Below are 229,807 nucleotides of genomic sequence, written 5' to 3' on the forward strand. Positions count from 1 at the left end.
GGCGTAGAAAACGACGGGTGTCGAGACGAGGAAGGTGATCCAGCGCAGGAAGTCACGCGTCGCGATCGGCATCGAGCCGCCGGTGTCGAGGTACAACGCTTCGCCGAACATCATGGCCTGCATCGCGCCGAGGCTGGCGAGGCCGATGCGCAGCAGCGAGCGGTTGCGCGCACGGCGGCGTGCGTCTTCGTCGACGATGCCGCCAGCGAGGTACGGGCGATAGCCGAGCGATGCCAGGCGCTGCAGCGGGGACGATAGCGGCGTTGCAGCCGGATCCCAGGTCAGCCGGATGCGGCCCGTCACCGCATTGGCGGCGACGTCGCGAACGCCCGGTTCGTTCGACAGCGCGCGATCGATCAACCATGCACAGGCGGCGCAGCGCATGCCGTCGGTGACGACGGTGATCTCGCGCAGGCCGCCGACGTCGCTCACGTGGCCGGCGACCACGTCATCGCGGTCCCAGAGGGTGAAGTCGGACGGCTCGGTGCCGACGCGCGATGCGCGCTCGCTGCGCAGGCAGTAGTAGTCGTCGAGGTGCGCGTCGCGGATCCATTGCGCGGCGGCCGCGCAGCCATCGCAGCAGAACGCGCGCGTGGCGTCGTCGATCTGCAAATGGGCGGGCGTTGCGGACAGCGGCTCGCCACAGTGCCAGCAGCCGGTGGCTGCATCCGCCGAGGCCGGGGCGACGCGCATGTCCACGATCAGCCACCGCCGCCCAGTGCGGGCTGCAGCAACGCGGCGCGCTGACCTTTCGGCAGGCGGCCCGCGATGCGCCAATGACCATCGATGGCTTCGAGCCGCACGTTCCACTCGCTGCCGAGGTCGACGTCGTGCTGCGCATGCCAGCCGGTTTCGCTGGGCATCAGCGTCATCACCTTGTCGTCGGCGGAATGTGCGGGATGCAGCAGGCTGAGCTTGAGTGACGCGCGTCGATTGAAATCGCCCTTTACCGGGATGACATCGACCGTGCCCTTGCCGATCCGCACGACCGCACTCAGCGCGCGCTGGCCGGCCACCGCGTCGGGCGTGAGGTCGGCGGTCTGCATCTGGCCCGTACGCTGCACGGTGTCGACGATCGCGTCATCCGAATCACGATTGGCGATGACCACCAACCCGATGCCGAAAATCATGGATACGACCGGCAGCCCGATGAGCAGCCACATCACCGGATTGGACCAGTTGGAGCGTTCGGTCTCATCCATCACATCGGTCCGAAGAAGCTGCTGTCGACGGTGTCTTTCACTTTCCCGTCGGCGGTGTCGATGACGAAGCGCAGCGGGTGGCGACCGGTGACGCCGGTTGGTGCGTGCACGATCACTTCCACCGAGGCGACGTTCTGCGCAGGCACGGTGATCGGCGCCATGCGGTCGATGCGCGCACCGTCCGGTGCCGTGTCGAGTCGGATGCGGTAGGTCTGCGCGCGGTCGGTACGGTTCGCGAGCTTGAGGGTGTAGCCGTTGTCGACGCCGCCGTCGACGACGCGGTACAGCGCATTGCGGTCGCGGATCGCCTCGACCGTGAGTGCGTCGCGATGGGTGACGCCCCACAGCCACGCGCCGGTGAATCCGATGAGCAGCGTTGCGTAGATGAGGATGCGGGTGCGCACGACACGCGTGGCGCGGCCGTCGATCGCGTTCTGCGTGCTGTAGCGGATCAGGCCGCGCGGATAGCCCATCTTGTCCATCACGCCGTCGCAGGCGTCGATGCAGGCACCGCAGGCGATGCATTCGTATTGCAGGCCGTTGCGGATGTCGATGCCGGTGGGGCAGACCTGCACGCACATCGTGCAGTCGATGCAGTCGCCGAGTTCCTCGGTGGCGAACTTCGGAAGCGGTGCGGCTTCCACACCCGCACCGCCGAACGTGATCGTGCCGGCGGCGCCGGTCGCGGCCGCGGCGGCGGTCGGATGCAGCGCGGCGCGGAAGACGTAGTCGTAGGCGAGTGCCTTGTCGAGCAGGCCACGCGCGCGTTCGAGCACGCTGGGCAGGCCGCGCTTGCGCGGGCCGCGCGGCTCACCGCGCATCGGGTCGTAGGCGATGATCAGGGTGTTGCGGTCGAACATCGCGCTCTGGAAGCGCGCGTAGGGGCACATGTACTTGCAGACCTGCTCGCGCAGGAAGCCGGCATTGCCCCACGTCGCTACCGCGTAGAACAGCACCCAGAAGGTCTCCCAGCCGCCCCATGCGAACGGCACCAGGCGATGCGCAAGGTCGGTGATGGGGGTGAAGAAACCGACGAAGGTGAAGCCGGTCCATAGCGCGAACACGGCCCACAGCACGTGCTTCGAACCCTTGCGCAGGATCTTCTCGCGCGTCCACGGGCCCGCGTCCAGCTTCATGCGCTTGGCGCGGTCGCCCTCCGTCCAGCGCTCCATCCACAGGAAGGTTTCCGTCCACACCGTCTGCGGACAGGCGTAACCGCACCACAGGCGCCCGGCCAGCGCGGTGACGAAGAACAGCATCAGCGCGGCGACGATGAGCAGCAGCGCGAGGTAGAGAAAATCCTGCGGCCAGAACGTCAGGCCGAACACGTAGAACTTGCGCGCGGGCAGGTCGAACAGCACCGCCTGGCGGCCGTCCCAGCGCAGCCACGGAAACACGTAGTACATGCCCAGCAGCCAGAACACCGACAGGCGACGCAGGCGATCGAAACGACCGTCGACCTGGCGCGGGTAGATCTTCTTCTCGCTGACGTAGAGCCCAGCCGGCTCGTCGACGACTTCGACAGGAATGGTTCGGCTCATTGCGGATCGGGCGGCAACGGGCGATTGAAACGGCTCGCCGGTCGCAGCAGGTACCAGGTGAACAGGCTGGACGATGCGGTCGCCAGCCAGAACGCGAAGAAGCCGATGCTGTAGCCGAGCTCACGCGTGATCGGCAGATCGGGGAAGGTCATGTCACGCAGGGCGAGGGGATCGACGTAGGCGAAGAAGCCCATCGTCGCGACGCCCGCCGCGAAGAAGCTCGGCCACAGGATGGCGCCGATCCGCTGGGCTTTCGGGTGCAGCGGATGATCGAACGGCGGCACCACCGGATCGGGCACGCTCATTTCGCGGCGACCTGCTGCGGCGCGTGCGACAGCGACCAGACGTAGGCCGCAACGAGTCGTGCGCGCGTTTCGCCGAGCAGTGCGCGGTGCGCGGGCATGATGCCGTGGCGACCGTTCGTGATCGTCGCGACGATCTGCGCCTTGTCACCACCGTAGAGCCAGTAGTCGTCGGTGAGATCGGGCGCGCCCATGTCCTTGTTGCCCTTGCCGTCGGGGCCGTGGCAGGCGATGCAGACGCCCTCGTACAGCGACTTGCCCTGCGCGGCCATGAAGTTGTTCTCCAGGCCCTTGGGATCGGACAGCGACTGCACGTAGCTCGCGACGTAGTCGACGGCGTTCGGCCCGCCCATGCCCGTCAGCACCTTGCCCCATTCGGGCATCACGCCTTCTCGGCCGTCGAGCACGGTCTGCAGGATGCGATCGGGCGTGCCGCCCCAGTGCCAGATGTCGTCGGTGAGGTTGGGATAGCCGATCGCCCCCTTCGCCGATGAACCGTGGCAACCCGAGCACGTGTTCGCGAAGATCGAATGCCCGATCGCGATGGCATGCGGATCGCGTGCGATCACGTCGATGGGCTTGCCCTCGAACTTCGCGAATGCCGCGTTGAGCTTGGCGTCCTCGCTGGCTTTCTGCGCCGCGTGCTCCTTCGCGGACGACCAGCCACCGGCGCCGGCGTAACCGCCGAGTCCGCCGAACCACGCCATGTAGGCGATCGAAAAGATGATCGTCAGGTAGAAGAGGTTGATCCACCACCGCGGCAGCGGCTTGTTGTATTCGGTGAGATCGTCGTCCCAGACATGGCTGGTGTCGGTGGGCTTGGGGTCGCCGGGGCGACGACGCGACGTCCACCAGAGCAGCCAGACGCAGCCGGCGATATTGAGCGCGACGATCGCGATGACGTACCACGACCAGGCGATGCTCATGGCGCGGTCTCCTCGTCGTTGAGCGGCAGGCGCGCCGCAGCGTCGAACGACGCCTTGCGAGCGGGGCGCCACGCCCAGATCCAGCCCGCGATGAACAGCACGAGCAGGGTTGCAGTCACGATGCCTGCGACCATTGTTCAGCCTCCCCTAGGTGCGTGCTTGCCGAGGTCCTGCAGATACGCGACCACCGCGTCCATCTCGGTCCTGCCGTCAACGGCCTTCGCGGCACCGGCTATGTCGGCGTCGGTATACGGATCGCCGATCGCGCGCAGCGCCTTCATGTGCGACGTGATGGTCGCGCCGTCGACGATGTTCTCGTTCAGCCACGGAAAGGCCGGCATGTTCGACTCGGGAACGACGTCCCGCGGATTCTCGAGGTGCACGCGATGCCATTCATCCGAATAGCGGCCGCCGACGCGCGCCAGGTCCGGGCCGGTGCGCTTCGAACCCCACTGGAACGGATGGTCGTAGACCGATTCGCCGGCGAGCGAATAGTGGCCGTAGCGCTCGGTTTCGAAACGCAGTGTGCGCACCATCTGCGAATGGCAGTTGTAGCAACCTTCGCGGATGTAGACGTCGCGCCCGGCCAGCTCCAGCGCGGGATAGGGTTTGACCCCGGGCAGCGGTTTGATCGCCTCCGCCTGGTGCATCAGCGGGACGATTTCCGCGAGGCCGCCGAAAGAGACGGCGACCGCGATGAGTACGGCCATCAGGCCGACGTTCTTTTCGACTTTCTCGTGTGCGTGGTTGGCCATCGTCGCGTCCTCAGGCGCGGGCCGGCTGCAGCGCCGGCATCGTGGCCGCCACGCGGCCGTCGCTCATCGTCTTCAGTACGTTCCACGCCATCAGGAACATGCCGCTCAGCACGAGCAGGCCGCCGCCGAGGCGGATCAGGTAGTACGGATAGGTGGCGTTGAGCGCTTCGACGAAGCTGTAGGTGAGCGTGCCGTCCGGGTTGGTGGCGCGCCACATCAGGCCCTGCATGACACCGGCGATCCACATCGCGACGATGTAGAACACCACCCCGATCGTATGCAGCCAGAAGTGCACGTCGACCGCCTTGGTCGAATGCATGCGCTCCGCGCCCACCAGTTTCGGCATGAGCGCGTAGATGGCGCCGACGCTGATCATCGCCACCCAGCCGAGCGCGCCGGCGTGGACGTGGCCGATCGTCCAGTCGGTGTAGTGCGAGAGCGAGTTGACCGTCTTGATCGACATCATCGGCCCCTCGAACGTGCTCATCATGTAGAAGCTGAGCGAAACGATGAGGAACTTGAGGATCGGATCGGTGCGCAACTTATGCCACACGCCCGACAGCGTCATGATGCCGTTGATGGCGCCGCCCCACGACGGTGCGAGCAGGATCAGCGAGAACACCATGCCGAGGCTCTGCGCCCAGTCCGGCAGCGCCGTGTACTGCAGGTGGTGCGGTCCCGCCCACATGTAGACCGCGATCAGCGCCCAGAAGTGCACGATCGACAGGCGATACGAATAGATCGGGCGCTGCGCCTGCTTAGGAACGAAGTAGTACATCATTCCGAGGAAGCCGGCGGTCAGGAAGAAACCCACGGCGTTGTGGCCGTACCACCACTGCACCATCGCGTCGACGGCGCCGCTGTACACGCTGTACGACTTGAATGCGCCGGCCGGGACCGCGACGTTGTTGACGATGTGCAGCAGCGCGATGGTGATGATGAAGCTGCCGTAGAACCAGTTCGCGACGTAGATGTGCGGGATCTTGCGCTTCATGATCGTGCCGAAGAACAGCACTGCGTAGGCAATCCACACCACCGCGATCGCCCAGTCGATCGGCCATTCGAGTTCGGCGTATTCCTTGCCCTGCGTCAGTCCCATCGGCAGCGTCACCGCGGCGGCGACGATGATCGCCTGCCATCCCCAGAACACGAACGACGCTAGCTTGTCGGAGATGAGTCGCACGCCGCAGGTGCGTTGCACCACGTGCAGGCTGGTGCCCATGAGCGCGCATCCGCCGAACGCGAAGATCACCGCGTTGGTGTGCATGGGCCGGATGCGTCCGTAGCTCAGCCACGGAATGCCGTGGGTGAGGTCGGGCCAGTAGAGCTGGGCGGCGATCAGCGCGCCCACCGCCATGCCGACGATGCCCCACAGCACCGTCGCCAGCGAGAACTGGAGGACGACGCGGTCGTTGTACGTCGGTGCCGCGGCGGCGGCGCGGACCGTGGGTTTGGGCGTCCCGGCGGAGGGTGCCAACGCATCGAGATCGGTCATGGACGGATCTTCCTGGGAGGATGAGCTCGGTTCATGGAGGCCATTGTCTTGATCGCCTTCACGTGGAACTTGATCCGGATCAAGTGCGGCAGGTCACCGGGCCGGAAGTGCGTGCCGCGGGTCGATGTCCGAACGTCGCGGGCCTACAAGGTCTGGATGACGTCGCCGCCGGCGGAGCGCAGGAATTCGACGGCGGCATCGCGCTCGTCCGCGGTTCGTCCGTGCACGACGACGGCCGCGCGACCTTCGCGGCAGGCGTCGAGAATCTTCATGACGTAGGGATCGTGGTCCGGACGCAGCGTCACCAGGCCACCGAGGAGCAGGCCGCCAATCGTGCAGAAGAAGACGATCGCGCCCGCGGCAGCGAGCGGCGCGTCGACGATGAAGCCGATGCCCATACGACGCAGCACCCAGTAGAGCAACAGTCCGGCGACGAAACCCGCGACGCCGAGCGCGGCGTGCGCGCGCAGCATGGTCTGGAAGATGCCGGCGGATTCAGGTTCGGCGGCGCGCCCGGGATGCGGCGTCGTGGCGTCCAGCGTGCGGACGTGCTGGTCGGGCATGCCGAGTGTCGAGCGCACGGCGGCAGCGGCTGCACGTGCGGTGTCCACGCTCTGGAAGATGGCTGCCGCCTTGTGCGGTGTGGTTTCGCCTGCGACCGAACGCGCCATGTTCGACCTCCCTGCGCGGGAAATTCCGAGGTGGGGACCTCGATCGCTCGACGCTACCCGCCCGCAGCGTCCACGTCATCGCCGTCCGTCATGCCGCAGCGCGTTATGCCCTTTCGTACAACAGGCGACGCCCGAAAGGGCACGTACTGTCCGTCGCGGAGTCCGATGCCGGCGCGGTGCCGGCGCCTCCCGAAGGAGTCGACATGCAGTAGACCGGCAGGATCCTCGTCGTTGCGTCCTCCCTTCTCTTCGCTGCGGGCGCGCAGGCCGCGTGTCGTGATTTGGTCGTCCTCGTGCACGGCAATACGGGCTCGCCCTCGGACTTCAGCGCGACGTACAACGAACTGATCGCGCGCGGCTACGCGGCGTCACAGATCTTCCGTCCGAACTGGGGCAGCAAGACCTGCGCCGCCTGCAATGACCACGAGGGCAGCGAGGAAACGCCGGTCGTGAACGCACTGGTCGACGCTGTGGCCGCATCCTGCACCGGCAAGATCGACGTGATCGGCCATTCGATGGGTGCGACGCTGGCTGCGCGCGAGATCTATCGAAACGGGTTGGCCTCGCGGGTCGATTCGTTCGTCGGCATCGCCGGCGCATTCCGTGGGCTGTGGTCGTGTGGCACGTATCCGTACAACGTCGTGACGTCGACCTGCGGCTACTACGGAATGTCGGTGAACAGTCCGCTGCTCAACGGGCTGTACGGCAAGCGGTTCGGCACGCGCATGTATTCGATCAAGTCGTATGCGGACGAAGTGGTCTGCTACGGCGGCGTGTGCACGGTGAATGGCGTGCACTCGTCATGCTGCAGCCTGCTTCGACGCCCCCGGTCACGCCCGACGGCCGCTACATCGTTGTCCGTGGCCGCTTGTGGCGCCGCGCCGACCCCACACTATCCGACGACGAGCGCGAGCAGCTGACCCGCGCGCTCATGCGCGCGCGCCGCGAAATCCGGCGCGCACTCGAGGACGGCAACGGCGCGGCGGAGAAGCGGGCCCGCCAGCGCGCGCACGCCGCCAAGCTCGCGCTCGGGGAACGCGGGCCGGTGTGGTGGGACGATGGCAGTCCGGACCTCAACCGCCGCCTCGCCGACAACACGCCTTACGCCACGTGGTACGCGTCCGTGCGCCGCTCGTGAGCGCGGCGGTCGCGACGGGCCGGTATGCTCGGTTGGACAAGGAGGCCGCATGCGCTACGCGCTCTACATCGCCGTCGTAATCGCGACACTGTTCGCGTTGGGGTGGTTCGTCGTGATGCACGAAGGCGCGATCGTCTTCGCGGTGCTGCTGCCGTTCGCCGTGCTCGGTACCGTCGACATCCTGCAGACGCGCAGCACCTTGCGTCGCAACTATCCGCTGCTCGCGCACTTCCGCTACGGGCTCGAAGCAATCGGACCCGAAATGCGGCAGTACTTCATAGAGGCCGATACCGCCGAGGTGCCGTTCTCGCGCCAGGAACGCGCGCTGGCCTACCAGCGTTCGAAGTCGGTGCTCGACACCCGGCCGTTCGGCACGCTGCAGGACATCTACGGCACCAACTACGAGTGGATCAATCATTCGCTGGCGCCATCGGAATACATGACGCACGATTTCCGCGTCACCATCGGCGAACACTGTGCGAAGCCGTACTCGGCGAGCGTGTTCAACATCTCGGCGATGAGTTTCGGCTCGCTGTCCGCGAACGCCATCCGCGCGCTCAACAAGGGTGCGAAGGCGGGCAACTTCTATCACGACACCGGCGAGGGTTCGATCTCCCCGTACCACCGCGAGTACGGCGGCGACCTGGTGTGGGAGGTCGCCTCCGGCTACTTCGGTTGTCGCAACGACGACGGCAGCTTCAGCGAGGAGAAGTTCGCCGTGGCGGCCGCCGACCCCCAGGTGAAGATGATCGAGGTCAAGCTGTCGCAGGGCGCCAAGCCGGGCCACGGCGGCGTGCTGCCGGGCGCGAAGGTGACGCCGGAAATCGCGGCGACGCGCGGCGTCCCGGTGGGCGTCGACTGCGTATCGCCGGCGCGTCACTCGACGTTCGACACGCCGAAGGGCCTGCTCGAATTCGTCGACAAGCTGCGCACGCTGTCCGGCGGCAAGCCGTCAGGCTTCAAGCTCGCGATCGGCCATCCCTGGGAATGGTTCGGCATCGCCAAGGCCATGCACGAGACCGGCCTGTTGCCGGATTTCATCGTCGTCGACGGCGCGGAGGGCGGCACCGGCGCCGCGCCCGCGGAGTTCATCGACCACGTCGGCGTGCCCATGCACGAAGCGCTGATGCTGGTGCACAACACGCTGGTCGGCCTAGGACTGCGCGACCGTATCCGCATCGGTGCGGCCGGTCGCGTGATCAGTGGCTTCGACATCGCCAAGACCATGGCCATGGGTGCGGACTGGTGCAACGCCGCGCGCGGCTACATGTTCGCGCTGGGCTGCATCCAGGCGCAGAGCTGCCATACCGATCGCTGCCCGAGCGGCGTCGCCACGCAGGACCCGAAGCGCTGGAAGAGCCTGGACGTACCCGACAAATCCACGCGCGTCTTCCATTTCCACGAGAACACCCTGAAGGCGCTGCGCGACCTGATCTGCGCGTGCGGCCTGCGCCATCCGGGCGAGCTCGGGCCCGAGCACATCCTGCGGCGCGTTTCGCCGACCGAAGTGCGCTCGCTCGCGGCGATCTACAACTTCATCGCGCCCGGTGCGCTGCTCGACAGCGTGCCCCCGCATGCGGTCTTCCAGCAGTACTGGGCCGACGCGCGCAGCGACTCGTTCTCGCCGCCGCCGCGCATCGCCGCCCTGCGGGTCAGCAAGAGCCTCTGAGCCTCAACCGAGGTCGAACAGCTCGAGCACACGCTCGGGCGGGCGGCCGACGACCGCACGGCCGTTGTGCACGACGATCGGCCGCTCGACGAGTTCCGGGTGCGTCGCCATCGCCGCGATGAGCGCGTCATCGCTGCTGGATTCGTCGAGACCGGCCGCTGCGTAGGCCGCTTCGCCGCTGCGGACCAGGGCGCGCACCGGACCGCCCGTCATCCGCACGATCTCGCGCAGTCGTGCCTCGTCGAGCGGCTGCTGCTTGATGTCGACCACGTCCGGCTCGATGCCATTGAACTTCAGCATCTCCAGCGCACCGGCGCATTTCGAGCACGTGGACTTGTTGTGGAACAGGACCGGCCGGTCGGACATCGCGTTTTCCTCGGATTTACCGTGACGCCGATTATCGCGCGGCCGCTTCACCCGGTGCGGACGCCGCCTGCGCGACGTTTTGGGAAACCGCTGGAGACGTCCCATGGCGCGACCCATCTGGTCCGGCTCGATCTCGTTCGGACTGCTGAATATCCCCATCCAGTTGATGTCCGGCGAGCGCCGCACGGACATCCACTTCCGCATGCTGGACTCGCGCAACAACGCGCCGATCCGCTACGAACGCGTCAACGCCGAGACCGGCGAGGAAGTGCCGTGGAAGGAGATCGTCAAGGCGTATGAGTTCTCCAAGGACAACTACGTCGTCCTGAAGCCGGAGGACATCGAGCGCGCGGCGACGGAGAACCACGAGACGATCGCGATCGAATCGTTCGTCGATGCCGCGTCGATCTCGCTGCCCTACATCGAGAAGCCCTACATCCTCGTGCCGGGCAAGAAAGCCGAGAAGGGCTACGTGCTGCTGCGCGAGGTGCTGAAGAAGAACGGCCGTGTCGGCATCGGTCGCGTCGTCATCCGCACCCGCGAATACCTCTGCATGCTCACGCCGCAGGACGATGCGCTGATGCTCATGCTGATGCGCTTCCCGCAGGAACTCGTGGATCCCGCGGATTACGACCTGCCGTCCGGCAGCGCGCGCGCCTGGCATGTCACGCCGAAGGAAATGCAGATGGCGGAGATGCTGATGGAATCGATGACCGACGAGTTCAAGGCGGACGACTACAAGGACGAGTTCCGCGAGCGGCTGTCGCAGGTGATCAAGGAGCGCATCAAGCAGAAGAAGACCGCGCACGTCGAGGACGAACGCGAGGACGAGGACGCCGAGACCGCCACCAACGTCGTCGACTTCATGTCGTTGCTCAAGAAGAGTCTTGAAAAGAAGGGCGGCGGCGCGACCAAGACCGCGGCGAAGAAGGCCACGCGCGCACGCAAGACCCCTGCGGCCAAGCCGAAGAAGCGCGCGGCCAAGAAGCGGGCCTGACGCATGGGCCTGCAGGAATACAACCGCAAGCGCGCGTTCTCGCGCACGCCCGAGCCGAAGGGCGAGGTGCGCAAGCGCAGCGGCGGGCCGTTGTCGTTCGTCGTGCAGCTGCACCATGCGCGGGCGCGGCACTACGACTTCCGTCTGGAAATCGACGGCGTTCTGCGCAGCTGGGCGGTACCGCGCGGTCCGTCGTTCCGGCCCGGCGAGAAGCGCCTGGCCGTCGAAACCGAAGATCACCCGATGACCTATTCGCACTTCGAGGGGCTGATTCCCGAAGGCGAATACGGCGCCGGCCACATGGCGATTTTCGACCACGGCACGTGGACACCCGACGGCGACCTGCACGCCGCCTTGCGCAAGGGGCGCATCGACTTCGAACTGGAGGGCGAGCGCCTGAAGGGGCGGTGGTCGCTGATCCGCACGCGTCAGAGCGGCAAACGCGCGCAGTGGATGCTGCTCAAACGCAGCGACGAGTACGCGGCGGACCTCGAAGCGGACGACCTCATCGGTGCATTGCCGCCGCCGCCAGCGGACGCACCGGGTGCGTCGACGCGTAGCGGTCTCGAGATTCGCGCCCGAAAGGGCTTCGATACGGAACGTGCCATGTCCAAGACCCGCACCGCTTCGACGCGCCGAGCGAGCACGAAGACGGTCAAACCCGTGCGCAAGACGGCGACGGCCCGCGCGACAACCAAGGCGACCGCCGACCTGCGCGCCATCAAGCGGACCGCTGCGCGCCTGGCCGGCGGCGCCAAGTTCCCGCTGGGCGAGTTCGTCGAGCCGATGCTGACAGTGTCGTCCGACAACGCACCCGGTGGCGACGACTGGTTGCACGAATGGAAGTGGGACGGCTACCGCCTGATCGGGCAGAGCGGCCGGTCGCCGATGCTGTGGTCGCGCAATGGCATTCCGTGGAACACGCGCGCGCCCGAGCTTTTGAAGATGCTCAAGGACTTCGGCACGACGGCGGTATTCGATGGCGAGCTGATCGCAGTCGACACGTCGGGCTACAGCGACTTCAACGCATTGCAGAAGGCGCTGTCCGACAAGGATCCGCGTGCCATGCGCTATGTGATCTTCGATCTTCTCGCGGTCGACGGCCACGATCTGCGCGGCGTGCCGCTGGTCGAACGCAAGGCGCTGCTCGAGCAACTGCTCACGGGTGCCGACCCGCACCTCTTCTACAGCTCGCACATCGTCGGCAACGGCCCGGAGATCTTCGACGCGGCGCGCGGTCGCGGCATGGAAGGCATCATCAGCAAACGCGTCAACTCCCGGTATTTCGACGGGCGTTCCAGCGACTGGCTCAAGGTGAAGACCGTCGAGACGCGCGAGTTCGTGGTGGTCGGCTACACGCCGCCGCAGGGCTCGCGCAAGGGCCTCGGTGCGCTGATGCTGGGGCAGTATCGGGACCGCACGCTCGTGTACGCCGGTCGTGTCGGCTCGGGCATGAACAGCGACGTGCTACTGGATCTCACCAAGCGCCTGCGCGCGCTGGAAGTCGCCGAACCCGTCGTCGAGATTCCGAAACACGTGCCGTTGCCCAAGGGACGCATCCACTGGGTGAAGCCGAAGACAGTGGTCGAAGTGTTCTTCCGCGGCTGGGGCGGCGAGGGGCTGGTGCGCCAGGCGTCGTTCCACCGCTTGCGCGATGACAAGCCGGCGACGCCGGAGGCGTTGGCACAACCGGAGACCGTACACATGTCGACGGGTACGTCGAAATCGCCCGTCCGTTCCAAGCGCGCGGGCGCGACGAAGACCGCGGGCGCGGCGCTGGCGGCAGCGAAGACGGCGACGCGGACGGCCTCCACTACGAAATCGTCCGCCCGAAACACGGCGAAGAAGACGACAGCCGCGAAGAAGTCGACGCGTCGGACATCGCTGCAGATCGATCTCGATACGTCCGACCTGCCGACCCTGAGCAGCGCTGATCGCGTGGTCTACCCCGATGCCAGTTACACCAAGCAGGACGTCTGGAACTACTACCTGAAGGCCGCACCGCAGCTGCTCGACGAGATCGGCGGGCGACTCCTCTCGATCGTGCGCTGCCCGGATGGCATCAAGGGCCAACACTTCTTCCAGAAGCACGTGAAGCACGGCTTCAGCGACGCCGTGAAGTCGTACACGCTGGTGGAGAACGATGGCGACGAAGCCGAGTACTTCTACGTCGACAGCGTGGCCGGGCTGATGTCGCTGGTGCAGATGAATGCGCTGGAGCTGCATCCCTGGGGCTCGCGCATCGATGCGATCGAGAAGCCCGATCGCATGGTGTTCGACCTTGATCCGGACCCTTCCATCGAATGGCCTCAGATCCGCGCGGCCGCGAGAGAGGTGCGTGACCGCCTGCTCGACGTCGGCATCGAATCGTTTCCCAAGCTGTCGGGAGGGAAGGGCGTGCATGTGGTGGCGCCCCTGCAGCCCGATGCCGAGTGGGAAGCCGTGCGTCGCTTCTGCGAAGCGTTCGCGGATGCGATGGAGCGTCAATCGCCGGATCGCTACATCGCGACCATGAGCAAGGCAAAGCGCAAGGGCCGCATCTTCATCGACTGGCTGCGCAACGGCCGTGGCGCGACGAGCGTAGCGAGCTGGTCACTGCGTGCGCGGCCCGGTGCGCCCGTCGCGGTGCCGGTGACATGGGCGGAACTCGCGCGCGCGAAGAGCCCGTCGCGCTACACGCTCGCAGATGCGGCTAAGCGGACCATGCCGGACGAGGCGGCCGAGATCATCGCGCGCGCCAAGCCGTTGCCCGTGTAGAACCCGCGAGTACCGCCGTTGGCGTTTCGCGTCGACCGGCGATATCCCTCGTCGCTAACCGAGCAAAAGAAACGGCGGCAGGAGCCGCCGTTTCTGTTCGCGCACGATGCGTCAGGGCGTCGGCGGCGTGGTGCTGCCGTTGTTCTGCGTCGAGTCGGAGCCGGTGTTCGTCGTGCCGGTCCCCGTTCCCGTGCCCGTTCCGGTCCCGGTGCCAGTGGTATCGGTCGGCGGAGTCGTGCCGGTCGTGTCCGTTGGCGGCATGAGGCCGCCCGTATCCGAAGGCGGAGTCGTGGTATCGGCCGGCGGCGGTGTGGTGGAGTCGGCGGGCGGCGTGGTCGCCGTATCGGACGCCGCAGGCATCGTCGACTGCTCGGTCTGCTCATCCTTATGGCAAGCAGTCAGCACAAGGGCCAATGCTGCGGTCGCTAAAAGCTTCTTCATGTTTGTTTCTCGCTCGTGAGGAAGAGGCCGCATGGCCCCGCGTTCAATGTCGCAGGCGTCGCGACAGGGCGGTGTCAAACACACGTGATCCACGCGTTCGAGCGCACTCTCGTGGCGCGAAAAACTTTCGCGTCTTCGAAACATGCGCAGCAAGGCGGCGTTAAACACCGCGCGTACGACGTCCGAACGATTGGCATGGACCTTGCGCGTCTCCGCGTGTCGCTGTCAGGCGGCGTACTTCAAAGCAAAAAGAGTCCGAGAACGGAGGACAGCGCAGTGCGTGATCAACCAGTGGGGCGCCAGCTTCGAGATGTCGCGAACGATTTCATGCGACTCGGAGCGGATGCCGTCAACGCAGGTCGTAACTGGATCAATGAGAGGAAACAGCACATGCAGAACAACGAACAGGGTCAGCAATCGAGCGGTCGCTACGGTGAACAGCGCAGCTCGAACTACCAGTCCGAAAACGCGCAGGCCGCACGCCAGGGTGCGGGGCGCGAGAGCGGGCAGTGGGAGCCGGCCTACGCCAATCAGATGAACCAGGGCGAGCTGTACGGCCGAGGCAACCAGTACGGCCAGAGCAGTTACGGCACTTCGGACTACGGCCAGCAGTCGACCGGACACGGCTACGGCTATCCGGGCGCGCAACAGTACGGTCAGGGCCAGTCCTACGGATCGTCGAACGAAGACTACGGTTCGCAGCAGTACCGCCAGGGCAGCTATGCGCAGGGCGGTTATGCGGGCTCACAGGGCGGGCAGTACGGATCGCGCGGGCAGGGCCCGTCGCAGTACGGCCAGCAGGGTTACGGCGCGTCGGCGTCGTACGGACAGGGTTACGGCGCGTCGCAGTCGTACGGACAGGGCTACGGATCGCAGCAGGAGTTCGGCGAGCAGTATTCGCGTCCGCAGTACGGCGCGTACGGCAACGAAGCATCAAGCGGCCGCAACTTTGGTGAGAGCTACAGTGGCGGTGATTTCAACGCACAGACCCGCTACGGGCCGACCTACGGCGCGCAGGGCAGCACGTATGGCGGCGGTGACTTCAACCGCGATCGCGACTACCTCGTCGGCGGCTATGGTGCATCGCAGACGGGCGTGCATGGCGGCTACAACAGCCCGTACATGCAGCACGAAACCAGCTTCAACAGCTGGCGCACCCCGAACGAGTACGGCGGACAACGTTATGGCCAGAGCAGCCAGGGCTACGGTGCGCCGCAGCAGCCTGCGCATAGCTACGGCTCGCAGCAGTACGGGCAGGGTTCGCAGAGCTACGGATCGTCGCAGTTCGGTCGCGCGTCGATGGGCTATAGCGCGCCGCAGCACTACGGTCAGCGGGGCGAAGGCTTCGGGCAGTCGCAGTTCGGCCCGGGCCAGTCGCAGTTCGGCAGCAGCCGCGGCTATGGCGACGGCGGCTATTCGAGTCGTTCCCAGTCGACGTTCTCCGGTGACAGCGAAACGCAATACAACCGCGGCTCGGGCTCACCGCAGTACGCGTACGGCCCGCAGAGCGGCGCAGGCTACGGTCAGCCGTCGCAGCGCGGGCGCGGCCCGAAGAACTATGTCCGTTCGGACGAGCGCATCATCGACGACCTCAACGAGCGCCTGATGAATGCGCATGATCTCGACGTGTCGGACGTCGAAGTGCGCAGCGAGAGCGGAAAGATCGTGCTCGAGGGCAACGTCGACCAGCGCTGGATGAAACATCGCATCGAGGACATCGCGGAGTCCTGCGCGGGCGTGCGCGACATCGACAACCGCATCCGTGTGTCCTCGCAGACGGACGCACGATTGCAGTCCGCGGGGCAGTCGAGCTCGCAATCCTCGCTGTCGGGCCAGTCCGGCAGTTCGTCGCTGAGCGGTGCGTCGTCGTCCGAGAGCGATGACAGCACGTCACGCCAGGCGAGCGGATCTGCGGGCTCGACGGCCTCCACCTCTGCGACCTCCACGGCCAAGAAGGACGCAGGCACCACGCCGCGTTCGCCGTCTTCGCACTGATGCATGCCGCGTAACGGAAGAGGCCCGCACATGCGGGCCTTTTTCGTGGCGATGTTCAGAGCGGCGGCGCGGCGTGGAGCAGGTGACTGCAGCGCGGGCTCGACACTTCGACGCACGCGGGATCGGCAAGTGCGCCCCGGACGTCGCCCGCTTCGAGCCGCCGACGCGCGGCCGCCGTGGGCGCGCCCCTACGTTCGCCTCATTGCAGACGTCGTGACGTCAGCGACCATGGAATGCGCCGCGCCGCGCCGCCCGATGCGGTCGCTCAGGCGTGCGAAGCATCCTCGCCGGTCGCGAGTCGCGCGAGCTGGTTGTGGATGGTGCGCACGCTGACGCCGAGAACACGTGCCGCCTCGGTCTTGTCGCCGTCGACCTTCGCCAGCGTCTTCAGCAGCATTTCCCGTTCGACGTCCGCATAACTCATGCCGACGTGGAACACGATGCTGCTGTCGTCCTGGTGCAGCGGCATCGCACGCCGGCCGAGCACCGGAATGCGCACGAGCGGTCCGTCGCTCAGAAGGTAGGCGCGTTGCACGACGCTGCGCAGCTCGCGGATGTTGCCGGGCCAGCCATGGCGGACGAGCATGCGCTCCGCGTCGGGCGCGAGCTGTTTCGCCTGGCCGTGCTCGGCATTGAGACGTTCGACGAACACGTTCGCAAGCAGCACGACGTCGCTGCCCCGCGCGCGCAGCGGCGGCAGCGCGATGACGAAATCGGCGAGGCGGTAGTAGAGATCCTCGCGCAACTTGCCCTGCTCGATGCTCTGGATCGGCTCGCGATTGGTCGCCGCGACGATGCGCACGTCGACGGGAATCGTTTCGCTGCCCCCTACGCGCGTGACTTCGCCAGTCTCGAGAACCCGCAACAGGTACACCTGCAGCGCCGGCGGCATCTCGGTGATTTCGTCGAGGAACAGCGTGCCGCGATGTGCCTGTTCGAAAAAGCCGACATGGCGCTGCTGCGCACCGGTGAAGCTGCCGCGTTCGTGGCCGAACAGGTGGCTGGCCAGCAGATCCGGCGCGATCGCGCCGCAGTTCACCGCGATGAACGAGCCCCGACGCCGGCTGCGATCATGCACGGCACGGGCGACCAATTCCTTGCCGGTGCCGCTCTCGCCGGTGATGAGCACCGAAACGCTGGTGGGTGCGACGCGATCGAGGTCCACGGCCAACTGTCGCATCGCATCGCAGTCGCCGATCATGCCGTCGGGCCGCGCGCTGGCGATCTGGGCGAGCGCACGCGCGGATGCCTGGCTCAGCACCGACTCGAACTTCGGCGGATACAGCGGCTTGGGCGCGTAGTCCGCGACCGCCGGTTCGGCCGCGCGACGTGACGCCTCCAGCGATGTCTCGCCGGACGCGACCGCTGCACGGCTGCGCTGGCGCGTATCGAGCTCGGCCAGAAGATCGAACGTGGTCCCGTCCGGTAGCGTCACGTCCTGCGCGGTTGCGCCTTTCGCGCCGCGCGCCGTCGCGCGGCGTGATTCCTCCAGGGAATGCGCAACCGAGGCCTGGACACCCTGTGCCCGGGCGAAGTCGACGGCCGCAGAGGTCAGCGCCGTGCCACCGTCGGCGATGGGAAGGGAAGGCTGATGCGGCGTGTCGGCCATGACAAGGTTCCCCGATCCAAGTCCGGCGGAGGCTAGTCGCGCTCCGGTTAACGTTGCGTGTGAGCCTGCAACCCTTTCTAAGGCGTGCAGAAGCTTCGTCCGCGCACGCGGTCGCGGTGACGCAGCGGTCACATGCGTGTGGGGCGTGAGCCGCGCCACGAGAGGGTTCGGGAGGACCCAGTGCGCGACAGCCGCTTGCCGCAGCGTCGCGGTTCGCAGCATCCGTGCCAACTGGAAGCCGGAAACGACGAAGCCGCCCGGAGGCGGCTTCGTCGATCGATCTGGTGGGCGGTACAGGGTTCGAACCTGTGACCCTTGCCGTGTGAAGGCAAAGAGGCGAGGTACATCCGCGTTCACGCCGTACCTAAGTGCATGAAATATGGCAGTTTGCATCGTTGTGAATTCCGGTGAATTTCCATACTCTTTCCATACTGTCCCTAAGGGGGCGTGGAGCCTGGAAAGATGACCGATCTGAGCAGGGTGGCGGCGCGAAACAAGCTGGCCGCACGCCCGAGTAAGGAGCCGTACTGGCAGCGGATGTCGAAGGGCCGTTATCTGGGCTACCGACCCTCAACACTCAGCGCAGGGCTGGGAAGCTGGCTCGCAAGGTTCAACGATCCGGACACCGGCAGGAAGCCGGGTAAGTCGCTCGGCGACTATGGACAGCTCGCGCCCAACGAGCGTTTCGATGCGGCGCGCCGTGATGCGGAGAGGTGGTTTGAGCACCTGGCCATGGGCGGCTCTACGCAAGACCCCACGGTATGGCAGGCGTGTGAGGTCTACGCCGACGGCGACAAGGAGAAGCTGCGCCGGCTCAGTCTTACTGTGAAGGATCAGCCTATCGCCGGAATCAAACTGACCCGTTTGCGCGAATCGCACGTCAAGGTTTGGCGGAAGCATCTCGAGGGCATGCCGGCGATCACCGCCAAGCGCACCAAGCGGGGTAACGGCGGCATGAAGAGTCTGGAGGTCGTGACGCACTCGCGCTCCGCCGCGACGATTAATCGCGACATGACCATGCTCCGCGCTGCATTGAACGCTGCACTTGCTCGCGGCGAGGTCCCGACCGCGCTGGCATGGACGAACGCGCTGAAGCCGGGTGAGGCCAAGGGCCGGCGACAAATCTACTTGGATCGCGATCAGCGGCGCGCGCTTTTGGAGAATCTTCCGGGAGATGCTGCTGCGCTGTGCCGTGGGCTAAGTCTGCTGCCGCTGCGCCCCGGGGCGTTGGCAAGCTTGCGCGTGCACGACTTCGACGCGCGCACTGGCGTGGTGCTAGTGGGGACGGACAAAGCCAATGACGGCCGTAGCATCAAGCTGCCGGAGGAGCACGTCGCATACTTTAAAGAACAGGCCAAAGGCAAAACCCCAGCTGCACCTCTTTTTGCCCGTGAAGATGGATCGGCTTGGAATTCCGACGCTTGGAAGAAGCCGATTAAGGACGCCGTGCGTGCTGCCAAGCTGCCGGAGGGGGCGACCGCTTACGCGCTGAGGCACAGCACTATCACCGATCTAATCGTTGGCGGCCTTGACACCATGACCGTTGCCAAGCTTGCGGGCACGTCCTTGGCGATGATTGAGCGGCACTACGGTCACCTTCGCGGCGATCACGCTGCCAAAGCGCTGGCTGGGCTGTCGCTGTGACAGCGCACCTCCCATATAAATACGGCCAAGAGATCAGCCTTCAGGAAGCTGTCTCCATGTACGCCGAGCGTGATATGCGCAAGAACGACGACATTCGTGTCGCGAAGAGCCGGAGCCGAGCTCGGATCACTGCAGCGCTGCATGACGGCGAGCTTCCGTGGGCAGATGAGGCAAGAAAGACAATCTTAGTTGAGCGGTTCGTATCGTGGGCGATCACTAGCAAGGTAGCGAAAAAAGCCGACAAAGAAGTCGCCTTAAATTGGCGCGCAAGCTTCGATGGCATTTACGAAGTGCCTGGGCACACCGTGCACAGCTTCACTTTCGAGGCGCAGCGGCAGTATCCCGACGAATATCGTTTGAAAATGTTTTTAGAAATGGAAGTTCCTCTTCCCGAGGCGGGAGCACCCCAGGAATGGAAAGACGCGCTTGCAATTGCGCTTTGCCAGATCGAGCTATTACGCGAGCGGAATGCTTTCTTAGAAGGTCGCCTAGGCAGTCTCAGTAAGGCCGGGCGCGCGGCACGTTCGACAGACGTGTAAAGAATCCCGGGCGAACACGCGCGTCCCATTTCTAAACCTACTCTCTTCACACCAACAAGGTTCACAGCGGACCAATCCGAACCCCCGGATTTGGCCAGCAAGTGATCGGAGTTGGTATGAATTGCGACACCTCTGCCGGCAATCTGCTGGCACCTGCGCCGCAGAGCGGAAACCCCCTCTTGCTCGCGCGCGTGCCCTACGGCCCCCTGGTGGAAACGTGCGCGGGCTACGGCATCAAGCGCACCCGCGCTCACGAGTACGCGAAGAGCGGCCTGCTCGCGACGTTCACCATGGGCCGCAAGCGGTACGTCTACCTCAGCTCGCTCGATAGCCTCCCCGAGCGCATTGCTGCCGCGTCGCAAGGCAACACGGCGGTGATGCCGTGACCGTCGCCTCCGCTGGCGCCACCCGTCGCGAGGCATGGCCGTGACGGACGCGCGCATTTCGACCTCGCTGCCGAGCCACCCCAAAACCAAAAAGCTGGTCAAGCGCCTCGGCATCGCTGCGTGCTGGCACCTCGTGCGTCTGTACCTGTTCGCGGCTTCGAACCGCTCGGGTGGCTCGCTCGCCGGTATGACGGATGAGGACATCGAACTGGCTGTGGACTGGCTCGGTGGCGATGGCGAATTCGTAAATGCGCTCAAAGCCGTCGGATTCTTGGACGGCGCCGCTGGCCGCTACGAGATTCACGACTGGGCTGATCACAACCCGTGGGTCGCTGGAGCGGAGGTGAGGTCGGCTAAGGCGCGCTGGAACGCCGTGAAGCGCCACCACGGCGAGGACCAAGCCGACCGGCAGGTGCCGGAGTGGGCATCTCTGCGTGCTAGCAGCAATGCAGTGAGCAATGCTGCTAGCACTGTTGTTAGCAGCACGGCAGCACTGCACGACGAGCAAAGCAGCAATGCTCCGTCTCCGTCTCCGTCTCCGAATCCGAATCCGAATCCGAATCCGAACAACACTGGCGCAAGTGCGCCGAAGACTGCAACGGAGGACGTCATCGATTCCAACCGCGAGAAGCCCGCGCCGACGCCGAAGCTGCAGGCCGTGAGCATCGAGGAGCTGGTTGCCGCGGGTGTTGACGAGCAGCACGCCCGCGACTGGCTCGGCGTCCGCAAGGCGAAAGGCGTGCCGCTGACCCGCACCGCATGGCAGTCCACGGTTGCTGAAGCGAGCAAGGCCGGCATCACCTCGGCGGAGGCCGTCAAGGTTGCCGCAGAGAACGGCTGGCGCGGTTTCCGCGCGATTTACCTGACGGGCTACAACGGGCGCTCGCGCGTTGGCTCGCGACACGCCCCCTACGATGCGGGCCCCGAGGTGACGCTGTGAGCGGCCGGACTACGGCGCGCGTGCCGCCGCACTCGGCTGAAGCGGAACAGGCGGTGCTCGGCGGCATGATGCTGGCGCCTGATTCCCAGCCCATGGTCGCGAGCCGGTTGTCGGTGACGGACTTCTACCGCCGCGACCATCAGCAAATCTTCCGTGCCATCGAGGGGTTAGCTGGCAAGGGCAAGCCCTTCGATGCCGTGACCCTCGGCGAGTGGTTCGAGTCGCACGGCATGGCGGAGTTGGTCAACGGCGGTGCGTACCTGATCGAGCTGGCCAGCACCACGCCAAGCGCGGCCAATATCGGCGCTTACACGGAAATCGTCGCGGGGAAAGCGACGCGCCGTCGGCTGATTGCATTGGCAAGCCAAATCGTCGACGACGGTTTCGACGCGACTGAGCAGGACGCATCGCAGCTGGTGAGCGACGCGATTGGGCGGCTGATGCAGCTCAATCACAGCGTCGGTACCTGCGAGTACACGGGTACGGAAGCGCTGAAGGCCGCGTGGAGCGAGGTCGTTCGCTGCTACGAAAACGGCGGCGCCCTGCCGGGCATTTCGACCGGACTGAAGACGTACGACAACCTCACCGGGGGATTGCACGACGGCGACTTCGTCGTGATCGGCGCACGCCCGGCCATGGGTAAGACGGCACTGATGGGCAGCATGGTCGAAGGCGTCTCGGCGGGCGGTAAGCGCCCCGGTGTTTTCAGTCTCGAACAGCCGGCGGCTCAGCTGGGGCTGCGGCGAATCTCCGCCATGTCGGGCGTTGCCGCTGCGCGCATCCGTGCGGGCGCCATCGACGAGCACGAGTGGCCGAAGCTGAGCGACGGCATGCGCATGGCGAAGGACCGGCCGATGTGGGTCTACGACCGACCGGCGGCGACGCTCAACGAGGTCGTGGCGGTTGCCCGCAAGTGGAAGCACCAGCACGACATCGACTGCATTTTCATCGACTACGCACAGCGCATCACGGTGCCGGGCGCCGACCGCATCACCGAGGTGGCCACCGTCGCGCGCGGGCTGAAGAACCTCGCTCGCGAGCTGAGCGTGCCGGTGGTCGCACTCGCGCAGGTGGTGAAGGACGTCGACAGCCGCGACGACAAACGCCCGAAGGCCGGCGATCTCGCCAACAGCGATGAGCTGACGCGCGAGGCAGATCAGATCGTGATGCTCTACCGCCCATCCGTGCACAACCCGCAGGCGCCGCAAACGCTGGCGCAGCTGTGGATCGAGAAGAACAGGCACGGTCCGACAGGCCTGCGCAACGTGGCATTCAATCCAAAAACGATGAGGTTCGCAGACGAGGTGACCGAATGAATCCGACCCCACACCTGACACCGCGCGAGCGCGCGCAGTGGTGCCGCGACTTGGCGGACAGCATTGAACGAACGCTACCGCCGCCTCACGACGGCGCGAAGTCCATGGCCGAAGTCGGCGTTGGGTTTCTACGTGAAATGGCTCAAAAACTTACGAAGGGGACAAATGAACGACATCACTGACACCGAAGCTGCCGCCGTTGTCGAGAACACGGACTGGTTCCAGCCCCTGGCGCCGGGGGCAATCGTCGTCGCCGGCAAGCACGCTCAGGCCGCTCTCGCGCGCACGATCGGCGGGCGGCTGCGTGAGGCGCGTGAGCTGTGCAACATGAGCCAGAGCGATGCGGCGCGACACCTCGGCTACGCGAATCCGTCGAAGCTGTCGAAGGTTGAATCCGCCTTCGATACGAAGTCCGTTCCGCTCTGGCTACTGCGCGACGCGGCGACTCTGTATGAAGTCTCCGTCGACTTCCTCTTGGGCCTGACGGATGACTGGGAAACGGGAGTGCCCCGCGGCACGCAGAGCTGGATGCTCACCCTTTGGGAACAGTTCCGCCAGCGAGACATGCTCGCGCTCGACCGGGTGCATCGCGAAGTAGTCGCGGCGGCTGGCCACCTTGAACTGATGGTCGGCGCGGTCCGCGAACTCTCGCTGGCTACCGGCGCCTACCGCGAACGAAACCCCGAATTCGACGACACCGCGGGCAGCGCGACGTTAGTAAGCCGTTTGGGCCGGCTCGAAGCCGTGGCATCGGCTGCCGACGTGAGCCTGCGGAAGTTGAAGCTCGGGAGGCAAGCAGAAGCGTTTTAAATGCGGGCAGGGCTTGCGCGGAGAGCAACCTTCCAGGCGAGTGGCGAAACTATCAGAACCAATACGGATGCGGGTTTTGATGGTTTCGCATGACGCACAGCCACGTTGGTTTTCGGTAACAACTTCCACGAGGGGAGCTTGTTCGCTGATGGCTTCCGGAGGCCACGCGACTCGGAACACCTTGATGGCGTGTGACGATCCAGCTGCGCACTGGTACCGCTCGGTGCACGCAACTCGCTTCCGTTTGGCATGTCTGCTTTCGGCCAATAGCAGACGTCCAGCGGTCTTCCGATCGGAACCGTGGCGCACTTGTATTCGCGTACTTCATCGTGCCTCGAGAAGGTGCGGCCCACGGCGGTCGCGTCAATTTGACGTCGATCGCCATGTGGTCGCTGGCGCGACAACGTCGAGCGGCGCAGAAATAGAGAAGGCCCGCCACCGAAGTGACGGGCCTTCCGCTTTACGCACCGTGTTTACCGAGCTTCAAGACCCATACGGGCCGGGATTGCTCCCCTCGGCTGCTATCGTTCCCGCGCGAGCGTGGGCTAGTAACGGCTGGCAACTGCAACCTTAGCGCCACCCCGCGCCGCCGGCAACGACTCGTAAAGGGCGCCACGAAGGCCAGACAGCGTTCGTTAGACTCTGCGTGCCCTGCGGCAGCGAATCCCCATCTGCGCCAAACTCTTCGATGTCCATCGTCGCGAAGACGCCGGGTCCCCTTTGGGTCGAAAGCGGACATCGGACCCTGTGCATAGCACTCGCGAGTTGTCCGTCGTCAGCGACTAACCCGCTGTCTTCGTACGCCTCTTGCCCTTTTGCGGGGCCGGGGCCAGGACGAATGCGAGCGACATGAGGCGCGTGCGCTCGTCGTCGCGCGTTTGGCTCATCAATTCGCATAGGCGCTCGAGCAGGCGGTTCGCTTCGGCGAGGTCACGTTCGGCCACCCACCCCTTGTTGCGAGCTGCCCACAGTTCACGGCGTGGACCGGCGACTTCTACGTCGCTGCGCGCCAGCGCAGTGCCGAAGTCACGTTCGGCGACCTGCAGTAGTCCCTTCGCGTATTGAGCGAGCGCGTCGCGCGCGTCGTCGGTGGAGAGGTCGTAGGCGAGGCGCAGAGGCGCGCGCCGAGCCCCCTGGATCGCGAACCCACGCTCCCCGGCATCGTTGACGAACTCGCGCACGAGGCCGCCTTCCGCCAGGAGTTCGAGGTGGTAGTACAGGCCATCCGCCGGTCGCCCGAGCTCCAGCGCCAGCTCACTCACTGTGGCTTTGCCCCCCAGTGCTGCCAGCGTGTCCACGAGCTCATGCCGCACCGGCGAGGCCAGCAAGCGAATGTGATTGGGGTGCCGAATCGCTCGGGTGTCCATCGCGCCCTCCATCAATGTTGAAATTATATGCTAGTTTTTCAACGTCGGTGCGAACGCACCCCTGGACAGACCCGATGGCCGCTATCCGCGTTGTTCGCCTCTTCGCGCCGCTCCTTGCGATCGCCGGCCTGCGCGCCTACGCCACGTCGCCACCGTCGACGACTTCCGCCTCGCCACTGGCCTCGGACGTCGCAACGATCCAGCAGGCAGCCGCGTCGATGCATCCCGAGTCCTCGTTCTCGGTCGACCCGAAGCGCCTCAAGAGCGCCCTTGCTGCCGTTCCGGCCAGGCCGTTGGCCGGAATGAGTCGAGATGAGGCCTGGCTCAACCTGTCGCGGCTCAACCCGGTGCTGGCTGATGGGCACTTCTTCGTCGGCTACCCGAGTTGGCGCGATGAGGCCGCGGACCACTTGAAAGACGGCGGCCGCCTTTTCCCATTCGAGGTGATGGTCAGCAACGACGGGGCGGTACGGGTCGTGGCTAACTTGGGTGGCGCGCCCACGCCGCTCGCCGGACGAACGATCCGCTCGATCAACGGCGTCTCGACGCGCACGATCACCAACGAGCTGCTTCGCCATGTCCACGGCGACAGTGCGCGGTTCCGATCCGGCCTGCTGTCCGATCGTTGGTGGTTTTTCTACTGGAAGGTATACGGCGCGCCCAACGACTTCGTCATCGGACTGGATGGGTCGACGCGCACTCCAACCAAGATGGCGGCGAGTTCTGCTGTCCCCGCAGTGATTGCAGCGGAGCAATCCTTTGAACGGCAGTTCGCACTCGAGCTTCGGAGCGAGCAGTCCGCCGTTCTCACGCTCAATACGTTTGCTTGGCCGAACGCCGAGCAGTTCAAGACGTTTGCAGCGAGCGCGTTCGAAAAGATGGAGCGCGCTGGAACACGAACCCTCATCATCGACGCGCGACGAAACGGCGGTGGCGACGACGCACTCTGGCTCGAAGGTGTCCTGCCCTATATCGCCGACAAGCCCTACCGCTGGGCTTCCACCTACACCAAGCGCGTCCTTCGCACCGATCCTGCGAAGGGCGAAGTTGCGGGCGAGGTACGAAGCGGCTCGATCGACACCTGGTCGACGCCCGACCCGAAGCAGCCGCATCGCTTTCGAGGGAAGGTGTACGTGCTCATCGGGCGGACGACTTACTCATCGGCGGTTCTCTTCGCCAACACCATGCACGACTTCGGATTCGGCACGTTGGTGGGCGAAGGCCAAAGCGTGCGGCGGAAACAGTCCGGGGGCGTGCAGAAGATCGATCTGCCTGCGACGGGCTTATCGTTGTGGGTGCCGCGGTTCATTCTGACGCCGCCTGCGGGCGACAAGGGCTATTGGCTTACGCCGGATGTCGAGATTAGCGACGACGGCATCAATCCGGGTGCAATGGTCGAGGCTGTGCTCAAACGAGCATCTGCTGATCAAGCCAGCGGAGCGGCAAGTCCGCTTCGATAGCGTCAGCGCGCTGTGGCGGCGAGGCGACGACGGCTAGTCGTCGCTGCATTTGATGTCCGCTTTCGGCCACGAGTGGACGTGCCGCTACCGGTGCACGATCGCCTGCTGATTTGCTCCGAGCGTCCACTAGTGCTCAAATCCGCAAGCCGGGCAAGGACGCTGCGGGAGTCGCGCTTCCACCGGAAATGGGGGAAGTGCATGGAATCGTCGCTCTTGCGGGGCCCGCGCCTCGCATATGGCCTGCTGGCCGTTGTACTTGGAGTCGGCGCACTGCAGTTCGGAGTGGTCTTTCCGAAGCTGTGGGCGATCACGATGTCCACCGGCCTGCCGCCTCTGTCGGTCTACCCTTTCCCGTCTGATCCCGAGTCAGATCGTGTCGGCGCTACCCCAGCGGAGTTTCGTGTCGACGAATCCGGAGCGGCGACGTACGACATCCCCCTCTATGCGGCCCCAGGTACGGCCGGGGTGCAGCCGCATCTGTCACTTCATTACTCCAGCCAAGGCGGCAGCGGCGTTTTAGGCCGCGGGTGGGCGATCAATGGGCTGTCGGCAATCTCCCGGTGCCGCGCTACTCGCGAGGCCGCCGACTTCGTGGCAAATGGAGTTCCCGTTGACGGAAACCCGCAGCCCGTCAGCTTGGATGCCAACGATCGCTACTGTCTTGATGGGCAGCGGCTTATTGCCTATGACGAGCCGGGTGCAGCCTGTCTGGCTCGCGGCGGATACACGGGCGTTCAGTACCGCACAGAAATTGAGTCATTCCAGCGGGTCTGTGCTTATGGCACGGATGCGAACGGTGCCAAGTTCTTTACCGTCGAGCGCAAGGATGGGTCCACCTCGTGGTATGGCGACCGCGACAACGACGACTCTCAGAATCGGCCGGATGGATACGTCAACAGCCAAGCGCCGGGTAAGCAGGCGGTCGCCCTGGCGTGGGCGCAGACGCGCTTCCAGGATTCGATGGGCAACTACATCGACTACCGCTACGAGAAGGGCGACGGTACCAATGCGGACGTCGGAGAGCATCTTCTCACCAAGGTCCTATACACCGGAAAGACCGTACTGCCGGGTCAGAACGGCAGTCCGCTACAGCCCTATGCGGAACTCGACTTCAATTACGAAGCTGCGTTCGATGCGAGCGGCTACGTGTCGGGCGGCATCACGCGCCAGACGCGACGGCTCGCCAGTGTTACCTCCCGCGTCGATCCCAAGTACAACGGGAATTATGTTCCGGTGCGCCACTACACACTGGGCTACGTCTATGGCGGCAGCAGCGGATCCGTACTCCAGTCAGTAAAGGAATGTGCCGACCAGACGGAAGCTGTTTGCCTTGGCGCAACGAAATTCGACTGGACTTCAACCGCCAACCAGTCTGTTGGCTTCGATACCGAAGAACTATTCGGCTCGATCCCGAACGGTAGCTTGACCAAGTTTGAGGGGATGAAGTTCGCCGATGTTGACGGCGACGGACGCCGAGATCTCGTCTGGATCAAGGATGCGTCGAGCGGCGAGGCGTGCCCAACCGAGCTGATCTACGCGGGCCTGTCACGTATGGCGCCGGGTGGGCAGCCGTCGTTCTCGTTTGCAAACCCAAACCCGTATTGCGCGCCGGCGGAACTCGAGTGGAGCGCGGCGGATTCAACATGGTTCCTCCTGGACTACGACGGCGACGGTCGCGATGACCTTTTTCTGCGCGGGAATGCCAGGTACATCGCATGGCGTGCCACGGGTGATCCTTCAAATCCCTTCGACACGTCCGTCGACCTTCTCGCGTCGCTAGCACAACCGATTCCCGCGGGATCCACCAAAGATAACGAGCCGCAGCACGCCGATCTGAACGGTGACGGCCTGATCGACATTCTTTATCCGAAGAATGGTGCACTCGTAGCGCGTCTCATGCAGAAGGGCGGGGCGTACGGTTATCAATGGGGCTCGGAACTGCCGATCAATCTGGTCGGTGGAGGTTGTACGACTAACTGCTTTGAGGTGCGCGGGCTCTACCACAAGGACAACTACCAGCAACTCAATGATTTCAATGGCGACGCGCGGTCGGATTTGCTAGTCAATCTGCCCGGCACCGGCTGCGCTGGTGGCGGCGGCGGAACACCGCCACCGCCGGGCGACCCGAGGCCGCCCCAGCAGCCACAAATCGCCAACACGACGGAGGGCGTCCTCGCTGCTACTGCGACGAGTTCAACATGCACCCACACCTTCCCGTTCGTTGTTCAAAGCATCGACGGGAGCGGGATCACCGCAACGCTTTACGGGAACATCGAGTTCTCCCCGACCGATGGACTCAGCTTCGCTGACTTGAATGGCGACGGTCTGAGTGACGTCGTTATGCACGGTCGGGACTACAACGGCATGTCGTCGTTCAACCTCAACACCGGCGTCGGCTTCGTCATGGGCGGCGGGAGCGGTGGGGGCTACGGAGCCGTTCAGGCGTACCCCGCATATCTGCAAGTGGCGGATGTCAACGGCGATGGACGTGCGGACCTCGTGTACCCGGACCCCTACACACGCCAGAAGTTCGTGGCTCGCATGGGGCTCCCGTCCGGCAAACTGAGCGATCCGGTGCAACTTGGCGGCACGTGGACGGGCTGCGGCGATGTTCAATGCCTCGCGGGTTACAGCTACCTCTTCGAAGACTTCGACGGGGATGGCAATGCCGAGTTCATGCGCATCAAGTGGGGCGACAGCAATTCCGCGACTTATTTTTCCCGCTTAGCGCCCGAACGCCGCTTCAAGCCGCGCGATGCGATCGTCAAGATCACAAATGGTCTCGGCGCGGAGACGGAAATCGCGTACTCGCCGCTGACCATGGGCGCCCTATACGGGCGCGGCGCAGGAGCACGGAACGCCTTCACTTGGGGCCGCGGGTCGCCCGTTCGTGACCTCGCTGGCCCGATGTACGTCGTCAGCCGGGCGGCCAGCTCCTCGCCACAAGCGGGTGCACCCGATGCGAAGGCGGCGATCTACTATCGATACGAAGGCGCGCGTATTCAGGCGGGCGGGCGCGGCTTCCTCGGTTTTGCAGCGGTCGAAACCATCGATGCAAACAATCCCGACGGTTATGTCGTCAGCCGCACCGAATACCGCCAAGACTTCCCGTTTGTTGGGGTGCCGCAGCACACCACTAAGCGCCTGGTTGCGGGGGGCTTCAGCCCATCGCCTTGCGTGGCGGGAGCGCTCTCTGAAAGCTGCTTTGCGACCGTGCCAGCGGCGCTTCCGAGTCTCGGCGGAACGCTCTTCGAAGACAGCACCCAGATCTGGGAGGCCCCGCAATACGCGGTCGCTGCGCAGCGTCCGATCGAGATCCGCACGTCCGGCTCGGTCGAGCGTAGCTTCGATGCCTACAGCGGCGCTGAGCTCAAGCGGACGCAAACAGCGTTTGGTTACGGGGAACACGGCAACGCCACGTCCACCGCCGTGGATACGTTCGAAGGTGGCGGCTCGCAACCGATGGCCACTGTCGTCACATCCAACGTCTACACGGATGACGCGGCGCGCTGGCGTCTCGGGCGAATGACCTCCTCGACTGTCACGCATCGCCGCCCCAACACGCCCGACGTGGTGCGTCACACGAGCTTCGACTACGACATGAGTGTCGGAGGCGGCGGGCTTCTCCGCGAAGAGCGGACGGAGCCTAACGTGGGGGGCGCGCTCGAACTGCGTACGGTGTACACCCTCGACGCATTCGGCAATCGATACGTCACCGCCAAGTGCAGCAATCTCCCCGGCCAAGGCTGTGGCCCGGCATCGTTCGCTGCGCTGCCGTCCAGTCCGCTACAGGTGAATCGCTACAGTCGCGTCGGATACGACGCCCGAGGGCGACTGATCACCACCGCAGTCGAGCCCTTCATGCCGAATGGAACGTCGGCCACCGAATACGCGACGCAACAGGTGCTGTCATTCGACAAGTTCGGCAATGCCGAGAAGTTCATTAATGTTGATGGCGTCACTTCTTGGACGGGCGCTGGTGCACTAGGGCGCCCGATGTACACCTGGCAGCAGACGACCGCTTCCAGCAGTCCAAACGAGGGCGGGCGGTACACGCTGCTGTGGTACCGCCGCTGCGGCACGAACTCGAATCAGGTCGCATGCCCGGCGGGCGCCGTCGCGCGTCAGCAGGCGTTTACCACCGGCGCTGCGGTGAAATGGACGTATACCGATGTTCTCGGCCGCCCTGTTCTCACGGTTGCGCAATCGTTCAATCAGAACGTCTCCGATCAGGACGCCGTGGCGCGTTGCACACGGTACGACGCCTATGGTCGAACAGTCGGCATCTCGAATCCGTTCTTCCTGCCGGGCGTCTCGACCAACGACCTAGCTGACCTGCCGTCCAACGTGTGTCAAGCCGCGGCTGACTGGACGGTCACCAACTACGATGCGATCGGTCGAGTTGCTTCCGTCAGGGAACCTAATAATGCGCTCACCCGCTACTCCTATACGGGACTTCAGGTCAGCACCACCGACGACCTCATGCGTACGACGCGGCAGCTGAAAAATGCTCTCGGCGAAGTTGTTCAGACGATTGCCGCGAACGGTATTGCCGTGGCCAATGACTACGACTCGGCCGGAAGGCTCGTCACCGTGCGGCGCAATGTTGGCGCAGGCGAGGTCAGGAACGAGTTCTCGTATGACGTCCTCGGCCGTAAAACCAGTCAGCGCGACCCGGACTCGGGCGAGCGGTGGTTTGACTACAACGCTGCTGGAGATCTAGTCGCACAACGCGACGCCGCGTACAACCGTCTCGAGCGTGTCTACGACGGCCGAGGCCGCATCATCACGGCGCGAGCGATCGACCCGTCGGGTGCAGTCCTGTATTCGACTGCATATACCTACGACGGCGCGCCCGGCGCGAGTGTGGGACGCCCATGGTCGGAGACGACGTCGGGTAATTACAGCACCGCGTCCGATACGGTCGTCAGCTATCGAAAGGAATACATTTACGACACGCTCGGTCGGCCCAGCCAAACCAAGTGGACCGTTGACGGCGCCTCGTACTCGGCGGCGATCCAGTACGACACGCTTTCTCGCCCCTTCAAGCAGCAAGATGCTACGGGGCGCTGGACCAAGACGCAGTTCAATGGGCGCGGTTTTGTCATCGCGATTTGTGGGTCTGATGAAGCAGATAGCGCTATGGCGTGTAGCTCTGCGTACGCACGCATGCGCAGCGCGGATGCGTTCGGCAATATCACCGAGGAAACACGTGCCGACAACAACAGCCTAACGGTTAGCCGTTCGTATGTGCCGAAGACTGGCCGCTTGAATCGCATTTGTGCGGGGGTGAACTGCTCGCTGGTTGACGAGGAATACGTATTCGATACCGTCGGCAATCTTTACTCGCAACGCAAGGAGGGTCGCTACGCGGAGAAGTTTGAGTACGACAGCGTTGATCGCATAACGCGCTCCTATGCGTGGATGCGTAATGGCGTGCAAGTCAACCAGACCCTGCAGACGTTCGCGTATGACGGTCTCGGAAACGTGTGCGCCATCAATGGCCTCAAGCGCAGCTATGGCACAGGGTCCACGTGCGAGACGATCGCGACTCCGACCATGGGCACTGGCCCAGTAGAGGAGCAGCCGTTGCCGCCGGGTACGGGGCCGGTTCCGCCGCGACCAGGTGACCCGGTGTTGGAAGCGTCGGCGTATACGCCGCCTAGCTCTCCGAGATTGCGGACTGCATCGAGCAGCGCCACGACGGCTCAGACCGGAAGGGCGATCGGGGGATTCACGCCGACCAGGCCGCACGCGGCGCTCGCCGCGCAAGAGGCCACCGGAACGCAAGCCACTACTTACCTTTACGACGACCACGGCAACCAGATCCAGCGAGACGCTCCCGGTTCCACTCGTGACCGGACAATCAGCTACAACCTGGACGACCAGGCGTTCCGCGTGTCGATGGGCTCAGGTCAGATGGTCCGCTTCTGGTATGCGCCAGACGGCTCCCGTTACAAGCGAGTCGAGGGGGGCAAGACGACAATCACGCTCGGCGATGTGGATATCGTTGTGAACATGGGCGCAACATCGTTCAAGAGAACGATCGGCGGCGTCGTCCAACAAACCATTACTGGCACCACGATCCGGGACGACTATCTATTCTTCGACCGGCTCGGAAGCCTCATCCGTATCACCGATGCAACTGGAGCGGTGCAGGATTCGCTTGATTATCGCGCCTTCGGTGATCGGCGCAGCATTACGGATCCGAGCGCGGCAGGCACCGGTACAGCGATCACGCCAAAGGGTTTCGGTGGGCACGATACGTTCGATCAGATCGACGTCATCCACATGGGCGCGCGTCTGTTCGATCCGGGGCTAGGCCGATTCTTGCAGGCGGACCCGGTCGTACAGTCGGCGTCGTCTGCTGATGGGTGGAATGCGTACTCGTATGTTCTCAATAACCCGCTTCGGTACTCAGACCCAACGGGCGCGCTAGGTGTCGAAGAGCGGCAATGGGTGGCCGCAGCTGTAGCCATCGTGGCCGCGTATTTCGGGTACGCGGCGGTAGCTATGGAGTATTACGGGACCGCGGTGGGCATCGCCGTAGCTGGCGGCTTTGCCTCGGGGGCAATTGCGTCGCAGAGCTTGCGCGGCGGCGTGTTTGGAGCGATGAGTGGACTGATATCAGGTGGGTTCGGTGTGTCCGCTGCGATGGCGGGTACGAGTGGCGGGTTAGCCGGATGGGCAGTCCAGACATTCGCGGGCGGCGTCATGGGCTCGCTACAGGGTGGCAACTTCGGCCACTCAATGCTGGCCGCGGGGCTCACGATGGCGGCAATGCCTGCGATCGGTCAGATAGGGTCCGTGTGGGGAAGGGCCGCCATCGGCGCACTGGTAGGGGGCACGGCGTCAGAAGTCAGCGGCGGGAAGTTTGCAAACGGTGCTGTGTCCGGCGCGATCCAAGCGGCCATGTCGGGTGCGCCGGAACAGTCTGCTAATCAAGACGCCTTGGTTGTCGAATACAGGGATCCCAACGCGGTATCGAAGTTTGCAGACAAAGCGCCGGGCGGCCGCCAAGGATTTCTTCGCTCGGTGGTCGAGCGCGGGAAGCTCGGAGACCCGCGTCGCTTTGTTTACAACCCGAAGCAGCCCACTGCAAAAGACGGTTCGCAACCACGCGCAAGTACGTTCTCGGACGGTCGAACTGAGGTATACCCAATCGCATTCGACCTGAACTACTACGATTTTGGATCTACCCTTTACCACGAATACGTACACCTTCAGCGCTACGAGGTGTACGCGCGAGTCGGATTTCGGTATACGGATAAGACCCAGCCGCAGTACATGATGGAAGCGGAGGGGTATGCAAAGATGTTGACGCCCTCAAATCCGTTCTTTTCGGGAATGTCGAAGCGCTTCTTCTATGAGATGCGTTACAACGATGGCGAGGTCGGCTTTGGTGCTTTGACTGACGCCAATCAAGCGAGAGTGCAAGCTGGTCAGTTCAACTGCGCCGCGAGCCCTGGGTGTTGATCATGAGAGCCTTCTACTCACGCCAGTGTCTTGGCCTGCTACCGCTAGCTTCGCTTGTCTTTGCGGCCGGGATCGCTGTTGCAAGCCCACCGAAGACGCAGGTCGCGCCGTTGAACGCCGAGGTGGGGCGGGCGGGAAGCGGTTATTTTGTTCAAATCACCAATGCGACCGATCGAAACATTTCGGTAACGCCTCTTGCATTGGGTGGTGAACAAGGAAGCGCCTTGAGCCTGTACCTGTATGACCCGAGGTCTAAGGCCTTAGGCGAGGCGCTCGGCACGTACTTCCCCGGACCGAAGGATGGGGTCGGTTTGCAGCGGTACGTCTTGAAGCCTAAGGAGCGAATTCGCGCTGACTTGTCGCGAGAGGACGTCAAGAAGTTTCTAGGTCCATTGCCGTCGTGCTACTACTTGGTGGCCGTGTATCACGAGGTCACTCGTAACGGACGGATCTGGTCGAAGGCATCGAATGCTCTGTATGAGTGTAGGCACGCGCCCAACGGAAAGTAGTCAGTATGCCGACCTTACGCGGCAGCCTTGACTTGCTTGATCGTTAAGATCGCTGTCGTTGCGCGAAAACCGCGATAAATTGCTTGCGTGCGTTTTCTGCGAGTCCATCCACGCGGGCAAGAAACGGGCAGACGCGGACTTTGCTGGGAGTCCCTATCGGTCCGCACTCGGCGGAATTGCCGTCGTGGAAGCCTGCGAGAAGCCGGGCGGCGACGGCAAGATCATCCGCAGTCGAGCGGCAATTGCCGGCCGACTTTCGGGCGCAGCGCTATTGATTAGGCAATCGTCAGCCCAAGCGCTGGCGCGACAGGGACGTCGTGGAGGACGCGACGCGGCCGGAGGTGCCCGCGCAGACCGCGCAGCAATCCAACGAAATCATGGCCGCGGCACGTCAGCGTCAGCAGCAGCAGGCTCTCATCGAACGCAGCCTCGGATGACCCCGCAAAAACTATCGTGAAATTCGGCTAAGGCGCGCTGTTGTTTAACGCGCCTGGAGGGGTCAGCACCCGCATATGGCCTTGTCCCTTAAGGAATTCACGGTAGGCATTGATTGACGCTGCGTAGGCAGCTTCTGCGACCCTTCCGCCACTTGCAATGACATTTCCTCTGGCATCCAACAGGGCAAAAGTGGCCGGCGCACCCTCGGCAGTGAAGGCTGTCAGGCCGTCATAACAACGTGCGGCGATGGTTGGTCCACAAAGGTCTCCCACAAGCTACTCCGGGGTGAGTTGTGGTGGGATGGTACGTAGCTCTAGCCAGGCCGGAAGTCGCCTGCGGGTATCTTTTGCGTCAACGGTGCCACGCGGGTTGCTGGCTTCGCTTCTTCCAGGCTCCTTCGCGAGGACGACCGCGAAGACCTTGCGAGACGGCTGGCCATTTTTAGCCACGCTCGGCTGGTTCTGCTCTGATGAATTCTTGCGCGCTCGAGCGGAAGGCGAAAGCATCAGCGACGTCGGGAACGCCGGAATTGCGTTCAGGATCATTTCGGACAGCAAGGCGGTGCTGGAATCCAGCGCCGCTTTGCCTTTGCGAAGGCTTACCAGCCGGGGCGGCCCTTCCAATCGCGCACGCGCACGTTGAAGCCGGGTCCTTCGCTGCCATTATCTGCGTCGAATAGACCGCGCTGCGGTCCTTCAGGCTGCGGCGGATTCATTTGGATCTGATCCAGGTACATCTTGTATCGAAGGCGAAGTCGTCCCCACCCATCCACCGTGATCGATCGGCCCGAAATGGCGTGCATGCCTCGAGGATACGGCACCGCGTCCTCACCAACCGTTTCATCGGGGATCTGGATGCGCACCCGCCCACGTGACCCCGGTTTGACCAGAAAAGCCCACTGTTCTCGGATGGTGAACGGTCGCCCCGCCTTAGTGATTATTACGCGCTCCGAGAACGTCGGATCCTCAACTTCAATCAAAGCTTTATCAGCCCGCTGAGCTACGTAAGAGGCGTGCGATAGATGCACCCACCGCCGGTTCCTCGGGTTCTCCAGTACCTCATACCGAAACGCAGCCAGATCGGCGACGGCGTCATCCGTCAACCTCGATAGGTCGATTTCGATCGCATCCAAGCCGTTGGCCGCCAGCAGCTCACTTTTCGGCTCATCGACCGCGTGGTGGACTCGGACCTCGACGCAGAGCACGTCGAACTCAATTTCTTGGGCCATGCCACGAATGAGCGCGTCCGGTCGAGCAGCCCCGTCGAGCAGTGGCACCTCGAGGTGGGCGCTCACGATCGCCAATAGCTCCGGTTCGATGGCGACGTCGCCGCTTGCCCATCGGGGAAGCAGGACCGCGTGTGACGTCGCTAGGACTTCCTTTGCCATCCGGTGAACAGCCGTTTCGAAGCCCCCTGCGCATGAGGACAAACGCGCATGCTGGAAGTGTCGCGCTCGGCGCCGACCCGGAAAGTCGCGGTTTCGGGCAATTAAAGGGTCCCCACACTCCGGGCAGACGCACCCGCACTCGATTCCTACGGGGACGTCCGACACGAAGGCGGGTCGCCCATCGCGCATGCCGAAGGGAACGGTCAGCTTTCGAGGTGCGCGCTTACTCATGTGAACAGCCACTGGGTGACGGGTGATCCAGTAGGAGCTGGATCAGCCTCTCAGCTGACAATCTCACTAGAAGAGACAACCTGCATGGCGGATCCCACTGCGGGGACGAGTTCAAAACCGCAATGGCCGATGCGGTGAATGCCGCAAGCCAAGGAGATCTGCAGGCGCTGTGGATCGCGGAGATGCTGTTGAGAGACCTCAAACGCGATTACTCGAAGGGCCGGCTCCATGACTGGGATCACCGCCTCCCCTCCACACGCAATTTAGCCACCCCCAGAAGCGGCGCCGGTCTGCGCAACTTGGGGAGCGGTTGCTCCGAAGCTTTCAAAGAAGGACGCGACCTTGCGGCGGAGTTCTGGGCAACAAAAATCTCCGATGCCAAGCGCATTCATCAGTGCATCGACCTGTGCTTCGCTGCCGTGCTCTAAAGCAAGGAGCGCTTCAAGCTGGGCCTTAGACAAATATTGAGCAATGTAGGTGTAAGGGTTGACTGACTTCGGGGCGTGCGAGACGAGCGCATTCCACTTGAGACATTTGAGGACGCCCTGGTGAAGTCGCTTGTACTCAAGATAGGGTCGGAATGTGTCGGAATACTGCGCCAGAACCGCGCCCCGATGCCACGAGTAGAAGTCCTGTGCGGACCTTCGATATTCGGCAAACGTGGCGTGAATATCGATGGGGTCAGTGGCGGCGCTTATGTAGGCGCGCGCGCTAGCAGACCAGCCGTTCCACCGCAGCAGTTCGCGTTTACTGACAACGAATCGAGCCTCGCGATGTCCAGAGCGGAAATCGCTGTGAATACTCCAGTTCGCCTCGGCAACACGCCAATGCGTGTTGTAGTTGCGAAAGCACTGGAGAAATGAATGGAGGCCGGGCGTTCGGAAGCACTTTTGCAAATGGTCCCGGAATCCGGTGACCGGGTAAGCCGTTTGGAAATTGCGTGCGTGATCTACCAGTGCCATCAAAGATGATGTGCAATTGAAGATGTACCGCTTTACAGCTCTTTTATGAGCGTCAGCTTGATCGGCGTCGGCGGTTTGCCAAAACGCTGGGCTCTGACTCCGTTCACCGAAAACGGCAATTTCGTCTAGAAGTTCGGTTACCGAACAGTCGAACATCCATAGTGAGTCTTCGAGGTCCAGTCGCGCACGCCAGAAGATACCGCCAGGTGTGTCCTCTATAGCCTCGCGGGCTTCAGTGAAGTTCGTAAAGATCGCCTGCTGGATCGCTTCGCGAGTCCATGGATGGGGTATCGCGTCGAGATAGCGATTCATATCAGGCTAAGCACCGAGGTAAGCCGCGCGGTAAACCGCCGGAGACTGCAGGTAGTTGCTAGCGCTTTCGCGGCGACCGATGGCTAACCCGAAATACTGAAGGCACGGCGGACTGGATCCGAATGGATCGTCCATATTCCTTCAGGCTCGTCTGCCAACTGGCCTCGAATCTGCTTAGGTGGATCATAGGACTGCGTGTATTCCTGCACAATTTGTCCGAGCAGGTGAAAGAAGTTTATTCCGCGATGGAAATGCAGGTGGAACTCCGGCCAGCTGACCAACCTGGGATTCCCACCATTCCGCTTCCTTAGGCGGATCCCGTCGTCCCAGATGATGTAGTCCGCGTGGGCGTAAGCATTTCTCACATCCGAATCAAAAGCGTCGCGAAAAACCTCCGACAGTGCGTCAAGACCGAGTGTCTTGGCGTGGCCTGCTAGATCCCTGAGCACCTTATTCGCGTTGGGTGCGATGATGCTCCCCGACACCTTGTGGCGCTCCACGAGTCGCTGAAACGGCCACAAGTTGTACCGCTCACCTTCAGCAACGCGCAGCATGTTTTTGGGGATCTCGTAGAACCCACTCGCCTCTGACAGATGGCAATAGAATGCGAGTGCGACACGCGCCTTGAGCGGGGTCAGAGCTCCATCGTTTAGGAACTCGAGATACTCTTCAAACGCGGTGTGGGCCTCTTGCGCCGTGCTCCACCCGGCGCCTTGACAGCCACGAAATTCTGGCGCAAGCGACAGAGCGAAATGCAGTTCATTTCTCGCGCGAGCCATCTCAAACAGTTCGCGGAGTGCAGTCTCTGCCTTCTCGAAAAATGCCGAGTTTGCATCTACTTCCGGCTGCGGGTCTCGGGCAGTGGACATGTGCAATCCATAGGGTTGGCATCTGAGCTAAGCCGCGGCGAAGCGGTAAGAGTTGCAGCACTGCGGGGCTCGCGGCGGGGCGGCGCGACGCGCCTCAGTTCGCCGGAAGAGCGAGTGAGAAGGCCGCTCAGTGCCGCACGTAAAGTCCTTTTTTCTCGGACTGGATACGCGACCCGCGCACTTGAGGTGAGTGTTCGTGTGCCTACTCCAAGTGTGCGTTATCAAAGACACGGACAATGTGATCGGCGGCTCTTGCGCCGCCAACGAAAACTCCGATTTCTTGCAGCGGCTGGGCGATGGACCCATCGCTGGACAGCCAGTTTTGGCTCGTGACTACAGCGGAGTCGTCATCCCAAGCCAGTATCTTTGCGTGCAGCCGGGGGTCATACACGGCCTTCAGTTTTACGCCTTCGGCGTGAGACCACACCACGAGTTCCGACGCACCGTCCGGGCTCAAGTTGCCGCTACTTCTATTGAAGTAAATGCGGGCCGCGACACCCCGCGTCCCTTGCGCCGCAGCGACAGCCGGAAGCAACACTGCTCGCTTTCCGACTTCGCTTAGTCGATGGCTCGCGACGAAAATCCTTTGGTTTGCTTCGTCGCGGGCCGTCCGGACGTAGTGTGCGTGCCCAGGTCCGAGGACTAACGCCATGGGAACTTTCAGTCCCGGCAGTTTCGACTGGCCCCTTGCAGTAAAAGCGTAACGACTAAGGTCGCCCGTCAGCTTATTCCAATGTCCCTCTCGACCTTGCGACAGGCGAGCAAGCGCATCGAAAACGCTGGCTACCATTTGCGGATCTCGACATCGGACGCTCGCGTCGAAGCTTGCGTAGCCTGTGGATAGCCAATTGCATGACCCTACAACTGCTGAGAAACGTCCGCGAGCTAAGTCGTCTGCAACCAAAATCTTTGCGTGCGACTGAGTCGAAAAGTTGTGGAGAGTAATAAATCCGTCAAGTCCAGCCACCCGCAAGTCATCGTTTATGCGCCGGATGAGGCTTAGCGTTTCCAGGTATTTCTCTGTGTTGTCGCCTTGGCCCCAGAGCACGTCGGTTTGCACGCCGCGAGTAGCCGCATGCTTAAAGAGCGGCAGGGCGAAATCCAGCCCTTCTTGCGAAACAAACGTTGAGTGGACGACTATCCGGGTATGTGCCCTGGAAACCGCCGTCCTGAATGCTTCCCGATGTGCATCTCCGCCGAGCACCAGGTCGCTCAGTGCGAACGTGCAGTTGGAGACACTCGGTGCCGGATCGACTTTCCGTACCTCGATAGTGGGCGACGTCGCTCCGCCGGTCTGCACCGTAGAACCTTCCAGCGGCGCTTGCTTAGTTGCCGCCAAAATCAGGTCCGTCAGTTTTGCTGGCACGCGATAGGGAAGTCCCTCGACGCGACCGTTGCGCACTAATAGGAGTGCGTAGAACCGCGAAAGCCTGTGACTCCCTGCCTCGAACCCGATGATTTCTTCGTCCTCATCGGTAAGCTTGTCGAGCAGCTCGCTTGGCTCCGGCTGCTCGAGCGCCTCTTCAGGCTCGAGCACGAAAATCGACGATCTGTCCGGCCGTTCGTCTAGGCGGCGGCGCGGTATCGCTTGCAGCTCGTAGCTCCGAAAAGGGCTGCCAGTCAATTGATCGACGTAAAACGCAATCCAGCGCTTCGTTGACTTTCGCGCCGACGGTAGGTCGTCCTTCTCCGAGACCAGCACGCCTGCATCCGTCGCGGAGAAAGTGCTTCCTTTAGCGTTGCTGGCCACTTGGACCCAACCGACACGCATCAGCCTCACAATCATCTCGATGACGACACGCCGCGGCAAATCACTCTCAGCCACAAGCTCAGAGACGGTGCTCGGACGGGCTACCAAACTTTGCAGCAACAGGTGCTCGATTGCGCTCCACGGGCGTCCTTTCAGGATGTGGAAACGCCTCTTGCCGCGAAGGAGCGGCAGCGCGACTCGAATTTCAGCCATGTCGCGATGCCTCCACCTCTTCGAATTTGACTGTCGCAATCGACCTGTTCGAGACCCCCTCGTCTAGTGCTTGAATAAAAGTACGAAGAAATTCGTAGCGATCTGCGGCCGCACCACTCATCTGCTCAGTAACGCTTCGAATAAAATCGATGCTCCCGACGAGAATGAGTTGGTGCTTGGCGCGGCTCAGCAAGACATTCATGCGCCTAGCGTCGGTAAGAAATCCAAGAGCCTTTGATGGCTTGGTGTAGGGATTGTTTCTTACGAGGGAAACAACGACGACGTCTGCTTCACTGCCTTGGAAGGAATCTACCGTTCCGCAAAACGTCGTCGCGTCGTTCGCTTTTCGAAACGCCTCTAGGTGCGGGAATCGCTCGTCGCTGCGAGCGATGCTGCGACGCAATGCTTCAACCTGCCGCGCGTAAGGCGAGAGAACTGCTAACGAAGGACTAGTTCCCGGCACGGCGCGCAATTGTTCCAGTACCCATTCGACAGCTTGGACCTCGCGCTTATTGCTCCACGGCGGCAAGCTTTCGCCTTCGCTCTGCCCCTGTTCGCTCTGGACGTCTGGAATCGTAACCAGCGTAATCGGAGTACCCGGCAGCTTGCTTCCGGGCTTCCTTGTGACGGGCGCGGCCTCGCTGACAAATCGCGCCGCGCGGTTCTCGTCGGTGTGAAGTGCGTCGTCGTAGAAGACGCGCGAAATCACCGAGGCGATCTGAGGATGCATCCGATGTTGAAGCGTAAGGCTTCTGGCAATACGGCGACCGGCTTTCCCCATGCGCTGACGGTCGAACTCAGTCTCGATCATCGTCTCGAACATCATGAGCGCGTCGACTGCGTCCGCGCCTATGGCTCGAATCACCTCGTCCTCAGAGTCTTGCCAGTACTGAAGTAGATCCTCGATAGCCTCCCCTCTTAGCGATCGGCTGATCAGGCTGGGGGCGAGACTCAAAACTTCCTTCAGGGATTCTGGCGAGCGAAGGACTGCCTTCATTTCATCGGATCTGTACGGAGGGAGCTGCTTGTGGTCGCCAATCATGAGGCGTCGGTGGGAGAGGAGCAGGGGAGAGATCAGCTCTCCGCCGGTAGCCTTCCCTGCCTCCTCTACGATCGTCCAATCGAATTGACCGCGTTCGTCGATCAAACGTTCAAGATCTGGAGCATTTGTCGTTGCGAACACCATGTTGGCGGCGCGCAAGACCACGCCTTCGAATGCACTTCGTGCTTTCAGATCTTTCGTGACCGGCGCCTTTCCGCCACCGGGTGAGCCGGCCATTGATGTAAGGCGCCGCGCTACAGCGGGGGAGGCTTTCGCAGCAAGTGGACTTTTTATTACTCGCGCAATGAGATCGGCTGCCTGCTCAGCTAGGTCGAATTCATCTACGTGCTCCAATTTCTTCCGATTGCGGCAGCGAACAATTAGCGGTGGTTCTGACTCCGAGTTGTTCCCGGACGCGCCAACCACCTCGTGCAAGAGGTGGTCGACCGCAGAGTGGCTCTGTGCAGTTAAGAGCAAGCGAGTTGTCGGCTCATCTTCGAAACGGCGACGTACGAGCTCCTTCACTAAGTGAGTCTTGCCTACGCCAGGCGGGCCTTGGACCAGATAGAGGGGAAGAATTGCCGTCATCTCACAGAGAGCTTCCTGCTTGGCTTTGTCGAGTGCTGCGAAGCTGGCGTCACTAAAGTCGGCGTCGTCCTGGCTGTCGAGCAGTCGCCGGCGTTGATCGACCAGCATTCGAAGGAGCTCATGGTGCTCACAAAGGGAGCTGAGAGCTCGAATGCGCCGCTTGAACTGAGCTAGTGACCCTGCTGACGCACTTGGAACCAAGTACAGGTCCGTCGCAGAGGTCGGCAGTTCCTTGCCGGAAAAGCGGAAGGTCTGGCGCCCGTGCTCGTCGGTGTGGGCTTCTTCGAAGCGCCATTCGCTGTCGACGTAGCCGCGCTCACCAAAACTAGGAGTCTCGGTCAGGGTCCATATGCCCTGAGAGTCTCCCCCATTAGAGTCAGAATCGGACCCTGCGTCGCTGACTAAGCTGCGGAGAAGTCGATCCTTGGCCGACGCCTCGTTGAGAGCGTTTGAGAGCGTTTCGCGGTCGGCATCCGCGCGTAGCTCAAGGACTAGTGAGAGTGCGTCTTCGTCATCGTTGGAATTTCCTTCCTTGGTTAAGACCCGGACCGGGTAGATGTCGGACACGGCGAATGCCAGTTCCACCAATTGGGAAAGCGCTAACGCTCGAGTTAAGCTCTTCTCCGGAGTATCGATGTCGTCCGCAGCTAAAGCTGCTCGCCGCAGTGCGTCCCAGCTCGCAAACTTCTTACGGCTGTGCGGGTTTCCTGCTTCTTTTTGCGTTAGGAGTTGAACCGTTCCCCTCTGCAAAATGAGAGGCGTGTGACCAGAGGTGCTCGGTGGTACGTGGTTAGAGACGCCGTCGCAGTACGCGGCGTCCCAGCTCGGCTCCTGCCCGACGGGGCGAAAAGCGGAAATCTTGTAGGTGAGTTGCTGTCCCTTGAGGAGGAAGCCGCTTACTTCGCTTTGACCAGGCGAAGAAATGGGAAGAGCCATTGCTTCCGTCCCCAGGTCGCCGTCGATGAAGGCGAGCTGCGACTGAACGTCGGAAATTTCAATCTGTTGACCAGACGCGGTTCGAATCGCATCCGACAAGCGAGAGTTATCGCCGAGCCTTACAACAAGTCCATAAAGCACCTCCCTCCGTGCGATGCCCGCTTCTAATCGGCGAGCAATTTCGTCGATTGCCCGACAGAGGCTCTCTCCGTCGAGCGGATCGAGTGGCTCTTTTCCCAGCAGTTGCCGCAACAGTCTCACTTCGGCGGCATCAAGATAGTCGCGCACCTGAGAGGCAGGAACTGACACGTCGTATAGGCGATCGTTGTTAGCATCCAGAAGGGAGGCGGCGAGTACTCCGAGTTTCGACCAGTCTTCGCGGAACGAGTCGAATGTCTCGGCGTCACTCTTCTTGCGGCTAATTTTTTTCGCCGCATGATCGTGGGATGCAAGACGCATCGACCATTCGAAACCGGTCAACTGAAAGTCCGGCTCGCCGTCGCCAGACGTAAGCACCGACCAGTTATCCAAATTTCGATGAAGCAGCCCTTGCGAGTGAAGTGTCTCCATCGCTTCGGCGAGGCGACGAACATTCAGCCAAATTCGCAGACGGTTCGGCGGATTTCGGGGCGTCTTGAGCCATCCACCGGGCGGCTGCGTGTCTAGGACGACTTGCAGTGGCCTCCTTTGCCCTAGGTCGAGCACTAGATAGAAGCCATCTTTGTCTTGCGCAGTGGACAGCAGGGCGGCGATTCGGTCGCCGGCGCCAGGGTAACCGCCGAGACGCTGCAGCTGCCGCAGCTCATGACGCCAGATCTCTTGCAGGTCGGAGTCGTCAACACTCGGCTTACGAAGCCAGTGCTTGATCAGGACGGGGGTGCCGTCGCTCGAAGCCTCTCGAAGCCCTGGCCGACCGGCCGAAAAGTCTGGCTTTACGAATTGGGTCGGCGAAAGCTCGAAGTTGCGAAGGAATCCTTGCTTTCGACGGAGGCGAACTACGGTTTCGGTCCTTTGAGCCACTGCATCTCCCCTAGTCGGATCTCGAAGTACTGACGCCCACATCGGGGCCGCGATACCGTTGAGCCAGCGGCGGCCTCAACTCCCCATCTGATCTTAGGGGGGGCAGGGGCGGGTGGCTAACGTCGGTCGCAGCAGCTCAGTTTCCATTGCACGGTCGATCGGTACGTGAAGCGCACTCGGCGGCCCGCTGCTGCCGATCAGCGTGGTAGATCTTCAGCGCAGGTGAGCCGCCGCCGGAGGAGTGGCGCCAATCGAGCGCTCGATAGGACTGCGCGCGTGTAGCGCTCATAGAACGGCCGGCTCGTGCGCGTCGTCGGCTTGCGGACTGCACTGGCGCGGTCCGGCGCCGAACAATTGACATTTGCGTCCGCCAGGAAGGGCGCGAGGACGATTGGTCCGTGCCCCGTCGCCCTTACGACCCAAGCGAGCTAGACGCTCCGCGGCCCTTCGACGCCGGGCGGGCAAAGCTAATGCGAGCTAGCGGCGCGAGATCTCTCGCTTTCAGCCTATGCCGCATGATCGCGGCGGCATACTTGGCGGTCCGCGGTGGCGGCTAAGCCTGAAGACGGCCAGTTTTGCTGCCAGTGCGAGAAGAGCTCGGTAGACGGTACCGGGCCCGAGCCCACTATCGAGTCGACTGCGAAACAAGAAAAAACGCCGCCCAGTGGGCGGCGCTTCCATACTTCTTCCACGCACGGAGCCGTGGATTGAGCCAAAAACGACATAAGCCGTTGTTTTACTTGGTGGGCGGTGCAGGGTTCGAACCTGCGACCCTTGCCGTGTGAAGGCAATGCTCTACCGCTGAGCTAACCGCCCGGGTGGCCGCGCAGTATAGGGGAGGGCGCTGATGCCGCCAAGCCTTCGCATGGATTTCACGCCGCCACGCGCGTCCGGAGTGCACGCTGCGGGGTCGTACTGACGCTCCCACCCTACGCTGGCGAACTGAGAAGATCGGGCGTCAGCGGCTAGACTCGCCGGCTTTCCCCCGCACCATACCGATGACCCGACCTTCTTCCTTCGATCGTGAGCAGCTTCTGTTCTGCGCACGCGGCGAGATGTTCGGCCCCGGCAATGCCAAGCTGCCGGCGCCGCCGATGCTCATGTTCGACCGCATCACCGAGATCTCCGATCAGGGCGGTCGCTTCAACAAGGGCGTCATCCGCGCCGAGCTCGACATCACGCCGGACCTCTGGTTCTTCCAGTGCCACTTCCTCGGCGATCCGGTGATGCCGGGGTGTCTTGGCGTCGACGCCATGTGGCAGCTCGCGGGTTTCTTCCTGCCGTGGCTGGGTGAGCCGGGCCGTGGTCGCGCACTCGGGGTGGGCGAAGTGAAGTTCAGCGGCCAGGTGCTGCCGGACGCGAAGGTCGTCTCCTACGAAATCGACATCCGCCGCGTCATGCGCGGCAAGCTTGCGCTGGTCATCGCCGACGGCCGCACCTATGTCGATGGCCGCGAGATCTATGTGGCCGAAGGCCTGCGCGTCGGCCTGTTCGGTTCGACGGAGGGTTTCTGATGCAGCGCATCGTCGTCACCGGCATGGGCCTGACGTCGTGCCTCGGGCGCGAGCTCGACGTCGTGTCGGCCTCGCTGCGCGACGGTCGCGCGGGCATTCGCTACATCCCGGAATACGAGGAACTTGGTCTGCGCAGTCGCGTCGCCGGTGATCCGGCCATCGACCTCGACGCGCTGATCGATCGCAAGCTGCGCCGCTTCATGGGCGATGCCGCGGGCCATGCCTACGTCTCCGCCGCCGACGCACTCGCGCATGCGGGCCTCGACGCCGATGCGCTGCGTCATCCGCGTGCGGGCGTGATCGCCGGTTCCGGCGGTGGTTCCGCACAGTGGCAGATCGAAACCGGTGAGCTGCTCAAGACCAAGGGCGTGCGTCGCATCGGGCCGTACATGGTGCCGCGCACGATGTGCTCGACCGTGTCGGCTGCGCTGGCGACGGCGTTCGGCATTCAGGGCGTCAGCTATTCGATTTCCGCCGCTTGCGCGACGTCGGCGCACTGCATCGGTGCGGCGGCCGACCTGATTCGTCACGGCGTGCAGGACGTGATGCTCGTTGGTGGCGGCGAAGAGCTGCACTGGGGCATGACGTCGCAGTTCGATGCGATGGGCGCGCTGTCGACCTCGTTCAACGACACGCCGGAATCCGCATCGCGTCCGTACGACGCCGATCGCGACGGCTTCGTCATCGCTGGCGGCGGCGGAATTCTGGTGCTCGAGTCGCTCGAGCACGCGCAGGCGCGCGGCGCGAACGTCATCGCCGAGCTCGTGGGCTACGGCGTGACGTCGGACGGCGTGGACATGGTCGCGCCGTCGGGCGAGGGCGCCGTGCGTTGCATGCGCATGGCGCTGCAGGGTCTGGATCGTCCGATCGACTATCTCAATACGCACGGCACGTCGACGCCGGTGGGCGACGTCACCGAACTGCAGGCCGTGCGCGAAGTCTTCGGGGATGCGGTACCGCCGCTGTCGTCGACCAAGGCGCTGAGCGGCCACTCGCTGGGCGCGGCGAGCGTGCACGAGGCGATCTACTGCCTGCTGATGATGCGCGACGGCTTCATGGCCGCGTCGCACAACATCACCACGCTGGACGAGCGCGCCGCGGGCTATCCGATCGTGCGTGAGACGACGCCGGCGAAGCTGCGCACCGTGATGTCGAACAGCTTCGGCTTCGGTGGCACCAACGCGTGCCTGGTGTTCGCGCAGCTCGAAGGTTGAGGCGCGGTCAGTAGACCGCGCACTGCATGAAGCGCACCGGCCGGGCGGAGTCGGTCGGTGTCTGGATCTGCAGGCGCGACGCGCGCAACAGGTCGTAACGCTTCATGACGCCGCACAGCGCGTCATCGTTCGCGCGCGACGGATCGGTCAGGTAGATCTGCAGCGTCGAATGCGTCGACCACAGAACGCGGTTGACGCCCGGCAGCGTCGCGATCTCGCGCACGATCGCTTCGCGTTCCTCGTCTTCGCTCATCGGCGCCTGCGTGGCTGCAGCCTGTGCCGGATGCGCGACAGCGCGCGTCGGCGTCGCGGCCGCCGTGGGCGGGGCCAACGTCGCATCTTCGCCGCCGACAAGACGCGACAAACCGAAGCCAAGCGCGAGCCCAGTGACGACGGTCACCGCGAGCGCGGTGCCCGACGAACGCAGCGCACGGGCGCGGGCGCGCGAGACGATCTCGTGGTGCACGCTCGCCGGTAGCAGCGGGCCGACCAGCTTCCACAGTTCGACGCCGTCGAGCAGTTCGATGTTCGACGCGATCAGGCGCGCATCCGCATCGACACGACCCGGCGTCACCATCACGCCGCCGGCGGCGTTGACGTTGCGCACCGAGCGGGCGAATTCGTCGACGGCGGCACGTGTGACCACGTGATTGACACCCTGCCGACAGACCAGGATCCACGGCCGGCCGTCGCGATAGATCCGTACTTCCCCTGCGGTGCCGCGGGCGGACTGCTGTTCGCTGGTTTCGCGCTCGAAGCCCGACGCTGCGAGCGCATCGACCACGAGATTCGACAGTTCGCGCCAGCGCATGCCCGACAGGATGGCGAGGCCTTCCGCGGCGTCGAAACGCGCGAGCTGCACCTTCCAGATCCAGCCGATCCAGCCTGCCGCGACGATTAGGGCGAGAACGAGTCCGGCGAGCAGGGCGACGACTGGCGACATGGGCGATTCGGGCAGCGGGGGGTTTTGACTATAACCGTGGCGCGTGCGCGGAGGTCAGCGGAAGCGTTCGGCGAGCACGCGACGGATTTCGTCTTCGATCGTGCCTTTGAGCGCACCGAGCAGGAAGCCGAGTTCGGCCGTGACGCGCACCGCATCCTGTTCGAGGTGCACCCAGCCGTCGACGCCGCTGCGTCGGAAATTCAGCGAATTGTTCTGCCAGCCGTGCTCGACGCCGAAGCGCTGCGCCAGTGTATCGGCGATGTGCTGGACCGCCTGCCGCGCCTGCGCCGGGTCGAGACTGTGCGTGTGGCGGATGTCGATCGTGGGCATGGCGGCTTCCAATGCGTAGCGAGGGCCATATTGTGCGGCATCGGCCCGGCAAGGCCGTGTCGGCATGCTAGATTTCGGGCGCGTGACAGCCCTCCGACTTCGCCAGACCGATTCCGGCCGCGACCTGCTCGACCTCGAGCCGGGCGTGCATCCGATCGCGCCCGCGATGCTCGACGGCCGACACGCGGCGGAGGCGGATGCGGTCGCGCACGTCTACGTCGATTCGCGCGGTGTGTGGCTGCAGGTGCGCGACGGGCTTCGCGGCGTGTACGTCAACGGCCGGCCGATTCGTCGCATGGCAATGCTGCGTGCCGGCGATTCGGTCTTCCTCGCGGGCGTCGAATGCGTGCTCGTGGGACGCCGTCCCGAGCCGGTCGACGCCGGAGCCGCACCGCGTGGCGAAGGCCGCGCCGTACTGCGAGCGATCGCGGGACGTCATCACGGCCGATGCTTCCCACTCGATCGCGACTGCGTGCTTGGCCGCGATCCGGACAGCGATATTCCGGTCGACGACGAAGCCATCGGTGCACGCGAAGTCACCTTGCGTGCCACGGCGAAGGGCGTGCGCGCGACGACGGCGACCACCGCCGCACCCGTGTGGGTCAATGGTCATCCGCTGTCGAATGCCGTGCTGCTGCCGGGCGACCAGCTGGTGATCGCCGGCCAGCATCGTTTCATCGTCGAAGCTGCGCGCCCGCCGGGTTTCACCGAGCCGGAGCGCGAGCGTCGACCGAGCGGTCGTCCGCCGCCGCCGCCACAGCTCCGTCGCGCGGCACGCCGCATGCCGTGGCTGATCGTCGCGGCCGTCCTGCTCGCGGGCGCACTCAGCCTGCTGTTGCTGTACGGCGCGGGCTGATCGCGAAGCGCTTCCACACGCGCCAGCCGAGCAACAGCGCCGCGATTGTCGCGTACAGCAGTGGCTCGCGGATGTCGGACTTCACCAGCCACCAGAAGTGCAGGACGGCCAGCACCGCGATCACGTAGATCGCGCGATGCAGCTGGCCCCAGCGTCGTCCGAGTGCACGCATCGCGCGTTGGAACGACGTCGCCGCGAGCGGTACCAGCAACAGCCACGCGGCGAAACCCACGGTGACGAACGGCTTCTTCGCGATCGCCGCCCCGATCTGCGACGCGTCCATCCGCAGGTCCAGCACCATCCATGCTGCGAAGTGCACCGTCGCATAGAAGAACGTGTACAGCCCGAGCATGCGTCGGAAACGCAGCAGCACCGCCTTGCCGGTGAGCTGCCGCAGTGGTGTCACCGCGAGCGTGATCATCAGCAGGCGGAGGGCCCACAAGCCGAGAAAGTGTTCGATCGCGGCGACAGGATCCGCGCCGAGCCGACCGGTACCGAGCACGAGTTCGTTGCGGATCTGCCAGGCGAGCCAGGCCGCAGGCAGCAGCGCGAGCAGGTGGACGACGATCTTGGCGACGATGACGCCCGGCTCGGTGCGACGCCGCACCGGTCGCGCTGCCGCGGCGCTCAGAACCATTTCCTCAGATCGAGACCGGCGTACATCGAACCGACCTGCTCGGCGTAACCGTTGAACAGTCGCGTCGGAATGCGGTCGGCGAACAGCTTGCTGCCCGTGCCGGCGATGCGACGTTCGGTCTTCTGGCTCCAGCGCGGATGGTCGACGGCCGGATTGACGTTCGAGAAGAAGCCGTATTCGTCCGATGCCTCGTCGTTCCAGCTCGTAAACGGCATGTGCTCGACGAACGTGATCGCGACGATCGACTTGATCGACTTGAACCCGTACTTCCACGGCAACACGAGCCGCAGCGGCGCGCCATTCTGCTGCAGCAGCGGCTTGCCGTAGATGCCGGTGGCGAGCAGCGCGAGCGGATGCGTGGCCTCGTCGATGCGTAGGCCTTCGCGATACGGCCAATCGAGCGCCGGATAGGAGAGGCCAGGCATCTGTTTGCGGTCGGCGAGCGTGGTGAACGCCACGAACTTCGCCTTCGACGTCGGCTCGAAACGCTTGAGCACGTCGCCGAGCGGCACGCCGAGCCACGGAATCACCATCGACCAGCCTTCGACGCAGCGATGCCGATAGATGCGTTCTTCCGGCTTCAGGCCCTTGAGCAGATCGTCGAGCGACAGTCGCCCCGGCTTCGCGCATTGCCCGCCGACGGCGACCGTCCACGGATGGGTGCGCAGCGTGCGTGGCGCCTGGGATGGATCGGCCTTGCCTGTGCCGAATTCGTAGAAGTTGTTGTAGCTCGTGACGTCCTGGTAGGTCGTGCGTTCCTCGCTCGTGGTGAAACCGGCCCGCATGCGCGCGGGGTCGACCTTCGCGGCGGGCGGCGCGGCTGGCGGGTCAGCCTTGGCGCAGCCCGCCAGGCCGAGCGCGCCGGAGGCCGCGAGCCCGGCGACCACACGACGCCGATCGCGATAGACCGCTTCGTCCGTGACGTCGCGGGTGGGAATCCGCAGGGCATCGCGCAGGGACATCGGGGCGCTTCCGGAAGGGCGATAACGGATTAGACGGCGCTCATGATGAAAAAGATGCAGCCGAACGGCCGGTAGCCGTGCTGCGCTGCGGCATACTCGGCCTTCAACCCGCCTCCAGGTGCTCCGATGTCGCGCGTCTTCAACTTCAGTGCCGGTCCCGCCACCCTCCCGGAAGCCGTCCTCGAGCAGGCGCGCGACGAGTTGCTGGACTGGCGTGGCGTAGGTGCGTCGATCGTCGAGCTCAGCCATCGCGGCGCCGAATTCATGGGCGTGGCGGCGGAGGCCGAGGCCGACCTGCGCAAACTGATGTCGATTTCCGACGACTACGCGATCCTCTTCCTCGCTGGCGGTGCGACCACGGCGCAGGCACTGGTGCCACTCAACATCGCGACGCCCGGCCAGCGCGCCGACTACGTCGTCAGCGGCCACTGGGGCAAGACCGCGATCAAGCAGGCGAAGCCGTACGTCGACGCGCACGTCGCGGCGACCAGCGAAGCCGGCGGTTTCCGCGATATCCCGGCGCGTGCGGACTGGCAGCTGTCGCCCGATGCCGCCTATGTGCACATCACCGCGAATGAAACCATCCACGGTGTTGAATTCCGCGACGTGCCCGATGTCGCCAATGTGCCGCTGGTGGCCGACTGCTCGTCGAACATCGCGTCCGAGCCGCTGGACGTATCGAAATTCGGCGTCATCTATGCGGGCGCACAGAAGAATCTTGGACCGGTCGGCGTCACCGTCGTGATCATCCGCCGCGACCTGCTCGAACGCGCCGGTCAGCCGCGCGCCGACATCTTCGACTACCGCTCGCACGTCAAGGGCGAGTCCATGCTCAACACGCCGCCGACCTGGAACTGGTATCTCGCCGGCCTCGTGTTCAAGTGGATGCTCAACGAGGGCGGTGTCGAGGAGTTCGCGCGTCGCAATGCGCGCAAGTCCGAGGCGCTGTATAGCGCGATCGACGGCTCGGGCGGTTTCTATCGGAACGAAGTCGCGACGGCGGTGCGTTCGCGCATGAACGTGCCGTTCTTCCTGCATGACGAAGCGCTCGACAAGCCGTTCCTCGCCGAATCCGTCAAGGCCGGCCTCATCGGGCTGAAGGGCCATCGCGCGCTCGGCGGCATGCGCGCGTCGATCTACAACGCGATGCCCGAGGCCGGCGTTGCCGCGCTGGTCGAGTTCATGGACGACTTCAGGAGACGGCACGGATGAGTACGGGGTCGCCGGGAGAACTCGCGCGACTGCGCGAACGCATCGACGGGATCGACCGCGAGATCCAGTCGCTGATTAGTGAACGCGCGCGCTTCGCCGCGCAGGTGGGTCGTGCCAAGGGCGAGCTCGCGCGTGCGGTGGATTACTACCGTCCGGAACGCGAGTCGCAGGTGCTGCGTCGCGTGATCGACCGCAACGAAGGCCCACTCGAGAACGCAGTGCTGGTGCGCGTGTTCCGCGAGATCATGTCAGCGTGCCTGGCGCAGCAGGAGCCGCTGAAAGTCGGGTATCTCGGGCCCGAGGGCACGCATTCGCAACAGGCCGCGCTCAAGCACTTCGGCCATTCCGTGCGCGGCCTGCCGCTGGCGAGCATCGAGGAAGTGTTCCAGGAAGTCGCTGCGGGCCACGCCGATTTCGGCGTCGTGCCCGTGGAAAACTCGACACAGGGCACGATCCAGTCGACGCTCGACATGTTCCTGTCGTCCGACGTGCGCATCTGCGGCGAAGTCGAGCTGCGCGTGCATCAGCACCTGCTGTCGCGCACGGGACGTATCGAAGACATCGAGCGCGTCTATTCCCATCCGCAGTCGTTCGCGCAGTGCCGCGCGTGGCTGCGCACGCATCTGCCGGGCGTGGAGATGATTCCCGTCGCGAGCAATGCGGATGCGGCGCGTCGAGCGCGCAATGCCGACGACGCCGCGGCGATCGCGGGCGTCAGCGCGGCGTCGGTATACGGGCTGAAGGTGGTGCAGGGGCCGATCGAGGATCGCCCGGACAACACCACGCGCTTCCTGGTGCTGGGCCGCGAGCTGTTCACGCCCTCGGGCAACGACCGCACGTCGCTGCTTGTGTTCATCCGTGACCAGCCGGGCGCGCTGTATCACGTGCTGGAGCCGTTCGCGCGCAATGGCCTCAGCATGACGCGCATCGAGTCGCGTCCCGGGCATGCGCAGCCCTGGCAGTACGCCTTCTTCATCGACATCGACGGTCACGTGGATCAGCCGGCGATGGAGCAGGCGCTGGGCGAACTCGGTGACTTCGCGCAGGAGGTCCGCGTGCTCGGCTCGTATCCGGTGGCGATCGGATGATGCCGACGTACGACGAAGCCTGGTTCGCCTCACGTGCGACACCGGGTATCCGTGCATTGAAGGCGTACGACCCCGGTCACGACGTGGTCGCGATGCGCGAGCGCACTCAGTGGCTGGTCGAGCTCGGCTCCAACGAGAATCCGTATGGCCCGTCGCCGCAGGCACGCGCGGCGGTGCTGGACGCGTTGCATCTCATGCACCGCTATCCCGATCCGCGGGGTGCCGCGCTGAAAGTGAAGCTCGCGGAGACGCATGGCGTTGCGCCGTCGCGGATCCTGCTGGGCAACGGGTCGCACGAGCTGCTGATGCAGCTGGCGCAGGTGTTCGCCGCCCCCGGCGATGACGTCGTCTATTCGCAGTACGGCTTCGCCGTGTTCGCGCTGGCGACGCGCGCGGCCGGCGCGAACGCGCGTGTCGCGCCCGCACTGCCGGACGCCGCCGCGATGCCGCTCGGTCACGACGTCGACACGTTGCTTGCCGCCATCACGCCTGCGACCAAGCTGGTTTACGTCGCGAATCCGAACAACCCGACCGGCACGTGGCTGGACAGGGACTCCCTGCGTCGGCTGATCGACGCCGCGCCGCGCGAGGTCATCATCGTCGTCGACGAGGCCTACGCCGAGATGGCGGATGTACCCGACTACGCGAGTGCGCTGACGCTGGCCGCGCACCGCGGAAACGTCGTGGTCACGCGCACCTTCAGCAAGGCCTACGCGCTGGCCGGGCTGCGCTGCGGTTACCTGATCGCGGCCGAGGGACTGGTCGCAGTGATGGAACGCGTTCGCGAAAGCTTCAACGTCAATTCACTCGCGCTCGCCGCCTGCCAGGCGGTGCTGGGTGACGTCGAACACCTCGCGTGGTCGCGCGAACGCAATGCGGAACAGCGCGCGGCGCTCCGCGCAGCACTGCAGGCGCGAGGCATCCCAGTACTTCCGTCCCAGACGAATTTCGTGCTCGCGCATCTCGGTGACGCCACACCGGCGGTCGAGGCGGCCTTGCTCGATCGTGGCGTGATCCTGCGCCCCATGGGCGGGTACGGGCTGCCGACCTACAGCCGGATCGCGGTCGGCACCGCGGACGAGAATCGCCTGCTGCTCAAGGCGCTGGACGAGGTGCGCGCATGAGCCTCGACTGGATCGCTTCGCAAGGCGGCCCGCTGCGCGGTCGCATTCGCGTGCCCGGCGACAAATCGATTTCGCATCGCGCGGTGATGTTCGCGGCGATCGCGGAAGGTACCAGCCGCATCACCGGATTCCTTGAAGGTGAGGACACGCGAGCGACCGCTCGCGTGTTCGGTCAGCTCGGTGTGCGTATCGAGGCGCGCGCGCCGAGCGAGCGCATCGTCCATGGCGTCGGCCTCGACGGCCTGCGCGCCCCCGATGCACCGCTCGATTGCGGCAATGCCGGTACCGGCATGCGCCTGCTCGCCGGCCTGCTCGCGGGGCAGAAGTTCGACAGCGTGCTGGTCGGCGACGAGTCGTTGTCCAAGCGCCCGATGCGCCGCGTCACGGACCCTTTGGCCCGGATGGGTGCGCGCATCGACGCGACAGGTGACGGCCTTCCGCCGCTGCACGTCCACGGCGGTGCGGTGTTGCGCGGCATCGACTACGCGTCGCCGGTCGCGAGCGCGCAGGTGAAGTCCGCGGTGCTGCTCGCCGGGCTGTACGGGGACGGCCGGACGCGCGTGGTCGAACCGCATCCGACGCGCGACTACAGCGAACGCATGTTGCGTGCATTCGGTGCCGAGATCGAATTCGCCCCGGGCGAAGCCGTGGTCGCCGGTCGCCCGAGGTTACGTGCGACGGATGTCGATGTCCCGGCCGACTTCTCGTCCGCCGCGTTCTTCATCGTTGCGGCCGCCACCGCGCCGGGCTCCGACCTGCTGATCGAAGCCGTCGGCATGAATCCGCGGCGCACCGGTCTGCTCGAGGCGCTGCGCCTGATGGGCGCGGACATCGCGATCGAATCCCCGCGCGAGCAGGGCGGTGAGCCGGTCGCCGATCTTCGCGTGCGTGCATCGCGTCTGCGCGGCATCGACGTGCCGGTCGCGCTCGTCCCCGACATGATCGATGAGTTCCCGGCGCTGTTCGCCGCGGCCGCCTGTGCAGACGGGCTCACGACCGTGAGCGGCGCGGCCGAATTGCGCGTCAAAGAGTCCGATCGCATCGCGGCGATGGCGGCCGGCTTGCGTACGCTCGGCATCGTCGTCGACGAACGCCCGGACGGCGCCATGATCGAGGGCGGCCAGGCGCGTGGCGGCGATGTCGACAGCCTGGGCGATCACCGCATCGCGATGAGCCTGGCCGTGCTCGCACAGCGCGCATCGGGCGAGGTGCGTGTGCGCGACGTCGCCAACGTGGCGACGTCGTTCCCGGGATTCGTCGAACTGGCCGGCGATGCCGGCCTGCGCATCGCGCCGGTTATTCCGACAGCTTGAAGTCGATCGGCACGACGACATCGCCCACGGTCGGGTGGCCGTCGGCGATCGCCGGCTCGAAGCGCCAGCGGCGTACACCTTGCAGCGCGGCGCGATCGAGCTCGCGCGAACCGCTGGACTGCGCGACTTCCGTCGCCGTCGGCACGCCGTCCGGGCCGATGTGCACCAGCACCAGCACGGTGCCGGTGTCGCCATCGCGCAACGCGCGCATCGGGTAGTCCGGCGGCGGGGTTTGACCGGGCAGCGGGCGCGCCTTACGGTCGGCGACAGACGCCGGCCGTGGCTCCGGCGCGGGCGTCGATGCCGGAGTCGAAACGGGAGCGGCTCGCGTGGCGGGCGTTTCAGGCGCGGCGATCGGCGGAGGTGGCGTCAGCGTGCCGATGCCGGAGCCGTCGTCGCCCGCCATGGGTGCGGGCAGCGGCGCATAGCCCGGCTCCGCCGTCGAGGGCGGCACTTCGCCGGCGCGATAGAACGTGCCGTCGGACTTCCGGATCGCGAGCGCGAACAAGATCAGGCCGGCCGCGAATGCCAGCGTGATCCACAGTGCGAGGCGGCGGTCGAAGCGGAAGGGGCGACGTCCAGGGCGTTCACCGGACGGCGTGGGGGAAGGCGCCATGCGTGTCGTATCCATCGGGCCATGCTGGCCGCATGGCCGTTAACGTAAGGGGAAAGGGCGCATCGGGTGCGAACTACGGTGATAATGCCGCCTTTCCACGCTCGACGAACGCTCCCATGCTCGATCCGGTCCTGCTGCGCCAGCGCCCCGCCGAAGTCGCCGAACGTCTTGCCGCCACGCGCGGCTATTCGCTCGATGCGTCGGTGCTCGAGTCATTGGAGGCGGAGCGTAAGCAGATCCAGACGCGCACCCAGGAGCTGCAGAACCTGCGCAACACGCGCAGCAAGGCGATCGGGCAGGCCAAGGCCAAGGGCGAGGACGTTGCGCCGCTGATGGCGGAAGTCGCCGGCATCGCCGACGAGCTGAAGGCGAGCGAGGCGCGCCTCGAAGTCATCCGCGAGGAACTCGAAGCGATCGCGCTCGGCGTGCCGAACATTCCGTACGAGTCGGTACCCGTGGGTGCCGACGAGAGCGCGAACGTCGAACAGAGTCGGTGGGGCACGCCGCGTGTTTTCGATTTCGCGGTGCGCGACCACGTCGAACTCGGCGCGCGCAACGGCTGGCTCGACGGCGACACCGCCGCGAAGTTGTCGGGCGCGCGTTTTACCGTGCTGCGCGGTGGCCTGGCGCGACTGCATCGCGCACTCGCGCAGTTCATGCTCGACCTGCACACCGGCGAGCACGGCTACACCGAAGTGAACGTGCCACTGCTGGTGAACGCCGATTCCATGCGCGGCACCGGCCAGCTGCCGAAGTTCGAAGATGATCTCTTCGCGACGGCGGTCGGCGAGTCGAAGCGCTACCTGATCCCGACGTCGGAAGTGCCGCTGACCAACATCGTGCGCGACGAGATCGTCGAAGACGCACAGCTGCCGATGCGCATGACCGCGCATTCGATGTGCTTCCGCGCAGAAGCCGGCAGCCACGGCCGCGACACGCGCGGCATGATCCGTCAGCACCAGTTCGAGAAGGTCGAACTGGTGTCGATCGCGCGGCCGGGCGAGAGCGAGGTCGAGCACGAGCGCATGACGCGTGCCGCGGAAGTGGTGCTGGAGCGCCTCGGCCTTCCGTATCGCCGCATGCTGCTGTGTACGGGCGACATGGGTTTCTCGGCGTCGAAGACCTACGACCTCGAGGTCTGGCTGCCGTCGCAGAACGCGTACCGCGAGATTTCGTCCTGCTCCAACTGCGACGCCTTCCAGGCGCGCCGCATGCAGGCGCGCTGGCGCAATCCGGCGACGGGCAAGCCCGAGCCGGTGCACACGCTCAACGGGTCGGGTGTCGCCGTCGGCCGCGCGATGATCGCGGTGATGGAGAACTACCAGCAGGCCGACGGCAGCATCGTCGTCCCGGACGTGCTGCGGCCGTACATGGGTGGCGTCGACGTGCTGCGCTGAGCGATCGACGCCGCGACACCGACGGGCCCGCCATGACCGGCGGGCCCGTTTCGTTTCAACGGATCACGCCGCCTGCGGCAGCTCGACGTCGAGCGACGCGACGGCCGCATCGATGGCATTGCGGCGATGCTCCGGCGAGAACGCGACGCCGTCCGCGCGGATGAAGCGCACGTCAGGCACGCCGAGGAAGCCGAAAAGCTGGCGCAGATAGGGCTCGACGAAGTCCGTCGGCTGGCCCGCGTGCGCGCCGCCGGACGCGACCGCCACGATCACCGTCTTGCCGTGCACCAGGCCCTCCGGACCGTTCGCGCCGTAGCGGAACGTCTTCCCGGCCACGCTGACGCGGTCGATCCACGCCTTGAGCGTCGACGGAATGCTGAAGTTGTACATCGGCGCCCCGATCACGACGGTGTCGGCGGCGAGGAATTCGTCGAGCACGGCAGCCGACTGCGCGGTGGCCTCGTCGTTGGCGAACGTAGCGGCCGACAGGTGCGGCAGGGCGTCGGTATCGAGGTCGCGGTGGACGACCTCAAGCGCCGGATCCAGCCGGCGCTGCTGGTCCACTACGGCGGCCGTGAGCTCGCGGGTGACGGAGTTGGCGCCGAGGGCGCTGGAGTCGAGGCGGAGCAGCTTCATGGGGTTCGTCCTGTCGGTGGTTCGAATCGGTGGACAGAACGTAGGTTGTTGCATGGATGGAATTAAGGTGGTCTAATGTCACGTACCGTTGCGGGCATGGAACTGTCGTCATGAACGATCTGAATGACCTGTACTACTTCGCGGCCGTCGTGGAGCACTCCGGTTTCGCCGCGGCGGAACGTGCGCTCGGTATTCCGAAGTCGCGACTGAGCCGCCGCATCAGCCAACTGGAAACGGATCTCGGCGTGCGCCTCTTGCAGCGTTCGACGCGCCGTTTCGCCGTCACCGACGTCGGCCAGAGCGTGTATCGCCACGCGCAGTCGATGCTGGAAGAAGCGAAGGCCGCGCGCGAAGTCGTCGACCGCCTGAGTGCGGAGCCGCGCGGCGTCATCCGCGTGAGCGTGCCCGTCGGCATCGCACAGCAACACATGCCCAAGCTGCTGCCGGAATTCCTCGCGCTGTACCCGCAGGTGCGCGTGCAGATGCACATCAGCAACCGCCGCGTGGACGTCATCAACGAAGGTTTCGACGTCGCGCTGCGCGTGCGTACGAAGCTCGACGACGACGGCAGCCTGGTGATGCGCAGCTTCGGCCAGATCCAGGAGTTGCTGGTCGCGAGCCCGCAGTACCTCAAGCGCATGGGGCGGCCGAAGTCGCCGGACGAGCTCACCGAGCACGTCACCATGTCGATGAGCGAGGACGAGGCGCGGCAGCGCTGGGAACTGCACGGTCGCGACGGCGAAGTGCGTCGCATGGAGTTGAAGCCGCGCATCATGGGCTTCGATTTCCCCATGCTGATGCAGCTGGCGAAGCAGGGCATCGGTATCACGCTACTGCCGGAAACGATCTGCGCCGAAGCGGTGCGCACGGGCGAGCTGGAAGTGGTGCTGCCCGACTGGCGCCTGCCGCAGGGCATCTTCCATGCGGTGTTCGCGTCGCGTCGCGGCATGCTGCCGGCGGTTCGCGTGTTCATCGACTTCCTGGCCGAACGTGCGCCCGCGATGGTCGAATCCGCGCGGCTGCAGTGCTCGGAGATCCACGGTCGCCCGTGCACGGAAGAGCAGAAGGCGGCCGCATCGCGTGGCAGGGAAACCGCGACGGCCTGAGGCCGTGCGACAATGTCCACGCATCGAAACGCCGGCCCAGATGCCGGCGTTTCGACATCGGAGAGGTGGCCGAGTGGTTTAAGGCAGCGGTCTTGAAAACCGCCGAAGGGTTAAACCTTCCGTGGGTTCGAATCCCACCCTCTCCGCCATTTACGAAAAGGGCTTCCGATCGGAAGCCCTTTTTCTTTGCATGGCTTCAGCGGGCCCATGCGCTGCGTGCGATCACTGTCTCCGAACGCTTCGGCTGCCCGAGCAGCCAACGGGTCATGACGTTGCGGTCCAGCGGGCGGCTGAAATAGAAGCCCTGCTGCGCCTCGCAGTGCGTCGCTTCGAGGAAGCGTGACTGCGCTTCCGTCTCCACGCCTTCCGCCACAATGCCCAGGTCCAGCGTGTGCGCGAGGTTCACGATCGCCAGTGCGACCGTGCAGCTCATCGCGTCTTCAGGCACGCGTTCGACGAAGGAACGATCGAGCTTGATGCGATCGACGGGCAGCTTGGCGAGGTAGCCGAGCGACGAATAGCCGGTGCCGAAGTCGTCGATGGCGAGCGACGCGCCCATCGAACGCAGATCGTCGAGCACCGTGTCGCCGGGTCGACTGTAGTCGACGAGTTGCTGCTCGGTGATCTCGATCTCGACGTCCCCCGAGGTCAGGCCAGTGCGTTCGAGGACGTCGGCGACGCGCTCGAGCAGGTTCGGATCGTTGAGTTCGCCGGCGCAGAAATTCACGCACATGCGCAAAGGCGGAATGCCCATGTCGCGCCACGAACGCGCCTGCCGGCACGCCTCGCCGAGACACCAGACGCCGAGGTCGCGGATCAGCCCGGAGCCTTCGGCGAGCGAGATCAGCTCGTGCACCGGGTAGCCCGCGAGCGCCGGATGTTCGCAGCGCAGCAACGCCTCCATGCCGACGACGCGACCATCGCGCGTGTCGATCTGCGGCTGGTAGTGGAGGGTGAAGGCTTCGCAGTCGAGGGCCTCGCGCAGCATCGCGCGATCGGTGCCGAGGCGATGCGCGATGCGGTCCATGTCTTCGGTGAAGTAGTGGTAGCCGCCGCGGTGGTCGGACTTGACCTTGTAGAGCGCGACGTCGGCCATGCGCAGCAACTGCTTGGTGTCGACGGAGTCGCGCGGAAACACCGCGATGCCGATGCTCGCGCCGATGTGCAGCTCCGCGCGGTCGATGCGGAAGGGGCGTGCGAGCGCTTCGACGATCTGGGCGGCAACGCGCCCGCCCACGGTCGGGTCATCGACGTCGGTCTGCACCAGCACGAACTCGTCGCCACCGAGGCGCGCGACGAAATCGGTCGACCGCACGACCTTGGTGATGCGCTGCGCTACGCGCCGCAGCAACTCGTCGCCCATCGCATGGCCATGCCGATCGTTGACCACCTTGAAGTGGTCGAGATCGATCATGTGCACGACCATCATCCGCCGCGAACGCGCCGCGGCCTGCGCGGTGTCGACGAGCTTCTCGTCGAGCGCGGTGCGGTTCGCGAGCCCGGTCAGCGGGTCCATGCGCGCGAGGAGCATCATCTTCTCTTCGTCACGCTTGCGCGCCGTGGCGTCGCGCGCCACCTGCAGGAAGCCGGCGAGTCGGCCCTGCGCGTCGCGCACGGGTGAGAGCAGGCATTCGGCCCAGAAGTGGCTGCCATCGCGGCGCACCAGACAGCGGATGTCCCAAGCGCGCCCTTCCTCCAGCGCAGCGTGCACGGCGGCGTCGAGCGCACCGGCTTCGCGGTCATCGGGGCTGAACAGGTTGGCGACCGGGTGGCCACACATCTCGTCGGCCGTGTACAGGAAGAGGCGCTCGGCTCCGACGCTCCACAGGCGGACCCGCCCGTCGGGGTCGACGATGATCACGGCGTAGTCCGCCATGCTTTCCAGCAGTGCGGAGAGCAGGCCAGGACTGTCGAGGTCGAGCCGCATGCCGTGGACTCCAGCGGGTGGAACACGGGGCGGGGCCGGACGCCACGCCATCAGTCACGCTGGCACCGGGGGGATCGAAACGAAGTGACGACGCGCATTTAAACCGTCGGCTGCCCGGCCGCATCCGAGGGTTATGCTCACCGCCGTGCTCGACGTCCCCTCGAACGCCGCCATCTCCCCCGTGGATGAGGACCGCGCGCTCGTCGCGTCGGCCACGTCGGGAAGCACCGCCGCGTTCGAATCGCTGTATCGCCGCCATGCGGGCCGGGTGCACGGCGTGATCTGCCGCCTCGTGGGCGGGCAGGGCACGCGCGCCGAGGACCTCACCCAGGAAACCTTCGTGCGCGCCTGGCAGGCGTTGCGCGATTTCCGGCACGACGCCGCGTTCGGCACCTGGCTGCACCGCCTGGCCGTCAACACCACGCTGATGGACATGCGCAGCCGTCGCGTGCGCGGCCACGACCAGGGCGACGACGACGGGCTCGACATGGTCGGCCTGCAGGACTCCGCGGGCAGCGGCACGGCGTTGCGGATGGACCTGGAAAAAGCGGTGGCGAGCCTGCCGCCGCGGGCGAGGGCGGTGCTCGTCCTCTACGACATCGAAGGCTGGCGCCACGAGGAAATCGCCGAAGAACTCGGCATGGCCGTCGGCAGTTCCAAAGCGCAGTTGCACCGCGCGCGCGGCCTGTTGCGCGAACGGTTGGGAGAAGCCGCATGAATCACCACGACGACGAACGCATTCCACTCGACGAAGACAGCACGCTGTCCGACGCGTTGCGCTGGCAGCTCCGTGCGCAGCGACGCGATATCGCGCCGCCGACGGACCTGTGGGCCGGGATCGCCGCACGGCTCGAGACGCCCGCACCGCGCGTGGTGAGCCGCAGTCGCACGCCGTGGTACGCGATGGCCGCAAGCGTTTTGCTAGCGATCGGCGCCGGCACGCTGGTGCAGCGCGTCGGCGTGTCGCCAACCGACACCGTCGCCCACCGCGAAGCCCAGACGCTGACTCGCGAATACGATCGCGCACTGCGCTCGATGCCGGCCGACGCGTCGTCCTCCACCGAACTTGCCCCTGCGATCGCCGAGCTCGACCGCAGCGCCCGCCAGATCCGCCGCGCCCTCGAGCGCGATCCCGACTCGCGACTGCTGCTCGATCAGCTGCGTCGCACCTATTCGCTCCGGCTCTCGCTCTCGCAGCGCGCGGTCGTGGGCTGACCGGAGACCCCATGAAGACCGCCATGCACATCAGCACACTCGCGCTCGCTACTGCGCTCGCGCTCGCCGTCGCTCCCGCGGTGGCGGGCACGCCCATCAACCAGACGCGACCGCTCGATCCGCGCGGCCGCGTCGAGATCGAGAACGTCAAGGGCAGTATCGACGTCCGCGCCTGGGACCGACCCGAAGTGAAGATCGAGGGCACGCTTGGCGAAGGCGTCGAGAAGCTCGAGATCGAAGGCAGCGGGGATTCATTGCGTATCGCGGTGAAGTACCCGGAAAGCCACGGTTTCGGTCGCCTGATGGGCGGACGTTCCTCGGAGCCGACGACGCTCAGGATCACCGTGCCCACGCGTGCCGATCTGGACATCTCGGCGGTGTCCGCCGACGTCACCGCCTGGGGCGTTGCGCCGTCCAAGCTCAGCATCGACAACGTCAGCGGCAACACGAAAGTTGCCGCAGCCGCGGATCGCGTCGACGTCAACAGCGTGAGCGGCGACGTGGACCTGACCATCAATCGCGCCGACGTCGACGTACAGAGCGTGAGCGGCGACATCCGGCTCAGCGGTCGACTGGGTCGCGACATCGGTGTGGAATCGGTATCCGGCGGCATCAACGTCGACGTGATCGATTCACAGGTCGAGCGCTTCGAAGGCACCAGCGTCAGCGGCGACATCGGCATCCAGACCGCACTCGCGCCGCATGCGCGCATGAAGCTCGAAACTGTGAGCGGCGACGTCAAGCTGCTGTTGCCGCGCAACGTGTCGGCGGAAGTGCGGGGCGAAAGCTTCAGCGGCACGCTGCGTGCGCCGGGCGCAACCATCGCGCGCCCCGAACACGGCCCCGGCTCGAACTTCCGCCAGCGTTACGGCAATGGCGACGCCGAAGTCTCGATCGAGACGTTCTCGGGCGACGCGGAACTCAAGCTGGACTGACGCGGCCGGTTGCGCCGGCCTCGCTGCGCCAGTAGCCTTTTTCCCGGGGAAATTCCGTATCAACCGGGGGAAAGGATGTCCATCCGCGTTTTTCTGATCGATGACCACGCGATCGTGCGCACTGGAATGCGCATGATCCTGTCGCAGCACACCGACATCGAGGTCGTCGGCGAGGCCGAAAGCGGCGAGCTGGCACTGCCGCAGATCCGCCAGCTCAAGCCGGACGTCGTGCTCTGCGACGTGCACCTGCCGGGCCTCAGCGGCCTCGAAGTCACCGAGCGCATCGTGCGCGGCGATTACGGCGCGCGCGTCATCATCGTCTCCGTGCTCGAAGATGGTCCACTGCCCAAGCGCATGATCGAAGCCGGTGCGCACGGCTACGTCGGCAAGGCAGGCGATCCGACCGAACTTCTGCGTGCGATCCGCGATGTCGCGCTGGGTCGCAAGTACCTGGCGCCGTCGGTCGCGCAGAACCTCGCGCTCGCAGGCATTGGTGGTGGCACGTCGCCGTTCGACGACTGCTCGCCGCGCGAAATCGAGATCGCGCTGCTGCTGGTGCAGGGCCTGCAGCAGCAGGAAATCGCGCGTCGCCTGAGCCTGAGCCCGAAGACGGTCAACACGCACAAGAGCCGCATGTTCGAGAAGCTCGGCCTGTCGATCAGCGATACCGTCGGGCTTGCACGACTGGTGGCGCAGTACGGTCTGGCGGATCCGTCGACCGTGGTGCGTTAGCAGGCGGAAGGAATCATTGGCGACGTAAAGAAAAGGGCCGCATTCGCGGCCCTCTTCTGTTTCCGAACGATGCCGGACTCGCGTCCGGCGTGCGATCAGCTGTGGCGCGGATCGTCATTGCCGAGCAGGTCGCCCTGCGACGGCGCGGCGTCCACACCGCCCGGCAGCGCGTTGATACTCGCGACATCGCGCGACACCGGCGCACCGGCGCTGCCGTGCTCGATGTCTTCGGACGCGCCGGTGTCGACGACCATTTCATTGGTCGACGTGGTGTCGGCCAGGAACGGCGTCTCGATCGCATCGCCCGCGTCGTTGATCGACTCGGCACCCGGCTCGAGCGCGACAGCGTTCGTCGAGGTGTCGGGGCTGTTTTCGATCGCCGCGGCAATGGGCGTCGCGGCTTCGACGGTCTCGATCTGCTCGGTCGTCGGCGTGGCGATCGCATCGTCGGCCTTCGCGAACGTTGCGGGCGTCGACACAGCCACAGGCGCGGCGGCGTCGGCCGACGCGGTCTCCACTGCGGGCGAGGGCGCTGACACGAGCGGCTGCGCAACCGCCGGCGGTGCCGACGTCGTGCCTTCGATCGACGAGCTCATGACGCGATCGGCCTGCGGCGTTTCGGCGATGGCGGGTTCCGCGATGACGACCGAGCCCGTGGTGCTGATGGGTGCAATCACTTCGCGCGTGGCGTTCGCAGACGGTGCCGACACCGGAACTTCCGCGCGCTCGGCTGCGTCGGCGGTGAGCGCCGCAGCGGCCATCGCGACGGGCGCAACGACGGCGGTCGGCTTGGTTTCGGGCGCACGCGGCGTGGACGGGATGTCGTCGAACTCGAACTCCGGCTGGGCGCGGTTCGGAGCCGGCGCAGCGTCGACCGCGGTGTCGACGGTCTCGTCGTCACCGGCGTCGTCGCCGTCCTGCAGATCGCCATCCAGCGAATCCATCGAATCCATGCCCTCGGCGCCTTCGGCACCGCCGCGACGACGACGACGACCACCGCGGCGGCCGCGACGGCGACGCGCGCCGTTCTCGGCCTTCGCCGCATCGCCGCCCTCGATCTGCTCCGCGGCGACCGCGGCTGCATCGACCGCTTCGGTCACCACGGGCATCGCGGTCAGCTCGTTCGTCGGCAGCGTTTCCGCGGCACTGACAGGCACCGCGACCACCGGTTTCGCCGTCGGCTCAGCCTGCGACTGCGACTGCGGCTGCGGCTGCGCCTGTTGCTGCGGACGCTGCGGCTTCGGCTCGCGCTGCGCGTTCGCTTCAGCCTGCTGCGCGTTCTCCCGCTCGGGACGCGGCGGACGGCTCTGCTGCTGCGGCTGCGGTTGCTGTTGCTGCTTCTGCTGTTGCGGCGGCTGGCCACCACGCTCGTTCTGCTGTCGGTTCTTGCCCGGCTGCTGCGGCTGACCGCCCTTGTTCGCGTTCTGCTGCTGGCCTTGCTGCGGCGGGCGCCCGTTCTGGCGCTCATCGCGACGCTGCTCGTTGCGACGGCTGCGGTCATTGCGATCGTTTCGTTCGCTGCGATCGCGACGGCCCTGATCGCCACGCGAATCACGCGACGGCGCGGGCGCCGGCGGCGGGGCGACCGGCGTCTGGCCGCGGAAGAAACGCAGCATGCGTTCGACCAGGCCGACCGAATGCGTCGGCGTGGGCGTCGGTGCGACCGGAGCCGCGGCCACGGGCGCAGGCGCCTGCTCCTTCGGCTCGCGCAGCGGTGCGGGCGTCACCGGCTTGACGTTGGTCACCGCGGGCGGCGGCGGCACGTTGAGGTTGGCCTTGGTCAGCGCGTGCGTCGGCAGCTTGCGCGGCGTGCCGCGCTGGTAGCTCGGCTTGCTCGCTTCCTCGCCGAGTTCGTTCTCGCGCAAACGCGTGACTTCGAAGTGCGGCGTCTCCAGCTGGTCGTCGGCGACGATGACGATCGGCGCATCGTGGCGCTGTTCGATCTCGGCCAGCGCGCGGCGCTTCTCGTTGAGGAGGAAGTTCGCGATCTCGACCGGGGCCTGCACCAGCACCTGTCCGGTGTTGTCCTTCATCGCGTGCTCTTCGGCCAGACGCAGCACCGACAGCGACAGTGACTCGACGCTGCGCATACGTCCGTGGCCTTCGCAACGCGGGCAGACGATCTGGCTCGACTCGCCCAGCGACGGGCGCAGGCGCTGGCGCGACATCTCGAGCAGGCCGAAACGCGAAATGCGGCCGATCTGAACGCGCGCGCGGTCATGACGCAGCGCGTTCGACAGCCGGTTCTCGACCTCGCGCTGGTGCTTGGTCGACGACATATCGATGAAGTCGATGACCACAAGGCCGCCGAGATCGCGCAGGCGCATCTGCCGCGCGACTTCCTCGGCTGCTTCGAGGTTGGTATTGAACGCCGTTTCCTCGATGTCGCCGCCCTTGGTGGCGCGCGCCGAGTTCACGTCGATCGCGGTCAGCGCTTCGGTCTGGTCGATGACCAGTGCGCCACCCGACGGCAGCTTCACCGTGCGCTCGTAGGCGTTCTCAATCTGCGACTCGATCTGGTAGCGGTTGAAGAGCGGAACGTCGTCGGTGTAGTGCTTGAGCTTGCGGACGTTGTGCGGCATCACCTGCTGCACGAAGTCGCGCGCTTCGGCGTACATCTCCGGCGTGTCGACCAGCACTTCGCCGATGTCCGGGCGCATGTAGTCGCGCAGCGCGCGGATGATCAGGCGCGATTCCTGGTAGATCAGGAACGGTGCCGGCTTGGACAGCGCGGCTTCGCAGACGGCGCGCCAGATCTGCAGCAGGTAGTCGAGGTCCCACTGCAGCTCTTCGGCATCGCGGCCGACGCCGGCGGTGCGGATGATGACGCCCATGTCGTCCGGGATCGTCAGCGCGTCCATGGCCTTCTTCAGCTCGGCGCGGTCCTCGCCCTCGATGCGACGCGACACGCCGCCCGCCGTCGGCGAGTTGGGCATCAGCACCATGTAGCGGCCGGCGAGCGAAATGAACGTCGTCAGCGCCGCGCCCTTGTTGCCGCGTTCTTCCTTGTCGACCTGGACGACGACTTCCTGGCCTTCCTTCAGAAGCTCCTTCAGACCGGCCTTGTTCGGATCGACGCCTGCCTGGAAGTAGTCGCGTGAGATTTCCTTGAGCGGGAGGAACCCGTGGCGCTCGGCGCCGTATTCGACGAAGGCCGCTTCGAGCGAGGGCTCGAGACGGGTGATGCGGCCCTTGTAGATGTTCGACTTCTTCTGTTCCTTCGACGGCTGTTCGATGTCGATGTCGTACAGATTCTGGCCGTCGACGATCGCGACGCGCAGTTCTTCCGCCTGCGTCGCGTTGATGAGCATTCGCTTCATTGGTGTGGCGTCCTCGCGCGCAATCCGCGCGACGGCGCCGTGGCGTCCGCCTCTGGGCACGGGCCTCTGTCGCGCGAGTCGCGCGGTCGAGGGCCCCACTTCCAGCGCTGCACACCACGGCGGGCCGCGGGAGCGCTTGTTCGTAAAACGTGTTGGGTATCTCGGGGGCCGGCGGCCGCGTCGGGCAGGGCCGTCGGCGTCGCACGGGGCGCTTGTGTCATTACGCGACGGCGTCACCCGTCGGGCGAGGGCCAGTCTCGTCGGCGCGCGCTGCTAACATGGTCGACCCCGCGGGTCGTGGTCAGGCGCGCGCCGCATCGCGGAAGGTGGGCTTTCGGCCCCGGTCGCACCAGCCGTCCAGGCTGGGGGATAAAGCGGCGCTTCTTCCAGCGAAATCAAAACCTTATCTCGCGACGCGAGTTTAACAGATAACCTCTTCATGACCCAGCCGGCCCCGACCGGCGCCCGGACCGTCCGCGTCCCCGATGACCGCGACGGCCAGCGCCTCGACAACTTCCTGCTGGGCCAGCTCAAGGGCGCCCCGCGCTCGCTGGTCTACAAGCTGGTCCGGTCCGGCCAAGTCCGGGTGAACGGCGGTCGCGCCAAGGCCGACCGCAAGCTGGAGGCGGGCGACGAGGTCCGCATTCCGCCGGTGCGGCTGGCCGAGGAGGGTGAGAAAGCGCCGCCGCCCAAGGGCCTGCTGGCCGCGCTCGAAGCGGCGATCGTATTCGAGGACGCCCGTCTGCTCGCCCTCAACAAGCCGGCCGGGCTGGCCAGCCACGGCGGCAGCGGCATCAGCCACGGCGCGATCGAGTCGCTGCGTGCGCTGCGTCCCGGCCAGACGCTGGAGCTGGTGCATCGTCTCGACCGCGATACCTCGGGGCTGCTCGTCGTCGCGAAGAAGCGTTCGGCGCTCGCCGAGTTGCAGGGGCTGATGCGGGAAGGGTCCGAAGCCGCGGGCGAAGCGTCGCGCCCCGACATCGAGAAGCGCTACCTCGCACTGCTGGTCGGCCGCATGCCCGACGGCACGATGTCGGTCGACGCGCCGCTGCACGTCGGTCTGCGCCAGGGCGGCGAGCGCCACGTGCAGGTCAATGCGGCGGGCAAATCCTCGCTGAGCCACTTCCGGGTGCTCGAGCGTCGCGCCGGCCATTCGTACTGCGAGGTACGCATCGAGACCGGTCGCACGCACCAGATCCGCGTGCATTCGGCGCACATCGGCCATCCGGTCGCGGGTGACGACAAGTACGGCGATCCGGACGTCAACAAGCGCCTTCGCGAGCAGGCCGGCCTGAAGCGGATGTTCCTGCACGCGTCGACGCTGGAGTTCGCGCTGGATTCCGGGCGTACGCCTTACCTGCTCAACGCACCGCTCGCGCCCGAACTGATCGACGTGCTCGACCGCCTGCGCTGAGGCGCGGCGTCACTTCTTCTGCAGGGCTTCCACCGCGGCCTGCTCGCGGGCGTCGCAGGCTTCCGGGCGCTCGGACGGCACGTGGAACGTCATCGGCACGGTGATCCACTGCTGCGTCGGCTTCCCGGCCTGCAGCGCGGGATTGAACGTCCAGTCGCGCACCGCGGCTTCCGCCGACTTGTCGAGTTCCGCGCTGCCGCTGCCGGCAACGAGTTCGGTATTCGCGACGTGTCCGTCGACGCCGATCAGCACGCGCAACTGCACGGTGCCACCGACACCGGCGCAGGCGAGCGATTCCGGATAGCCCGGCGGCGGCGTATTCACCGCCGACGGCGGGGCCGTGCGACCGACCGGCGCCGGCGGCACGTTCTGGCTGCACCCGGTGAGCGCAAAAACAAGCCCGGTGGTCGCGATGAGGCGCTTCATGTCAGCGGACCAGCGCATCGGCCTTCGCCGCGCAGATGAAGTCGTTTTCGGACAGACCGCCGACGTCGTGCGTCGAATAGCGGACGACGCAGCGGTCGTAGTGCACGCCGAGGTCGGGATGGTGATCCTGCTCATGGGCGATGTACGCCAGCGCGTTGACGAACGCCATGGTCCGGTAATAGTCCGGGAACCGGAACGTACGCGTGATGGCCTGGCCGTCCTCCACGAGCTTCCAATCCGGCAGGTCGCGCAGGATTTCGGCGACCTTCGACGGATCGATGCGGTGCTCGGCGCCGCGGCGCGGCGTGCAGTGTTGCTGGGCGAGGTTCGACGGCATGGGGCACTCCTGTCGCGTTCGTCGACGGACTCGTCGGCGGATGACTGAATCGGCCCCGTATGCCGGCGGTCGCCTCGTGAAAGCGGCGCGATGAAGCGGCAGGAGCCGTGGCTAGAATAGCCGGATGATCGATATTTCCGAATCCGCGCAGACCCACTTCCGTCGCCTCATCGAGCGCGAAGCGATTCCGGGCCTGGGCGTGCGGTTGTCGGCGATGGACGCGGGGACGCCACGCGCCGACGTCCGCCTCGAATTCGCCGAGCCTGCCGACCTCCATGGTGACGAGTGGGCGATCGACTGCGACGGTTTCACGCTGTGGCTCGACGCGGCGAGCGTTCCGTACCTCGACGGCGCGAACATCGACTACGAAACGAAGGCGACCGGCGGGCAGCTGCAGATCCGCGCGCCCAAGATCAAGGGCGAAGCGCCGGGCGACAGCGCGAGCCTCGTCGACCGCGTGCGCTACGTGATCGACAACGAGGTGAATCCGCAGCTCGCCTCGCACCGGGGCCACGTCACGCTCGATTCGATCGACGCCGAAGGTGTTGTCTACCTGCGCTTCGGCGGCGGCTGCCACGGCTGTGGCATGGCGGATGTGACGCTGAAGCAGGGCATCGAGCGGCAGCTGATCGACAAGGTGCCCGGCGTGACCGCGGTACGCGACGCCACGGACCACGCGACCGGCGCCGCACCGTACATCCCGCGCGATTCGGCGGCCTGACCGAACCGCGCCGGCAGTGACCACCGCCGCCGACATCATCGATGCACTGAACTCCCGCGCCGGGCCGCAAAGCCGCCTGCGCGCAGCGGCGCGTGTCAGCTGGAACGCGTGGCTCGATCGCTGGGCGCAGAAGCCGGGGCGCGTTACCGGCGCGCCGGTCGACGACGTGGTGGCGATCCTCGCGTCGCGCGAGCTCGCCTCACCGCCGCCGCGCGCGATCGCGCTGAACCGCTGGCAGGCATTCGGGACGCTGTGGCGTCAGCACTGGCATCCCGCGTCGAAGGACGAGCGCAGCTGGCGCTGGATCGCCGGCGGCGTCGACACGCTGTGGCACGTGTTCCTCGTCCTGATGCTGTTGATCATCACGGCGCTGCGCTTCGAGCCGCCCGTGCCGAAGGACGAAGAACAGGAAGCGGTGCAGGTCGAATACATCGGCCGCGGCACGCCAGCCGAGGAAGGTGGCGGGCCCGCGCCTTCGCCCGCGGCATCGCAGGCGGAATCGTCGCCATCGCGTGCGGCTGCGTCGCAAGCCGCTGCATCGGCGGCGAGTGCGGCGCCAGCGCAGACCACCGCGTCGTCGACCCCGGCACCGACGCAGTCGATCGACATGTCGAAGCCCTCGCCGTCGACCGAAACACCGACGTCGCCGGCGGCCACGCCGCCGCAGCCCGTCCAGGTCTCGAAGGTGGTGTCGCAGGAACCGCCCACGTTCACGTTGCCGCCGACGTCGCTACCGACGCAGGCGATCGAAACCGAACGCGCGGAAGTGCCCGAAGTGCGCGTCATGCCGATTCCCGAACTCGCACGCGCGCCTGAGCTCAACGTGCCGACGCCACGCGTCGACATCGAACCGGTACAGACGAACGCGCCGAGCATCGTGACGCGTGACATCCCCGAAGCGGTGCGTCTGCCCTCGATGAGCGCGACGGTGACGCCGACCGTCGAAACACCGCGCGCCCAGGCGCAGTCGGTCGACGTGCAGGCACGCAATATTCCGGAACGCGCGAGCGCCGCATCGAACGCGGCGGCGACGAGCGCGACGGCAAGTTCCGCGCCCGCGAGCACCGGGACGCAGGCGTCGACTGCGCCGGGCCCGTCGACCAAACCCAACGCGTCGAGTGCGGCGTCGAGCGCGACGGGCACGTCGCCGGGTACTGCGGCAGCGGGTCCCACGACGGCGAGCCCGAGCGCGGGCGTCGGCACCGGCCCGAAGTCGACGCCAGCGCCCGGATCGTGGGCGACATCCAAGCGAGGCGACGACTGGGGGCAGGGCGACAAGAACCGGCCCGGCAACAGCCTGTACGACAGCAACGGGCGACCGAATCTCGCGCCCGGCCCAGGCTCGGCATCGGCGGGACATCCGCCCGGCATGATCACGCAGGAGATCAAGGATCTCGATCGCGCCGGCACCTGGCTCAAGCGCAAACCGAATCCGTACGAGCCAACGCGCTGGGATCGCGTGTGGCGTCCGAACGAGACGCTGCTCGAGGACTGGGTCGACAAGGGCGTCAAGCAGGTCGGCATTCCGATTCCGGGCACGAACAAGCGCATCGTCTGCATCATTTCGATCCTGCAGTTCGGTGGCGGTTGCGATATCTCCGATCCGAACCTGCAGGAGCAGCCTGCGGTCGCCCGTCCACCGCCGGATGTGCCGTTCAAACCGTCGCTGCAGGAAAACAACGGCGCGACCTGGGACAAGGACGGCAAGGCACCGCCGCCGCCCAAGCTGCCGGGGATGTTCGCGCCGCCGAAGTCGGGCGTGCCGCCGGGAACGACCACGAACGACGGCGGTTGAGCGCGCCGGCCGTTCGTGCGCGTGGCGTGCGATGCGGTCAGGTGCATTGGTTGCGCGGCCGCTGTGCGATCGGTTCCTGCGTCGACGTGTCTTGAATGCCTGAATCGACGGGTTGCGACGCGCTGACGTTGCGGCGTCGTGTGAGCGATGTCAGTTCGTCGCGCTGTCGATGTCACGGCGAATGCGACGTCGTCGTGCGACGTAGCCCCGATCAGTCGAGCGCTTGCGACGCTACCTGCGTGTATTCGCAGGGCGATACGGCGCGAACGAAACCCTCGACTGCGACGCTGGATGCTCGCCTCAAAGATCATTCGTCGCGCGACAAACATCTCGGTCGATGCACTCCGCAACACGAGGTCGAAAACGCGAACGGCCCGCATTGCGCGGGCCGTCCGGTGCATCGATGGCAACAGGAAATTACTTGCCCGTGCCTTCGTGCTCGTGCAGGTCGTAGACCTTGCGCTCGCGTGACGCGAAGTATGCGGCGAGGTCGGCGATGTCCTGGTCCTTCAGTTCCTTCGCCTGCGCAGCCATCAGCGAGTTCTGGCGACGACCGTCGCGGTACATCTCCAGCGCGTTCGCGACGTAGTCGGCGTACTGGCCGGCGAGGTAGGGGTAGCTGGCGTCGATCGGCGCCGCGCCTTCCTTGCCGTGGCACTCGATGCAGGCCTGGCCCGTGCCCGCCTGCTTGGTCGTTGCGAACTTTTCGCCGGCGGCGATGTTGCCGTCCGGCAGACCGGCGGAGGAATGCTCGGACACCGGCGCTTCGGCTTCGGCGGCCTTGCCTTCTTCGGTCTTCTGCGGACCGCAGGCGGTGAGGAGCAGGGCGATGGCGAGGGCGAGGCTGCCCGGCAGCAGTCGGTTGATCGTCATGGTCGGGCTCACTTCAGGCTCGAAACGTAGGCGGCGATGTCGGCGATGTCCTGCTCCGAGAAGCTCTGCGCCTGCGCCTGCATGGTCGGGTGCTTGCGCGTGCCCTGCTTGTAGCCGGTCAGCGCGTTGATCAGGAACTGCTCGTTCTGACCCGCGATCCGCGGCACGTGGTAGTTCGGGTACGCGTTCTTGTAGCCGGTGACGCCGTGGCAGCCCCTGCACGTATAGATGAGCTCGCGACCGCGGGCGGCATCGCCCTTCACGGGCGCGGCGGCGGGAGTCGCGGCCGGGGTGGCGGCGGGAGCAGCCGTCTCGGCGGCCGGGGCGGGGGTCTGCTGGGCATGCGCGCCGACGGCGAGCAGCGTGGTCAGGGCGAGGGCGGCGATCGTCAGCGGTCGCATGTTGGGGTCCGCGGTTCTCGTTCGGGCAGTGAGGAGATGCGACGCCGGGGCGTGCGCACAAGCGGCCGAGTATAGCCTGCAGCCTTCATTTCGACGACGGTCGGCGTCGATCCGGTGCTCTGGAACGCGTCTGATAGCGGTTCGGCTGCGCGGTCGTCGGCGTGCCATCGGCACCCGTGACCTTCGGCGCATGGGCGGTGTGAAGATGGGTGATATACCTATGTACAACACCGGCGTACTGCCCCGTATTTCCCGACATCGCCTCGAAGGACTCTTTCCGATGCGCACCCTTTTCGCCCCGCGCGCCCGTACGGCCCGCCTCGCTCTCGTCCTGTTGCCCTGCCTGGTCCTCGCGGCCTGCAAGGGCGGCGCCAAGCCCGAGGGCGAGGGCCCGGACGGCAAGAAGAAGGGACCGGACGCCATCCCGGTCGAGGTCGCGCTGGTGACCACGCGTCCCATCGCCGCCAGCTACACCGGCACCGCGCCGCTGGAGCCGCGCAGCGAGGCCCAGGTCGTCGCCAAGACGTCCGGTGTCGCGCTCGCGGTGTTCGCCGAAGAAGGGCAGGCGGTGCGCGCCGGGCAGACGCTGGTGCGCCTCGATGCCTCGCGCGCCGCATTGCAGGCCGCGCAGACCTCCGCGCAGATGCGCAAGCTCGAAGCGAACTACTCGCGCTCGCAGCAGCTGTCCGCGCAGAAGCTGATCTCGGCCAACGACATCGACCAGCTGAAGTTCGACCTCGAGAACGCGCGCGCCGCCAACCGCCTCGCCAATCTCGAGCTGTCGTACGCGAACGTGGTCGCGCCGATTTCCGGGGTGATCGCACAGCGCTCGATCAAGGCGGGCAATTTCGTGCAGATCAACACGCCGATCTTCCGCATCGTCGACACTTCGCATCTCGAGGCCGTGCTCAACGTGCCGGAGCGCGAGATGGCGACGCTCAAGGCGGGTCTGCCGGTGCAGCTGCAGGTCGACGCGCTGCCGGGTCGGCCGTTCACCGGCAAGGTCGATCGCGTTGCGCCCGTCGTCGATTCGGGCAGCGGCACGTTCCGCGTCATCTGCGCGTTCGACGGCGGTGGCACGCTTCAGCCGGGCATGTTCGGCCGCATCCGCATCGACTACGACCAGCGCACGAACGCGCTCGTCGTGCCGCGCGTCGCGCTGCTGGAAGACGATGCCGATCCGGCGGTCTACGTCGTGCGCGGCAAGAAGGCCGTGCGCGTGCCGGTGAAGCTCGGCTACACCGAAGGCGGCTGGATGGAGATCCGTTCGGGACTGAAGACGGGTGAGCAGGTCGTCGTCGCCGGCAAGACCGCGCTTCGCGAAGGCAGCGAAGTGCAGGTGCTGCCCGCGTCCGCCGCTGGCGCCGCCAGCACGTCCGTCGCGGCGCGCTGAGGAGCCGCACCATGTCCGACTCCCCGCATTCGCTGCCGGACGCGATGTCGCCGAAGGGCGGCATCGTGGAATTCGCAGTACGACGTCGCGTCACCGTCTTCATGGCGATGCTCACGTTCGTGCTGTTTGGCGTCATCGCGCTGCGCGAGCTCAAGGTCAATCTGCTGCCTGACCTCAGCTATCCGACGCTGACGGTGCGCACTGAATATGAAGGTGCGGCGCCGGCGGAAGTGGAGACGCTGATCTCCGAGCCGGTCGAGGAGGCGCTGGGCGTGGTGAAGAACCTGCGCAAGCTGCGCAGCGTGTCGCGCACCGGCCAGAGCGATGTCGTGCTCGAGTTCGCCTGGGGCACCGACATGGACCAGGCCAGTCTCGAAGTGCGCGACAAGATCGAGACGCTGCAGCTTCCGCTGGAAGCGAAGCCGCCGGTGCTGCTGCGCTTCAATCCGTCGACCGAGCCGGTGCTGCGCCTCGCACTCACGGCGAAGAACGCGGCGGAAGGCGATTCGGTGCGCCGTCTGACCGAGCTGCGCCGTTACGCCGACGAAGATCTGAAAAAGAAGCTCGAGCCGGTCGACGGCGTCGCTGCGGTGAAGGTGGGCGGCGGTCTCGAGGACGAAATCCAGGTCGAGATCGACCAGCAGAAGCTCGCGCAGCTCGGCCTGTCGATCGACACCGTGATCCAGCGCCTCGGGCAGGAGAACGTCAACGTCTCCGGTGGTCGCCTGGAAGAGGGCACGCAGCGGTACCTCGTGCGCACCGTCAACCAGTTCCAGACCGTGGACGAAATCCGCGACATGCTGGTGACGACGTCGGCGGCCGGTGGCGGCGCGGCGGCCAGTGCCGCGGCCGAAATGGCGCGCGTCGCTGCAGCGACGGGCAATGCGAGCGCGATGGCGGCCGCGGCGTCGGTGCAGAGCGCCTCGTCCGGTTCGTCGACGCCGGCCAACGGCATGCCGGTGCGACTGAAGGACATCGCGACGGTGACGCAGGGCTTCAAGGAACGCGAGTCCGTGATCCGCCTCGGCGGTCGTGAAGCCGTCGAGCTCGCGATCTACAAGGAAGGCGACGCCAATACGGTCGCCACCGCGGATGCGGTCGAGAAGAAGCTCAAGGAAATCCGCGAGCGCATGCCGGAAGACGTCGAACTCACGACGATCGACGACCAGTCGCAGTTCATCCGCAACGCGATTTCCAGCGTGAAGGAAGACGCGGTGATCGGTGGCGCGCTCGCCATCCTCATCATCTTCCTGTTCCTGCGCGACGGCTGGAGCACGTTTGTGGTGGCGCTGTCGCTGCCGGTGTCGATCATCACGACGTTCTTCTTCATGGGTCGCTTCGGGCTCAGCCTCAACGTGATGTCGCTCGGCGGCCTCGCGCTGGCGACGGGCCTGGTCGTCGACGACTCGATCGTCGTGCTCGAAAGCATCGCCAAGGCGCGCGAACGCGGGCTGGGCGTGCTGCAGGCCGCGGTGCAGGGCACGCGTGAAGTGAGCATGGCGGTGGTCGCGTCGACACTGACCACGATCTCGGTGTTCCTGCCGCTCGTGTTCGTGCAGGGCATCGCGGGCCAGCTTTTCCGCGACCAGGCACTGACCGTAGCCGTCGCGATCGCGATCTCGCTGGTCGTCTCGATGACGCTGATCCCGATGCTGAGCGCGCTGCAGGCGCGTGCCAGCGAGCTCGATGATTCCGAGCCCGCGCCGGAGCACTCGGTCGACGTCTCGCTCTTCCGCGACGCCGTGCTGATCCCCTGGCGTCGCGTGCGGAACCGCGCCCTCGGCGCGCTGCTCACGCTCGTTGCGTTGCCGGTCACGGCGCTGGTCGGCACCTACCGGGTCATCCGCAGTCGTCCCAATCTGTATCGTTGGCCGTTGCGTTCGACGATGCGGACCGCGTTCGCGATTCCGTTGTGGGTGCTGCTGCTGCCCGTGCGCCTGATCGCGCTGCCCTTGTGGATGGTGGGTCTGATCATCCGTTCGCTCACCGGCCCGCTGTTCTTCGGCGCGGCGTGGGCAGGACAGCGCGGCTGGCGCCGGACGGGCACGGGTGTCGTCGCTCCGGTGATGGTGACCGCGAGCAAGGGCGCGATGTGGGTGTACGAGCGCGCGGAGCGTCGTTACATCGAGCTGCTGCCGGCGGCGCTCAAGCGTCCCGCACTGGTACTCGGTTTCGCCGCCGTGGCGTTCGCGCTCACGCTCGCGGCGATTCCGCTGCTCGGTGCGGACCTCATCCCGCAGCTCGCGCAGGATCGCTTCGAGATGACGGTCAAGCTGCCGCCGGGCACGCCGCTGCGCGAGACCGATGCGATCGTGCGTCGCCTGCAGCAGGAGCACGAGAAGGACTCGGGCATCAAATCGCTGTTCGGTGTGAGCGGCAGCGGCACGCGCCTCGACGCGAACCCGACCGAGAGCGGCGAGAACATCGGCAAGATCACCGTGGTGATGGCCGACGGCGGCAGTCGCGAAGTCGAAGCGACGGAAACCGACAAGCTGCGTGCGTCGATCGCCGGCGTCTCGCAGGCGCAGGTCGACTTCCGTCGTCCGCAGCTCTTCAGCTTCTCGGCGCCGCTCGAAATCGAGCTGCGCGGCAGCGATCTCGACAGCCTGCGGGTGGCGGGCGACCGCCTGACCAAGCTGCTCCGCGCGAACCCACACTACGCCGACGTGAAGTCGACGGTGGAGCAGGGTTTCCCGGAAGTGCAGATCCGCTTCGACCAGGAGCGGGCCGCCGCACTCGGCCTCACCACGCGCCAGATCGCCGACGCGGTGGTCAAGAAGGTGCGCGGTGACGTCGCGACGCGCTATAGCTTCCGCGATCGCAAGATCGACGTGCTGGTGCGTGCCAGCGAGGGCGATCGCGCCTCGGTGGACAGCATCCGTCGCCTGATCGTGAACCCGGGTAACGGTCGTGCGCCGGTGACGCTGGAGTCCGTCGCCGACGTGGTGTCGACGACCGGCCCGAGCGAGATCCATCGCGCCGACCAGGTGCGCGTCGCCATCGTGTCGTCGAACCTGCGCGGCATCGACCTCGGTGCGGCGATCAAGGAAGTCGACCACCTCGTCGCGTCGAATCCGCTGGGCACCGACATCTCGATGCACATCGGCGGGCAGGGTGACGAGCTTGGTGAGTCCGTGCGTTCGCTGCTGTTCGCGTTCGGCCTGGCGATCTTCCTCGTCTACCTGGTGATGGCCTCGCAGTTCGAGTCGCTGCTGCACCCGTTCGTCATCCTGTTCACCATCCCGCTGGCGATGGTCGGTGCAGTCGGCGCGCTGTTGCTCACCCGTTCGCCGGTGTCGGTCGTCGTCTTCATCGGCCTGATCCTGCTGGTCGGCCTGGTGGTGAAGAACGCGATCATCCTGATCGACAAGGTCAACCAGCTGCGCGAACACGGCGTGCCCAAGCGCGAAGCACTGGTGGAAGGCGCTCGCTCGCGACTGCGCCCGATCGCGATGACCACGCTCTGCACGCTGTTCGGCTTCCTGCCGCTGGCGCTCGCGTTCGGTGAAGGTGCGGAAGTGCGCTCGCCGATGGCGATCACGGTGATGGGCGGCCTCGCGGTGTCGACGCTGCTGACGCTGGTCGTGATCCCGGTGGTCTACGACCTGCTCGATCGCCGCGCCGACGAACACTACGTGCGTCGTGCGCGCCGCATCGCCGAGCGCGAGGCCGGGGCGCATGACGCGGAGGCGCAACCCGCATGAGCGTCGCCGAACTCAGTATCCGCCGGCCGGTCACGGCGATCATGTTCTTCGTGTCGCTGCTGGTGATCGGCCTGATCGCCGGGGTACGGCTGCCGCTGGAGGCATTTCCGGAGGTGACGTTCCCCGGCATCTTCGTGGAGATGCCGTACGCCGGTTCGACTCCGGAAGAGGTCGAGCGCACCGTGCTGCGTCCGACCGAGGAAGCGCTCTCGACGCTGACCGGCGTCAAGCGCATGGAGTCGAATGCTCGTTCGGAAGGCGCGAGCGTCGGCGTGTTCTTCTCGGACTGGAGCCGCGACGTCTCGATCGCGGCATCGGAAGCACGCGAGCGCATCGACGCCATCCGCGACCAGTTGCCGGATGACCTCAAGCGCTACAGCGTCAACAAGTTCTCGACGTCCGACCAACCGGTGCTCCAGGTGCGCCTGGCGGGCGCGCGTGACCTCACCGGCGCGTACGACCTGATCGAGCGCGAGTTCAAACGTCGTCTCGAGCGGATTCCGGGCGTCGCGCGTGTCGACGTGTCGGGCGCTGCGCCCAACGAGGTCGAGATCGCGATCGATCCGGACGCGCTGACGGCGCATGGTGTCGTCCTCAACGATCTGACCACGCGGTTGCAGACGGCCAACTTCTCGGTGTCCGGTGGCGAGATCGACGATGGCGGTCGCCGCGTGCGCGTGCAGCCCGTTGGCGAGCTGCAGGATCTCGACCAGCTTCGCGAGCTGGTCATTGATCGCAATGGCACACGCCTCGGCGACATCGCCGAAATTCGCCTGAAGCCTGCGCGCATGGACTACGGGCGCCGACTTGACGGCCGTCCGGCCGTCGGCCTCGACATCTTCAAGGAGCGCAGCGCGAACCTTGTCGACGTGTCGAGCCGCGCGCTCAAGGAAGTCGAAGAGATCCGCAAGGCGCCGGCGCTGCACGACGTGCAGGTCAAGATTATCCAGAACCAGGGCGAGGACGTCACGAGTTCGCTGAGCTCGCTTGCGGAAGCCGGCGCGATCGGCCTCGTGCTGTCGATCGCCGTGCTGTTCTTCTTCCTGCGCCATTGGGCGTCGACGGCGATGGTGACGCTCGCCATTCCGATCTGCTTCGTCATGACGCTGGGTTTCATGTACTTCGCCGGCGTCACGCTCAACATCCTGTCGATGATGGGCCTGCTGCTGGCGATCGGCATGCTGGTCGACAACGCAGTCGTGGTGGTGGAGTCGATCTACCAGGAACGCGAGAAGATGCCGGGCAACCCGGTGCTGGCGTCGATCGTCGGCACGCGGCACGTGGCGATCGCACTGTCGGCGGGCACGCTCTGCCACTGCATCGTGTTCCTGCCCAACCTGTTCGGCGAGCGCAACTTCCTCAGCATCTATCTCTCGCAGATCGCGATCACGATCTCGGTGTCTCTGCTGGCGTCGTGGCTGGTCGCGGTGAGTCTGATCCCGATGCTGTCGGCGCGCATGAAGACGCCGCCGGTCGTGCGCAGCGAGAACGGCCTGATCCCGCGCCTGCAGCGTCGCTACGCGACGGCGCTGCGCTGGACGCTCGATCACCGCGGCGCAAGCATCGCCGGCATCCTCATCATCGTCGCCGTCAGCATCTTTCCGATGATGGCGACCAAAAAGAACATGTTCGGCGGTAACGATGGTGACGAAGTCAACATCAATTACCAATGGAAGGGCGCGTACACGAAGGAGCAGATGTCCGACGAGCTGCTGCGTGTCGAGCACTTCCTTGACGCGCGCCGCAAGACCTATGGCATCACACAGCTCTACTCGTACTACAGCGAGCAGGGTGGGGCGATGACACGCCTGACGCTCGATACCAAGCAGGTGCCGAACCTCAAGGAGTTCGTCGACAAGTTGGGCAAGGAGCTGCCGAAGTCCGCACGCGCGGAACTCAGCGTCGGCAACAACGGCGGCAACAACGGCGGCCCGGGCCAGAAGGTGCAGGTGCAACTGGTCGGCGATTCCACCCAGACGCTGGAAGACCTGGGCGCCGACATCGTGCCTATCCTGTCCAAGCGCCCCGAGCTGCGCGACGTGCATGTCGACACTGGCGACAAGAACGCCGAGCTGGCGGTGCGCGTCGATCGTGAGCGTGCGGCGTCGTTCGGCTTCACCGCGCAGCAGGTGTCGCAGTTCGTCGGTCTCGCACTGCGCGGCGCGCCGCTGAAGGAGTTCCGTCGCGGCGATACCGAGGTGCCGGTATGGGTGCGCTTTGCGGGTGCGGAGAAGTTCGGCGTCAACGACATCGCCGGCTTCACAGTGCGCTCGCCGGATGGCCGCCAGGTGCCGCTGCTCGCGATGGTGGATGTCGACGTCCGGCCGTCGGCGAGCCAGATCCAGCGCACGAACCGCCAGACGACGATCACGATCCTCGCGAGCCTTCCGGACAAGGTCGAGCCGGACAAGGCGAAGAAGGCGATGGAGGACACGCTCAAGAGCGTGCAGTTCCCGCCGGGCTACACCTACAGCTTCGACGGCAGCGCGTTCCAGGAAGACGACGAAGCGACCGGCCAGATGATGATGAACCTGGTGCTCGCCCTCATCATGATCTACGTCGTGATGGCGGCGGTGTTCGAATCGCTGCTGTTCCCGTCGGCCATCATGTCCGGTGTGCTGTTCTCGGTGTTCGGCGTGTTCTGGCTGTTCTGGCTCACCGGGACCGAGTTCAACATCATGGCCTTCATCGGCATCCTCGTGCTGATGGGCGTGGTGGTGAACAACGGCATCGTGATGATCGAGCACATCAACAACCTGCGTCGCCGCGGCCTGTCGCGCACGGACGCGCTCGTCGAAGGCAGTCGCGAACGCCTGCGTCCGATCCTGATGACGATGGGCACGGCGATCCTCGCGATGGTGCCGATCGCCGTCGGCCACACGCAGATGGCCGGCAACGGCCCGCCGTACTACCCGATGGCGCGCGCGATCGCCGGTGGCCTCGCGTTCTCGACGATCGTCAGCCTGCTGTTCCTTCCGACGATCTACGCCATCCTCGACGACCTGCGGAATGCCACGGCGCGACGCTGGCGTCAGGCGCGCGGCAAGCCGGTGGCGCCGGGCTTGGCGGCAGCGACGGCGATGCTCGCGGAGTGATGCACGAAAAAGGGGCCGCAAGGCCCCTTCTTCGTTACGCGACTTCGAAACGCTGTCAGCCGGACAGCTTGCCGACGATGCGCGCGATGGCGATCCATTCGCCCGCCATGGTGCCGAAGTTGGTCAGGATGAACACCAGCAGCGTGCGTGCGACGCGATTGCGATACCAGCCGCGCAGCGTGCGAACGTCCTCGCGCAGCGAGATGAAGTCGGCGTAGGTCGGCTTGCGCAGGCGTGCTTCGACGAGCGCACTGACGGCACCTGCCGGAATCGCAGGCCGGAACGGCTTGAACGGGGCGACGATCGCGCCCGCCAGCACGCTCAGCGGATGCCCGCCAGCGAGCAAAGCCCCAAGGCCTGCGAGCACCGCCGTCGCCACGAACCACTGCACGAGCACGCCGGACGCGAGCGCGAGGCCGCCATGCCGGAAACCCCACACCACGCCACCGACCAGCAGCGCAGTGATGACGAGCGTGAACCACGGCACCTTGCGCTTCTTCGGTGTCGCTTCGAGCGCCGCGCGCACCGTCGCGGGTGCGTCCGACTGCAATTCGAGTTCGCGCGAAAGCCCTGCGAGATGGCCGGCACCCACGACCGCCAGGACGTTCGCAGGGCGAACGTCGGACGACCCGGCCTCGCGCAGGCCCGCCGCCATGTAGCGATCGCGCTCGGCGATGACGGTTTCATACAGCTGCGGACTGTGGCTCGCGAACTCGGCGAAGCTCGATTCGAGCATGTCGCCTTCCTTGAGCTTTTCGATCTCGTCTTCCGGTACGTCCTCGCTCGCGACCAGCGACAGCGCCAGTCCGCTGCCGAGCTTGATGCGCTGCCACCAGTTGAGCGACGCCGCGGCGCGACGGAACGTCAGGCCGACGTCGCGATCGATCAATGACACCGGCACGCCACGTTCGCGCGCGTCGATCACGGCCTGCTTCAGTTCGGCGCCGGGCTCGATGCCGAGCTGCTCGGCAAGACGGCGCTGGTAGGCGGCGAGCGCGAGATTCGCCGCGAACATCGCGGTGCGTCCGGTGCGGATCACTTCGACGAGATCGAGCCTCGCCATCGCCTCCGGCTCGACCAGCGCCTGCATGCGCGCGCTGTCGAGTTCGACGGCGACGTGGTCGAACGCGCCGGTCGCGATCGCATCGCGCACCGCGTCGACGCTCGCGCGGGAGACGTGCGCGGTGCCGAGCAGCGTATAGCGCACCCCGTCGCGTTCGACGATGACATGCGGCTGCGTGGCGATCGCGTCGGGCAGGGCGTGCGTCGGATCCATGGGGCCTCTAAAAACGGCGGCGCCCGATGGCGCCGTGCGTGGCAGGGTAGGGACTCAGCGACGGTCCGGCAACGGCGATGTTTCCGGCGCGGTGCGATCGCCTGCGCCCAGTGCGCGCAACAGCTGCACGCTCTCGAGCCAGCGCCCGTGCTTGCGTCCGATGCCGGGAAACCGCGCAACTACGCGAAATCCGAGGCGTTCATGCAGCGCGATCGACGCGGTGTTCATCGCGTCACCGACCACCGCGATCATCTGTCGGTAACCGAGTGCGGTGCAGTCGTCGATGAGTGCAGTGAGCAGTGCGCGGCCGACGCCGCGTTCACGCGCCGCATCGTCGACGTAGACGCTGTTCTCGACGGTCCAGCGATAGCCTTCGCGCGCGCGGTAGGCGCTGGCGTAGGCATAGCCGACGACGTGACCGTCGAGCTCGGCGACGCGATACGGATAGCCGGCGTCGATGATCGCCCGCCATCGGTCGCCGAGAGTCAGCAGCGACGGCACGTCATACTCGTAGGTCGACGTGCCGTGCTCGGCTTCGTAGGCGTAGATGCGATGGATCGCATCGAGATCCGTCTCGACGGCGGGACGGATCTCGGGCGTCATGTCAGTCGCGGTAGCGCTTGAGCAGATCGCCGTAGGCGTCGATGCGGCGATCGCGCAGGAACGGCCAGATGCGGCGCACGTCTTCGCTGCGGCCGAGGTCGACCTCCGCCATGAGCACCTGCGGGCTTTCGATCGACGCTTCGGCCAGGAATTCACCCTGTGGACCGAGCACGTGGCTCGAACCCCAGAAGTCGATGCCGCTGCGGCCGATCGGCGACGGCTCGTGGCCGACGCGATTGCACGACAGCACCGGCAAGCCGTTCGCTACCGCGTGGCCGCGATGCGACAGGATCCACGCACCGCGCTGGCGATCCTTCTCGTCCTGCGCGTCGTTCGGATCCCAGCCGATGGCGGTTGGATAGAGCAGCATCTCGGCGCCGGCCAGCGCCATCAGGCGCGCGCCTTCTGGATACCACTGGTCCCAGCACACCATCACGCCGAGACGGCCGACGGATGTGTCGATCGGCTGGAAACCCATGTCGCCCGGCGTGAAATAGAACTTCTCGTTGAAGCCCGGGTCGTCCGGGATGTGCATCTTGCGGTACTTGCCCGCGAGCGAACCGTCCGCGTCGAGCACGACCGCGGTGTTGTGATACAGGCCCGGGCCGCGACGCTCGAACAGCGAGCCCACGATGACGACGCCGTGCTGCTTCGCGAGCGCGGACAGGCGCTCGGTGGTCGGGCCAGGAATCGGCTCGGCGCTGTCGAACTCGTCGACGCACTGGTGCTGGCAGAAGTACGCGCCATTGTGCAGCTCCTGCAGCAGCACGAGCTTCGCGCCGCCCTTCGCTGCCTCGGCGACGCGCGTGGCGATCACTTCGAGGTTCGCGTCCGCGGTGCCGTGATTCTTTTCCTGGACCAGCGCGACCGGCAGGACTTTGTTCTTCGACATCAGACCACTCCTTCCGGCAGCTGCATGGTGATGCAGTGCAGGCTGCCGTTCTGCCAGATCAGCGGACGGCAGGACACCATGACGATCTCGCGATCGGGAAAGGCCTCCTGCAGCACGGCCTTCGCGCGCGTATCGGCGTCGTCGCCGTACGCGGGTGCAAGCACCGCGCCGTTGACGATCAGGAAGTTCGCGTAGCTCGCGGCGAGGCGACGTCCTTCATCGAGAATCGGCTGCGCCCACGGCAGCTCGAATACGCGATACGGACGGCCGTCCCTGGTACGAAGGGCGGCGATCTCTTCGCCCATCGCGCGTAGATGCGGATAGTGCGAATCCGAGGGATCGTCGCAACCCTGGAACACGATCGAATCGGGCGACGCGAAGCGGGCGAGGGTATCGACGTGCGCGTCGGTGTCGTCGCCTTCCAGATAGCCGTGGTCGAGCCAGAGAACGCGGTCCTGCGCGAGCCAGTCGGCAAGGTTCGCCGTGAGCATTTCGCGCGAGGCGTCCGGATGACGCTGGTTTAGGCACTGCCACGTCGTCAGTAGCGTGCCTTCACCGTCCGTATCGATCGCGCCACCTTCCAGCGCGAACGGAATCGACGTGCGTTTGGCGCGCTTGAACAGCCCGCCGCGCTCCAGTGCTTCGACGAGCGCGTCGTCGCGACTGGCTTCGAACTTGCCGCCCCAGCCGGTAAAACGGAAGTCGAGCAGACGGAAAGCGTCGCCCGCGCGCAGCGTGATCGGGCCGGAGTCGCGCAGCCAGGTGTCGTCGTATTCGCTCTGGACGAAACGCACGCGCGACAGATCGACGTCCCCGGCTTCGAGCACGCGGCGCGCATGCGCTTCGAGTGCGGCGTCAGCCACGCACACGATCGCGCGCTCGAAACGCACGATCGCGCCCACGAGCGCGACGTAGGTCGTCTCGACTTCAGTCAGGCGATCGGCCCAGTCGGTCTCCCCGTGTGGCCACGCGATGAGGACGGCGGACTGCGGCTCCCACTCGGCGGGGAGCCGGACATCGGATTGCGTCATCAAATTTCCTGTCAGCGGATCGCGGGCTTCGGGCCGATCTCTTCGGCGTCGACCTTGTTGGCGACGGCGTCGATCACGCGGCCGTGCTCGAAGTAGACGGTGAATGCGGGATACACCCAGCGCTGGATGGTCGGCCACTGGCGCTTCTGGCCGCCGGCAGGATCGAGGCGCTGCGCCGGCGCGCCATAGCGCTTCTCGACGTCGGCAACGCGCATGCCGCGCGCCGGCATGGCCGCGCTTTCCTGCTTCACGCGATCGATGAGCAGCGTCTCTGCGTGGACGGTGCCGGCGGAGAGCAGGGCGAGGGCGGTGACGGCCAGAACGGTGCGAACCATGGTGTCTTCCTCGGGCGGCGCCCGGAGCGGGATGAAGCGGCGATTGTATGCAGCGGCCGCATTGTCCGAAGTACGGCCGCGCAGGACGGTGAAGGACGCGCAGCGATACCTGCGTCCCAGAACGCGAAAAGCCGCCTTGCGGCGGCTTCTCGGCGAACCTGCAAGGTGTCGCGCGATTAGCGCTGACGAGCCTTGAAGCGCGGGTTCGACTTGCAGATCACGAAGACCTTGCCGCGGCGGCGGACGACCTTGCAGTCACGGTGACGGGCCTTCGCCGACTTCAGGGAGGACAGGACCTTCATGAGTAAAACCTCGGCAAAAGAGAAAGACAGGCAAACGAAGCCGCGCATTATAGCGGCCTAAGATTTTGAAAAACAATGGGATGTTGGATCAGGACGGAAGCTCGTCCTGCGGGGCGTCCAGCGGTAGAGCTCGATGGCAGCGGTCGATCGGGGCCGGTCACGCGCCGGAGGCGCAGGGGACGCCGCGGGCCATGGGCATTTTCGCGTCCACCGGCGAGAATGGCGACATGGATCCCAACGTCCCCGTGCTCACCATCGACGGCCCCTCCGGTTCCGGGAAGGGCACGATCAGCCGCCTCGTCGCCCAGAGCCTGGGCTGGCACTACCTCGACTCGGGCGCGCTCTATCGCGCGGTCGGGGTCTCCGCCGGCTGGGCGGACCTCGACCTCAGCGACCCCGGCGCACTCGTCCGCTGCGCGTTCGACAGCCGCATCGAGTTCATCGAGGTGCCGGATCAGGAGCTGCGGATCCTCATCAATTCGCGGGACGCTACCGATGAGATCCGCACGGAGACGGCCGGTGCGGCCGCTTCGGCGATCGCGGCAATCCCCGAGGTCCGCACCGCGCTGAAGGAACGCCAGCGTGTATTCCGGCAGCCGCCGGGCCTGGTCGCCGATGGTCGCGACATGGGCACCGTGATCTTCCCGGACGCGGCGACCAAGGTGTTCCTGACGGCCAGCGCCGAAGAACGGGCCGAACGGCGGTATAAGCAGTTGAAGGAAAAGGGAGTTTCCGTTAACTTGGGCGATCTGCTGCGGGAGATTCTTGCCCGCGACGCGCGCGATGCCTCCCGCGCGGTGGCGCCCTTGAGACCGGCCGACGACGCCGTCTGCATCGACACCACCGGCACCGGCATCGAAGCGGTGGTCGAACGCGTGCTGTCCCTGGTCCGGCGGTAACCCTTCCCGGTTACGCCGGGATCGTTTCCTACCAGAGCCCGTAACCGTCCGGCTGGCAGAACCGGCCCGTCGCGCTGTGCGACGGATCTCCACTACACGGTGCGATCCCCGCACCCCCAACGGGTGGGCCTGCGATGACGCCATAAGGCGCGTGCAGAGCCTGTGTGTCCAACAGAGCAATTTCCAATGACCGAATCATTTGCCGAACTGTTTGAAGCCAGCCAGACCAATCTGGCGAAGCTGAAGCCGGGCTCCATCGTCACCGGTATCGTCGTGGATGTCCGCGGCGACGTCGTGGTGATCAACGCCGGCCTGAAGTCCGAGGGCATTGTCCCCATCGAACAGTTCCGGAACGACGCCGGCGAGATCGACGTGGGCGTGGGCGACGAAGTCAAGGTCGCCCTCGACTCGATCGAGAACGGCTTCGGCGAGACCGTCCTTTCGCGCGAGAAGGCCAAGCGCGCGATGGTGTGGGACGAACTCGAGCAGGCGCTCGAGAAGAACGAGACCATCACCGGTCGCATCAGCGGCAAGGTCAAGGGCGGTTTCACCGTCGACATCAAGGACGTCCGCGGCTTCCTGCCGGGTTCGCTGGTCGACGTGCGCCCCGTGCGCGATTCGAGCTACCTCGAGGGCAAGGAACTCGAGTTCAAGCTCATCAAGCTCGACCGCAAGCGCAACAACATCGTGGTCTCGCGCCGCGCCGTCGTCGAAAGCGAGCACTCGGAAGAGCGCGAGCAGCTGATGGAGAAGCTGGTCGAGGGCGCCGTGCTCAAGGGCGTCGTCAAGAACCTCACCGATTACGGTGCGTTCGTCGACCTCGGTGGCATCGACGGCCTGCTGCACATCACCGACATGGCGTGGAAGCGCGTGCGTCATCCGTCGGAAGTGGTGGAAGTCGGCCAGGAGCTCGACGTTCGCGTGCTCAAGTACGACCGCGAGCGCAACCGCGTTTCGCTCGGCCTGAAGCAGCTCGGCGAAGATCCGTGGGACAACATCGCCCGTCGCTACCCGGCCAACAGCCGCGTGTTCGGCAAGGTCTCGAACGTCACCGATTACGGCGCGTTCGTCGAGATCGAGCCCGGCGTCGAAGGCCTGGTGCACGTGTCCGAGATGGATTGGACGAACAAGAACGTCAATCCGTCCAAGATCGTGCAGGTTGGTGACGAAGTGCAGGTCATGGTGCTCGACGTCGATGAAGAGCGTCGCCGCATCTCGCTCGGCATGAAGCAGGTCACCTCGAATCCGTGGGAAACCTTCTCCGTCCTGCACAAGAAGGGCGACAAGGTCGAAGGTCAGGTCAAGTCGATCACCGACTTCGGCATCTTCATCGGCCTGGACGGCGGCATCGACGGCCTTGTGCACCTGTCCGACATCGCGTGGAACACCACCGGTGAAGACATCGTGCGCAACTTCAAGAAGGGCGACACGGTGGAAGCCGTCGTCCTGGCCGTGGATCCGGAGCGCGAGCGCATCTCGCTCGGCATCAAGCAGATGGAGCAGGACCCGATGGGCTCCTACGTCGCCACCAACTCGCGCGGCTCGATCGTGCGCGGCACGGTGACGGCGGTCGACGCGAAGGGTGCGACCGTCGAGCTCGACGGTGGCGTCGAGGGCTACATCCAGGCCCGCGACATCGCGCGCGAGCGCGTCGACGATGCGACGACCAAGCTGAAGGTTGGCGACCAGGTCGAGGCGAAGGTGATCGGCAACGATCGCAAGTCACGCCAGATGCAGCTGTCGATCAAGGCGAAGGACTACGCGGAAGAGAGCGAAGCGGTGGCGGACTACAACCGTCAGTCGACGGAAGCCTCCGCGGGCAACATGAGCCTCGGCGCGCTGCTGCGCGAGCAGCTGAGCAAGAAGGGCGAGTAACCGCCTAGCAGTAAACCGGGACGGCCCGGCCCTGTCGGGCCGTCCTTTTTTATGCGGGGACCGTGATTTCCCGCCTTCCGAATAAGAAAGACGCTCCCGAACCCGGCCGTTCATGACCAAGTCCGAGCTCATCGAGATCCTCGCCCAGCGACAGGCCCACCTGAAGGCCGAAGATGTCGAGCTGGCGGTGAAATCGTTGCTGGACATGATGAGCGGATCGCTGTCCGGCGGTGAGCGCATCGAGATCCGCGGCTTCGGCAGCTTCTGCCTGCACTACCGGCCACCCCGTGTGGGTCGCAACCCGAAGACGGGCGAGTCCGTTGCCCTTCGCGGCAAGCACGTTCCGCACTTCAAGCCGGGCAAAGAGCTGCGCGAGCGCGTCAGCGACGTACAGCCGATCGACGAGGACGTCTGACGTCCGCCGGCAGGGCGTGCGCCTTGCCATCCCGGCCCGGGCCGGGCGACCCTCCCGCCGACATCGACGGAGCCCACGATGGCGTTCATCAACGAATGGCTGTGGTTCTTCCTGCTGCTCCCGCTCGCCGCCCTGTCGGGCTGGGTGATCGGTCGACGCGGCGGCAAGTTGCACAGCGAGAGCCAGGTCAGTCGCCTCTCGACGACGTACTTCCGCGGCCTGAATTATCTGCTCAACGAGCAGCCGGACAAGGCGATCGAGCTGTTCCTGCATATCGCGGAACTCGACAAGGAAACCTTCGAGACGCAGGTTGCGTTGGGTCACCTGTTCCGTCGTCGCGGCGAGGTCGATCGGGCGATCCGTCTGCATCAGGCACTCGTGCAGCGCAATGACCTCAACGATGCGCAGCGGGTCCAGGCGCTTCTCGCGCTGGGCGAGGACTACATGAAGTCCGGTTTGCTCGACCGCGCCGAGACGGTCTTCAGCGAGCTGGTCGCGCTCGATCTTTCGCCGCTCGCGTTGCGTCACCTGATCGGCATCTACCAGGCCGAGCGCGACTGGTCGAAGGCGATCGAGAACGCGCAACGCTTCGAGGAGGCCACCGGCGAACCGATGGGCAAGCTGATCGCGCAGTTCGAATGCGAACTTGCGGATCGGCATCGTGCGGCCGGTGAGGTCGACGCCGCGCGGGACGCGATCGCGCGCGCCTACCAGGCCGATGCGAATTCCGTCCGTGCGGGCATGCTCGAAGGCCGCATCGAAATGGATGCGGGACGCCATGCGGCGGCGATCCGGTCGTTCGAACGCGTCGCGCGCAGTGATCCGGACTACCTGCCGGAAGTGATGCCGCAGCTGCTCGAAGCGTATGAGGCAGTCGGCGACGTACCCGGCGCGCGCAAGTTCCTCGCGGAGATGTGCGAGCACTATCGCGGCATCGCACCGGTGCTGGCGCTCACCAAGATGATCGAGAAGGAAGAGGGCGTTGCACCGGCGCGCGCGTACCTTGCGAAAGAACTCAAGAATCGCCCGTCCGTGCGAGGCGAGGCGGCGCTGATCGAGCTTTCGCTCGCCGAAGAAGCCGATCCGACGGCGACATTGATCGACCTTCGCAACATCACCGACCAGCTACTGGTGCGTAACCCGAGCTATCGCTGCACCCGATGCGGTTTCGGCGCACGCAGCCACCACTGGCAGTGTCCAAGCTGCAAGGAGTGGGGCTCGGTGAAGCCGCTGCTCAATTACGCGGTCGTGTGAGCCCGATCGTTCTCGCCATCGCAGTGCTGATGGTTTCGGCAGCCGGTACGGCGCTGGCGCGTGCGTATGCGTTGCGCCGACGTCTCGTCGATGAGCCGGGCGAACGGCGCAGTCATTCCGTCGCGACGCCGCGGGGCGGCGGGGCTGGGCCCGTCGTGGCGATTGCACTCGCGATGCTTTTCATCGCGATGCGCGTCGGCGAAACACCGTCGGTGCTGCTCGCGCTCACCGGGTTCGTCATGGTTGCAGCCATCGGCGCATGGGACGACCACCGCCCACTGCCGGCGTCGCTCCGATTGGTCGTTCACGTCGCCGCGGGCGCGTTGCTCGCGTTCGCGAACGCCGATCCTCTTGCGGCGCCGGTTCTCTTCGCCCTGACGCTCGGACTGGCCGTCGTCCTCGTCAACGTCTGGAACTTCATGGACGGCATCGACGGCATCGCCGCGTCGCAGGCCGCGCTGGTCGCGATCGCTGCGATCGCGGTCGGTCGCGGGCTGTCGGGCAGTGCGATCGCGGTCGTGGTGGCCGCGGCCTGCATGGGCTTCCTGCCCTTCAATTTTCCTCGAGCGCGCATCTTCATGGGCGACGTGGGGAGCGGGGCATTGGGCTTCGCGATCACGATGCTGGTCGCGGAGACCGGCAGGCGATCGATGATCGACGGGCTGCGGCTGTTGCTGCCGCTGTCGCCGTTCCTCGTCGACGCGACGATGACCCTTGCGCGCCGCGTTATCCGGCGTGAGCGCTGGTGGCAGGCGCATGCGCAGCACCTGTACCAAGGGCTAGCGCGCAAATACGGCCATGGGCGGGTAACAGCCGGTTACGCGGCGGTGACTGCGGTCGCCGCGTTGACGGCGCTCGCCACGGCGTCCGAAGGCCCAGCCGTTACCATAGCGTCGCTGGTCGTGTGGTATACGGGCGCGGCCGTGTCGTGGTTGCTGCTTCAGCGAGGGATCGCTCATGCGGCGCGTCAGGACTAACCGAGAAGGATCGATGGCCCGATTGTTGACCCCATGGCAGGCGCGCCTGCCGCGCATCGCAGTCGCGGCACATGACCTGGCCATGGTGTGGGTGGTCTGGTTCGGCTTGCACTGGATGCGCTACGCGGTCGAGCCGAGTTCGCCCGACCTGCCGCTCTGGTCGCTGGAGACCGCGCTCGTTCTCGCGGTGCAGGGCGTGGCGTTCTGGTACGTCGGCCTCTATCGCGGCCTGTGGCGCTTCGCCAGCGTGCCCGATCTCTGGAACATCCTGAAGGCGTCGGTGATCGGCATCATCGGCGTCGTCGCGGCGCTGTTCCTGTACAACCGCATGGATGCCGTGCCGCGCGGCGTGCTCGTGCTCTATCCGGTCGTACTGGCAGCGATGCTGGGCGCCCCGCGCCTGGTCTATCGCGCGTGGAAGGACGCGCAGTACGAAGGTCGTCGGACCTCATCAACCCGCGTGCTCATTCTCGGCGCCGGGCAGGCGGCCGAAGCGCTGGTGCGTGACCTGCGTCGTTTCGGTACCTACCAGCCGGTCGGCTTCCTCGACGACGCACCGCGCCTGCGCGGCTCGAAGATGCACGGCGTGCCGGTTCTGGGCGCGATCGACCAGCTTCCCGCGATCGCGCGCGAAACCGCGGCGCAGCTCGTGGTGATCGCGATTCCCTCGGCCGACGCCACGTCGCTGCAGCGCATCGTCACCATCTGTGAGCGTAGCGGCCTGCCGTTCCGTTCCGTGCCGCGCCTGCAGGACGTGCTGGAAGGCCGTTCGATGCCGGGCGAGCTGAAGGAAGTCGCGATCGAAGACCTGCTCGGTCGCAAGCCGGTGCTGCCGGACTGGAAGGCAATTCGCGGCTGGCTGGGTGGCCGTTCGGTGCTGGTGACCGGCGCGGGCGGATCGATCGGTGCGGAACTCTGCCGCCAGTGCGCGCGGCACGGTGCGCGGCGCATCGCGCTCGTCGAGATGGACGAGCTCGCGTTGATGACAACCGAGACGGCGCTGCGACGAGACTTCCCCGACATCGAAACGATTCCAGTGCTGGGCGACTGCGGCGATCCGGCCGTGATCGCCTACGCGATCGCGCGTTCGCAGCCCGAGGCCGTCTTCCATGCAGCGGCCTACAAGCAGGTGCCGGTGCTCGAAGCGCAGCTGCGCGAAGCCGTGCGCAACAACATTCTCGCGACGCACCGCGTTGCGCAGGCGTGTCGCGATGCCTCGGTCGGTACCTTCGTCCTGATCTCGACGGACAAGGCGGTCGATCCGGTCAACGTGCTCGGTGCGACCAAGCGCATGGCGGAAATGGTCTGTCAGGCGCTTGCCGATTGCCCGACGCGGTTCGTCACCGTGCGCTTCGGCAACGTGCTCGATTCGGCCGGCAGCGTCGTGCCGCTGTTCCGCGAGCAGATCCGTGCGGGTGGGCCGGTCACCGTGACCGATCCCGAGGTGACGCGCTTCTTCATGACAATTCCCGAGGCCTGCCAGCTCATCCTGCAGGCCTCCGCAATCGGCACGCACGAGGCCGTGTACACGCTCGACATGGGTGAGCCCGTGCCGATCCGCCTGCTTGCCGAGCAGATGATCCGGCTGGCCGGCAAACATCCGGGCCGTGATGTCGCGATCGTCTACACCGGCCTGCGTCCGGGCGAGAAGCTGCACGAGACCTTGTTCCACGCCGACGAGCGTTATCGCCCGACGCAGCATCCGAAGATCCTGCAGGCCGAGCCGCGCAAGGTCGTGGCGACGCAGGTCGCGGACGCCATCGAGCGCTTCCGCGATGCCTGCACCCGCTATGATCTCGACGCGCTCGCGACCCTGCTGTGCGATGCCGTGCCGGAATTCGAGCCGCTCGCGGGCTCCGCGAATCGCTCGGCGACGGGCACCGTCGTCGCGTTCCCTGCACGGCAGTCGCGCAAGATCTGAGCGATTCTGCTCCCGTAAATCGAAAATCGAATTCTCGATGACCTCGACCCGCACGCGTCGCATCCGCAAGGCTGTCTTTCCCGTCGCCGGACTCGGTACGCGTTTCCTTCCCGCCACCAAGACGGTGCCGAAGGAAATGCTGCCGATCATCGACAAGCCGCTGATCCAGTACGCGGTCGACGAAGCGATCGAGGCCGGTTGCGACACGCTGGTGTTCATCACCAACCGCTACAAGCACGCCGTCGCGGACTACTTCGACAAGGCCTACGAGCTCGAACAGAAGCTCGAAGCCGCGGGCAAGCACGAACAGCTCGAACTGGTGCGCCACGTGCTGCCTCCGGGCGTCAAGACGATCTTCGTCACGCAGACGGAAGCGCTGGGCCTCGGCCACGCCGTGCTCTGCGCGAAGGAAGTCATCGGCGACGAGCCGTTTGCCGTGCTGCTCCCGGACGACCTGATCTGGAACCGCGGCCCCGGCGCGCTCAAGCAGATGGCCGACGCGGCGGAAGAAAACAGCTGCAGCGCAATCGCTGTGCAGGACGTGCCGCACGAGATGACCGGCAGCTACGGCATCGTCGCGACGCAGGATTTCGCGAATCGTCGTGGGCGCATCACGCGCATCGTCGAGAAGCCGAAGCCGGAGGACGCGCCGAGCGATCTCGCGGTTGTTGGCCGCTACGTGCTTTCGCCCCGCATCTTCGAACTGCTCGAAACCACCACGCCGGGGGCCGGCGGTGAGATCCAGCTGACGGACGCGATCCAGCGCCTGCTCGAGGACGAAGTTGTCGACGCGTACCGTTTCCGCGGCACGCGTTTCGACTGCGGCACGCACATCGGGCTGATCGAAGCGACGATCCGCTACGCGCTCGACCACGAGAAGCTCAGCGACGCGGCGGCCGACATGATGCGCAACGCGCTCGTCGAGCTCGGCGTGGTCGAAATCAGCTGAGGCTGGACAGCGCGGGCGCGGCGCGCCACGCTCGCGCGATGCCCCGATTCCAAGGCGATTACTACAGCGCGAGTGCCGGTCCGCCACCGGCGGCGCGCCCGTTGGCGCGCGAGATCGACTGCGATGTCTGCGTCGTGGGCGGCGGCTTCGCCGGGCTCAATACGGCGCTGGGACTGCTCGAACGTGGCCGGAACGATCTCGTGCTGCTCGAATCGCAGCATATCGGTTACGGCGCGTCGGGCCGCAATGGCGGCTTCGTATTCGGTGGCTATTCCCGCGACGAAGATCGACTGCTCGCCGACCTCGGGCCGGATGTCGCGCGCGAGGTCTACGGCTGGACGAACGAGGCCGTGCGTCGAATCCGCGATCGCATCGACCACTATGGCGTTCATTGCGACGTCGTCGACGGCGGCGTGATCTGGGCGAACTGGTTCGATGATCCGACGCCACTGGCGACGCGACAGGCGTTGCTCGCGCAGCGATACGGCGTGGACTGGGTGTGGCTGGATCGCGAGGAGATGCGCCGCCGCGTCGTCAGCGAACGCTATGCCGACGGCTTGTTCGAGGCGGCCGCGTTCCATTTCCATCCGTTGCGCTATGCGCGCGGGCTCGCGGGAGTCCTCGAGGACGGCGGTGCGCGCGTGCACGAGGGCACACCGGCGGTCGCGCTGGATCGCGACGGTGATCGCTGGCGCGTTCGCACGCCGGGTGGTGCGGTGCGCGCGAGAACCGTCGTACTCGCCTGTGGCGGATATCTCGCAAAGCTGCGGCGCCGCGTGGACGCAGCCGTGTTGCCGATCGCGACGTACGTCATGGTCACCGAGCCGCTCGGGGATCGCTTGCACGAGGTGCTGCGCACACCGGCGGCGGTCTATGACACGCGCTTCGCGTTCGACTACTACCGCCCGCTGCCGGACACGCGACTGTTGTGGGGCGGCCGCATCTCGGTGCTGGATCGATCCCCGGTCGAGGTGGAGAAGCTGCTCGTCGCCGACATGCTGCGAGTGTTTCCACAGCTACAGGGCGTTGCGATCGATCACGCCTGGTCGGGCCTGATGAGCTATGCGCCGCACGAGATGCCGCACGTGCTGCAGGCGGAGCCGGGGCTGTGGGTCGCGCAGGCATTCGGCGGACATGGCGTCGCGCCGACGACGGCTGCGGGCGATCTGGTGGCGTCGGCGATCGCGGAAGGGGACACGCGCTGGCAGCTGCTGTCGCGCTACGGCCTGATGCCGGCGTTCAAGCCTGCAGGCTTCCTCGGCGCGCAGCTCGGCTACTGGTGGGCCAGTGCGAAGGATGCGGCGAAGGAGTGGGGCGAGCGTCGTCGCGGTTGAGGTGGGGTACGGCGGTCTGACATGACGGATCAGTAATGCCGCGGCCATCGCGGGGTGGTCCGCCCGGGCGCAGTGTGGGGTGCGTGGCGATCCGCCACGATCCGGGACACGTCCATGCGCCGTCTGCCTCTCACTGCCGTCGCGGTCCTGTTCGCCCTCAGCCTGTCTGCGGCGGCGGCGCCCTCCGCGGCGCCGCCTGCCCATGCGACAACCGCTCCCGCGAAGGCCGCACTAGTTACCGCGAAGCCCGCAACGCCGATGCCGCACGCATCGCCGACGTCAAAGGTCGCAGCTTCGGCAGGTCATTGCCGCGATGCGAAGGGCAAGTTCATCGCGTGCCCGACGACTGCGCCAGCGAAGAAGGCGCCGTGTCGCGACGCCAAGGGCAAGTTCGTCGCCTGCACGAACTGATGCTCGCGGATTTGCGACGCGCGAATGAAACGGGCGACCCGAAGGCCGCCCGTTTTTTCTGCCGACGTAAGCGAGTCGCCTAAATCGATCAGAGCGCCTCGAGAATTCCCGCGGCGCCCATGCCGGTGCCGATGCACATCGTCACCATGCCGTACTTCTTCTGGTGGCGACGCATGCCATGAACGATCGTCGCGGTGCGCACTGCACCGGTCGCGCCGAGCGGATGGCCGAGCGCGATGGCGCCACCGAGCGGGTTGACCTTCGAGGGGTCGAGTTCGCTGTCCTTGATGACGGCCAGCGCCTGCGCGGCGAACGCTTCGTTCAGTTCGATCCAGTCGAGCTGGTCGCGCGTCAGGCCGGCCTGCTTGAGTGCTTTCGGGATCGCCGCGTTCGGGCCGATGCCCATGATGTGCGGCGGCACGCCGGCGACCGAGAAGCTCACGAAGCGGGCGAGAGGTGTGAGGCCGTACTGCTTGATCGCGGCTTCCGATGCAATCAGCACCGCTGCCGCACCGTCGCTCATCTGCGACGAGTTACCTGCGGTCACCGAGCCGCCGAACTGCCTGTTCTTGAACACCGGACGCAGCTTCGCAAGACCCTCCATCGACGTGTCGGCGCGCGGGCCTTCGTCGGTGTCGACGACGCGCTTCTTGAGCTGGATCGCGTTGCCGGCGAGGTCGGGCACGTGCGACACGACTTCATACGGCGAGATCTCGTCGCGGAATTCGCCACCCGTGATCGCGGCTAGCGCCTTGCGATGGGATTCGACGGCGAACGCATCCTGCGCCTCGCGGGCAATATTCCATTCCTTTGCGACGTTCTCGGCCGTGATGCCCATGCCGTAGGCGATCGCGATGTGGTCCTCGTCCTTGTTGAAGACGCGCGGATTGAGCGCGATCTTGTGACCCATCATCGGCACCATCGACATCGATTCGGTGCCGCCCGCGAGGATCAGGTCGGCATTGCCGAGCCGTACCTGGTCAGCCGCGAGCGCAACGGCCTGCAAACCGGACGAGCAGAAACGATTGATCGTCTGCGCGGCAACGACGTCGGGCAGGCCGGCCAGCAGCACGCCGATACGCGCCACGTTCATGCCCTGCTCGGCTTCCGGCATCGCGCAGCCGATGATGGCGTCGTCGATCTGGTTGACGTCGATGCCCGGCGCCTGCGCGACCACGCTGCGCAGTACGTGCGCGAGCATGTCGTCGGGGCGGGTGTTACGGAAGAAGCCGCGCGGCGCCTTGCCCACCGGCGTGCGGGTGGCGGCGACGATATAGGCGTCCTGGACTTGCTTGCTCATGTTCGGTTCTCTGTGTCGAGGTTCGAAGGGGATTCGGAAGGGCGGGCCTTCGAACCTCAGTTCCGCAGCGGCTTGCCGGTCTGCAGCATGTGCGCGATGCGCTGCTGCGTCTTCTCCATCTGCGCGAGCTCGACGAAGTGCTGGCGCTCGAGCTTGAGCAGCCATTCCTCGTCGACCACCGAGCCGCGATCGACCGCGCCGCCGCACATGACGGTGGCGATGCGCGTCGCGATCTCGTAGTCGTGCGGCGAGATGAACATGCCCTCGAGCATGTTGATCAGCATCATCTGCAGCGATGCGATGCCGACGTCGCCGGCGACGACGACGTTGCGCGCCGGCAGCGGCGGACGGTAGCCGGCTTCGGCCATCGCGCGGGCCTGCGCCTTGGCGACATGCAGCAGCTCGTGCGTGTTGAACACGACGACGTCGCTGTCGCGCGCGAGCTTCAGCGACTTCGCCTCGAATGCGGACGTCGACACCTTCGCCATCGCGACGCTCTCGAAGGGCGTCTTGAGGTGCGCGAACACGTCGCCGCCCGGGCCTGCCGCCTGCGACGCGCGCACCGCGAACTCCTTCAGGCCGCCGCCCGCCGGCAGAAGGCCGACGCCCGCCTCGACGAGGCCGACGTAGCTCTCCAGCGCGAACACGCTGCGCGCGGCATGCATCTGGAACTCGCAGCCGCCACCGAGTGCGAGCCCGCGCACGGCTGCAACGACCGGCACAAGCGAATACTTGATGCGCTGGCTGGTGCGCTGGAAGTTCTCGACCATCGCCTCGAAGCCGGCGACGTTGCCCGCCTGCAGCAGGCCGAGCGCACCCGCGAGGTCGGCACCGGCGGAGAAGGGCTCCTTCGGCTGCCAGATGACGAGGCCGCCGAAGTCGCGCTCGGCGATGCCGATCGCTTCCTGCAGGCCGTCGAGCACCTTGTCCGACACCGTGTGCATCTTGGTCTTGAAGCTGACCACCGCGATGTCGTCCTCATCGGCCCACAGGCGGATGCCATCGTTCTCGAACAGCGTCTTGCCGGGCGCGAACTGCTCGCCGAGCAGCGGGTCCGGGAAGCGCTGGCGCGCGTAGACCGGGTTCGACGAACGCGCGACCACCGCATTCCGCGCCGGGCTGAAGCTGCCCGCCGCCTCGTGCACACCGTTGCGCGCGGCGACCCATGCGGGCAACGGCGCGTTCGCCATCGTCTTGCCCGCGGCGACGTCCTCGGCGATCCACTGCGCGACCTGCTGCCAGCCGGCCGCCTGCCACGTCTCGAACGGACCCTGCGACCAGCCGTAGCCCCAACGCATCGCGAAGTCGACGTCGCGCGCGGTGTCCGCGATGTCCTGCAGGTGGAAGGCGCTGTAGTGGAACGTGTCGCGGAACACCGACCAGAGGAACTGCGCCTGCGGGTTGTCGCTGGCGCGCAGTGCGGCGAACTTCTTCGCCGGGTCGCGCTCCTTGAGGATGGCAGCGACGTCCGGATCGAGATCGCCCGCGGTCGGGCGGTAATCACGCGCCGCGACGTCGAGCACGAGGATGTCCTTGCCGCGCTTCGTGTAGAAGCCCGCGCCGGTCTTCTGGCCGAGCGCACCCTTCTCGACAAGGCCCGTGAGCCAGGTCGGCGCCTTGAAGTATGAATGCCACGGATCGTCCGGCAGCGTGTCGGCCATCGTCTTGATGACGTGCGCCATGGTGTCGAGGCCGACGACGTCGGCGGTGCGATACGTCGCCGACTTCGGACGACCGATGGCCGGGCCGGTCAGCGAATCGACCGTGTCGAAGCCGAGGCCGAGGCGCTCGGTGTGGTGCATCGCCGCCAGCATCGAGAACACGCCGATGCGGTTGCCGATGAAGTTCGGCGTGTCCTTGGCGATGACGACGCCCTTGCCGAGCGTGGTGGTCAGGAAGGCCTCGAGACCTTCCAGGACATCGGCGTCGGTGGTCTTCGCCGGAATCAGCTCGGCGAGGTGCATGTAGCGCGGCGGATTGAAGAAGTGCACGCCGAGGAAGCGATGGCGCATCTCCTCCGGCAGCACGTCGGCCAGCGCGTTGATGCCGAGCCCCGACGTATTGCTCGCCAGCACCGCATGCGCCGGCACGAACGGCGCGATCTTGCGGTAGAGGTCCTGCTTCCAGTCCATGCGTTCGGCGATCGCCTCGATCACCAGGTCGCAGCCGCGCAGCAGCTCAAGGCCGGTCTCGTAGTTCGCCGGCGTGATGCGCTCGGTCAGCGACTTCTCGGCGAGCGGGGCAGGGCTCAACTTCGCGAGGTTCGCAATGGCCTTGGTCACCACGCCGTTCGGATCGCCTTCCTTTGCAGGAAGATCGAACAGCACGGTATCGACGCCGGCGTTGGTCAGGTGCGCGGCGATCTGTGCTCCCATGACACCTGCGCCGAGCACGGCGGCGCGGCGGACGAGCAGTTTCTTCGACATGTCGGATCGGTCCCGGGTTGGGGAATCAGGAAAGGTCGGCCGGACGGCAGCGGAAGCCGGCGGCGGCAAAACGGATCAGCTCGCGCGCGGCGCGGGCGCGGTGGGTGGCCTCGGACGTGCCCGACGGCCGCTTGATGAGGCCGAAGTCGGACATCGCGTAAGTCAGCGCACCGGCGAGAAAGTCCAGGCGCCAGTAGAGCTCTTCCTTCGACAGCTCCGGCACGACGGTCGAGATCGCCTTGGCGAAATCGCGCAGCACGTGGCCGTAGTGGTCGGACAGGAACTTGCGCAGCGCGTCGTTCTTCTCGGCGTAGGCGCGGGCGATCACGCGCATGAACGAGGCACCGCCGTGGCGGTCCTGCGCCATGGCCAGCGCCGGTTCGACGAAGGCGGCGAGGATGGGTTCGAGCTCGCGGCTACCGGCCTCGACCGCCGTCTTCAGCGCCGAGAGCCGCTTCTCGCTCATTTCGTCCATGCGGCGGCGGAAGACCTCGTTGACGAGGTTCTCCTTACTGCCGAAGTGGTAGTTCACCGCGGCGATGTTGACGTCGGCGCGGCTGGTGACCTGCCGCAGCGATGTGCCGGCGAAGCCGTACTGGGCGAACAGCTCCTCGGCGGCGCCGAGGATGCGGTCCTTGGTGGAGAACGGAGCGGGAACTGACATGGGCACGACCGGGAATCAAACGCTTGTTTGATGGTAGGCGCGAACCATACGGGGGTCAATGGTGGCTTGTGGACGCCGTCCGGCCGCTTTCATCGACCCGCCCTCAACGCGTAGAATCCACCGCTGCCAGTTCGGCTAAACCCGCGTAACTACGCGGGTTTTTCTTGTTATCTTGGGCGCCGGGGCAGATTCGGCGTCCGCCTACCCCGGAGAGCAGTCCCATGGCGCTGGAGCGCACGATTTCCATCATCAAGCCCGACGCGGTCGCCAAGAACGTGATCGGCCAGATCTATGCCCGTTTCGAGCAGGCCGGCCTCAAGATCGTCGCCGCCAAGATGAAGCAGCTCTCGCGTCAGGAAGCCGAAGGTTTCTACGCCGTGCACCGCGAGCGCCCGTTCTTCAACGCGCTGGTCGAGTTCATGGTGTCGGGCCCGGTGATGATCCAGGTGCTCGAGGGCGAGAACGCCGTGACCAAGAACCGCGAGCTGATGGGCGCCACCAATCCGAAGGACGCCGCGCCGGGCACGATCCGCGCCGACTTCGCGGATTCCATCGACGCCAACGCCGTGCACGGCTCGGACAGCCTGGAGAACGCCGCGATCGAGATCGCGTATTTCTTCCCGCAGACCGACGTCTACGCGCGTTGATCTGATTTGAAGTGAGTGAAATGACGAGCACCCCCCGCGACATCGACGCCACGCTGATCGACCCGGCACCCGCCGCGGCGACCACGCCGGCTGCGCGCGCGGACGTGCCCGTTGCCGCGTCGGGGTCGAAGAGGACGAATCTCTTCGACCTCGAGCGCGTGCAGCTCGAGGACTTCTTCGAGCAGGTGCTGGGCGAGAAGCGCTATCGCGCCCACCAGGTGATGAAGTGGATCCACCACCGCTACGTCACCGAATTCGACCAGATGACCGACCTCGGCAAGGCGCTGCGCGCCAAGCTGGAGCAGCATGCGAACGTGCATGCGCCGTCGGTGGTGTTCGACAAGGCTTCCGAGGACGGCACGCACAAGTGGCTGCTCGGCATGGACCCGAAGAACGCCATCGAGACGGTCTACATCCCCGACAAGGGCCGCGGCACGCTGTGCGTGTCGTCGCAGGTGGGCTGCGCGCTCAACTGCCAGTTCTGCTCGACCGCAACCCAAGGTTTCAACCGCAACCTGTCGACCGCCGAGATCATCGGCCAGGTCTGGGTGGCGGCGCGCCATCTCGGCAACGTGCCGCACCAGCAGCGCAAGCTCACCAATGTCGTGATGATGGGCATGGGCGAGCCGCTGGCGAATTTCGACAACGTCGTGCGCGCGATGAGCATCATGCGCGACGACCTCGGCTACGGCCTCGCGAATAAGCGCGTCACGCTGTCGACGGCCGGCATGGTGCCGATGATCGACAAGCTCGGCGAAGTCAGCGACGTCTCGCTCGCCGTCTCGCTGCACGCGCCGACCGACGAGCTGCGCAGCGAACTCGTGCCGCTCAACAAGAAGTACGGCATCGAGGAGCTGATGGACGCCTGCGTGCGCTATGCACTGCGCAAGGCCGGCACGTCGGTGACCTTCGAATACACGCTGATGAAGGGCGTCAACGATCAGCCGCAGCACGCGCGCGGACTCGTGCAGCTAATGCGCGCGTTCGATCGCGCCGTGCAGATGAAGGGCGCCGCCAAGGTCAATCTGATTCCCTTCAACCCTTTCCCGGGCACGCGCTTCGAACGACCGACCGACCAGGCGATCCGCGCGTTCCAGAAGTTGTTGAACGATTCGGGCATGATCGCGCCGGTGCGCCGCACGCGCGGCGACGACATCGACGCGGCCTGCGGTCAGTTGAAGGGCCAGGTGATGGATCGCACGCGACGCAATGCGGAGTTCCGCAAGCAGGTCGCCCAACGGGAGCGTGGTGATGCCGCAGCGTAAGGTCGTGGGGACGTCGACGGCCCTGGTGATTCTAGGATCGATCGTCCTCGTGTCCGGTTGCAGCAAGCTCACCTTTGTCCGGCAGGACACCTCGCGCGGCGATTACGAACAGGTCGCGCACGAAGTCCACATCGACCCGAAGAACAACGCGCACGACACCGCGTACACCATGACGCAGGTCGCACAGTCGCGCCTCATGAGCGGCAACGCGCAAGGCGCGGTCGACGCCGCCGAACGCGCGCTCAAGGCGGAGCCCGACAACATCGAGGCGCACAGCCTGCTCGCGCTGGGGCTCGACGCGCTGGGTCGCTCGCGCGACGCCGGTCCGCATCACCGCCGCGCGGCCGAACTCGCGCCCGATCGCGGTGCGCTGCTCAACAACTACGGCATCTGGCTGTGTTCGAACGGGCAGGCGGCGGCATCGCTGGACTGGTTCGATCGCGCCGCCGCGGCAGCCGGCTATGAGACGCCGGACGCCGCGCTCGCCAATGGTGCGGCGTGCGCGCTGCAGGCCGGGCAGGGAGCACGCGCCGAGCGCTACGCCCGTCAGGCGATCGCCGCGTCGCCCGCCAACCCGCTCGCGCTGCAGACCCTGGCGCACATCGAGTTCAACGCCGGCCACGGGCTCGAGGCCCGCGCCTTCATCGAACGACGCCTCGCTGCGGCCGCCGCTGATCCGGAAACGTTGCAGCTCGCGTCACAGATTGAACAATCCCTCGGCGACACGGCCGCGGCTGCGCGCTACGGTCAACGTCTGCGGACGGAGTTTCCCCCGGACTCCCGTCCCGTAGGGGAAAAATGATGACGATTACGCACTCGGCCGGCTCTGCCGCCGGCGAGCGTCTGAAGCGGGCTCGTGAAGCTTCGGGAATCAGTCTGGCCGATATTTCGGCGCGGACGCGGCTGCCTATCCACGTCCTGCAGACGCTGGAATCGGGCGACTGGGATCGCCTGGGCCCGCCGGTCTTCGTTCGTGGTCAGGCTCGTGGCTATGCACGCGCGCTTGGCATCTGCATCGACGACGAGACGTTGCCCAGCCCGTTCACGACGACGCAGATCCCGACGCTGGTCAGCCACGCGCACGTTCCGCGCTACCGCTACCTCGCCGAGAACCTCGCGCGTCGGGCGGTGTATGTCGTGCTGACCGCAGCGCTCGCGGTGCCGGTGTGGCTCGCGACCCGCAGCAATCACGGTGACGGCGCGCCGCCTGTCGAGTCGCTCGACGTCGCGCCATCGCAGGCCGAAGTCGTTGACGCGCTGCCTCGTACACCGGTGGTGGCGTCGCTGACGCCGATCGCCGGTCCGGCGCAGGCGGTCGCACCGCTGCGCATCGAGGTGGCCGGCGACAGCTGGGTACAGCTCTTCGGGGCGAACGGCTCCGAAGTCGAGAAAGGCCTGCTGCACGCGGGTGACTCGCGTGATGTCCGCCCGGGCGAAATCTCGCGTCTGGTGCTGGGCAACGCGTCCGCGGTGCGGGTCATGCTGCACGGCCAGCCCGTCGACCTGACCCCTTACACCCGTTCGAACGTCGCGCGCTTTACGCTATCCTCTGACGGTTCCCTCGCGCCGTCCGCGCCCTGATTCCGCCCCTCGGCCGGATCACCCGGCCGACACCGCGCGAGGCCCAGTCCTCCAGCGGTTCCTGCGCAGTTCGCAGGGCGAGACAGCATGGCGATCGACGAACTTCTTGACGAACACGAACAAAGCCTGCGCGTCCAGGAATGGCTGCGCAGGAATGCCGGTGGCCTGATCGGCGGGGTGGCGCTCGGCTTGGCCGCAGTGGCTGGCTGGAAGTACTGGCAGCAGCGCCAGTCGCAGGCCTACATGCGGGAGGCCGACACCTTCCAGACGGCGGTCGACGCGATTGAACGCGATGGCGCGAAGGCGGCCCCCGCCGTCAATGGGGTGCCGGCCGGCATCTATCGCAGCCTCGCCGCGCTCCGTCTCGCGAAGTCGCAGGCCGATCTCAACGACGCCACCGCGGCGATCGCGACGCTTCGCGGCGCCATGCCGCAGGACACTACGCTGCGCCCGATCTTCGAGCGCCGCATCGCGCAGCTGCAGATCCAGTCCGGCAAGGCCCAGGACGCCCTGACGTCGCTGACGGCCAACGATGGCCCGACGCTCGACCTGCGCGGCGACGCGCAGTTCGCTCTCGGTCAGGTCGACGCCGCGCGTGAGTCGTACCGTAAGGCGCTCGCGCTGACCGAGGTTGGCTCGCCGCAGCGCAAGTTGATCGAGCTCAAGTACACCCAGGTCGGCGGCACGCCCGCTCCGTCGCAGACACCGTGAGGCCCTCATCGATGAAGTTCCCCCGTTCTTTTTCTCCGTCCTTGCGCGTCGCGCTGCTCGCGACCGCGGTCGTCGCGATGTCGGGTTGCTCGACCATCGGCGGCTGGTTCAGCAGCAAGGATTCGAGCAAGAAGGCGGCGAAGCCGACCGAACTCGCCGCGATCACGCCGACGATGAATGTCGCAGAGCTGTGGAACGCGAAGGTCGGTGGCGGTGAAGGTCATCTCGGCTTGCGTCAGGGCCCGGTCGTCGACAGCGGACGCGTCTATGCCGCAGCGGTGAAGGGCGGCGTGTATGCGCTCGACCTGCAGACCGGCAAGGCCGTGTGGCATCACGAGACCAAGGTGCAGGTGTCGGGCGGCCCCGGTGTGGGCGAGGGTCTCGTCGTCGTCGGTGGGCTCGAGGGTGAAGTGATCGCGCTCGATGCCGCGACCGGCGCGGAGAAGTGGACGGCGAAGGTCGGTAACGAGGTCATCGCTGCGCCCACGGTCGGCCAGGGCCGCGTTTTCGTGCGTTCGGTCGACGGTCGCGTCACCGCGTTCGATTCGGCCACCGGCGAGCGCCGCTGGTTCTGGAACCACGACCTGCCGACGCTCACCGCGCGCGGCAACGATGGCGTGACGCTGGGCCCGGGCGTGCTGTTCGTCGGCAACGACGACGGCACCGTGACCATGCTCGCCGTCAACGACGGCCACCCGCTGTGGGATCTTCCGATCGCTCAGCCGGAAGGCCGCAATGAACTCGAGCGCATGGCGGACGTCGATGGCACGCCGGTGCTCGAAGGCGGCACGCTGTTCGCGACCAGCATGAAGAAGACCACGATGGCGATCGATGCGCCGAACGGTCGTCCGATGTGGAGCGCCGAGCACGGTGGTCCGGGTCGTCCGGCGGTGGGCAGCGATCGCGTCGTCGTGACCGAAGCCGACGGCGGCGTCTTTGCACTCGACAAGTCGAGCGGCGGCGCACTGTGGCAGCAGGCCGGCTTGCTGCGTCGCGATGTCACCGCTCCGGCGGTGGTGGGCGATGTCGCGGTGGTCGGTGACCTCGACGGCTACGTGCACTGGCTGCGCCTGTCCGACGGTGCGTTCGCCGCGCGCACGCGTGCCGGTGGTGACGCGATTCTCGCGGCGCCGGTCGTGTCCGACGGCATCGTGCTCGTGCAGAACATCGACGGCCGCCTGACCGCGTTCCGCGCGCAGTAAGCTCGTCGCGCGGGCCGCGCAGGTGGCGATGCCACCGCGCGGCCCGTTCGTTTTTTCAGCCCCATCCGCTCCAGGCCCTTCCGAGGTCGCACCATGCTCCCGCTCGTCGCCCTCGTCGGTCGTCCCAATGTCGGCAAGTCCACGCTGTTCAACGTGCTGACACGCACGCGCGACGCGCTCGTCCACGACGAGCCCGGCGTGACGCGTGATCGCAACTACGGCGTGGCGCGACCCGAGGGTCGCCCTGCGTTCGCGGTGGTCGATACCGGCGGCATCGCGGGCGAGGACGAAGGTCTTGCCGGCGCGACCGCGCGCCAGGCCCGTGCCGCGGCGGAAGAGGCGGATGTCGTGCTGTTCGTGGTCGACGGTCGCGAAGGCCCGTCGGCGCTCGACGACGAGATCCTGCAGTGGCTGCGCCGCACCGGTCGCCCGACGCTGCTGGTCGTCAACAAGACGGACGGCATCGACGCCAACCAGGCCGTCAACGAATTCGCGCGCTATGGCCTCGACGATCGCATCGCGGTCGCGGCGTCGCATCGCCACGGCGTGGACACGCTGTTCGCACGCATCTACGACCGCTTGCCGGAAGAGGGCGTCGCGCCGGTGCTCGACGAGGATCCGACGCGCATCCGCGTCGCGTTCATCGGTCGCCCGAACGTGGGCAAGTCGACGCTGGTGAACCGCCTGCTCGGCGAGGAACGCATGATCGCGTCGGAGGTGCCGGGCACCACGCGCGATTCGGTCTCGATCGACATGGAGCGCGACGGTCGTCGTTATCGCCTGATCGACACCGCTGGCCTGCGCCGCAGGTCGCGCGTGGACGAAGCGGTCGAGAAATTCTCGTCGTTCAAGACGCTGGCGGCCATCGAGCAATGCCAGGTCGCGGTCGTGCTGCTCGACGGTTCCGAAGGCATCACCGACCAGGACGCCACGGTGCTCGGCTACGCGCTGGACGCGGGCCGCGCGCTGGTCGTCGCCGTGAACAAGTGGGACGGGCTGACCGACTACCAGCGCGACCAGGCGGCGTCGCTGCTATCGCGCAAGCTCGGTTTCGTCGAATGGGCCGAAGCGGTGCGCATCAGTGCGAAGCACGGCTCGGGACTGCGTGAGCTGTTCGCGGCGATCCACCGCGCGCACGCGTCGGCGACCAAGGAGTTCAGCACCAGCGACGTCACCCGCGCGGTGGAGATCGCGTACGAGGCGAATCCGCCGCCGACGGTGCGCGGCCACGTCGCGAAGATGCGGTTCGCACATCCCGCCGGCAGCAATCCGCCGACGTTCGTGGTGCACGGCACGCGCCTGCGCACGCTCAGCGACACCTACCGTCGCTATCTCGAGAACTTCTTCCGCAAGCGCTTCAAGCTGGTCGGCACGCCGGTGCGGTTCGTCTTCAAGGAAGGCAACAATCCGTACGAAGGCAAGAAGAACGTGCTCACCGAGAAGCAGGTGGCGAAGAAGCGCCGCCTGCTTCGCCACGTCAAGCGGAAGTAAGCCTGTCGCGACGCGCCGTTGCGGGCGCGTCGCACTCATTGCGGTGTCCTGCGCGACAATGCGCCCATGATCCCGACCATCGCCCCGACCGAAGCTCTCGAGCGCCAGCGCGCGGGCGCGGTGCTGGTGGACGTGCGCGAGCGCCACGAACGCGCGAGTGGCATGGCGACCGGCGCGATCGCATGCGCCGCCGCGGACATCGCATCGACGTTCACCGATCGAGCCCGAGAGATCGGCGTCATCTGCGAGTCCGGCATGCGTTCTGCGAACGCGGCTGCCATGCTGCTCGATCTCGGCTACGCGCGCGTGTTCTCGGTCGACGGCGGCACGCGCCGATGGCGGACGGACGGTCTGCCGGTCGTGCAGCCCGAAGGCGACGCGGATTTCTTCGATCGCTACTCGCGCCACCTGCGTCTGCCGGAAGTTGGCATCGATGGACAGGAACGCCTGCAGCGTGCGCGCGTGCTCGTCATCGGCGCAGGCGGACTGGGTTCGCCTGCCGCGTACTACCTCGCGGCCGCGGGCATCGGCACGCTGCGCATTGCCGACGATGACGTCGTCGATCGCAGCAATCTGCAGCGTCAGATCCTGCACACGGATGCGCGCGTTGGTGTGCCGAAGGTCGCGTCGGCATCGGCGACGTTGCGCGCGTTGAATCCGCGGCTGCGCATCGAGGCGGAGCAGGTTCGCGTCACGTCCGACAACGTCGATGCACTGCTGGACGGTGTCGACGTCGTGCTCGACGGCGCCGACAACTTTCCCGTGCGCTACCTGCTCAACGATGCCTGCGTTCGTCACGCGAAGCCGCTGGTGTATGGCGCCGTGCATCGCTTCGACGGTCAGCTGTCGGTGTTCGACGCGGGGCGTCATCGGGGCGAATGTCCGTGCTATCGCTGCCTGTTCCCTGAGCCGCCACCGGCCGAGGCCGCGCCGAACTGCGCCGAAGCCGGTGTGCTCGGCGTGCTGCCGGGCGTGGTCGGCCTGTTGCAGGCCACCGAGGTGATCAAGCTGCTGCTGGGCATCGGCGAGCCGCTCGCGGGCCGTCTTCTGCATTTCGACGCGCTGGGCATGCGTTTCCGCGAGACGCGCCTGCGTCCCGACCCGGATTGCCCGGTGTGCGCGCCGGGCCGGCCGTTCGCGGGCTACATCGACTACGCGCAGTTCTGCGCGGGCTGACCGGCGCGGCCGCCGAGCGGCGATAATGCGCGCCCGCTCACAAGTCGCCGCCCGATGACCGACGATCGCCCGACCGCCCGCATCCTCGACGGCAAGCGCATCGCCGAGACGCTGCTCGACGAGCTCAAGGCGCGCGTCGATGCGCGCCTCTCGGCCGGCAAGTCCGCGCCCGGCCTCGCGGTGATACTGGTCGGTGACGACCCGGCCTCGTCGGTCTACGTGCGCAACAAGCGTCGCGCCGCGCAGAAGGTGGGTATTCGTGCCGTCGACCACGACCTTCCGGCCGACACCTCCGACGCCGAACTGCTCGCGCTGATCGATCGCCTGAATGCGGACCCGGCCATCCACGGCATCCTGCTGCAGCTGCCGCTGCCGGACCGCCGCGAGGCTTCCGCGCTGATCAACCGCATCGATCCGCGCAAGGATGTCGACGGCTTCCATCCGCAGAACGTCGGCGCGCTGGTGTTGCGCGAATTCGGCCTGCGCCCGTGCACGCCGCGCGGCATCACCACGCTGCTCGGCTACACCGACCAGCCGGTGCGTGGGCGCAGCGCCACGATCGTGGGCGTCAGCAACCACGTCGGTCGCCCGATGGCACTGGAGCTGCTGATCGCCGGCTGCACCGTGACGTGCTGCCATCGCTTCACGCCGCCCGCCGTGCTGGAGGCTGCCGTGCGCGGCGCGGATGTGCTGGTGGTCGCGGTCGGCAAGCCGGGCCTGGTGCCGGGCGAATGGGTGAAGCCGGGCGCCGTGGTGATCGATGTCGGCATCAACCGGCTGGACGACGGCCGCCTCGTGGGCGACGTCGGTTTCGACGCGGCGGCACAGCGCGCGAGCTGGATCACGCCGGTGCCGGGCGGGGTGGGGCCGATGACGGTCGCCACGCTGATGGAGAACACGTTGGACGCGGCGGAAGCGCTGGATCCCTGAGTCGCCTTGATCGCGCGACCTGCAACGCCTGCCACTTGCAATTCCTCCCGCGCTCCGGCGCGTTCCACTGAGCAGCGTGTGAAGGCGACCGCGGCGGCGTTACAATGACGGGCTTCATCTTCCCGGGGCCGCCCATGCTGCGCATCCAGGCTGAAGCGCTTACCTTCGACGACGTCTCGCTGGTCCCCGCGCACTCCACGGTCCTGCCGAAGGACGTCTCGCTCGCGACCCGTCTCACCAAAGACCTCACCATCCGCCTGCCGATCCTGTCGGCCGCGATGGACACGGTGTCCGAGGCGCGTCTCGCCATCGCGATGGCGCAGCTCGGCGGCATCTCGATCATCCACAAGAACATGGGTGTCGAGCAGCAGGCCGCGCAGGTCGCGCAGGTCAAGAACTTCGAAGCGGGCGTGATCAAGGAGCCGTTCACCGTCGGCCCGCAGACCACCATCGCCGAAGTGCTCAAGCTGACGCGCGCCCGCAACATCTCCGGCGTCCCGGTGGTGGACGAGAACGGCCAGCTGGTCGGCATCGTCACCAGCCGCGACATGCGTTTCGAGAAGCAGCTCGACGATCCGGTGCGCAACATCATGACGCGCAAGGATCGCCTCGTGACCGTGCGCGAAGGCGCACCGGACGACGAAGTGCTAGGCCTCCTGCACAAGCACCGCATCGAGAAGGTCCTGGTCGTCAACGACGATTTCGCCCTGCGCGGCCTCATCACCGTCAAGGACATCCAGAAGAAGCGCGACAACCCGACCGCGGGTTACGACGCGGCCGGACGGCTGCTCGTCGGTGCCGCGGTTGGCGTCGGCGGTGATACCGAGGCGCGTGTCGAAGCCCTGGTCGCCGCCGGCGTCGACGTCATCATCGTCGACACCGCCCACGGCCATTCGCAGGGCGTGCTCGAGCGTGTGAAGTGGATCAAGCATCGCTATCCGAAGTGCCAGGTCATCGGCGGCAACATCGTCACGGGCGACGCCGCGCTTGCGCTGATGGACCACGGCGCGGACGCGGTGAAGGTCGGCGTCGGTCCCGGTTCGATCTGCACGACACGCATCGTTGCGGGCGTCGGCGTTCCGCAGATCACGGCGGTCGACATGGTCGCCGAGGCGCTGCAGGACCGCATTCCGCTCGTCGCTGACGGCGGCATCCGGTATTCGGGCGACATCGGCAAGGCGATCGTTGCCGGCGCATCGAGCGTGATGATCGGCGGCCTGTTTGCGGGCACCGAGGAATCGCCAGGCGAAACCGAACTGTTCCAGGGTCGCAGCTACAAGAGCTATCGCGGCATGGGCTCGCTCGGTGCGATGGAGAAGGGGTCGAAGGACCGCTATTTCCAGGATGCATCTGACGCCGACAAGCTCGTGCCGGAAGGCATCGAAGGCCGCGTGCCGTACCGCGGCCCGCTGCGCGGCGTCGTGCATCAGCTCGCGGGCGGCCTGCGCGCCACGATGGGCTATGTCGGCTGCGCGACGATCGAAGAGATGCGCAAGAAGCCGAGCTTCGTGCGCGTCACCAGTGCCGGCACGCGCGAGAGCCACGTGCACGACGTGCAGATCACCAAAGAACCGCCGAACTACCGCACGTAGTTCGCCGCTTCACGATGTCGACGGCCGCGACGTCGCGCCGTCGGAACGTTTCAGTCCCGCAGCGCGGGACGCACCGGAAGACCGAGCGCGTGCACGACATCCACAGCGACAAGATCCTGATCCTCGACTTCGGCGCGCAGTACACGCAGCTGATCGCGCGCCGCGTGCGCGAGCTGGGCGTCTACTGCGAGATCTGGGCGTGGGACCACGATCCGGCCGAGATCGCGAGGTTCGCGCCGAAGGGCATCATCCTATCGGGCGGTCCGGAGTCGACGACGCTGCCGGGTGCGCCGCGTGCGCCGCAGGAAGTGTTCGATTCGGGCCTGCCGATCCTCGGCATCTGCTACGGCATGCAGACGATGGCCGTGCAGCTCGGTGGCGCGACGGAAGCCGCCGACGCACGCGAATTCGGTCATGCGACCGTCGAACTGGTTTCGCAGGACTCGCTGTTCGGTGATCTCAAGGACCATCCCGGTGCGCCGCCGCGCTTGGACGTCTGGATGAGCCACGGCGACCACGTGTCGCATGCGCCGCCGGGCTTCGCCGTCACGGCACGCACCGACCGCATCCCCGTCGCAGCAATGGCCAACGAGGAGAAGCGCTGGTACGCGGTGCAGTTCCATCCGGAAGTGACGCACACCAAGTCGGGTCAGGCGCTTCTGCGCCGCTTCGTCGTCGACATCTGCGGCTGCGAAACGCTGTGGACAGCGGCGAACATCATCGAAGACCAGATCGCGCGCGTGCGTGCGCAGGTCGGCGGCGATGAAGTGATTCTCGGTCTGTCCGGCGGTGTCGATTCGTCCGTCGTCGCTGCACTGCTGCATCGTGCGATCGGCGACCAGCTCACCTGCGTGTTCGTCGACACCGGCCTGCTGCGCTTCCAGGAAGGCGATCAGGTGATGGACATGTTCGCCGAGCACATGGGCGTACGCGTGATTCGCGTGAATGCGCGTGACCGCTACTTCGATGCATTGAAGGGCGTCGACGATCCGGAAGCCAAGCGAAAGATCATTGGTCGGTTGTTCGTCGAAATCTTCGACGAGGAATCGCACAAGCTCAGCAACGCAAAGTGGCTGGCGCAGGGCACGATCTATCCGGATGTGATCGAGTCCGCCGGCAGCAAGACCGGCAAGGCGCATGTCATCAAGAGTCATCACAATGTCGGTGGCTTGCCGGAGGAGATGAACCTCGGGCTCGTCGAACCGCTGCGCGAGCTGTTCAAGGACGAAGTGCGTCGCCTCGGTCTCGAGCTCGGCCTGCCACGCACGATGGTGTATCGCCATCCGTTCCCGGGCCCGGGTCTTGGCGTGCGCATCCTGGGCGAGGTCAAGCCGGAATACGCGGAGATTCTCGCGAAGGCCGACCACATCTTCATCGACGAGCTGCGTCGTGCCGACCTGTACGATAAGGTCAGCCAAGCGTTTGCGGTGTTCCTGCCGGTGCGATCGGTCGGCGTCGTCGGCGACGCGCGTGCGTACGAGTGGGTGATTTCGCTGCGCGCGGTCGAGACCATCGACTTCATGACCGCGCACTGGGCGCATCTGCCGCACGAGTTCCTCGGTCACGTGTCGAATCGCATCATCAACGAGGTGCGGGGTGTGTCGCGTGTGGTGTACGACATCAGCGGCAAGCCTCCGGCGACGATCGAGTGGGAATAAACCGCCTGCTTGCGAGCCACTGGCTCGCAGGCGGTTTATTGCCCGGCCGCGAGCGGCCGGGCAGGGCGTTCGCAGGAACCGTCGCGCGATAAGTCGCTTTTGGCCCCACGCATGACCGTCACTCATCTCAACGACGAACACTTCATGCGCGAAGCCCTCGCGCTAGCCGAACACGCGCGCGATACGCACGACGAGATCCCAGTCGGCGCTCTGATAGTCGATGCCAATGGCGCCGTCATCGGCCAAGGCTGGAACCGCAACATCGGCGACAACGATCCCAGCGCGCACGCCGAGATCATCGCGATGCGCGAAGCGGGTCGCGCAGTCGCCAACCACCGCCTGATCGGTTGCACGCTCTACGTCACACTCGAACCCTGCGCGATGTGCGCGATGGCGATGATCCATGCGCGTGTCGCGCGCGTCGTCTTCGGCGCTTTCGATCCCAAGACGGGCGCGGCCGGCAGCGTGTTCGACTTGCTGGCCGACCCGCGCCACAACCATCGTGTCGAGGTGACGGGCGGCGTGCTCGCCGACGACGCCGGCACCATGCTGACGAGCTACTTCCGCGCCAAGCGTGGCAAGAAGGCGTCGCCCTAGCTGCGGTGATGCTGGATCTCGTGATCGAGCTCTTCGTCGAAACTCCGTACCGCCAGGCTGACCTCGCTGCCGAGCAGCAGGCTGGCGCCGAACAGGAACACAACGCCCAGAATCGCGAGCACCGTCGGCATCACGTCGAGGTGGTAGCTCAGGAATGCGTTGATCGCGAGCGTCAGGCTGGTGCCGACGAAGCAGCCGAGTGCGAGGTACAGCATCTGGCAGGCACGCAGCACCAGGTGGGCGCGGCGGCGATGGCGACGGATGCGCAGGTCGCGCGCCGCCGGATCCGGCGCAACGTGGTTCCACTCGACGATCAACCCGCGCAGCCGGTCGACCACGCGCGCCAGTCGGGCATTGGCGGATACCAGCATCGACCCCGTCGCCGTCATCAGCAGGGCAGGGGCGAGCATGGTCGTGAGAATCGCGTAATGGCCGTCGTTGAGGATCGGGTTCATCGCGTCGTGCTCCGGGATCACTGGATTATGATGCGCAAATCACCGCAAGGACCATGCGCATGAGCGACCTCCGCACCCAGGGCCAGCGTCTCATCTGGATCGATCTTGAGATGACCGGCCTCGACACCGACAACGATTCGATCCTCGAGATCGCCACTGTCGTCACCGATGCGGAGCTCAACATCCTCGCGGAGGGCCCAGAGTTCGCGATCGCGCATCCGGTCGAGCGGCTCGAGGCGATGGACGACTGGAATCGCAACCAGCATCGCCGCTCGGGTCTGTGGGATCGCGTAGTGACGCAAGGTGTGTCGATGGCGGAGGCGGAGGCGCGGACGGTCGAATTCCTCGATCAGTGGGTCGCGCCGAATTCCTCGCCGATGTGCGGCAACTCGATCTGCCAGGACCGTCGCTTCCTGCATCGCCTGATGCCGCGTGTGGAGAAGCACTTCCACTACCGCAATCTCGACGTCAGCACGATCAAGGAACTCGCGCGTCGCTGGGCGCCGCAGGTGCTGTCCGGTGTGAACAAGGAATCCGCGCACACGGCGTTGAGCGATACGCGCGATTCCATTGCCGAGCTGCGCCACTACCGCCAGTTCATGGGGCCGTTGGCGGGAACACCGCAGGGCTGATCGCGGGAACGCGCCGCGTCGATCGCGGTCGATGCCTGTCGTGGACGACGACAGGAGTTGCCGGTGGCGCAGGGAAGTCGTGGAAATGCCGACGCTGCGATCGCGCTCGTCGCGACGATCGTCTTGCAGATTGCGCTGGGTTTCGCTGTCTTGCAATTGCGTCCGCAGGTGACAGTCGCGGTCGATGACGATGCGATTCGCATTGAGTTTCTTGCGCGCCCGAAACACCGCGTCGCGCCTGAAGATGCCGTGATCGCCCGGGCGCCGGGTGCATCGGCTGGATCGAAGGTGACGAGGCTGATGGATCGCGTAGCAGTCGGCATAGCGCCGCGCGCCGAAATGGCTGCGCCGGTGCCCGAGCCGCACGCGCTCGATTTGCACGTTCAAGATCCTGCGTCGGCGCCCCGATTCGAACCGCGCGAAGTCTTTGCACGCCGGCCCGCATTGGATGCGCGGGTGACGCGCTTCGAACGTGCGTGGGCGCCGCCGGGCACGGTGCTCGAGCAGGCCCGCTTTCGTTCCAAGGCCCTCGGCGCGGCGCTCGGACTTTTCGGTGGCCCGGCGCGACATTGCACCGAAGTCGAGCGACGCCTGCGCAAGCCCGACTGCCTCGCGTTGCAGGGCGACGCGCTCGAAGACGAGCTCGCGCGCAACGAGGCGATCGCGAAATGAGGGCGAAAAAAAAGACCCGCTTTCGCGGGTCTTTGAAGAGTTGGCGTCCCCACGGGGATTCGAACCCCGGTCGCTACCGTGAAAGGGTAATGTCCTAGGCCTCTAGACGATGGGGACGTCGTGGCAAGTCGGGATGAGGCAACTCGACAAGCCGAAACGTTGGTGGAGCCAGCCGGGATCGAACCGGCGACCTCTACAATGCCATTGTAGCGCTCTCCCAGCTGAGCTATGGCCCCACGCGCTGGAGAGCCGGCATATTAGTGAGCGGCCTTCGCACCGTCAAGCGTCGCCGACGATTTCTTCACGTTCCTCGACCGGGATCGCGCCTTCGAAGCGCAGCGTGCTGGCGCTGTGGCCGCGCTCGTCGAGGTACTGCAGCCACTTGCCGAGGAAGGTATTCATCCGCATGCGATGGCCGAGCAGCCGCTCGGGCGTCGGATTGAGGCCGATCACGTCCTGCCAGCGACGCCCGACATAGCAGTGCGTGGCCTCGGCCTGGCATGCATCGTGATACAGGCGCACATAGGCGGATGGATCAGATTCGCCGGTCACCGGGTCGCGCATCGCGTAGGTGAGGCGGACTTCCGTCGTGTACGGATGTTGGCCGATGACGTCGATGCGCAGCGGTACGCCGTCGCCGATGTCCGAGATCCAGCGGCCCTCGCTCAGGCGGCGAATATCGAAAAGCCGCCCCAGGCGGCCGTGGTTTTCGGCGTACAGCGCCATCAGCCAGGCGAAGCGGCTGAGGCGCGGAATGAGCTTCTTACGGGCGACCAGTTGGGACATGGACCGACTCTACACGCCGGTCGTCCCCGAAAGTGCGACGAAAAGCCGGCTCCGTTCAGGCGCGGTCACGCCAGCCCGTGGACCGCGGCTAGAACATCTCGCGCTGCAGATTGAGGGTGGTCAGCACCTTGCTCGCGATCTCCTCGATCGACGTGTGCGTCGTGCTGAGCGTCTCGATGCGCTCGGCGCGGAACATCGCTTCCGCCGCAGACACCTCGCGGCGACACGTCTCCAGCTGTGCATAACGCGAATTCGGCCGGCGTTCCTGGCGGATCTGCTGCAGACGCGCGGGATCGATCGTCAGGCCGAACAGCTTGTGGCGGTACGGGCGCAGGCGCGGCGGCAGGCGATCGTGCTCGAGATCTTCTTCAGTCAGCGGATAGTTCGCCGCGCGCACGCCGTAGTGCAGGGCGAGGTAGATGCAGGTCGGCGTCTTGCCGGCGCGTGACACCGCGACGAGCACCAGGTCCGCCTCGGAATAGTCGAGGCTCTGACCGTCGTCGTGCGTCAGTGTGAAATTGATGGCATCGATGCGGCGGTGGTACTTCTCGAAGTCCACCATTCCGTGTGCGCGGCCGACGTGACGCTGGCGCGTCTGCCCGAGTTCGCGCTCCAGCGGCTCGATGAAGGGCGCGAACACGTCGAGCATGAGTGCGCCGCTCTCGACCAGCGCGGCGCTGACTTCGGGGTCGACACAGGAATTGATGACGATGGGGCGCACGCCGAAGCGCTCGCCGGCGTCGCGAATGCGGGCGACGACGTCCTGCGCGCGCTCGAGCGAATCCACGAACGAAATGCGCGTGGTGTCGAAGCGGGTTTCGGTGAACTGGGTGAGGACACTGTGGCCGATCGTCTCGGCGGTGATCCCGGTGCCGTCGGAGACGTAGAAGACGGGACGCACATCGCTCATCGAATGCTCGCTCGGTCGCTGGCGGAACAGGAAAAACCCCGGCAAATCAAGCTTGTATGCGCGGGTCGCAGGGGCGATCATATCCGGATTCGGCCGGCGATCGCGCCCGCAAACCCCCTCGGAGACGGTCTTGAACGAGAACATCCTCTGGTTGAACGCGCTTCGCCTGACGGACCTGGCGCGCGTCGGCGGCAAGAACTCCTCGCTGGGCGAGATGATCGGCAACCTCGCGAACCTCGGTGTCTCGGTCCCGGGCGGTTTCGCGACGACCGCGGAAGCGTTCAAGGCGTTCATCGCGCACAACGATCTGCACCAGCGCATCTTCGATCGCCTCGCGACGCTCGACGTCGAGGACGTGCCGGCGCTGACGGCAGCCGGTGGCGAGATCCGCAGCTGGGTCATCGACGCGCCGCTGCAGCCCGATCTCGATTGCGACATCCGCGAGGCGTATCGCAAGCTCAGTGCGGAGAATGGTGGCGGTGATGTTGCGGTGGCCGTGCGTTCGTCGGCGACCGCGGAAGACCTGCCCGATGCGAGCTTCGCCGGGCAGCAGGAAACCTTCCTCAATGTCACTGGCGAGGACGACGTCGTCCACAAGGTGAAGGAAGTTTTCGCGAGCCTCTACAACGACCGCGCCATTGCGTATCGCGTGCACCACGGCTTCAAGCACGAGGACGTCTTCCTCTCCGCCGGCGTGCAGCTGATGGTGCGTTCGGACGTCGGTTCGTCCGGTGTGTTGTTCACGCTCGACACCGAATCCGGTTTCCGCGACGTCGTGTTCGTGACCGCGAGCTACGGCCTTGGCGAGATGGTCGTGCAGGGCGCGGTCAATCCCGACGAGTTCTACGTCTACAAGCCGACGTTGCGCGACGGCAAGAAGGCGATCCTGCGTCGCACGCTCGGCGCGAAGCAGCTGCGCATGGTCTATTCCGACGTGCCCGGTGAGCGCGTGCGCACCGAGCCGACACCGGATGAGCTGCGCAACACGTTCTGCATCTCCGACGAGGACGTGCAGGAGCTGTCGAAGCAGGCGCTCGTCATCGAACAGCACTACGGCCGCCCGATGGACATCGAGTGGGCGAAGGATGGCGTGAGCGGCAAGCTCTTCATCGTGCAGGCGCGACCGGAAACGGTGAAGTCGCGTGCCCATGCCACGCAGATCGAGCGCTACCAGCTGATGCAGCGTGGCAAGGTGATCTGCGAAGGCCGTGCGATCGGCCAGAAGATCGGCACGGGCATCGCCCGCGTCGTGCGTTCGCTCGACGACATGAGCCGCGTGCAGCCGGGCGATGTGCTCGTCGCCGACATGACCGACCCCGACTGGGAGCCGGTGATGAAGCGCTCCGCGGCGATCGTCACCAATCGCGGTGGCCGCACCTGCCATGCCGCGATCATCGCGCGCGAGCTCGGCGTGCCGGCGGTCGTCGGTACGGGCAACGCGCTCGAAACGATCCAGGACGGCCAGCAGGTCACGATCAGCTGCGCCGAGGGCGACACCGGTTTCATCTACGAAGGCGAGCTGCCGTTCGATCGAAACGTGGCCGACCTCGAGCACATGCCGCCGGCGCCGCTCAAGGTGATGATGAACGTGGCGAATCCGGAGCGTGCATTCGACTTCGCGATGCTGCCGAATGCGGGTATCGGCCTTGCGCGCCTGGAAATGATCATTGCCAGCCATATCGGCGTCCACCCGAAGGCGCTGCTGGAATACAGCCGCCAGGACGCGGAGACCAAGAAGAAGATCGACACCAAGATCGCGGGCTACGCGAGCCCGGTCGATTTCTACGTCGATCGTCTCGCCGAAGGCATTGCGACCATCACCGCGTCGGTCGCACCGAATCCGGTGATCGTGCGTCTGTCCGACTTCAAGTCGAACGAGTACGCCAACCTCATCGGCGGCGCGCGCTACGAGCCGCATGAAGAGAACCCGATGATCGGCTTCCGCGGCGCGAGCCGTTACGTCGATCCGTCGTTCGCCGAAGCCTTCGCGCTCGAGTGCCGCGCGGTGCTGAAGGTTCGCAATGAGATGGGCCTGAAGAACTGCTGGGTCATGATCCCGTTCGTTCGTACGCTCGACGAAGGCCGCAAGGTCGTCGAGGTGCTGCGTACCAACGGTCTCGTGCAGGGCGAGGACGGGCTCAAGATCATCATGATGTGCGAGGTGCCATCCAACGCGCTGCTGGCCGAGGAATTCCTCGAAATCTTCGACGGTTTCTCGATCGGTTCGAACGACCTGACGCAGCTGACGCTGGGCCTCGATCGCGATTCGGGAATCGTCGCGCACCTGTTCGACGAGCGCGATCCCGCGGTCAAGAAGCTGCTGTCGATGGCGATACAGGCGGCGCGCGCGAAGGGCAAGTACGTCGGCATCTGCGGCCAGGGCCCGAGCGATCACCCGGACCTTGCACAGTGGTTGATGGAGCAGGGCATCGAGTCGGTGTCGCTGAATCCGGACACGGTGGTCGACACGTGGTTGCGGCTCGCGAAGGCGAAGGCCGCGACGTAAGTAGGACGTCTGTCGACGTCTAGAAAAAAGCCCCGCTTCGGCGGGGCTTTTTCGTTGTGGCGTGGACCGCGAGACGGTGATCAGCGCGTGTGATCGATCGTCAGCTCGGTCTTCGCGTCGGAAGCGACCTTGACGGCGGACGATTCGAGATCGCCTGCCTGGGCATTCGCGATGCCGGTGCGTGATACGCGCGCGATCACTTCGACCTGAGGCAGCTGCGAGAGACGACGCGTCGGCATCGGGCTGTCGGCATCGGTGAGCGCGACGGTCGCGGGAAGGTCCGACAGGGCGATGCGCTTTGCGGCGACCGGCATCGGCATGCCGCCGGGTTCGCGCGCGATCACGAACACTGCGGCGTCCTTCGGTAGGCCGGGGCGCAGGCCGGGTGCGATGTCGACGCGCACGGTCAGCGCGCGTGTCTTCGGCAGTGCGGAGTCCGGCAGCGGTGGCAGACCGGCGTCGCGACGTGCGTCGTCGATCTGCGTGCGCAACGCGGAGGCCGTGGCGGGATCGACGTTGGCGAGCAGCGACTCCCATGTCGTTGCGGCGTCCGCCGCCTTGCCCGCCTGACGCTGGGCGACGCCGAGGAACCAGCGCGAGCGCTGGTGCGCGGGCTGGATCTCGAGTGCGTGGTGCAGCATCGCGATCGCCTCGTCGTCGAAGCGACGGCCGGGTGCCGCAATGGCGCGCGCTTCGGCCGCTTGTGCGAGCAGGTCCGGATCGTCCGGCGCGTAACGCAGCGCTTGACCGTACACACGCGCGACGTCGGCCGGGCGGCCTTCGGCGCGATAGGCATCGGCCAGCAAACGCCAACCGTCGGCCTGCGCAGGCTTGCGTGCGAGTTCGGCTTCGAGCCGTTCGACCGCCGAGGCCAGCGTGTCGACCGGCTTGAGCTTGGCGGGATCGAGCGCGGCCGGCGTGCCCACGAGGAGATACATCGCAGACACCGCGACCAGGGCTGCGCCCGCGACCACGCCGCCGACCGCCGGACGTCGACGTATCAATGGCCCGAACGCGAGAACCAGTACGGCGAGGCCGAGCGCGAGCGCTGCGGCGATGAAGCTGTTCGGAATCACCAGTCACCACCGTCGTCGTTTGCGACCGGGACGTCCGCACGATTACGCGAGCGATCACGCACCACGCGCCAGACGACGGCACCACCGGTGAGCAGCACGAGCACGGGGCCGAACCACAGCAGCCACGTGGACGGCTCGACCTCCGGCTTGTACAGGACGAACTCGCCGTAACGATCGACGAGGAAACGCCGGATCTCGTCGTCGCTGCGACCTTCGCGCATGAGTTGGAGGATTTCGCGGCGCAGATCGATCGCGATCAGCGCTTCCGAATCGGCGATCGACTGGTTCTGGCACATCACGCAGCGAAGCTGGTGCGTGAGATCGCGGAAACGCGCTTCCTCCGCGGCGTTGCGGAATTCCAGCGGGCGCCGGTCGGCAACCTGGGCGGACACCGTGCCGATCATCAGCATCGTGGCGAGCAGGGCGAACAGGAGCTTACGCACCACGTTCGGTCTCCAGCGCATGCAGCTTGGGCAGCAACTCGTTCGCGATGATGGCATCGGTCAACGGGCCGACGTGCTTCCAGCGGATGCGACCGGTCGCGTCGATCAGGAAGGTTTCCGGCGCGCCGTAGATGCCGAAGTCGATGGCCGTCGTGCCCGGTTCGTCGGCGATGACCAGCCAGTACGGATTGCCGAACTGTTCGAGCCAGCGCAGTGCGTCCTCGCGGGCGTCCTTGAGGTCGTATCCGACGATGCGCACTCGCTTGGTTTCGGCGAAGCGCGTGATGACCGGATGTTCTTCGCGACACGCCGGGCACCAGCTGCCCCAGACGTTGAGCACGTAGGGTGCGCCGCGCAGATCGGCCGCACGAACCGCGCGCTCGGGCTGGTGCAGCGAGGGCAGCGCGAACTCCGGTGTCGCCTTGCCGATCAGCGGCGACGGGAGGGCTTCGCGATCGGGTTTGCGGCTCTGCCACACGCCGGCGGCGAGCAGCACCGCGAGCAGACCGAAGATCGCGAGCGGAATCCAGCGCGAGCGCGTCACGGTGTTGCTCCGACGGCGATGGTGTCATCCGTCGCGGGCGACTTCGACGTTGCACGCGCGCTGCGGAAGCGACGATCCGTCGCGGCCGCGAAGCCGCCGAGCGCCATCAGTAGCGCACCGCCCCAGATCCAGCGCACGAACGGCTTGACGTGCACGCGCACCGCCCACGAGCCACCGCCGAGCGATTCGCCGAGCGCGACGTAGAGATCACGCGCGACGCCGGGAATGATCGCGGCTTCGGTCATGACCTGGCCACCGCTGGCGTAGCTGCGCTTCTCGGGATGCATGGTGTCGATGACGCGCCCCTTCTCGGACACGATGACCGTGCCGCGATCGGCGATGTAGTTCGGGCCCTGGCGGCGCTCGACGCCGTCGAAACGGAACTCGTAAGCGCCGAGTTCGACGGTCTGTCCCGGCTTCAGCGCGAGTTCGTGCTGCTGCGCCATGCCTTCGACCAGAAGCGCGCCCGCGACGAACAGCGCCAGGCCGGTATGCGCGAGGATCATCCCGACCATCTCGGCCGTGAATCGGCCGCCCGCGTTGCGGACACGTTGCACGACGAAGCGTGCGGTGCCGAATGCGAGCCACACCGCACCGGCGATGCCCAGCGCGCTCTTCCAGCCGCCCTGCGGCATCAGCAGGAACGTGGCGATGCCGCAGATGACGGCCAGCACGGCGAGCGGGATGAGCAGCTTCGCCGGGCGCGACGGCTCCTCACGTTGCCAGCGCGTCAGCGGGCCGAAGGGCAGCAGCGCCGCCAGCAACGCGACCAGCGGAATGAAGAACGACGCGAAGTAGGGTGGGCCGACCGAGATCTTGCCCATGTCCAGCGCGTCGGCGAGCAGCGGATACAGCGTGCCCAGCAACACCATCGCGCAGGACGCGCTGAGCAGCACGTTGTTGACGAGCAGCAGCGTCTCGCGCGAGAACGTCGCGAAGTAGCGCTCCGGCGTCGTGCTGTTCTCCGGTGCCTTCAGTGCGTAGAGCAGCAGCGAACCGCCGATCACGATGCCGAGGAAGATCAGCACGAAGGTGCCGCGCGTCGGGTCCGCGGCGAACGCGTGCACGCTCGTCAGCACGCCCGAGCGTACGAGGAACGTGCCGAGCAGAGACAACGAGAACGCGGCGATCGCGAGCAGCAGCGTCCAGCCGACGAAGCCGCCGCGCTTTTCCGTCACCGCCTGCGAATGGATCAGTGCGGCGCCGGCGAGCCACGGCATGAACGATGCGTTCTCGACCGGATCCCAGAACCACCAGCCGCCCCAGCCGAGTTCGTAGTACGCCCACCACGAGCCGAGCGCGATGCCGACGGTGAGGAATGCCCAGGCGACGTTCGTCCACGGGCGCGTCCAGCGCAGCCAGCGCGTGTCGACGTCACCTTCGAGCAGCGCGGCGATCGCGAACGCGAACGGCACCGAGAAGCCGACATAGCCCGTGTAGAGCATCGGCGGATGCACGATCAGGCCGGGATCCTGCAGCAGCGGATTGAGATCGCGGCCTTCGGCGGCCATGGGCAGCAGGCGCGTGAACGGGTTGCTGGTGAAGATCAGGAAGGCGAGGAAGCCGACCGCGATGATCCCCATCACACCGATGACGCGCGCGACCACGTGACGGGGCAGCGCGTTCGAGAACGTCGCGACCGCGCCGGTCCACAGCGCGAGCACCAGCGCCCACAGCAGCAGCGAGCCTTCGTGCGAGCCCCACACCGCGGAATAGCGATACGCCATCGGCAGCAAGGAATTGCTGTTGTCGGCGACGTACTTCACCGAGAAGTCCTGCGTCACGAACGCGTGCGTCAACACGCCGAACGCGATCGCGATGCAGGCGAGCTGCGCGTAAGCCGCCGGCCGCGCGACGTCCATCCACGCGACGATGCCGCGCTGCGCACCGATCAGCGGCAGCGCGGCCTGCGCGATCGCGATGATGAACGCGAGCAGCAGCGCGAACTGGCCAAGTTCGGGAAGCATGTCGAGACTGCTCACTGCATCGCTTCTGCAGGAGCGCCCTGCGCTGGCGTCGCATCCGCACGGACATCGTGCTTGACATGCGCCTTGCCCATCTTCTCGGCGACTTCCTTCGGCATGTACGTCTCGTCGTGCTTGGCGAGCACTTGTTCGGCGACGAAGCGGTCGCCCTGCATGCGGCCGGTGGCGATCACCGCCTGATCCTCGCGGAACAGGTCGGGCAGGATGCCGGTGTAGACGACGGGCATGATTCGGTCGCCGTCGGTGACGTCGAAATGCGCTTCCATGGAGCCCTGGGCACGCTTGAACGAACCGCGCGCGACCATGCCGCCCAGGCGGAACTTCGCGCTGCCGTCGCGCACTTGCGCACCGGCCTGGCCACCGAGGATTTCGGCAGGCGTGTAGAGGTAGGCGACGTTGCGCTGCAGCGCCATTGCGACGAGCGTGGCCGCGAGGCCGGCGCCGAGCACGAGCGCGACGAGCCACAACAGGCGACGGCGACGGATCGGATTCATTGCGTTTCCACGGAACGGTTCGGACGCGCACGCGCGGCATCGCGTTGTTCGCGCCGGCGTGCGGCGCGCAGGTGACGGACGATCTGGATGCGCGTCGACAGAAAATCCCAGCCCAGCACCACGGCGAACACGGCGTAGGCGGCGGTGACGTAGCCGGCGTAGCTCATCGCGCGCCTCCGGCGGCCTGCGCGACCCAGGATTTGCCGGCCTCGCGGCGCAGGTTGTCGGCGCGTGCGCGCGCAAGCAGTGCGCCGACGAACCAGACGTGCGTGCCGACGACCATCCAGATCAGCGGCGCCATCATCGAGGGGTCCATCGACGACTTGCCGAACAGTCGGATCGTCTGGCCCTGGTGCAGCGAGTTCCACCACACCACGGAGTAATGAATGATCGGCAGCAGCACGACACCGACGATCGCGAGGAACGAGGCGGCGCGCGACGCGATGCGGCGGTCGTCGATCGCGTTGTAGATGCCCATCACGCCGAGGTAGAGGAACAGCAGGATCAGCTCGGTGGTCAGGCGTGGATCCCAGTCCCACCACGTTCCCCACATCGGCTTGCCCCAGATCGAGCCGGTGAGCAGCGTGATCAGCGTGAACGCGGCGCCGATCGGGGCGCAGGCCATCGCGAGGATCTCGCACAGCTTGATGCGCCAGATCAGCGCGATCGCGGCGTAGAACGCCATCGCGGCGAACGCGGCCATCGACATCCAAGCCGAGGGGACGTGGATGTACAGGATGCGGAAGCTGTCGCCCTGCTGGTAATCGGCCGGCACCGTGAACAGCGCGCCGTAGAGGCCGACCAGCATCGTCAGCAGGCCGACGCCATAGGCCCACGGCGCCCAGCGCGCGGCGAAGCGGTCGAAGTAGGGCGGCGAGCCGAGTTGGTGGAACCAGCGAACCAGCGGATTCATGCGGACATCGAGGCAGGCGGATGGCCCGCGTAGGGGGCAGTGTCCCGGGCGGTGGCCAGCGGGCGCTTGATCAGACTCAATTCGAAGGCCTCAGTTCAGCGCGATCCGCAGGGCGGCGGCCGCGGCGAGCGGGGCCAGCAGCAGGCTCGCGACCAGTCCGGCACCGAGCAGCAGCAGTGCCCCGGTCGGGTCGAGACCCTGCGAGGCGACGACGACGCTTCCCGCGCCGAAGACCAGCACCGGCACGTAAAGAGGCAGGGCCAGCAGGGCCACAAGTATACCGGAGCGCTTCATTCCGACGGTCAGCGCGGCGACCACGGCGCCGATCAGACTCAGCAATGGCGTCCCCAGCGCGAGCGACGCCATCAGCACCGGCAGCTCGTCCGCCGGAAGGTGCAGCAGTACACCGAGCAGCGGGGTCGCGACGAGCAGCGGCAGTGTCGTCGTCGCCCAGTGCATGGCGGTCCGGACGAGAACCAGCCACGACAGCGGCACGGGCGCGAGCATCCACTGCTCGAGCGACCCGTCCTCGGCGTCGGAGCGGAACAGGCTGTCCAGCGACAGTTGGCCGGCCAGCAGCACCGCAAGCCACAACACGGCGCTGGCGACCTTGGGCAACAGCTTCTCTTCGGCACCGAGGGCGAGCGCGAACAGGACGACGACCAGCACCGCGAACAGCGCCGGCTGCAGGGCGTCGCTGCGGCGTCGCCACAGCAGGCGGGCGTCGCGGCGGACCAGCGCCGCGGCCGAGGTGGCGAGACCCGGGCCGCGTGTCATGCCGGCCGCCCCAGCTCGAGCAGGCGGGTGCGCACCGGGGGGGCGGCGTAGGCGCCGTGGGTGGTCAGCAGCGATGCGCCGCCATCGTCGAGATGCAGGCGGATCAGCCGGTTCACCAGCTCGATGCCGTCCAGGTCGAGGTTGGCGTAGGGCTCATCGAGTAGCCACAGCGGGCAGGGAGACAGCCAGAGCCGGGCGAGGGCGAGACGTTTGCGCTGGCCAGCCGAGAGTTGGCGCGCCAGCTGGTCCTCGTAGCCGGCGAGGCCGACAAGATCCAACGCGTCTTCGGCGGTCAAACCCGCGCGTCGACCCTGCAGGCCGGCGAGATAGTCCAGGTTTTCCAGCGTCGACAGGTCGCCCTTCAGCCCCGACAGGTGACCGACATAACCGATGACGCCCGCACGTTCGGCGGGCGTCGCGTGGCGTCCGTCGATACGGACCTCGCCGGCGTCAGCGCGCAGGAGACCCGCGAGCACGCGAAGCAGCGTCGTCTTGCCCGCGCCGTTGCCGCCCTGCACGAGCAGCGCCTCGCCGATGTCGACCGAAAGGTCGAGCGGCCCGAAGACGGGCTCGTCGTCGCGGGAGAAGCGCAGGCCGGTGGCGTCGAGCAGCGGCGGTCGGGAGGCGTCGGGCATCGGCGTTCAAGACGGCCGATGGCCGCAGCCGCTCATTCTATCCAGTCGACATGCGGCAGGTCGGCGCCGGGCGGTCGCGGCATCAGCATGTGGAGGCGGACCGGCTCGCCGGCCAGCCAGGCGAGGATGCCGGCCTGGTCGAATTCACGACCGAGCGCGTCGGCCCGGTCGGCGTCGAGTCCCGCGACCAGCCAGCCGGCCTCGCGGTACTCGCCGTCCGGCGCCTGCGCCCACGTGCGGCGTGCGTCAACGCCCAGCGCCGCCAGCCGCGCGGCCAGCGCGTCGTCCGACGCCGCGTTGTCGCGTGTCGGCTGCGATTCGGCGTCCGGATTCCACGCGGTGATAAAGCCGTATGTCGACGCAGGCACGCGTGCTTCCACCTCCGCCGCGAGCTCACCGACGCCGAGCTCGATCGTCGTTTCGCCGAACTCAACGCAGTAGCGCGCCCGCGCGAATGCGCGCGCCAGTTCGATCGGATCGTCCTGTGTCGCGTCCTCGTGCGTCCCGTGATCGCTCATGCCGCCGTCCGCCTCCTTTACGTAAACTCGTGGCCCCTTCGAAAGGCCCCGCGCGAATGACGCCCGAGACCAAGCTGCCCAAGGTCGGTACCACCATTTTCACCGTGATGTCGCAACTGGCCGTCGAGCACGGCGCGGTGAACCTGGGGCAGGGCTTTCCCGATTTCGACGTGCCGGCGCGGCTCGTCGAAGCGCTCGACCGCGCGATGCGCGAAGGGCGCAACCAGTATTCGCCGATGACGGGTGTGCCGCCGCTGCGCGCAGCCATTGCGAACAAGACCGAGCGTTGCTACGGATACCGGCCCGATGCTGACGCGGAAGTGACGGTGACGTCGGGCGCGTCCGAGGCGATCTTCGACGCGGTGCACGCGGTGGTGCGCCCCGGCGACGAAGTGGTCGTGCTGGATCCCTGCTACGACTGCTACGAACCGGCGATCGATCTTGCTGGCGGCGTCGCGGTTCATGTCGCGCTCGATCCCGAAACCTTCGCGCCGAACTGGCCCGCCATCCGCGCTGCGGTGACGCCGCGCACGCGCATGATCATGATCAACTCACCGCACAACCCCTCGGGTGCGATGTGGTCGGCGGACGACATGCAGCAGCTGATCGCGCTGCTCGACCGAACGTCAATCTACCTGCTGTCGGACGAGGTCTACGAGCACATCATCTTCGACGGACGTCGCCACGAATCGGCGCTGCGCTATCCGGAACTGCGTTCGCGCGCGTTCGTCATTTCGAGCTTCGGCAAGACCTATCACTGCACCGGCTGGAAGATCGGGTACTGCATCGCCCCGCCAGCGCTGTCGGTCGAGTTCCGCAAGGTCCACCAGTACAACACCTTCTGCACGTTCACCCCGGCGCAGTTCGCGTTCGCGGAGATGATCGAGGCGGAGCCCGAACACTACGAGCAGCTCGGCGCGTTCTACGAGACGAAGCGCGACCGCTTCCGCGCGCAGCTGCTGACGACGAAGCTGCGCCCGCTCCCGGTTCCGGGCGGCTACTTCCAGCTCGTCGACTATTCGGCCGTGAGCGATCTGCCGGACGCCGAATTCTGCCGCTGGCTGACCATCGAGAAAGGCGTCGTCGCGATTCCGCTGTCGCCGTTCTACGGTACGCCACCCGCGGGCCAGCGCCTCGCGCGCCTGTGCTTCGCGAAGAACGAATCGACGCTCGATGCGGCGATCGAACGCCTGCAGAAGCTCTGAGGCCCGCGCATGCATCCGCATCATCCCGACGATCGCGAAATGGCCACGGCGCTGCGCGTGAGCCTCGTGCAGGGCGACACCCGCTGGCACGATCCCGAAGCGAACCGCACGTACTACGGAGAACTGATTCGCGCCCTGCGTGGCACCACCGATCTCGTTGTGCTGCCGGAAACCTTCACCAGCGGCTTCTCCAACGACGCCATCGACCGCGCCGAAACCATGGACGGCCCGACCGTGCAGTGGATGCGCGACTGGGCGAGGAAACTCGACGCGGCGGTCACCGGCAGCGTGCAGCTGAGAACGGAAGGCGGCGTCAGCAATCGCCTGCTGTTCGTGACGCCCGATGGCAGCGTGCAGTACTACGACAAGCGTCACCTGTTCCGCTACGCGGGCGAACACGAGCGTTACGCCGCGGGGCGCGATCGGCTGGTGCTCGAGTGGCGCGGCTGGCGCATCTGCCCGCTGGTCTGCTACGACCTGCGCTTCCCGGTGTTCTCGCGAAATCGCTTCGATGTCGAGCGTGCGAACGATCTCGACTACGACCTGTTGCTCTACGTCGCCAACTGGCCGGGCGTGCGCGGGCATGCCTGGCGCACGTTGCTGCTCGCGCGTGCGATGGAGAACCTGTGCTACGTCGCGGCGGTGAATCGCGTCGGTACCGACGGCAACGGGCTGACCTACGCGGGCGACAGTGCGGTGATCGATTTCCTCGGCAACCCGCTCAGCGAATGCGCGGACCAGGAAGTCGTCGTCACCACCACGCTGCTACGCCACGAACTGCAGGCTTACCGCAAGCGCTTCCCGGCGATGCTCGACGCCGACCGCTTCGAACTGAAGTGAAACGCCGCCGGCCTCAGACGAGGCCGGTGAGGTAGTAGAGCGCGATTACGACCAGCACCGCGGCCGTCTTGATCAACGTGACCGCGAAGATGTCGCGATACGCCTGACGGTGCGTCAGGCCGGTCACTGCGAGCACCGTGATCACGGCGCCGTTGTGCGGCAGCGTGTCCATGCCGCCCGATGCCATCGCCGCGACGCGATGCAGCACGTCCATGGGAATGCCTGCGGCCTGTGCCTGCGCCATGAACTGCTGCGCCATCGCCGCCAGCGCGATGCCCATGCCGCCCGAGGCCGAGCCGGTGATGCCGGCGAGCGATGTCACCGTCACCGCCGTGTTGAGCAGCGGATTCGGGATCGACGACAGCGCGTTCGAGACGACGAGGAAGCCCGGCAGCGCGGCGATCACCGCACCGAAACCGTATTCCGACGCGGTGTTCATCGACGCCAGCAATGCGCCGCCGATCGCGGCCTTGCTGCCTTCGACGAAACGCGACGTCACCGGCTTCCATGCGAGCACGAGCACGCTGGCGATGCCGATCAGCAACGCGCCCTCGACCGCCCACACGCCGGCGACCTTCGCGGTTTCCTGCACGACGGGTGCGGCGTCGCCAATCACCGCCGGATCGAAACTCGTCGACTTGCCGTAGAAGTCCGGAATCCACGCGGTGAACAGGCGGTTCGAAACGCCGACCAGAATCAGCGGCAACAGCGCGATCCACGCACTCGCCAGGCGATCGCCCTCGAAGCGCACGGGCTCGTTCACGAGCGTTGCGGCATCGCCGTAGCCTTCGCCTGTGGCCGCCGCCTTGCGACGCCGCGACTCGAGGTAGAGCAGTCCCACGACAAGGATGAACACGCCGCCAAGCGAGCCGAGGACCGGTGCCGCCCACGCGGTCGTGCCGAAGAACGTCGTCGGAATGATGTTCTGGATCTGCGGCGTACCGGGCAGGGCATCCATGGTGAAAGTGAACGCGCCGAGCGCGATCGTGCCGGGAATCAGGCGCTTCGGGATGTCGCTCTGGCGGAACAGCTCCGCCGCGAACGGATACACCGCGAACACCGCGACGAACAGCGACACGCCGCCATAGGTGAGCAATGCGCAGACCAGCACGATCGACAGGATCGCGCGCTTCGCGCCGACGACGCGGATCGTCGCGGCGACGATGGCACGCGAGAAACCCGACAGCTCGATCAGCTTCCCGAACACCGCGCCCAGCAGGAACACGGGGAAGTAGAGCTTGAGGAAGCTCACCATCTTGTCCATGAACAGGCCGGTGAACATCGGCGGCACGAGCGACGGATCGGTGAGCAGCACCGCGCCGAGCGCGGCGACGGGGGCGAACAGGATTACCGAGTGGCCGCGGTAGGCCACGAACATCAGGAAGGCCAGCGCGGCCAACACGATCAGGAAGGCCATTGCGGCTCTCGTCCCCAGGATGCGCGCCAGTATCCGGAGCGTCGGCGACGCCGGCATTGTCCGAACGTACAACTCCCCGTCGCAGTGGACGCCGACTACCGTGCACGGCATCACGGCGCGGTCCGCCGCGCGATCACGCCATCCGGTCACTGGGGAGAGTCCTTCGATGCGCCGCAAGAACGTCAGCCGTAGCCACCTCTGTCTCGCCATCGCCTGTGCGCTGCTCGCGCCGGCCGCGTGGGCGCAGGACACGACGTCCAGCACGACCAACGACAAGAACGACCCGACCGCCGAGCGCAAGCTCGACCAGATCACTGTAACCGCGCGTAAGCGCGAGGAGACGCTGCAGGAAGTGCCGGTCGCGGTCACTGCGTTCACGCCGGAAGCGCTCGACAAGCTCAACGTGCGCGACCTCGGCGACCTCGACGCGCAGGTTCCCAACCTGACGATCTACGCCGCCCGCGGCTCGACCAGCACCGTCACCGCCTATATCCGCGGCGTCGGCCAGGCCGACCCGCTGTGGGGCGTCGATCCGGGCGTCGGCATCTACCTCGACGACGTCTACATGGCGCGTCCGCAGGGTGCGCTGCTCGACGTGTTCGACGTCGACCGCATCGAAGTGCTGCGCGGCCCGCAGGGCACGCTGTACGGCAAGAACACGATCGGCGGTGCGATCAAGTACATCTCGAAGGGCTTGCCCAAGCAGCTGGACGGCTTCGGTTCGATCACGGTGGGCAACTACAACCAGCTCGACGTAAAGGCCGGTGTCGGCGGACCGCTGTTCGGCGAGGACAGCGGCCTGCGCGGTCGCGTGTCGGTCGCCAGCATGAATCGCGACGGCTTCGGCACCAACCTCAATTCGGGCCAGGACGTCAGCGACAAGGAGATCAACGCGCTGCGCGCCGAGCTGGGCGCGTTTGCGGGTGACAACTTCGACGTGCGCTTCGCGTTCGACTGGATGGATGACCAGTCCGGCGTGCGTGGCGCGAAGATGCTCGCGACGAATCCGCTCGCACCGACCACGCCGCCGCTCAACGATCGCTACGACATCCGCAGCGGCATGGGCAACGTCAACGACACGAACATGAAGGGTCTGTCGGCGACGGTGAACTGGAAGCTCAACGACGACTTCGCGCTGAAGTACGTCGTCGCCAAGCGGGAGTCCGACACCGACACCAACATCGATTTCGACACGCTGCCGCAGCCGTTCGTCGACGTGCACGCCACGTATTTCGACAACCAGTTCAGCAGCGAGCTGCAGCTGAATTACGACGCCGGCAAGCGCAGCCGCGGCGTCATGGGCCTGTACTGGTTCAACGGCGACGCCGGCGGCCAGGTGCTCAATCACTTCTACAACCCGCTCGTCGCCACGTCGCTGACCAATCCGCTGTTCGGCGACACGCAGGGTTACGTCAACACCAAGTCGTTCGCAGCCTACGCCGACTGGACCTTCGACCTGACCAACGAGCTCAAGCTCGATGTCGGCGCGCGCTACACCGACGAAGACAAGCACGCCGTCGCGCTCAACCGCTTCTACACCAACGGCAGCTACACCACGTCGTGGGGCACCGCGGCGAACTTCAACAAGACGGTCAACTTCAAAAACGTCTCGCCGAAGGTCTCGCTCGACTACCAGCTCACGCCGGGCGTGATGATCTACGGCCTGGCGTCGCGCGGCTTCAAGTCGGGCGGTTACAACATCCGCGCCAACACCACGGCAGTGCCGCGTTCGGGCGAGCCGTTCCAGGACGAATCGGTGGACAGCCTGGAGCTCGGCAGCAAGATGGCGCTGCTGGACGACACGCTGTTCCTCAACCTCGCGTACTTCCACAACAACTACAAGGACATCCAGCTCTCGGTCTTCACGTCCTACACGCTGCCGAACGGCAGCCAGAGCTTCTTCGGCGACTTCACCAACGCCGGCAAGGGCACGATCCAGGGTGTGGAAGTCGAGTACCAGTGGCTGCCGACGCAGCACTGGGCGATCAGCGGCAACCTCGCCTGGCTGGACGCGAAGTACGACGAGTTCATCACCGCGGGCGTCAACGTCGCCGACTCGCAGAAGTTCACCAACGCGCCTGATTTTTCCGGTGCGATCAACGTGGAGTGGCGCACGCCGCTCGCCAACGGCGGGGACATCTCGGCGCGCGTGGGCTACGCGTACCAGACAGATGTGTGGCCGACCACGGACCTCAGCCCGGCGATCCACCAGCCGGCCTACGGCCTGGTCAGCGCGGGCGTGATCTGGAAGATGAACGACGCGTGGTCGCTGTCGCTGCAGGGCTCGAACCTGACCGACACCGAGTACCGCACCACGGGCTACAACATCGCCGCGTATGGCGTCCTCACGGGCTTCTACGGGGCGCCGCGCCAGTATTCGCTCACTGCGAAGTACGACTTCTGACCGACGCCGAAGGCGGTCGGAGTCTCGACGGCGGGCCCTGTGGTCCGCCGTCGCTTTTTGCGCTCGCCGCGTGCGATGTGCAGCAGTGGCGTCTAAGCTCGCAGGGCAGGGGACGTTCGCCCGCGACGCACAGCCGATCCGCACTTCCATGCCCATGATGCCGCGATGCTGAACCCCGGCATCGTCACCGCCGCGAGCCTCGCCTGGCTCGGCCTGATGTTCTTCGCCGCGCTGCAGGCGGAGCGACGGCCGGCGCTCGCGTCGCGCCACTGGCGCTACGTCTATGCGTTGTCGCTCGCGGTGCACTGCACGTCGTGGACGTTCTACGGCACGGTGACGCAGGCCGCGCGCTATGGATGGCCGGTGCCGCCGACGTTCGTCGGCGCGATCCTGCTGTACGCGATCGGCATCGGCGTCATGCTGCGGCTGGCGCGGCTCGCACGTGACACCAATGCTGCGTCGCTCGCCGATCTCATCGCCACGCGACTCGGCAAGGATGCGTGGCTGGCGGCCACTGTCACGCTGGTCGTCGCGCTCGGCCTCGTGCCGTACATCGCACTCCAGCTGAAAGCGGTGGCGATGAGTTTCTCGACGCTGTCGGTCGGCCACATCGCGAATGGCGGGCCGCCGTGGCGCGACAGCGCACTGTATGTCGCGATCGTGCTCGCGGTGTTCGCGATCCTGTTCGGCGCACGCCACGCGAAGGCGACGGAGCACAACCGCGGCCTCGTGTTCGCGATGGCACTGGAATCCGCGTTCAAGCTGGGCGCGATGCTCGCGGTCGGCGCGTTCGTGCTGTTCGGCGTCGACATGCCGCACGTTCCCGCGCCAACCGCCGCGACCTCGGGCGGCTTCGCGCCGCTCGTCGTGCTCGGCGCGCTCGCGATGTTCATCCTGCCGCACCAGTTCCACGTGGCGGTCGTCGAGTGCCAGGAAGAGCAGCACGTTCGCACCGCGCGCTGGGTGTTCCCGCTGTATCTGCTGCTGATCGCGCTGCCCGTGTTGCCGCTCGCGCGTGCGGGTGCCGCGCTGCTCGGGAATCGCGTGCCGTCGGACCTGTACGTGCTCGCGCTGCCGTTGTCGCAGGGCCATGAAGGGCTTGCGCTGACGGCGTTCCTCGGCGGCCTGAGCGCGGCGACCGGCATGGTCGTGGTCAGCACGCTCAGCCTCAGCCTGATGATCGGCAATCACTGGTTCGCCCCGGGCCTGCTGCGCGGCGCATGGACGCGACGTGGCGATGGCGATCTCAGCGGTCGCGTGCTCGCGCTGCGCCGCGCCGGCATCGTCGTGATCATGCTGCTGGCGTGGGCTTACAGCCGTGTCATCGCCGGCAGTGAAGCGCTGGCGGATGTCGGCGCGGTGTCGTTCTCGGCGCTGGCCACGCTCGCACCGGCGCTCGCATTCGCAGTATGGCGGCCGCAGACGCCGCCCCGCGCGGCGATGGTGGGCATCCTCGTCGGCTTCGCGACGTGGGCCTGGGTACTGGTGGCCCCAACGTTCTTCGAAGCATCGGTGGTCGGGCGCGGTCCGTTCGACATGGCGTGGCTGTCGCCGGACGGCTTCTTCGGATTGACCGGATGGACGCGTCTCGGCCGCGCCGTGGGCGCGAGCCTGTTTCTCGGCACCTGCGCGACGTTGATCGGCGCGGCGTCGTGGACGGGCGCACCGCGCCGTGCCTATCGCGGGCTGGATGCCGCGACATTGCGCGCCGCCGGTCTGCGCTTCCTGCCGCGCGAGCGCGTCGCGCAGTTGCTGCATGGCGTGGGCGCCGGGCCGGTGCCCGCGCCCGTGGAAGAGCGCGTCGAGCGCGAGCTTGCCGGCGTGCTGGGTGCTGCGTCGGCACGCGTACTGCTGGACGCGGTACGGCGCGAATCGCGTGATCTGGAGACGGTCGCGACCATCGTTGGCGAGGCGTCGGCCGACCTGCGCTTCAACCAGCGCGTGCTCGAAGCCGCACTGCAGAACATGAGCCAGGGCATCAGCGTCGTCGACGCGGAGCTGCGGCTCGTCGCATGGAATCGACGTTATGCCGAGCTGTTCGGCTTTCCGGACGAACTGCTGCAGGTCGGTCGGCCGATCGCGGATCTGGCGCGATTCGCGATGCGCGGCATCGGCTACGCAGGTGACGTCGAGCGCGCGCTCGATCGACGTCTTGCGTTCATGCGCGCGGGCACGCTGCATCTTTCGGAACGCGTGCTGCCCGATGGCAGCATCGTCGAGATCCGCGGCAACCCCATGCCGGGCGGCGGCTTCGTCGCGACGTTCACCGACGTCACCGCGTTCCGTCGCGCGGAAGCGGGCCTGCTGCTGGCGAACGAAACGCTGGAACAACGCGTCGTCGAACGTACGACGGAACTGGAAATCGCGACGCACGAAGCCGAGCGCGCGAACCACGCGAAGAGTCGCTTCCTCGCCGCGATCGGCCACGACCTGATGCAACCGTTGCACGCTGCGCAACTGTTCGTCGATGCGCTCGGCGACGACCTCGATGATTCGCGCCAGCGCGGCACGGTGGCGCAGGTGCGCGGTGCGCTGGAATCGACGGTGGAACTGCTGTCGGGGTTGCTCGACATGTCCCGACTCGAAGCGGGTGGACTGGTGCCGCAACCGCGTGCGTTCGCGTTGGCCGATGTGCTGGATCCGCTCGCCTCGGAATTCCAGGCGATCGCCGCGGCGCGCGGCCTGCGCTTCCGCTACGTGCGCAGCGCCGCGTGGGTGAAGACCGATCCGCAGCTGCTCCGCCGCGTGCTGCAGAACTTCCTAGCGAATGCAGTGCGGTACACCGCCGAAGGCGACGTGTTGCTCGGTGCGCGCCGTTACGGCGACGTCTTGCGCATCGAAGTGCACGATACGGGACCGGGCATCGAGGCCTCGCGCCAGCGGGAGATCTTCGAGGAATTCCGTCGTGGCGAGGACGCACCGGGGCAGGGGCTCGGCCTCGGCCTGTTCATCGCCGATCGCATCGCCGCGCTGCTGCAGGCGCCGCTGCAGCTGAGGAGCGCGCCGGGTCGCGGCACGATGTTCGCGATCACGCTCGATGCCACGCCTGTGCCGCAGCGCCCGCCGGTGCCCGCAACGCCGCAGCGCCTGGCCGGGTTGCGCGTGCTGCTGCTCGACAACGATGCAGCGGCCCTCGCCGCTACCCGCGGCCTGCTCGAGCGTTGGGGCTGTGAAGTTGCCGCGGCGCGCGATCGTCGCGAAGCGATCATCGCCTGCGAAGCGATCGATCCCGCCCTGTGGCTGCTCGACTACCACCTCGACGACGGCGACACCGGCCCCGATGTCGCGCGTCTGCTCGAAGGTCGTTTCGGTGCGCGTCCGACGCTCGTAGTCAGTGCGGATGCGAGCGTCGACGTGCGTCGGCGCGTCGAGGACTGCGGCTATCACCTGCTCGCGAAGCCGCTGAAGCCGCTGGCGTTGAAGTCGCTGCTGGATCGTCTGGTCGTCGCGGGCGAACGGCCCGCGGTGTCGATCGACTGAAGCGTCGGATCAGGGTTCGACGAGCCGCGCCGGGTCGCTGAGTTCGAGTTCGCGCAGCACCACGCTGGCCTGCGTGCGATTACGCACGCCGAGGCGTTCGAAGATCGCCGAGAGGTGCGCTTTGACGGTGCGCTCCTGCACGTCGAGGCGGTCGGCGATCTGCTTGTTGAGCAGGCCCTGCGCGACGAGGGTGAGCACTCGGAACTGCTGCGGCGACAGGCTTGCGAGCCGCGCGGCGAGATCCGCGTCGCTCGACGAGCCCTGCGTCCGCGCCACCGAAACACGCAGCGAGGCGGGCAGCCATTGTTCGCAGGCCAGCACCGCGCGGATCGCGTCGCGCAACTCGTCTAGGCCCGCGCTTTTCGGCAGGTAACCGGCCGCACCGTGATCCAGCGCGCGCCGCACCACCCGCGGGTCGTCATTCGCCGATACCACCACCACCGCCACGTGCGGGTACTGCGCGCGCACCGCGGCGAGCCCTGCGAGCCCATGATTGCCCGGCATGTGCAGGTCGAGCAGCACCAGATCGATGTCCGGCTCGCGCTCGAGCACAGACAGCACGCCATCGAGCGAATCCGCTTCATGCACGACGAGCCCGTCGACGGCGTCACGCGCCGCGCCGCGCAGGGCGGCCCGGAACAGCGGATGGTCGTCGGCGACGAGCAGCGCAGGCATTACTGGACCGTCCAGCCCCCGTCGACGTCGATCGTGTGGCCGGTGACGTTGCGCGCAGCCGACGACATCAGGAACGCGGTGATGCCCGCCAGCTCCTCGAACGTGATGAACACGCCCTTCGGCATCGGCTTGAGCATGACGTCGCTGACCACCTGCGACTCCGGAATGCCGCGCGTCTTCGCCTGGTCGGCGATCTGCTTGTCGACCAGCGGCGTTTTCACGTAGGTCGGGCAGATCGTGTTGACGGTGATGTCCGTATCGCTGGTTTCCAGCGCGATCACCTTCGAAAAGCCTAGCAGCCCGTGCTTGGCGGCGACGTACGCACTTTTGAACGGACTCGCGACCAGCGAGTGGATCGAACCGATGTTGATGACGCGGCCGAAGCCGCGCTCGCGCATGCCGGGCAGCACCGCACGCGTCAGGCGCGCGACGCCGATCAGCATCACCTGCACGAGCAGCTCCCACTTCTCCATCGGGAAGTCCTCGAGCCGGGCGACGTGCTGCAGCCCGGCGTTATTCACCAGCACGTCGACCGGGCGCGACACCGCAGCCAGCACGCTCGCGACGCTTTCGTCCGACGTGACATCGAGCGCGTGCGCTTCCGCGCTGTGGCCTTCGTCGCGAATGGATTTGGCGACGGCCTGCGCCGCATCGCCTGACAGGTCGGTCACGACGACGTGGTGGCCGTCGCGCGCGAGCTCCGTCGCGATGCCAGCGCCGATGCCGCTGCCGGCGCCGGTCACGAGCACGCAGCGCGGCGTGGATGCGAATTCGGTCATGGGGTCCTCCTGCGCCCAGCCTACCAACGCGCGATGTCGGGCGCGTGGTACGAACGTACGATGCCGCCGCGGCGGCCGCTTGCTAGGGTGGTCGAATGAACACGACCCGATCCCTCGCCACGCTGCTGTGCGCGGGCGCGCTTGCGCTTGGCGGCTGCGCCAGTCTTCCCCAGGATGCCCGGATGGACACGTTCGCCACGCCCCGCGTCACCGTGCACCGCGATGGCGACGACCTGCTCACCGCCGGCCTCGGGCTTTCCGGCCTGCGCGCCGCGGCGCCCGTGTTCGCCGATCCGGCGCACCCGACGCCGGTCGAGCTGCGGCGCCGCGCGGTCTGGTCGAACTGGCACGGTATTGCCGACCTCACGCCGGCCGGCGGGTACGGCACCTTGTACGGCTCGACCGCGAACGTGCCCGGCCGCGAGTACGCGACATTCGCGCGTGTGCCCGGTGCATCGCAGCCGCATCGCGTGACGGTGCAGGTGCCGGACAACTTCGATGCGTCGAAGCGATGCATCGTCGTCGCGCCGTCCTCAGGTTCCCGCGGTGTCTACGGCGCGATCAGCGTCGCCGGCGCATGGGGTCTGCCGAAGGGTTGCGCAGTCGCGTACACCGACAAGGGCGGCGGCACGGACTACTTCGATCTCGATGCGGGGCAGGGCATTGCACTGGACGGAACCGTGCAAGTCGCAGGCGCCGCGCCGCTAGCGTTCCAGCCGACCTCGGCAACCGGGCACGGCATCGCGTTCAAGCACGCGCATTCCGGCGACAACCCCGAGAAGGACTGGGGCGTGCACGTGAAGCAGGCCGCCGAGTTCGCTTTGCGCGTGCTCGACGATGCCTTCCCGCAGCAGGCGCCGTTCCGCTTCGACAACACCAAGGTCATCGCCGTCGCGATTTCCAACGGCGGCGGCGCAGTGCTGCGCGCGGCCGAGCTCGACGGCGATTGGCTGGACGCGGTCGTCGCCGGGGAACCCAACATCAGCGCCGGCGACGCGCCGTCGCTTTACGACATCACGACCGAAGCCGCATTGCTCATGCCTTGCGCGCTCGGCCATCTGCAGATGCCCCTGCCGCCGACCGCAGGCCCGAAGTGCGGCGAACTCGCGGAAGCAGGCCTGATCGACGGCGCGACGGATACGGATCGCGCGCGTAACGCGTACGACCGCCTGCACGCACGCGGCTGGACCGACGAAGCGCTGCGCTCCGGCGCGTTGAGCGTGTCGTTCGACCTGTGGAGGTCGATCGCAGCGACGTACGCGTCGGCTTACGGTCGATTTGCCGCAAACGCGCATCCGTGCGGCTTCACCTACGCCGCCATCGACGCATCCGGTGCGCCGCGCCCCACCACCGACATCGAACGCGCGACGTGGTGGGCCGACGCCAGCGGCATCCCGCCGGGTGCGGGCGTCATGCTGCTGCCGCCGAAGCAGAAGCCGATCGACGCGCTGCGTTGCCTGCGCGAGCTGTGGACGGGACAGGGCGAGGCCGCGGACCGCGTCCGCGCTGGTATCCGCGAAACGCATGCATCGCTGCCGCGCGCCGGCATTCCGATCACGGTCGTGCACGGCGTCAGCGACGGGCTGATCCCGGTCGCGTTCACCAGTGCGCCCTACGTGCAGGCCGCACGTGCGGCGGGGCGCGACGTGCGCTTCTGGCAGGTGCGCAACGCACAGCACTTCGATGCATTCCTGCAGCTGCCGCCGGTGGGCGCGAACTACGTGCCGTTGCTGCCGTACGTCTACGCCGCGCTCGACCGCACCTGGGCGCATCTCTACGACGGTGCACCGATGCCGGGCGATGCCGTCATCGCCTCGACGCCGCGCGGCGCAGCGACGGAGTTGACCGCGCAAAACCTCGCGATTCCAACGAACTGATCCGGGGAGGGGCGCGCGACGCGGTCGCGGGCGTCGCAGCGGCGGAAGCAATGCATCCCCCAAGACGAAACGAAAACGGCCGCCCAAGGGCGGCCGTTTTCTTTCGCTAGCGGGTCTCAGCCCCGCGGGCCGCGTCCGCCACCCGGGCGACCACCACCACGCGGGCCACCCGGACCGCGACCGCCTGGGCCACGCCCGCCCGGACCGCTCGGACCGCCGGGACCACGAGCACCGGGCGGACCCGAGCGCTGCGGACGCGGGCCGCGCGGACGGTCGTAGCCGCCGGCGCCCGGGTTCGCGTGGTCGGAGGGGAAGCTCGGCGCATTGCCCGGATGCCCGTACGGATGGGAGCGCTGGCCGCCCGGCTTCGGACCGCCCGGCTTGCGCGCGCCGCCCGTGCCGTAAGGACCACCGCCGCCGCCCGCGCGATCATCGCGCGACCCGCCCGGACGACCGCCACCACCGCCGTACGGAGCGCCGCCTGCGCGGTCGTCGCGGAAGCCACCACCGCCTGGGCGATCGTCACGGAAACCGCCACCGCCTGGACGACCGCCACCACCGGGCCGTGCGCCACCACCAGGACGTCCGCCCGACGGGCCGCCCGCGCCAGGACGCGCGCCACCCGGCTTGCCGCCGAAGGGCTTGCGACCGCGCGAATCGGGATTGCGATGTCCGCTGGGGCCGGTATCCACGCCGTCCGGCACGTACCAGGTGCGGAACGCGGCGGGGTTGCCATCCGGCAGGGGCTTGGGGCCCTTGTCCGCGCGCTGCTTGAACGGCTTGTGCGACTGCTTGGCCGCCATTTCGCCGGTGACGGTCAGGCCGCCCGGCTTGCGCGGGCCGCCGCGGCCGCGGCCGCGATCCTCGCGCACGTGATCGAAGCGACGCAGCTCGCGGCCTTCGTCGGCCGCGTTGTGACCGCCGACGTAACCGCTCTGGCTGCGTTCGCCGGAGAGGTGGATGGTCGACTTGCCGGCGCGACGCTGGCCGATGACGGGCTGCAGCGTCAGCGCGGACGGCGTGCCGTCCTCGAGACCGAGGTCCGTGCGCAGCAGTTCGACGCGTGCCGTCGGAAGTTCCTGCGACTGGCCACGCAGCAGTTCGCGCGGCAGTTCGATACCGCCGTAACGCGCGCGCTTCAGTCGGCTGACCTGGCAGCCCTGCGACTCCCACAGACGACGCACTTCGCGGTTACGGCCTTCCTTCACCACGACGCGGAACCAGTCATGCGACTCGCTACCGCCGATGCGTTCGATCTCGTCGAACTTCGCCGGGCCGTCGTCAAGCTGCACGCCCTTCGCGAGGCGCTCGATGATCGCGTCCGACACGGTTTCCTCGCCCTCCGGTGCGCGCACGCGGCAGACGTATTCGCGTTCGACTTCCTTCGACGGATGCATCAGCGCATTCGCCAGCTCGCCGTCGGTGGTGAGCAGCAGAAGGCCGGTCGTATTGATGTCGAGGCGACCGATCGCGATCCAGCGCGCGCCCTTGAGCGGCGGCAGCGCTTCGAAGATCGTCGGGCGACCTTCGGGATCTTCGCGCGTGGTCACTTCGCCTTCGGGCTTGTTGTACATCAGCACGCGCGGCGGCTCGGTCAGCGCGGTCGCCACGAACTGGCGGCCGTCTATGTCGATCTTGTCGCCTGTGCCGACACTCTGGCCGACCTGCGCGACTTCACCGTTGATCTTGACCAGACCGTCGGCGATGCGCTGTTCCAGCGCACGGCGCGAGCCGAGTCCGGCCTGCGCGAGCACCTTGTGCAGGCGCTCCTCGAGACGGGGCGCGGGCGCCGCCGTCTGTTCACGCCGCAGGGTCAACTTGCGGCCTTTTTCTTCACTCATTGTCATTCGACTCCGCCGCATCGCTCGATGCGGTCGTCATATCGGGAACGGTCGTCGTCTCGACGGCGTTGTCTTGCTCGTGATCGTTCTCGTCTACCGCGCGCTCACCCGGCGCGGCTTCGGGATCGACGTCGGCTTCGGCCGCGTCGGAAATCTGGTTTTCGTCCTCGTCGTCGTCGACATCGCTGTCGTCGAACTGGATCGGGCGTTCACTGCGGAAGTCGAGGTCGTCGCCGTCGTCGTCCGCATCGCTGTCGCCATTGTCCTCGTCGTCCGCTTCGGCGGTGTCGACGGGCGCTTCGTTCGCGACGTCGGCGTCATCGGACGCGTCGTCGTTCGCGGCGTCGTCGACGTGGCTCGTGTCCGACGCATCGTCGTCCGCGGCGGCTTCGTCGCCCATGCCCGCCACCGCGATCGGCGGCGCGACACCCGCGGCATCGTCGAACTGCAGCTGCGGCTCGAGTTCACCGATGTCCTTGAGTTCGGACAGGGGCGGCAGCTCATCGAGACGCTTGAGGCCGAAATAGTCGAGGAACCCCTTGGTCGTGCCGAACAGCGCCGGGCGGCCGGGGACGTCGCGATGGCCTACGACGCGGATCCACTCGCGTTCTTCCAGCGCCTTGATGATGTTGCTGCTGACGGTGACGCCGCGCACCTGCTCGATCTCGCCGCGCGTGATCGGCTGGCGGTAGGCGATGAGCGCGAGCGTTTCCAGCGTGGCGCGCGTGTAGCGCGTCTGCCGCTCGGTCCAGAGGCGCGCGACCCAGGGATGCACGTCGGCCTGCACCTGGAAGCGGAAGCCCGAAGCGACCTCGACCAGTTCGACGCCGCGATTCGCGCTGTCGGCCTGCAAGTGCTCGATCGCCGCTTCGATCGCGCCCGGCGCGGCGGGCTGGTCCTCGGGAAACAGTTCGCGAAGCTGCGCCAGCGACAGCGGCTGGCTGGTCGCCAGCAGCGCGGCTTCGACGATGCGGTTGATCAGCGTCTGGTCCATCGATGATCCGTTTGGCTCGCGAAGGCGGAAGCCTTCGTATTCCCGTGGCGCGCCGGAGCGTCGCCGTGATTCGTCAGCGCGAGGACGTCGTGCGTCATGCGCCGTCGTTCGCCGCGTCGGTGTCGAACTCGCTGGACAGTTCGATCTCGGACGCATCCTTCATGATCGCCAGCGACTTCACGTAGATCGGCGCCAGCGCTTCGTCCTGCACGATCTCGACGAGCTGTTCCTTGGCGAGCGTGAGCATGCCGAGGAACGTCACGACGACGCCAAGCTTGCCTTCCACCGGATCGAACAGCGATTCGAAACGATGGAAACCGCCGTCGGCGAGGCGCTCGAGCAGTTCGCCCATGCGCTGTCGCACGCTCAGCGCGTCGCGCTTGATCGCGTGCTGGGTGAACAGCTCGGCGCGCTTGAGCACGTCGCGCAGCGCCAGCAGCATCTCCTTCAGATCGACCGGCGGCGGCAGGCGCACCGACGCGCGATCCGGCACGTGCGCCTGCACGATGCCCGTGTCGCGCTCCAGACGGGGCAGGGCGTCGATATCCTCCGCCGCCTTCTTGAAGCGCTCGTATTCCTGCAGGCGGCGGACGAGTTCCGCACGCGGATCCTCTTCCTCGCCTTCCTCGTTGGTCACGCGCGGCAACAGCATGCGCGACTTGATCTCGGCCAGCATCGCGGCCATGACCAGGTAGTCGGCGGCGAGCTCGAAGCGCATTTCGTGCATCGCGCCGATGTACTCGACGTACTGCTTGGTGATGTCCGCGACCGGGATGTCGAGGATGTCGAGATTCTGCCGGCGGATCAGGTAGAGCAGCAGATCGAGCGGGCCTTCGAACGCTTCCAGGATGACTTCGAGCGCGTCCGGCGGGATGTACAGATCCTGCGGGATCTGCAGAACGGGCTGGCCATGCACCACCGCCAGCGGCATTTCCTGCTGCTGAGGGCGGGCCGGCGATGCCGGTTCTGGCGGATTGTCCTCGGTCGCCTGCGGCGCGAGATCGTCGGTCATTCGGGACCGGCCCCTCCGGGCCTGGGCACAGCACACTGCGGAACGGGCCGGGCGGCCCTTCGGTGTTGCGGACTGCGAAAACGATGCGGGGCGACGCGCTCCGGACTCGGGGCGGCGGGTTCGCGATCGGGTAGGCCGGGCGTGGGAGCGGGGGCTCCGCCGCGGCTGTCGCCTGCTGGGCAGGTCGACGGATGGCACAAGCCTACGGGCCGCGCGCGACGCTGTCCAGCCGAGCGGGCCGCGATCGATAGAATCGCCGCTTTCCCGGGAGGACGTGGCCATGTGGTACGTGATCGACGCACGCGATGGGCAGGACGTGCTGCAGCGCCGGCTTGAGGCCCGCCCGCGCCACCTCGAGCGCCTCAACGCTCTGCGCGACGCCGGCCGTCTGCTGCTGGCCGGTCCGTGCCCGGCCATCGACGCCGAGGATCCGGGCCCGGCCGGTTTCAGCGGCAGCCTGATCGTCGCGGAATTCGAATCGCTCGAGGCCGCGCGCGACTGGGCCAAGGCCGACCCCTACGTCGAAGCCGGTGTCTACGCCTCGGTCGACGTCCGCCCGTTCCGCAAGGTCCTGCCGTGAAGCCGGCGGAGCGACCCGCCGCGATCCGCTCCGCCCTCGAAGCGGCGTTCGCTCCGCACGCGATCGAGGTGGTCGATGAAAGCCACAAGCACGCGGGCCACGCCGGCGCGCGTGACGGGCGCGGGCATTTCAAGGTCGCGCTCGTCAGCGACCGCTTCGCCGGCCAGGGGCCACTGGCCCGGCACCGGGCCGTCTATGCGGCCTTGGGGGATCTCATGACCACCGACATCCACGCGTTGTCGATCGAGGCGCACACACCCTCGGAAATCCGATCGCGCTGAGTCCCGCTGTCCTGCCGCGGCACGGACGTGCCGTCAGGGGCACCAGTGGACCTGCAGCGGCTCGCCGCCCGCGAGGCGGACAGCGGCTAAGGGCGAGGTCGCCGGGTCGGTCGCCGCGGCAGCGACCTCGTAATGGCGCAGCTGCACTTCGCCACGCAATAGAAGGATGCGGGACAGGCCGCGCGACAGCCCCAGCGGGGTCGCGGTGATGCGGCGCGTCCACGGCCCGGCGTCCGGACTGAAGGAAGCGTCGAGGCTGATGTAGTCCTGCTTCGACGCCAGCGCTCGCGGGTAGTCCGGCGAGTCCGGGAAGAGGGCGGCGACGTGGCCATCATTGCCCATGGTCAGCACGAGCACGTTGGGCAGCTGGCGTGCATGCGCGTTGGCGATCGCGACGGCGTCTTCGAGCCGGCGCCCCGCCAGGGTGAGCGGTTCCAGTCGCGCGACCGCGGCATGGTCGACGAGCAGGTGCCGGCGCAGCGCGGCGGCATGGCTGTCGGGGTCATCGGGCTGCAGCCAGCGCTCGTCGATCAGACCGACATCGACGCGTTCCCACTCCAGGGGTGCGCGCGAAAGCGCGCGAAAAACCGGGGCGATGGTGTCGCTCGGCGAGACGAGCAGGCGGCAGCGCGCATGCAGTTCCAGGTCCCGGCGCAGTTCGCCCGCGATGGCCACGGCGGCGGCCCAGGTCCAGACGTGGGCGTCGCGATGGACGTGCAGGGGCGCACCGCCCGCCGGGTCGGGCAGTCGCTCGGTGAGGGGTGGACCGGCGGGTGCTCCGAAAACCATGCGTTCGATCATGCAGGTTTCGTGCCCCCCATGCATGCGGCGGTCCCCCGCCGGGCTTCCGGTCACCCGCTTTCACGCCGCTATACTCGCGGGCCGCGTCGGCGCACGGCTTTTCGCGCGCCCGATTCACGCCAGAGGCCGCTTCGCCGAATGCGTCTTTCCACGATCAAGCTGTCGGGCTTCAAGTCCTTCGTCGACCCGACCACGCTCCATCTGTCCGGCAACATGACCGGCGTCGTCGGCCCCAACGGCTGCGGCAAGTCGAACATCATCGACGCCGTGCGCTGGGTCATGGGTGAAAGCTCGGCCAGCCGCCTGCGCGGCGACTCGCTCACCGACGTCATCTTCGCCGGCTCGTCCGCACGCAAGCCGGTGTCGCAGGCGATGGTCGAGCTGATCTTCGACAACAGCGACCACACGATCACCGGCGAGTACGCGGCGTTCAACGAGATCTCCGTCAAGCGCGTGGTCTCGCGCGACGGCCAGAGCCAGTACTACCTCAACGGCACCAAGTGCCGGCGTCGCGACATCACCGATCTGTTCCTCGGCACCGGCCTCGGCGCACGCAGCTACTCGATCATCGAGCAGGGCATGATCAGCCAGGTCATCGAGGCGCGGCCCGAAGACCTGCGCATCTACCTCGAAGAAGCCGCCGGCATCTCCAAGTACAAGGAGCGCCGCAAGGAGACGGAAACGCGCATCCGCCACACGCGCGAGAACCTCGACCGCCTCAACGACCTGCGCGAGGAAGTCGGCAAGCAGCTGCAGCATCTTGCGCGGCAGGCGAAACAGGCGGAGCAGTACCAGGCGATCCAGGCGGAGCGGAAGATCCGCGACGCCGAATGGAAGGCGCTCGAGTTCCGTGCGCTCGACCGCAAGGTGCAGAGCCAGCGCGAGAAGTTGTCGCAGCAGGAAACGCGCCTGCAGCAGCTGATCGCGGAGCAGCGCGAAGCCGAGCGCCTGCTCGAGGAAGGCCGCGTCAAGCGCGAAGAAGCCGCCGAGCACCTGTCGCGCGCGCAGGCGGAGAGTTACGAAGTGAGCGGCGCGCTCGCTCGCGTCGAACAGCAGATCCAGCACCAGCGCGAGATGTCGTCGCGCCTGCAGCGCGCGCGCGACGAAGCACTCGCGCAGCTGTCGGAAATCGCAAACCATATCGGCAGTGACCAGGCGCGCCTCGATGCGTTGCGCAACGCGCTCGAAACCGACGAGCCGCGCCTGGAAGCCCTGCGCGATGAAGAAGTCGGCCGCAACGACGCCTTGCGTGATGCCGAGACCAAGCTGGCCGACCTGCAGCAGCGCTGGGACGCCCATGCACGCTCGCAGTCGGAAGCCTCGCGCAGCGCGGATGTCGAACGCACGCGCATCGAAGGCCTCGATCGCATGGCGCTCGACGCCGAACGTCGTCGCGAAGCGCTGGCCGGGGAACGCGCCAGCCTCGACGTCGATGCGCTCGCGGAATCGGCCTCGGCGATCGTCGAACAGCTCGAAACGCAGAAGCTGTCGGTCGACACGCTGAGCGGCGAACTCGAAAGCCGCAAGGAAGCGCTGACCGCGTTGCAGGAGCGCCAGCGCGAAACACAGACGCAGCTTGCCGACGTGCGCAAGCAGGCGCAGGCGGCGCGCGGGCGACTGTCCGGTCTCGAAGCGCTGCAGGCGGCGGCGCTCGGCCAGGAGCAGGGCCGCGCGATGGACTGGCTGCGCGCGCATGGCTTGCACGACGCCGATCGCGTCGGCGAAGCGCTGCGCGTGAACGACGGTTGGGAAACCGCGGTCGAGATCGCGCTGGGTCAGCTGATCGAAGGCGTGCTGGTCGAACGTCCGGAAAGTCTCGCGAACGATCTCGGGGGTCTCGCCGAGGGTCGCCTCGCTCTGGTTGGCAACGATCGCGGTGGCGCGACCGTGCCGAACACATCGCTGGCGGCGCATGTCGAAGGCCCGACGGCGATCCGCACCATGCTCGCGCGCGTGCACGGCGCCGAGGATGTCGACGCCGGTCTGCGTCTGTTGCAGACGCTGCCCGCCGGCGATGTCGTCATCACCCGCAGCGGCGAACGCCTCGGCACCGGCTGGGTGCAGGTGGTGCGCGCAAGTTCGGCGACGCAGGGAGCGCTCACGCGCGAGCGCGAGATCCAGTCGCTGCGGACCGAAATCGAATCGCTGGTCGCGCGCGAGCGCGAGCTGGAAGCGCTGCTGGTCGAACTGCGCGACCAGCTGCTCGTCGCCGAGCAGCATCGCGAAGACGCCCAGCGCTCGCTGTACATGGCGCACCGCTCGGTCAGCGAGCTCAGCGGTCAGTTGCAGAGCCAGCAGGGCAAGGTCGACGCCGCGCGCGTGCGCACCGAGCGCATCGAAGCCGAACTGGCGCAGCTCACTGAAACGCTGGAGTCCGCACGCGAACAGTCGCGTTTGGCGCGCAGCAACCAGGAAGACGCGATTGTCCGCATGTCCGAGCTCGAGGACGTGCGCATCGAGCTCGAGAACGACCGCCGCCGCATCATTGAAACGCGCGACGCTGCCCGCAACGCCGCCCGCGAAGCGCGCGATGCCGCGCATGCATTGGCGCTGACCGTCGAATCGCAGCGCGCGCAGCTCGCCGGCCTGACCCAGGCGCTGGATCGCATGAGTGGCCAGCGCGGCCAGCTCGACTCGCGCCTCGGCGAACTCGCCGAGCAGCTCGCCGACGGCGACGCGCCGGTGCGTGACCTCGAGGAGCAGCGCCAGGTCGCGCTCGAACAGCGCGTGCTCGCCGAGCAGAAGCTCACCGCCGCGCGCACGGCGGTGGACAGCATCGACCACGAGCTGCGCGGGCACGAGCTGATCCGCCAGCAGCGCGACGAGCAGTCGCTGCAGCAGCGCGAGGCCATCGGCCAGCGTCGCCTCGAACTTCAGGCGCTCGCGCTGAAGGCGGAACAGTTGTCGGAGGGCATCGTCGAAGCGGGCTTCTCGCTCGAGGAAGTCACGGCGACGCTCACCGACGACATGGAACCGCAGGCGTGGGAACGCACGGTCGCCGAGCTCGACCAGAAGCTGCGTCGACTCGAACCGGTCAACCTCGCGGCGATCGCCGAACACGCGGAGGCCGCGCAGCGCAAGGACTACCTCGATGCGCAGAACACCGACCTCACCACCGCGCTGGAAACGCTGGAAGAGGCGATCCGCAAGATCGACCGCGAGACGCGCGGCCGTTTCAAGGACACCTTCGACCGCGTCAACTCGGGCATCCAGGAGCTGTATCCGCGCCTGTTCGGCGGCGGCCACGCCTATCTGGAACTCACCGGCGAAGACCTGCTCGACACCGGCGTCTCGATCATGGCGCGCCCGCCAGGCAAGCGCGTGTCGAACATCTCGCTGCTCTCCGGCGGTGAGAAGGCGATGACGGCGGTCGCGCTGGTATTCGCGATCTTCCGCCTGAATCCCGCGCCGTTCTGCCTGCTGGACGAGGTCGACGCGCCGCTCGACGAGGCGAACGTCGGCCGTTTCACGGCGATGGTCAACGAGATGAGCGAGCAGGTACAGTTCCTGTTCGTCACCCACAACAAGGTCACGATGGAAGCGGCGAAACAGCTCATGGGCGTCACCATGCGCGAGCCGGGCGTCAGCCGACTCGTGTCCGTCGACCTCGCCGAAGCCGCGCGCCTCGCCGGCGCCGCCTGACCGACCACGGAGCACCTGCATGTCCGACATGGCGATGCTGCGGATCTGGATTCTCGTTGCCGGCGTGGTGCTGGTTGCCGCGATCATCTTCTTCGGTCGACCGAAAAGGCCGGGGCAGGGGCGTCGCGTGCCGCGCGATGGCGATGGCCGTCGCATGGAGCCGACGCTGGGCGAGCAGCTGGCGGCCGAACTCGGTGCGGACGACGCGTCGGTCGAGCCGACGCAGGAATCGCTGGACCTCGAACCTCGCGCCGCCGCGTCGTCGAAGGATGATCTCGGCAAGCGCACGACGGACGAGTTCGACAAGATCGTGACGCTCTATCTGGCCGCACGCGCGGGTCAGCTGCTGAGCGGTTCGGACATCGTCGTCGCCGCCGAGCGCGCGGGTCTCGTGTTCGGCCACATGGGCGTGTTCCATCGCCTGGTCGAAGGCCATCCCGAGCGCGGCCCGGTCTTCAGCGTCGCCAACATCATGAAGCCCGGCAGCTTCGACATGGCGAACATCCAGGAACTGAAGACGCCCGCGATCGCGTTCTTCCTGACGCTGCCGGCGCCGGTCGCCGCGCTGGACGCGTGGGACACCATGCTGCCGACCGCGCAGCGCATGGCCGAACTGCTCGATGCGGTCGTGCTCGACGAGCAGCGCAATTCGATCGGCCGTCAGCGCATCGCGCAGATCCGCGACGACCTGCGCGCCTACGATCGCCAGCGCGAAGCGCCGCCGCTGACGCGCCCCTCGCGCTGGTAATTGGCCACGACGCGCTCACGGGCGCGGGCTAGACTCGGCGCATCCACGAGGGATGCACGATGGCGACTACGGGACTCTTCCGCTCGCGTCACGACCGAATGATCGCCGGCGTAATCGGCGGCATCGCGCGCCACTACGGTTGGAATTCGACGCTGCTGCGCGTGATCTACGTGCTGGTCTCGGTGATGTCCGCGGCGTTCCCGGGCATCCTCGTCTATCTCATCGCCTGGCTGGTCATGCCCGAAGAGGGCAGCTGATCGTGCGATGACGCGTCTGGTGAAGACCGCCGAGGGCGTGCGTGCGCCACATCGCGCCGCTGCGCCGACCAACGCGGTCGACCCTGCGCCACTCCCGGCCGCAGCGGTCGCGCTCGGCATGTTGTGGGCATTGCCGAACACGCTCGTGGGGCTGCTGTTGGGCGCGGTCGGCGTGGCCTTCGGCGCACGTCCGCGACTGCGTCGTCGCGATCTCGCCTGCGTGTTCCACCGCTGGCCGTGGGGGCCGGGCGGGGCGATCACGATCGGCAACGTCATCCTGCACACCGGCGACGACCTCGACGTCGCCTGCGCCACCTACGCGCACGCGGCGGGCTGGGGCGCGGAGCCCGCGGTGTCGCTGGCGCTGCACGAGCGCGCCCACGTCTATCAGTACCTCGTGCTCGGTCCGCTGTTCCTCCCGGTCTATCTCGCCTGCGGCGGCATCGGGGTCCGCAACCGCTTCGAGCGCGCCGCGGACCGCTTTGCGGCGACCGGACGGGGCTGGTGGCCGTGGCCCGCGCCGTCACGCCAGCCTCACTGAATGCCGACGAGCGGTTGCGCGGTGGTAACGGCAGCCGCGTAAGTTCGATTGAAGGTGCTGCTGCGTCGCATTGCGCGACAGGGAGGCGGCGTGGAGTTCAAGGCCTATCGTCGACCGGACGGCGCGTTCGTGCTCGTTCCCGACTGCCTCGTGGCTTCGCGCGACGCCCAGGGGCGGCACGGCCCGCTCACGCTGGTGGCGCGCTTCGATGTCGACTGTCCGCTCGATGACCCGGTCTGGCATCGAGTGCTCGCCGACATCGATCGCCAGTCGTACGCCGTCGTGCGTCGTGACACCGGCGAGCAGCTCATTCGCCTCGCGACCGGTCATGCCATCGTCTGAGGCCTGCACCCTGCCTTGACCGGCGCGCCTTTACGGTCGGGCTGCCGCATGACGCGGCGCAGGCGCGAGACGGGCATGCGGACAGGCGACGACGGCGATACGCGCGACGGCATGAAGTCGATCCGCATCATTCGCGCGTGCGGCACCGCGGCGACCCCTCGGCCCGCCGCGAGCCCCGAAGCGTTCGTCGAGCGCATCGTCGCCTTCGACCAGGCGCATGTCCCCGAGCAACTCGCCGCCGCCGGTCATATCGACGAGCAAGGCGGACCGCCGGCGCCGTAGCGCACCACGTCAGTCGAGCTGGCGCCGGAAGCGCAGGATCGCGACGCTCATCATCACAGCGGTGAAAGCCACGAGCGCGACGGCGTCGGGCCAGAGCTCGACGAGTGTCGCGCCGCGCAGCATCACGCCGCGAATCAGGCGCATGAAATGCGTCAGCGGCAACACTTCGGCGATCCACTGGACCACGCGCGGCATGCCCGAGAACGGGAACATGAAGCCCGACAGCAGGATCGATGGCAGGAAGACGAAGAACGTCATCTGCATCGCCTGGAACTGCGAACGCGCACGCGTCGAGATGAGCAGGCCGAGCGCGAGGTTCGCGAGGATCAGCAACATCGCGGCAACGTAGACGTCGAGCAGGCTGCCGCGTACCGGTACGCGGAACAACCAGACGCCCAGCGCGAGCACGAACGTGGTCTGGATCAGGCCGATCGCCGCATAGGGCAGCACCTTGCCGACCATCAGCTCGCTGCGCGACAGCGGTGTCGCGATCAGCAGCTCCATGTTGCCGCGCTCGCGTTCGCGCACGATGGCGACGCCGGTGAACAGCACCATCGTCATCGTCAGAATCACGCCCACGAGTCCGGGCACGATGTTGACCGCCGAACGCCGCTCCGGGTTGTAGAACGCGACGACGCCGATCGGCATCTCGGTCGGCAACGTACTGCGTTGTGCCTCGTCCAGCGGCATCTGCGCGAGCTGCGCGGCGGCGGCCTGCACCGCGGTGTCGCTGCCGTCGACCAGCACCTGCACGGCTTCGCGATGTTCACTGCGGCGGCGCTCGAAATCGGGCGGGACGACGATGCCGACGTCGATGTCGCCGCGTCGCAGCAGTGTCATGAGTTCGTCGGGCGTCGACACGACACGCGTGGGTGCGACGACGCCGGTTGCGACCATGTCCATCACCAGCGTGCGTGCCGCCGAGGTATGCGACTGGTCGCAGACGCCCGTCGCCAGGCCGCGCAGGTTGAGGTTGATGGCGTAGCCGAACAGCACCAGCTGCAGGATCGGAATGCCGGCGATCATCGCCAGCGTGATGCGGTCGCGCCGCAGTTGACGCAGTTCCTTGAGGACGATCGCGAAAAGGCGGCGCAGGTTCATGCGGGCGCCCGGTCGCGCTTGCGGTCGCGAGTCGCGGCGACGAACACGTCTTCGAGATTCGGCGCAACGGGTTGCACGCGGCCGTCGATGCCTGCCTCGCGTAGTGCGCTGTCGAGACTCGACGCATCCCCCGGCGTACGCGTCAACACGCGCAGCACGTGGCCGATCTGCGCGGCGCTGAGCACGCCGGCGCGCCCGTCGAGCGCGCTTCGCACCGTGCGGGTGTCGTCCGCTTCGACCACGAACGTGCGGCCGTCGAGCTTGGCGGCGAGGTCTTCGGGCGTGCCGTCGGCCACGAGCGCACCATGGTCGAGAATGGCGAGGCGGTGGCAGCGCTCGGCCTCGTCCATGTAGTGCGTCGAGACGAGCAGCGTGGTGCCGCGGTCGGCGAGGTCGAACAACGCGTCCCAGAAGTCGCGGCGCGATTCTGGATCCACGGCGCTCGTCGGTTCGTCGAGGAACAGCAGCTCCGGCTCGTGCACGACGGCGGCGGCCAGTGCGAGGCGTTGCTTCTGTCCACCGCTGAGCGTGCCTGCGAGCTGGCGTTCGCGGTCAGCGAGGCGGTAGCGATGCAGCAGATCATCGACACGCGATGCTGCGCGATCCCGCGCAAGCCCCTGGATCGCAGCCATGAATTCGAGGTTCTCGCGGATCGACAGGTCCTCGAACAGCGAGAAGCGCTGCGTCATGTAGCCGATGCGCTTGCGCAGTGCGTCGGCTTCGGCCGGAATCTTCAGCCCCAGCACGTCGATGTCGCCCGACGTGGGCGTCAGCAGGCCGCAGAGCATGCGGATGGTCGTCGATTTGCCGGAGCCGTTCGGCCCTAGAAAGCCGTAGACGCGGCCACGCGGCACGTCGAGGTCAACATGGTCCACGGCGACGAGGTCGCCGAAGCAGCGCGTAAGGCCACGCGTGCGGATCGCGACGGCGCTGTCGTCATTCATCGACGCGCACGCGCACCGGAAGGCCCGCGGCGAGACCGGTCGCGGGTTTCGTGTCCAGCGTCACCTCGGCGAGCCAGCTCAGGCGTGCGGCGTCGTCGCCGACCAGTGCGTAGTAGGGCGTGAACACGGGTTCGTTGCGGATCATGCGCACGCGGCCGGAAATCGGCGGCCTGCCTTCGACATAGGCGGTGACGCGCGTGCCGACGCTCATATGGTTGCGCAGGTGCGCGGGCACATAGATGCGCGCGTAGGGCGCGTCGCCCGTGAGCAGCACCGCCGTGGTCGCACCCGCAGCGGGCTGGTCCCCGAGCTTGAAGGGCAGGCTGTCGACGATGCCGGCGCGCGGCGCAGTGACGTCCAGGCGTTGCAGGGTGACGCGTTGCCCGGCGACCTGCGCGTTGGCCGCAGCGACCGCCGCTTCGCCCTGTGCGATCTGCTCGATGCGCGTGCCGTGCAACAGCTCGTCGAGCGCGGCGCGCGCGGCGTCGGCGGCGCCCATCGCCGAATCGCGTGCGGCCACGGCTTGGTCGTAGTCGGCGGGCGTAATGAAGTGACGGCGCAACAGCGGGCCGAGGCGCGCGACGTAGGCGGTGGCGTCACGCACCTGCGCTTCGGCGGTCGCGAGCCGGGATCGCGCCTGGTCGATCTGCTCGCGGCGCGGCCCGGTCTCGAGCTCCGACAATGCGGCACGCTGGCGTTCGGTGTCCGCCACCGATGCTTCGACCTGCGCGCGACTGCGCTGCGCGTCGAACCGCAGCAGCACCTGGCCGGCGGTGACGTGCTGACCTTCGCGCACGTTGATCGCGATGATGGGCTCGGACAGCGGGGCGGGCAGGGTGACGCGGTCGTACTCGAGCGTCCCGAGTGCGATGTCGTTGTCGTGCGAGCAGCCCGCCGACGCGAGGGCGGCCACACAGGCGAGACGGACGAGCGTCTTCATCGAAGGGCTCCGGGCGGCGCGAGTCCGTGGGCGAGCAACGCATGCGCGTGGCGACGCAGGACGCTGACGTCGAGGTCGTCAGCTGCGAACAGGTGGCGCCAGATCGGCGCGCTGGCGGCGGTGAACAGCGTGAGGCCGACGAGCGAAACGACGACCAGTCGCGGGTCGAGGTCGCCATCGAGCTGGCCGGCGCGCTGTGACTCGGCGAGTCGTGAGGCAACCGCGCGCGGCACGGCGCCCACGCGGTCGAGCACGACGTGCCGGAACGCGCCGCCTTCGACCAGCACTTCGCGCATCCACAAGGGAGGCAGCCACGGGTGCTGCGCGATCACCGCGGACACTGCATCGACGAAGCGCGTGGCGAGCGCGAGTGGCGCTTCGGGCGGGTGGCCCATTGCGGCGAGCAGTTCGCCCAGCGCGGGCAGGATGCGTTCCTCGACGACCGCATCCGTGAGGCGGTCGCCGAAGTAGTAGTTCACCAGTGCGGGATTCACGCCGGCGCTGCGGGCGATCGCGCGATTGGTCGTGGCGCGGACGCCGGTGGCCGCGTACGCGGCGAGGGCTGCGTCGACCAGGCGACCACGCAGGTCGGCGTCGTCTTCGACGGGGCGTCGACCGGGGCGACGGGCGCGCGCGTTGGCCATCGCCGGATTATTTCAACGTCGAAATAATTGACAAGTGCACTCGGCCCCCAAGCCGATGGGCGGCCGGATACCGTCAGTAGCGCTGCTCGATGTAGCGCAGCGGATGTTTGGATTCGACGTAGTCGCCGCGCTTCTGCCGCTTCGGGAAATGCACGCGCTCGCGTTCGATCTCCTCGTACGGGATGTGCTCGAGCAGGTGGCGGATGATGTTCAGCCGGCCGCGGCGCTTGTCGTCGGTATTGGCGACGTACCACGGCGCGTGTTCGGTGTCGGTGGCTTCGAACATCGCGTCGCGGGCACGCGAGTAGTCGTACCAGCGGCTGTACGACTTGAGATCCATCGGCGACAACTTCCAGCTCTTGCGGCCGTCGGTCGCGCGCGATTCCAATCGCTGGATCTGCTCTTCTTCGGACACTTCCAGCCAGTACTTCAGCAGGTAAATGCCGGACGCCACCATCGTCTTTTCGATGGCCGGCGTGGTGGCGAGGAAGCGGTTCACCTGCGCTTCTGTCGCGAAACCCATCACGCGCTCCACGCCCGCCCGGTTGTACCAGCTGCGATCGAAGATCACGATCTCCCCGCCGGACGGGAAATGCGGGACGTAGCGCTGCATGTACATCTGCGTCTTCTCGCGCTCGGTCGGCGTGGGCAGCGCGACCACGCGGAAGATGCGGGGACTCACGCGCTCGGTAATCGCCTTGATCGTGCCGCCTTTACCGGCAGTGTCGCGGCCTTCGAGCACGACGCAGACCTTCTTCTCCTTCGCGACCACCCACTGCTGCAGCTTGACGAGTTCCTCCTGCAACGGCTCGAGCGCGGATTCGTATTCCTTGCGAGACAGCTTCGCGCGCGTGGGCTCGGCGAACTCCGGCCTGCGCGACTTTCCGTTCTTCCCGTTCTTCCCATTCTTGGCGCTCTTCCCGCCGTCGTCGTCGTGCCGGCGGCCGTCGTCGTCGTCGTCGTGCATGGCGTTGTCTTTCATGTCGGAGCCTCCTGGGGCAGCGAGTGCGGCGGCGCCGTGGCGAGCTCGTCCTGCAGCCGTGCGACCGCGGTTTCCACGTTGAAGTACATGTGCTGGTGACCGATGTGTTCGTCGAGTGGCGAGCGACGCACGGCTTCGAGGACGTCGGGCGTCAGTCCTGCCAGGGCGAGCCGCACGCCGGCGCTGCGCGAGCGCTGCTCGGCGTCGATCAGCGCCTTGAGCGCCGAGTATTCGAGATCGAACACGGCGGAGAGATCGAGCACGACGTAGCGCGGATTTGCTGCTGCGATCAGCGGCCGGATGCGCTCGGCGACGCGCTCGGCGTTGAGGAAGAACAGCCGGCCTTCCGGACGCAGGATCAGCAGTCCGGGGAACTGCTCGTCATCCGCGTTCTCGTCGCTCTGCGGGCGGAACACGTTCGTGCCGCGCTTGCGAACCAGCACTCGAACCGGCGGGTCGGCGGACTGCTGCGCAAGCGCGACCAGCGATACGACGATCGCGACGAGGATGCCTTTCAGCGTGCCCAGCAGCATCACGCCCGCGAATGCGACGAGCGCCCAGATCGCCTCGGTGCGGCGGATGCGGACGATGTCGATGAAATCGGCCGGACTCACCAGGCCGATCGAGTAGACGATGACGACACCCGCCAGCGACGCCTGAGGCAGCAGCCCGATCAGCGGAGCGAGCACGAGCATGGTGACGACCGCCGTGGCGGCGGTGACGACGCACGAGAGTTGCGTGCGTGCACCGGAGCGACGATTCACCGCCGTCTGCGACATGCCGCCGCCGGACGGCATCGCGCCGAAGAACGCGCCCGCCACGTTGCCGAACCCGGTGGCCACCAGTTCGCGATTGGCGACCGGAAGTGGCTCGTCGTTCGCCTGGAAGGCGCGTCCGACCGCGATGGTCTCGGTGAAGCTCATCAGCGCGATGCCGGCGGCGGCGGGCCAGAGCACCGCCGCGAGCGACCACGTCGGCATCGTCAGCGCGGGCAGGCGCTGCGGCACCGTGCCGACGAGTTCGATGCCATAGGCCTGCCAGTTCATCAGTCCGGCACCCGCGATCGCCACCGCAATCGCGACCAGCGGTGCAGGCCAGCGCGGCCGGAACCGTTCGATGGCGGCCAGCAAGGCGATCGTGCCGACGCCCACCGCGACCGTCGGCCACGACACATGTCCGAGCCCCCGCACGATCTCGACGACGTTGTGCGGCAGCGACCCCTTGTCGAAGTGGATGCCCAGGATCTTGGGCAGCTGATCGAGCACGATCACGACGCCGATGCCCGCCTTGAAGCCGACCAGCACCGGCGTCGAGATGAAGTCGGCGACGAAGCCCAACCGCAAGATGCCCGCCAGCAGCAGGAACACGCCGACGAGCAGCGTGAGCATCGCGGTGGCGGTGAGCAATGCACCCGGAGTCGCGTCGGGGACGACCCGCGCGAGTTCGGCGCCGGCTAGGATCGCGATCGTCGTGGTGGTGCTCACCGACAGGGGCCGCGACGTGCCCAGCCACGCGTAGACGATCATCGGGACGAACGCGGTGTACAGGCCGACTTCGATCGGCAGGCCCGCGATCGTCGCGTAGGCCATGGCCTTTGGAATCACCACCGCCGCGGTGGTGAGGCCTGCGACGATGTCGGCGCGCAGTGCGGGCTTTGCCTGCATCGTGGCCGGCACCGCGCTCATCCGCGTGTCTCGTTCTCCGTCGCGGTCTTGATGATCTCCGCGTACAGCGCACTGACGCGCGAGCCGAGCGCCTGCAGTTCCGGATGCCGCACGATGTGGCGTGACGTTTCCTGTGCGTCTTGGAGCGAACTACGCAGGAAGTCGATGTCGGTCTCGGAGAGCTTCTCGCCGGCGTCCACGCGCTGCTTGATATCGCTGAGGCGTGGCAGGCGATATTTGACGAGACGGTCGAGCAGCGCCTGGACGGTGCCCAGTTCGGCCTTGGGGTTGAACATGTCGATCCTCGTTCCCGGCAGGTGGGGAAGGCCGGGCGCAGCGCCGCATCCTTTGCGGCGTGGTCGAGGATCGCAGCGCCGCCCGCTGCTGGACATTGTCCCGAGGGGCATCCGGCGCGCCTGTTGGGACGCGCTCGTGGTGGACCGCATGGCGGGCAGTCGCCGTCAGCGCATGTCTTCACGCGCGGCGTGGGGACGAGGTCGTCGTGCCCGCGACGGCATACATCGGCGAGCCCGCCGTGCTGCGGGAAAAACAAAAGGGCCAAGCCGCGAAGCCTGACCCTTTCGTTCGTTTGGTGCCGGAAGTGGGACTCGAACCCACACGGTTTTAAGGCCGGCGGATTTTGAGTCCGCTGCGTCTACCGATTCCGCCATTCCGGCGCGGTCGCGAAGTATAGCCGGCTGTCACAGGCCGCCGTAACGGGCCATGCCGGCAGCGGCGACGACGATGACGAGCACGAGGCCGAGCTGCACGCGCACGAGCACGCCTGCGCGCGACCACGTGGCCGCGTCGGGGCGCCACGACGCGTCGTCCCGAAGCGCCTTTCGCCAGCGCGTGTACGCGACGGTCGGCGCGATCGAGATCACCGCGGCAAGGAGGAACGCGCCGAGCTTGGCGTGGAACCACGGGTTGTGCAGGTAGAAGTCTTCGCCCTTGATGCCGTGGAAGACACGCAGCAGGCCGACGACGAGCAGCAGGCCGGCGGTGCTGCCGTAGCCGCGGTCGAGCTTGCCGAGACGCTGCAGCGTGAGGGCATCGGGTGTGCCGCGCAGAAGCGTCATCTGCCCGGCCAGCATCGCGATCAGGCCGACCACCAGCAGGTGGTGCAGCGACGCGAGCAGGAAGTCATGCCACACGCTCAGGCGGCCTCGTCGGTCTTGAGCGTGCGGTCGGCGCGTTCGTACCACTCGGCCTCGCCCTGCGGCGCGAACATCGAGCAGCACTGCATCTCCGCCTTGTAGATGTGCAGCGACACGGCGACGCGATCGTCGCTGGCGTTGCGGATGGTGTGGTACTCGTGTGGCGGGATCAGGCTGCCGGCGCTGCCCGGACCGGCCTGGATGCCGCCTGCGGGACGGAAGCGGAAGCGCTCGCCGTCATGCTCGAGCAATTCGTACTGCGTGATCTCGAGCTCGCCATCCCACACACCTTCGACGCACCACAGGCCCGAATGGTCGTGCACCGGCGTGCCCTGGCCCGGGCCCCACGTCATCGCGACCACGCTGTAGCCGTGCGTCGGGCTGCGATACAGCTCGCGACGCGCGTAGTGATCGGTGATCGGTTCGTAGACGCAGGCCGGCAGATGGACGTCGCGGTCGCGGATCATGTCGCAGAGCGTCTGCCGCACCGCGCGCGTCACCGCCTGCGAATCGCCTGCGCAGACCGCCGCATCGAGCGCCGCGATCATCTTGTCGTGGCCGGGGAAGGGGATGTCGGGCAGGTCAGCGTCGTTCATGCCCGGATTCTAGCCGCCCCGTTGGTGGCCGGCTCCAAAGCGTCGAGGAAACTGCGGACGGCCGGCCCAAAACGGTCGAAATCCACCAGGAACGCGTCGTGCCCCTGAGGCGATTCCAGCGGCAGGAAGCGTGCGTCGACGCCGCCCGCGGACAAACCCTCCCCGATTTCTTCCTGCTGCTGCAACGGGAACAGGATGTCGGTGTGCACGCCGATCACGAGCGCCTTCTCGAGGCGGATGGAGGCGAGCGCCGAACGCGTGTCCGTTCGCGGGTCGTCGCAGCAGTCGCCGATGTCGAACCAGTCCATCGCGCGGCTGAGGTAGAGGTAGCAGTTCGGATCGAACCGGCGCACGAACCGGCGCGCGTGCGCTTCGAGATAGCTTTCGACTTCGAATTCGAGACCGAACGGGTCATCGTCCTGGCGATCGGAATCCAGGCGCACGCGGCCAAAACGGCCATCCCATTCGAGTGCGGAGCGATAGGTGATGACGCCCAGTTTGCGCGCCATGCGCATGCCGGATTCGGGGTAGGTCGCGTCGTCGTATTGCCCGTGGTTCCAGTTGGGATCGAGTCGGATCGCTTCGCGCTGCAGCGAGCGGATCGCGATGGAGAACGGCAGCGCGCGCGCCGCGCCGGAGATGTTGATGTGGTTGCGCGCAAGGCCCGGATGCCGCAGCAGGAACGCGAGCGCGACCATGCCGCCCATCGAGTTGCCGACCACGCAGGCGAGGCGTTCGATGCCGAGCGCGCGCGCGACGTGCGCGGCGGCATCGGCGCAGTCTTCGATCGAGAGCGGCGGAAAATCGAGCCGGTAGAGATCGCCGGTCGACGGATTGATCGACGCGGGGCCGGTCGAACCTTTGCAGCTGCCCAGCGTGTTCACGCAGATGACGAACCAGCGCTCGGTGTCGATCGGCTTGCCCGGGCCGAGCATCGCTTCCCACCAGCCGGGCGAGGGGTCGGCCTCGGTCGACGCCGCATGCGCGTCCGGCGACAGGCCGGTCACGATCAGGATCGCGTTGCCCGCGTCGGCGTCCAGCGTTCCCCAGGTTTCGTAGGCGATGCGGGCGCCGTAAAGCGCGCCGTCGCGACGGGTCTGGAAGGGCGAGGGAAGGTCGACGAATCGCGTTCCGGGCGGGATGAATTCGGTCATTGCGTCAGTCCATGCGGCAGTCCGAATTGTGCCTGTGGACGCGGGCTGAACGCCAAATGCTCGAGTGCGGCCGCTTGAACCGGCGCTACACGTGCCGGACGCGAGAGTCGGTATTCCCCCCGCAAGGAGCTTGACCCATGGCGAAGAACACCAACGACACCACCGATATGAATCGCGATCCGATCACGGGCGCGCCGGGCTCGCACCCGGTCGGTACCGGCGTCGGCGGCGTCGGCGGCGCGGCGGTCGGCGCGGCGATCGGCAGTGCGTTCGGCCCGATCGGCACGCTTGTCGGCGGCGCGATCGGCACGGTGGCTGGTGCAGCCGTCGGCCACGGTGCCGCCGAGCGCGTCGACCCGACCGGCGAAGTGGAAGCGTGGAGCCGCGATGCGACGACGCGCCCGTACTACGACAAGAACCTCGACTACCAGCGCGACTACGCGCCGGCCTACCGTTACGGCGCCGAGGCGCGCACCGAAAACCGTACCGAGGCGTGGGATCGCGCCGAAAGCCGCCTGCAGTCGGGCTGGGACAACGCCAAGGGCGAATCGCGCCTGGCGTGGGACAACGCCCGCGACGCGGTGCGCGACGCCTGGGACCGCAGCGACCGCACCTACAAGACCTACGACGCCACGGACCGCTACTACGAGAACCGCTTCAACCAGGCCGATTACTACAAGTCCGGCTACAGCTTCGACGACTACAAGCCGGCGTACCGCTACGGCACGTACGCGCGCAGCCAGTCGCCGAACAGGACGTGGGACGCGTCGACCGAAAGCGAGCTGGAGCGCGGCTGGGATGCCGCCAAGGGCACGTCGCGCCTCGCATGGACCGACGCCAAGGGCGCGGTGAAGGACGCCTGGCACGGCGTCGAACGCATCCTGCCGGGCGACGCCGACCACGACGGTCGCTGATTTCCGGGGTGAGGGTGATATCGGAAGGGCGTCGTCGACAGACGGCGCCCTTCTTCTTTGCGACGAAACCGCAATAAACCGGTACGGCGTCGGCATGCTTCGAGCAATGGGTCGCATAACCCGCTGCGGCACTGGCGCATTGCCCGAAAGGCCCGTATTCAGCTTCGACGGATGCGCGTACGCTCCCGTACTTTGCGGACGATGCTCGGCGCGGGAAGGAATCCCGTCGTCGCCCGCGCGTACAAGGACGGTCACGATGATCGAAGCGATCACTGCGCTGGTCTTGCTGCTCGCCTGGCTCGTCGTCGGCGCGGTGCTGCATCTGCGGCGTCCGGTGGATCCGGGCGGAGCGCGTAGCGCGTGGCTCGGCATGGCCTGCGTGGCGTTCGCGATCGCGGTGCTGATCATCGCCGCCTGGTCGCATGCAACGTACGACCGTGCACGCTTCATCGCTTCGGTGATTTCGCTTCCCGCGGCGCTCGCGTTGGGCGCCAGCCTTTGGCGCGTGTGGATGGCCGGCCGCGTGTCGCCGCATACGCGACGCGACGATGCGGGCGGTGCGCCGCGACTCGCCGTCGTCGGTGAACTCACGGCGTCGATCGCACACGAAATCAACCAGCCCCTCGGCGCGATTCTCAGCAATACCGACGCCGCGGAAATCCTGCTCGAGCGTCCGTCGCCGCCGCTCGAAGACATCCGGCAGATCCTGCGCGACATCCGTCGCGACGGTTTGCGTGCGGGTGGTGTGATCCGCAACGTGCGCACGCTCGCGCGGCAACGCAAGATCAGTTTCGTACCCATCGACGCGAACGCGCTTGCACGCGAGACCGTGCAACTGCTTGCGCCCGACGTGCGCGGTCGCGGCATTCCGGTGGAAGTCACCACGTCCAGTGGGACCGCGATGCTGCACGGCGACAGCCTGTACCTGCAGCAGATGCTGCTCAATCTGCTGATCAATGCGATGGATGCAGTCGAAGCACGCTTCGTATCGGGTGACCTCAGCGCATCCCGGCCGCCGGTGCTGCTCGACGTTCGTCCGCTCGACAGCGGGCAGGTGCAATTCCAGGTGTCGGATGCGGGCGGTGGCATTCCCGAGTCCCGCCTCGACCATCTGTTCGACTCGTTCTACAGCAGCAAGCCGCACGGCATGGGGCTCGGCCTATCAATCTCGCGTTCGATCGCGGAAGCGCATGGCGGGTCGATCCGTGCCGAGAACAACAACCGCGGCGGCGCGACTTTCCGCGTGACGTTCCCACCTTTTTTGGCGAGCGAGATGTGACGGAAATGTTGCAGCGGCCGTTGAACGCGTGAAGCGCGTGTGAAGCGCAACCGCTTATCGGCACAGGAAAATTTCCGCCACAACTGTCAAGAGATTCGGCCTACATTCAGTCGACGGTTAGCGTTCGATGGACTGATTCCGCAACCCGTTGCGGACGGAGGCGCGAGATGGCAGCCGCACCAGTGATCCACATCGTCGACGACGACGAATCGATGCGCGATGCACTCGGACGCCTGCTCGGCGCTCTCGACTTCGATGTTCGCCAATACGCATCGGCCGGCGATTTCCTGCTTTCCTGGCCGCCCATGGACGCGCCGGGGTGCGTCATCCTCGATATCCGCATGCCGGGCCCGAGCGGCCTCGACCTGCAGCGCTCGCTGTCGAGGCGCGAGGATGCGCCGCCGATCATCTTCCTCACCGGCTTCGGTGACATTCCCACCACCGTGCAGGCGATGCGCAGGGGTGCAGTCGATTTCCTCACCAAACCCGTCGAGAAGGAAACGCTGCTCAACGCCATCAGCAACGCGCTGGAGGGTGACGCGGAACGCCGCGAACATCGCCATCACCTGCAGGAGGCGCGGGATCGCCTGTCGTCGCTGACGCCGCGCGAGCACGCGGTGTTCGAGCGGGTGATCGCCGGCCGGCTCAACAAGCAGATCGCCGATTCGCTGCGCATGTGCGAACGCACGGTCAAGGCGCATCGTGCCCGCGTGATGGAAAAGATGGCCGTCCGCACCGTTGCCGAGCTCGTGCAGGTCGCTGTCCACCTCGAGGCCGAGGAGCATGAGGCGGTCGCGCGTCCGCACGTCGTCGCCTCGGCGGGTACACGCGACATGCTTCGCGAGCCGTCTACGCAACGCCACGACGAAGCACTCGGCCTCGTCGGCTGAGGCCGGGAAAAGGGCTGCAAAAGCCCGTGCCCTCAAGGGCAAGCCCGGTTCCCCAACTGCCACTTACGCGCGACGCCGCGTCGCGCGGAAGATCGACGCACCTCGAACTGGCGCCTTCCCGGCGACACCTGGGACGCTATCGTGCAGATGGAGCAGGAAATCGTCTTGGTGGAAGACGATGGAGCCATGCGGCAGGCGCTGCGGCGCGTGCTGTCGGGCTCGGGCTTCACCATCAAGGCGTTCGATTCCGCGGAGTCGCTGCTCGCCGAACTCGGTGCGACGCAGTGGTGGCCAGCGGCGCGCTGCTGCATCTGTGACGTGCGGCTGCCCGGCATGTCGGCGTTCGAGCTGTACCGCGAACTCGCCCTGCGCGGCGCGACGGCGCAATGGATCATCATCACCGCGCATGACGCGCCGTCAGTGCGCGAACAGGCCGAACGCATCCATGCCGCCTACCTCATGAAGCCGTTCGAGGGCCGCACGCTGCTGTCGATGGTGGCGCGCGCAGCGGGCGTCGCGCCCCTGCCCTGAAGGGCATCGGGCGGTTCACCGAGGGCCAATTCTCGGCCTTTCCAGCGGCGCGCAGACTCGATCCGAATGGTTCCGCCGAGGAGTGCGGTCATGCACGCCGTCGCGTGTCGGGCGCTGTCGCTGTCCCCCGTAGTCCGTGCGAATGACGCATGGGCCGGGGCAGGGCGCGTCGCGGGCGACGTCGCAACCTCGCACGGCGCCGAAGCCGCTGTCGATTCGAATCCCGGGATCCTCGTCCATCGCGCGTCGCGCGCCCGGGTGCGCGACCGCCGCATTCGGCGAGGTTCCCCATGAGCGTCATCACCCACCGTGACATGGGGAACTGGCTGCCGCCGGCGGCGACGCCCGGCATGGTGTGGATTCCGGGCGGCGTGTTCCGCATGGGCGCGGATCATCCGGGGCCCTCGGAAATGCCGGCGCGCTACGTCGGCGTGGCCGGCTTCTGGATGGACGCCGCGCCGGTCACCAATGCGCAGTTCGAACGCTTCGTCGAGCGCACGCATTACGTCACGCTCGCCGAACGCGCGCTCGACGCCACGCTGCATCCGCATGCGGCGGCGTCGACGCTGTACCCCGCATCCGCGGTGTATTCGCCGGACGCGGCGGCGCGCGACGACCTGTCGTCGCCGTGGCACCTCGTCGCGGGGGCCCATTGGCGGCATCCCTACGGCGCCGGCAGCTCGATCGAAGGCCGCGAGGATCATCCTGTCGTGCACGTCGCGTATGCCGACGCCGAGGCCTACGCGGAATGGGCAGGAAAGGCGCTGCCGACCGAAGCGGAATGGGAACGCGCCGCACGCGGCGGCATGGACGAAGTGGATGACGGCTGGTCCGCCGACCACATGCACGACCTCCGCAATGCCTCGGGCTCTTGGGTGGACTACCGCCGCTGGTGCGGCCTGCCCGATCCGCATCACGTCGACACGGCACCGGTAGGCGAGGGCGCGGCGAACGCGTTCGGTCTGTACGACATGCTCGGCAATGTCTGGGAGTGGACGTGCGATCGCGATGCGCTGCGTTCGCGGGTCGATGCACGGGCCGCGTGCACGGTGCCGCGTCGCGCGTTCGATCGCCTGGTCGACGCGGACTTCCGTAGCGCGTCGACCGCCGGGCTGCCGCGCAACGTCGCCAAAGGCGGCTCGCGCCCGGGTCCGGTCGATCACGCGGGTCTGGACCGCTTCGCCGCGCGTTTCGCGCTGCCGGTGGACACGTCGATGTCGCACCTGGGCTTCCGTTGCGTGGTGCGGATCGGTGTCGCATGACGACGACGCGCGCGCGACGCCGGCGCACCCCGTGAGTGCGGTCTCCGCCAGCGCCCTGCCGCACCCCGCCGCGTCCGCAGACGACGGTTTCTCGCTGGTCATCGGCGGGCCGCTCTATCAGCTGATGCGCAGGGCGCACATGGCGGACGCCGAGCTCCACGGCGTCACGCGACGCATGGTGGTGATCTCCCTCGTGGCCTGGGTGCCGCTGCTGCTGCTGAGCCTGGCGGAGGGCCGTGCATTTTCCGGCGTCAAGCTGCCGTTCCTGCACGACGTCGAAGCGTATGCGCGCTTCCTCGTTGCGTTGCCGTTGCTCGTGCTCGCGGAAATTCCCGTGCACCAGCGCGTGGGCGTGGCGGTCGCGCAGTTCCGCGAGCGCGCGATCGTCGCGTCCGAGGCGTGGCCACGATTCGACGCCGCGATCGCGAGCGCGCGTCGGTTGCGCAACTCGATCACGGCCGAAGTGGTGCTGCTTCTCGCGGTGTTCATCCTCTCCCCGGTGCTGTGGACGCACGCGCTGGTGCTGCCCATCGACACCTGGTACGCGAGCATCACGCCCGACGGCATTTCGCTGACCGGCGCGGGCTGGTGGATGGTCCACGTCAGCGTGCCGATCTTCCAGTTCATCGTCCTGCGCTGGTGGTTCCGCATCGCGATCTGGTGGATCTTCCTGTGGCGCGTGTCGCGCCTGCCGCTCGAACTGCGCGCGCTGCATCCCGATCGCGCTGGTGGTCTCAGTTTCCTCGGGGGAAGCGTCCTCGCGTTCGCGCCGCTGCTGTTCGCGCAGGGCGTGGTGTCGTCGGGCCTGATCGCAAGCCGCCTGCTGAGTGGCGGCGAGAAACTCATGGACTACCGCGGCCAGATCGCGGTGCTCGTCATCGTGCTGGTCGCGATGATCGCCCTGCCCTTGACGTTCTTCTCCCAGAAGCTGCTGAACGAACGGCGCAATGGATTGCGGCGGTACGGCGCGCTGTCGACACGCTACGTCACCGAGTTCGATCGCAAGTGGCTGCAGGGCGGCGACCCCGGCGAACCCCTGATCGGAAGCAGCGACATCCAGTCTCTCGCCGATCTCGGCAACGCGAGCGCCGTCGTGAATGAAATGCGCCCGGTGCCGATCGACGTGCGCGCGATCGCGCGGCTCGCACTGGTGACTCTCGCCCCGTTCGGCCCGCTGGTGCTGACGGTGATTCCCTTCGGTGACCTCGTGCAGCAGCTCTTCAGGATGCTCCTGTGACTGCCGGCACCGCCACTTCTTTCCTTTCGCCGATGCGACATCGCCGTCCGACGTCGCGTTGGCGTGTTGCAGCACCAGACCTGACGGGAGACGCGCCATGAACCGAATCCGCACTGCCGCCGTCGCGCTCGTTGCGCTCCCGGTGGCCGCGACTCCGTTTTCGGCGCGCGCGGGGGAGGGCGATCCATGGACGTTCAACGTCACACCCTATGTCTGGCTCGCCACCGTCAACGCGGATATCAGCGACAGCGGGCCGCCGCCAGCGAGCGTCATCACCGACAACGAGTTCGACGACGTGCTCGACAAGTTCGACGGCGCGCTTTTCATTCATGCCGAAGGGCAGGGCGATCATTTCGGCGCGCTGGCCGACTTCTCGTATCTCGGCCTGTCGCAGGAGCGCGAGCGCCCCCGCCTGCGCAGCGAGACGGATTTCGATGGCCGTTTGCTCGACCTCGCGGGCGTCTGGAGCCCGGGCGACGACCGTTTCAACGGATGGGACCTGTTCGCCGGCCTGCGTTACGTCGACACCGATTTCACCGTGTCGATCATCCCGACGGACACGACCCTCAACACGCGCTCACTCAAGACGTCGAAGAGCTACAGCGATTTCCTCTACGGCGCGCGCTACTCGTGGAAGGCGGGTGACCGCTGGGACTTCAGCGTGCGTGGCGACGGCTCGACGGGCTCGACCAACGGCACGTGGAGCGCGAGTGCGATCGCGCAGTACCACATGAACGTCGGGCAATGGGTATTCGGCTACCGCTACCTCGATCTGGATTTCGGCGAAGGCACGGTCGACGGACGCATCACCCTCAACGGCCCGGTCGTCGGTTACGGCTTCAATTTCTGACGCGCGCACGCACGGCGCGGTCGTCCACCGGTTCCTGCACCCCACCAGGAGATTGGAAATGAAGGCATTCAACAGGTCGTTGCTGGCAGCCACCATCGCCGCGGCGGCGCTTCTGCCGGTCGCCGGAGTCGCGATGGCGCAGGACGACGCCGCGACACCGGCCGCCGCGCCACGCAGCGCCATCACTCCCGATGCCGCAGCCGCGCTCCAGCGGATGAAGGACTACCTCGGCAAGCTCAAGGCCTTCCAGGTGGACGCCGACATCTCGCGTGACGAAGTGCTGCCCTACGGCTACAAGCTGCAGCACAACGAGCGCACGCGGATGATCGTGCAGCGGCCCAACCGCTTCCGCATCGACGTCGACGGCGATCTCCGCCATCGCCGCTACTACTACGACGGCGCGACGCTCACTACGGTGGCCCCGGATGCGAACGTCTACGCGAAATTCGACGCGCCGGACAACGTCAATGCAGTGGTGACCAAGCTGCTCGACATGGGCGCGGAGATGCCGCTGGTCGACGTGCTCCGCCAGGGCTTCGGCGGCACCTTGCTCGACGGCGTACGCGTGGGTCTCGTCGTCGGCGAAAGCCCTGTCGAGGGCGTGACGACGCAACAGGTCGCGTTCCGCCAGGCCCCGGTCGACTGGCAGATCTGGATCACGCCGGAAGGACAGCCGCGCAAGATCGTGATCACGACGCGCTACGAGGTCGGCGACCCGCAGTACCAGGCGGTACTGCACTGGGACACTACGCCGAGCATCGCCTCGAACACGTTCAGGTTCAGTCCCGCGAAGGACATGCGTGAGATTCCCTTCAACAACAAGGCCGAGGTGGCCGCGGCCACGGCGGGAGGTACGCCATGAACTCGAAGTTCGCGTTCGCGTTCGCGTCCGCGCGGCGCTGCGGTGCGCTCGTGCTCGTCGCCGTTCCGCTGCTGGCCGTCGCGCAGTTCCGCGGCGGAGGCGGCGCGATGATGGCGCGCAGTTCCATCACCGACGCCAACCGCGCCAGCCAGATGGCGATGGACCGGAGCCGGCAGACGTCGGAGGCCCGCAATGCGCGTGTGTCGTCGGCGGGTTCGTCCTCGTCGTCGCGCAGCGTCAGCCGCGAGACGAGCCGAACGGTCAACCGCGACGTGAACATTGACGTCGATGAAGGCATCGACATCGATCATCCGATCGCCGCCGGCGCAATGATCGGCGCGACCGCCGCGGCGATCGGCAGCTACTACGCGTCGGTGCCGGCGGGCTGCCCGATCGTCCATACGTACTCGGTCCCGTACTACCACTGCAACGGCGTCTACTACGAGCAGCGGATGCAGGGCGACCAGGTCGTCTACGTCGTCGTGCAACCGTAGCGCGACGGAGCACGGGATGACGCGTTGGCGCGCCGCTGCGGTCGCAGGACATCGCAGCGCGATGCGCTGCGGCCGTGGCGTTCTCTGCGCACTCGTCGCCCTGCTGCTCGCATTCTCGAACTGCGCGTGGGCGGGCGAACCATCGAATACCGCAGCGAAGTCCTGCGGGCTCCGCCCGCTGGGTGATACGCGGCCGCGCATCGGGCTGGTGCTCGGCGGCGGCGGTGCGCGCGGCATCGCGCATGTCAGCGTGCTGCGCCGACTCGAAGAACTCCACATTCCGATCGACTGCATCGCCGGTACCAGCATGGGCTCGCTCGTCGGCGGGCTCTACGCCTCCGGCATGAGTGCCTCCGACATCGAACACCTGGTGCGCTCGACCGACTGGCCAACGATGTTCGACGACGACGTCGCGCGGCCGCAACGCACGTTCCGTCGCAAGCAGGACGATCGCGACGGTCTGACGACGTTCGGCGTGGGCATCGGGACAAAGGGGCTGCGTATCGCGCCCGGGCTGGTGCAGGGCGAGCGCATCCTCGCGCTGCTGGAGCGGCAGACGCTGCCGGTCAGCGGCATCCACGACTTCGACAAACTTCCGATCCCGTTCCGCGCGGTCGCCACCGACGTCAACACCGGCGAAGCGGTGGTGCTCGACCACGGCAGCCTGGCGATGGCGATGCGCGCGAGCATGTCGCTACCTGCGATCTTCCATCCGGTCGAGATCGATGGGCACCTGCTGCTCGACGGCGGCCTGGTCGATCAGGTCCCGGTCGATGTCGCGCGCGACATGGGTGCCGACATCGTGATCGCGGTCGATGTCGGCACCCCGCTCGAGAAGCTCGGCAACGACGCCAGCGCCCTGCAGGTGCTGTCGCAGATGAGCGGAATGATGACGACGGCGAATACCCGTCGTTCCCTGGCGACGCTCGGCCCGCGCGACGTGCTGATCACGCCCCAGCTCGGCACCCGCGTCGCCACCGGCGATTTCAACAAGGCGATCGAGGCGCTCGATATCGGCACCGCGGCCGCGCAGGCCGCCAGCCCCGCGCTCGCGCGTCTGACTGCGCCGCCAGAAACCTATGCGTCGGCGCAGACCGCACGCCCGGCGCGCGGCGGCGTACCCGTCGTCGACTTCGTGCGCTTGGACAACCAGACCGCCTACGCGGACGAACTTCTACTTCGACGCATGCACGTCGAGGTGGGCAAGCCGGTGGATCTCGACCGCCTCGACGCGCAGGTGCTCGACGTCTACGGCTTCGGAACGTTTGCGAAGGTCACCTATGAAGTCGTGACGGAGGACGGTCGCACCGGCATCGTGCTGCACGCGGCGCCCAAGACGCAGGGGCCGAACTACCTGCAGTTCGGCCTCACCCACAGTTCGGATTTCGAGGGTGGCTACGACACGACGCTGCGCGCCGCGATCCTGTTCGCGCCGATCAACCGGCTCGGCGGGGAAGGGCGGGTCACGGTCGCGGTGGGCAGTGAGCCGGCGATCATCGGCGAGTACTACCAGCCGCTCGACTTGGCCGACACCAACGTGTTCTCCGGACGGCTCGCGTACGAGAACCCCAACCTCAACGTGTTCGACGGCGACGGCAACGTGGTCGCGCGCTACGACATCCAGGCGATCCGGCTGCGGCTGCAGCTCGCGCACGAGTTTGGCCGGATCGGATCGGCCGGCGGCGGGGTCGAGTTCGGCAAGGGGCGCGCCGGGGTGGAGATCGGCGATCCATCACTGGCGTCCTCCGATTTCCAGGAAGGCGGCGCCTATGTGTTCGGCACGGTCGATCGCCTCGACAGCCTGTTCTTCCCGCGCGGCGGCTACTTCGCCACGGCGCGCTATGCGGTGTCGCGCGAGTCGCTCGGGGCGGACCAGGACTACGCGCAATTCGACTTCGACGCGGTGATCGCGCGCAGCTTCGGCGCGCATGCGTTGCAGCTGGGCGGGCGCTACCACAGCACGGTCGAAGGCGAGCTTCCGCTGTATGCGCGCTACCGCCTCGGCGGACTGATGCGCCTCGCGGGCTTCCGCATCAACGAACTCACCGGCCAGCACTACGCACTGATGTTCGCCGGCTACAGCTACAAGCTGGCGAGCCTGTTCGGGCGCGCCGCGCTGGTCGGCTCCACGCTGGAGTACGGCAACGCGTGGGAACGGCGCTCCGACATCTCGTTCGCCGACGCCGTGCTCAACGGCAGCCTCTACGTGGGCTTCGACTCGTGGCTGGGCCCGATGGCTTTCGGTTACGGCTGGCGCGAGGCGGGCAAGGGCGCGCTGTTCCTCGAGATCGGCCGGACGTTCTGACATGACGCCGACCCACTTCACGGATACGACCCCTCGCGCGACGGACCCGTCGCGCCTTTCGAGTGGAGGACCACGACATGGACGAGCATGACGAGCGCGCCACGATCCTTGCAGTCGACGACACGCCCGAAAACCTGGCGCTGATCAGCGGGCTGTTGCGCCACGACTACCGCGTGAAAGTCGCCCCGGATGGCGAGCGGGCGCTGCAGATCGCCCACGCCGCACCACCGGATATCATCCTGCTCGACATCATGATGCCCGGCATGGACGGGTACGAGGTCATGCGCCGCCTGCAGGCGGACGCTGCGACTGCGCAGGTGCCGGTGATCTTCCTCACCGCCATGGCCGGCGTGGACGACGAACGAAAGGGCCTCGAACTCGGCGCAGTGGACTACATCACCAAGCCGATCAGTCCGTCGATCACGCTGGCGCGCGTGCGCAACCACCTGCAACTCAAGCGCGTGCGCGATTTCCTGCAGGACCAGAACGCATTTCTCGAACAGGAAGTCGCACTTCGAACGCGCCAGGTGGCGCGCATCCAGGACGTCACCATCCGTGCGATGGCGTCGCTGGCGGAGACGCGCGACAACGAGACCGGCAACCACATCCTGCGCACGCAGCACTACGTGCGCCGTCTCGCCCAGCAGCTCGCCGAACACCCGCGCTTCACCGCGTTCTGCACGCCGTCGAACATCGACCTGCTGTTCAAGTCGGCGCCGTTGCACGACATCGGCAAGGTCGGTGTGCCGGATCGCATCCTCCTCAAGCCCGGCAAGCTGACGGACGAGGAGTTCGAGGTCATGAAGACGCACACCACGCTCGGCAAGGAGGCGATCGAGCGTGCGCTGGAAGACGCAGGCGAGGAACTGGGTTTCCTGGAAATGGCACGGGACATCGCCTACAGCCATCAGGAGAAGTGGGACGGTTCGGGATATCCGCTGGGCCTCGCGGGCGACGACATCCCGATCTGCGGAAGGCTCATGGCCGTCGCGGATGTCTATGACGCGCTGATCAGCCGCCGTGTCTACAAGGAACCGATGAGGCACGAGGACGCCGTCGGCATCATCGTCAAGGGGCGTGGCCAGCATTTCGATCCCGATATCGTCGATGCGTTCATCGCGCTGGAGGACGAGTGCCGGCATATCGCCGAGCACTTCATCGACAGCGACCGCGAGATGGCAATCGCTGCGCAGCGCACGCAGCAATCGCTCGGCGACCGGATCCATCCGTGACATCCGCGACGTCGTACACGTCAGGGGAACGGCCATGAGCAGCCTGTCCACACGCCTCGAAGCCCTGCCGATCCGCAGCAAGCTGTGGCTCGCCTTCGCGGTGCTGCTGTTGATCGCCCTGGGCATCGGCCTGCAGAGTCTGGCAACCCAGAGCGCCATGCAGTCGCGCATGGACGCGCTGTACACCAAGCACATGGCCGGCATCGCGATGATCAAATCGCTGCAGGCCGACGTGGTGGACGTCGACCAGGATCTGCAGACGGCGATCGTCGGGCGAACGCGGCGCGATGTCGAACAGGCGCTGCACGACGTCACGACCGCGCGGCAGCAGCTGCAGCGGCATATCCCGCAGATGCGCCAGACGATCATCACGCCGGTGGTCGCGGAAAGCATGGAGAGGTTCGAGGCCTCGCAGGCGGCCTACGACCGCGTCGTCGAGCAGGCGGTGAATCGGGTGCGGACGGGGGACACCGCGACGGCAGCGGCCGTACTCGGAAGCGCCGATTATCAGCAGCGACTTCGGCAGGCGAACGCCGATCTCGTAAGAATGCTCGCGCTGAAGAGCGCCGCGGCGGCACAGGCCGTGCAGCAATCGTTGGAAGTGGACCGGCGCGGCACGCGGATCACGGCGGCGCTGGTGGTGGGTGCCATCCTGCTGGGCCTGCTGCTGTCGCATCTGATCGGACGTTCGATCAGACTCCCGGCGCAAAGGCTGCAACAGGCGACCGAAAAGCTCGCGTCCGGCGATCACGCCGTCGAAATTCCGTGCACCGAGTTCACGAATGAAGTCGGGACGCTCGCGCGCTCGGTCGTGTTGCTGCAAGAGCAGTCGCGCGAACTCGAGGACCAGCGTTGGGTTGTGTCGAAGATGTCCGAGATCGCCGGCCAGATGACGGGCACGCGGTCGGTGGAGGCATTGGCGACGCTGTACCTGTCCGCGTTGTCGAAGGTGTGGCCGCTGGGGCATGCCGCGTTCTACGTGCCCGAGGACGACGCCAGGACCCTGCGCATCCGCGGCCGGTTCGCGGTCGCCCCGGAAGGCTTGCGTGATCGCATCGCTTTCGGCGAGGGACTCGTCGGCCAATGTGCGGTCGAGCGCCGCCCGGTGCTGCTCGATCGCGTGCCACCCGACTATCTGCCGATCACGTCGGGCATGAGTGCGACCCGTCCCGATGTCGTCGAGGTGTGGCCGGTGGTGCGCGCCGGTGAATTGCTGGCGGTGGTGGAAGTCGCCGGGTTCCGACTGCCGCATCGGCGCGAGTGCGCATTGGCGGAAGGCCTGCTGGCGCCGCTGGCCTCGCACCTGCAGATCCTGCAGCGCAGCCGTCGTACGGAAGAGTTGCTGGACAGTTCCCGCAGGCAGGCACAGCAGCTGGAGGCGCAGGCAGGCAAGCTCGCCGAGCAGACGGCCGAGCTCGCGCGGCAGCAGGACACGTTGCAGGCGACCGAAGCCTGGCTGCGCAGCGTCATCGAGTCGTCGCCCGACGGCATGATCGTCGCGGACATCAGCGGCCGCATCCTGCTGATCAACGCGCAGATCGCGAAGATGTTCGGTTACGAGCCGGACCAGCTGGTCGGCCAACAGGTGGAAGTCCTCGTGCCGGTGGGCGTCCGCGACGGCCACTCGGCCAAGCGTGATTCGTTCATGGCGGCCGGGGGGTCCCGCCAGATGGGCGCGGGCGACCAGGAATTGCGCGGGCAACGGAAGGACGGATCGACGTTCCCGATCGAAGTCGGGCTGTCACGGCTTCCGGAGTTCGAAGGCCGCGGCATCTGCGTCTGCGCCTCGGTACGCGACGTGACGGCGCGTAAACAGGCGGAGCAGGAAATCCGGGCCCAACGCCAGCGGTTGCGCGCGTTGTTCGATGCGTTGCCGGTTGGCGCCGTGCTGTACGACAAGGAAGGCCGCGTCGTCGAAGTGAACGAGATCAGCGCCCGCATCCTCGATGCCACCACCGACGAGCTGCGCGGTCGCAAGCTCGCCGATGCCCGGTGGAAGGCCTTCCGGAGCGACATGACGCCGATCCCGCTCGCTGAGCTCCCGGCGCAGCGGGCACTGGACACGGGCGAGCCCGTGCATGGCTTCGAGATGGCGCTGCAGAACGAACACCAAGCTGAACCCCGGTGGGTACGCATCAGTGCGGCCCCGATCGACGAGGAGTTCGGCGGCGGCGTCGCGCTCGCCGTCGAGGACATGTCCGACCGCAAGCGCGCGGACGAGGAGCTCAAGCGCGTGAACTTCCTTTCCGATGTCGCGCTCGAGCTCACCAACTGCGGGTACTGGCACGTCGACTACCGCACCCCCGACGTCTATTTCGCCTCGCCGCGCGCCGCGGCGATTCTCGGCGAGCCGCCCAAGCCCGATGGTCGCTACGACCTGCAAGCAGAGTGGCTCTCGCGGATTGTCGCGGTGAGCCCCGACGCGGCTGACCACACCATCGAGCGCTACCAAGGGGCAGTCGATGGAAAGTACGACGCTTACGATGCCGTCTATCCCTATCGCAGCCCGGCAGATGGCCGCACGGTCTGGGTACACGCCGCGGGCAAGCTGGTGCGCGATCCCGCGACGGGGGCGACGCGTTTCATGTACGGCGCGTACCAGGACATCACCCAGCAGAAAGCGACGGAAGACGAACTGCTGCGTGCGCGCGAGCAGGCGCTGGAGGCTACGCGGGCCAAGAGCGAATTCCTCGCCAACATGAGCCACGAGATCCGCACGCCGCTCAACGCGATCATCGGCATGTCGCATCTCGCGCTGGGCACCGAACTCGACGCGCGCCAGCGCAACTACATCGACAAGGTGCAACGCGCCGGCGAAAGCCTGCTCGGGATCATCAACGACATCCTCGACTTCTCGAAGATCGAAGCCGGGCGGCTGGATATCGAACGCACCGAATTCCGGCTGGAGGATGTGCTCGACCATCTCTCGAGCCTGCTCGCGCTGCGTGCCGAGGAAAAAGGCCTCGAGCTGCTGTTCGACGTCGATCCGGACGTCACCACGTCGCTGATCGGCGATCCGCTTCGGCTCGGCCAGGTGCTGGTGAACCTCGGCAACAACGCGATGAAGTTCACCGAGCAGGGTGAAGTCGTCGTCCGTGTGCGTCAGGAGTCCAAGGACGACGACGCCGTCGTGCTGCATTTCGAGGTGCGCGACACCGGCATCGGCATGACCGACGAGCAGGTCGGCCGGCTCTTCCAGAGTTTCAGCCAGGCCGATGCGTCGACTACGCGCAAGTACGGCGGCACCGGGTTGGGTCTGGCGATTTCGAAGCGGCTGGTCGAACTCATGGACGGCCGCATCTGGGTGGAGAGCCGGGTAGGGGAGGGGTCGGTCTTCCACTTCATCGCGCGCTTCGGCGAGCAGTCGGACGCGCAGCCGCGCCGCATGCTGCACGCCGATGAATTGAAAGGCATGCGTGTACTGGTCGTCGACGACAACGCGTCGGCACGGGAGATCCTGTCCGGCATGGCGCGCTCGTTCGGGCTCGAGGTCGATGTCGCATGGGACGGCCTCGAAGCGTTGCGACAGATCGCCGATGCCGACGCGAAAACACTGCCCTACGACCTCGTCCTGATGGACTGGCGCATGCCCGGCGAAGACGGCATCGCCGTCATGGAACGCATGCAGAACAGCGCCATGGCGAACATGCCGTCGGTCATCATGGTCACGGCGTACGGCCGCGATGACGTGCTCGCGGACGCGTCGCGTCGCGGCGTCTCACCCAGCGCGGTCCTGACCAAGCCGGTGACGCCATCGACGCTGCTGGATGCGATCGCGACGGTGTTCGGTCACGAGCAACCGGTCGAACGCCGTGCGGATGCGCGAGCCGCCGGCGAGGCGGACGCGATGGCGCGCCTGCGGGGCGCACGCGTGCTGCTGGTCGAAGACAACGAAATGAACCAGGAGCTGGCGACGGAGCTGCTGCGCCAGGCCGGGCTCGACGTCGTGCTTGCGGAGAACGGGCAGGAGGCGCTCGACACCCTGGCGAACGACGCGGCGTTCGACGGCATCCTCATGGATTGCCAGATGCCGGTGATGGATGGCTACGCCGCGACGCGCGCGATCCGGGGCGATGCACGGTTCGCCGACATGCCGGTCATCGCCATGACCGCGAACGCGATGGCCGGTGATCGCGAACGCGTGATCGAGGCGGGCATGAACGATCACATCGCCAAGCCGCTGCGCGTCGCGGAGATGTTCACGACCATGGCGCGCTGGATCCGGCCGTCGAACAAGGTTGCGGAGTCGAAGGTCGCGCAGGATGACCGTGCAATCGCATCGTCATCGGACGATCGCATCGACGGCTTCGAGCACATCGACACGCGCATCGGCCGTGCGAGCACGGCCGGAAGCGACGCGCTGTACCGGCGCATGCTGGTGGGATTCCGCGACGGAAACCGGAACTTCGAAGCGGAGTTCAGCGCGGCGATGGAGCAGGGCGACCATGAAACCGCAACGCGGCTGGCGCATACGCTGAAGGGCACGGCCGGCATGATCGGCGCCGTGGCTGTGCAGGAGGCCGCCGGTGCGCTCGAAGACCTCATGCATGCGCGTCCGACGGATCCGGACGTCGCGCCGCGGCTGAAGCGCGTGGCCGAAGCGTTGGCGCCTGTCGTGCGCGAACTGGCGGGAATCACTGCGCCGCCGCGGCAGTCGTCGCGGCCTGCGGGCGCCGCGGTCGATATCACCGTGCTGCGGCCGCAGCTCGATCGTTTCGTCGAACTCCTGCGCGACGACGACGCCGATTCGGTCGACGCCTTCGAAACGCTGCGTGCGAACGCGGAAGGCACGCCGCTGGCGCCGCAGCTGGCGACCGTCGCACGTGATGTCGATGGATTCCGATTCGCCGATGCGCTGGCACGCCTCGTGGCGCTGGGCCTTGCGACGCCTGGAACGCGTTGAACGGGCGCGGGACGTCCGCGCCCATCGGTTCCGCGATCCGCAGTTACGGATTCGCCCGGAACGGGAAGCTCTTGAAGATCTCGGCGACGGCCGCGCTGATGGCCGCGTCGGGGTTCTCGCGATGCTTGGTGGTGACGCGACCGACGGCGACGCCTTCCCAGACCAGCTGACGCTGGCGCGCGTCGACCAGATCCACGTTGATGGTGCCTTCGGTGTACTGGTAGACATCGGTGTAGTAGCCGCCCCAACCGCCGTAGTAGCCGCCGCGGTAGCCGTAGTAACCGACCATGGGCGGGCCCATCGGCATTGAGCGCACGTCGGTCTGCTTCTCGAGCTTGGCGTTGAAATTGACCAGCAGGTCGGGCGCATTCTCGTTGTAGGTGTAGCCGCGGGCTTCCATCTCCCGGCGTGTCGCATTCTTCAGCGACTGGGTGACCAGCGTCGCGTAGCCGGCACGGTCGGTGCCCAGCGGCGAGAAGTAGCCGAACGTGCGGTAGTTCGCGAAGTTCGCGCTGTGGTCGTAGTTGGAGGTGACGGTCGGCCCGCTGGCGCAGCCGCCGGCGAGCAACAGCAGACCGATGCAGACGGCGCGGAAACCCGGACGGAACATGGCGCGGCTCCTCGGTTCGACGGACGATGTCCAGGTATTCTGGTCCCGGGCGGATAAAAGCGGCATTCGCCTTGGGGGAAGGCGGGCTTGCCCTTGGGGACAGGGATTGGGGATGTGCGGTTCGCCTGAAGAAGTCGGCTCCGTGGGATGCTCTCGTCCCTAACATAATAGGCATTATGCGAAGTATCCGATGGGGCAATGTTTCAGTGGGTCCAGCCCTTTCGTGCGCTTCGGCTGCATCCCTCCCGCCAGCAATGCCACGGCCGGCCGCGCCTGCCGATTCCTCACTGGCCTCCGCCACTGGTTTCACCCGGTCAGAACGCCTTCCAGTCTGTCCTTGCCGGGACGTTGCATGTGCGATTCCACAGGTCTTCAAGACGCTACGGCCCGCGCCGTCGTGCCGCCGCCCAACGGACGTTGAGCGGCCCCGACAACGCGCGGATACTGGTCCGCGACACGGCGATCAACGGGTTTCCGATGAACATTCGTCGATGGATGGTGTCATTTGCCTTGCTCTGCGCGCCTTCCTGCTGGGCGCAGGATCCTGTGTTCGGGCAGCCGACCACGCCGCTCATGCAGCGGTCGTTCGATGCCGACCGCGTCGCGCATCTCCCGGGCTGGCATCAGATCGGCCAACGCGACACCGACAACGGCTGGCTCAACGCCTACGGCCACGACACCGATTCCTATCCGCTGCATCCGGTTCGCGCGGTCATCGTCGAAACCGATCTCCAGCATTTTCTCGGAACGGGCCCGATCACCGACGAGCGTCGGACCTCGTTCGTCGACCAGGCGGCGTCGATGTGTGCAAAGCGACTCGGCACGTACGTCACGTCGACCCGACCGCTGGCCTGCCCGATCGATGGCTACGTCACCCAGTGCTCGATCCACGAAGCGAAGAAGGCCGATGCGACGGGCCGCATGATCTGCTTCGCGTGGGTGTCGAAGAGCGACCACGTCTACCAAGGCACGGTGATGGCGCTCGGCAGTACGGGCAATCAGGACGCCATGGCGCGCGACGGGCTCAAGGCGTTGCAACAGGGATTGCCGAAGCCGTGACGCCTCCGGCGACGACTACGCGGGCCGAATCACTGCCCCGCTCCGGTCATGCGCAACGTCCACCACGCCGGCCCTGAGCAGTTGCTCGAAAGCCTCGGCCGGCACCGGTCGGCTGTACAGGTAGCCCTGCATCTCGTGGCAGCCGTGCGCCTGCAGGATTCGGACCTGCTCTTGCGTTTCCACGCCCTCCGCCACCACGACATAGTCGAAGGCGCGGGCGAGCCGGGTAATGGCCTCGACGATCGCGGCTTCGCGACTGTCTTCGCGCAGCGACTGCACGAACGATTTGTCGATCTTCAGCACGTCGAAGGGGAACCGGTGCAGATAGCCGAGGCTGGAGTAGCCCGTGCCGAAGTCGTCGATCGCCACCTTGACGCCCAGCGACTTGATGCCGCGTATGAGGGTTTCGAATCGCTCGGTGTCGTGCAGCATCTGGCTTTCGGTCAGCTCGATCTGCAGGCATTCGGGCGGCAGGCGCGTTCGACGCAGAACGTCCGCGAGGAAATCCGGAAAGGCTTCGACGTGCGTACGCGCCGCTGAAAGATTGACCGCGACGGCGACGTGCTCGAGGCCTGCATCCTGCCATCGACGATTCTGGCGGCAGGCTTCTTCCAGCACCCATTCGTCGATCTGCGCGATCAGTCCGCACTCTTCCGCGATTTCGATGAAATCGCCGGGCATGACCAGTTCGCCGTCGCGACGGCGCCAGCGGACCAGCGCTTCCATGCCGCAGATCTTGCCCGTGTCCGGCGTGATCTTCGCAGTGCGCGCAGCGCCCCGCCGGTCGAGTCCGCTACGACACGGTCGCGCCACATCCTGCTGGTCGACGACAACATCGATGCCGCGGCGACGCTGGCCGAACTCCTGCAGCTCCTCGGGCATGAGGTCGCCATCGCACACGACGGACGGTCCGCGCTCGCCATGGCCCAACCCGGCAATTGGGACACCTACGTGCTCGACATTGGCCTGCCGGACATGACGGGATTCGAGCTGGCCGAGCGACTGCGAAGCGGCATGGCCGCCCCGCATGCGACGTTCATCGCGTTGACCGGCTATGGCCAACCGCACGACCGCGTGATGTCCAAAGCAGCCGGCTTCGATCACCACATGGTGAAGCCGCCGAACGTGCCCAGGTTGATCGAGATTCTCGACGGGGCATGACGCGACACGGCGTCGGAGCCGACGACGCGGACCGCCGGATTGGGACGATGGCCGGGCGACGCGCGACGAGCAAATGTCGCTTGCGCACGGTGTGCGCGCAGCAGCCGATGCCGTTCTATTGGCATGCGCTGATCGATCGAAGGACATCGCCTCGCGTCGCTCCACGCTCGAGTCCGCACCCCGCGTGATCGTCTGATATTCGCGGCTGGAACGCGTATCGCGCAGCGTGCTGCCAGCAGCAACGCTTTGCGCCCCACGCCTTTCCGAACGTCACGCCCGTCGACGCGAAGCCCGGCATCCGCAAACCCCTGTGACCCGCGTCAGGGGCGCGCGTGAGGCGCGACTCGTGGCGCGCCAGTCCCTGCCCCTTCGGGCAACGCGTGATGACACCAGAGCCAATAGGCGCACGCCATCCCCTCGACCTACCGTTCCGCGAGCGACATCTGCCGCGCAGGCGGACGCGCCTGCACGAATCCGTGAACCCACGAGGCCCTCCCCCATGAACGACGTTGCACACACCGATACCAGCGGCCTGTCGCATGTCTTCTCCGCCGCGCTCGCGCGTGCCGACCAGTGGCGTGAACTCAATGCCCTCGCCCGTGCATGGGCCGATCAACGCGCCGCCAGCGAACATGGCGAGCGCTACCGCACCCAGTGCCGCACGCTGCTGGGGCGCATCACGCGCCTGGAGTTCTGCTGGGCGTATCCCGGCACGCGCCTGCTGTCGGCCCTCGACGCCGCACTCGATGCGGGCGACGCCAGCGCGTTCGCGCGACTCGTGCAGCGCATTTCGTCGACGCTGCTGTCCGGTGACTATCGCCGCGACGACCAGGCCTGGGATCTTGCGGGCGATGGTGACGGCACGCTGCTCGACACCGCGCCGCCGGACGTGACCGGCTCCGCGCAGCGGCCGTATTTCGAGGTGCTGATCGTCACACCGACCGATCCGTCGACATGGATGCGCGCGGGCGAGGAAATGCGCCGCCTGCGCCGTCCGGATGACCCGTTCCAGTACGCGACGGTGCATGTCGGCAGCTTCGAGGATGCCGCGCTGGCCGCGATGGTGAACTCGAACATCCAGAGCGTGATCCTGGTCGATGGCTTCCAGTACGCGTCGCGTCACCAGATTCCGGATCTCAAGGCTTATCTCGCGCGCCATATCCAGATCGACCAGAGCGCGGCCGGCCCCGGTGCGTTGTCGACGCGCTTGGCGCGCGGGCTGCGCAACTTCCGCCCCGAACTCGATCTGTTCCTGCTCACCGACCGTTCGCCCGAACTGCTCGCCGGTAGCGACGACGCCGCGCCTGTGCGCCGCGTGTTCCACCACGTCGAAGAGCCGATGGAGTTGCACCTCGCCCTCCTCGACGGCATCAAGGACCGTTACGAGACGCCCTACTTCGACAACCTGAAGAAGTACGCGACGCGCCCGATCGGCACCTTCCACGCACTGCCGATCGCGCGCGGCAAGTCCGTGTTCTCATCGAACTGGATCCGCGACATGGGCACGTTCTACGGCACCAACATCCTGTTCGCCGAGTCGTCCGCGACGACCGGCGGCCTGGATTCGCTGCTGGAACCAACCGGCAACATCAAGAAGATGATGGAAGCCACCGCACGCGCGTTCGGCGCGAAGCGGGCCTACCTCGGCACCAATGGCACGTCGACGTCGAACAAGATCGTCGTTCAGGCCATCTGCAAGCCCGGCGACATCGTCGTCGTCGATCGCAACTGCCACAAATCGCACCACTACGGCTTCGTGCTCGGCGGCGCGCAGCCCTACTACGTCGAAGCCTTCCCGCTGACGCAGTACTCGATGTACGGGGCGGTGCCGCTGCGCACGATCAAGCAGGCGCTGCTGAACTGCAAGGCCGAAGGCAAGCTCGACCGCGTCAAGGTCATCGACATGACCAACTGCACCTTCGACGGGCACATGTACAACCCGAAGCGGGTGATGGAGGAATGCCTCGCCATCAAGCCTGACCTCGTCTTCCTGTGGGACGAAGCCTGGTTCGGTTTCGCACGCTTCAGCCCGTTCCATCGTCGCCGCACGGCGATGGGTGCCGCGGCCGCGCTGTCGGAGAAATACCGCAGCGAGGCGTATCGCGAGCAGTACAAGGCGTGGAAGGCCAAGCACGCGGACGTCGACGACAAGGAATTGCTGGAGACGCACTGCCTGCCCGACCCCGACAAGGTGCGCATCCGCGTCTATCAGACGAATTCGACACACAAGTCGATGTCGGCTTTCCGTCAGGGCTCGATGATGCTGGTGTGGGACGATGACTTCCACAAGGTCGAAGGCCCGTTCGAGGAGGCGTTCTTCGCGCACACGTCGACGTCGCCGAACCTGCAGCTGATCGCGTCGCTCGATCTCGCGCGTCGTCAGATGGAACTCGAAGGCTATGCGCTGACCATCCAGATGACGGATCTCGCGCTGCGTCTTCGCAAGACGATCAACACGCATCCGCTGATCTCGAAGTACTTCAAGGTCGCGACGCCTGAAGACATGATCCCGGCGGAGTTCCGCCAGTCGGGCCTCACCGACTACGGCCCGCCGAATGCATCGTGGGCGGAGACGCTGGAGGCATGGGACGAGGACGAGTTCGCGCTCGATCCGACGCGCCTCACGCTCGTCTGCGGCTCGGCCGGTTTCGACGGCACGCAGTTCAAGGGCATGCTGGCCGAGCGCTTCGACATCCAGATCAACAAGACGTCGCGCAACAGCATCCTCGTGCAGACCAACATCAACAACACGCACAGCGATGCGGCGTTGCTGATCAAGGCACTGGCCGACATGTCGCGCGAGATCGAAGCGCGCCTGTCGGATGGCGGCGAATCCGGGCAGGCGCAGTTCGCCTCACGCGTGAAGTCGCTGATGACCGACGTGCCCGATCTTCCAAACTTCAGCCGGTTCCACGACGCGTTCCGCGACGATGCGAAAGGCACGAGCAACGAAGGCCACATGCGCCCCGCGTTCTTCATGGCCTACGACGAGGACAACTGCGAGTTCGTGCGCCTCAACAGCGACGAGATCGATCGTCGGCTGAAGGATGGGCCGCCCATGGTGTCGGCGAACTTCGTCATCCCCTACCCGCCCGGCTTCCCGATCATGGTGCCGGGGCAGGTCATCTCCGACGACACGATCGCTTACATGCGCAAGCTCGATGTCAAGGAAATCCACGGCTACCACGCGGCACAGGGCATCAAGATGCTGAAGCCCGACGTGCTCGCGAACTGGTCCGCGTCCGCCACCCAGTAAGCCCACCCGTCGCTCCGGAGGCTCCGCCATGCAAGGGCTCTTCCAGTTCCTCGCCGACAACCCCTACATCCTGCTGTTCCTCACAGTGGGATTGGCCGTTCTCGTCGGCAAATTCTCGGTCAAGGGATACGGACTCGGCATGGTCGCCGCGGCCGTGGTCGTCGGTGCGGCGCTTGCGACGTGGGCATCGACCTACGGCGTGAAGCTGCAACTCGACAACTTCGCGAAGTCGCTCTTCTACTACCTGTTCATGTATGGCGTGGGTCTGCGTGTCGGGCCCGCGTTCTTCAACAGCCTGAAGAAGGACGGCATCACGTTCACCATCCTCGCCGTGATCTGTTCGTTCCTCGGCCTGGGTCTCGTGGTGCTGATGTCGGGCCCGGTGTTCCATCTGCCGCCGGGTGCTGCGGGCGGCGTGCTGGCCGGTTCGCAGACGATGTCGGCGGCGATCGGCACCGCCGAAATGGCGATGGAACAAGGCGCGTACAAAGTGCCGGCCGGCACGACGCCCGAAGCGGTGTCCGCGATGATCGCACTGGGTTACGGCGTGACCTACATCTGGGGCACGGTCGGCATCATCCTCGTGTGCAAGTACCTGCCCCGCTGGTGGGGCGTGGATGCGAAGAAGGCGGCACGCGACTATGAAGCAGCGCACGGCGTCGCCAATGTCGACGACACCGGACTAACGGGCTACCGCCCGGGCGGCCTGCGTGCGTATCGGGTGGAGAACCCGTCGACTGCGGGCCAGAGCATCGCGCAGTTCCGCTCGACGTATCCGCAGTACCGCATCGTCAACGTCGTGCGCGGTGACGAGGTGCTGGGTGCATCGACGGACATCGTGCTGCGCCAAGGCGACGTCGTTGCACTCGGTGGACGCCTCGAAGACCTGACGTCGAACCTCGGCCTGATGGGCCCGGAACTGCCCGACTCGAAGGCGCTGAACATCGCGCTCGACCAGGCGGAAATCCTGGTCACCGAAAAGTCGATGGACGAGAAGCCGCTGCGCTCGCTCGCGCAGACCGACTTCGCGGGCCAGCTCGGTGTCAGCCGCATCGAACGCAGCGGCGAAGCGATTCCGCTCGGCGCCGACACGCTGATCAAGCGTTTCGACGTGCTGTACGTGACGGGCCTGAAGTCGGCCGTCGAAAAGGCTGGCGCACTGCTCGGCAAGGTCGCCCGGCAGAGCACGTCGACCGACCTGCTGACGCTGTCGGCCGGCATGGTGCTCGGTCTGTTGATCGGCAAGATCAACGTCCCCGTGGGCAGCTTCTCGGTCGGCCTCGGCAACGCGGGCGGCCTGCTGCTGTCGGGCATCCTGGTGTCGTCGATCGTGTCGCGCCTGCGCTTCTTCGGCAGCACGCCGAACGCAGCGCGCAACATCCTCGAGGACCTCGGCCTCGTCACGTTCATCGCGATTGTCGGCATCAACGCGGGCGCGACGCTGCTCGAACAACTGACGGGTTCGATCGCGATCAAGATCTTCCTTGCCGGCTTCGTGGCCAGCACGATCCCGCCGTTCATCACGTGGGCGATCGGCTACCACATCTTCAAGATCAACCCGGCGGTGTTGATGGGCGGCGTCGCGGGCTCGCGCTCGCACTCCGGTCCCGCACGCGAAGCCGCGAAGGAGATCGGCAGCAGCGTGCCGTGGGTGGGCTTCCCGGTCGGGTACGCGGTTTCCGGCGTGCTTTACACCGTGTTCGGCTACTTCGCGATGGTGCTGTCGCAGTGATCGTCGAGCGACCGCCCCGCGAGCGGCCGCGCAAGCGGCCTACCAAGGTGGTGACCTCCGCGCGTGAGCGCGTGGAGGTCATGGACGAAAGGCGCATGAAGCGGGAGGGCCGTCCGTTGACCGCCCGACGCGCGAAAGCGCGACGGGAGGATGCATGACCAGGCATCGACGCGCCGGCCTGTGCCGGTCGATCTGGATCACGTTGGCTGCCATGGGCGCGCTGCAGGCGACGTCCGCCTTCGCGGCCGAAGGACGCGGCGCCGCACCTGCGACGATGACCGCAGCGGATCTCGACGCGCTGGCACTCGCGCCGCATCCACTCGAACCGCAGGCAAGCGCCGCAACACCGGGCACGACCGAACCTGCGATCGAAGAGAACCAGGAAGCCACCGGTGAAGGCCCGCCCTCCTCGACCGAACAGGGTCAGACGCCACTGTCCGAAAGCTTCGGCCCGAAGACGCATGCGGCGTGGGTGCGCGAGACGCGGCGCAAGGCGTTCCAAGACACCAAGGCCGACGTCCAGCTGCGCAGCTACTACCTCGACCGCACCAAGTACGACGACAGCGAGATCGGCGCGTGGGCGCTCGGCGGCTCAGCCGGTTTCAAGACCGGCTACTTCCGCGAACATTTCTCGTTCGGTTCGACGGTCTATGCGTCCGGCAAGTTGTGGGGCCCCGAAGAGAAGGACGGCACGTTGCTGCTGAAGCCGGGCCAGCACGGCTACGTCGCGCTGGGCGAGTTCTACGGCGAATTCCTGTTCACCGAAGACGTCAAGATGACGGTCGGTGCACGCGCCTTCGACACGCCGTACATCAACCGCAACGACAGCCGCATGTCGCCGAACACGTTCACGGCGGCGGTGGTCCAGGGCCTGCACGGCGGTGGCGACCTGCCCGAAGTGCGTTGGGGCGCGGGCTACTTCGACGAGATCAAGGAACGCAACGCGGACCACTTCGTGTCGATGGCGCAGGACGCGGGTGCACCGGCCGGTGTGAAGCGCGGTGTGTTCGCGACCGGTGCGAACTACAAGTACAAGGGCTGGTCGTTCGGCCTGATCGACTACTACAGCAACGACATCATCAACATCTTCTACACCGAAGGAAAATACGACCTCAAGCTCGCGGACAAGAGGAAACTGACGTTCGCGCTGCAGTACTCCGACCAGCAGAGCACCGGCGACAACCTGCTGAAGGGTCGCGACTTCAAGGCGCACCAGTGGGGCGGCAAGGCCGAACTCGCCTGGAACAACGCCCTGTTCACCACCGCGTTCACCAGCGCCCGCGGCGACACCAACATGCAGAACCCGTGGAGCGGTTATCCGGGCTACACCAGCGTGCAGGTGGAGGACTTCAACCGCGACGGCGAGGACGCGTGGATGGTGCGCGCCGGCTACAACTTCGCGAGCGTCAAGGGCCTGAGCATGTACGCGCTGTACGTCAATGGCAGCACACCGGACGCGCCCGGGCAGTTCTCGCGCCAGGAATCCGACTTCAACGTGCAGTGGAACGTGCCCGAAGGCCCGTTGAAGGGCCTGATGGTGCGCCTGCGCTACGGCCAGGTGGCCCAGGACGATCCGGCCAGCCAGGATCTGCGCGACCTGCGCGTCATGGTCTATTACGACCCGCCGTCGCTCTGACGGCGGGGAGCGCGTGATGCGCACCGCTTCGATGCGACGCTCCCCGAAGCGCCGCGCATGACCGCGCGGGCGCTCCTGCCATACGGATGGCGCGACTATCGCTGGCGGTGGTTGCCACGCGACGCCATGGCGGGCATTACGACGGCGGCGGTCGTCCTGCCGCAGACGCTCGCCTACGCGGCGCTCGCCGGTGTTCCCGCCTACGTGGGTCTGTACACGGCGTGCGTCCCCGCGCTTGTATACGCGTTCGTCGGCACGTCGCGCGCGCTGAGTGTGAGCAGCACCGCAACGGTTGCGATGCTGACCGGCGCCGCGCTGACCGGGGTCGCGCCTTTTGCGAATGCGGACGAACTGGTGCGCGCGAGCGCCACGCTTTCGCTGCTCACCGGGCTGATGTTGGTGATTGCGGCCGTGCTGCGTTTCGGTTTCCTCGCGAACTTCATTTCGGCGCCGGTGCTGACGGGATTCCGTGCAGGCGTCGCGATCGTCGTTCTGATCGAACAGTTGCCGCGACTGTTCGGCCTGCACATCCGTTCCGGTCGTCGCCTGCAGGAAGTCGCCGACATGGCGATGTCGCTGCCCGACACCTCGTGGGCGACGCTGGCGCTGGGCGCGACGTCGGTGTTCGGCATCCTCGCGATGCAGCGCCGGTGGCCGCGACTCCCCTCCACGTTGATCGCGGTGATGTTCGGTACGACGCTGTCGTTCGCGTTCGACCTGGGCGCGCATGGCGTCGAAGTCGTTGGCCGTGTGCCGGTCGGTCTGCCCTCCCTCGTCCGGCCGAATACGGCGTTGATCGGCGAACTGTGGCCCGCTGCGATGGGCATCGCGCTGATGAGCTTCATCCAGTCCCTCGCGGCTGCGCAGAGCGTGGTGCGCGCGGGTGAGCCCTACCCGAACGCCGACGTGGAACTGCGCGCCCTGGGCATGGCCGGCGTCGGCGGGTCGCTGTTCGGCTGCCTGCCCGCAAGTGGCGCGACCATGCCGTCGACCGTCAACGACGGGGCCGGTGCGCGATCGCAGCTGTCCGGTTTGTTCGTCGCGTTGCTCGCGCTCGTGGCGATGGAGTGGCTGGCGCCCCTGCTCGAGCGCATCCCGAATGCGACGCTCGCGGCGATCGCGATCGTCTTCACTGCCCACCTGATCAGCCCGCGCGAGTTCGCTGCCATCCGCGCCGTGCGCCGCACGGAATTCACGTGGGCGCTGGTCGCGATGCTGGGTGTGGTCGCCTTCGGTGCGCTGCGCGGCATCGTGGTCGCGATCGTCGTGTCGCTGATGTCCCTCGCCTACCAGACGCTTCGGCCGCGCCTGCATGTCCTGCGTCGCAAGCCCGGAACGCGGCGCTTCCGGCCGCAAACGCCGCGTACATCGGACGACGAAGACGTCCCCGGTCTGCTTGTCCTACGCCCGGAAGGCCGCCTGTTCTTCGGCAATGCCGCCTACTTCGGCGAGCGCATCCAGCCGCTGATCGCCGAATCGAAGCCGCGCGTGATCCTGCTCGACCTGCGTGCCGTGTTCGACATCGAATACACCGCTTTGATGGCACTCACCGACGCCGAGGCCAAGCAGCGCGCGGCGGGGACCGACCTCTGGCTGGCCGGCATGACCCCCGACGTCCTCGAGACCCTTCGGCGCGCACCGCTGTACGCAACGCTTGGCGAAGGTCGCATCTTCGCGAGCGTTGCCGATGCGATCGCGGCGTGGGATGCCCTGCCCCACGACCGCGAGGCCGAGGTCGTGCTGGAGGACGACTGAGGCCGCATGCGACGTCGCCGCACGCAGCGCAGCTCATTCCCCTTCCCGACCCAGCCAGCGATACAGCGCACCGCCCACCACGCCGCCTGCGACCGGCACGATCCAGAAGAACGCGAGCTGCGACAGCGCATGGCCGCCGACGAACACGGCGACGCCCGTCGACCGCGCGGGGTTCACCGAGGTGTTGGTGACAGGAATGCTGATGAGGTGGATCAGTGTCAGGGCGAAGCCGATCGCCACCGGTGCGAGTGCGGCCGGCGCCGCACCTTGCGTGGCCCCCATGATCACGACAACGAACATCGCGGTCATGACGAACTCGCAGAGCGCAGCGGCGACCATTGAATAGCCGCCCGGCGAGAATTCGTCGTACCCGTTCGTCGCGAACGCACCCGCCGAATTCGGGTCGACATTGAAGCCGGCCTGCCCGCTCGCGATCTGCCACAGCACGAAACCGGCAACGAGCCCGCCGAGCGTCTGCGCGATCCAGTACGGCACGAGTTGCGACGCCGGAAAGCGACCGCCGGCCCACAGGCCCGCACTCACGGCCGGATTGAAGTGGCCGCCGGAGATGCGGCCGAGCGCGTAGGCGCCGGTGAGTACCGTCAGGCCGAACGCCAGCGATACACCGAGCAGTCCGATGCCGAGTGGGTTGCCCGTGCCACCGAAATTGGCCGCGAGTACCGCGCTTCCGCAACCACCGAGAACCAGCCAGAACGTGCCGAGGAATTCCGCGGCGAGCTTCTTCGTCATGATCGCGTCGTCCGTATCAAGCAGATCCGAATGGGGTGACATGGCACCCGCCCTGGATGTCCGCACCGCGCGATCCCTCGCGCGGCGCGGACCGCCCCGCTACTTCGTTGCCGTGCCGTCGCCCATTTCCTTCCAGCCGCTGTCGGGATCGAAGGTCTTCATCGCGCGGGCCGCGGCATCCGTGCCCTTGCCGAGGTCACGCTCGAAGATCATTCCGTCCTGGCTGATGGTGAAGGTCATGACGCCCGACTTGCCGTACTCCGCCGGCCAGGCGACGAGGCCGAAGCCGCGCGTCATGTTGTCGCCGAGCTTGTAGTCGTACGCGCCACCGGGCGCCGACGGGCCCTGCCCCGTCAGGATGCGGTAGTGGTAGCCGAGGAAATCGCCCTTGGGTCGCTCATCTCCGAACAGCGGTCCGAGGGGACTGATTTCGCCGCTGTCGTCATCGGCCCAGTACAGGCCGTCGTGCTTGCCGTCGGTGCTGATCAGCTTCTGCGCGTACTCCAGCACGCGGTCGCCATCGCGGTCCTCATTCGCGTAGTCGAACTGCGCGTCGCGGTAGGCGCGCAGCGCCTGCATGACGTCGAGTTCGTTGCGACCGATCGCGCGATTGCGGATTTCCTGCGCGCCCGACGCCAGGTCGAAGTGCCAACCGTCGGCCTTCTTGACCAGCGGGATCGGGAACACCCAGCCGTCGTCGCCGACGGTCAGCATCGACCGGTCCGCGCTGGCCGCGTTGAACGCGTGCTTCTGCCGGTACTTGGCGAGGAACGCGTCGACGTCCGAACGTTTGGGCCCGCCCTGCGCCGGCACGTACGTCTTCCAGTCGGAGCCGAGCACGGCGCCCAGCTTGTTCGCATCGGCCTGCGTATTGCCGAGCGCGTCGACCAGCGCCTGCGCGCCGGCCTCCGGGGTCGGATACGCCTGTTGCGCGAGGGCGAGCGGCGATGCCACCAGCATCGCCACGACGAGCACACGCACCGCTTGGGTTTTGATGATTGAAGTGTTCATCGACGACGTCCTCCGCCACCACGGCTTACCGGCGGCCGGCTCATCGAGCGTGACGCGCCACCACCGCGCGATCCGCCGTACGACCCGCCACCCCTCGACATCGAGCTGCTGCTCGAACGGCCGCGGCTCGACGCCGCGCTCGTGTCGCGCATGCCACCGCTAGCGCCCGAGAACGCGTCACCACGCGACGAACCCGTGTTGAACGCGCCGCTGTTGCGCGCGGCATCGCGTGAACCCATGTTGCTCTGCCCGCGTTGCTGGAAGCTGTCGCGCCCGCTGCCGGGCGGACTTCCGCTCTGCCGGTTCTGGAAGCTGCGATCGCTCGCCGTCGCGCGTGCGCGGTTCTGTGCATCGGCGTTGCTGCGTGCCGGACGCTCCATGCCGGCGCGATCCATCGACTGCCGCGCCTGTTCGCGCTGTTGCGAGCGCTGTGCGTCATCGCCGCGGAAACGGTTGTCGGCTGTCTGGCGCTGGCCTTCGAAGCGGTCGCGCGTGCCCTGGTCGCGGTACGGCGTGCCTTCGCGATGCGCGCTGTCGTGCCGGAACTTGTTGTCGCCGGCCTGGCGTTCGCCGCGGCGGGTATCGCGATTCGCCTGTCGATCGCCACGATTCGCTTCGCGGTTCACGTTGCGCTCGAAGTTGTTGTAACGGTCGACGTCGATGTTGATGTCGCCGCCACCCCAGTCCCAGTCGCCCCACAGGCCGCCGACGATGCCGACGCCGATGCCGAACATGATGCCGGCGCCGAGCGCGGCGCCCGGATACCAGTAGGCCGGCGGCGGGTAGTAGTACGGCGGATACGCGCCCCAGCCGTAACCGGGATAGGCCCAGCTCGGGTCGTAGCTCGGTACGTAGATGACGTCCGGATCGTTCGACTCGATCACGATCGCGGTGGGGCTGGAGCCGCCGCTGACGGCTTCCGTCTTCACTGTCTGCTGCTCGCTCGACTTCAGCGTGCCCGCCTTCTGCGCTTCCGCACGGAGGCGCTGGATCGACTGCGTGACGCGGTCCGGCTCGGCGAGAAACGCGTCACCGAGACGCGTCACCCAGTCATTGTTCTGGCCGAGCGACGCCAGCACCTGGGGAAACGCGACCAGCGCCTGCACGCTCGGATCCCACGGCTTGCTCGCGACCTGCTTCACCGCGTCGTCGCCCTTGGCATTGGGGTTGGCCTTGGACCACGCGACGGCATCGGCGACCTCGCCCGGGTACGTCGAGGCCATCAACACCTGCGCGAGCAGGGAATCGGGATACAGCGCGATCGGCGCGAGCATCTGGTCGAGCTCGGCACTCGAGAACACGGCGCTGCCCGAGCTCGCGCTCGAACTGGACGACTGTGGCGCGGCGGTCGCGAAGCCGCCCGGTACAGCGGCGAGCAGCACGAAGGCGAAGGCCACGGCGGTCGCGATCCGTGACCGTCGCGGTCGATCGAAATCACGAGGGGCGTTCATGACGGATGACTCCTGGTGGATGGCGGCACTGCGCAGCGCTCACCGGACCCCGGATGCGCACGCATCCGCGGGAACACGAACTCGCACGACCGCGGTCTGCGGTCGCGGAGGCACGAAGGCGCATCAACCCGGGCGCGTGCCATCACCCGTCTCCGCGGACGCCCGCAATCCCACCAGCCGCGCTACCAGCACGGCCAGGTAGAACTGCCCGACGATCGCTTCGAATATGGCCAGCCCGCGCGCGATCGGCGTGACCGGCGTGATGTCGCCGTAGCCGAGCGTCGCGAGGGTGACGAAACTGAAATAGATGCCGTCGTTGAGCGACATGCCGTGCGCGAACGGCTGGCCTGCAGTGAGCAGCGAGCGCGGCACCGCGGCTTCGACCGCGACATAGACCGCCCCGCAGAACACGCCCACTAGCAGGTAGGCACTGAGCGCGGCGAGCATGTGGTCCGCATCGACGGGTACGCTCGACAGCGCGTAACGAAGTGCGCGGTACGCCGCGAGCAGTGCGATCACACTCCACAGCAGGTAGCTCAGCGCGTGCGCCTCGGCGGAGACAGACCGAAGCGGCGCATAGCGCAGAACCAGCGCGATCGCGACCACCGCGAGCGTGGTCCGACGTGCGTTGTCCGACGACACGGGCAACACCGTTGCGAGCAACGTCAGCCCGAGAAAGACGTCCAGCAATCCGCCGCCGATGCCGAATTCCGCGGTGAGCGGCCCGATCGCGATCGATGCGAGCAGCAAGCCGAACAGCAGCGCATAACGACGCTGGTGCAGCAACCCACGGAGCGACGGGAGTCTCCACATGGCTCACCCCGACGTGTCCGGCGCGAAGTAGAAGACCGAGCCGAGGATCAGATACACCGCGAGCAGTTGCACGCCGCGCAGCCAGTCCGATCGCCCGTCGCGCGCCACGCCGTTCACGATCAGCACCGAGAACAGCACGCTGATCACGAGGCCGCCCCCGAACACGAGGCCCATCGGCTGCGGGCCGACGACGTAGCTGAGCAGCACCAGCAGCGGTGCCACCAGCAGCGCGAGCTGCACGCTGGAGCCCAGCACGATCGACATGGACAGCCCCATGCGGTTGCCGCGCGCCATCACCACCGCGGTCGCCCCTTCCGCCGCGATGCCGAGCGCCGCCAGCAGGAACACACCGGCGAACGCGTCGGACAGTCCCAGTGCCTGTGCGGTCGGCTCGATGCCCGCCACCAGCAACTCGCTCATCCACACCACGGCGAGCGTCGCGACGCCGAGCGTGATCGCCGCGCGTCTGGTCGACGTCGACGCGCCGTGCGCCGGCGATGCGGGTGTGCTGTCGTGGGGTTCGTCCGCACTGTTCCCGTCGTCCTCGAACATCGACCGGTTGGTGACGAGGCTGAAGACGGCGTACGCCACGTAGACGGCGATCAGCACGACCGAGATCCACAGGCTGATCGATTCGAGCGAGGCGTCGTCTTCCGGCGCCACGACACGGAACGCGGCCGGCATGATCAGCGCGATCACCGCAAGCGTCAGCATCGTGGCCTGCGAACTCGCGGCCACCGCGTTGTAGCGCTGCGATTGCCGGCCGATACCACCGGCCAGCATCGACAGGCCGAGCACCATCAGGATATTGCCGATGATGCCGCCGATCAGCGCGGCCTTGACCATGCCGTAGAGGCCTTCGCGCAGCGCCGCCAAGGTAATGATCAGTTCCGCCGCATTGCCGAAGGTCGCGTTGAGCAGGCCGCCGATGCCGGGCCCGTAGCGTTCGGCGAGCACCCCGGTGGAGTGCGCCATCAGCGCAGCGAGCGGGACGATCGAGATGGCGGCCGCGGCGAAGATCAGCATCGGCCGGTCCGGCACGATGAATTCGAGCAGGATCGCGAGCGGAACGAAGATCAGTAGCCACTTCACCGCTCCGCCCCGACGCCTTGCGATGCGGGCGCGGGCATCGCGGCGGCCGGTGCGTTGTCGAAGCTGCCGCCGAGCGCGAGGTGCAGGTCGACGCGCTGGTTGAGACGCTCGCGACGCACGTGCAGCAGCGTGATCTGCGTGGCGTTCGCGGTGAGCAGGCTCTGCGTCACCGTGCGCATGTCGACCTTGCCGACGCGATAAGCCTCACGTTGCAGGTCGACCACGCGCCGGCTGTCGGTGGCTGCCGCCGCCAGCAACGATTCGCGCGACGCCAGGATCTGTTCGCCGTTGAGCGCGTCCTCCGCTTCGTTGAACGCCTGCAGCGCGAGGCGCCCGTAGTCGGCCACGGCCTGCTCCTGCTCGGCGTTGCGCGCACGCAGTGAGCCGGTCAATGCACCGCCGGTGTAGATCGGCGCATTCAGCACCGCACTTGCACTGCGCGTATTGCGCGCTTCGTCCTCGAACCCGTTGGTGCTGGACTCCAGTCGTCCAGCGCCCAGCAGGACGGACAACGTCGGCAGGAACGAGGCCTTCGCTTCGCCGACGCGATTGAACGCCGCGGCGACACGGTCTTCCGCGGCGATGATGTCCGGACGTCGCGACAGGATGTCGACCGGTAGACCCGCGGCGGTGCCACTCGCCGGGAACGCCGGCAAATCGTCCCGTGCGGCGATCAAGGCGCCGGGATAACGGCCCAGCAGGATTTCCAGTGCGCGCAGGGCCTGCGCGTGCGCGAGATCGACCTGGCGTGCGGCGTCGGCATAGCTCGCGGCGCTCGTTCGCGCGACGAGGACCTCGTCCTGGCTGCCAGCGCCGATGCGGCGACGCTTGTCGGCCAGTCCGACGAGCGACTGCGCGTCGTCCGCCATCTGCTTCGCGAGTGCCTTCTGTCGATTGGTCTCGGCGGCGACGAACCACGCACGCGCCACCGCCGCGGCGATCGACTGCTGTGCGTAGCGGTAGTCGGCGCCGCTGGCGTCGTGCATGGCGCGTTCGGCATTGCGCGCGTAGCGCAGCCGGCCCCAGAGGTCGATTTCCCACGCCAGGCGGACGATCGCGCCCGCCGCCATCGCGATGAAATCCGACAGCGGCTTGCTGCTCGCGCGCCCAAGGATGCCGATCGCGGGTTTCAGGCGCGAATCCGCGATGTCGACCTGCGCGGCCGCCTGTTCCATGCGTGCGGCGGCGACGCGCAGGTCGGTGTTGTGCGCGATCGCTTCGGCCACGAGCTGGTCGAGTTGCGGATCGCCGAAGCTCGCAACCCAGTTGTCGGCGACGGTGCCGGAGCCTGCGGCTGTGCCGGTCGACCACGTGGTCGGCACGGATGCATCGCGCAATGCATCTCGCTGGATGTCCTCGCGCGGTGGCGGCGGTGCTGTCGCGCACCCTTGCGCGAGCAATGCGACGGCCAGTGCCGCGGCCAGTGCGCGCTTCAGTGCTCCCGGCAGCGTCGTGGCGTGCATGGGCGCGTCAATGCAGTTTGAGGACGAGCCAGTCGAGCTTGGTCGAGACGCGCAGGATGATGCGACGCACGACCTGGATCAGCTCGATGTGGTCGGTATAGATCGCGCCCTGTCCTGCTGCGCCCATCGGCAGGAACGTATGGGTATCGCGCCCGACGGGAATGAGTCGCACCGCGTAGCGTGCGGGTCCGGCGGCGCCGGTCATCTGCGCGGTCTGTCCCGGCAGCGGTGCCTGCGCGGTCGGTGGGAGCACGCCCCCCAGTGGCAACTGGCCGGTGCCCGACGCCCAGACGATGGAATCGACCTTGCATTTGATGATGCGGTTCGGGAAGGTCTTGAGCGTGATCTCCGCTTCGTCGCCCGGCTTCACATAGCGCAGTTCGTTCTGCGAATACATGGCGATGACCCACTGCTCGTTCTCGACGAACGACATCACCGGCACGAGCGGCAGGTTGCTGGCGTAGGAACCTTCCCGCAGCTGCAGGTTGATGACGGCGCCATCGGCGGGCGCATAGACCGTGGTCTGGTCCAGCATCCAGCGTGCATGGACGATCTGCGCGCGCAGCTGCTCCAGCGCCGCGCGCGCCTGCGCGACTTCCGAGAGCTCGCCTTTGTGCGTCGTCGCCGACAGCTTCTGCTGCACCTGGGCGACGTTCGCATCGTTCATCAGCAGGTCCGCCTGCAGCGCCTTCGCGTCGGTCTGCGCCTGCTCGTAGTCGAAGTGCGTGCCGGCACCGGTGGTGGCGAGGTCGTGCGTCTGGCCCACACGCTTGCGTGCGAGATCCAGCTTCGCGGCGAGCGAGCTGCGCGTCGACTGCGCGGATTCCAGTTCGGCGCGCAGCTCGCGCGAGTACGCCTGGGCGCTGGAGAGCTTCGCCACCAGCTCGGGTTCCTTGGCTTCGAGCGCGGCCAGATCCTGCTGGTACGGCGTCGAGTCGATGGTGAACAGCACATCGCCCTTCTTGACCGGCCGGTTCGGTTGCACCGGCACCGACGTCACCTTGCCCATCGCACGCGGGATGACCTGCACGACGTAGTTCATGACGCGCACGTCGGACGATGACGGCGCGACGATGTTGAGGAAGAGGATCAGCAGCGTCAGGCCGATGATCGGGATCGTCACCACGATCACCTGGCTGACGAAGTTCCACGGCAGCCACTTGAACTTGAAGAAGACCAGCCAGACGAAGAACGAATAGATCAGGAGGAGGATGACTTCCATCAGGCCGTCCCCTCTCCGTGCGCGCGCTGCTGGGCGGCGAGTTGGGCTTCGAGCGCGGCGATGCGCGCACGCAATGCCTGGATGTCCTCCGCTGGCACTTCATCGGCGGGCGCCGTCGCATCGTGGATCGGGCTCAACGCTTCACCGTGATGCGGTGTGTCGTCGACGTCTGTGCCGTACGCCAGCTTGTGGATGACCGGCTTCGTGTAGGCCCACAGCCAAGCGATCGGCCACAACATGCCGCCGAAGAACAGCGAGAGCAGGCACAGCGTCTTGATCGCGGCCAGCTGCGGGTGCTTTCGCTTCTCGGCGATCTTCTCGGGAAGGATGTGGATGATCAGGAACACCGCGATGCCCACGATCGGCACGATGAACAGCGCAGCCCACGCCACGCCGTTGGCGAGCGCATCGAGCGCGTCGCCCTTGAGGAATGACGCCTGCGCGGCCGGCATCCAGCTCGCCAGCGCGGCGGCAACGGCAAGAGCGGCGGCCGGTGGGCGGCGGGAGCGCACACGCGGTGCCGGCGATACGCGATCGGCAGCGGGCGTTGCGGGCGACACGCGGGCAAGCAGTGCAATCATCCGGCTCGGGTCCTGTGCGTCCCGACCGATCATCCCAGTGGGTTTTCAGCCGCGGAATCGCCACTGGGGGTAGCCCGCACTGCCCCTTCGGGCAATGAACAGGGCTGCCGAAATCCGCCGGAAGACGTATCGGCGCCGCAGGCATGTTGCGGGTGGATGCGATCGTGCAGTCGTTGGCGGAACACGCGACGCGGCTGCAGCCGTGGATCGATCGCGTGTGCGATGAGCTCATCGCACTAGACGACAGCCGCCCCCAGCGGCGACGCACGCGGCCCTTGGTGCCGCGCGTAGGAAGTGTCGATCAGTGCGGCGGCGACGACACGCGCCACCGCGGAATGCGACCTCAGAGGTCGCCCGGAAACGCGCGTGCGACTTCCGCGAACAGTGCGACGATGCGCTCGGACAGGCGATGGCGGTCGGCGCCGCTCATGCGCGACAGCGCGGCATGCACCGAGTCCGCGCCATAGGAAAGATCTGCGACCAGTTCTTCGCAGCGGAAGCGCAGGTTCTCGGGCAAGTGCGCGACGGGATCCACCGTTGCCAGCACGTCGTGCGCACGGGCCAGGCGTTCGACCAGCCCGACCTCGTCGCTCAGGGACAGGACGGCATCGCGGGCGGCTTCGTAAGCGACAGACATGATGTGCAGCGTACCGGGTTTCGTGCAGGCGAAAAAAAACCGCCGGCCCTGGGGCCGGCGGTTCGGAGGTCGATCAGACCGCCGCGTCCTTGAGCTTCTTCAGCGGACGCGCCTTGAGCTTGACGGACGCCGGCTTCGCGGCGAACCACTGCTCTTCCTTCGTGAACGGGTTGATGCCCTTGCGCTTCGGCTTGGCCGGGACATCGACCTTGGTGACCTTGAGCATGCCGGGGAACGTAAACGTGCCGCAGCCCTTCTTGTGCAGCGAGCCGTGGGCCGCCTCTTCGAGGGACGCCAGGACAGCGCGGACGTCGCGCGGGGCGAGTTCGGTGCGCTCGGAGATGTAGTTGACGAGACCGCTCTTGCCCAGCGGTTCGGTCACAGGCTTGATCTTGGAGGCACCGCTCGCTTTCTTCGTCGCCATGGTTTGCAGGTTCCGGGTGGAAGGAATGCGCGTTATCGCGCGACCGCGTCCGCGTTGCAAGAGGTTTTCGTCGATTTCCGCCTGAAAAATGATCATTTGCCCGATCCGGCGCTCGAATCGGGGTTCTGCGGGTGGACACGGGGCGGGAAAACGGGCCGTCCTGCGCGCGTCATCCGATGCGCATGTGCGATCGACGCGGCTGTCGCTCCCGTGGTTCGTTGCGCCGCCGCACGCGCGAGCGCATGCGTTTGGCACGGCAATGCCGGTTTCCGGCAGTCAGCGGCAGGCTTCGTAGACCCGGTCCTGCAGCGTCGTCAGCAGGGCGTAGTTGCGTTGCAGGCCGGCGCGACGCTCGACCGCATCGCGGTAGGCACGTGCATCGGCGCAGCTGTCGCGGCTTTCCAGCGCGGCGACGGTCGTGCGCGCGCTGCGTCGCGACGACGCGCGTGTCCGTGTGCTGGCGCGGGTGCGCGGCCGCGGCCCGTCGTTCGCGGGCGTGACGGGGTCCGGCGTCGCATCCCAGATCTCCGCCGTGCGTTCGCCCCGGGCGCAGGGCTCGCTCTGGTAGCGCGCATGGCCGTCGCGCCCCACGCACTTCTGCACCGTCTGCGCCTGCGTCGCACCCACGCCCAGCGCCAGCAGCAGCGCCATTGCCATCCACGTCCGTGTGGTCATTGCCGTCCTCCTGTTCGGAAGCGACAGCATCGGCGTAGCGCGCGATCGACGATATCGGCGGCGGCCGCGTCCGCATGTCGGACTTCTCCGAGACGGCCGCAGGGCGACACGGCATCATAGGCAGCCGCTCCGGGAACCCTCGCATGCACGACACGCCCCTGCCCGCCCTCGCCGAAGCCCGCATCGCCGTCGTTGGACTGGGCTACGTGGGCCTGCCGCTGGCGACCGCGTTCGGGGTGACGCACGACACGCTGGGCTTCGACATCGACACCGGGCGCATCGACGAACTGCGCACGGGCCACGACCGCACCGGCGAAGCGCATGCCGACGACTTCCAGCGCGCCACGCGGCTGCGCTTCGATTCCGACGGCGCATCCCTCGCCGGTCGCGACGTCTTCATCGTTACCGTGCCCACCCCGGTCGACACCTTCAAGCGCCCCGACCTCGGGCCGCTCGAATCCGCGAGTCGCGTCGTCGGCCGCGCGTTGAAACGCGGCGGCGTGGTGATCTACGAATCGACGGTCTATCCGGGCGCGACCGAAGAAGTCTGCGTGCCCATCCTCGAGCGCGAATCAGGCCTGCGTTACCGCGAGGATTTCCACGTCGGCTACAGCCCGGAACGCATCAATCCGGGTGACCGGAGCCACAAGCTGCCGAACATCGTCAAGGTGACATCGGGCTCGAGCGATGCCGCGGGTCGGTTCGTGGACGCGCTGTACCGCAGCGTGGTTCCCGCTGGCACGCACCTGGCATCCAGCATCCGCGTCGCCGAAGCGGCGAAGGTGATCGAGAACATCCAGCGCGACGTCAACATCGCGCTGGTCAACGAGCTGGCGCTGATCTTCGAGAAGCTCGGCCTCGACACGCTCGAAGTACTCGAAGCCGCCGGCACCAAGTGGAACTTCCTGCCGTTCCGCCCGGGCCTCGTGGGCGGCCACTGCATCGGCGTCGATCCGTACTACCTGACGCACAAGGCGCAGGGCATCGGCTACCACCCCGAGGTCATCCTCGCCGGCCGCCGCATCAACGACAGCATGGGCGAGCACGTCGCGCAGCGTGTGCTGCGCCTGATCGCCGCCCAGGATGCGCCGCCGCCGCATCCGCGCGTGCTGGTGCTGGGCCTCGCGTTCAAGGAGAACTGCGGCGACCTTCGCAACACCCGCGTGGTCGACATCGTCTCCGAACTCATCGCCTACGGCGCGCGCGTGGACGTGCACGACCCCCGCGTCGACGCCGAGGAAGCGCATCGCGAACACGGCCTCCGCCTGCTGGAGATGCCCAAGGCCGGCGCCTACGACGCGGTGGTGCTTGCGGTGCCGCACTCCGAATTTCTGCAGGACGGCGCGTCGTCGGTCACCGGCTACGGCCACGCCGACGCGGTCATCTTCGACGTCAAGGGCGCGCTGCCGCGCGACGTCGTCCACGGTCGTCTTTGAGGATCCGCCATGCGCGTACTCGTTACCGGCGCGGCCGGCTTCATCGGTTCCCACCTGTCCAAGCGCCTGATCGAGCGCGGCGATGAGGTGTTGGGGTACGACGACCTCAACGACTACTACGATCCGCAGCTCAAGCGCGATCGACTGAAGCACGTGGTCCCCGACCACGGCTTCCGGTTCGTGGAAGCGAAACTCGAAGATCGCGACGCCATGGACCGCGCGTTCGCCGAGTTCAAACCGCAGCGCGTCGTGAACCTCGCCGCGCAGGCCGGCGTGCGCTACTCGCTGCAGAACCCGCGGGCGTACATCGACAGCAACCTGGTCGGTTTCATCAACATCCTCGAAGCCTGCCGGCACAGCGACGTCGAGCACCTGGTCTACGCGTCGTCGAGCTCGGTCTACGGTGCCAATCGCGAGCTGCCTTTCGCGGTGGAGCACAGCGTCGACCACCCGGTCAGCCTGTACGCCGCGACCAAGAAGGCGAACGAGCTGATGGCGCATACGTACAGTCATCTGTACGCGCTGCCGACGACGGGCCTGCGCTTTTTCACCGTCTACGGTCCGTGGGGCCGGCCGGACATGGCGCTGTTCCTGTTCACCCGCAAGATCCTCGCGGGCGAGCCGATCGAGGTCTTCAACCACGGTCGCCACAGCCGGGATTTCACCTACATCGACGACATCGTCGAAGGCGTGATCCGCACGCTGGATACCGTGCCGCAGGCGTCGGATGACGCCTCGCTGCTCACCTCGCCCGCGGCGTCGACCGCGCCCTACCGCGTCTACAACATCGGCAGCCACCGCCCGGTCGAACTGCTGCGCTACATCGAAGTGCTGGAGGACAGCCTCGGTCGCAAGGCCGAACGCCGCCTCGTGCCCATGCAGCCGGGCGATGTGCCGGACACCTATGCCGACGTCGAAGCGCTGCGTCGCGATACGGGCTATGCGCCGTCGACGGCGGTGGAAGTCGGTGTCGCGAAGTTCGTGGACTGGTACCGCGATTACTACCGCGTCTGACGCCGGTTACGACTGGCCGTCGCGGCGCTGCCGCGCTTCGGCGCGCATCTGCCGCAGGTTCGCGAGCTTCTCGCCCAGCTTGATCTCCAGGCCGCGCTGCACCGGGCGGTAGTACTCGCGCTCCCCCATGGTGTCTGGAAAGCCGGTCTGATCGAGCGCGATGCCGCCTTCGGCATCGTGGTCGTACTGGTAGCCTTTCGAGTAGCCGAGCGACTTCATCAGCTTCGTCGGTGCGTTGCGCAGGTGCATCGGCACCTCCTGCGTGCCGAGCTCGCGGACGTCGGCGCGGGCCTCGTTCCAGGCCACGTAGCCGGCGTTCGACTTCGCGGTCGTCGCCAGATAGAGCACCACCTGCGCGAGCGCGAGTTCGCCTTCGGGGCTCCCGAGGCGGTCGAACGTTTCCCACGCGTCGATCGCCATCTCCAGCGCGCGCGGATCGGCGAGGCCGATGTCCTCGACTGCCATGCGCGTGATGCGTCGGGCGAGGTAATGCGGATCGGCGCCCCCATCGATCATGCGGGCGAACCAGTAGATCGCGGCGTCCGGATTCGAGCTGCGCACGGATTTGTGCAGCGCCGAGATCTGGTCGTAGAACTGCTCGCCGCCTTTATCGAAACGGCGCGTACGGTCGGCCAGCACCTGGGCGAGCGTCGCCTCGGTAATGCGGCCGCCCTCGCCCGTCGCGAGTTCCGAGGCGATCTCGAGCAGCGTGAGCGCGCGACGCACGTCGCCGTCGGCGGCGGTCGCGATCTGCCGAAGCAGGCTTTCGTCGACCTCGATGCCCATTGCGCCGAGGCCGCGCTCGGAATCCGTCAGCGCGCGATGCAGCGCTTCGACGAGATCGTCGACGGCCACGGCTTCCATCACGTGCACGCGGCAGCGCGAGAGCAAGGCGGAGTTCAACTCGAACGACGGGTTCTCGGTGGTCGCACCGACGAAGACGATCGTGCCGCGCTCGATCGCAGGCAGGAATGCGTCCTGCTGCGCCTTGTTGAAGCGGTGCACCTCGTCGACGAACAGCACGGTGCGGCGCCCCTCGGCGAACCGGTCGGCGGCTTCGGCCAGCACTTGGCGTACCTCGGGCAGCCCCGAGAGCACCGCGGAAATCGCGCGGAACTCGGCGTCGGCATAGCGCGCGAGGAGCAGCGCGAGGGTCGTCTTGCCGCAGCCTGGTGGGCCCCACAGCACCATCGAGTGGATGCGCCCGGCTTCGACGGCCCGCCTCAGCGCGGAGTTCGGAGCGAGCAGGCGCTTTTGCCCGACCATCTCGTCGAGCGTGCGCGGGCGCATGCGCTCGGCCAGCGGGCGCATCGCGTCCGCGGAGGCGTCGTCATCGAAGAGGCGGGGCGTGGTGCGCTTGGCCACGGCGTGTGGTGCGGGATGCGGCCCCGCACCTTACCAGCCGCGCGTCAGAGGCTGGCGATGCCCGAGGTGGTCGCCGACCACTCACTGCCCGGGCCGAGTTCGTAGTGCACGCGCACCCAGCGATGCGCCTTGGCGTCGTACAGACCCTGCACCTGCGCGGGCGTCGAGCCTTCCGCGCCGAAGTCGACGAGGCCGGCGCCGTCGATGCGCACGAAGCGGCCGACGTCGGTTGCCTTGACCGCGTTCGGCGTCCACTTCACCGGCTGGCTCTGGAACTCGTCGTGCAGCGCTTTCGTGATCTGCTGGTCGAGCGACGTCGCCAGCGACGAACCGGCGGCGACCGTCTTGCCTGCCCCACCGCCGAGTTCGAGCTGCGGATAGGTCACCTCGGTGCTCGCGGTGTCGTACATCGCGGCAAAGCGGAACGGAATCCAGTCGCCCTGCCCGTCGATGCGGAGGCGGCCGTCGCCGGTGACTTGACGATCCTGGATGCTCGCCGGACGCACGTGCACGGTGCCGAGCTGCACCACCACATCGGACGTGTCGAACTGGCGCGTGATGCTGCCGATCACTGCCGCAGCGATCGCGTCGTCGACCTGTTCGCGGGCTTCCACCCGTGCCGTCGGCGCCGCAGCGGTCGGTCGGGCGACCAGCGGCGCGGCCATGGCCTGCGGACGATGCCCGGCGACCAGCGACGTGGTGGCCAGGGCGGCGAATGTACCGACGGAGAGGAGTGTGCTGCGGAGCGGCATTGCGAGGACCTTCGTGCGACAACCTGCGTGTGAAGGTCACTCTCGGGACGCCCGCGTGGACGTCCCGTGATATCGCCGGTGCGAAAAATCCAGCCTTTCCAAACGGTTAAGGCAACTTTCGGCGGGATGAACGAGCGGTCGTCACGCGAGCACGGGCGGTATGAGAAAGGGGCGGTCGCCCGCCCCTCCGGTCAAACGTGTGTAGTGCGCGACGGATCAGCCGCCGATCACGTCGACGCCCTTCGGCACCGTGAATCGGAACGTCGTCGGCGGCAGCGGCGCGTTGCGCTTCCAATCACTGAAGCTGATGTCGGTGCGCTGGCCGAGCTGGTCGACCACCTGCATCTTCGACAGGCCCGCCGGGCCGAAGCCGAGCTTCGCACTGCGGAAGCCCGACGACGACGCGTCCCCCTTCGGCGTCAGCGACAGCCACTGCAGGCCGCCCGCGGTCCCGGCGTCCTGCACCTTGAACTGCGCGTCGAGGCGGGACGGATCGGTCAGCGCGGCGAGCGGGCTCGTACGCTCCTCGGCGCCCTGCGGGCGCTTGGTCACTTGCTGCAGGTCCGGCTCGTAGATCCACACGGAGGTGCCATCCGCGACGATCTGCTGCGGATAGGGCTTGGCGTATTCCCAGCGGAACTGCTTGGGCGCCGACAGCGACACGCGGCCGCTGCTCGATTCCTTGAGCTTGCCCCGCTGGTCGAACACCTGCTGGGTGAAACGGCCGTCGAGCGTCTTCAGGCCCTTGGTGAAGCTGTTGAGCTGATCGCGCGCGCCGGCGGACGCGGTGCCCGCAATGAGCATCAGGCCGGCGGCGGCGAGGGTCGTCATGGAACGCATGGCGATCTCCAGAAAGGTCTGCCGCGAGTCTGTGCGGCGCTTCATGAACAGGGTGCGAGTGCCGGCGGTGATGCCGCCCTCGCCTTCAGCGCGACCTCAGCCCTTGGGCGGAGGCGGGGCCAGGACGCTTCGATCGCCGTTGTGCTCCGGCGGCGTCACCACGCCGGCGGCCTCCATCGCCTCGATCAGGCGTGCGGCGCGGTTGTAACCGATCTTCAGGCGACGCTGGACGCCGGAAATCGAGGCGCGACGGCTCTCGGTGACGATCCGCACCGCCTCGTCGTACAGCGGGTCCGACTCGTCGCCACCGCCGCCGCTCGACTCAGGCAAGCCCGTGGGACCGACGACCACGCCGTCGCCCATCGTCTGCACTTCCTCGAGCACACCCTCGATGTAGTCCGGCCCGCCGCCGATCTGCTTGAGATGCTCGACGACGCGATGCACTTCCTCGTCCGACACGAATGCGCCGTGCACGCGCTCCGGCATCGAGGTGCCGGGCGGCATGTACAGCATGTCGCCGTGGCCGAGCAGCGTTTCCGCGCCCGACTGGTCGAGGATCGTGCGCGAGTCGATCTTGCTCGACACCTGGAACGCGATGCGCGTCGGGATGTTCGCCTTGATCAGGCCCGTGATGACGTCGACCGACGGGCGCTGCGTCGCGAGGATCAGGTGGATGCCCGCCGCGCGCGCCTTCTGTGCAAGCCGTGCAATGAGTTCTTCGACCTTCTTGCCGACGATCATCATCATGTCGGCGAATTCGTCGATGAAAACGACGATGTACGGCAGCGGCTCCAGCGGACGCGGCGCTTCGCCGGCTTCCGCATTCGGGCGGAACAGCGGGTCCATCAGCGGCTGGCCGGCGTTGATCGCGTCGGTCACCTTCTTGTTGAAGCCCGACAGGTTGCGCACGCCGACCGCCGACATGAGCTTGTAGCGGCGCTCCATCTCCGCGACGCACCAGCGCAGGCCGTTCGCGGCCTCCTTCATGTCGGTCACGACCGGCGCGAGCAGGTGCGGAATGCCCTGGTAGACGCTGAGCTCCAACATCTTCGGGTCGATCATCAGCATGCGGACGTCCTTGGCGGACGCCTTGTAGAGCAGCGACAGCACCATCGCGTTGACCGCGACGGACTTGCCCGAGCCGGTCGTACCCGCGACCAGCAGGTGCGGCATGCGCGCGAGGTCGGCGACGGTGGGCCGGCCGGCGATGTCCTTGCCCAGCGCGAGCGTGAGCGGGCTGGCCGACTTGTCGTACTCCTTGGACCGCAGGAGTTCGGACAAGTAGATCATTTCCCGGCTGACGTTCGGGATTTCCAGGCCGATCACCGACTTGCCCGGAATGACGTCGACCACGCGCACAGACTTTACTGAAAGTCCGCGCGCTATGTCCTTGTCCAGAGTGGAAATCTGGCTGACTTTGATACCCGGCGCGGGTTCGATCTCGAATCGCGTGATGACCGGGCCGGGATATGCACCCACTACGTGAGCATCGATCCGGAAGTCCTTGAGTTTGAACTCGATTTGCCGCGACAGGGTCTCGAGCGTATCGGTGTCGTAGCCCTTCGGCTGCGGCTTGGGGTCGTCCAGCAGCGCCAGCGGCGGGATGCCCGTCCCGTCGGGCACGTGGAACAGCGGGATCTGCTGCTCTCGCTTGGCGCGCTCGCTCTTTTCCACCGGCGCCAGCGGCGGCGGCTCGATCTTGACCGGCTCACGCTTCTCACGCTTCTCGGTCTCGACCTTGCGGACCTTCTCGCGCTCCTCGCGGAGCACGCTGACCTCGCGCCGCTCCACGACTTCGCGGGCGCTGCGGCGGAACACCTTCGAGAGGAACGGCCCGGCCGCGAGGACCCAGCCGCCCACGCGATCCATGACATGCAGCCACGACAGTCCCGTCGCCAGCGTCACCGATGTCAGCAACAGTGCCAGCAGGAAGAGGTTGCCGCCGAGCTGGCCGAAGCCGCGGCCGAGCGAGCGTCCGACCAGACGGCCGAGAATGCCGCCCGCTCGCGACGGATCGGCGTCGACGCCGCCCAGCCGCAGGTGCAGCAGGCCGGTCATCGCGATGAGGAAAGCAACCAGTCCGACGAGGCGCAGTGCGGGCGTCAGGTCGCTCTTCTCGGTGTCGGCGTCCTTCTGGAACATCGCGATCCAGACGATCGCTCCGAGCACGACGGGCAGCAGATAGGCCGCGAAGCCGAAGAAGTTGAAGAGGATGTCGGCGATCATCGCGCCGAACGCGCCGCCGAGATTTTGCAGGGGCGCGGTCACCGAGCCGGAGCGGGTCCAGCCGGGATCCTGCGGCGAGTAGCTGAAGAGCGTCGCGACCAGGTACAGCAGCGCAGGCGCAATGAAGATCAGCGCGATGTCGCGCGCCATGCGCTGGCGACCCGGCGACATTCCGGGCCGGGGCTGGGACGTTGAAGCCGCGTTCGCGGCCTTCTTGCGGGTTGCGGCTGGCGCCTGCGCCACGTGAGATGCAGCCTTAGGTCGAGCGTCTTAGTCGTTGAATATACGTGAAAACCGGCGCCGCATACCGCGGTCGCCGGTTTCCGGTGGCCGCGAATCGCGACCGGTCACGCGAGGACGCCGAAGCGCCCGGCGGGACGTCAGAGCGCCATGCCCTGCAGCGCCGGATGGACGATCTTGCCACCCTCGACATTGATGCCCTTGACCAGCGCCTCACTGCCGCGCCAGTCACCCGACGCCAGCTTGTTCACCCACGGCAGGATCGCCGCGCAGATCGCCTGCGACGAGGTCTGCGGCACGGCACCCGGCATGTTGGTCACGCAGAAGTGGGTCACGCCCTCCTCCACGTAGGTCGGCTCCTTCCACGTGGTCGGACGCGAAGTCTCGAAGCAGCCGCCCTGGTCGATGGCGATGTCGACGACGACCGAGCCGTCCTCCATGCCCTTGAGCATTTCGCGCGTCATCACGTGCGGCGCCTTCGCGCCGGTGACGAGCACGGCGCCGATGACGAGGTCGGCCGACGCCACTTCACGCGCGACGACGTCGTGGTACGGGTACAGCGCGGTGACGTTGTTGCCCAGGCGCATCATGTCGTCCATGCGGTCCTGGCGCATCTCAAACACGGTGACGTTCGCGCCCGACGCTGCAGCTAGCGCGGCGGATGCACCGCCCGCCTTCCCTGCGCCGAACACGACGACCTTGCCCCGTTCCGTCGACGGCAGGCCGCCGAGCAGCTTGCCCTTGCCGCCCATGGGCTGGTGCAGCAGGTGCGTGCCGACCTGCACGCCGATCTTGCCGGCGATGACCGACATCGGCGCCAGCAGCGGCAGGTCGCCGTTCGGCAGCTCGACGGTCTCGAACGCGATGCCGGTGAGACCGATGTCCAGCAGCTGCTTCGTCAGCGCCGGCTCGGCGGCGAGGTGCAGGTAGCAGAACAGCAGGTGGTCCTTGCGCAGGTGCGCGAGGTCGCCGGCAATCGGCTCCTTGACCTTCACGATCAACTCGCCCTTCTCGTACAGGGCGGCGGCGTCGGGGGCGATCTTGACGCCCAGCCGGGTGTACTCGTCGTCCTTGAAGCCGCTCTTCAGGCCCGCGCCCTGCTCCAGCCACACCTCGTGGCCGCGCTTGACGAGGTCGCCGGCAGCCGCCGGCACGAGCGCGACGCGCCCTTCGAGGGTCTTGGTTTCCTTCGGTACACCGATGCGCATTGCTGTCTCCGTGACGCCGCGGCCGCGGAGCGGCGAAGGCGCGAGTCTTCGTGGGGATGGGCTGCGGTGTTGCGACACCGCGCCTTGTGCTGCCGTCATGCGACCGCCAAGCTATGGCGCTTCCCGGCGTCCATTCGCGGCGGCGGAATGATGGGCCTTCAGACCCGTCGTTCCACCTGCCGAAATGCACGCATCACATAACGCGCCATTATATCCATGACCCTTTCGAAGCACTCGCAGCTGCTCATCCTCGGCTCCGGTCCCGCTGGTTGGAGCGCTGCGGTCTATGCGGCCCGCGCGAACCTGAAACCCGTCGTCATCACCGGCCTGCAGATGGGCGGCCAGCTGATGACGACCACCGAGGTCGACAACTGGCCGGGCGACGCGCACGGCCTTATGGGGCCGGATCTGATGGCCCGCATGCAGGCGCATGCGGAGCGCTTCAACACCGAAGTCATCTTCGACCACATCCACACGGCCGATCTCTCGCAGCGCCCGTTCCGCCTGCGCGGCGACAGCGGCGAGTACACCTGCGACGCACTGATCATCTCGACCGGCGCCACCGCGAAGTACCTCGGCCTGCCGTCCGAAGAAGCGTTCAAGGGCCGCGGCGTCTCCGCCTGCGCCACCTGCGACGGCTTCTTCTACAAGGACCAGGACGTCGCGATCGTCGGCGGCGGCAACACGGCCGTCGAAGAGGCGCTCTACCTCGCCAACATCGCCCGCAAGGTCTACCTCGTGCACCGCCGCGACACGCTGCGCGCCGAAAAGATCATGCAGGACAAGCTGTTCGCCAAGATCCAGGCCGGCAAGATCGAGCCGGTGTGGCATCACGTCGTCGATGAAGTACTCGGCAACGAGGCGGGCGTCACCTCGCTGCGCGTACGGTCCGTGCTCGATGAGTCGACCCGCGAACTTCCCGTGCACGGCTTCTTCGTCGCTATCGGCCACACGCCGAACACGGCGCTGTTCGAAGGCCAGCTGGCGATGTCGAACGGCTACATCACCGTGCAGTCCGGCATCGAAGGCAACGCCACCGCGACGTCGGTGCCGGGCGTGTTCGCCGCGGGCGATGTCGCCGACCAGCACTACCGTCAGGCCATCACCTCGGCCGGCTCGGGCTGCATGGCCGCGTTGGATGCGGAGCGTTATCTCGACAAGGCCAGCTGACGCCGGCCGGCGCGCGCCGCGATGACGCTGCGCGTTCGCTGGATCGAGCGGCTGGCCGACATCGACGCCGTCGCTTGGGACGCGTTGGCAGGCGACGCGCACCCGTTCACGCGCCATGCCTTCCTGTCCGGTCTCGAATCGACCGGCTGCATCCAGCCGCGGATGGGTTGGACGCCGCGTCATCTCACGCTCTGGAACAGCGGCGACCTCGTCGGGGCCGCGCCCTGCTACGCCAAGGCGAATTCACACGGCGAATTCGTGTTCGACCACGCCTGGGCGCACGCCTACGCGCGCTATGGGCTCGATTACTTCCCCAAGCTGCTCTGCGCAGTGCCCTATTCGCCTGTCACCGGTCCACGCCTGCTGGCGCGCGATGCAGCGACCCGACGCGCGCTGGTCGAGGTGTTGCGCGAGGCCTGCGGTGACGCGTATTCGTCCGCGCACGTGAACTTCCACGTCGCTGCGGACGACGAAAGCTTCGATGCCGACTGGCTCGAACGCCTCGACGTGCAATACCACTGGCAAAACACCGCTGACTGGCCCGACTTCGACGCCTTCCTCGCGGCGATGGACCACAAGCACCGCAAGAACATCCGGCAGGAGCGCGCGAAGGTTGCGCGTGCGGGCATCGCGTTCCGCGTCGTGCATGGCGACGAAGCGTCCGATGCCGACCTCGAGGCGATGCACCACTTCTACTTGCAGACCTTCGCCGAGTACGGCAATCGTCCCGCAATTACGCTCGGGTTCCTGCGGCATCTCGCGCGCACCATGCCTCGCTCGCTGGTCATCGTCCTCGCCGAACGCGACGGTCGTCCGATCGCCGGCGCGCTGTGCCTGCGCGGCGCCGACACGCTTTACGGCCGCTACTGGGGCGGCGTCGAGCAACATCCCGGGCTGCATTTCGAGACCTGCTACTACCAGGGCCTCGACTATTGCCTGCGCGAAGGCCTGCGGCGTTTCGAGCCGGGCGCGCAGGGCGAACACAAGCTGTCGCGTGGCTTCCTGCCGTCGCTCGTGCGCAGCCGCCACTGGATCGCCGAGCCCGCCTTCCGCGAGGCGCTGGCCGGCTGGTGCGCCGACGAGCGCGACGCCATCACCGCCTACGCTCGACATCTGCGCGCCAGCAGTCCGTTCCGCGAGACGCACGCGTGAGCGCGCTGCGCCTCCCCTGGCTGGACGCGCGTCCGGATGCGCCGTTTCCAGATCCGTCCACCGCGCTGCGCGAGCCCGACGGCCTGCTCGCCGTCGGTGGCGATCTCCATCCGCTCCGGCTTCTGACTGCGTATCGCGCGGGCATCTTTCCGTGGTTCTCGGAGGGCGAGCCGCCCCTGTGGTGGTCGCCCGATCCGCGAACGGTATTCCGTACCGATCATGTGGCGACGTCGCGCCGGTTCCGTCGCGGTTTGCGGCATTGCGACTGGATCGTGCGGGCCGATAGCGCCTTCGAAACCGTGATCGACCGCTGTGCCGGCATTGCCCGTCGCGGCCAGCGCGGCACCTGGATCACCGTGGGCATGCGTGATGCCTACGTCCAGCTGCATCGGCTCGGGCACGCCCACTCCGTGGAGGCCTGGGACGGCGATCGACTGGTGGGCGGCATCTATGGCGTCGCGATCGGCCGCATGTTCTTCGGCGAAAGCATGTTCAGCCAGCGGCCGGACGGTTCGAAGGTCGCGATCGCCGGCCTCGCCCACCGGCTGACCGGTTGGGGCTGGCCGCTGATCGACGCGCAAGTCGAGAACCCGCACCTGCTGACGTTGGGGGCCGAACGCTGGGCGCGCAGCGACTTCCTCGACGCCGTCCGCGAGCTGGTGGACCTGCCGGATCGTGAAGGCACCTGGACCGAGACATTCGGCGACCTCCCTGCACGCGAGCTCTCGGGTCTGTCCGCTGGGTGAGCCTGGCCGCGTTTTGCGCCGGTTCGGCCCCGCATGGCACAATCCACGGCTTCCTACGCCCGTTTCAGCACCACCAAGGACCCCATGGCAAAAGACGACGTGATCGAATTCGAAGGCACCGTGTCGGAAACGCTTCCGAACACGATGTTCCGCGTTCGCCTCGAAAACGGCCACGAGATCATTGCCCACATCTCCGGCCGCATGCGCAAGAACTACATTCGCATCCTCACCGGTGATCGGGTCAAGGTCGAGATGACCCCCTACGACCTCACCAAGGGCCGCATCACCTACCGCATGAAGTAATCGCGGCGGTGCGACCCAAGAAGAAAGGCGGCCCGGAGGCCGCCTTTTTCGTTTCTGCCACTTCGCCGACGGTCAGTGCTCGACGGTCGCCGGCAACAGCTTCTCCGGCTCGGCCGTCGCATCGACGACAAGCTTGTCGTCCCGCACGTCCACCGTCACGCGGCCACCGCCCACCAGCTTGCCGAACAGCAGTTCGTCCGCCAGCGGACGCTTGATGTTCTCCTGGATGATGCGGGCCATCGGGCGCGCACCCATCGCCGGATCGAAACCGTGCTTGGCGAGCCAGTCGCGGGCTTCGGGCGTCGCGTTGAGCGTGACGTTCTTCTCGTGCAGCTGCGCTTCCAGTTCGATAATGAACTTGTCCACCACGCGCAGGATGTGATCCATCCCCAGCGCCTGGAACTGCACGATCGCATCGAGACGGTTGCGGAACTCCGGCGAGAAGCTGCGACGGATAACTTCCATCGCGTCCGACGCATGGTCCTGCTTGGTGAAGCCGATCGAGCGACGCGACGCCTGCGAAGCACCGGCGTTCGTCGTCATCACCAGGATCACGTTGCGGAAGTTCGCCTCGCGACCGTTGGTGTCCGTCAGCATGCCGCGATCCATGACCTGCAACAGGATGTTGAAGATGTCCGGATGCGCCTTCTCGATTTCGTCGAGCAGGAGCACGCAGTGCGGCGTCTTGACGATCTTCTCCGTCAGCAGGCCGCCCTGGTCGAAGCCGACATAGCCCGGAGGTGCGCCAATGAGACGGCTCACCGAATGCGCTTCCATGTACTCCGACATGTCGAAGCGCACCAGCTCGATGCCGAGTTGCATCGCGAGCTGCTTGGTCACCTCGGTCTTTCCGACGCCGGTCGGACCTGCGAACAGGAAGTTGCCGATCGGCTTGTCCGGATTGCCGAGACCCGAACGCGCGAGCTTGATCGCGGACGTCAGCGAATCGATCGCCGGGTCCTGACCGAAGATCACCATCTTCAGGTTGCGCTCGAGATTGCGCAGCACGTCCTTGTCGGTCGCCGTCACCTGCTTGGCCGGAATGCGGGCCATCTTGGCGACGATCGTCTCGACCTCTTCGACGTCGATGACCTGCTTGCGCTGACCTTCGGGCAGCAGGCGCTGACGCGCGCCGGCTTCGTCGATGACATCGATGGCCTTGTCCGGAAGCAGACGATCGCCGATGTGCTTGACCGACAGATCGACCGCCGCCTGGATCGCGTCGTCCGCATAGCTCACGCCGTGGTGCTGCTCGTACTTCGGACGCAGGCCACGCAGGATTTCCACCGCCTCGCTCACCGTCGGCTCGACGATGTCGATCTTCTGGAAACGACGTGCGAGCGCGCGGTCCTTCTCGAAGATGCCGCGGTATTCCTGGAACGTCGTCGAACCGATGCAGCGCAGCTCACCCGACGACAGCGCCGGCTTGATGAGGTTGGACGCATCCATCGTGCCGCCCGACGCCGAACCCGCGCCGATGATGGTGTGGATCTCGTCGATGAAGAGCACCGCGCCCGGAATCTTGCGCAGCTGCTGCAGCACCGACTTCAGGCGCTTTTCGAAATCGCCGCGGTACTTGGTGCCCGCAACGAGTGCGCCGAGGTCCAGCGCATAGATGGTCGCGTCGTTCAGCACTTCCGGCACATCGCCATCGACGATGCGCTTGGCCAGGCCCTCTGCGATCGCGGTCTTGCCGACGCCCGCCTCGCCCACGTAGAGCGGATTGTTCTTGCGACGGCGGCAGAGCACCTGGATCGTGCGCTCGACTTCGTCGGCGCGGCCGACCAGCGGATCGATCTTGCCTTCGCGCGCGAGCTGGTTGAGGTTGGTCGCGAACTCGGTGAGCGCGTCGCCCTTGCCTTCGCCGTCGCCCGCGTCCTGGCCGCCCTGGCCTTCCTCGCGACCGCCCTCCTCACCGCCCTGCTTGCTGATGCCATGCGAGAGGTAGTTGACGACGTCGAGGCGCGCGATGTCCTGCTGGTTGAGGAAATAGACGGCGTGCGAATCCTTCTCGCCGAAGATGGCGACCAGGACATTTGCACCGGTCACTTCCTTCTTGCCGGACGATTGCACGTGGTAAACCGCGCGCTGCAGGACCCGCTGGAAACCCAGCGTGGGCTGCGTATCGCGATCACTGTCCTCCGGGAGCACGGCGACCGACGTGGCGACGGCCTCATCGAGCTCGCGGCGCAGGCGCGGCATGTCGGCATCGCAGGCACGCAGCACGCCCTCCGCGGAGGGATTGTCGAGCAGTGCGAGAAGCAGGTGCTCGACGGTCATAAACTCGTGTCGAGCTTCCCGGGCGCGCTTGTAGCACTGCCCAATGCTGTACTCGAGATCCTTGCTGAACATGTTTGGAGCCTCCGAAGCGTCTGCGTTACCAGATGGGGGCCGGTAGCGCGGTTTAAACCGCTTTTAGGCCTTTTCCATCGTGCACAACAAGGGATGCTGGTTGATCCTTGCGTATTCGTTCACCTGCGACACTTTCGATTCGGCAATCTCCCGCGTGAAAACCCCGCAAACGCCGCGGCCGCGGGTGTGCACGTGGAGCATCACCTGCGTCGCTTTTTCGATATTCATCGCGAAAAACCGCGACAGGACATCCACGACGAAGTCCATCGGCGTGTAGTCGTCGTTCAGCAAAAGGACCGAATACATCGGCGGTGGCGCGACTTCCGGCCGGCTGGTCTCGACCGCTAGGCCGTGCTGCCCGTGTTGATCCTGATCGTGCGAGGTGTGTTTCGGCATCGCGCCAGTATAAGTCGGGCGACATGGACGGCCGCCGCACGGCCCCTGCAAAATGCCGCTTTGGATTCATGGGAACGATCATGGCGCGCAGCTCCGACCGCAACGTTCCGATGGCGACACTGTGCATCCCGCGCGTCTCCCGCGGTGCGACGCTCGTCGCACGGAGCGTGGGCGCGTGACGGCCGATCCGCGCTTCTGGCAGCCGGACGTGACGGTCGCGACCGTCGTCGTCGACGGCGGCCGCGTGCTGGTCGTGGAGGAGCGGGTTGCCGGACGACTCGTGCTCAATCAGCCGGCGGGCCATCTGGAACCGGACGAGCCCCTCGTTGAAGCCGCGGTCCGCGAGACCCGCGAGGAAACAGGTTGGGACGTCCGCCTGACCGCGTTCGTCGGCGCCTACCAGTGGAAGGCGCCGTCGGTCAGCCTGGGCGGTGCCGAACGCACCTACATGCGCTTCGCCTTCCTCGCCGAGCCGCTGCACTTCGATCCAGCGCGCGCGCTCGACGACGGCATCGTCCGCGCGCTGTGGATGACGCCGGCCGAATTGCAGGCCGACGCCGCGCGTCATCGCAGCCCATTGGTCTGGCGCGTGGTGGCCGACGCCCTCGCCGGTCGACGTTTTCCGCTCGACCTGGTCACTGCGGTGACGTGATGACGACGGCGCGCACCATCGTCGGCATGTCGGGCGGCGTCGATTCGTCGGTCGCAGCGCTGCGCCTGCGCGATGCGGGCGAAGCGGTCGCCGGACTCTTCATGTCGAACTGGGCGGACGACGGCAGCGGCGACTGCCGCGCGGAAGACGATCGTCGCGACGCCGTCGCGGTGTGCGGCCGCCTCGGTCTGCCGATCCATTTCCGTGATTTCTCGAAGGAATACTGGGGCGGCGTGTTCGAGCATTTCGTAGCCGAATACGCTGCGGGCCGCACGCCCAATCCAGACGTGCTGTGCAATCGCGAGATCAAGTTCAAACATTTTCTCGACGCCGCACACGATCTCGGCGCGGAGCGCATCGCGACCGGCCACTACGCGCGCGTCGATCACGTCGATGGTCGCTGGCGCTTGCTGCGCGCGCTCGATCGCAGCAAGGACCAGAGCTACTTCCTGCATCAGCTCGGCCAGCCGCAGCTCGCGGCGACGCTGTTTCCGCTCGGCGAAATACCGAAGTCTGACGTGCGCCGCATCGCCGCCGATGCGGGGTTGCCGACCGCCGCGAAAAAGGATTCGACCGGCATCTGTTTCATCGGCGAACGCGACTTCCGCGAATTCCTCGGTCGGTATCTGCCGGCACGCGAAGGCGACATCCGCGCGCCCGATGGCGTGACGGTCGGTCGCCATCCCGGCGTCTTCTACTTCACACTCGGCCAGCGCGAAGGCCTGGCGATCGGCGGGGTGCGCGGGCGCGAGCCCGCGCCGTGGTACGTGGTCGGCAAGGACGTCGCGCGCAACGTGCTCTACGTCGAACAGGGCATCGACAATCCGTGGCTGATGTCGACGCGGTTGTCGACCGAGCCGGCGCACTGGATCGCCGGCGCACCACCGGCCGCCACGTTCGAATGCACCACGCAAACGCGCTACCGCCAGAATGACGAGCCGTGCCGCGTCGACGTCAGCGACGACGGCCGCCTGGACGTGGTGTTCCAGCGGCCACAGCGTGCTGTGACGCCCGGCCAGTCGCTGGTGCTGTACGCCGGCGACGAATGTCTCGGCGGCGCCGTCATCGACACGACCGACGCACCGCTCGACGCCTCCCGAAGGGCCGCCGCATGACCCGCACCACCTCGGAAATCGCCGCGTCGCTCGCATCGGTCGAACCGGTCTACGACCGCGTCGTGGCGCTCGCCGGTCTGCTGCAGGCGCTGGCGCAGGTCCGTCGCATCGCCGATACCGGCGAGGCGAACGAGGAGATCCTCGCCACCTGCATCGGCTCGCTGTTCCGGTTCGAAGCGCGCAGCACCGCCGACGTCTATGGCGGCTTGGAACACGTGCGTCCCGGCCTGCTGATCCTGCGCGATTACCTCGCGGGCACGCAGCGTGACGACGCGTTGCCGCGACTCGCCATGCCAGTGTTGCAGCTCGAGCGCCGCTTCGTGCGCGACGCCGCGATGACCGATCGTGTGCGACGCAGCCTCGAAGCGCTGGCCGGTCGTGCGGAACTGGACGGTCCGACGCATCCCGACGTGATCGGGCCGATCGGCCAGCTGTATTCGCAGACCCTCAGCACGCTCCGACCGCGTGTGCTGGTACAGGGCAATCCGCACTATCTGGGTCAGCCCCGCGTGGTGTCCGAAGTACGCGCGGTGCTGCTTGCCGCCGTGCGGTCGGCGGTGCTCTGGCGCCAGCGGGGCGGCAGCCTGTGGGATTTCGCATTCCAGCGGCGCGCGATGGCTGCGGCGATCGACGCACATCTGGGCTGATGCTGCCCGGATGACCCCGGATGCGGCATAATTAGCCGGTTTTCCCGCGTCGATTCCTTCCGGCCGGCATTCCTTGCCGCCGATGCAGACCGCCGCGTTCCCTGCCGCCTCCCCGGAGCCCTCATGGCCGACTCCTTCGCCACCCGCGCGCAGCTTGCCGTCAACGGCAAGTCCCTCACCTACTTCAGCCTGCCGACGCTGGGCCAGCGCTTCAATCTCGCGCACCTGCCTTACTCGATGAAGATCCTGCTGGAGAACCTGCTCCGGCACGAGGACGGCGTCACCGTGCTGCCCGAGCACATCGAGGCGGTGGCGACGTGGGATCCGAAGGCCGAGTCGGACACCGAAATCGCGTTCATGCCGGCGCGCGTGGTGCTGCAGGACTTCACCGGCGTGCCGTGCGTGGTCGACCTCGCTGCGATGCGCGATGCGGTGACGAAGCTCGGCGGCTCGCCCAAGCAGATCAATCCGCTCATTCCGTCGGAACTGGTCATCGACCACTCGGTGCAGGTCGACGTCTACGGCCGCCCCGACGCTGCCGACATCAACGGCAAGATCGAGTTCGAGCGCAACATGGAGCGTTACAGCTTCCTGCGCTGGGGCCAGAAGGCGTTCGACAACTTCAAGGTCGTGCCGCCTAACACCGGCATCGTCCACCAGGTGAACCTCGAGAACCTCGCCCGCGTCGTCGTGGAGCGCGAGGTCAACGGTGAGCTGCAGGCGTTCCCGGACACGGTGTTCGGCACCGACTCCCACACCACCATGATCAACGGCATCGGCGTGCTCGGTTGGGGCGTCGGTGGTATCGAGGCCGAGGCCGCGATGCTCGGCCAGCCGTCATCGATGCTCATCCCGCAGGTCGTCGGCTTCAAGCTGACCGGGTCGCTGCCGGAAGGCACGACAGCAACCGACCTCGTCCTCACCGTGACCCAGATGCTTCGCGCGCTGGGCGTCGTCGGCAAGTTCGTCGAGTTCTTCGGCGAGGGCCTGCAGCACCTGCCGCTGGCCGACCGCGCCACCATCGCGAACATGGCGCCGGAATACGGCGCGACCTGCGGCATCTTCCCGATCGACGCCGAGGCGCTGAACTACCTGCGCCTGTCCGGCCGCAGCGATGACCAGATCGCGCTGGTCGAGGCTTATGCGAAGGCGCAGGGCCTGTGGCACGAAGCGGGCGCGGCCGAGGCGTCGTATTCCGCGGTGCTCGAACTCGACCTGGGCGACGTCAAGCCGTCGCTCGCCGGTCCGAAGCGTCCGCAGGACCGCGTGCTGCTGGAGAAGGTCAAGGACAACTACCTGTCCAACCTCACCGGCCTCACCGCCAACCGCGAGGCGAAGAAGACCGAGGTCAAGCGCTTCGATGCCGAGGGCGGCGACCAGCCGCAGGCCGAGCATCTCGCGGCGAAACCGAAGTCCAAGATCCGCATGCGCGACGAGGACGTCGAACTCACCGACGGTTCGGTCGTCATCGCGGCGATCACCTCGTGCACCAACACCTCGAACCCCGCCGTGATGCTCGGCGCCGGCCTGCTCGCGCGCAATGCCGCGCGTCTGGGTCTCAAGAGCAAGCCGTGGGTCAAGACGTCGCTCGGCCCGGGTTCGCTGGTCGTCACCGATTACCTGAAGAAGGCCGGCGTGCTCGGCGATCTCGAGAAGCTCGGGTTCGACGTCGTCGGCTACGGCTGCACCACCTGCATCGGCAACTCCGGCCCGCTGCCGGACGAAGTCTCGCGCGGCATCGCCGAGAACGATCTCGTCGTGACGTCGGTGCTGTCGGGCAACCGCAACTTCGAGGGCCGCGTGCATCCCGAAGTGAAGATGAACTACCTCGCCTCGCCGCCGCTGGTCGTCGCCTATGCGATCGCCGGTACCGTCGACATCGACCTCACGAACGACCCGATCGGTCGCACGCCGGACGGCAAGGACGTGTTCCTGCGTGATATCTGGCCGAGCAACAAGGAAATCGGCGACGTCATCGCCGCGACCCTCGGGCCGGAACTGTTCAAGCAGAACTACGCCGACGTCTTCAAGGGTGATTCGCGCTGGAACCAGATCGCCGCGCCGGAAGGCGAGTCGTTCGCGTGGAGCGATGCATCGACCTACATCAAGAACCCGCCCTACTTCGACGGCATGTCGATGCAGGTCGGTTCGATCAGCGACATCCACGGCGCGCGCATCCTGGGCCTGTTCGGCGACTCGATCACCACCGACCACATCTCGCCCGCTGGCAACATCAAGAAGGATTCGCCGGCGGGTCGTTACCTGATGGAGCGCGGCGTGCAGCCGGCGGACTTCAACAGCTACGGCAGCCGTCGCGGCAACGACGACGTCATGGTGCGCGGCACGTTCGCCAACATCCGCATCAAGAACCTGATGCTCGGTGGCGAGGAAGGCGGCAACACGCTGTACTACTCGAACGGTGGCGAGCCCGAAAAGCTGGCGATCTACGACGCGGCGATGAAGTACAAGGCGGCGAACACGCCGCTGGTGGTGTTCGCGGGCAAGGAGTACGGCACCGGTTCGTCGCGCGACTGGGCGGCCAAGGGCACCAACCTGCTGGGCATCAAAGCCGTCGTCGCCGAGAGCTTCGAGCGCATCCACCGCTCGAACCTGGTCGGCATGGGCGTGCTCCCGCTGCAGTTCATGCCGGGCGAGAACGCACGCGTGCTCGAGCTCGATGGTTCGGAAACGATCTCGGTCGAAGGCCTGCAGGACGGCGCGAGCAAGACCGCGACCGTCGTCGCACGCAAGGCCGACGGCAGCGAGAAGCGCTTCCAGGTGCGCGTGCTGCTGCTGACGCCGAAGGAAGTCGAGTACTTCCGCCACGGCGGCATCCTGCACTACGTGCTGCGCCAGCTGGCGTCGAAGAAGGCCGCGTAACGTCGCCTTCTGCCGATGAGTGGCAGGAAACGGGACGCTTCGGCGTCCCGTTTCATTTGCATTCGTTGCGAATCCACGGTCGTGGCCGCTGAGCGGTACAGAATCCGTCGCCGGCACCGATCACTTTTTCGTTGCACCGCGCCTTGCGACGCCCGCGAGGGCTATGCTCCAATCCGGCGACCGTACGGGCCCGAATCCGCACGGACCTACTGCAGAAATCGCGAAGAAAAAGGGGAATTCGCATGACGCAAGACCGGCCCTGGCTGGCGAGCTATCCCGCCGGTGTTCCGGCCGAGGTCGACGTGGATGAATACCCGTCGATCGTGTCCGTCCTGCAGAGCGCGATCGCGAAATATCGCGAGCGCCCCGCTTTCTCCAGTCTCGGCAAGACGATCACGTATGCCGAAGTCGACGCGCTGAGCGCGCGCTTCGCGGCATACCTGCTCGGTGAGCTCAAGCTCAAGCGCGGTGATCGCGTCGCGATCATGATGCCGAACTGCCTGCAGTATCCGATCGCGCTGTTCGGCATCCTGCGCGCAGGCCTGACAGTGGTGAATGTCAATCCGATGTACACCGCGCGCGAACTGCGTCATCAGCTCGAGGATGCGGGCGCCGTCGCGATCCTCGTGATGGACAACTTCGCGCACACCGTGCAGGAAGTGCTGCACGACACACCGGTCAAGCACGTCATCACCACCGCGCTCGGCGACTGCCTCGACTTCCCGAAGCGCAAGGTCGTCAACTTCGTGGTCCGCTACGTCAAGAAGATGGTGCCGGACTACGATATTCCGCACGCCATCCGTTTCAACGACGTCATCGACGCGGGCGCGAAACTCGCGTTCAACGATGCCGACATCGACATCGAGCCCGAAGACATCGCGTTCCTGCAGTACACCGGCGGCACGACCGGCGTCGCCAAGGGCGCGATGCTCACGCACCGCAACCTCGTCGCGAACATGCAGCAGGCGGCCGCGTGGATCGGCACGAACGTGCGTTACGGCGAAGAGACCATCATCACTGCGTTGCCGCTGTATCACATCTTCGCGTTGACGGCGAACGGTCTCGTCTTCATGAAGTTCGGTGGTTTGAACCACATGATCACGAACCCGCGTGACATGCCCGGCTTCGTCAAGGAACTGAGCAAGGTTCGCTTCACTGCGATCACGGGCGTCAACACGCTGTTCAACGGCCTGCTCAACACGCCGGGCTTCGACGCGATCGACTTCTCCAGCCTGCGCATGACGCTGGGCGGCGGCATGGCGGTTCAGCGCGCGGTCGCCGAACGCTGGAAGCAGGTCACGGGCTGCACGTTGGTCGAGGCGTACGGCCTCACTGAAACGTCGCCGGCCGCGTGCATCAACCCGATGGACCTCAAGGACTACAACGGCGCGATCGGCCTGCCGATTCCGTCGACGGATGCCTGTCTGAAGGACGACGACGGCAAGATCATGCCCGTCGGCGAGATCGGCGAGCTGTGCATCAAGGGCCCGCAGGTGATGCGCGGCTACTGGAACCGTCCCGAAGAGACCGCGAAGGTCATCGATGCCGACGGCTGGCTGCACACCGGCGACATGGCGCGGATGGACGAGAAGGGGTTCTTCTACATCGTCGATCGCAAGAAGGACATGATCCTCGTCTCCGGCTTCAACGTGTATCCGAACGAAGTCGAGGACGTCATCGCGATGATGCCGCAGGTACTGGAAGTCGCGGCGGTCGGCGTGCCGGACGAGAAGTCCGGCGAAGCGGTGAAAGTCGTAATCGTTCCGAAGGATCCGTCGCTTACGGCCGAACAGGTGATGGCGCATGCGCGCGAAAACCTGACGGGTTACAAGCGCCCGCACTACGTCGAGTTCCGCAAGGAATTGCCGAAGACGAACGTCGGCAAGATCCTGCGTCGCGAGTTGCGGGATACCGTTCCGGCCTGACGGATTTCCAACGCTTTCAGCATCGACAGGCCCGCTTCGGCGGGCCTGTCTTTTGCATGCGGGAGCGGGGTGTAGGATCGCCTGGTGGGCACCACCTGATCGCCCGCGCCCACCAGCCTCCGCGGGCGGTTCCCCTTCGAGGACCCGCAGAATGAGCACGATCGAATCGTTGCACCGTGCCCGCCTCCATCCGACCGTACGGGTGGACTCCGATGCCCACGGTGCTGGCGACTGGCTGTACATGCATGCCGACCACGCCACCGGCATCCGCCCCTGTTTCCGCACTGAGCTGATGCACGACATGTGGTCGATGCTGTCGGAGGTCGCAGGCGCGCCCCTACCCGCCTCCGCCAGTCCGCTGCGCCACGTCGTGCTCGCATCCGACGCGCCGGGCGCGTTCAACCTCGGCGGTGACCTCGCACTGTTCGCGAGCCTGATCCGCCAGGGCGATCGCGATGGGCTGATGAACTACGCGACGCGCTGCGTCGACGGCGTGCACCTGCTCCACGACGGCCTGGGGGGCGACGTGCGCACGATCGCGCTGGTGCAGGGCGACGCGCTGGGCGGTGGCATGGAGCTCGCGCTGGCCTGCCAGGTCATCGTCGCCGAGGAAGGCACCGAGATGGGCTTGCCGGAGGTGCTGTTCGGCCTGTTCCCGGGCATGGGCGCGTACTCGTTCCTGAGCCGCCGCGTGGCGCCGCACCAGGCCGAGCGCCTGATCCTCGAAGGCCGCATCGTGCCGGTCGAGGAACTGCATCGCATGGGCATCGTCGACGTGGTGGCGCCGAAGGGCGAAGGCGAGCGTGTGGTGCGCGAGCTGATCCGCCAGGAACAGCGGGCCCCGCATGCGCATCTCGCACTCAATCGCGTGCGTCGCGCAGCGAATCCGGTGAGCTACCAGGAGCTGATCGACATCACGGCGATCTGGGTGGATGCCGCGTTGAAGCTCGACGACCGCTCGCTGCGCACGATGGAGCGGATTGTCCGCGCGCAGGCGAAGCGTTCGGCCGCGCGCTGACGGTTAGTCCGATCGCGACGCAGGATCGCTTCGCTCGCCGCGGTTCCGCCGCGCTGCGAGGATGTCGCGTCCCTGCGTCAGGCGTTCCCGCAGGCTGTCGAGGCGCAGCCGCCATTCGCGGGAAAGCTGCCAGTCCGGCAGGCGCATCATCTCGCCCGCGAGCAGCGAGAGCCGGACGAGGCCGACATTGCCCGCCACGCCCTTCACGGCGTGGGCGTGCTCGCGTACGTTGCTCCAGTCACCCCGCATCGCGCAGTCTTCCAGCAGCGCGATGCTGCGTTCGGCGTCGGCGAGGCACTCGCTGGTGAACTCGCGTTCGAACGCATCGCCCATGCCGATCGAGGCGAGTTCGTCGAGGACGGCAGGATCGAACACGGTGTCATCGCCCCGCTCCACCGGCGCCGCCGGCTTGGCGGGACGCACCGTCGCCGCATCGCGTTCGGCGATGTCGGCGAGTACGTCGAGAAGCTTGGTGGTGGATACGGGCTTGGCGAGGAAGCCCCAGGCACCGGCGTCGTGACAGGCCTGTATGGCCGCCGGCGTCACGTCGGCGCTGAGGATGACGACCGGCGTACGGGTCGTGCCCCCCGCTTCCATCATCCGCAGGTGCCGCAGCATGTCGACGCCGCTCATGCCGGGCATGTGCAGGTCGCAGATCACCAGATCGAAATGGGATTCGGCGAGGAGGTCCAGGACCTCCTCCGCGCCATCGACGCAGGTCGAGCGATGGCCGGCCTTCTGCAGCAGGCGCTGCAGCACCATGCGGTTGGCGGCGTTGTCGTCGGCGACGAGCACGTGCAGGCCACGGACGCGGGCGCGGTGACGCAGGAACGGATTGCTGAACGCGATGACGTTCTCGCCCAGCGTGGTGGTGTCGGCGTTCTCGACGCGCGCGCCTTCGGCGACCGGCGCGGTCGGAACGGCGGCCGTGTGGAACGGCAGCTGGACCCAGAAGCGCGTGCCCTCGCCTTCTGTGCTTTCGAAACCGATCGTGCCGCCCATCGCCTCGGTGAGGCCCTTGGCAATCGTGGTGCCCAGGCCGGTGCCGCCGTAGCGCCGCGCCAGCCCGACGTCGGCCTGCTCGAATGCGTCGAACAGGCGGCGACGCATGGCCGTCGGAATGCCGATGCCGGTGTCGACCACCGTGAAGCGCAGCCGCGTGTGCTGGGTGTCCTGCAGCGTGCATTCGACATGCACGGTCACCGAGCCGCGGTCAGTGAACTTGACGGCGTTGCCGACCAGGTTGATCAGCACTTGCCGCACGTGCGCCGCGTCGCCGACCACGCGGGCCGGCACGTCCTCGCCGACCACCACGCCATAGTCGAGATGCTTGGCGCGTGCCTGCGGTTCGAGGATGAGACCGACGCCCGCCAGCAGCTCGCGCACGTCGAAATCGGCCGTGTGCAACTTGAGCTTGCCCGCCTCGATCGCGGAGATGTCGAGCACGTCCTCGACGAGCCCCATCAGCGTGCGCGTCGAGGCCTGGATGGTGCCCAGGCATTCGCGCTGCTCGGCGTCGAGGTCCGTTGCAGCCAGTACCTCGGTCATGCCCGCGAGGCCGTTCAACGGCGTACGGAACTCATGCGACATGTTGGCGAGGAAGCGGCTCTTGGCCTCGTTCGCACGACGCGCCTCTTCGGTGGCGCGGGTCAGCGCGGCGAGCAGGCTGGTGAGGTACATCGGAATCGCGATCAGGCCGACGAGCAGACCCACGCCCAGCGGCAGGTTCGATTGCCAGTATGGCGATTTCGCGAGGACCAGCCCGAACGATCCGGCCGCCGCGGCGACGGCGCCATTGAGGTAGCGACGCCCGAAGCGCAGGCCGTTGCCGACCGTCACCCACATGATGAGCACATAGACCCAGGCGATCGGCTCGCCCATGCGGATCATCGCCGCGGCCATCAGGCCGTAGTCCGCGGCCATGCCGACCAGGCGACGTGCGTGGTTCTTCGATGGCGAGACGTAGAGCCAGGCGAGGATCGCCGCGCCGATGACGAAGCCGGCCATGGTCATCGCCATGACGTCGTAATACGCGGCGGAGTGCGCGTCGTGCGGACCGATCAGCAGGTAGGCCAGCACCACGGCCAGCGCACCGATCCGCACCAGCGCCTGTCCATGCTCGCTGTCCTCGCGGGCGGCGAAACGCTGGCGGACGTGGCGCAGCGCGGCGATCACGTCGGCTGCCCGTTCGGGTAGCGGTAGGTCTCGCAGAGCGCTTCGAGCTGGCGGCGTGCCGAGACCAGCACCTGCACGCATTGCGGATCGAACAGGCGTCCGCGCTGCGCATAGAGGTGCGCGAGCGCGGCATCGATCTCCCACTCGTGCTTGTACGGCTGCTCGGAGATCAGCGCGTCGAACACGTCGGCGACGGCGACGATGCGTGCCTCGATCGGGATCGCCTCACCGGCGAGGCCATGCGGATAGCCGCTGCCGTCGAAGCGCTCGTGATGGCTGAGCGCGACGCGTGCGGCCAGTTCGAGGAACGGCGTGCCGCTGCCCGACAGCAGGTCATGACCGATCTCCGGATGTCGACGCACCAGTGCCATCTCTTCGTCGGAAAGCGGGCCGGGCTTGTGCAGCACGGCGTCGGGCAGCGCGATCTTGCCGATGTCGTGCAGCGGAGTCGCCTGCTCGAGCAGGCTGACCTCGTCGTCGAACAGGCCCACGCCCCGCGCGATCATGCCGGCGACCGCCGCCATGCGCTGCAGGTTCGGATGCGTGCCACCGTCGCGATATTCGATCGCGCGGGCCAGGCGCGTCAGCATCTGCCGCTCGCGATCGGCGATCTGCGCGAGCGTCGTCTGCAGGCGGTGTTCCAGCGACAGCGCGCGCTGCTTCACGTTCTCCGACTGCTGCCGAAGCTGCAGCAGGTTGCGGCAACGGGCACGAAGCTCGCGCGGGCGGACGGGCTTGACGAGGAAATCGATGACGCCGGCGTCGAGTGCGGCCTGGCGGATCGGCTCGTCGCCCACCACCGTCACGAGGATGATCGGGATGTCCCGGTGGCGCGGGAGACGACGGAAGCGGCGCGCGAACTCCAGCCCGTCGATGCCGGGCATGCGGTAGTCGAGCAGCAGCAGGTCGGGGTCGTTCGAGGCGCACCAGTCCAGCGCGGCCTGCGGCTCGCCGAAATCGTGGACGCTCAGCTCGGCGCCGATGTCCTCGATGATGTGGCGCAGCATGGTGCGTGCGCTGGTCTGGTCATCGACGATGACGACATTCATTGGACCATCCGTTGGCGAGGGACCGGTACGGCGGCTGTGGGGCCGAGGATAGCGCGACACCACCACCACCGTGGCACCGCGCCTGCTCCTCGTCTATCGGCCGCTGAACGGGCGTACTTGAGTTCCGGTCAGCCGGCCTGCTCCGGCCGCATGTACGGAAACAGCAGGACATCGCGGATGGAGGCCCGATCCGTGAGCAGCATCACGAGGCGGTCGATGCCGATCCCGAGGCCGCCGGTCGGTGGCAGGCCGACTTCCAGCGCACGGATGTAATCGGAGTCGTAGTGCATCGCCTCGTCGTCCCCGCCCTCCTTCGCGTCGACCTGCGCCTGGAAGCGCGCGGCCTGATCCTCGGGGTCGTTCAGCTCGGAGAAGCCGTTCGCCAGCTCCTTGCCGCCGACGAACAGCTCGAAGCGGTCGGTGAGCTCCGGGTCGACATCGTTCGCGCGGGCCAGCGGGCTGACCTCGACCGGGTGGTCGGTGATGAAGGTCGGCTGCACCAGCGTGTGCTCGACCGTCTTCTCGAAGATCTCCAGCAGCAACTTGCCCCAGCCGTAGGACGGCTTGATCTGGATCCGCAGGCGCGCGCAGTGCTGGCGCATCTTTTCCAGGTCGCGCAGATCCTCGCGTGCGATGTCCGGGTTGTGCTCGAGCACCGCGTCGGTCATCGACCAGCGGCGGAAGCGCGGACCGAGATCGATCGGGGCGCCCTCCCATTCGATCGACGTCGTGCCCAGCACGTCCTGCGCGCAATGACGGATCACGTCTTCCGTCAGGTCCATGATCTCGGTGTACGTGGCGTAGGCCTCGTACAGCTCGAGCATCGTGAACTCGGGGTTGTGCCGCGTCGACACGCCCTCGTTGCGGAAGTTGCGATTGATCTCGTAGACGCGCTCGAGGCCACCGACGACGAGGCGCTTGAGGTACAGCTCCGGCGCGACGCGCAGGTACAGCTCGAGATCCAGCGCGTTGTGATGCGTGACGAACGGCTTCGCCGTCGCGCCGCCGGGGATGTAATGCATCATCGGCGTCTCGACTTCGAGGAAGCGGCGCGCGTCGAGCCACGCACGCATCGCACGGATGATCTTGCTGCGCTTGACGAACACGTCGCGCGATTCCGGCGTCACGATCAGGTCGACGTAACGCTGGCGGTAGCGCTGTTCGATGTCGGCCATGCCGTGGAACTTGTCCGGCAACGGACGCAGCGCCTTGGTCAGCAGGCGCAGCGTGGTCGCCTTGATCGACAGCTCGCCGGTGCGGGTACGCGTGAGCTCGCCTTCGACGGCGACGATGTCGCCGAGGTCGAGGTTCTTGAACACGTCGAACGCATCGCCGAGCAGGTCCTTCTTCAGCCAGAGCTGCACGCGGCCCGACTCGTCCTGGATCTGCGCGAAGCCGGCCTTGCCCATATCGCGCTTGAGCAGCACGCGCCCGCCGAGGGCGACACGACGCGGCTCGGCCTCGAATGCTTCCGCTGTCCAACGTTCGGCGTCCGCGAATTCCGCCTGCAGGTCACCCGCGTAGTGCGCGCGCTTGAAGTCGTTCGGAAACGCGATGCCGCCTTCGCGAAGCTGCGCGAGTTTGGCGCGACGCTCGGCGATCAGGAAGTTCTCGTCGGTCGGCGGCGTGGCGGTGGTGTCGGTCATGAGGTTCGCTGCGGAGGTCCGGCGCGGGCCGGTGGGTCGTTCAGAAAGGGATGGACGCGATCGTAGCGGGCAACGCGCCCCTGCGAGCGGCAGGGGCGCGGCGGATCAGGCGGCGTCGGTGCGTTTGGCGCCGACTTCGAGGCCGGCCTTGAGGCTCGCTTCGACGAACTCGTCGAGATCGCCGTCGAGCACCTTCTGCGTATCGCTGCGCTCGATGCCGGTACGCAGATCCTTGATGCGGCTCTGGTCGAGCACGTAGTTGCGAATCTGGCTGCCCCAGCCGATGTCGGACTTGGTCGCTTCGACCGCATCCCGCTCGGCGTTGCGCTTCTGTATCTCCAGCTCGTAGAGCTTGGCGGCGAGCATCTTCATCGCGTTGTCGCGGTTCTGGTGCTGGCTGCGCCCGGTCTGGCAGGCGACGACAATGTTGGTCGGAATGTGCGTGATGCGCACCGCCGACTCGGTCTTGTTGACGTGCTGGCCGCCAGCGCCCGAGGAGCGATACACGTCGGTTCGCAGGTCCGCCGGGTTGATCTCGATGTCGATGTTGTCGTCGATCTCCGGCGACACGAACACGGACGTGAAGCTCGTATGGCGGCGGTTGTCCGAATCGAACGGCGACTTGCGCACCAGGCGGTGCACGCCGGTTTCGGTCTTCAGCCAGCCGTACGCGAAATCGCCTTCGACACGCAGCGTCGCCGACTTGATGCCCGCGACGTCGCCGCCGCTGGCTTCCATCAGTTCGGTCTTCCAGCCGCGCGATTCGCACCAGCGCAGGTACATGCGCAGCAGGATCTCGGCCCAGTCCTGGGCTTCGGTGCCGCCGGCGCCCGCCTGGATGTCGACGAACGCATTCGCGCTGTCCATCTTCCCGGAGAACATGCGGCGGAATTCGAGCTGCTCGACGTCCTTCGCGTAGCGCTCCACGTCATCGACCACCGCCTTCGCGGTGTCTTCGTCGTCCTCCATCTCGGCGAGTTCGAGCAACTCGTTCGCACCGACGAGGCCGTCGGTGAGGTTGCGGATGCCGTTGACGACCTTGTCCAGCGAGGACCGCTCGCGGCCCAGCGCCTGCGCGCGTTCGGCGTCGTTCCACACGTCGGGGCTTTCGAGCTCCCGGTTTACTTCTTCGAGACGTTCGACCTTGTGGTCGTAGTCAAAGGTACCCCCTAAGCGAATCGAGCCGGCCCCGGAGGTCGGCGATGCGCTGGCGGACGGGATTGAGCTCGATCATGTCCGGTCTGATGCGATCAAAGGAACCGGCGATTCTACCAATGCCGGCGCCGTCCGACGCCGCGGGCGGCGCGACCGGACGGCGCGCCGTCTCGCAATTTTCAGCTTCAGCGGAAGCGGAAGCTGCCGCCGCGGCTCACCGGCGCGTAGGGCCGGATCGGCCCGTAGCCGCTGCTGCTGCCATAGCCGGTGCCGAAGCCGCTGCCGAAGCCGCCGTTGAAGTCGCGGGAGCGGCGGTTGCGCATGCGTTCCTGGAGCTCGGTGCGGCGCACGTCGAGCCAGTCCGTCCGGCCCACCCGGCCGGGCTCGAGGCCACGACGCTCGGCTTCGCGATCACGGAATTCGCAGAAATCGTCGTAGGCGTCGAGCTCGTGCCGCAGTTCGCGCGCGCACAGCTCGATCATGATCGCGTCGTCGAGGAAGCCCAGCACCGGGATCGTGTCGTGGATCGCGTCGTAGGCCGAGGCGAAATAGACCAGCGCCGCACGGACGTTCGCCGCGTCCTCCTCGCCCAGCGCCCAGCCCTCGTCACCCATCATCGCGATCAGGCGTTCCAGCACGACCAGGCGATCCTGCACGTACTCCGGCGGATTGCTGTTGCGCGCCTGCGTGAGCATGTCCGTCGCGGCACTCAGCACCTGCGCGTTGGTCAGGTTGGCGCCACGCTGACGCGCGATGTCGGCGGCGCGCGCAAAGTGCTTGAGGTCATCGTCCGACAGGTCGATGTTGACGGTCAGCGGCATCGCACATCTCCGGGAGTGGCGCCCGGATGCAGGTTATGGGATGCCCCGGAGCCCCGCCAATTGCCCCTTGGGGCATCCGGCGTGCCTTTGCGTCCGCGTCAGCGTGCGTGTTCGCGATGCGTGACGACGAGCTGGATCGCATCGCCGCCGCGGTAGTCGTCCGGTTCCAGCCTGTAGGCGATGCGCACGCGGTCCGGTGGCGGCGTGCCGCGCCAGCCACCGAACTCGATCGCGTTCAGCCGCAGCCCTGCGAGCCCGAGTTCCAGCTTGAGATGGCGCTCGCCGACGACGCGCCAGTTCAGCACGTCGAACTCGCCATCGAATTGCGGCTCCGGAAATGCCTGGCCCCACGGCCCGCCATCGCGCAGGGCGTCGGCGCAGCGGCGCCCGAATTCGCCGGGCTCGAGTTCACCGTCGCTGAGGATTTCAGCCTGCAGCAGGTCCGGTGTGAGCAGCGGCGCTGCCACATCCTGCATCGCGCTCGAGAACTCCGCGAATCGATCGACGCGCAGGCTCAGCCCGGCCGCCATCGCATGGCCGCCAAAGCGGTCGACCAGCGACGGGCGACGCGACGACACCAGCGCCAGCGCATCACGGATGTGGAAGCCCGGCACCGAACGCGCAGAGCCGCGCAGCAGGTCCGAGCCCGGCGATGAGGGCGCGAACGCGAACACCGGGCGATGCAGGCGTTCCTTGATCTTCGACGCGACCAGGCCGACGACGCCCGGATGCCATTCGTCGTCGAACAGGCAGATCGCGTGCGGCAGCTCGCCGCCGGGCAACTCGACACGCGCGAGCGCACGCTCGGCTTCATCGATCATCTGCTGCTGCACCGCGCGGCGCTCGCCGTTGATCTCGTTGAGCAGCTGCGCGATTTCGCGGGCGCGCGACAGGTCGTCGGTGAGCAGGCATTCGATGCCGAGCGCCATGTCCTCCAGTCGACCCGCCGCATTGATGCGCGGCGCGACGGCGTAGCCGATGTCGGCGGCGCCGAGTCGCGCGAGTTCGCGTTGCGACACCTCGACCAGCGCACGCAGCCCCGCGCAGACCTGCCCCGCGCGCATGCGTCGCAGGCCGGCACCGACGAGCGCGCGATTGTTCGCGTCGAGCGGCACGAGGTCGGCGACGGTGCCCACGGTGACCAGATCGAGCAGTTGCGTGAGATCCGGCTCCTCGGGCGGCAGCCGCCCCTGCTCGCGCAAATGGCGACGCAATGCGAGCAGCACGTAGAAGATGACACCGACGCCCGCGAGCGCCTTGCTCGCGAAACCATCCGCGCGCATGTTCGGATCGACGATCGCATCGGCCGGCGGCAGCGCTTCGCCCGGCAGATGGTGGTCGGTGACGAGTACCTTCCAGCCCCTGCCCTTCGCCGCGCTCACGCCCGCATGGCAGGCGATGCCGTGATCGACGGTGACGACGAGATCGGGCTGCATCGGCGCAAGCTCGTCCACCATCGCCGGCGTCAGGCCGTAGCCGTGGACGATGCGGTTCGGCACCGCGTACGACACGCGCCGGGCGCCCAGCATGCGCAGGCCGCGCACGCCGACCGCACAGGCCGTCGCGCCATCACAGTCGAAATCACCGACGACAACGATATGCGCGTCGTTAGCCATCGCATCCGCCAGCAGGCGCGTCGCCGCATCGAGGCCGCCCATCGCGTCCGGTGCCAGCAGCTGCGCGAGCTTGGGGCGTGCCTGCTCGATCGAACCCGCGCCGCGCATCGCATAGACGCGCGCGAGCACCGGATGCAGGTCGCGCGCCCAGTCGCCCGCAGTGGCGGCGGGGCGTCGCACGAGTCGTGCGGCAGTCGTCCCTGTTCGAAGCTCGCTCATTCGTCGTCGCGTTCGGCGAGGCCGCGCAGTGGGCGCTTCCAGAATCGCAGCGACTGCGACCGGCGGA

At 66.7% G+C, this 229,807-nt stretch carries 195 protein-coding genes and 5 tRNA genes (2 of these 200 cut by a window edge); 101 read left to right on the forward strand and 99 right to left on the reverse strand.

What is annotated here, in order from left to right; translation table 11 throughout:
• The 9 genes from DWG18_RS04630 to DWG18_RS04670 all read right to left on the reverse strand — a co-directional run.
• Window positions 1–693, reverse strand: the start of a protein-coding gene (locus DWG18_RS04630; protein WP_115648035.1) for a heavy metal translocating P-type ATPase. It extends 1,689 nt beyond the left edge of the window; only the first 693 of its 2,382 coding nucleotides appear in the window; its start codon is at window positions 691–693; its stop codon lies off the left edge, out of view.
• 8 nt (window positions 694–701) lie between these two features.
• The gene (locus DWG18_RS04635; protein ID WP_115645842.1) at window positions 702–1,202 is read right to left on the reverse strand and encodes a FixH family protein; all 501 of its coding nucleotides are present in this window, start codon (window positions 1,200–1,202) and stop codon (window positions 702–704) included.
• Entirely contained in the window at window positions 1,202–2,743 is a 1,542-nt protein-coding gene (locus tag DWG18_RS04640; RefSeq protein ID WP_115645844.1) for a 4Fe-4S dicluster domain-containing protein, read from the reverse strand. The genes DWG18_RS04635 and DWG18_RS04640 overlap by 1 nt, the downstream gene beginning before the upstream one ends.
• Complete coding sequence (locus DWG18_RS04645) at window positions 2,740–3,048, reverse strand: hypothetical protein (protein ID WP_115645846.1); 309 nt, start codon at window positions 3,046–3,048, stop codon at window positions 2,740–2,742. The genes DWG18_RS04640 and DWG18_RS04645 overlap by 4 nt, the downstream gene beginning before the upstream one ends.
• Window positions 3,045–3,971, reverse strand: coding sequence for a cytochrome-c oxidase, cbb3-type subunit III (ccoP, locus tag DWG18_RS04650; RefSeq protein ID WP_115645848.1), 927 nt, complete (start codon window positions 3,969–3,971; stop codon window positions 3,045–3,047). The genes DWG18_RS04645 and ccoP overlap by 4 nt, the downstream gene beginning before the upstream one ends.
• A complete protein-coding gene (locus DWG18_RS04655; protein WP_115645850.1) occupies window positions 3,968–4,105 on the reverse strand; it encodes a cbb3-type cytochrome c oxidase subunit 3 in 138 nt (45 codons plus the stop codon). Before DWG18_RS04655 ends, ccoP begins: the two co-directional genes overlap by 4 nt.
• A 3-nt stretch (window positions 4,106–4,108) precedes the next feature.
• Window positions 4,109–4,726 carry a cytochrome-c oxidase, cbb3-type subunit II gene (ccoO, locus tag DWG18_RS04660; protein ID WP_115645852.1) on the reverse strand — a complete coding sequence of 206 codons (618 nt, stop codon included), beginning with the start codon at window positions 4,724–4,726 and terminating at the stop codon, window positions 4,109–4,111.
• 10 nt (window positions 4,727–4,736) lie between these two features.
• Complete coding sequence (ccoN, locus tag DWG18_RS04665) at window positions 4,737–6,221, reverse strand: cytochrome-c oxidase, cbb3-type subunit I (protein WP_115645854.1); 1,485 nt, start codon at window positions 6,219–6,221, stop codon at window positions 4,737–4,739.
• 143 nt (window positions 6,222–6,364) lie between these two features.
• The gene (locus DWG18_RS04670; RefSeq protein WP_115645856.1) at window positions 6,365–6,892 is read right to left on the reverse strand and encodes a hypothetical protein; all 528 of its coding nucleotides are present in this window, start codon (window positions 6,890–6,892) and stop codon (window positions 6,365–6,367) included.
• A gap of 293 nt (window positions 6,893–7,185) precedes the next feature.
• On the opposite strand from DWG18_RS04670, the gene DWG18_RS04675 reads away from it, so the two are divergent.
• Genes DWG18_RS04675 through DWG18_RS04685 form a run of 3 tightly spaced genes read left to right on the forward strand, consistent with a single transcriptional unit; the run spans window position 7,186 to window position 9,699 of the window.
• Complete coding sequence (locus DWG18_RS04675) at window positions 7,186–7,812, forward strand: alpha/beta fold hydrolase (protein ID WP_240318602.1); 627 nt, start codon at window positions 7,186–7,188, stop codon at window positions 7,810–7,812.
• Window positions 7,698–8,030: a hypothetical protein gene (locus DWG18_RS04680; protein ID WP_205289427.1), complete on the forward strand. Its 333-nt coding sequence runs from the start codon at window positions 7,698–7,700 to the stop codon at window positions 8,028–8,030. The genes DWG18_RS04675 and DWG18_RS04680 overlap by 115 nt, the downstream gene beginning before the upstream one ends.
• Before the next feature lie 49 nt (window positions 8,031–8,079).
• The gene (locus tag DWG18_RS04685; protein WP_115645862.1) at window positions 8,080–9,699 is read left to right on the forward strand and encodes an FMN-binding glutamate synthase family protein; all 1,620 of its coding nucleotides are present in this window, start codon (window positions 8,080–8,082) and stop codon (window positions 9,697–9,699) included.
• A 3-nt stretch (window positions 9,700–9,702) separates the two neighbouring features.
• On the opposite strand, the gene DWG18_RS04690 is transcribed toward DWG18_RS04685, so the two are convergent.
• Window positions 9,703–10,065, reverse strand: coding sequence for an arsenate reductase family protein (locus tag DWG18_RS04690; protein ID WP_115645864.1), 363 nt, complete (start codon window positions 10,063–10,065; stop codon window positions 9,703–9,705).
• A 103-nt stretch (window positions 10,066–10,168) separates the two neighbouring features.
• Between DWG18_RS04690 and DWG18_RS04695 the strand changes: the two genes are divergently transcribed.
• From DWG18_RS04695 to DWG18_RS04710, 4 genes are all read left to right on the forward strand, one after another.
• The gene (locus DWG18_RS04695) at window positions 10,169–11,062 is read left to right on the forward strand and encodes a Ku protein (protein ID WP_115645866.1); all 894 of its coding nucleotides are present in this window, start codon (window positions 10,169–10,171) and stop codon (window positions 11,060–11,062) included.
• A gap of 3 nt (window positions 11,063–11,065) precedes the next feature.
• A complete protein-coding gene (gene ligD / locus DWG18_RS04700; RefSeq protein WP_115645868.1) occupies window positions 11,066–13,819 on the forward strand; it encodes a DNA ligase D in 2,754 nt (917 codons plus the stop codon).
• A gap of 106 nt (window positions 13,820–13,925) precedes the next feature.
• Window positions 13,926–14,279 (forward strand): hypothetical protein, encoded by a 354-nt coding sequence (locus DWG18_RS15220; protein ID WP_162823700.1) that lies wholly within the window; start codon window positions 13,926–13,928, stop codon window positions 14,277–14,279.
• A 371-nt stretch (window positions 14,280–14,650) separates the two neighbouring features.
• Complete coding sequence (locus DWG18_RS04710) at window positions 14,651–16,255, forward strand: BON domain-containing protein (RefSeq protein ID WP_162823701.1); 1,605 nt, start codon at window positions 14,651–14,653, stop codon at window positions 16,253–16,255.
• 265 nt (window positions 16,256–16,520) lie between these two features.
• Here the strand turns inward: DWG18_RS04710 and DWG18_RS04715 are convergent, their stop codons facing one another.
• The gene (locus DWG18_RS04715) at window positions 16,521–17,864 is read right to left on the reverse strand and encodes a sigma-54 dependent transcriptional regulator (protein ID WP_162823702.1); all 1,344 of its coding nucleotides are present in this window, start codon (window positions 17,862–17,864) and stop codon (window positions 16,521–16,523) included.
• A gap of 462 nt (window positions 17,865–18,326) precedes the next feature.
• Between DWG18_RS04715 and DWG18_RS04720 the strand changes: the two genes are divergently transcribed.
• From DWG18_RS04720 to DWG18_RS04740, 6 genes are all read left to right on the forward strand, one after another.
• A complete protein-coding gene (locus tag DWG18_RS04720; protein ID WP_115645876.1) occupies window positions 18,327–19,508 on the forward strand; it encodes a tyrosine-type recombinase/integrase in 1,182 nt (393 codons plus the stop codon).
• Between the two features lie 56 nt (window positions 19,509–19,564).
• Complete coding sequence (locus DWG18_RS15225) at window positions 19,565–20,047, forward strand: hypothetical protein (protein ID WP_162823703.1); 483 nt, start codon at window positions 19,565–19,567, stop codon at window positions 20,045–20,047.
• A gap of 116 nt (window positions 20,048–20,163) precedes the next feature.
• Window positions 20,164–20,433: a hypothetical protein gene (locus tag DWG18_RS04725; RefSeq protein ID WP_115645877.1), complete on the forward strand. Its 270-nt coding sequence runs from the start codon at window positions 20,164–20,166 to the stop codon at window positions 20,431–20,433.
• A 34-nt stretch (window positions 20,434–20,467) separates the two neighbouring features.
• The gene (locus tag DWG18_RS04730) at window positions 20,468–21,373 is read left to right on the forward strand and encodes a hypothetical protein (RefSeq protein ID WP_115645878.1); all 906 of its coding nucleotides are present in this window, start codon (window positions 20,468–20,470) and stop codon (window positions 21,371–21,373) included.
• A complete protein-coding gene (locus tag DWG18_RS04735) occupies window positions 21,370–22,689 on the forward strand; it encodes a replicative DNA helicase (RefSeq protein WP_162823704.1) in 1,320 nt (439 codons plus the stop codon). Before DWG18_RS04730 ends, DWG18_RS04735 begins: the two co-directional genes overlap by 4 nt.
• Before the next feature lie 165 nt (window positions 22,690–22,854).
• Window positions 22,855–23,499 (forward strand): helix-turn-helix transcriptional regulator, encoded by a 645-nt coding sequence (locus DWG18_RS04740; protein WP_115645882.1) that lies wholly within the window; start codon window positions 22,855–22,857, stop codon window positions 23,497–23,499.
• A gap of 782 nt (window positions 23,500–24,281) precedes the next feature.
• Here the strand turns inward: DWG18_RS04740 and DWG18_RS04745 are convergent.
• Complete coding sequence (locus DWG18_RS04745) at window positions 24,282–24,866, reverse strand: helix-turn-helix domain-containing protein (protein ID WP_205289397.1); 585 nt, start codon at window positions 24,864–24,866, stop codon at window positions 24,282–24,284.
• 74 nt (window positions 24,867–24,940) lie between these two features.
• On the opposite strand from DWG18_RS04745, the gene DWG18_RS04750 reads away from it, so the two are divergent.
• Window positions 24,941–26,326, forward strand: coding sequence for a S41 family peptidase (locus DWG18_RS04750; protein ID WP_162823705.1), 1,386 nt, complete (start codon window positions 24,941–24,943; stop codon window positions 26,324–26,326).
• A gap of 312 nt (window positions 26,327–26,638) precedes the next feature.
• Window positions 26,639–33,802 carry a toxin TcdB middle/N-terminal domain-containing protein gene (locus DWG18_RS04755; RefSeq protein WP_162823706.1) on the forward strand — a complete coding sequence of 2,388 codons (7,164 nt, stop codon included), beginning with the start codon at window positions 26,639–26,641 and terminating at the stop codon, window positions 33,800–33,802.
• Window positions 33,803–35,347: 1,545 nt separating this feature from the next.
• On the opposite strand, the gene DWG18_RS04765 is transcribed toward DWG18_RS04755, so the two are convergent.
• From DWG18_RS04765 to DWG18_RS04790, 6 genes are all read right to left on the reverse strand, one after another.
• On the reverse strand, window positions 35,348–36,136 hold the full coding sequence (locus tag DWG18_RS04765; protein WP_162823707.1) for a single-stranded DNA-binding protein: 789 nt from the start codon (window positions 36,134–36,136) through the stop codon (window positions 35,348–35,350).
• A gap of 494 nt (window positions 36,137–36,630) precedes the next feature.
• A complete protein-coding gene (locus tag DWG18_RS15230) occupies window positions 36,631–37,641 on the reverse strand; it encodes a hypothetical protein (RefSeq protein ID WP_162823708.1) in 1,011 nt (336 codons plus the stop codon).
• Between the two features lie 83 nt (window positions 37,642–37,724).
• Window positions 37,725–38,510: a hypothetical protein gene (locus DWG18_RS04775; RefSeq protein ID WP_162823709.1), complete on the reverse strand. Its 786-nt coding sequence runs from the start codon at window positions 38,508–38,510 to the stop codon at window positions 37,725–37,727.
• 202 nt (window positions 38,511–38,712) lie between these two features.
• Window positions 38,713–40,473, reverse strand: coding sequence for a hypothetical protein (locus DWG18_RS04780; protein WP_115645898.1), 1,761 nt, complete (start codon window positions 40,471–40,473; stop codon window positions 38,713–38,715).
• Entirely contained in the window at window positions 40,466–44,059 is a 3,594-nt protein-coding gene (locus tag DWG18_RS04785; RefSeq protein ID WP_162823710.1) for an AAA domain-containing protein, read from the reverse strand. Before DWG18_RS04785 ends, DWG18_RS04780 begins: the two co-directional genes overlap by 8 nt.
• A 741-nt stretch (window positions 44,060–44,800) precedes the next feature.
• Window positions 44,801–44,875, reverse strand: a tRNA-Val gene (locus DWG18_RS04790).
• Window positions 44,876–45,057: 182 nt separating this feature from the next.
• On the opposite strand from DWG18_RS04790, the gene fabA reads away from it, so the two are divergent.
• Together fabA and fabB are read left to right on the forward strand one after the other, a co-directional pair.
• The gene (gene fabA, locus DWG18_RS04795; protein WP_115645902.1) at window positions 45,058–45,573 is read left to right on the forward strand and encodes a 3-hydroxyacyl-[acyl-carrier-protein] dehydratase FabA; all 516 of its coding nucleotides are present in this window, start codon (window positions 45,058–45,060) and stop codon (window positions 45,571–45,573) included.
• Entirely contained in the window at window positions 45,573–46,787 is a 1,215-nt protein-coding gene (gene fabB / locus DWG18_RS04800) for a beta-ketoacyl-ACP synthase I (protein ID WP_115645905.1), read from the forward strand. The genes fabA and fabB overlap by 1 nt, the downstream gene beginning before the upstream one ends.
• Window positions 46,788–46,794: 7 nt before the next feature.
• Here the strand turns inward: fabB and DWG18_RS04805 are convergent, their stop codons facing one another.
• Together DWG18_RS04805 and DWG18_RS04810 are read right to left on the reverse strand one after the other, a co-directional pair.
• Complete coding sequence (locus DWG18_RS04805) at window positions 46,795–47,730, reverse strand: restriction endonuclease (protein WP_115645907.1); 936 nt, start codon at window positions 47,728–47,730, stop codon at window positions 46,795–46,797.
• 54 nt (window positions 47,731–47,784) lie between these two features.
• Window positions 47,785–48,060 (reverse strand): polyhydroxyalkanoic acid system family protein, encoded by a 276-nt coding sequence (locus tag DWG18_RS04810; protein WP_115645909.1) that lies wholly within the window; start codon window positions 48,058–48,060, stop codon window positions 47,785–47,787.
• An 82-nt stretch (window positions 48,061–48,142) separates the two neighbouring features.
• On the opposite strand from DWG18_RS04810, the gene DWG18_RS04815 reads away from it, so the two are divergent.
• On the forward strand, window positions 48,143–48,916 hold the full coding sequence (locus tag DWG18_RS04815; RefSeq protein ID WP_162823711.1) for an FHA domain-containing protein: 774 nt from the start codon (window positions 48,143–48,145) through the stop codon (window positions 48,914–48,916).
• On the opposite strand, the gene DWG18_RS04820 is transcribed toward DWG18_RS04815, so the two are convergent.
• The gene (locus tag DWG18_RS04820; protein WP_115645913.1) at window positions 48,885–49,553 is read right to left on the reverse strand and encodes a protein-methionine-sulfoxide reductase heme-binding subunit MsrQ; all 669 of its coding nucleotides are present in this window, start codon (window positions 49,551–49,553) and stop codon (window positions 48,885–48,887) included. The genes DWG18_RS04815 and DWG18_RS04820 overlap by 32 nt on opposite strands.
• The gene (msrP, locus tag DWG18_RS04825; RefSeq protein WP_115645915.1) at window positions 49,544–50,515 is read right to left on the reverse strand and encodes a protein-methionine-sulfoxide reductase catalytic subunit MsrP; all 972 of its coding nucleotides are present in this window, start codon (window positions 50,513–50,515) and stop codon (window positions 49,544–49,546) included. The genes DWG18_RS04820 and msrP overlap by 10 nt, the downstream gene beginning before the upstream one ends.
• A 126-nt stretch (window positions 50,516–50,641) precedes the next feature.
• Between msrP and serC the strand changes: the two genes are divergently transcribed.
• From serC to aroA, 4 genes are read left to right on the forward strand one after another with little or no spacing between them, the layout of a single operon-like run.
• The gene (serC, locus tag DWG18_RS04830) at window positions 50,642–51,727 is read left to right on the forward strand and encodes a 3-phosphoserine/phosphohydroxythreonine transaminase (protein WP_115645917.1); all 1,086 of its coding nucleotides are present in this window, start codon (window positions 50,642–50,644) and stop codon (window positions 51,725–51,727) included.
• Window positions 51,724–52,815: a prephenate dehydratase gene (pheA, locus tag DWG18_RS04835; protein WP_115645919.1), complete on the forward strand. Its 1,092-nt coding sequence runs from the start codon at window positions 51,724–51,726 to the stop codon at window positions 52,813–52,815. The genes serC and pheA overlap by 4 nt, the downstream gene beginning before the upstream one ends.
• Window positions 52,815–53,939, forward strand: a complete 1,125-nt coding sequence (gene hisC / locus DWG18_RS04840) for a histidinol-phosphate transaminase (protein ID WP_162823712.1) — start codon at window positions 52,815–52,817, stop codon at window positions 53,937–53,939. The genes pheA and hisC overlap by 1 nt, the downstream gene beginning before the upstream one ends.
• Window positions 53,936–55,252, forward strand: a complete 1,317-nt coding sequence (gene aroA, locus DWG18_RS04845) for a 3-phosphoshikimate 1-carboxyvinyltransferase (protein ID WP_115645923.1) — start codon at window positions 53,936–53,938, stop codon at window positions 55,250–55,252. Before hisC ends, aroA begins: the two co-directional genes overlap by 4 nt.
• Here the strand turns inward: aroA and DWG18_RS15645 are convergent.
• The gene (locus DWG18_RS15645) at window positions 55,236–55,868 is read right to left on the reverse strand and encodes a TonB family protein (RefSeq protein WP_115645925.1); all 633 of its coding nucleotides are present in this window, start codon (window positions 55,866–55,868) and stop codon (window positions 55,236–55,238) included. The two genes, aroA and DWG18_RS15645, sit on opposite strands and share 17 nt — an antisense overlap.
• 116 nt (window positions 55,869–55,984) lie before the next feature.
• On the opposite strand from DWG18_RS15645, the gene serS reads away from it, so the two are divergent.
• A complete protein-coding gene (gene serS / locus DWG18_RS04855; RefSeq protein ID WP_115645927.1) occupies window positions 55,985–57,265 on the forward strand; it encodes a serine--tRNA ligase in 1,281 nt (426 codons plus the stop codon).
• Between the two features lie 63 nt (window positions 57,266–57,328).
• Here the strand turns inward: serS and DWG18_RS04860 are convergent, their stop codons facing one another.
• Window positions 57,329–57,901, reverse strand: coding sequence for an NAD(P)H-dependent oxidoreductase (locus tag DWG18_RS04860; protein ID WP_115645929.1), 573 nt, complete (start codon window positions 57,899–57,901; stop codon window positions 57,329–57,331).
• 110 nt (window positions 57,902–58,011) lie between these two features.
• Between DWG18_RS04860 and DWG18_RS04865 the strand changes: the two genes are divergently transcribed.
• Window positions 58,012–59,007, forward strand: a complete 996-nt coding sequence (locus DWG18_RS04865) for a LysR substrate-binding domain-containing protein (protein ID WP_115645931.1) — start codon at window positions 58,012–58,014, stop codon at window positions 59,005–59,007.
• Between the two features lie 59 nt (window positions 59,008–59,066).
• Window positions 59,067–59,156, forward strand: a tRNA-Ser gene (locus tag DWG18_RS04870).
• A 47-nt stretch (window positions 59,157–59,203) separates the two neighbouring features.
• Here DWG18_RS04870 and DWG18_RS04875 read toward each other — a convergent pair.
• On the reverse strand, window positions 59,204–60,934 hold the full coding sequence (locus DWG18_RS04875; RefSeq protein ID WP_162823713.1) for an EAL domain-containing protein: 1,731 nt from the start codon (window positions 60,932–60,934) through the stop codon (window positions 59,204–59,206).
• Window positions 60,935–61,067: 133 nt separating this feature from the next.
• Here DWG18_RS04875 and DWG18_RS04880 point away from each other — a divergent pair, with 133 nt between their 5' ends.
• The 4 genes from DWG18_RS04880 (at window position 61,068) to DWG18_RS04895 (ending at window position 63,816) form a co-directional block, all read left to right on the forward strand.
• On the forward strand, window positions 61,068–61,652 hold the full coding sequence (locus DWG18_RS04880; protein WP_115645935.1) for a sigma-70 family RNA polymerase sigma factor: 585 nt from the start codon (window positions 61,068–61,070) through the stop codon (window positions 61,650–61,652).
• Window positions 61,649–62,149, forward strand: coding sequence for a hypothetical protein (locus tag DWG18_RS04885; RefSeq protein WP_115645937.1), 501 nt, complete (start codon window positions 61,649–61,651; stop codon window positions 62,147–62,149). The genes DWG18_RS04880 and DWG18_RS04885 overlap by 4 nt, the downstream gene beginning before the upstream one ends.
• Window positions 62,150–62,160: 11 nt before the next feature.
• Window positions 62,161–63,084 carry a DUF4097 family beta strand repeat-containing protein gene (locus DWG18_RS04890; RefSeq protein ID WP_115645939.1) on the forward strand — a complete coding sequence of 308 codons (924 nt, stop codon included), beginning with the start codon at window positions 62,161–62,163 and terminating at the stop codon, window positions 63,082–63,084.
• A gap of 75 nt (window positions 63,085–63,159) precedes the next feature.
• Entirely contained in the window at window positions 63,160–63,816 is a 657-nt protein-coding gene (locus DWG18_RS04895) for a response regulator (RefSeq protein ID WP_115645941.1), read from the forward strand.
• Between the two features lie 95 nt (window positions 63,817–63,911).
• Here DWG18_RS04895 and rne read toward each other — a convergent pair whose 3' ends face one another.
• Window positions 63,912–67,136, reverse strand: a complete 3,225-nt coding sequence (gene rne, locus DWG18_RS04900) for a ribonuclease E (protein ID WP_115645943.1) — start codon at window positions 67,134–67,136, stop codon at window positions 63,912–63,914.
• A 439-nt stretch (window positions 67,137–67,575) separates the two neighbouring features.
• Between rne and DWG18_RS04905 the strand changes: the two genes are divergently transcribed.
• On the forward strand, window positions 67,576–68,550 hold the full coding sequence (locus DWG18_RS04905; protein WP_115645945.1) for an RluA family pseudouridine synthase: 975 nt from the start codon (window positions 67,576–67,578) through the stop codon (window positions 68,548–68,550).
• Window positions 68,551–68,559: 9 nt separating this feature from the next.
• On the opposite strand, the gene DWG18_RS04910 is transcribed toward DWG18_RS04905, so the two are convergent.
• The gene (locus tag DWG18_RS04910) at window positions 68,560–68,976 is read right to left on the reverse strand and encodes an energy transducer TonB (RefSeq protein ID WP_162823714.1); all 417 of its coding nucleotides are present in this window, start codon (window positions 68,974–68,976) and stop codon (window positions 68,560–68,562) included.
• Window position 68,977: 1 nt separating this feature from the next.
• Complete coding sequence (locus DWG18_RS04915) at window positions 68,978–69,313, reverse strand: 4a-hydroxytetrahydrobiopterin dehydratase (protein ID WP_115645949.1); 336 nt, start codon at window positions 69,311–69,313, stop codon at window positions 68,978–68,980.
• Between the two features lie 124 nt (window positions 69,314–69,437).
• Between DWG18_RS04915 and DWG18_RS04920 the strand changes: the two genes are divergently transcribed.
• Window positions 69,438–70,034: an NfuA family Fe-S biogenesis protein gene (locus tag DWG18_RS04920; protein WP_115645951.1), complete on the forward strand. Its 597-nt coding sequence runs from the start codon at window positions 69,438–69,440 to the stop codon at window positions 70,032–70,034.
• A gap of 16 nt (window positions 70,035–70,050) precedes the next feature.
• The gene (locus DWG18_RS04925) at window positions 70,051–71,829 is read left to right on the forward strand and encodes a hypothetical protein (RefSeq protein ID WP_115645953.1); all 1,779 of its coding nucleotides are present in this window, start codon (window positions 70,051–70,053) and stop codon (window positions 71,827–71,829) included.
• Window positions 71,830–72,246: 417 nt separating this feature from the next.
• Here DWG18_RS04925 and DWG18_RS04930 read toward each other — a convergent pair whose 3' ends face one another.
• Both DWG18_RS04930 and DWG18_RS04935 read right to left on the reverse strand, forming a co-directional pair.
• Window positions 72,247–72,702, reverse strand: a complete 456-nt coding sequence (locus tag DWG18_RS04930) for a c-type cytochrome (RefSeq protein ID WP_115645955.1) — start codon at window positions 72,700–72,702, stop codon at window positions 72,247–72,249.
• Between the two features lie 8 nt (window positions 72,703–72,710).
• A complete protein-coding gene (locus DWG18_RS04935) occupies window positions 72,711–73,103 on the reverse strand; it encodes a cytochrome c (RefSeq protein ID WP_115645956.1) in 393 nt (130 codons plus the stop codon).
• Window positions 73,104–73,383: 280 nt separating this feature from the next.
• Here DWG18_RS04935 and DWG18_RS04940 point away from each other — a divergent pair, with 280 nt between their 5' ends.
• Genes DWG18_RS04940 through DWG18_RS04950 form a run of 3 tightly spaced genes read left to right on the forward strand, consistent with a single transcriptional unit; the run spans window position 73,384 to window position 81,295 of the window.
• Window positions 73,384–74,496 (forward strand): efflux RND transporter periplasmic adaptor subunit, encoded by a 1,113-nt coding sequence (locus DWG18_RS04940; RefSeq protein WP_115645958.1) that lies wholly within the window; start codon window positions 73,384–73,386, stop codon window positions 74,494–74,496.
• Window positions 74,497–74,507: 11 nt separating this feature from the next.
• The gene (locus DWG18_RS04945) at window positions 74,508–78,200 is read left to right on the forward strand and encodes an efflux RND transporter permease subunit (RefSeq protein ID WP_115645959.1); all 3,693 of its coding nucleotides are present in this window, start codon (window positions 74,508–74,510) and stop codon (window positions 78,198–78,200) included.
• Entirely contained in the window at window positions 78,197–81,295 is a 3,099-nt protein-coding gene (locus DWG18_RS04950) for an efflux RND transporter permease subunit (protein WP_115645961.1), read from the forward strand. Before DWG18_RS04945 ends, DWG18_RS04950 begins: the two co-directional genes overlap by 4 nt.
• 55 nt (window positions 81,296–81,350) lie before the next feature.
• On the opposite strand, the gene DWG18_RS04955 is transcribed toward DWG18_RS04950, so the two are convergent.
• The 6 genes from DWG18_RS04955 to ykgO form a co-directional block, all read right to left on the reverse strand.
• A complete protein-coding gene (locus DWG18_RS04955) occupies window positions 81,351–82,571 on the reverse strand; it encodes a TraB/GumN family protein (RefSeq protein ID WP_115645963.1) in 1,221 nt (406 codons plus the stop codon).
• A gap of 54 nt (window positions 82,572–82,625) precedes the next feature.
• Window positions 82,626–83,174, reverse strand: coding sequence for a GNAT family N-acetyltransferase (locus DWG18_RS04960; RefSeq protein WP_115645965.1), 549 nt, complete (start codon window positions 83,172–83,174; stop codon window positions 82,626–82,628).
• 1 nt (window position 83,175) lies between these two features.
• The gene (locus tag DWG18_RS04965; RefSeq protein WP_115645967.1) at window positions 83,176–84,066 is read right to left on the reverse strand and encodes a carbon-nitrogen hydrolase; all 891 of its coding nucleotides are present in this window, start codon (window positions 84,064–84,066) and stop codon (window positions 83,176–83,178) included.
• Window positions 84,066–85,097, reverse strand: a complete 1,032-nt coding sequence (locus tag DWG18_RS04970; RefSeq protein ID WP_115645969.1) for an agmatine deiminase family protein — start codon at window positions 85,095–85,097, stop codon at window positions 84,066–84,068. Before DWG18_RS04970 ends, DWG18_RS04965 begins: the two co-directional genes overlap by 1 nt.
• A gap of 11 nt (window positions 85,098–85,108) precedes the next feature.
• Window positions 85,109–85,432: a hypothetical protein gene (locus tag DWG18_RS04975; RefSeq protein WP_115645970.1), complete on the reverse strand. Its 324-nt coding sequence runs from the start codon at window positions 85,430–85,432 to the stop codon at window positions 85,109–85,111.
• A 176-nt stretch (window positions 85,433–85,608) separates the two neighbouring features.
• Window positions 85,609–85,734: a type B 50S ribosomal protein L36 gene (gene ykgO / locus DWG18_RS04980; protein WP_010342887.1), complete on the reverse strand. Its 126-nt coding sequence runs from the start codon at window positions 85,732–85,734 to the stop codon at window positions 85,609–85,611.
• A gap of 227 nt (window positions 85,735–85,961) precedes the next feature.
• On the opposite strand from ykgO, the gene cmk reads away from it, so the two are divergent.
• The 9 genes from cmk (at window position 85,962) to DWG18_RS15235 (ending at window position 95,769) form a co-directional block, all read left to right on the forward strand.
• Window positions 85,962–86,633, forward strand: coding sequence for a (d)CMP kinase (gene cmk / locus DWG18_RS04985; protein ID WP_115648036.1), 672 nt, complete (start codon window positions 85,962–85,964; stop codon window positions 86,631–86,633).
• Window positions 86,634–86,819: 186 nt separating this feature from the next.
• Window positions 86,820–88,508 (forward strand): 30S ribosomal protein S1, encoded by a 1,689-nt coding sequence (rpsA, locus tag DWG18_RS04990; RefSeq protein WP_115645972.1) that lies wholly within the window; start codon window positions 86,820–86,822, stop codon window positions 88,506–88,508.
• A gap of 112 nt (window positions 88,509–88,620) precedes the next feature.
• Window positions 88,621–88,923 carry an integration host factor subunit beta gene (locus tag DWG18_RS04995; protein WP_115645974.1) on the forward strand — a complete coding sequence of 101 codons (303 nt, stop codon included), beginning with the start codon at window positions 88,621–88,623 and terminating at the stop codon, window positions 88,921–88,923.
• A gap of 78 nt (window positions 88,924–89,001) precedes the next feature.
• Window positions 89,002–90,177: a lipopolysaccharide assembly protein LapB gene (lapB, locus tag DWG18_RS05000; protein WP_115645975.1), complete on the forward strand. Its 1,176-nt coding sequence runs from the start codon at window positions 89,002–89,004 to the stop codon at window positions 90,175–90,177.
• Window positions 90,174–91,154: a glycosyltransferase family 4 protein gene (locus DWG18_RS05005; protein WP_115645977.1), complete on the forward strand. Its 981-nt coding sequence runs from the start codon at window positions 90,174–90,176 to the stop codon at window positions 91,152–91,154. Before lapB ends, DWG18_RS05005 begins: the two co-directional genes overlap by 4 nt.
• 13 nt (window positions 91,155–91,167) lie before the next feature.
• Window positions 91,168–93,075, forward strand: a complete 1,908-nt coding sequence (locus tag DWG18_RS05010) for a nucleoside-diphosphate sugar epimerase/dehydratase (protein ID WP_240318603.1) — start codon at window positions 91,168–91,170, stop codon at window positions 93,073–93,075.
• Window positions 93,076–93,112: 37 nt separating this feature from the next.
• Window positions 93,113–94,024, forward strand: a complete 912-nt coding sequence (gene galU, locus DWG18_RS05015; protein WP_115645981.1) for a UTP--glucose-1-phosphate uridylyltransferase GalU — start codon at window positions 93,113–93,115, stop codon at window positions 94,022–94,024.
• Between the two features lie 38 nt (window positions 94,025–94,062).
• Window positions 94,063–95,358 (forward strand): FAD-binding oxidoreductase, encoded by a 1,296-nt coding sequence (locus DWG18_RS05020; RefSeq protein WP_115645983.1) that lies wholly within the window; start codon window positions 94,063–94,065, stop codon window positions 95,356–95,358.
• 114 nt (window positions 95,359–95,472) lie between these two features.
• A complete protein-coding gene (locus DWG18_RS15235; protein ID WP_162823616.1) occupies window positions 95,473–95,769 on the forward strand; it encodes a hypothetical protein in 297 nt (98 codons plus the stop codon).
• A gap of 88 nt (window positions 95,770–95,857) precedes the next feature.
• Here DWG18_RS15235 and DWG18_RS05025 read toward each other — a convergent pair whose 3' ends face one another.
• From DWG18_RS05025 to DWG18_RS05035, 3 genes are read right to left on the reverse strand one after another with little or no spacing between them, the layout of a single operon-like run.
• Window positions 95,858–97,069, reverse strand: a complete 1,212-nt coding sequence (locus DWG18_RS05025) for an acetyl-CoA C-acyltransferase (RefSeq protein WP_115645985.1) — start codon at window positions 97,067–97,069, stop codon at window positions 95,858–95,860.
• Between the two features lie 56 nt (window positions 97,070–97,125).
• Window positions 97,126–99,495 carry a 3-hydroxyacyl-CoA dehydrogenase/enoyl-CoA hydratase family protein gene (locus tag DWG18_RS05030; protein WP_115645987.1) on the reverse strand — a complete coding sequence of 790 codons (2,370 nt, stop codon included), beginning with the start codon at window positions 99,493–99,495 and terminating at the stop codon, window positions 97,126–97,128.
• 25 nt (window positions 99,496–99,520) lie between these two features.
• The gene (locus tag DWG18_RS05035) at window positions 99,521–100,159 is read right to left on the reverse strand and encodes a TetR family transcriptional regulator (protein ID WP_115645989.1); all 639 of its coding nucleotides are present in this window, start codon (window positions 100,157–100,159) and stop codon (window positions 99,521–99,523) included.
• Between the two features lie 221 nt (window positions 100,160–100,380).
• Here DWG18_RS05035 and ndk point away from each other — a divergent pair, with 221 nt between their 5' ends.
• From ndk to tadA, 12 genes are all read left to right on the forward strand, one after another.
• Entirely contained in the window at window positions 100,381–100,806 is a 426-nt protein-coding gene (gene ndk, locus DWG18_RS05040; protein WP_115645991.1) for a nucleoside-diphosphate kinase, read from the forward strand.
• A gap of 20 nt (window positions 100,807–100,826) precedes the next feature.
• Window positions 100,827–102,071 carry a 23S rRNA (adenine(2503)-C(2))-methyltransferase RlmN gene (rlmN, locus tag DWG18_RS05045; RefSeq protein ID WP_115645993.1) on the forward strand — a complete coding sequence of 415 codons (1,245 nt, stop codon included), beginning with the start codon at window positions 100,827–100,829 and terminating at the stop codon, window positions 102,069–102,071.
• The gene (gene pilW, locus DWG18_RS05050; protein ID WP_162823715.1) at window positions 102,058–102,873 is read left to right on the forward strand and encodes a type IV pilus biogenesis/stability protein PilW; all 816 of its coding nucleotides are present in this window, start codon (window positions 102,058–102,060) and stop codon (window positions 102,871–102,873) included. The genes rlmN and pilW overlap by 14 nt, the downstream gene beginning before the upstream one ends.
• Window positions 102,873–103,652: a RodZ domain-containing protein gene (locus DWG18_RS05055; RefSeq protein ID WP_343195076.1), complete on the forward strand. Its 780-nt coding sequence runs from the start codon at window positions 102,873–102,875 to the stop codon at window positions 103,650–103,652. Before pilW ends, DWG18_RS05055 begins: the two co-directional genes overlap by 1 nt.
• Before the next feature lie 87 nt (window positions 103,653–103,739).
• Window positions 103,740–104,363, forward strand: a complete 624-nt coding sequence (locus tag DWG18_RS05060; protein ID WP_115645999.1) for a tetratricopeptide repeat protein — start codon at window positions 103,740–103,742, stop codon at window positions 104,361–104,363.
• Between the two features lie 11 nt (window positions 104,364–104,374).
• On the forward strand, window positions 104,375–105,565 hold the full coding sequence (gene bamB, locus DWG18_RS05065; protein ID WP_115646001.1) for an outer membrane protein assembly factor BamB: 1,191 nt from the start codon (window positions 104,375–104,377) through the stop codon (window positions 105,563–105,565).
• A 93-nt stretch (window positions 105,566–105,658) separates the two neighbouring features.
• Window positions 105,659–107,056 (forward strand): ribosome biogenesis GTPase Der, encoded by a 1,398-nt coding sequence (der, locus tag DWG18_RS05070; RefSeq protein WP_115646003.1) that lies wholly within the window; start codon window positions 105,659–105,661, stop codon window positions 107,054–107,056.
• A gap of 66 nt (window positions 107,057–107,122) precedes the next feature.
• Window positions 107,123–108,232 (forward strand): molybdopterin-synthase adenylyltransferase MoeB, encoded by a 1,110-nt coding sequence (gene moeB / locus DWG18_RS05075; RefSeq protein ID WP_115646005.1) that lies wholly within the window; start codon window positions 107,123–107,125, stop codon window positions 108,230–108,232.
• Window positions 108,233–108,286: 54 nt separating this feature from the next.
• The gene (gene folD, locus DWG18_RS05080) at window positions 108,287–109,162 is read left to right on the forward strand and encodes a bifunctional methylenetetrahydrofolate dehydrogenase/methenyltetrahydrofolate cyclohydrolase FolD (RefSeq protein WP_115646007.1); all 876 of its coding nucleotides are present in this window, start codon (window positions 108,287–108,289) and stop codon (window positions 109,160–109,162) included.
• Between the two features lie 134 nt (window positions 109,163–109,296).
• Complete coding sequence (guaB, locus tag DWG18_RS05085) at window positions 109,297–110,754, forward strand: IMP dehydrogenase (protein WP_115646009.1); 1,458 nt, start codon at window positions 109,297–109,299, stop codon at window positions 110,752–110,754.
• An 89-nt stretch (window positions 110,755–110,843) separates the two neighbouring features.
• Entirely contained in the window at window positions 110,844–112,412 is a 1,569-nt protein-coding gene (gene guaA / locus DWG18_RS05090; RefSeq protein WP_115648037.1) for a glutamine-hydrolyzing GMP synthase, read from the forward strand.
• Window positions 112,413–112,523: 111 nt separating this feature from the next.
• A complete protein-coding gene (gene tadA / locus DWG18_RS05095) occupies window positions 112,524–113,009 on the forward strand; it encodes a tRNA adenosine(34) deaminase TadA (RefSeq protein ID WP_115646011.1) in 486 nt (161 codons plus the stop codon).
• Here the strand turns inward: tadA and DWG18_RS05100 are convergent.
• Entirely contained in the window at window positions 113,006–113,464 is a 459-nt protein-coding gene (locus DWG18_RS05100; protein ID WP_115648038.1) for a DUF2721 domain-containing protein, read from the reverse strand. The two genes, tadA and DWG18_RS05100, sit on opposite strands and share 4 nt — an antisense overlap.
• Before the next feature lie 59 nt (window positions 113,465–113,523).
• Here DWG18_RS05100 and orn point away from each other — a divergent pair, with 59 nt between their 5' ends.
• Window positions 113,524–114,096, forward strand: coding sequence for an oligoribonuclease (orn, locus tag DWG18_RS05105; protein WP_115648039.1), 573 nt, complete (start codon window positions 113,524–113,526; stop codon window positions 114,094–114,096).
• A 57-nt stretch (window positions 114,097–114,153) separates the two neighbouring features.
• The gene (locus DWG18_RS05110) at window positions 114,154–114,768 is read left to right on the forward strand and encodes a hypothetical protein (protein ID WP_162823716.1); all 615 of its coding nucleotides are present in this window, start codon (window positions 114,154–114,156) and stop codon (window positions 114,766–114,768) included.
• A gap of 41 nt (window positions 114,769–114,809) precedes the next feature.
• On the opposite strand, the gene DWG18_RS05115 is transcribed toward DWG18_RS05110, so the two are convergent.
• From DWG18_RS05115 to DWG18_RS05130, 4 genes are all read right to left on the reverse strand, one after another.
• Window positions 114,810–114,885: transfer RNA gene (locus tag DWG18_RS05115), tRNA-Glu, on the reverse strand.
• A gap of 43 nt (window positions 114,886–114,928) precedes the next feature.
• Window positions 114,929–115,004, reverse strand: a tRNA-Ala gene (locus tag DWG18_RS05120).
• Between the two features lie 43 nt (window positions 115,005–115,047).
• A complete protein-coding gene (locus DWG18_RS05125) occupies window positions 115,048–115,554 on the reverse strand; it encodes a DUF1249 domain-containing protein (RefSeq protein ID WP_115646014.1) in 507 nt (168 codons plus the stop codon).
• Window positions 115,555–115,642: 88 nt separating this feature from the next.
• Window positions 115,643–116,464, reverse strand: coding sequence for a pyruvate, water dikinase regulatory protein (locus tag DWG18_RS05130; protein ID WP_115648040.1), 822 nt, complete (start codon window positions 116,462–116,464; stop codon window positions 115,643–115,645).
• 130 nt (window positions 116,465–116,594) lie between these two features.
• Between DWG18_RS05130 and ppsA the strand changes: the two genes are divergently transcribed.
• Window positions 116,595–118,970, forward strand: coding sequence for a phosphoenolpyruvate synthase (gene ppsA, locus DWG18_RS05135; RefSeq protein ID WP_115646016.1), 2,376 nt, complete (start codon window positions 116,595–116,597; stop codon window positions 118,968–118,970).
• 80 nt (window positions 118,971–119,050) lie between these two features.
• Here ppsA and DWG18_RS05140 read toward each other — a convergent pair whose 3' ends face one another.
• The 10 genes from DWG18_RS05140 to DWG18_RS05185 all read right to left on the reverse strand — a co-directional run bounded on the left by DWG18_RS05140 (window position 119,051) and on the right by DWG18_RS05185 (window position 126,355).
• Complete coding sequence (locus DWG18_RS05140; protein WP_115646018.1) at window positions 119,051–120,046, reverse strand: tetratricopeptide repeat protein; 996 nt, start codon at window positions 120,044–120,046, stop codon at window positions 119,051–119,053.
• Complete coding sequence (locus DWG18_RS05145; RefSeq protein WP_115648041.1) at window positions 120,043–120,456, reverse strand: cytochrome c-type biogenesis protein; 414 nt, start codon at window positions 120,454–120,456, stop codon at window positions 120,043–120,045. The genes DWG18_RS05140 and DWG18_RS05145 overlap by 4 nt, the downstream gene beginning before the upstream one ends.
• A 25-nt stretch (window positions 120,457–120,481) precedes the next feature.
• Entirely contained in the window at window positions 120,482–121,033 is a 552-nt protein-coding gene (locus DWG18_RS05150; RefSeq protein ID WP_115646019.1) for a DsbE family thiol:disulfide interchange protein, read from the reverse strand.
• Window positions 121,030–123,000: a heme lyase CcmF/NrfE family subunit gene (locus DWG18_RS05155; protein ID WP_115648042.1), complete on the reverse strand. Its 1,971-nt coding sequence runs from the start codon at window positions 122,998–123,000 to the stop codon at window positions 121,030–121,032. Before DWG18_RS05155 ends, DWG18_RS05150 begins: the two co-directional genes overlap by 4 nt.
• Window positions 123,001–123,011: 11 nt before the next feature.
• Window positions 123,012–123,512 (reverse strand): cytochrome c maturation protein CcmE, encoded by a 501-nt coding sequence (gene ccmE, locus DWG18_RS05160; protein WP_115646021.1) that lies wholly within the window; start codon window positions 123,510–123,512, stop codon window positions 123,012–123,014.
• Window positions 123,509–123,679: a heme exporter protein CcmD gene (gene ccmD / locus DWG18_RS05165; RefSeq protein WP_115646023.1), complete on the reverse strand. Its 171-nt coding sequence runs from the start codon at window positions 123,677–123,679 to the stop codon at window positions 123,509–123,511. The genes ccmE and ccmD overlap by 4 nt, the downstream gene beginning before the upstream one ends.
• On the reverse strand, window positions 123,676–124,425 hold the full coding sequence (ccmC, locus tag DWG18_RS05170; protein ID WP_115646025.1) for a heme ABC transporter permease CcmC: 750 nt from the start codon (window positions 124,423–124,425) through the stop codon (window positions 123,676–123,678). The genes ccmD and ccmC overlap by 4 nt, the downstream gene beginning before the upstream one ends.
• A gap of 90 nt (window positions 124,426–124,515) precedes the next feature.
• Window positions 124,516–125,202, reverse strand: a complete 687-nt coding sequence (ccmB, locus tag DWG18_RS05175) for a heme exporter protein CcmB (RefSeq protein ID WP_115646027.1) — start codon at window positions 125,200–125,202, stop codon at window positions 124,516–124,518.
• A complete protein-coding gene (ccmA, locus tag DWG18_RS05180; protein WP_115646028.1) occupies window positions 125,199–125,837 on the reverse strand; it encodes a heme ABC exporter ATP-binding protein CcmA in 639 nt (212 codons plus the stop codon). The genes ccmB and ccmA overlap by 4 nt, the downstream gene beginning before the upstream one ends.
• A gap of 32 nt (window positions 125,838–125,869) precedes the next feature.
• The gene (locus DWG18_RS05185; RefSeq protein ID WP_115646030.1) at window positions 125,870–126,355 is read right to left on the reverse strand and encodes a DUF3293 domain-containing protein; all 486 of its coding nucleotides are present in this window, start codon (window positions 126,353–126,355) and stop codon (window positions 125,870–125,872) included.
• Window positions 126,356–126,411: 56 nt separating this feature from the next.
• Here DWG18_RS05185 and DWG18_RS05190 point away from each other — a divergent pair, with 56 nt between their 5' ends.
• Together DWG18_RS05190 and DWG18_RS05195 are read left to right on the forward strand one after the other, a co-directional pair.
• Window positions 126,412–127,560, forward strand: coding sequence for a pyridoxal phosphate-dependent aminotransferase (locus tag DWG18_RS05190; RefSeq protein ID WP_115646032.1), 1,149 nt, complete (start codon window positions 126,412–126,414; stop codon window positions 127,558–127,560).
• Between the two features lie 9 nt (window positions 127,561–127,569).
• Window positions 127,570–128,400, forward strand: a complete 831-nt coding sequence (locus DWG18_RS05195) for an amidohydrolase (protein WP_240318604.1) — start codon at window positions 127,570–127,572, stop codon at window positions 128,398–128,400.
• Between the two features lie 13 nt (window positions 128,401–128,413).
• Here DWG18_RS05195 and DWG18_RS05200 read toward each other — a convergent pair whose 3' ends face one another.
• The gene (locus DWG18_RS05200; protein ID WP_115646034.1) at window positions 128,414–129,817 is read right to left on the reverse strand and encodes a GntP family permease; all 1,404 of its coding nucleotides are present in this window, start codon (window positions 129,815–129,817) and stop codon (window positions 128,414–128,416) included.
• Window positions 129,818–129,983: 166 nt separating this feature from the next.
• Between DWG18_RS05200 and DWG18_RS05205 the strand changes: the two genes are divergently transcribed.
• The gene (locus DWG18_RS05205) at window positions 129,984–132,221 is read left to right on the forward strand and encodes a TonB-dependent receptor (protein WP_115646036.1); all 2,238 of its coding nucleotides are present in this window, start codon (window positions 129,984–129,986) and stop codon (window positions 132,219–132,221) included.
• Window positions 132,222–132,386: 165 nt separating this feature from the next.
• The gene (locus DWG18_RS05210) at window positions 132,387–135,701 is read left to right on the forward strand and encodes a PAS-domain containing protein (protein ID WP_115646038.1); all 3,315 of its coding nucleotides are present in this window, start codon (window positions 132,387–132,389) and stop codon (window positions 135,699–135,701) included.
• Window positions 135,702–135,710: 9 nt separating this feature from the next.
• Here the strand turns inward: DWG18_RS05210 and DWG18_RS05215 are convergent, their stop codons facing one another.
• Together DWG18_RS05215 and DWG18_RS05220 are read right to left on the reverse strand one after the other, a co-directional pair.
• Window positions 135,711–136,376: a response regulator transcription factor gene (locus DWG18_RS05215; RefSeq protein ID WP_115646039.1), complete on the reverse strand. Its 666-nt coding sequence runs from the start codon at window positions 136,374–136,376 to the stop codon at window positions 135,711–135,713.
• Window positions 136,376–137,155: a 3-hydroxybutyrate dehydrogenase gene (locus DWG18_RS05220; protein WP_115646041.1), complete on the reverse strand. Its 780-nt coding sequence runs from the start codon at window positions 137,153–137,155 to the stop codon at window positions 136,376–136,378. The genes DWG18_RS05215 and DWG18_RS05220 overlap by 1 nt, the downstream gene beginning before the upstream one ends.
• Window positions 137,156–137,250: 95 nt before the next feature.
• On the opposite strand from DWG18_RS05220, the gene DWG18_RS05225 reads away from it, so the two are divergent.
• On the forward strand, window positions 137,251–139,032 hold the full coding sequence (locus DWG18_RS05225; RefSeq protein WP_240318605.1) for a D-(-)-3-hydroxybutyrate oligomer hydrolase: 1,782 nt from the start codon (window positions 137,251–137,253) through the stop codon (window positions 139,030–139,032).
• 116 nt (window positions 139,033–139,148) lie between these two features.
• Here DWG18_RS05225 and rluB read toward each other — a convergent pair whose 3' ends face one another.
• From rluB to DWG18_RS05240, 3 genes are all read right to left on the reverse strand, one after another.
• Window positions 139,149–140,873 carry a 23S rRNA pseudouridine(2605) synthase RluB gene (gene rluB / locus DWG18_RS05230; RefSeq protein ID WP_115646044.1) on the reverse strand — a complete coding sequence of 575 codons (1,725 nt, stop codon included), beginning with the start codon at window positions 140,871–140,873 and terminating at the stop codon, window positions 139,149–139,151.
• Complete coding sequence (gene scpB, locus DWG18_RS05235; protein ID WP_115646046.1) at window positions 140,866–141,867, reverse strand: SMC-Scp complex subunit ScpB; 1,002 nt, start codon at window positions 141,865–141,867, stop codon at window positions 140,866–140,868. The genes rluB and scpB overlap by 8 nt, the downstream gene beginning before the upstream one ends.
• A 94-nt stretch (window positions 141,868–141,961) precedes the next feature.
• Window positions 141,962–142,879, reverse strand: coding sequence for a ScpA family protein (locus tag DWG18_RS05240; protein WP_115646048.1), 918 nt, complete (start codon window positions 142,877–142,879; stop codon window positions 141,962–141,964).
• A gap of 280 nt (window positions 142,880–143,159) precedes the next feature.
• Here DWG18_RS05240 and DWG18_RS05245 point away from each other — a divergent pair, with 280 nt between their 5' ends.
• Both DWG18_RS05245 and DWG18_RS05250 read left to right on the forward strand, forming a co-directional pair.
• A complete protein-coding gene (locus DWG18_RS05245; RefSeq protein ID WP_115646049.1) occupies window positions 143,160–143,459 on the forward strand; it encodes a YciI family protein in 300 nt (99 codons plus the stop codon).
• Window positions 143,456–143,740: a BolA family protein gene (locus DWG18_RS05250; protein WP_240318606.1), complete on the forward strand. Its 285-nt coding sequence runs from the start codon at window positions 143,456–143,458 to the stop codon at window positions 143,738–143,740. Before DWG18_RS05245 ends, DWG18_RS05250 begins: the two co-directional genes overlap by 4 nt.
• 33 nt (window positions 143,741–143,773) lie before the next feature.
• Here DWG18_RS05250 and DWG18_RS05255 read toward each other — a convergent pair whose 3' ends face one another.
• The gene (locus DWG18_RS05255) at window positions 143,774–144,541 is read right to left on the reverse strand and encodes a 6-phosphogluconolactonase (protein ID WP_162823717.1); all 768 of its coding nucleotides are present in this window, start codon (window positions 144,539–144,541) and stop codon (window positions 143,774–143,776) included.
• A 138-nt stretch (window positions 144,542–144,679) separates the two neighbouring features.
• Here DWG18_RS05255 and smc point away from each other — a divergent pair, with 138 nt between their 5' ends.
• From smc to DWG18_RS05285, 6 genes are all read left to right on the forward strand, one after another.
• The gene (gene smc, locus DWG18_RS05260) at window positions 144,680–148,183 is read left to right on the forward strand and encodes a chromosome segregation protein SMC (RefSeq protein WP_115646052.1); all 3,504 of its coding nucleotides are present in this window, start codon (window positions 144,680–144,682) and stop codon (window positions 148,181–148,183) included.
• 19 nt (window positions 148,184–148,202) lie between these two features.
• Entirely contained in the window at window positions 148,203–148,931 is a 729-nt protein-coding gene (gene zipA / locus DWG18_RS05265) for a cell division protein ZipA (protein WP_115646054.1), read from the forward strand.
• A 59-nt stretch (window positions 148,932–148,990) separates the two neighbouring features.
• The gene (locus tag DWG18_RS05270) at window positions 148,991–149,188 is read left to right on the forward strand and encodes a PspC domain-containing protein (RefSeq protein ID WP_115646055.1); all 198 of its coding nucleotides are present in this window, start codon (window positions 148,991–148,993) and stop codon (window positions 149,186–149,188) included.
• A 118-nt stretch (window positions 149,189–149,306) separates the two neighbouring features.
• Window positions 149,307–149,729, forward strand: a complete 423-nt coding sequence (locus DWG18_RS05275) for a hypothetical protein (protein ID WP_115648045.1) — start codon at window positions 149,307–149,309, stop codon at window positions 149,727–149,729.
• Window positions 149,730–149,819: 90 nt separating this feature from the next.
• Window positions 149,820–150,071, forward strand: a complete 252-nt coding sequence (locus DWG18_RS05280) for a hypothetical protein (protein ID WP_162823718.1) — start codon at window positions 149,820–149,822, stop codon at window positions 150,069–150,071.
• A 111-nt stretch (window positions 150,072–150,182) separates the two neighbouring features.
• Window positions 150,183–150,353: a hypothetical protein gene (locus tag DWG18_RS05285; protein WP_162823719.1), complete on the forward strand. Its 171-nt coding sequence runs from the start codon at window positions 150,183–150,185 to the stop codon at window positions 150,351–150,353.
• A 9-nt stretch (window positions 150,354–150,362) separates the two neighbouring features.
• Here DWG18_RS05285 and DWG18_RS05290 read toward each other — a convergent pair whose 3' ends face one another.
• The 11 genes from DWG18_RS05290 to DWG18_RS05340 all read right to left on the reverse strand — a co-directional run bounded on the left by DWG18_RS05290 (window position 150,363) and on the right by DWG18_RS05340 (window position 159,535).
• Window positions 150,363–151,454 carry an ABC transporter permease gene (locus DWG18_RS05290; protein ID WP_115646062.1) on the reverse strand — a complete coding sequence of 364 codons (1,092 nt, stop codon included), beginning with the start codon at window positions 151,452–151,454 and terminating at the stop codon, window positions 150,363–150,365.
• Window positions 151,451–152,374 carry an ABC transporter ATP-binding protein gene (locus DWG18_RS05295; RefSeq protein WP_115648046.1) on the reverse strand — a complete coding sequence of 308 codons (924 nt, stop codon included), beginning with the start codon at window positions 152,372–152,374 and terminating at the stop codon, window positions 151,451–151,453. The genes DWG18_RS05290 and DWG18_RS05295 overlap by 4 nt, the downstream gene beginning before the upstream one ends.
• 16 nt (window positions 152,375–152,390) lie before the next feature.
• Window positions 152,391–153,338, reverse strand: coding sequence for a biotin/lipoyl-binding protein (locus DWG18_RS05300; protein ID WP_115646064.1), 948 nt, complete (start codon window positions 153,336–153,338; stop codon window positions 152,391–152,393).
• The gene (locus DWG18_RS05305) at window positions 153,335–153,982 is read right to left on the reverse strand and encodes a TetR/AcrR family transcriptional regulator (RefSeq protein ID WP_115646066.1); all 648 of its coding nucleotides are present in this window, start codon (window positions 153,980–153,982) and stop codon (window positions 153,335–153,337) included. Before DWG18_RS05305 ends, DWG18_RS05300 begins: the two co-directional genes overlap by 4 nt.
• A gap of 73 nt (window positions 153,983–154,055) precedes the next feature.
• The gene (gene ppk2 / locus DWG18_RS05310; protein ID WP_205289399.1) at window positions 154,056–154,964 is read right to left on the reverse strand and encodes a polyphosphate kinase 2; all 909 of its coding nucleotides are present in this window, start codon (window positions 154,962–154,964) and stop codon (window positions 154,056–154,058) included.
• Window positions 154,961–156,649 carry a SulP family inorganic anion transporter gene (locus tag DWG18_RS05315; protein WP_115646069.1) on the reverse strand — a complete coding sequence of 563 codons (1,689 nt, stop codon included), beginning with the start codon at window positions 156,647–156,649 and terminating at the stop codon, window positions 154,961–154,963. Before DWG18_RS05315 ends, ppk2 begins: the two co-directional genes overlap by 4 nt.
• Complete coding sequence (locus DWG18_RS05320) at window positions 156,646–156,924, reverse strand: hypothetical protein (protein WP_115646071.1); 279 nt, start codon at window positions 156,922–156,924, stop codon at window positions 156,646–156,648. The genes DWG18_RS05315 and DWG18_RS05320 overlap by 4 nt, the downstream gene beginning before the upstream one ends.
• Window positions 156,925–157,218: 294 nt before the next feature.
• A tRNA-Leu gene (locus DWG18_RS05325) sits at window positions 157,219–157,305 on the reverse strand.
• Between the two features lie 24 nt (window positions 157,306–157,329).
• Complete coding sequence (locus tag DWG18_RS05330) at window positions 157,330–157,782, reverse strand: DUF2214 family protein (protein ID WP_162823720.1); 453 nt, start codon at window positions 157,780–157,782, stop codon at window positions 157,330–157,332.
• Window positions 157,783–157,784: 2 nt separating this feature from the next.
• Window positions 157,785–158,381 carry a cysteine dioxygenase family protein gene (locus DWG18_RS05335; protein ID WP_240318607.1) on the reverse strand — a complete coding sequence of 199 codons (597 nt, stop codon included), beginning with the start codon at window positions 158,379–158,381 and terminating at the stop codon, window positions 157,785–157,787.
• Complete coding sequence (locus tag DWG18_RS05340; protein WP_115646074.1) at window positions 158,378–159,535, reverse strand: homoserine O-acetyltransferase; 1,158 nt, start codon at window positions 159,533–159,535, stop codon at window positions 158,378–158,380. The genes DWG18_RS05335 and DWG18_RS05340 overlap by 4 nt, the downstream gene beginning before the upstream one ends.
• A 137-nt stretch (window positions 159,536–159,672) precedes the next feature.
• Between DWG18_RS05340 and DWG18_RS05345 the strand changes: the two genes are divergently transcribed.
• From DWG18_RS05345 to DWG18_RS05400, 12 genes are all read left to right on the forward strand, one after another.
• Window positions 159,673–160,449: a hypothetical protein gene (locus tag DWG18_RS05345; RefSeq protein ID WP_115646076.1), complete on the forward strand. Its 777-nt coding sequence runs from the start codon at window positions 159,673–159,675 to the stop codon at window positions 160,447–160,449.
• A 256-nt stretch (window positions 160,450–160,705) separates the two neighbouring features.
• On the forward strand, window positions 160,706–161,728 hold the full coding sequence (locus tag DWG18_RS05350; RefSeq protein WP_162823721.1) for an ATP-binding protein: 1,023 nt from the start codon (window positions 160,706–160,708) through the stop codon (window positions 161,726–161,728).
• 167 nt (window positions 161,729–161,895) lie between these two features.
• Entirely contained in the window at window positions 161,896–162,618 is a 723-nt protein-coding gene (locus DWG18_RS05355; protein WP_115646080.1) for a response regulator, read from the forward strand.
• A gap of 168 nt (window positions 162,619–162,786) precedes the next feature.
• Window positions 162,787–163,149 (forward strand): response regulator, encoded by a 363-nt coding sequence (locus DWG18_RS05360; RefSeq protein ID WP_205289400.1) that lies wholly within the window; start codon window positions 162,787–162,789, stop codon window positions 163,147–163,149.
• Between the two features lie 290 nt (window positions 163,150–163,439).
• A complete protein-coding gene (locus DWG18_RS05365) occupies window positions 163,440–164,411 on the forward strand; it encodes an SUMF1/EgtB/PvdO family nonheme iron enzyme (protein WP_162823723.1) in 972 nt (323 codons plus the stop codon).
• A gap of 31 nt (window positions 164,412–164,442) precedes the next feature.
• Window positions 164,443–165,648 carry a hypothetical protein gene (locus DWG18_RS05370; RefSeq protein ID WP_162823724.1) on the forward strand — a complete coding sequence of 402 codons (1,206 nt, stop codon included), beginning with the start codon at window positions 164,443–164,445 and terminating at the stop codon, window positions 165,646–165,648.
• A 97-nt stretch (window positions 165,649–165,745) separates the two neighbouring features.
• Window positions 165,746–166,498 carry a hypothetical protein gene (locus DWG18_RS05375; RefSeq protein ID WP_115646088.1) on the forward strand — a complete coding sequence of 251 codons (753 nt, stop codon included), beginning with the start codon at window positions 165,746–165,748 and terminating at the stop codon, window positions 166,496–166,498.
• 58 nt (window positions 166,499–166,556) lie between these two features.
• On the forward strand, window positions 166,557–167,360 hold the full coding sequence (locus tag DWG18_RS05380; protein WP_115646090.1) for a DUF2092 domain-containing protein: 804 nt from the start codon (window positions 166,557–166,559) through the stop codon (window positions 167,358–167,360).
• Complete coding sequence (locus DWG18_RS05385) at window positions 167,357–167,854, forward strand: hypothetical protein (RefSeq protein WP_115646092.1); 498 nt, start codon at window positions 167,357–167,359, stop codon at window positions 167,852–167,854. The genes DWG18_RS05380 and DWG18_RS05385 overlap by 4 nt, the downstream gene beginning before the upstream one ends.
• Before the next feature lie 16 nt (window positions 167,855–167,870).
• Window positions 167,871–170,159 (forward strand): patatin-like phospholipase family protein, encoded by a 2,289-nt coding sequence (locus DWG18_RS05390; protein WP_115646094.1) that lies wholly within the window; start codon window positions 167,871–167,873, stop codon window positions 170,157–170,159.
• 77 nt (window positions 170,160–170,236) lie between these two features.
• Window positions 170,237–171,391 carry a two-component system response regulator gene (locus DWG18_RS05395; RefSeq protein ID WP_115646096.1) on the forward strand — a complete coding sequence of 385 codons (1,155 nt, stop codon included), beginning with the start codon at window positions 170,237–170,239 and terminating at the stop codon, window positions 171,389–171,391.
• A gap of 34 nt (window positions 171,392–171,425) precedes the next feature.
• Window positions 171,426–176,294: a response regulator gene (locus DWG18_RS05400; protein WP_162823725.1), complete on the forward strand. Its 4,869-nt coding sequence runs from the start codon at window positions 171,426–171,428 to the stop codon at window positions 176,292–176,294.
• 43 nt (window positions 176,295–176,337) lie between these two features.
• Here DWG18_RS05400 and DWG18_RS05405 read toward each other — a convergent pair whose 3' ends face one another.
• On the reverse strand, window positions 176,338–176,904 hold the full coding sequence (locus DWG18_RS05405; RefSeq protein ID WP_115646100.1) for a DUF4136 domain-containing protein: 567 nt from the start codon (window positions 176,902–176,904) through the stop codon (window positions 176,338–176,340).
• Window positions 176,905–177,477: 573 nt separating this feature from the next.
• Between DWG18_RS05405 and DWG18_RS05410 the strand changes: the two genes are divergently transcribed.
• On the forward strand, window positions 177,478–177,963 hold the full coding sequence (locus tag DWG18_RS05410; protein ID WP_162823726.1) for a hypothetical protein: 486 nt from the start codon (window positions 177,478–177,480) through the stop codon (window positions 177,961–177,963).
• Between the two features lie 15 nt (window positions 177,964–177,978).
• Here the strand turns inward: DWG18_RS05410 and DWG18_RS05415 are convergent, their stop codons facing one another.
• Entirely contained in the window at window positions 177,979–179,070 is a 1,092-nt protein-coding gene (locus DWG18_RS05415; protein ID WP_240318608.1) for an EAL domain-containing protein, read from the reverse strand.
• A gap of 553 nt (window positions 179,071–179,623) precedes the next feature.
• Between DWG18_RS05415 and DWG18_RS05425 the strand changes: the two genes are divergently transcribed.
• The 4 genes from DWG18_RS05425 (at window position 179,624) to DWG18_RS05440 (ending at window position 187,503) form a co-directional block, all read left to right on the forward strand.
• Window positions 179,624–182,380 carry a decarboxylase gene (locus DWG18_RS05425; protein ID WP_115646106.1) on the forward strand — a complete coding sequence of 919 codons (2,757 nt, stop codon included), beginning with the start codon at window positions 179,624–179,626 and terminating at the stop codon, window positions 182,378–182,380.
• 28 nt (window positions 182,381–182,408) lie between these two features.
• On the forward strand, window positions 182,409–184,112 hold the full coding sequence (locus DWG18_RS05430; RefSeq protein ID WP_115646108.1) for a transporter: 1,704 nt from the start codon (window positions 182,409–182,411) through the stop codon (window positions 184,110–184,112).
• A gap of 154 nt (window positions 184,113–184,266) precedes the next feature.
• Window positions 184,267–185,748 carry an OprD family outer membrane porin gene (locus DWG18_RS05435; RefSeq protein WP_115646110.1) on the forward strand — a complete coding sequence of 494 codons (1,482 nt, stop codon included), beginning with the start codon at window positions 184,267–184,269 and terminating at the stop codon, window positions 185,746–185,748.
• 57 nt (window positions 185,749–185,805) lie between these two features.
• Window positions 185,806–187,503: a SulP family inorganic anion transporter gene (locus DWG18_RS05440; RefSeq protein WP_115646112.1), complete on the forward strand. Its 1,698-nt coding sequence runs from the start codon at window positions 185,806–185,808 to the stop codon at window positions 187,501–187,503.
• Window positions 187,504–187,536: 33 nt separating this feature from the next.
• Here DWG18_RS05440 and aqpZ read toward each other — a convergent pair whose 3' ends face one another.
• From aqpZ to DWG18_RS05495, 11 genes are all read right to left on the reverse strand, one after another.
• Entirely contained in the window at window positions 187,537–188,253 is a 717-nt protein-coding gene (gene aqpZ, locus DWG18_RS05445) for an aquaporin Z (protein WP_115648049.1), read from the reverse strand.
• Window positions 188,254–188,352: 99 nt separating this feature from the next.
• Complete coding sequence (locus DWG18_RS05450) at window positions 188,353–189,264, reverse strand: DUF2950 domain-containing protein (RefSeq protein ID WP_115646114.1); 912 nt, start codon at window positions 189,262–189,264, stop codon at window positions 188,353–188,355.
• Complete coding sequence (locus tag DWG18_RS05455) at window positions 189,261–190,661, reverse strand: DUF3300 domain-containing protein (protein ID WP_162823728.1); 1,401 nt, start codon at window positions 190,659–190,661, stop codon at window positions 189,261–189,263. Before DWG18_RS05455 ends, DWG18_RS05450 begins: the two co-directional genes overlap by 4 nt.
• 177 nt (window positions 190,662–190,838) lie before the next feature.
• Window positions 190,839–191,528: a potassium channel family protein gene (locus DWG18_RS05460; RefSeq protein ID WP_115646118.1), complete on the reverse strand. Its 690-nt coding sequence runs from the start codon at window positions 191,526–191,528 to the stop codon at window positions 190,839–190,841.
• Between the two features lie 3 nt (window positions 191,529–191,531).
• Entirely contained in the window at window positions 191,532–192,620 is a 1,089-nt protein-coding gene (gene cax / locus DWG18_RS05465; protein WP_115646120.1) for a calcium/proton exchanger, read from the reverse strand.
• Window positions 192,617–194,083 carry a TolC family protein gene (locus DWG18_RS05470; RefSeq protein WP_115646121.1) on the reverse strand — a complete coding sequence of 489 codons (1,467 nt, stop codon included), beginning with the start codon at window positions 194,081–194,083 and terminating at the stop codon, window positions 192,617–192,619. The genes cax and DWG18_RS05470 overlap by 4 nt, the downstream gene beginning before the upstream one ends.
• 7 nt (window positions 194,084–194,090) lie before the next feature.
• On the reverse strand, window positions 194,091–195,305 hold the full coding sequence (locus DWG18_RS05475) for an HlyD family secretion protein (protein WP_115646123.1): 1,215 nt from the start codon (window positions 195,303–195,305) through the stop codon (window positions 194,091–194,093).
• Window positions 195,305–195,886 carry a DUF3302 domain-containing protein gene (locus DWG18_RS05480; RefSeq protein WP_205289401.1) on the reverse strand — a complete coding sequence of 194 codons (582 nt, stop codon included), beginning with the start codon at window positions 195,884–195,886 and terminating at the stop codon, window positions 195,305–195,307. The genes DWG18_RS05475 and DWG18_RS05480 overlap by 1 nt, the downstream gene beginning before the upstream one ends.
• A 343-nt stretch (window positions 195,887–196,229) precedes the next feature.
• Complete coding sequence (locus DWG18_RS05485) at window positions 196,230–196,523, reverse strand: hypothetical protein (RefSeq protein WP_115646125.1); 294 nt, start codon at window positions 196,521–196,523, stop codon at window positions 196,230–196,232.
• A 73-nt stretch (window positions 196,524–196,596) separates the two neighbouring features.
• Window positions 196,597–196,947 (reverse strand): HU family DNA-binding protein, encoded by a 351-nt coding sequence (locus DWG18_RS05490; protein ID WP_115648051.1) that lies wholly within the window; start codon window positions 196,945–196,947, stop codon window positions 196,597–196,599.
• Between the two features lie 276 nt (window positions 196,948–197,223).
• Entirely contained in the window at window positions 197,224–197,622 is a 399-nt protein-coding gene (locus DWG18_RS05495) for a hypothetical protein (RefSeq protein ID WP_162823729.1), read from the reverse strand.
• Window positions 197,623–197,765: 143 nt separating this feature from the next.
• Here DWG18_RS05495 and DWG18_RS05500 point away from each other — a divergent pair, with 143 nt between their 5' ends.
• Window positions 197,766–199,058: a nucleotide sugar dehydrogenase gene (locus DWG18_RS05500; RefSeq protein ID WP_304466097.1), complete on the forward strand. Its 1,293-nt coding sequence runs from the start codon at window positions 197,766–197,768 to the stop codon at window positions 199,056–199,058.
• A gap of 9 nt (window positions 199,059–199,067) precedes the next feature.
• The gene (locus DWG18_RS05505) at window positions 199,068–200,072 is read left to right on the forward strand and encodes an NAD-dependent epimerase (protein ID WP_115646127.1); all 1,005 of its coding nucleotides are present in this window, start codon (window positions 199,068–199,070) and stop codon (window positions 200,070–200,072) included.
• A 6-nt stretch (window positions 200,073–200,078) separates the two neighbouring features.
• Here the strand turns inward: DWG18_RS05505 and DWG18_RS05510 are convergent, their stop codons facing one another.
• From DWG18_RS05510 to DWG18_RS05530, 5 genes are all read right to left on the reverse strand, one after another.
• Complete coding sequence (locus tag DWG18_RS05510) at window positions 200,079–201,383, reverse strand: replication-associated recombination protein A (protein ID WP_115648053.1); 1,305 nt, start codon at window positions 201,381–201,383, stop codon at window positions 200,079–200,081.
• Window positions 201,384–201,481: 98 nt separating this feature from the next.
• A complete protein-coding gene (locus DWG18_RS05515; RefSeq protein WP_115646129.1) occupies window positions 201,482–202,189 on the reverse strand; it encodes a hypothetical protein in 708 nt (235 codons plus the stop codon).
• A 216-nt stretch (window positions 202,190–202,405) separates the two neighbouring features.
• Window positions 202,406–203,029, reverse strand: coding sequence for an outer membrane lipoprotein chaperone LolA (gene lolA, locus DWG18_RS05520; RefSeq protein WP_115648054.1), 624 nt, complete (start codon window positions 203,027–203,029; stop codon window positions 202,406–202,408).
• Between the two features lie 96 nt (window positions 203,030–203,125).
• The gene (locus tag DWG18_RS05525; protein WP_115646130.1) at window positions 203,126–205,426 is read right to left on the reverse strand and encodes a DNA translocase FtsK; all 2,301 of its coding nucleotides are present in this window, start codon (window positions 205,424–205,426) and stop codon (window positions 203,126–203,128) included.
• 209 nt (window positions 205,427–205,635) lie between these two features.
• Complete coding sequence (locus DWG18_RS05530) at window positions 205,636–206,703, reverse strand: alanine dehydrogenase (protein ID WP_115646132.1); 1,068 nt, start codon at window positions 206,701–206,703, stop codon at window positions 205,636–205,638.
• Between the two features lie 216 nt (window positions 206,704–206,919).
• Here DWG18_RS05530 and trxB point away from each other — a divergent pair, with 216 nt between their 5' ends.
• The 4 genes from trxB to infA all read left to right on the forward strand — a co-directional run bounded on the left by trxB (window position 206,920) and on the right by infA (window position 210,074).
• Window positions 206,920–207,873 (forward strand): thioredoxin-disulfide reductase, encoded by a 954-nt coding sequence (trxB, locus tag DWG18_RS05535; protein WP_115646134.1) that lies wholly within the window; start codon window positions 206,920–206,922, stop codon window positions 207,871–207,873.
• Window positions 207,874–207,894: 21 nt separating this feature from the next.
• Window positions 207,895–209,025, forward strand: a complete 1,131-nt coding sequence (locus DWG18_RS05540; RefSeq protein WP_115646135.1) for a GNAT family N-acetyltransferase — start codon at window positions 207,895–207,897, stop codon at window positions 209,023–209,025.
• Window positions 209,022–209,771, forward strand: coding sequence for a leucyl/phenylalanyl-tRNA--protein transferase (gene aat, locus DWG18_RS05545; RefSeq protein ID WP_115646137.1), 750 nt, complete (start codon window positions 209,022–209,024; stop codon window positions 209,769–209,771). The genes DWG18_RS05540 and aat overlap by 4 nt, the downstream gene beginning before the upstream one ends.
• Before the next feature lie 84 nt (window positions 209,772–209,855).
• A complete protein-coding gene (infA, locus tag DWG18_RS05550) occupies window positions 209,856–210,074 on the forward strand; it encodes a translation initiation factor IF-1 (RefSeq protein WP_027083105.1) in 219 nt (72 codons plus the stop codon).
• A 72-nt stretch (window positions 210,075–210,146) separates the two neighbouring features.
• Here infA and clpA read toward each other — a convergent pair whose 3' ends face one another.
• Together clpA and clpS are read right to left on the reverse strand one after the other, a co-directional pair.
• Window positions 210,147–212,426, reverse strand: a complete 2,280-nt coding sequence (gene clpA, locus DWG18_RS05555) for an ATP-dependent Clp protease ATP-binding subunit ClpA (RefSeq protein WP_115646139.1) — start codon at window positions 212,424–212,426, stop codon at window positions 210,147–210,149.
• A gap of 63 nt (window positions 212,427–212,489) precedes the next feature.
• Window positions 212,490–212,822 (reverse strand): ATP-dependent Clp protease adapter ClpS, encoded by a 333-nt coding sequence (gene clpS / locus DWG18_RS05560; protein ID WP_115646141.1) that lies wholly within the window; start codon window positions 212,820–212,822, stop codon window positions 212,490–212,492.
• A 175-nt stretch (window positions 212,823–212,997) separates the two neighbouring features.
• Here clpS and DWG18_RS05565 point away from each other — a divergent pair, with 175 nt between their 5' ends.
• The 6 genes from DWG18_RS05565 (at window position 212,998) to DWG18_RS05590 (ending at window position 221,059) form a co-directional block, all read left to right on the forward strand.
• The gene (locus DWG18_RS05565; protein WP_240318609.1) at window positions 212,998–213,474 is read left to right on the forward strand and encodes an NUDIX hydrolase; all 477 of its coding nucleotides are present in this window, start codon (window positions 212,998–213,000) and stop codon (window positions 213,472–213,474) included.
• The gene (mnmA, locus tag DWG18_RS05570) at window positions 213,474–214,589 is read left to right on the forward strand and encodes a tRNA 2-thiouridine(34) synthase MnmA (RefSeq protein WP_115646145.1); all 1,116 of its coding nucleotides are present in this window, start codon (window positions 213,474–213,476) and stop codon (window positions 214,587–214,589) included. The genes DWG18_RS05565 and mnmA overlap by 1 nt, the downstream gene beginning before the upstream one ends.
• On the forward strand, window positions 214,586–215,236 hold the full coding sequence (locus DWG18_RS05575) for a lysogenization regulator HflD (RefSeq protein WP_115646147.1): 651 nt from the start codon (window positions 214,586–214,588) through the stop codon (window positions 215,234–215,236). The genes mnmA and DWG18_RS05575 overlap by 4 nt, the downstream gene beginning before the upstream one ends.
• Before the next feature lie 123 nt (window positions 215,237–215,359).
• Window positions 215,360–218,116, forward strand: a complete 2,757-nt coding sequence (gene acnA / locus DWG18_RS05580; RefSeq protein ID WP_115646149.1) for an aconitate hydratase AcnA — start codon at window positions 215,360–215,362, stop codon at window positions 218,114–218,116.
• 242 nt (window positions 218,117–218,358) lie between these two features.
• Window positions 218,359–220,041, forward strand: a complete 1,683-nt coding sequence (locus DWG18_RS05585) for a long-chain fatty acid--CoA ligase (RefSeq protein WP_115646151.1) — start codon at window positions 218,359–218,361, stop codon at window positions 220,039–220,041.
• Window positions 220,042–220,192: 151 nt separating this feature from the next.
• Window positions 220,193–221,059 (forward strand): crotonase/enoyl-CoA hydratase family protein, encoded by an 867-nt coding sequence (locus tag DWG18_RS05590; protein ID WP_115646153.1) that lies wholly within the window; start codon window positions 220,193–220,195, stop codon window positions 221,057–221,059.
• A gap of 3 nt (window positions 221,060–221,062) precedes the next feature.
• Here the strand turns inward: DWG18_RS05590 and DWG18_RS05595 are convergent, their stop codons facing one another.
• From DWG18_RS05595 to DWG18_RS05625, 7 genes are all read right to left on the reverse strand, one after another.
• Window positions 221,063–223,234 carry an ATP-binding protein gene (locus tag DWG18_RS05595; RefSeq protein WP_115646155.1) on the reverse strand — a complete coding sequence of 724 codons (2,172 nt, stop codon included), beginning with the start codon at window positions 223,232–223,234 and terminating at the stop codon, window positions 221,063–221,065.
• Window positions 223,231–224,283, reverse strand: a complete 1,053-nt coding sequence (locus DWG18_RS05600) for an HD domain-containing phosphohydrolase (protein ID WP_115646157.1) — start codon at window positions 224,281–224,283, stop codon at window positions 223,231–223,233. Before DWG18_RS05600 ends, DWG18_RS05595 begins: the two co-directional genes overlap by 4 nt.
• A 128-nt stretch (window positions 224,284–224,411) precedes the next feature.
• A complete protein-coding gene (gene lysS, locus DWG18_RS05605; protein ID WP_115646159.1) occupies window positions 224,412–225,929 on the reverse strand; it encodes a lysine--tRNA ligase in 1,518 nt (505 codons plus the stop codon).
• A 105-nt stretch (window positions 225,930–226,034) separates the two neighbouring features.
• Window positions 226,035–227,163 (reverse strand): peptide chain release factor 2 gene (gene prfB, locus DWG18_RS05610; RefSeq protein ID WP_115646161.1). Its coding sequence is split into 2 segments (ribosomal slippage): window positions 226,035–227,087 and window positions 227,089–227,163, totalling 1,128 coding nucleotides; the frame shifts between segments, so codons are not numbered across the junction.
• Between the two features lie 106 nt (window positions 227,164–227,269).
• On the reverse strand, window positions 227,270–227,905 hold the full coding sequence (locus DWG18_RS05615; RefSeq protein ID WP_115646163.1) for a YkvA family protein: 636 nt from the start codon (window positions 227,903–227,905) through the stop codon (window positions 227,270–227,272).
• A 98-nt stretch (window positions 227,906–228,003) separates the two neighbouring features.
• Complete coding sequence (recJ, locus tag DWG18_RS05620) at window positions 228,004–229,740, reverse strand: single-stranded-DNA-specific exonuclease RecJ (RefSeq protein ID WP_115646165.1); 1,737 nt, start codon at window positions 229,738–229,740, stop codon at window positions 228,004–228,006.
• On the reverse strand, window positions 229,737–229,807 hold the end of the coding sequence (locus DWG18_RS05625) for a phosphoglycerate mutase (protein WP_115646166.1). Its footprint extends 877 nt past the window's final position; 71 of the gene's 948 nt are visible here — the last part of the coding sequence; its start codon lies off the right edge, out of view; its stop codon occupies window positions 229,737–229,739. The genes recJ and DWG18_RS05625 overlap by 4 nt, the downstream gene beginning before the upstream one ends.

Origin of the sequence: Lysobacter sp. TY2-98, assembly GCF_003367355.1 — a bacterium.
Classification (GTDB): Bacteria; Pseudomonadota; Gammaproteobacteria; order Xanthomonadales; family Xanthomonadaceae; genus Cognatilysobacter.

What these genes read in the sequence shown, in the direction of transcription:
- lysS (WP_115646159.1), bottom strand. Translation starts at nt 225,929, where the DNA reads ATGACCGACACCACCGCCACGCCGCCGACCGACGAGAACTTCCTGATC.
- DWG18_RS04970 (WP_115645969.1), bottom strand. Translation starts at nt 85,097, where the DNA reads ATGACGCAATCCGATGTCCGGCTCCCCGCCGAGTGGGAGCCGCAGTCC.
- DWG18_RS04710 (WP_162823701.1), top strand. Translation starts at nt 14,651, where the DNA reads ATGCAGAACAACGAACAGGGTCAGCAATCGAGCGGTCGCTACGGTGAA.
- zipA (WP_115646054.1), top strand. Translation starts at nt 148,203, where the DNA reads ATGTCCGACATGGCGATGCTGCGGATCTGGATTCTCGTTGCCGGCGTG.
- DWG18_RS05215 (WP_115646039.1), bottom strand. Translation starts at nt 136,376, where the DNA reads ATGCCTGCGCTGCTCGTCGCCGACGACCATCCGCTGTTCCGGGCCGCC.
- fabB (WP_115645905.1), top strand. Translation starts at nt 45,573, where the DNA reads ATGCAGCGCATCGTCGTCACCGGCATGGGCCTGACGTCGTGCCTCGGG.
- DWG18_RS04765 (WP_162823707.1), bottom strand. Translation starts at nt 36,136, where the DNA reads ATGGCAAAGGAAGTCCTAGCGACGTCACACGCGGTCCTGCTTCCCCGA.
- DWG18_RS05475 (WP_115646123.1), bottom strand. Translation starts at nt 195,305, where the DNA reads ATGGAAGTCATCCTCCTCCTGATCTATTCGTTCTTCGTCTGGCTGGTC.
- ccoP (WP_115645848.1), bottom strand. Translation starts at nt 3,971, where the DNA reads ATGAGCATCGCCTGGTCGTGGTACGTCATCGCGATCGTCGCGCTCAAT.
- DWG18_RS05425 (WP_115646106.1), top strand. Translation starts at nt 179,624, where the DNA reads ATGAACGACGTTGCACACACCGATACCAGCGGCCTGTCGCATGTCTTC.
- DWG18_RS05470 (WP_115646121.1), bottom strand. Translation starts at nt 194,083, where the DNA reads ATGCACGCCACGACGCTGCCGGGAGCACTGAAGCGCGCACTGGCCGCG.
- acnA (WP_115646149.1), top strand. Translation starts at nt 215,360, where the DNA reads ATGGCCGACTCCTTCGCCACCCGCGCGCAGCTTGCCGTCAACGGCAAG.
- DWG18_RS05600 (WP_115646157.1), bottom strand. Translation starts at nt 224,283, where the DNA reads ATGAATGTCGTCATCGTCGATGACCAGACCAGCGCACGCACCATGCTG.
- DWG18_RS05025 (WP_115645985.1), bottom strand. Translation starts at nt 97,069, where the DNA reads ATGAGCAAGCAAGTCCAGGACGCCTATATCGTCGCCGCCACCCGCACG.
- DWG18_RS05585 (WP_115646151.1), top strand. Translation starts at nt 218,359, where the DNA reads ATGACGCAAGACCGGCCCTGGCTGGCGAGCTATCCCGCCGGTGTTCCG.
- DWG18_RS04895 (WP_115645941.1), top strand. Translation starts at nt 63,160, where the DNA reads ATGTCCATCCGCGTTTTTCTGATCGATGACCACGCGATCGTGCGCACT.
- DWG18_RS05030 (WP_115645987.1), bottom strand. Translation starts at nt 99,495, where the DNA reads ATGTCGAAGAAACTGCTCGTCCGCCGCGCCGCCGTGCTCGGCGCAGGT.
- DWG18_RS15645 (WP_115645925.1), bottom strand. Translation starts at nt 55,868, where the DNA reads ATGGCGCCTTCCCCCACGCCGTCCGGTGAACGCCCTGGACGTCGCCCC.
- DWG18_RS04805 (WP_115645907.1), bottom strand. Translation starts at nt 47,730, where the DNA reads ATGTCGCCAGTCGTCGCCCTGCTCGCCGGACTCGTTCTCGCCCTAATC.
- scpB (WP_115646046.1), bottom strand. Translation starts at nt 141,867, where the DNA reads ATGGACCAGACGCTGATCAACCGCATCGTCGAAGCCGCGCTGCTGGCG.
- DWG18_RS05285 (WP_162823719.1), top strand. Translation starts at nt 150,183, where the DNA reads ATGAAGTCGATCCGCATCATTCGCGCGTGCGGCACCGCGGCGACCCCT.
- ccmA (WP_115646028.1), bottom strand. Translation starts at nt 125,837, where the DNA reads ATGCCCGACGCCTCCCGACCGCCGCTGCTCGACGCCACCGGCCTGCGC.
- msrP (WP_115645915.1), bottom strand. Translation starts at nt 50,515, where the DNA reads ATGTCCCTGCGCGATGCCCTGCGGATTCCCACCCGCGACGTCACGGAC.
- DWG18_RS05365 (WP_162823723.1), top strand. Translation starts at nt 163,440, where the DNA reads ATGAGCGTCATCACCCACCGTGACATGGGGAACTGGCTGCCGCCGGCG.
- hisC (WP_162823712.1), top strand. Translation starts at nt 52,815, where the DNA reads ATGCCGACGTACGACGAAGCCTGGTTCGCCTCACGTGCGACACCGGGT.
- DWG18_RS05500 (WP_304466097.1), top strand. Translation starts at nt 197,766, where the DNA reads ATGCACGACACGCCCCTGCCCGCCCTCGCCGAAGCCCGCATCGCCGTC.
- DWG18_RS04945 (WP_115645959.1), top strand. Translation starts at nt 74,508, where the DNA reads ATGTCCGACTCCCCGCATTCGCTGCCGGACGCGATGTCGCCGAAGGGC.
- ccmB (WP_115646027.1), bottom strand. Translation starts at nt 125,202, where the DNA reads ATGACACGCGGCCCGGGTCTCGCCACCTCGGCCGCGGCGCTGGTCCGC.
- DWG18_RS05315 (WP_115646069.1), bottom strand. Translation starts at nt 156,649, where the DNA reads ATGAGCGCGGTGCCGGCCACGATGCAGGCAAAGCCCGCACTGCGCGCC.
- guaB (WP_115646009.1), top strand. Translation starts at nt 109,297, where the DNA reads ATGCTGCGCATCCAGGCTGAAGCGCTTACCTTCGACGACGTCTCGCTG.
- DWG18_RS05515 (WP_115646129.1), bottom strand. Translation starts at nt 202,189, where the DNA reads ATGCCGCTCCGCAGCACACTCCTCTCCGTCGGTACATTCGCCGCCCTG.
- DWG18_RS05270 (WP_115646055.1), top strand. Translation starts at nt 148,991, where the DNA reads ATGGCGACTACGGGACTCTTCCGCTCGCGTCACGACCGAATGATCGCC.
- DWG18_RS05340 (WP_115646074.1), bottom strand. Translation starts at nt 159,535, where the DNA reads ATGACCGAATTCATCCCGCCCGGAACGCGATTCGTCGACCTTCCCTCG.
- DWG18_RS05440 (WP_115646112.1), top strand. Translation starts at nt 185,806, where the DNA reads ATGACCGCGCGGGCGCTCCTGCCATACGGATGGCGCGACTATCGCTGG.
- DWG18_RS05485 (WP_115646125.1), bottom strand. Translation starts at nt 196,523, where the DNA reads ATGTCTGTCGCTTACGAAGCCGCCCGCGATGCCGTCCTGTCCCTGAGC.
- DWG18_RS04695 (WP_115645866.1), top strand. Translation starts at nt 10,169, where the DNA reads ATGGCGCGACCCATCTGGTCCGGCTCGATCTCGTTCGGACTGCTGAAT.
- DWG18_RS05495 (WP_162823729.1), bottom strand. Translation starts at nt 197,622, where the DNA reads ATGACCACACGGACGTGGATGGCAATGGCGCTGCTGCTGGCGCTGGGC.
- DWG18_RS05355 (WP_115646080.1), top strand. Translation starts at nt 161,896, where the DNA reads ATGGCAGCCGCACCAGTGATCCACATCGTCGACGACGACGAATCGATG.
- ykgO (WP_010342887.1), bottom strand. Translation starts at nt 85,734, where the DNA reads ATGAAGGTCCTGTCCTCCCTGAAGTCGGCGAAGGCCCGTCACCGTGAC.
- DWG18_RS04955 (WP_115645963.1), bottom strand. Translation starts at nt 82,571, where the DNA reads ATGGATCCGACGCACGCCCTGCCCGACGCGATCGCCACGCAGCCGCAT.
- DWG18_RS04920 (WP_115645951.1), top strand. Translation starts at nt 69,438, where the DNA reads ATGATCGATATTTCCGAATCCGCGCAGACCCACTTCCGTCGCCTCATC.
- rluB (WP_115646044.1), bottom strand. Translation starts at nt 140,873, where the DNA reads ATGAGTGAAGAAAAAGGCCGCAAGTTGACCCTGCGGCGTGAACAGACG.
- galU (WP_115645981.1), top strand. Translation starts at nt 93,113, where the DNA reads ATGACCTCGACCCGCACGCGTCGCATCCGCAAGGCTGTCTTTCCCGTC.
- DWG18_RS05410 (WP_162823726.1), top strand. Translation starts at nt 177,478, where the DNA reads ATGCAGCGGTCGTTCGATGCCGACCGCGTCGCGCATCTCCCGGGCTGG.
- folD (WP_115646007.1), top strand. Translation starts at nt 108,287, where the DNA reads ATGACCGACGATCGCCCGACCGCCCGCATCCTCGACGGCAAGCGCATC.
- DWG18_RS05185 (WP_115646030.1), bottom strand. Translation starts at nt 126,355, where the DNA reads ATGAGCGATCACGGGACGCACGAGGACGCGACACAGGACGATCCGATC.
- DWG18_RS05525 (WP_115646130.1), bottom strand. Translation starts at nt 205,426, where the DNA reads ATGTCGCCGGGTCGCCAGCGCATGGCGCGCGACATCGCGCTGATCTTC.
- trxB (WP_115646134.1), top strand. Translation starts at nt 206,920, where the DNA reads ATGACCCTTTCGAAGCACTCGCAGCTGCTCATCCTCGGCTCCGGTCCC.
- DWG18_RS05395 (WP_115646096.1), top strand. Translation starts at nt 170,237, where the DNA reads ATGGACGAGCATGACGAGCGCGCCACGATCCTTGCAGTCGACGACACG.
- DWG18_RS04755 (WP_162823706.1), top strand. Translation starts at nt 26,639, where the DNA reads ATGTCCACCGGCCTGCCGCCTCTGTCGGTCTACCCTTTCCCGTCTGAT.
- ccmD (WP_115646023.1), bottom strand. Translation starts at nt 123,679, where the DNA reads ATGAGCTACGCCGGCTACGTCACCGCCGCCTACGCCGTGTTCGCCGTG.
- aqpZ (WP_115648049.1), bottom strand. Translation starts at nt 188,253, where the DNA reads ATGACGAAGAAGCTCGCCGCGGAATTCCTCGGCACGTTCTGGCTGGTT.
- DWG18_RS04930 (WP_115645955.1), bottom strand. Translation starts at nt 72,702, where the DNA reads ATGACGATCAACCGACTGCTGCCGGGCAGCCTCGCCCTCGCCATCGCC.
- DWG18_RS15220 (WP_162823700.1), top strand. Translation starts at nt 13,926, where the DNA reads ATGCGTCAGGGCGTCGGCGGCGTGGTGCTGCCGTTGTTCTGCGTCGAG.
- orn (WP_115648039.1), top strand. Translation starts at nt 113,524, where the DNA reads ATGAGCGACCTCCGCACCCAGGGCCAGCGTCTCATCTGGATCGATCTT.
- DWG18_RS04645 (WP_115645846.1), bottom strand. Translation starts at nt 3,048, where the DNA reads ATGAGCGTGCCCGATCCGGTGGTGCCGCCGTTCGATCATCCGCTGCAC.
- DWG18_RS05210 (WP_115646038.1), top strand. Translation starts at nt 132,387, where the DNA reads ATGCTGAACCCCGGCATCGTCACCGCCGCGAGCCTCGCCTGGCTCGGC.
- DWG18_RS04820 (WP_115645913.1), bottom strand. Translation starts at nt 49,553, where the DNA reads ATGGTTCTGAGCGCCGCGGCAGCGCGACCGGTGCGGCGTCGCACCGAG.
- clpA (WP_115646139.1), bottom strand. Translation starts at nt 212,426, where the DNA reads ATGTTCAGCAAGGATCTCGAGTACAGCATTGGGCAGTGCTACAAGCGC.
- DWG18_RS15235 (WP_162823616.1), top strand. Translation starts at nt 95,473, where the DNA reads ATGCGCCGTCTGCCTCTCACTGCCGTCGCGGTCCTGTTCGCCCTCAGC.
- ndk (WP_115645991.1), top strand. Translation starts at nt 100,381, where the DNA reads ATGGCGCTGGAGCGCACGATTTCCATCATCAAGCCCGACGCGGTCGCC.
- DWG18_RS05350 (WP_162823721.1), top strand. Translation starts at nt 160,706, where the DNA reads ATGATCGAAGCGATCACTGCGCTGGTCTTGCTGCTCGCCTGGCTCGTC.
- DWG18_RS04890 (WP_115645939.1), top strand. Translation starts at nt 62,161, where the DNA reads ATGAAGACCGCCATGCACATCAGCACACTCGCGCTCGCTACTGCGCTC.
- pheA (WP_115645919.1), top strand. Translation starts at nt 51,724, where the DNA reads ATGAGTACGGGGTCGCCGGGAGAACTCGCGCGACTGCGCGAACGCATC.
- DWG18_RS05200 (WP_115646034.1), bottom strand. Translation starts at nt 129,817, where the DNA reads ATGGCCTTCCTGATCGTGTTGGCCGCGCTGGCCTTCCTGATGTTCGTG.
- DWG18_RS04775 (WP_162823709.1), bottom strand. Translation starts at nt 38,510, where the DNA reads ATGTCCACTGCCCGAGACCCGCAGCCGGAAGTAGATGCAAACTCGGCA.
- DWG18_RS05435 (WP_115646110.1), top strand. Translation starts at nt 184,267, where the DNA reads ATGACCAGGCATCGACGCGCCGGCCTGTGCCGGTCGATCTGGATCACG.
- DWG18_RS05275 (WP_115648045.1), top strand. Translation starts at nt 149,307, where the DNA reads ATGTTGTGGGCATTGCCGAACACGCTCGTGGGGCTGCTGTTGGGCGCG.
- DWG18_RS04965 (WP_115645967.1), bottom strand. Translation starts at nt 84,066, where the DNA reads ATGTCGAAGAACAAAGTCCTGCCGGTCGCGCTGGTCCAGGAAAAGAAT.
- DWG18_RS05125 (WP_115646014.1), bottom strand. Translation starts at nt 115,554, where the DNA reads ATGTCCCAACTGGTCGCCCGTAAGAAGCTCATTCCGCGCCTCAGCCGC.
- DWG18_RS05530 (WP_115646132.1), bottom strand. Translation starts at nt 206,703, where the DNA reads ATGCGCATCGGTGTACCGAAGGAAACCAAGACCCTCGAAGGGCGCGTC.
- DWG18_RS05430 (WP_115646108.1), top strand. Translation starts at nt 182,409, where the DNA reads ATGCAAGGGCTCTTCCAGTTCCTCGCCGACAACCCCTACATCCTGCTG.
- ccoN (WP_115645854.1), bottom strand. Translation starts at nt 6,221, where the DNA reads ATGACCGATCTCGATGCGTTGGCACCCTCCGCCGGGACGCCCAAACCC.
- DWG18_RS05300 (WP_115646064.1), bottom strand. Translation starts at nt 153,338, where the DNA reads ATGAAGACGCTCGTCCGTCTCGCCTGTGTGGCCGCCCTCGCGTCGGCG.
- DWG18_RS05320 (WP_115646071.1), bottom strand. Translation starts at nt 156,924, where the DNA reads ATGTTCAACCCCAAGGCCGAACTGGGCACCGTCCAGGCGCTGCTCGAC.
- DWG18_RS15230 (WP_162823708.1), bottom strand. Translation starts at nt 37,641, where the DNA reads ATGAATCGCTATCTCGACGCGATACCCCATCCATGGACTCGCGAAGCG.
- ccoO (WP_115645852.1), bottom strand. Translation starts at nt 4,726, where the DNA reads ATGGCCAACCACGCACACGAGAAAGTCGAAAAGAACGTCGGCCTGATG.
- serS (WP_115645927.1), top strand. Translation starts at nt 55,985, where the DNA reads ATGCTCGATCCGGTCCTGCTGCGCCAGCGCCCCGCCGAAGTCGCCGAA.
- lapB (WP_115645975.1), top strand. Translation starts at nt 89,002, where the DNA reads ATGGCGTTCATCAACGAATGGCTGTGGTTCTTCCTGCTGCTCCCGCTC.
- ppk2 (WP_205289399.1), bottom strand. Translation starts at nt 154,964, where the DNA reads ATGAAAGACAACGCCATGCACGACGACGACGACGACGGCCGCCGGCAC.
- DWG18_RS05345 (WP_115646076.1), top strand. Translation starts at nt 159,673, where the DNA reads ATGGCGAAGAACACCAACGACACCACCGATATGAATCGCGATCCGATC.
- der (WP_115646003.1), top strand. Translation starts at nt 105,659, where the DNA reads ATGCTCCCGCTCGTCGCCCTCGTCGGTCGTCCCAATGTCGGCAAGTCC.
- DWG18_RS05385 (WP_115646092.1), top strand. Translation starts at nt 167,357, where the DNA reads ATGAACTCGAAGTTCGCGTTCGCGTTCGCGTCCGCGCGGCGCTGCGGT.
- lolA (WP_115648054.1), bottom strand. Translation starts at nt 203,029, where the DNA reads ATGCGTTCCATGACGACCCTCGCCGCCGCCGGCCTGATGCTCATTGCG.
- DWG18_RS04715 (WP_162823702.1), bottom strand. Translation starts at nt 17,864, where the DNA reads ATGGCCGACACGCCGCATCAGCCTTCCCTTCCCATCGCCGACGGTGGC.
- DWG18_RS05575 (WP_115646147.1), top strand. Translation starts at nt 214,586, where the DNA reads ATGACCCGCACCACCTCGGAAATCGCCGCGTCGCTCGCATCGGTCGAA.
- DWG18_RS04995 (WP_115645974.1), top strand. Translation starts at nt 88,621, where the DNA reads ATGACCAAGTCCGAGCTCATCGAGATCCTCGCCCAGCGACAGGCCCAC.
- rne (WP_115645943.1), bottom strand. Translation starts at nt 67,136, where the DNA reads ATGAAGCGAATGCTCATCAACGCGACGCAGGCGGAAGAACTGCGCGTC.
- DWG18_RS04935 (WP_115645956.1), bottom strand. Translation starts at nt 73,103, where the DNA reads ATGCGACCGCTGACGATCGCCGCCCTCGCCCTGACCACGCTGCTCGCC.
- bamB (WP_115646001.1), top strand. Translation starts at nt 104,375, where the DNA reads ATGAAGTTCCCCCGTTCTTTTTCTCCGTCCTTGCGCGTCGCGCTGCTC.
- DWG18_RS05130 (WP_115648040.1), bottom strand. Translation starts at nt 116,464, where the DNA reads ATGAGCGATGTGCGTCCCGTCTTCTACGTCTCCGACGGCACCGGGATC.
- clpS (WP_115646141.1), bottom strand. Translation starts at nt 212,822, where the DNA reads ATGCCGAAACACACCTCGCACGATCAGGATCAACACGGGCAGCACGGC.
- DWG18_RS04810 (WP_115645909.1), bottom strand. Translation starts at nt 48,060, where the DNA reads ATGCCCACGATCGACATCCGCCACACGCACAGTCTCGACCCGGCGCAG.
- DWG18_RS04940 (WP_115645958.1), top strand. Translation starts at nt 73,384, where the DNA reads ATGCGCACCCTTTTCGCCCCGCGCGCCCGTACGGCCCGCCTCGCTCTC.
- DWG18_RS04730 (WP_115645878.1), top strand. Translation starts at nt 20,468, where the DNA reads ATGGCCGTGACGGACGCGCGCATTTCGACCTCGCTGCCGAGCCACCCC.
- DWG18_RS05590 (WP_115646153.1), top strand. Translation starts at nt 220,193, where the DNA reads ATGAGCACGATCGAATCGTTGCACCGTGCCCGCCTCCATCCGACCGTA.
- DWG18_RS05505 (WP_115646127.1), top strand. Translation starts at nt 199,068, where the DNA reads ATGCGCGTACTCGTTACCGGCGCGGCCGGCTTCATCGGTTCCCACCTG.
- ligD (WP_115645868.1), top strand. Translation starts at nt 11,066, where the DNA reads ATGGGCCTGCAGGAATACAACCGCAAGCGCGCGTTCTCGCGCACGCCC.
- DWG18_RS05490 (WP_115648051.1), bottom strand. Translation starts at nt 196,947, where the DNA reads ATGGCGACGAAGAAAGCGAGCGGTGCCTCCAAGATCAAGCCTGTGACC.
- DWG18_RS05255 (WP_162823717.1), bottom strand. Translation starts at nt 144,541, where the DNA reads ATGATCGAACGCATGGTTTTCGGAGCACCCGCCGGTCCACCCCTCACC.
- DWG18_RS04860 (WP_115645929.1), bottom strand. Translation starts at nt 57,901, where the DNA reads ATGAAGCTGCTCCGCCTCGACTCCAGCGCCCTCGGCGCCAACTCCGTC.
- pilW (WP_162823715.1), top strand. Translation starts at nt 102,058, where the DNA reads ATGCCGCAGCGTAAGGTCGTGGGGACGTCGACGGCCCTGGTGATTCTA.
- DWG18_RS05190 (WP_115646032.1), top strand. Translation starts at nt 126,412, where the DNA reads ATGACGCCCGAGACCAAGCTGCCCAAGGTCGGTACCACCATTTTCACC.
- DWG18_RS05450 (WP_115646114.1), bottom strand. Translation starts at nt 189,264, where the DNA reads ATGAACACTTCAATCATCAAAACCCAAGCGGTGCGTGTGCTCGTCGTG.
- DWG18_RS04880 (WP_115645935.1), top strand. Translation starts at nt 61,068, where the DNA reads ATGCTCACCGCCGTGCTCGACGTCCCCTCGAACGCCGCCATCTCCCCC.
- DWG18_RS04635 (WP_115645842.1), bottom strand. Translation starts at nt 1,202, where the DNA reads ATGGATGAGACCGAACGCTCCAACTGGTCCAATCCGGTGATGTGGCTG.
- DWG18_RS05220 (WP_115646041.1), bottom strand. Translation starts at nt 137,155, where the DNA reads ATGACCGAATTCGCATCCACGCCGCGCTGCGTGCTCGTGACCGGCGCC.
- serC (WP_115645917.1), top strand. Translation starts at nt 50,642, where the DNA reads ATGTCGCGCGTCTTCAACTTCAGTGCCGGTCCCGCCACCCTCCCGGAA.
- DWG18_RS05010 (WP_240318603.1), top strand. Translation starts at nt 91,168, where the DNA reads ATGGCCCGATTGTTGACCCCATGGCAGGCGCGCCTGCCGCGCATCGCA.
- DWG18_RS04745 (WP_205289397.1), bottom strand. Translation starts at nt 24,866, where the DNA reads ATGGACACCCGAGCGATTCGGCACCCCAATCACATTCGCTTGCTGGCC.
- DWG18_RS05390 (WP_115646094.1), top strand. Translation starts at nt 167,871, where the DNA reads ATGACGCGTTGGCGCGCCGCTGCGGTCGCAGGACATCGCAGCGCGATG.
- smc (WP_115646052.1), top strand. Translation starts at nt 144,680, where the DNA reads ATGCGTCTTTCCACGATCAAGCTGTCGGGCTTCAAGTCCTTCGTCGAC.
- DWG18_RS04950 (WP_115645961.1), top strand. Translation starts at nt 78,197, where the DNA reads ATGAGCGTCGCCGAACTCAGTATCCGCCGGCCGGTCACGGCGATCATG.
- DWG18_RS05380 (WP_115646090.1), top strand. Translation starts at nt 166,557, where the DNA reads ATGAAGGCATTCAACAGGTCGTTGCTGGCAGCCACCATCGCCGCGGCG.
- DWG18_RS05205 (WP_115646036.1), top strand. Translation starts at nt 129,984, where the DNA reads ATGCGCCGCAAGAACGTCAGCCGTAGCCACCTCTGTCTCGCCATCGCC.
- ccmE (WP_115646021.1), bottom strand. Translation starts at nt 123,512, where the DNA reads ATGAATCCGATCCGTCGCCGTCGCCTGTTGTGGCTCGTCGCGCTCGTG.
- DWG18_RS05405 (WP_115646100.1), bottom strand. Translation starts at nt 176,904, where the DNA reads ATGTTCCGTCCGGGTTTCCGCGCCGTCTGCATCGGTCTGCTGTTGCTC.
- DWG18_RS04865 (WP_115645931.1), top strand. Translation starts at nt 58,012, where the DNA reads ATGAACGATCTGAATGACCTGTACTACTTCGCGGCCGTCGTGGAGCAC.
- DWG18_RS04875 (WP_162823713.1), bottom strand. Translation starts at nt 60,934, where the DNA reads ATGCGGCTCGACCTCGACAGTCCTGGCCTGCTCTCCGCACTGCTGGAA.
- DWG18_RS04685 (WP_115645862.1), top strand. Translation starts at nt 8,080, where the DNA reads ATGCGCTACGCGCTCTACATCGCCGTCGTAATCGCGACACTGTTCGCG.
- DWG18_RS04750 (WP_162823705.1), top strand. Translation starts at nt 24,941, where the DNA reads ATGGCCGCTATCCGCGTTGTTCGCCTCTTCGCGCCGCTCCTTGCGATC.
- DWG18_RS05480 (WP_205289401.1), bottom strand. Translation starts at nt 195,886, where the DNA reads ATGATTGCACTGCTTGCCCGCGTGTCGCCCGCAACGCCCGCTGCCGAT.
- DWG18_RS05240 (WP_115646048.1), bottom strand. Translation starts at nt 142,879, where the DNA reads ATGACCGACGATCTCGCGCCGCAGGCGACCGAGGACAATCCGCCAGAA.
- mnmA (WP_115646145.1), top strand. Translation starts at nt 213,474, where the DNA reads ATGACGACGGCGCGCACCATCGTCGGCATGTCGGGCGGCGTCGATTCG.
- DWG18_RS05510 (WP_115648053.1), bottom strand. Translation starts at nt 201,383, where the DNA reads ATGCGCCCGCTGGCCGAGCGCATGCGCCCGCGCACGCTCGACGAGATG.
- cmk (WP_115648036.1), top strand. Translation starts at nt 85,962, where the DNA reads ATGGATCCCAACGTCCCCGTGCTCACCATCGACGGCCCCTCCGGTTCC.
- DWG18_RS05400 (WP_162823725.1), top strand. Translation starts at nt 171,426, where the DNA reads ATGAGCAGCCTGTCCACACGCCTCGAAGCCCTGCCGATCCGCAGCAAG.
- DWG18_RS05225 (WP_240318605.1), top strand. Translation starts at nt 137,251, where the DNA reads ATGAACACGACCCGATCCCTCGCCACGCTGCTGTGCGCGGGCGCGCTT.
- aroA (WP_115645923.1), top strand. Translation starts at nt 53,936, where the DNA reads ATGAGCCTCGACTGGATCGCTTCGCAAGGCGGCCCGCTGCGCGGTCGC.
- DWG18_RS04720 (WP_115645876.1), top strand. Translation starts at nt 18,327, where the DNA reads ATGACCGATCTGAGCAGGGTGGCGGCGCGAAACAAGCTGGCCGCACGC.
- DWG18_RS04975 (WP_115645970.1), bottom strand. Translation starts at nt 85,432, where the DNA reads ATGGTTCGCACCGTTCTGGCCGTCACCGCCCTCGCCCTGCTCTCCGCC.
- ccmC (WP_115646025.1), bottom strand. Translation starts at nt 124,425, where the DNA reads ATGAATCCGCTGGTTCGCTGGTTCCACCAACTCGGCTCGCCGCCCTAC.
- DWG18_RS05145 (WP_115648041.1), bottom strand. Translation starts at nt 120,456, where the DNA reads ATGCTGATGATCGGCACGGTGTCCGCCCAGGTTGCCGACCGGCGCCCG.
- DWG18_RS05155 (WP_115648042.1), bottom strand. Translation starts at nt 123,000, where the DNA reads ATGCTTCCCGAACTTGGCCAGTTCGCGCTGCTGCTCGCGTTCATCATC.
- DWG18_RS04725 (WP_115645877.1), top strand. Translation starts at nt 20,164, where the DNA reads ATGAATTGCGACACCTCTGCCGGCAATCTGCTGGCACCTGCGCCGCAG.
- DWG18_RS04640 (WP_115645844.1), bottom strand. Translation starts at nt 2,743, where the DNA reads ATGAGCCGAACCATTCCTGTCGAAGTCGTCGACGAGCCGGCTGGGCTC.
- DWG18_RS05540 (WP_115646135.1), top strand. Translation starts at nt 207,895, where the DNA reads ATGACGCTGCGCGTTCGCTGGATCGAGCGGCTGGCCGACATCGACGCC.
- DWG18_RS04690 (WP_115645864.1), bottom strand. Translation starts at nt 10,065, where the DNA reads ATGTCCGACCGGCCGGTCCTGTTCCACAACAAGTCCACGTGCTCGAAA.
- DWG18_RS04885 (WP_115645937.1), top strand. Translation starts at nt 61,649, where the DNA reads ATGAATCACCACGACGACGAACGCATTCCACTCGACGAAGACAGCACG.
- fabA (WP_115645902.1), top strand. Translation starts at nt 45,058, where the DNA reads ATGACCCGACCTTCTTCCTTCGATCGTGAGCAGCTTCTGTTCTGCGCA.
- DWG18_RS05335 (WP_240318607.1), bottom strand. Translation starts at nt 158,381, where the DNA reads ATGAACGACGCTGACCTGCCCGACATCCCCTTCCCCGGCCACGACAAG.
- DWG18_RS05195 (WP_240318604.1), top strand. Translation starts at nt 127,570, where the DNA reads ATGCATCCGCATCATCCCGACGATCGCGAAATGGCCACGGCGCTGCGC.
- DWG18_RS05305 (WP_115646066.1), bottom strand. Translation starts at nt 153,982, where the DNA reads ATGGCCAACGCGCGCGCCCGTCGCCCCGGTCGACGCCCCGTCGAAGAC.
- DWG18_RS04910 (WP_162823714.1), bottom strand. Translation starts at nt 68,976, where the DNA reads ATGAAGCGCCTCATCGCGACCACCGGGCTTGTTTTTGCGCTCACCGGG.
- DWG18_RS05615 (WP_115646163.1), bottom strand. Translation starts at nt 227,905, where the DNA reads ATGCCGCTGACCGTCAACATCGACCTGTCGGACGATGACCTCAAGCAC.
- DWG18_RS05035 (WP_115645989.1), bottom strand. Translation starts at nt 100,159, where the DNA reads ATGTCAGTTCCCGCTCCGTTCTCCACCAAGGACCGCATCCTCGGCGCC.
- recJ (WP_115646165.1), bottom strand. Translation starts at nt 229,740, where the DNA reads ATGAGCGAGCTTCGAACAGGGACGACTGCCGCACGACTCGTGCGACGC.
- DWG18_RS04655 (WP_115645850.1), bottom strand. Translation starts at nt 4,105, where the DNA reads ATGGTCGCAGGCATCGTGACTGCAACCCTGCTCGTGCTGTTCATCGCG.
- DWG18_RS04780 (WP_115645898.1), bottom strand. Translation starts at nt 40,473, where the DNA reads ATGGCTGAAATTCGAGTCGCGCTGCCGCTCCTTCGCGGCAAGAGGCGT.
- DWG18_RS04905 (WP_115645945.1), top strand. Translation starts at nt 67,576, where the DNA reads ATGACCCAGCCGGCCCCGACCGGCGCCCGGACCGTCCGCGTCCCCGAT.
- DWG18_RS05245 (WP_115646049.1), top strand. Translation starts at nt 143,160, where the DNA reads ATGTGGTACGTGATCGACGCACGCGATGGGCAGGACGTGCTGCAGCGC.
- DWG18_RS05020 (WP_115645983.1), top strand. Translation starts at nt 94,063, where the DNA reads ATGCCCCGATTCCAAGGCGATTACTACAGCGCGAGTGCCGGTCCGCCA.
- DWG18_RS05290 (WP_115646062.1), bottom strand. Translation starts at nt 151,454, where the DNA reads ATGAACCTGCGCCGCCTTTTCGCGATCGTCCTCAAGGAACTGCGTCAA.
- DWG18_RS04740 (WP_115645882.1), top strand. Translation starts at nt 22,855, where the DNA reads ATGAACGACATCACTGACACCGAAGCTGCCGCCGTTGTCGAGAACACG.
- rpsA (WP_115645972.1), top strand. Translation starts at nt 86,820, where the DNA reads ATGACCGAATCATTTGCCGAACTGTTTGAAGCCAGCCAGACCAATCTG.
- DWG18_RS05055 (WP_343195076.1), top strand. Translation starts at nt 102,873, where the DNA reads ATGACGATTACGCACTCGGCCGGCTCTGCCGCCGGCGAGCGTCTGAAG.
- DWG18_RS05375 (WP_115646088.1), top strand. Translation starts at nt 165,746, where the DNA reads ATGAACCGAATCCGCACTGCCGCCGTCGCGCTCGTTGCGCTCCCGGTG.
- DWG18_RS05060 (WP_115645999.1), top strand. Translation starts at nt 103,740, where the DNA reads ATGGCGATCGACGAACTTCTTGACGAACACGAACAAAGCCTGCGCGTC.
- DWG18_RS04960 (WP_115645965.1), bottom strand. Translation starts at nt 83,174, where the DNA reads ATGACGCCCGAGATCCGTCCCGCCGTCGAGACGGATCTCGATGCGATC.
- DWG18_RS05100 (WP_115648038.1), bottom strand. Translation starts at nt 113,464, where the DNA reads ATGAACCCGATCCTCAACGACGGCCATTACGCGATTCTCACGACCATG.
- rlmN (WP_115645993.1), top strand. Translation starts at nt 100,827, where the DNA reads ATGACGAGCACCCCCCGCGACATCGACGCCACGCTGATCGACCCGGCA.
- DWG18_RS04670 (WP_115645856.1), bottom strand. Translation starts at nt 6,892, where the DNA reads ATGGCGCGTTCGGTCGCAGGCGAAACCACACCGCACAAGGCGGCAGCC.
- DWG18_RS05460 (WP_115646118.1), bottom strand. Translation starts at nt 191,528, where the DNA reads ATGTGGAGACTCCCGTCGCTCCGTGGGTTGCTGCACCAGCGTCGTTAT.
- DWG18_RS04915 (WP_115645949.1), bottom strand. Translation starts at nt 69,313, where the DNA reads ATGCCGTCGAACCTCGCCCAGCAACACTGCACGCCGCGCCGCGGCGCC.
- tadA (WP_115646011.1), top strand. Translation starts at nt 112,524, where the DNA reads ATGACCGTCACTCATCTCAACGACGAACACTTCATGCGCGAAGCCCTC.
- DWG18_RS15225 (WP_162823703.1), top strand. Translation starts at nt 19,565, where the DNA reads ATGTACGCCGAGCGTGATATGCGCAAGAACGACGACATTCGTGTCGCG.
- moeB (WP_115646005.1), top strand. Translation starts at nt 107,123, where the DNA reads ATGATCCCGACCATCGCCCCGACCGAAGCTCTCGAGCGCCAGCGCGCG.
- infA (WP_027083105.1), top strand. Translation starts at nt 209,856, where the DNA reads ATGGCAAAAGACGACGTGATCGAATTCGAAGGCACCGTGTCGGAAACG.